The following is a 228,799-nucleotide window of genomic DNA, read 5'->3' on the forward strand; positions in this document are numbered from 1 at the left end:
CCCAAACCACTGTGGGAGCGGGCTTGCCCGCTCCCACAGGGTTGAGTGTCGCTCACATGGGTATTAACTCCGCTCGCGTGGAATCAGGCTCTGTAGCTGTTGCGCCAGGAAATTCGCATCAAAAGCAAAGACGTCCGGGTCTTTCAGCCCATTGGTCTTACGCCATTGCCAGTCGCTGGACGGTGGCAGGCATACCAGCGAAATGCTGCCATAGCGCGCCGCGGTCAACCCCATCACTGCCAATGAAATCTGCCCGCCGACGCCCATTACGTCCGGCACGAACTCCACCGGTTTGCCGGCGATGACGATGCTCAGTTTTTCGGTCTTGAACGTCGACGTCTCGACCGGCACGCTCGACCCGGACGCGACATACGCCTCGCGGCTCACCTCCAGCAGGTTCGGCGCCAGGACCGGTGCCAGCCACTGCTGAATCTGATCGAACAACTCACCAATGCGCGTCGCCCACACGGCCGATTGCGACTCAAACAGTTGCTTCTTGTGCGCTTCGCTTTCTGCATAGTGGCGAAGCATCTCGCCCAGTTGCTGTACGTCATCCATTGCGGTGTCCCTTTGGTTGAAGCGGTGCTGCGGACTTTGAGCATGGCAGATGCGCGCCACAGGCGTACGACTAAAAGCGTAAACGGTATTGGCGGGGGGTCATGGCCAAGTGTTTGCGAAAGGCACTGCCCATGTGGGACTGATGGGCGAAGCCGACATCCAGCGCAATAGCGGCCAAGGGTAGATCAGTGCGTTCGATCATCCTTCGTGCCGCCTGAATTCGCACTTCAATGAGGTAAGCGTGGGGCGTCAGGCCGATAGCCCGGGTGAAATCGCGCAGAAAACGCAGTTCGTTGTGCCCGTAGGTGGCAGCCAATTGTTCCAGTGTCAGAGGTTGCTGGAACTGCTCGGCGATCTGCTCCATGACTCGGGCGAAGGCCTTCGGCGTGGCACGCGTTGTATCGGTTTTCGCATTCGCTACACCCACCAGAGCCACGGCACATTGCTCAAGGGCCAGCACGTCGGGTTGCGTGGCGAGCAACTGACGCCGTACCTCTCGCGCCAGGGCCAGCGCACGTCGATTGCCGCAGGATTGCACGCGATGGGCCACGGCGGGTAACTGTTCGCAGGCAAACGGCTCGTTCAACCGCATCAGCAGATACTCACCACCGGTGGCCGATTCGGAAAACACTTCCACGCCGACCGGCGTGTACGCCAATACACCTGGCCAGGTATCGAAATCCGTCCGTCGGTCAGAATCGATCGCGTGCACGCCTTGCTGACGCTCCAGCGTCACCCCGAGGGTTTGCGACTGTGCCGGATCACGGGCGCTGTACGCCGCACGGGGCAAGAGTTGCAAGCAGACTTTGCCGCCCGGCAGGTACTGGCTCAGCACACCGGGCATGTGAAATTTCCTGATAGATCGGTACAAGGATCCACTGGACACTCTCTTGCAAGGGTTTGCCATTCACAGGAGCACGACATGCGCACCATCGGCCTTATCGGCGGCATGAGCTGGGAGTCCAGCGCCGAATATTACCGCCTCATCAACCAGCAAGTACGCGATCGCCTGGGGCCATTGCGTTCGGCGAAATTGCTAATGTACAGCGTCGACTTCGGCCCTGTCGAACAGGCCCAGCACGCCGGGCGCTGGGACGATGCGGCGGCGATTCTGGTGGATGCCGCGCGACGGCTGGAGACTGGCGGTGCCGAGTGCGTGGTGCTGTGTACCAACACCATGCACAAGGTGGCCGGGCAGATTCAGACGGCGATCGATATTCCGTTCCTGCACATTGCCGACCCGGCCGGTCAGGCGGCACTGGACGCCGGTGCCCTGCGGGTGGGGTTTCTGGGCACTGCATTCACCATGGAGCAGGACTTTCTCAAGGCGCGTCTGACGGCCAAAGGCCTGACGGTGCTGGTGCCGGAGGCCGAGGAGCGTCAGGCCGTGCACCGGATCATCTACGATGAGTTGTGCGTCGGGCTGATCAGCGAGGCCTCACGCCGGGTCTATCAACGGGTGATCGAATCCCTGACCGAACGCGGCGCCCAGGCAATCATCCTCGGCTGCACCGAAATCGGCCTGCTGATCAAACCCGAACACAGCGCCCTGCCCTTGCTCGACACCACCGGGCTGCACGCACAGGCGGCGGTGGCGTTCGCGTTGGGCGACTGACTCAATCGGCTTTGGCCTGATGCCGGCCAAGTCAAGCCACGCTCCCACAGGATTTTCGTCGCTCAAATTACTGGCATTGAGCCGAGGGCGTGCGACGCAGGCGCGCCATGCTCAGGGTATCGACCAGCCGACCGTCACGCACGGCGTAATCGCGAAACAGGCCTTCGGTTTCGAAGCCGAACTTTTGGTACAGCCCGATGGCCGCTTCGTTGTCGGCGTACACCGAGAGCTCGACCCGTTGCAGGTTCATCCAGTTGTCGGCGATGTCCAGCACCGTCGCCAACAGCTGCGAACCCACGCCTTTGCCCTGCCACGCCGTCGCAACACCCATTCCGAGGCTGCCGGCGTGGCTGCGGCGGATTCGCGAAAACTGTTCAAGACCAATGTTGCCAATAACCGATCCCTGATGCAGTGCCACCAGTTGCACCGCGCGCTCGTTATCCGGCGCCAGGCGTTTGCGCCAGACCTCGGTGGACTGAAACGGCATTTGCAGCACCTGACGGGAGATGGCTGGATCGTTGTAGAGCGCGGTGATGCCCTCGATGTGGGATTCGTTGAAACGTTCGAGGTGAATGGCGGGGTCGTGGTCGGGCATGGCGGTGTTCGTCCTTGATCGGTGTGTGGCCGATTACTCTAAACCGCGATCCCCATGAGTGGCGAGATCAAAATGTGGGAGCGGGCTTGCTCGCGAATGCGGTGTGTCATTCAACATCCATGTCGACTGAATAACCGCTTTCGCGAGCAAGCCCGCTCCCACATGGATCTGTGTCAATTCTGGATCCGCAGTGCTGCGATCTTTTGATCTTGATGGCAGGCTACTCAAACCACTCCCGCCGCTCACTGAAGGTGTTGTGGATCAGCTCGACGATCCCCTGCACTTCGGCCTCATTCCGGGAGTCGGCATTGACCGCCATCCACACCTGGCGCTGCATCGGTTGGTGGAAGAGCCCGGGCAACGCCAACAACCCCCGGTCGAACTGGCTCATGTAGTGCGGTAGCAAACCGATGCAGGCGCTGCAACGGATCATCTCCAGCATCAGCTCATAGGAATGCAACTGCACCACCCCCGCCAGGCGCTGCTCCAGCAGACTGTTCCACGGCCCGAAGGCGGCGACCTGGCGGTGCTGCTGCCATTGCACCAACATGAAATCGGCCAAGTCACCCAGGCTGTCCGGCCGGGCCGCGACCCGCGAATAACGCTTGGCGATGTGCGGCAGATAGTCCAGCCGCGCGAGTCGCCGGGGCTCGCTGACGGCGAAACTGGGGCCTGGCAACGGCGAATCGGTGCCCGCCAGCCACACCACCACATCGGCGCTGATGGCTTGCAGGGACAGTTCGCTGTCCAGGGAGATGATGTCCAGGCGCACGCTGGCATTACGCCGCAGCAGCGAGACCAGGTCGCGCCCGAGGATGTCATGCAAGATTGACTCGGCGATGGCCAAGCGAATCAATGGCTGTTCGATCACCGGCAAATCGCGTTCATGGGCCAGGGCAATCAACTGCGCCTGAAGCTGCAAACCGTCGCGGCTGAGGGCAAAGCCATTGCCCGAATGGCTGAACAGCGAACACTGCAGTTGTGCTTCCAGTTGCGCCAAATGTTTACGCAACTGGGTCGACTTGATGTTGAGGCTGCGGGCCGCTTGCATGAAACAGCCGCAACGGGCGCTGACCCTGAAAGACTGCACCAGCAGCGGATCGATTCCGGCTATCCGTGAGTGCAAGGATGGGTTCTGTTCTACGGGCCAACGGTACTCGGCCACGCCCTGACGCCCGGTGGATTCCATGAATGACATTGATGACTCCCTGTCTGTCGATCTGTCCTTGAGCGTTCATCCTGCTGACCGTTCATGAACCTGATGTGACAGCCGGAAAAAACGGATCAGCCGTCCAAGGCGCGGAACCTGTGGGAGCGGGCTTGCTCGCGAAGAGGGCGTCACATGCAACATCACCGGTGACTGACACACCGCATTCGCGAGCAAGCCGCTCCCACAGGGTCCGCGCTTGAATCAACCGCCGGGCGCTTGTCGAAAACTCACTGCCAGACGATTCCAGCTGTTGATGGTGCTGACGACCATGGTCAGGTCAACCAGTTCGCCTTCGCTGAACTGCGCCCGGGCCAGTGCGTAAACGTCATCGGGCACATGGCTTTCCGCAAGCAGGGTCACCGCTTCGGTCCAGGCCAGGGCCGCCCGCTCCCGAGGGCTGAAGAAGCCGCTGTCGCGCCAGACCACGACCGCATACAGCCGGCGATCGGTTTCGCCGAAACGGCGCGCGTCCACCGAGTGCATGTCGGTGCAGAAGGCGCAGCCATTAAGCTGCGAGGCACGGATTTTGATCAGGTTCAACAAGGCCGGCTCGATGCTCAGGTCGCGGGTCAAGGCCTCCATGGCGATCATGGCTTTCATCGCTTTGGGCGATGCGTTGTAGTAGTCCAGGCGGGAGTTCATGGGGCGACCTCGCGGATAGGATAGGTGACTCCAAGGTAGAGGCTGCCCCACGATCGTCACAGGTCCAATTCGACGAAAAAGCCGTGGACCGCCCGGTAAAAGGCCAATCGGAGGTTTTTCGCCCACGCAACTTCTGCACGGCCGTGCATGCGGGTAATCTGGCGCGACGCACAGTCGCCTGAACGCCCAGGAGCCCCGCCGGTATGGAACTTCATGTTGTCATCAACGGCCGCAAGGACCTGGCAGGCCAGTTGTACCGGCAACTGCGCAGCGCCATCGAGTCCGGCCGTCTGGCAGCCGGGACGCAACTGCCGCCCAGCCGTTTGCTGGCTGAACAACTGGGGATTTCGCGCAAGACCATTTCCGACACGTATGCACAACTGACCTACGAAAACTTCCTCACCGGGGTGATCGGCAAAGGCACTTACGTCAATGCCCGGGCGGCGAAAATCGTCCGCAAGCAGAGTCATTCGGAGCTGGCCAGCTTTGAGGTCATTGAAAGCTGGCGCAACCTGCCAACATTCTTGCGCCACCCGACGCTGGAAGGCTCGCTGCGTTACGATTTCATCGGTGGCGCCACCGGGAAAGGCCAGTTTCCGCAGGACGATTGGCGCCGCTGCACTTCCCATGCCTTGCGCCAGATTGCCGGTTCCAAGGGCTTCTACAGCCTGCCCGAAGGCTTGCCGGCGCTTCGCAATGCGATCGCGCGGCACATCGCGTTTTCCCGTGGGGTCAATTGTCAGGACGAGGACGTGGTGGTGTGCAACGGCGCGCAGCAGGCGCTGGACCTGATTTCCCGGGTGTTGACCCAACCGGGCAGCCTCGTGGCCATGGAAGACCCCGGTTACCCGCCCGCTCGTCTGTTATTCGCAACCCATGGCGCGACGGTGGTCGGCGTACCGGTGGATGCGCAAGGCATTCAGGTCGAGCACATTCCCGATGGCACCCGGCTGATTTACGTCACCCCGTCCCACCAGTTCCCCTTGGGCATGCCCATGAGCCAGGCCCGGCGCGAAGCCCTGCTCGCGCGCGCCCACGAACTGGGGGCGATCCTCATCGAGGACGACTATGACAGCGAATTCCGCTACGAAGGCCGGCCCACCAACTCGCTGCAAAGCCTGGATCAGCGCGGCATCGTTGCCTACGTCGGCACCTTCTCGAAAACCCTGTTGCCAGAGTTGCGGCTCGGGTATGCGATTTTGCCGCCGGCGATTCTCGAAGCGGTGATCCGCGCCAAACAGCTCACCGATATGCACACCTCCACCCTGCCCCAATGGGCGCTGGCCAAGTTCATCGCCGAGGGCTGCCTGCTCAAGCACATCCGGCGCTGCCATACGATCTACGCCGGGCGCCGGGAGCGGATTCTGGCGCGCATGGCGGGCGACCTTTCGCCGTGGTTCGAGGTGGTGCCGACCACGGCCGGGTTCCACATGGCGGTGCTGTGCAAAGTGCCGGTGGATATTCCATTGGTGATCGAATTGGCAAAAAAAGTCGAACTGGGGCTCTATGCCCTGGACGGCTTCTATTACCAACAAGCGCCACGGGCCGGGCTTTTCCTGGGGTTCGGGGCGATCGAAACCCTGGACATCGACATCGCCCTGGACCGTTTGCGGGACATTCTGCAGCAGGTCGGCTGACAGATTGGTCTGCGGCTTTAGCCGGCGATTGGCTATTGGCGGCCTGGGGGTGCAGGCCTATCCTTGATGGGCGTTATCCCTCAATGAGCAGGATTCGTCCGGCCTGATTCAGGAGTGTGAACAATGCCCAACGAAGTGATCAACACCGTAAAGGTGCAGGCTGCCGCCGGCCGCTCGGACGAACTGGGTCAGCAACTGCAAAAGATTGTCGATACCCTGCGCGAACTTCCGGGCTGTGACTCCTACATGGTCGACCGCTGCCCCGAGGACGACACCTGCTGGACGGTCAGCGCTCGCTGGCAATCGGAAGCGGCCATGCAGGCGCATTTCAACTGCCCTGAAGCGCAAGGCTTTATCGGCCTGATCGACAACCGACTGGCCAACGCCGTCGACTTCGACAGTTTTCCAATCGTCTGACAAACACCTGTGGCGAGGGAGCTTGCTCCCGCTCGTCTGCGCAGCAGACGTAAATCCGGCGAACGCAGTCTGCCTGGTCCTGCGCGTCCAGCGGTTTTGGGGGCCGCTGCGCAACCCAGCGGGAGCAAGCTCCCTCGCCACAGTTCATCGCCCTTTAGCCCTGCGGCGCTCTGTGATTGGCCCCTCACCTTCCCGAAAACTGTCTGTTTGATTGCCCGATAGCGCGCCCTACTGTGGTCCCTGACGACTCACCACCTCAGGTAATCAACCATGAATGCGCTTCGTTTTTTTGCTGCCCCTCTCGCCGCCCTGACGCTGTGCGTTTCAGCCTCGGCTTTCGCCCACGAAACCGCAGCCCCGTCAGAAAAAGTCACCATCCTGCAGGACCAGATGCTGAAAAACGCCCCCGGCAAAAAAACCGTGATGATCGAAGTCGATTACCACAAAGCCTTCAGACAAAAAAAAGCCCCATCTCTTTCGAGACGGGGCTTTTTCATTCAACGCCTGATCAGGCAACCGGCTCCAGCTCGGCGCTGGCAGTCGCGTTGGCATTGGCATTGGCAATGGCAGGCACCACCGCCTGACCGCTCAACGCCAGGTCCAGCAACTCACGGTTGGCCACCGCATACATGGCGTAGTCAGTGCCGCTGGCGGCACGGATTTCCACCAGCATGGCGCGCCAGCGTTCGATCATGCCTTCGTGCTCTTCCATCCACAGCGCCAGGCGTGTTTCCACGTCCTGGGTGCCGTCGCCCTGTTGCAGGACAGAGATGGTGATCGCACGTTGTTGCCAGTCGACGTCATCGCGGAACGCTTCACGGGCCAGGGCCTGCCAGTTGTTTTCAACCGGTAGGGCGCTGATCTGTTGCAGGTACCAGGTGATGTCCAGCGCGCTGCCCACGGCGAAGTAGGCCTTGGCCACGTCCGCTGCGTTCTGGCCGGTCACATCCGAAGCTTCGATGATCGGCAGCAACGTGTACAGGTGAGTGGTGCCTGCAACCATGCGCGCCAGCAACTCAGGTACGCCAGCCGCGACGTAAGCCTGATAACGGGTCTGCCAGCCTTCGCGGGTAGGGCCTTCCAGCAGTTCGTCGAGCTTGAGGCCCAACGCCGCCAGGTGCGGACCGAAGTGTGCGACGTCACGGGCAGCGTTCTGCTCATTGCGACGGCTGCGCAGGAACCAGCGTGTAGCACGGCGGCCCAGACGCATCAGCTCGTCCATCAGCTCCAGTTGCACGTCAGCGGAGACCTGGTAGTCCAGGGCCTCGATCTGACGGAACCAGTGTGGGAGATGGAAAATGTCACGCACGATCACATAAGCACCTGCCACGTTCGCCGGGCTCATGCCGGTCGACTCTTTGAGTCGTTGAACGAAGGTGATGCCCATGTGGTTGACCAGATCGTTGGCGATCTGAGTGCTGACGATTTCACGCTTCAGACGGTGACGGCGCATGGCGTCGGAGAACTTGCTCACCAGGGTCGGCGGGAAAGCGGTTTCCATGTCGCGGGTCAGGTAGTCGTCGTCCGGCACCAGGGAGTTGAGCAGCGCTTCCTTGAGGTCGATCTTGCTGTAGGAGATCAGCACCGACAGCTCGGCACGGGTCAGGCCATGGCCCGCCGCGACGCGTTCAGCCAGTTGATCTTCGGCCGGCAGGAACTCGATGGCGCGATCCAGCTTGCCGCGACCTTCCAGATCGTTCATCAGACGCTTGTATTCGGCAATTCGCGGCAAGGCGCGACGGGCTGCCAGGGACAATGCCTGAGTCTGCTTGTAGTTGTTGCCCAAAACCAGACCACCGACTTCGTCGGTCATGCTCGCCAGCAACTGGTTACGTTGCTTGTCGGTCATGTCGCCGGCCTGAACCACTTCGTTCAGCAGGATCTTGATGTTCACTTCGTGGTCGGAGCAGTCCACGCCACCGGCGTTGTCGATGAAGTCGGTGTTGGAACCGCCACCATTGAGGCCGAATTCGACACGACCCAATTGGGTCATACCGAGGTTACCGCCCTCGCCCACGACTTTGCAGCGCAGTTCGTTGCCGTTCACGCGCAGTGCATCGTTGGCCTTGTCACCGACATCGGCGTGGCTTTCGCTGCTGGCTTTGACGTAAGTACCGATACCGCCGTTCCACAACAGGTCTACCGGCGCCTTGAGCAAGGCGTTCAGCAGTTCGGTCGGGGTCAGCTTGTCAGCCTGAATGTCGAAGCGCTCTTTCATCTGCGGGGAAATCGCGATGCTTTTTGCGCTGCGCGAGAAGATCCCGCCGCCTTCGGACATGATGCTGGTGTCATAGTCCGACCAGGCCGAACGCGGCAGGTCGAACAGGCGCTGACGCTCGGCGAAGCTGTTGGCAGGCTCCGGATTCGGGTCGATGAAGATGTGCAGGTGGTTGAACGCGGCCACCAGTTGCAACGTCTCGGACATCAACAGGCCGTTACCGAATACGTCACCGGCCATGTCGCCGACGCCGACTACAGTGATGCTGTCTTTCTGAACATTGATGCCGCGCTCGCGGAAGTGGCGTTGTACGCCGACCCACGCGCCCTTGGCGGTGATACCCATCTTCTTGTGGTCGTAACCGGCCGAGCCGCCGGACGCAAAGGCGTCGCCGAGCCAGAAGCCGTAGTCGATGGCGATGCCGTTGGCGATGTCGGAGAAGGTCGCAGTGCCCTTGTCCGCCGCCACCACCAGGTACGGGTCATCGTCGTCATGACGCACGACGTTGGCCGGCGGTACCAGCGCGCCGTCTTTCAGGTTGTCGGTGATGTCCAGCAGGCCCGAGATGAAGATGCGGTAGCAGGCGATGCCCTCGGCCGCGATCTCGTCACGGCTGCCGCCCAGTGGCAGGCGACGCGGCAGGAAGCCACCCTTCGCACCCACTGGCACGATGACCGAGTTCTTCACTTGCTGGGCTTTTACCAGGCCCAGGACTTCGGTGCGGAAGTCTTCTTCACGGTCGGACCAGCGCAGACCGCCGCGAGCCACGTTGCCGAAACGCAGATGCACGCCTTCGACGCGAGGCGAATAAACGAAGATTTCGAACTTCGGAACCGGCTTCGGCAGCTCTGGAATCTGGTGCGGGTTGAACTTGAAGCTGAAGTAGGACTTGTTCTGACCGTTGGCGTCGGTCTGGTAGAAGTTGGTCCGCAGGGTCGCTTTGATCAGGTCCAGGTAACGACGCAGGATGCGGTCTTCGTTCAGCACCTGGACATCGTCCAGTGCCGCCAGAATCGCGTGTTCCAGACGTTGCTGCTTGTCTTCCAGATCGTCACTGGCCAGCTTGCGCGCCAGGTAGAAGCGGGTCTTGAACAACCGGGTCAACTCGCGAGCGATGTCAGTGTGGTTGTTCAGGGTGCTGGCGATATAGCCCAGGTCGAAGCCCAGACGGATCTGCTTCATGTAACGGGCGTAAGCACGCAGCAGCGCCACATCGCGCCATGGCAGGCCGGCGGTCAGTACCAGACGGTTGAAGGCATCGTTCTCGGCATCGCCACGCACGATGTGGACGAAGGCGTCCTGCAAGGTGTCGTTGAGTTGCTGGATGTCGAGTTCCAGGCCTTCGGCGGCGGTGAACGCGAAGTCGTGAATCCAGAACTCACGGCCGCTGTTGTGGCGCAGGCGATACGGGAACTCACCCAGCACGCGCAGACCAAGGTTTTCCAGGATCGGCAACACGTCGGACAACGCCAGCGGGGTATCGGCGTGATAAAGCTTGCAGTGCAGCTCGCGCTGACCGGAGACCTGACCCAGTGGCTGATAGAAGCTCATCACCAGCGGATTGGATTCTTTCAGGCTCAGCAGGTGCTGCATGTCGACCACCGCCGAGTGGGCGGCGAAACGCTCGCGGTAACCGGCCGGGAAGCCTTTCGGGAAGTCGGCCAGCACGTTGGTGCCCTGGGCTTCGCCGAAGCTCTCGACCACCAGGCTCGCGTAGTCGTCCTGCCAGCTGCGGCAGGCCTGCACCACTTCTTTTTCCAGCAGAACCGGGTCGATGTCCAGACGGTTCTTCGGGTCGACCCGCAGAATCAATTGCACACGGGCCAGCACGGACTCGGAGAAGAAGGTCCAGAATTCGCAGTCCGAGGCTTTCAGGCGATCCATCAGCACTTGCTGGATCTTCTGGCGCACTTCGGTGGAGTAGATGTCTCGCGGCACGTAGGCCAGGCAGTAGCAGAAACGGCCGTACGGGTCTTTGCGCAGGAACACGCGGATCTTGTTGCGTTCCTGGATCTGCACGATCGACATCACGGTGGTGAACAGCTCGTCCACCGGGGTCTGGAACAAGTCGTCGCGCGGCAACACTTCAAGCACCTGGGCCAATTCCTTGCCCAAGTGAGCCTTGGCCTGGAAGCCCGAACGCTGTTCGATGATCTCGACCTTGCGACGGATGTAAGGAATGACCCGCACGCTTTCGCCATACACCGACGAGGTGTACAGGCCCATGAAACGGCATTCCTTGATGACCTTGCCATTGGCATCGATCTGGCGGATCGACACGTAATCCGGGTACGCCGGACGGTGTACACGGCTTGGGTGTGCAGCCTTGGCGAACGACAGCGGCGTCGGTTCGCGCAGGTAGTTGACGGCGTAGTCTTCGATGCGCAGGTCATCGACGGTCAGGCCGGCACGCAGCAGCTTGGTCAGGCCGAGGAACGAGTTCTGGTCATATTCGATGTGACCGCCGCTCTGGTCCTCGCCCACCACGAACTCTTCGTAGCCCAGGAAGGTGAAGTGGTTGCCCACCAGCCATTCCAGGAAGCTCTTGATTTCGAATTTCTCGTCGGCGTCGACGATGAACTGGCTGTTGTCGATGCCTTCGATCATCTCCTGGACCTTGGCTTTCATCGGTTCGAAATCGGCGACCGCGACGCGGACTTCACCGAGAACCTGCTCTAGCTCTTTGGTCAGGACATTGAGTTCGGCCGTGTTGGCGCAACGGTCGATTTCCAGGTACATCAGCGATTCTTGCAGAATGCCTTCGCCCTGGGTGCCCTTGGGCAGGATTTCCAGCAGCTCGCCCTTGCTGCCGCGACGCACGCTCAACACAGTGGTTTGCAGGGTATGAATGCTGTAGCCGCGACGGTTCAGTTCGGTACGCACCGAGTCCACCAGGAACGGCAGATCGTGATGCAGCACTTCAACCGCGGTGTGGGTCGACTGCCAGCCGTGGCGTTCGTAATCAGGGTTGTAGACGCGCACTTGCGGATGCGCGTGATCGAAGCGCTCAAGCAGGCGCCACGCAGAAAGGGTGCAGCCGGCGAGGTCGGACAACCGACGCTGGGTCAGCTCGTCGAGGGAAATGATGCCGAAGAATTGTTCGGCGAACAGCGCCACTTGTGGCAGTGCCTGTTCACTGATGTGCTGCGCCAGTGCCGCTTGCAGTTGGTGCTGGAAGTCGGCCTTGCTGGCTGCGGTGAAGAACGCCATCTGTGGTACTCCGCTTGGGCTTGTTATTGATGGAAGCGTCGCGTGCAAACCCCTTTCGGGGCAATCCGTCACCCTGTTCCTGAATCTCGGGCAGAGGAAACAGAATGACAGGTGGGTGAAGCTGGACGAGACACTCAGGTCACATTCACCTTCCATTGAATGGGCATCTGCAAAAACAACTGCCGGGCTACCCTCTCGAAGCTACCATCGCAGCCATCGACAATGCCCTTACGGGTGCTCATCCGTTGCGCAGCTTAACGAGTGCGGCAAGGGCCGTGCTTGCAGCGCTGCGACATATTCGGTCATCGGTACGTAACTCGCGGCATGTGCCTCGAACAACACTAGCAGTCGTGCAGGAAAATGGGGGCTTTATGCCCGGTTTTACGGCACTTGCGTACCAGGAATGACTGGAACGCATCGGATATTCACAACACATCCTCTGACACTCAGTCGAGCAGAAATTTCCGAGGGCTGGCAGAATTGTATTTTGTTGCGTTTACCACGCTCGCCGAGCCAGGATTTTCCCATGCAAATGACAACCGACCTCTTGATCGTCAACCCGTGCGATGACGAAGAAGACAATCTGGCCATGCTCTGCTGCACCAGTGCCGAGGGCGAACTGTTCCTGATGAGCCGCTTTCCCGATGAGGACGAGCTGGAGATCATCTTCCACGACAAGCCTTCGGCCCTCAACGGTGTGAAAGTCACCCTCAGCCCTGATCGCCTGCTGATCGAAATCGCCGCTGCGGACGTCGATGTGCTCGATGGCGAAGATTCGCTGGAAATCCTGCACAGCACCGATGCGCAGGATCTGGCTGAAGTGGAAGAGACCTTGCAGAACATCCTTAAAGGCACCGGCACTTACATCAGCCAGCTCTAAGCCTTGGAGTCTCGGGTGCCTGAACCTGCCTCATCGCGAGCAGGCTCGCTCCCACATTTGATCGCATTTTCATATGAGAACCCGGTCACCTGTGAGAGCGAGCCTGCTCGCGATGAGGCCAGCCAGATCACCACCCTGTCCCTCGCCTACAAATTTCCAACAGATTTACCCAACAATTCCCGCACTTTGCACAAAATGCCGTTAGTCGGCGCCCCCCGCGATGGATTAAAGTAACGCCCCCAGCCCTGGCGTTATTCGAACGTCTTCGGTCACCCTTTCCAGGAACAGTCATCGATGGAACATCGTGAAGCGCTGCTCGCGCTGCGAACCTTTCTTTCAACGCAGATTCTCGGCCAGGAAAAACTCATCGAGCGTTTGCTCATCGCCTTGCTCGCCGACGGCCACATGCTGGTCGAGGGCGCTCCGGGACTGGCCAAGACCAAGGCCATCAAAGAGCTCGCCGAAGGCATCGAAGCACAGTTCCATCGCATCCAGTTCACCCCCGACCTGCTGCCGGCCGACATCACCGGTACGGAAATCTATCGCCCGGAAACCGGTAGCTTCGTGTTCCAGCAAGGCCCGATCTTCCACAACCTGGTGCTGGCGGACGAAATCAACCGTGCCCCGGCCAAGGTCCAGTCGGCCCTGCTCGAAGCCATGGGCGAACGCCAGGTCAGTGTCGGGCGCAGCACCTACGAGCTGTCGCCGCTGTTTCTGGTCATGGCCACGCAAAACCCCATCGAACAGGAAGGCACCTACCCGTTGCCCGAAGCCCAGCTCGACCGCTTCCTGATGCACGTGAAAATCGGCTTCCCCGACGCCGCCGTCGAACGCCGGATTCTGCAACAGGCCCGCGGCGAAGCGCTGCACGGCGAAACCAAACCCGAACGCCGCGTCAGTCAGCAGGCGATTTTCGCCGCGCGCAAGGAAATCCTCGGGTTGTACATGGCCGACGCCGTGGAGGAATACCTGGTGCAACTGGTCATGGCCACACGCATCCCGGCCAAGTTCGACCCGGAAATGGCCGAATGGATCGCCTACGGCGCCAGCCCCCGCGGCTCCATCGCCCTGGACCGTTGCGCCCGTGCCCACGCCTGGCTCGCCGGTCGCGACTTCGTCAGCCCGGAAGACATTCAGGCGGTGCTGTTCGATGTGTTGCGCCACCGCATCATTCTTTCCTTTGAAGCCGAAGCCGCTGGCATCGACCAGGACCGGGTGGTCCAGCGGATTCTCGACGTCGTAGCCGTCGCTTGACCCCCATGAACGCCCTCCTCCCGCCCGAGCCGGGCATCCGTGTCAGCCTCGCCGAGCTGATCGAGATGCGCCATCGCGTGCGCGAAGTCCAGCTGTTTTCCACGCCGAGCCAGCGCAGCCCGCTGATCGGCCTGCACCACTCAAAACTGCGCGGGCGCGGGGTGGACTTCGATCAGGTGCGGGTCTATCAGGCCGGCGATGACGTGCGCAGCATTGACTGGCGTGTCACCGCCCGGACCCAGGAACCGCACACCAAGCTGTTCCATGAAGAACGCGAGCGACCGATCTTCATCATGGTCGAACAGAGCTGCCGGCTGTTTTTTGGCTCCGGGCTGATGTTCAAGTCGGTGCTCGCCGCCCAGGCGGCGAGCCTGATTGGCTGGGCCGCATTGGGCCATAACGACCGGGTCGGTGGGCTGGTGTTCGGCGACGACGAGCACTACGAGATCAAACCGCGACGCAGCAAACAGAGCCTGCTGCAATTGCTCAACCGGCTGGTGCGGGTCAATCAGTCGCTGCACACCGAACGCGAGCCGGACCGCGACGCCTTCGGCATTGCCCTGCGCCGCGCCCGGGAAGTATTGCGCCCCGGCAGCCTGGTGATCGTGATCTGCGACGAACGCGCGTTGTCGGACGGTGCCGAGCAACAGCTGAGCCTGTTGTCACGCCATTGCGACCTGCTGCTGCTGCCCGTGTCCGATCCGCTGGATCACGCCCTGCCCGCTGCCGGGCTTTTACGCTTCGCGGAACGGGGTGCGCAGCTGGAACTCGACACGCTGAATTTCGACTTGCGCCAGGCCTATCGCGCACAAGCGGAAGCCCGCATCGACCGCTGGGAGCTGCTGGCGCAAAAGCTGCGGGTGTTGCTGATGCCGTTGAGCACCCAAAGCGAAATGGTCGAGCAACTGCGCGAATACCTGAACCCACAGCGTCCGGGGAAAGGTCGATGAGCAGCCTCGATCAACTGCAACCGTTGATTTCCCCGCCACCGATCGGCTTCTGGCCACCGGCGCCGGGCTGGTGGCTGCTGCTGTTGTTGCTGCCGCTGATCGGTTTCGGCGTATGGCAGTTGCGCCGTTTCATCCCGAACAAGCGCCCTGTCGTCCGCGCCGAACAACCGCTGGACCCGGTGCGTCTCGCTGCCTTGGCCGAGCTCGCCCGGATGCCCAAGCCCTACGACGGCGCCCCGGCCGGTGCCTGGCTGCAGCAACTCAACGGCTTGCTCAAACGCTTGTGCCGCAACCATTACCCCTACAGCCAGAGCCATACTCTTAACGGGCGCAAATGGCTGGCGTTCCTCGACAACCGCTGCCCGGCCGCCGGCCTCACGCGCTGGATGGTGCTGGTGGAAGGCGCCTACAAACCCGAATGCAAACTCGACGACAAAGCCATCGCCGGCTTGACTCAAGCCGTCGACACCTGGATTCGCAAACATGTTTGAGTTCGCCTGGCCGTGGATCTTTGCCCTGCTGCCGCTGCCCTGGCTGATGCGGGTGCTGCTGCCGGTGGCCGACAGTGGCGAGCCGGCGCTCAAGGTCAGCTTCCTCAGCGACCTCGAAGGCCTCGCTCGCCGCCGCGCCCGGGCCAACCTGCCGGCCTGGCGCCAGCAAGCCCCGTTCATTTTGCTGTGGCTGTTGCTGCTGATCGCCGCGGCGCGCCCGCAATGGCTCGGCGACCCTCTACCGATTGCCGCCAGTGGCCGCGACCTGCTGGTGGCGGTGGACGTGTCCGGCTCGATGGATTTTCCCGACATGCAGTGGCAGGACGAAGACGTCAGCCGACTGTCATTGGTGCAGCATTTGCTCGGTGATTTTCTCGAAAGTCGCGACGGCGATCGCGTCGGGTTGATCCTGTTCGGCAGTCAGGCCTATCTGCAAGCGCCGCTGACCTTCGACCGACACACCGTGCGGGTGTGGCTCGACGAAGCGCGGATCGGCATCGCCGGCAAGAACACCGCCATCGGCGACGCCATCGGCCTGGCCCTCAAACGCCTGCGCCAGCGCCCGGCACAAAGCCGCGTGCTGATTCTGGTCACCGACGGCGCCAACAACGGCGGCGAAATCGATCCGCTGACCGCCGCACGCCTGGCGGCTAATGAAGGCGTGAGAATCTACCCGATCGGTATCGGTGCCGATCCGGAACAAAGCGGCACCCTGGGCTTCCTGGGCACCAACCCGAGCCTGGACCTCGACGAACCCGCCTTGAAAGCCATCGCCGAAGCCACCGGTGGCCAGTATTTCCGCGCCCACGACGGCCAGGAATTGCAGGCGATCAAGCGCACCCTCGACAAACTGGAACCGGTGACCCAGCAACCCACTCAGGCCCGCCCGGCCCAGGCGTTGTATCACTGGCCGTTGGCGATGGCGCTGCTGTTGAGCATGCTGCTGGTGATCCGCGAGCGCTGGCCGGATAACCCGTTGCAACGGCTGTTTACCAAGGAGCTGTTTACCAAAGAGCGGTTTCTGCAAAAGCAACTGCCCGACTGGCGTCAGCGGCTCAAACGCCTGCGTCTGCGGAGGCGTCGATGATTGCCCTCTGGCCGCACTGGTTCCGCCCCTGGTGGCTGCTGTTGTTGCCGTTGCTGGGCTGGTTGCTCTGGCAACTCTGGCACCGGCAGAAACGCGCCGGCCGCTGGCAAATGATTCTGCCACCGGCCTTCCATGCCGCGTTGCTCAGTGGTGGCAGCGGTCGCGAAAGCAAACTGCCGTGGGTTGCCCTGGGCCTGGCCTGGGTGCTGACCGTGCTGGCTCTGCTCGGGCCAGGTTGGCAGCGAGTGGAACAAACCAGCCAGAAACCCGCCGACCCGCTGGTGGTATTGCTCGAGCTGACCCCGGAAATGCTCGCCACCGACGTTGCGCCGAACCGGCTGGAACAGGCCCGGCGCAAACTGTTCGACCTGCTGCAAAACCGCAGCGATGCGCAGACCGCCATCGTCGTCTACGCCGGCAGCGCTCACACCTTGGTGCCGCTGTCGGATGACCTGTCGACCAGCCGCAATCTGCTGGATGCGCTCAAGCCGTCGCTGATGCCTCAGGCCGGTCATCGTGCCGATCTGGCGGTGGCCAAGGCCCTGGCGCTGCTGGATCAGGGCGCCCTCGGCCAGGGCCGGGTCCTGCTGATCGGTTCGTCGCTGACGGAACAGGAACGCCAAGGGATTCGTCAGGCACTGGACGACAAGTCCACGCAATTTCTGATGCTCGGTATCGGCACCGCCGAAGGTGCGCCGGTCGCGCAGGACGACGGCAGTTTCCTCAAGGACGACGTGGGCGCGATTCTGGTGCCGCACCTGGATGGCCCCAGCCTGAAAGCCTTTGCCAATGGCGTGGGCGGACGTTATCGCCAGGCACGCCTGGACGATGCCGACCTGCGCGGCCTCGGTCTGCTCGACGGCCCTCGGGATCTGCGTAACGACGGCCAGACGTTGCGTCTCGACACCTGGGCCGATCAGGGGTACTGGCTGCTGTTGCCGCTGTTATTGCTGACCGCCTGCGCCGGACGCCGCGGTTGGCTGTTCTGCCTGCCGCTGTTGTTCCTGCTGCCACAACCCAGTTACGCCTTCGATTTCGAAGACTTGTGGTTGCGACCCGATCAGCAGGGCCTGCATTTGCTCAAACAAAAACGCCCGGCCGAGGCCGCACTGCATTTCGAAGATCCGCAATGGCAGGGTGTGGCGCTCTATGAGGCCGGCGACTTCAGTGGCGCCGCCCAGCGGTTTGCCGAAGGCAACGATGCGCATGCCCACTACAATCGTGGCAATGCCCTGGCCAAAAGTGGTGAACTGGAAGCAGCGCTGGATGCTTACGAACAAGCGCTGGAACTTCAACCGGATCTGCGCCCGGCCCTGACCAACAAGGCACTGGTGGAAAGCCTGCTCAAGCAGAAAACCACCGCGCCGCCCGTTGAGCCGGATAAAACCGCCGCTGACGAAACCACCACACAAGAACCGCCACCGGACAGCGCCACTCAGCCGTCGAACAAGGGTGAGCCGAAAGCTGACGCCCAACAGACCACGCCGGACGCCGGGCAGCCACCCACGCCCCCGCCGCAACCGGGCGCCAATGAAGTCCCGGGCAGCGAGCTGGAGGATGAACAAAGCACCAGGCCACCACGGCGACCGGCCAGCGACAGGCTCGAAGGCGAACAGCGCCAGGCGCTGGAGCAATGGCTGCGCAAGATCCCGGATGACCCCGGAGAACTGCTCAGACGCAAATTCTGGTACGAACAGCAACAACATCAGGATCAGGGAAAAACTCGATGACCCGCTTCACCGCCTTCTTGCTCGCACTGCTGCCCGCCCTGTTGCTCTGCACCGTTCAGGCCCAGGCGGCGGGGCTGGTCGCCAGTGTCGATCGCAGTCGCCTGAACTCCGGGGAGACGGTCGAACTGACCCTGGAATCCAACGACGTGACCCAGTTCGGCAAACCCGACCTGGCGCCGCTGGAGCCGCTGTTCGAAGTACGCGGCACCCGCCAGGTCAACCAACTGAATACCCTCAACGGCAACACTCAGGCGACCACTCGCTGGATCATCACCCTGCTGCCCCGGCAGAACGGCAGCGTGGTGATTCCGTCGCTGCAACTGGGCGACGCCCAGAGCCAGCCGATTACCGTGCAGGTGATCGAGAGTGAAACCCAAGACATCCGCAACACCTTGGCATCGGTGTTCATCGAAGCCAGCCTCGACCAGAGCAGTGTCTATGTGCAGGCTCAGGCGATCCTGACCTTGCGCATTTACCATTCAGTCGCCCTGTATGACGACAGCAGCCTGACCCCGTTGCAGATTCCCGATGCGCGCATCGAACAGCTGGGCGAGCCGCGCACCTACGAGAAAGCCATCAACGGTTTGCGCCATGGCGTGATCGAAATGCGCTACGCGATCTACCCGCAGCACAGCGGCGTATTGACCATTCCGGCGCAGATGTTCAGTGCCACGCCGGTCGATACCCAGCCGTCCCAGGACGCAACACCCCAAGGGCCGAAACCGGGCAAGCTGATGCGCGTCAGCTCCGCCGAGATCCCGCTGACGGTCAAGGCCAAACCCGCTACTTACCCAGCCGATGTTCCCTGGCTGCCGGCCCGCAGCCTGAGCCTCGGCGAAAGCTGGAGCCCGGAACCGGATCATGCGCAGGTCGGCGATTCGCTGACCCGCAGCCTGACCTTGAACGCCGAAGGCCTCGCCAGTTCCCAACTGCCACCGTTGCCCGCCACCGAAATCAACGGCCTGCGGCGCTACCCGGATCAACCCATGCTGAGCAACCAGAGCGGCGAACGCGGCTTGATCGGCAGTCGCGAGGACCGCGAAGCCCTGGTGCCGACCCGCACCGGCGCCATTGATTTGCCGAGCGTTGAAGTGGTCTGGTGGAACACCTTCGAGGATCACCTGGAGCACAGCAGCCTGCCGGCCCGCACGCTGCAAGTGGCGAGCAACCCGAGCCTGATCGTCGATACCCCGGCGGGAGGCCCGCAGGTGATGCCCGGCGCCACCAGCGAAGCCCTGTGGTGGAAGCTCAGCACCGTGATCCTGGCCTGCACCACCCTGCTGGGCTTCGGCCTCTGGTGGCGCGCCCGCTCGCAACCGGCGATCCTGCGGGCGGCGCAGACCGGCCCGAGCCCACGCACCCTGCTCGACGACCTCAAACGCGCCTGCCAGGCCAACGACCCCCACGCCACCCGGCAGGCCCTCGACGCCTGGGCCCGGCAACAGCCGGAAACCCTGGCCGACATGGCCGCGCGCTTCGTGCCGCTGTCCGATGCCCTCGATGGCCTGAATGGCGCGCTCTACAGCGAAACCGGCCAGTACTGGCAAGGCGAGGATCTCTGGCGCGCGATTCGTGCAATTCCGACGGCCGAAGGGGTTCAAGACCTGGTTGGCGATACTGGGTTGCCACCGCTCTATCCCAAATAAATCAAAAGATCGCAGCCTTCTACATTCCCGACCTTTTGCCAGTAAACTCTCCCCTCTTTAGCCGCCATCATTTTCCTCGCGGCCATCACCTTATTTTGTTGCGGAGTACGCCTTGCGTCTGTTTCACACCTCCGACTGGCACCTTGGGCAGAACCTGCACGGCCAGGAGCGCGATTTCGAGCACGCCTGCTTTCTCGACTGGCTGCTGCGGCAACTGAAGCTGGATCAGCCCGATGTGCTGCTGATCGCCGGCGATATCTTCGACACGGTCAACCCGCCGGTCAAAGCCCAGGAACGCCTCTACGACTTCATCGTCAGCGCCCACGAACAGCAGCCTTTGCTGACCATCGTGATGATCGCCGGCAACCACGACTCCGGCTCACGAATCGAACTGCCCGCGCCGTTGATGCGGCGCTTGCGCACCCACGCCCTCGGTCGCGTGCTGTGGCTCGATGACGGTCAGCTGGATGCCGAACGCCTGTTGCTGCCGTTGCCTGATGCCAGCGGCGAAATCGTTGCCTGGTGCCTGGCCCTGCCGTTCCTGCGCCCCGCCGAAGTGACCGGCGCGCATTTGGGCGATAACTACTTGCGCGGCATCGGTCAGGTTCACGAATGGCTGATCGAAGCGGCTAACGCCAAGCGCAAACCGGGCCAGGCGTTGGTCGCCATCAGCCACGCGCACATGGCCGGCGGCTCGGTGTCGGAAGACTCAGAGCGCAGCCTGATCATCGGTAATGCCGAAGCCCTGCCCGCCAGCCTGTTCGGACCGAGTATCAGCTACGTAGCCCTGGGGCATTTGCACAAACCGCAGAAGGTCAACGGCGAAGAACGCATCCGCTACAGCGGCTCGCCGATTCCGTTGTCATTCTCCGAGATCAATTACCAGCATCAGATCCTCGACATTCAACTCGACGGCGAAACATTGGTCAGCGTCGAACCACGTCTGATTCCGCGTTCCGTCCATTTGCAACGCCTCGGCCCCGCGCCATTGGCGGAGGTCCTGCTGCAACTGGCCGACCTGCCCGACATCGACCTGCTGGCCGATATCCAGCGCCAGCCGTGGCTGGAAGTGCGGGTGCGTCTCGACGAACCGCAGCCGGACCTGCGCCACCAAGTGGAAACGGCCCTGCAGGGCAAGGCCGTGCGGCTGGTGCGGATTGCCGCCGAATACGCCGGCAACGGCAGCCGTGAGGGCGTCGATGACGGCGCCACTTTGATCGAACTGGATCAACTCACGCCCCAGGAACTGTTCAGTCGTGCCTGGCAGGACAGCTACGGCAGCGAGGTCGACGAGCAAACGCTCAAGGACTTCGCCGAGCTGTTGCAGGACGTGCAGATGGAGAGCGAGCAGCCATGAAAATCCTCGCGATCCGCCTGAAAAACCTCGCCTCCCTGGCCGGGCCGTTTGAAATCGACTTCACCGCCGAGCCCTTGGCCAGTGCAGGCTTGTTTGCGATTACCGGGCCCACTGGCGCCGGTAAAAGCACCCTGCTCGACGCGCTGTGCCTGGCGCTGTTTGGCGCCGTGCCGCGCCTGAACAACACCGGTCGCGATGCCAAGGTCCCCGACGCCGATGGCGAAATCGGCACCGGCGACCCGCGCACCTTGCTGCGTCGTGGCACTGGCGAAGGCTATGCCGAAGTAGATTTCGTCGGCATCGACGGTCGCCGCTATCGCGCTCGCTGGGAGGCCAATCGCGCTCGGGAAAAGGCCGGCGGCAAGCTGCAAGCCAGTCGTCAGAGCCTGCGCGACATCGATCAGGATCAACTGCTGGCCAGCCAGAAAGGCGAATACAAGGCTCAGCTCGAAGCCGCGCTGGGCCTGAACTTCGAACAGTTCACCCGCGCCGTGCTGCTGGCCCAGAGTGAGTTCAGCGCCTTCCTCAAGGCGGACGACAACGACCGCAGCGAGCTGCTGGAAAAGCTCACCGACACCGCGCTCTACACCCGCCTCGGTCGCCGCGCTTTCGACAAGACTAAAGAGGCTCGCGAAGCCCACAAGCTGTTGCAGGACCAAGCCACCGGGGTTACGCCACTGTCGCCGGAAGCCCGGGCCGAACTCGATGAGCGCTTCAACGACGCTCAACAGCAACTCAAGACCCAACAAGCGCAGCTCAAACAGTTGGAATTGCAACACACCTGGCTCAAGGAACTGAGCCGGTTGCAGGACGCGCAACAGAGCGCCACCGAGCAACTGCACTGCGCCCAACAAGATTGGAACAATCTGGCCGGCGAGCGCTTGAAGCTGACCCGTCTGGAACAACTGGCCCCGCAACGGCATCAGTTCGCACGCAAGACCGAACTCACCGCCCAGCTCACGCCGCTGGCGGCGCAGATTCAGCAGCACACGCAACAGCAAACCGGGCTGACCGAGCGACAGACTCAACTCGAACAGAGCCTGAGCACCGCCCAAACGACGCTGACCCAAGCGCAAAGCCAACACACCGCCAGCGCGCCACTGCTGCGCCAGGCCTTCGAAGAGCAAAGCACCCTCGCCCGTCTGGTCAAGGATGCCACCCTCAGTGCCGACCTCAAGCAGCAGGCGGAACAGGCCTGCACTCAGGGTCAGGGCACGATTCAGGGTTTGCTCGACCAGCAGAAACAGGTCGCCGAACGGTTGCAGCGGATTGCCGGTGAGCTTGAACAAAGTGCTCATCTGGCGCCGTTGAGCGACGCCTGGAACGCCTACCGCGATCGTCTGCAACAACTGATGTTGATCGGTAATCGCCTGAACAAGGGCCAGGCCGAACTGGCCGCTCTGGAGCAAAGCGCCGCCCGCGCTGCCGAGGAACTGGCCACACAGCGCCAGAGCTTAGAGGTGCTGTACAAAGAGGCCGGCGCCGAGCCCGAGGCAGTGGCCGAGCAGATTCAGATTCTCGGCAGTTTGCTTCAGGACAACCGCAAGCAATTGCGGGCTTTTGAAGAGCTGACGCGACTGTGGGCCAGCCAGCAGGAACTGGACAAGCGTGGCGCCGAGCTGCAACAGCGGCAACAGGTAGCGCTGCAAGAACGAGATCGCTTAACCCGCGAAGGTGGCGAAGCAAAGGCTGAATTGGCAGTTGCCGAACAGACCCTGACCGTCACCCGTGAACTGCTGGAGCGTCAGCGACTTGCGCGCAGCGAAAGCGTTGAACAATTGCGCGAACAACTGCAGGACAATCAGCCCTGCCCTGTATGTGGCAGTGCCGAGCACCCTTACCACCAGCCAGAAGCACTACTGCAAAGCTTGGGTCGTCACGATGAAAACGAGCAGGCGAACGCCAAAAAAGCCGTCGATCTACTCAATGAAAAAGTCATCGATCTGCGAGCACAATACAGCGGAATAATCGCTCAACTGAAAGAGCTGAAACAGCAGCAAGAACAGCTCGCGACTCAACAACAAAGCCTGGCGCCGAGCCTGGAAGCACACCCACTGTCCGCTCAACTGCTGGCCCAGGACGCAAACAAGCGCGATGCCTGGCTAACGCACCAAAGCAGCCAGTTGAACCAGAGCATCACGCAGGACGAACACCGGCAAACCGCCCTGCTCACCCTGCAACAGGATGCCGCGCGCCTGGCGCAACAACTGCGCAGCGCCGAAACCGCGAACCAACAGGCGACACAACACCTGATCAACCAGCAACGCGAGTTGAGCAGCGATCGCCAACGCCTGGACGAAGAACTGACGGCGTTCAGCACCCTGCTGCCAGCCGAGACGCTCGAAGCGTTGCGCAACGAACCCGCCGCGACCTTCATGCAGCTCGACCGGCAGATCGCCCAGCGCCTGGAACAACTCGACCAGCAGCGCGATGAACTCGGTGAACAGCAACAACGCCAGCAGACGCTGGACAAAGAACAGTACCAACAGCAGACCCGCACCCAGCAACTGGACACCGCACGACAGCAGTTCACCGCGCTGGCCGGACAGCAACAGGCTTGCCAGGAAAAACTGACTCAGCTGCTGGGCGAACACGCCAGCGCCGAACAGTGGCAGCAGCAACTGGATCAGGCCGTCGAGCAGGCGCGTAGTGCCGAAGCGACGGCCAACCAGGAACTGCAAACCGTGCGCACGGGGTTGGTGCAGCTAGCCGCCGAGCTCAAGGCACAGCAGGAACGTGCGCAGGCCCTGGAAACCGAAGACCGCGAGTTGAGCGGCAAGATCGCCGACTGGCGCGCGCAGCATCCAGAGCTGGACGACGGCGGACTGGAAGATCTATTGAGCGTCGACGATCAACAGGTCAGCGAACTACGCCAGCAGTTGCAGCAAAGCGAGAAAGCCATCGAGCAAGCCAAGGTGCTGTTGCAGGAGCGGGACCAGCGCTTGCTCGATCATCAGGCGCAGCACAATGGCAATCTGCACGCCGAACAACTGGCCACGGCGCTTGCCGAGCTGCAAAGCCTGTTCGCCGCCAGCGAACACCGCTGTGCCGAATTGCGCGCCGAACAGGCCGAGGATCAGCGTCGGCAGAACGCCAATCAGGCGTTGGCGCAGCAGATCGCCAATGCGTACGCCGAGTACCAGCGCTGGGCACGTTTGAATGCGCTGATCGGTTCGGCCACCGGCGACACCTTCCGCAAAATCGCCCAGGCCTACAACCTCGACCTGCTGGTGCATCACGCCAACGTTCAGTTGCGGCAACTGGTGCGGCGCTATCGCCTGAAACGTGGCGGTAGCATGCTCGGGTTATTGGTGATGGACACCGAGATGGGTGACGAACTGCGCTCGGTGCATTCGCTGTCCGGCGGCGAAACGTTCCTGGTGTCACTAGCCCTGGCGCTCGGGTTGGCGTCGATGGCGTCGAGCACGCTGAAAATCGAATCGCTGTTCATCGACGAAGGCTTCGGCAGCCTCGACCCGGAATCCCTGCAATTGGCCATGGACGCCCTCGACGGCTTGCAGGCGCAAGGGCGCAAGGTCGCGGTGATTTCCCATGTGCAGGAAATGCATGAACGGATTCCGGTGCAGATTCAGGTCCACCGCCAAGGCAACGGCCTGAGTACGCTGGAGGTGAAATGAATACGCTGTATTCGTTCCGCCGTTGCCCTTATGCCATGCGCGCACGCATGGCCCTGCGCTATTCAGGGGTTGAGGTGAATATCGTCGAGGTCAGCCTCAAGGCCAAACCTGCCGAAATGCTCGCGCTGTCGAGCAAAGGCACAGTGCCGGTGTTGAGTGTGGATGGGCGGGTGATCGATGAGAGCCTGGAAATCATGCGCTGGGCGCTGGCGCAGAACGATCCGCAGGACTGGTTGCTCAAGGATGATCCGCAAGGACAGCAACGCAGCGACGCACTGATCGAAGAGAACGATCAAGTGTTCAAGGTGCACCTGAATCGCTACAAGTACGCCGAGCGCTATCCCGAGCAGCCGATGGCGTTTTATCGCGCCGAGGGCGAGGTGTTCTTGCGCAAACTGGATGAATTGCTGGAGGGGCGCGACTACTTGCTGGCCGGGCATCCGAGCCTGGCGGATATCGCGGTGATGCCATTCGTGCGGCAATTCGCCCATGTGGATCGCGAGTGGTTCGGGCAGACGCCTCATGTGCGATTGCAGGCGTGGTTGCAGCGGTTTCTGGAATCGGAGTTGTTTACCGGCGTGATGGCAAAACAAAAGTAAGAGCATTCCATTGTGGCGAGGGGGCTTGCCCCCTCACCACAATTGACCTCATATGCTGGGATTTCAGGCCAATACCGAGCACATCCCCAACGCCGAGCAATCCACCTGGAATGGCCCGAAGAATTCGCTATTGGATTTGCTCGGCGGATTACCCGCCAGCAGCTCCAGGGCCTTGGCGGTCTGGATGTTGTGGGCGATGTTGTGATTGCATTCGATAGCCCGCGCCACCGACCCCGCCGAGCCCTGCCCGATCCCCAACAACGAAGCGCCATTGGTCATGAACGCCAGGAAGGCGATGACCCAGAGTCCGCGTCCTTTCATGCCCCTGCCACTCCCGCCACGTCGGCGTCATCAACCACCGCGTTTTGAGCGCGGTGTTCGAACTGGATGCCGGGATAAGCGACCTGAATCGGTGCTTGAAGTCTGTGTTGCGATTGGGTGGAAAGGCTGACGAGCAACACCATGGCCAAGTAAAGACCAATGGCCAGGTACGCGCCGTGTTTGGCAGAAGTGAGAATTGCGCTGGCCATGGTGTTCTCCGTGGGCATGTTTCAGTGCCCACAGAATCGATCAAAAAACAGAAGATAACTAGCGACCTTTATGCATAGTAGCTATCAGTTTTATTGATCATGAACCCAGCGTGTTTCAGTCCTCGATAAAGCTCATCAAGCGCTCGCGGGCCGCCTCAGGCTCGTTGGAAACGGGCTCGGCAGCCGACAGAATCGGGGTGGAATAGAGAAACAGGAGAACCACTGCCAGACGCATCGCCATGCTGTCGATCCTTATTGGGGAAGGAGTCAAAAAATCAGCGTCAAATTTAAACTCATGGCCATGTGATATCAAGCAATACATTGATAGCAATATGATGCTGTCGTAAACACGTTATGCAGGAGCGACATCACTTCGGGGCTTTTCGACGCCTTACAGGTCGATCGGCAAGTGACTTCGCTCCTGCATAAAAGGTGCAGGGCTGACATTTCAGTGTTGGGTTTTGTGATCCAGCGCGGCGTAGAAGTTGGCGCTCTGTTGCAGGTATTTCTGGGTGTAGCTTTGGGTGTGGGATTTTTTGTCGCTGATTTCAACGTTGGCACTGGCGGGCAGCGCAACGGTCGCTGAGATAGCGGAAGCGGCGATGACAGAGAAGAGATTGAAGTTCATGGCGGTATTCCTCGATTCAGTTGGCTTGCTTGCCCGGTTGGGCCGTGAAGCAAACTTAACTCCCGAGGGTCGGCGCCTTGAAATGCTTTGTAGCATTAGCCGATATCAGTCTCATTAATAGAAGGTTGCAGGCCCCATCAACCGGGGCCTGCGGCCTATTGACGCAGCAGGAACTTGAGATCGCTGGGGGCATCCATCGGCAGTTTCTGCACGGTTTTGCCCAACAGACCGGTCTTGGCATCGCGCTCGACGACGACAATCTGGTTGCTCTTCTGGTTGGCAATCAGCACGAACTTGCCACTCGGGTCGAGGCTGAACTCGCGTGGGTGATCACCGTCCACCGAGCGGCGTTGAAGCTCCTTGAGGTGGCCGGTGGCCGGGTCGATGGCGAACACCAGCAACTGATTGGCGGTGCCACGGTTGCTGACGTAAAGGAACTTGCCGTCGGCCGAGGCGTGAAGCGCAGCCGCAGCCTTGCCCGATGTCGGCAGACCCGCCGCCAGATCGACCAACTGCGTTTGCTCGAGTTTGCCGTCCTTGTAGTCGAACACCGCCACCTGCGCACTCATTTCCATGGTCAGCCAGGCGTGTTTGCCATCGGCGCTGAACAGCAAGTGTCGCGGCCCGCTGCCAGGTGGCAACTGGACGGATGCAGGTTTGGCGGCGGTCAGCGGCAGCTCCGGATTGGCCTTGGGGTCGAAGCGATAGACGAAGATCTTGTCCGCCCCCAGGTCATTGGAAAACACGTAGTGGCCATCCGGCGAAGAAACCACCGAATGCACGTGCGCCGACATCTGCCGCTCGGGGTTGACCCGGCTGGACGGGTGACTGCTCATCTGCACCACCGGTTTGAGCGTGCCATCGGCGCCCACCGGTAACACCGCCAGGGTGCCACCCGGGTCTTCAGCCACCGAGTAGTTGCTGACAAACAAATGGCTGGCATCACCGCTGACGCTCGAATGCGTCGGCTCGTTGCCCAGGGTTTGCACCTGATTGATCAGGCTCAGCTCATGGGTCTTGGGGTCGATCGCATAGCTGCTGACACGCCCTACCGGATCAGCCTGACCGGGGCCGTTTTCGTTGACCGCGAACAGGCGCTGTTGATCCTTGGACACGGTCAGCCAGGATGGGTTGGCGCTCTTCACCACTTGCAGGGGTTTGGCGTCGATCTGCCCGGTGCGGCTGTCGAAGTTCAGGCGATAAATCCCCTGGCTCTGACCGGCGGTGTACGACCCCACCAGCAACTCGTAGCTGTCGACCGGCGCTGCCTGCACACCCATCGCGCCAACGCTGCCGGCGATCAACAGTGGCCAGAAGTTACGCATCCTCATTCGTTTCGTCCTCGTCGTCACCACCGCCGAACGCTTCCATGGGCACCAGCCGGTGCTCGCCGGAATCACCGGTGATGATCCAGCTCTTCAAGCCAGGATCGAAAGTCGCCGCCGCGATCTGCGCCACGCTGAACTCCCAGCGCTTGAGCGCCCGACCGTCCATGCATTCGATGTGCAGGTTATCGTCTTCATCGAGGGAAAATTCGAAGGCGTGCAGCCCGTCGATCTCCAACATGTCGCAGTGTTCAAGGGCTTCGATCAAGGTGTTGGTTACGGCAGTCATGGCAGTCAATCTTTGAATGGGAAAGCCGCAATGATAGCTCATGCACTAAAGGATCGTTCCACTGGTCCTTGTGGGAGCGGGCTTGCCCGCGATGGCGGCAGTACAGCCAACATCGCAGTGACTGCCAGATCGCTATCGCGGGCAAACCCGCTCTCACAGGGTTTACGCTCACCGTTAGAGAGCATCGCGGGACGGCTTGCCATCGACCAGGCGCTGGATGCGCAGCGGATTGCCATTCTTCAACGCTTCCGGCAGCAGGCTGTCGGGGTAATTCTGGAAGCACACCGGGCGCAGGAAACGGTCGATGGCCAGGGTGCCCACCGAGGTGCCGCGCGCATCGGAAGTCGCGGGGTACGGCCCGCCATGCACCATCGAATCGCAAACTTCCACACCGGTCGGATAGCCGTTGAGCAGGATCCGTCCGACCTTCTGTTCCAGCAATGCCGTCAGCTCACCAAAGCGTTCGAAGTCCGCCGGCTCACCGATAACGGTTGCCGTCAGCTGTCCGTGCAGGCCATTCAACGCGGCACTGAGTTGCGCCTGATCCGCCACTTCGACGAACACCGTGGTCGGGCCGAATACTTCCTCTTGCAGCACTTCATCGCCATCGAGCAACAGGCTCACTTCCGCCTTGAACAGTTGCGGCTGGGCTTGACTGCCTTGTTGTGGGCCGCCGGCCAAGTGCTCGATGTTCGGATGTGCAACAAGCTTCTGCAGGCCTTTGCCATAGCTGCTCAATGTGCCGGCGTTGAGCATGGTTTGCGCCGGCTGATCGCCGATCAGCCCGGCCACCTGTTGCACGAACGCGCTGAACTGCGGCGAACGAATGCCGATCACCAGCCCCGGATTGGTACAGAACTGCCCGCAGCCCTGCACCACCGACGCCGTGAGGTCACGGGCGACGCTTTCAGCGCGAGTTTCCAGCGCTTGAGGCAATACGATCACCGGGTTGATGCTCGACATCTCGGCGAACACCGGAATCGGCTGCGCACGTGCCGCGGCCATGTCGCACAGCGCACGACCACCCTTCAGCGAACCGGTAAAACCGACGGCTTGAATCACCGGGTGCTTGACCAGCGCTTCACCCACCCCGCCGCCGAAGATCATGTTGAACACACCGGCCGGCATGGCGGTTTTCTCGGCGGCGCGGATCACGGCGTCAGCCACCCATTCAGCAGTTGCCATGTGGCCACTGTGAGCCTTGAACACCACCGGGCAGCCGGCGGCCAAGGCTGAAGCGGTGTCACCCCCAGCCGTGGAAAACGCCAACGGAAAGTTACTCGCACCAAACACCGCAACCGGCCCCAGGCCAATTCGGTACTGACGCAGGTCCGGACGCGGCAATGGCTTGCGCTCAGGCAGCGCCCGATCGATCCGCGCCCCATAGAAATCACCGCGCCGCAGCACCTTGGCGAACAAACGCATCTGGCCGCTGGTGCGACCACGCTCACCTTGAATCCGTGCCGCCGGCAACGCCGTTTCGCGGCAAACCACCGCCACGAACTCATCGCCCAGGGCGTCCAGCTCATCGGCAATCGCATCCAGAAACTGCGCGCGGCGCTCAGCGCTCAGGCTGCGATAGGCCGGGTACGCAGCAGCGGCAGCCTTCGCGGCGGCGTCAACCTCATCAAGGGTGGCCTGATAAAAATCGTGGGGCAAAGCCTCGCCGGTGCTGGCGTCGACGCTCTGGAGTTTGACGGTGCCGGTAGCGCTGCGCTGACCGCCAATGTAGTTGTGACCAAGAATCCGGGTCATGGGTGTCTCCTTAAAGTGTGCCAACGGTGCCGGGCTCGAACGCCGCTTCAACGGGCGCAATGCCGTTGATCAACGGCGCGCCGAACTCGGCCTGGCTGATCTCGAACACATCACCCGGTTGGGTGCGAATGCCGTCGGCGAAGGACAGGGTCGCGGTGCCGAAGAAGTGAATGTGCACGTCGCCGGGGCGCAGGAACTGGCTGTACTTGAAGTGGTGATACTCAAGGTTTGCCAGGCTGTGACACATGTTCGCTTCGCCGCTGAGGAACTCGTTCTGCCACAGCACCTCGCCGTCGCGCAGGATGCGGCTGGTGCCTGCCAGATGCCGAGGCAATTCACCGACCCGAAGTTCCGGGCCATAGCTGCAACTGCGCAGTTTCGAATGGGCCAGGTAAAGGTAATTTTTGCGCTCCATCACGTGATCGGAAAACTCGTTGCCCACGGCGAAACCGAGGCGATACGGTTTGCCGTCGTGGCCGATGACATAGAGGCCACTGAGTTCAGGTTCTTCACCTGCGTCTTCAGCGAACGGCGGCAGCGGGAACGGTTTACCCGGTCGCACGACGATGCTGCCATCGCCCTTGTAGAACCACTCCGGTTGCACACCGGCCTGCCCTACCGCCGGTTTTCCGCCCTCCACGCCCCACTTGAAGATGCGCATGGTGTCAGTCATGGCGGCTTCGTCGCCGACCTGTTGATGCATTTTGTCCCGGGCCGAAGCGCTGCCCAGATGAGTCAGGCCGGTGCCGCTGACCAGCATGTGCGCCGGGTCCGGGTGATCCAGCGGTGGCAGGATTTGCAGATTGGCCAGCAGCGCTGAATAGTCGTGACTGATGCCCAGGCCCAGGGTTTCAACCTGTTGCTCAAGATTGACACCCGCCTCGATCGCCGCCAGCGCCAGATCCCGCACCGAGCGCGCACTCTGCACTTCGCGGACCAGGCCGTCCTCGACCACGCCGACGCGGCGTTCGCCGTTACTCAATTCGAACTGAACTAAACGCATGATTTTCTCCTTTAAACAAACTCGAAAACGCCACAAGACCAATGTGGGAGCGAGCCTGCTCGCGATGAGGCCATTCAGTCCGACATCAATGTTGAATATCAGGCCGTCATCGCGAGCAGGCTCGCTCCCACAGTTGATTGGTGTTAACCCTCAGATTCAGGTGCGAGTGGCGCCCCGCGCACTGGCCGCAAACTCATCGGCCGGCAGCACATGCTTACGCTCCAGCAGCCGATAAACCACACCCGTCAGCACCAGGCCGAACACCATCACGCAGGACAGGAAGTACAACCCCGAAGCCAGATTACCGGTGTATTCCTTCAGCGCACCGATCACGAACGGGCCGATGTAGCCGCCGAGGTTGCCCACCGAGTTGATCAACGCGATCCCCGCCGCCGCACTGGCGCCGGCGAAGAAGCGCCCCGGCAAGGTCCAGAACACCGCCGTGCAGGAAAACAGCGCGAACGCCACCAGGCACAGCGCCGCCAATTGCAGCACCGGCACCGACAGCCAGGCGCTGAGAAACAGACCGATAGCGCCCAACACATACAACACCGCCAGATGACCATAACGATCATTCAAACGATCGGAACTGCGCGGAATGATCAGCAAACCGATGATCCCGAAGATGTACGGCACCGACGACACGAACCCGGTCACCAGGTCCGTACCACCGAACTGCTTGATCAACGTCGGCAACCACAGACCCAGGCCGTAGATGCTCAGGGTCACCGGCAGATAGAACAGCGCCAGCAGCAACACCCGTTTGTCCTTCAGCGCATGCAGCGGATTGCCGTGACGGGTCTGACCGTATTCCTCCAGGTCCTTTTTCAGCTCGCCGGTGAGCCAGTCCTTCTCCGTCTGGTCCATCCATTTCACCTGTTGCGGGCCGTCCGGCAAGTAACGCAGCACCGGCCAGGTCAGCAAGATCGCTGGCGTACCGATGACGATGAACAGCCACTGCCAACCGTGCAGCCCAAGCATGCCGTCCATGCCGAGCAAGCCGCCGGACACCGGGCCGGTGATCATCATCGCGATAGGCTGGGAAAGGATGAACAGCCCGAGAATCTTGCCGCGATGACGAATCGGGAACCATTGGGTGATGTAGTACAGAACGCCCGGAAAGAACCCCGCTTCGGCCGCGCCGAGCAGAAAGCGCATCACATAGAAGCTGTTCGGTCCCTGGACGAACGCCATGCCGATGGTGATGGCGCCCCAGGTGAGCATGATCCGCGCGAACCAGCGCCTAGCGCCGAAGCGGTCGAGCATCAGGTTGCTGGGGATTTCCAGCAGGAAGTAGCCAATGAAGAACAGCCCGGCACCGAGCCCATAAGCCGCGTCGCCCAGGCCGATGTCAGCGCCCATGTGCAGCTTGGCGAACCCCACGGCGGAGCGATCCACATAGGCGATCAGGTACAGCAGGATCAGGAAGGGAATCAGTTTCAGCGTGATGCGACGGATAAGCCGCAGTTCCTGGCTCATGAGTTCGGTCTCCGATTGTTGTTGTTATAGAACCTCGGGGGACGCCTCTCACGGAATACCACCAGGGCCATCCCTCCGTTGAAATCGACTATATAGTAATACTATTTAACCAACAACACTTCCAAACACCCGGAATAGCGCTTATGTTACGCCATAGCCAGAACAATATAGTCATACAATAAGAGAGCCGATCATGTCTGATAAGAAACCCACCCTGCGCTCCGCCCAATGGTTTGGCACTGCCGACAAGAACGGCTTCATGTACCGCAGCTGGATGAAGAATCAGGGCATCGCCGACCACCAGTTCCACGGCAAGCCGATCATCGGCATCTGCAACACCTGGTCGGAACTGACTCCGTGCAACGCGCATTTCCGCCAGATTGCGGAGCACGTCAAACGCGGAGTGATCGAAGCGGGCGGCTTCCCGGTGGAATTCCCGGTGTTCTCCAACGGCGAATCGAACCTGCGCCCCACCGCCATGCTCACCCGCAACCTGGCGAGCATGGACGTCGAGGAAGCCATTCGCGGTAACCCGATCGATGGCGTGGTGCTGCTCACCGGCTGCGACAAAACCACCCCGGCGCTGCTGATGGGCGCGGCCAGTTGCGACGTGCCGGCGATCGTCGTCACCGGTGGGCCGATGCTCAACGGCAAACACAAGGGCCAGGACATCGGCTCGGGCACGGTGGTCTGGCAGCTCAGCGAACAGGTCAAGGCCGGCACCATCACCCTCGATGATTTCCTTGCGGCCGAAGGCGGAATGTCGCGCTCGGCCGGCACCTGCAACACCATGGGCACGGCCTCGACCATGGCCTGCATGGCCGAAGCACTCGGCACTTCCCTGCCCCACAACGCGGCGATTCCGGCGGTCGATGCGCGCCGTTATGTACTCGCTCACATGTCCGGCATGCGCGCGGTGGAGATGGTTCGCGAAGATTTGAAACTGTCGAAGATCCTCACCAAGGAAGCCTTCGAAAACGCCATCCGGGTGAACGCTGCCATCGGCGGTTCGACCAACGCGGTGATCCACCTGAAAGCCATCGCCGGGCGCATCGGTGTCGAGCTGGACCTGGATGACTGGACCCGCATCGGTCGTGGCATGCCGACCATCGTCGATCTGCAACCGTCCGGGCGCTTCCTGATGGAAGAGTTCTACTACGCCGGCGGCTTGCCCGCAGTGCTGCGTCGCCTCGGCGAAGCCAACCTGATTCCGAACCCGAACGCCCTCACCGTCAACGGCAAAACCATCAGCGAGAACACCAGGGACGCGCCGATTTACGGCCAGGACGAAGTGATCCGCCCCCTCGACAACCCGATCCGCGCCGACGGCGGCATCTGTGTGTTGCGCGGCAACCTGGCGCCACTGGGTGCGGTGCTCAAGCCCTCCGCCGCGAGTGCCGAATTGATGCAACACCGTGGCCGTGCAGTGGTGTTCGAGAACTTCGACATGTACAAGGCGCGGATCAACGATCCGGAGCTGGACGTGGATGCCAACTCGATTCTGGTGATGAAGAACTGCGGCCCCAAGGGTTATCCGGGCATGGCCGAAGTCGGCAACATGGGGTTGCCGGCCAAGCTGCTGGCCCAGGGCGTGACCGATATGGTGCGGATCTCCGACGCACGTATGAGCGGCACCGCCTACGGCACGGTGGTCTTGCATGTGGCACCGGAAGCCGCCGCCGGCGGGCCTTTGGCGGCGGTGAAGGAAGGTGACTGGATCGAACTCGACTGTGCCAGCGGCCGTCTGCACCTGGACATCCCCGATGCCGAACTCGCGGCGCGCATGGCCGACCTGCAACCGCCGCAACAGTTGCTGGTGGGCGGCTATCGCCAGCTGTACATCGACCATGTGTTGCAGGCGGATCAGGGCTGCGACTTCGACTTCCTCGTCGGGTGCCGAGGATCCGAGGTACCGCGTCACTCTCACTAATCACCACAACCCCTGTGGGAGCGGGCTTGCCCGCGATAGCGGTGGATCAGTCGCCATCAATGTTAAACGTGATGGCCCCATCGCGGGCAAGCCCCCACACATATTGATCTTCATCTGATTCAGGACTGTGCTTGCTCTGGCGACCGTCCTCGCCGCGCCTGCTATCATGCGCAGCACCTCCATCGCACAGGATCGCGCCGTTCCCCATGGATTACCGCAAACCCTCCGACCGCAAAAGCATGCACTCGCGCATCGTCCAGGAACTGGGCATGCAGATCGTCTCGGGACGTTTCAAGCCGGATGACAAACTGCCCGCCGAAGCCCTGTTGTGCGAGGAATACGCGGTCAGCCGGCCAGTCCTGCGCGAAGCCACCCGAGTGCTGGTCGCCAAGGGACTGGTGTATTCCCGTCCGCGGGTCGGCACGGTGGTCAAGCAGCGTAAGGAATGGCACATGCTTGACCCGGACGTGCTGCACTGGCTGATGCAAAGCAGCCCGCAAAATGAATTCTTTGATCTGTTGACCAGCGTGCGCAGCATCATCGAACCGGCCGTCGCCGCGTTGGCCGCGCAGTTCGCCACCGAGGAAGACATCGCCTCCATCGGTGAAGCCTACCAACGCATGGAAGCGGCGCCGACACCCGAAGCCTTGCTGCAACCAGACCTGGATTTCCACAGCCGAATCGCCGACGCGACCCACAACGACTTGCTGGCAAACCTGTGCAACATGTTGTCGGTGGCGATTGCCGAAGCCTTGAAGCACTCCAACCAACGGCCGAATCTGCACGAACTGGCGCTGCCGCGGCACAAGGCGATCCTGACCGCCATCGAGAATCGTGATGCGCTGGGCGCGCGGCATGCGACGCTGGTGCAACTCGACGATGCGCGCAGTGCACTGAATGTGGTGCTCGGCACCGATCCCTCATAACCACCACACATTCAATGTGGGAGCGAGCCTGCTCGCGATGGCGATTGAACAGTCACATTGATGGTGAATGTACCGCCGCCATCGCGAGCAGGCTCGCTCCCACAGGGTTTGGTGTGAAGTTTGAGATGTAAAAAAAAGCCGCAACCTCAGGTTGCGGCTTTGTTGTTTCGGCGACCGGTCAGTGAGCGAACAGCGAGTTGCCCTTCTGCCCCGCCAGTTTCTCTGGTTTGATCAGGAACCGCGCCAGCGCTGGCAGCAGCCACAACGCGCCGAACATGTTCCAGAGCAGCATGAAGGTCAGCATCAGGCCCATGTCGGCCTGGAATTTGATGGCCGAGAAGATCCAGGTACACACGCCGATCGCCAGGCACAGACCGGTGAACAGCACGGCTTTACCGGTGGACTTCAGCGTCTGGTAGTACGCCTCTTGCAGCGGCAGGCCAGCACGCAGGAAGCTTTCCAGACGGCTGTAGATGTAGATCCCGTAGTCCACGCCAATCCCCACCCCAAGCGCCACCACCGGCAAGGTCGCGACTTTCACCCCGATGCCCATGAACGCCATCAACGCGTTGCCAAGGACCGAGGTCAGTACCAGCGGCAGCACGATGCACAAGGTCGCCGCCCAGGAACGGAAGGTGATCATGCACATGGTTGCGACACAGATGTACACCAACACCAGAATGGTCAGCTCGGAGCGTTTGATCACCTCGTTGGTGGCCGCTTCGATCCCGGCGTTACCGGCGGCGAGGATGAATTCCAGGCCTTCCTTGTTGTTCTCCTTGGCGAAGTCCTGCACCGAATGCACAACGCGGTCCAGGGTTTCGGCCTTGTGGTCATTGAGGAACACCAGCACCGGCGCCAGGGAGCAATTGTTGTTGTACAAGCCATCGGCACGGGCGATGGAGTTGTTCAGCACGTCCGGATTGCGCGACAGGGTTTCCCATTTCAGGTTGCCCTCGTTCATGCCCTTGATCATCTGCTTGGACACGGTCACCAGCGAGATCGCTGACTGCACGCCTTCGGTGTTCTGCATCTTCCACATCAGCTCGTCGATCGGCGCCATGGCCTCATAGCGCGAGCAACCTTCAGACTTGGTCTTGACCATCACCACCAGCACGTCGGAACTGGTGGAGTAGTTGTTGATGATGAAGCTGTTGTCCTTGTTGTAACGCGAGTCCGGACGCAGTTCCGGCGCGCCCTGGTCGAGGTCGCCGATTTTCAGGTTCTGGCTGTACCAGAGGCCGCCACCGAAGGCGATCAGCGCCAGGGCAATGGAGATCGGTGCGACTTTCGGGCTGGCAAAGTTCGACAGCAGGCGCCAGAACGGATGCTCGCGGTGCGCGTCTTTCTTGCTGCGCTCGACGGCGCGTTTGCTGATACCGACGTAGGAAATGGCTACCGGCAGCAGGATCAGGTTGGTGAACACGATCACCGCCACGCCGATCGACGCGCCGATGGCCAGTTCGCGAATCACCCCGATGTCGATGATCAGCAGCGTGATAAAGCCCACCGCATCCGCGAGGATGGCGATCATTCCCGGCAGGAACAACTGGCGGAATGTGCGGCGTGCCGCTGTCAGCGCGTTTTCCGCCTCGCTGGACTGCAAGGCGATGCCGTTGATTTTCTGCACGCCGTGGGAAATCCCGATGGCGAAAATCAGAAACGGCACCAGCATCGAGTACGGGTCGAGCCCGAAGCCGAAGAAGTGCATCAGGCCGAGCTGCCAGACCACCGCTACCAACGTCGTACTCAACACCGCCACGGTACTGCGCATGCAGTTGGTGAACCAGTACAGCAAAATCAGGGTAATGACGAAAGCGACGCCGAAGAACATCACCACCATGACCAGCCCATCGATCAGGTCGCCGACCTTCTTGGCGAACCCGACAATGTGGATCTTCACGTTGGGGTTCTGGGCTTCGAACTTGTTGCGAATCTTGTCTTCAAGTTCGTGAGAAAACTTGCGGTAATCCAGTGCCAGCAACTTGCCCTGGTCCTGCGGGTCCGGGTAGGACTCCAGCAGCGGGATGTCGACGATGCTCGACTTGAAGTCGTTGGCCACCAGCCGCCCGACTTGCCCGGACTTGAGCACGTTATTGCGCAGCAGGTCGAGGCTTTGCTGGGAGCCGCTATAGCTCTGGGGGATCACTTCACCACCGGCGAAGCCCTCCTCCGTCACCTCGGTCCAGCGCACGCTCGGGCTCCACAGCGACTTGAGGCCGGAACGGTCGACGCCGGAGATGTAGAACACCTCGTCGTTGATCTGGCGCAGGGTCTCCATGTACTCCCTGGAGAAGATGTCACCATCAGTGGCTTCCACGGAAATCCGTACCGTATTGCCCAGGTTCGCCAGATCGTTGCGGTGCTCCATCATTTTTTCAATGAACGGATGCTCGAGCGGGATCATTTTTTCGAAACTGGTGGACGGCCGGATCAACGTCGCCTGCCAGAACAGGAAAACACTGACCAGCAGGCAGATGACGATCACCGCCGGGCGGTTGTTGAAGATCAGGCGTTCAAGAAACGTCGCCTTGTCCTGATGAGGAGTGCTTAAGGATGTCATAGACCCGCCTTCTTATTATTTGCCCGGCTCATTTGGACGACCCGTTTTTTCCATTCTCTGCGCCCGTTGGCGAAGTGACGCGAACGCCGCCCTGGCCTGCCAGAATCAGATTACCGTTGCCCGCCGCCGTGACCGCCGAGACGGAGATGCGATCCGGGCGGTTGAACACGCTGAAGGTTTCGCCGTCGTCGCTGCTGCGAATGATGCTGCCGCCGTTACCGACAATCACGATGGAACCGTCGTCGAGCAGCGTGGCGCCGGACAGGCCGAACTCCAGCGCGCCCCGTGCAGCCTTGAGCTCGACCTGCTCCCAGGTGCTGCCGAAATCCGTGGAGCGGTAGAGATTGCCCCGCAACCCGTAGGCCAGCAACGTGGCCGGTTGCGCGGTGCCGATCACGCCGAACAGCGAACCTTCGTACGGGCCTTCAAGCTTTTCCCAGGTCTGCCCTTCATCGCTGGAGCGGAACATGCTGCCCTGCTCGCCAACGATGAAAATGCCGGAATCCTTGACCGCCGCAATGGCGTTGAGGTGGTACTGGTCTTCGTTGTCGAGGCGGTCGCTGACGTCTTCCCAGTTTTTACCGCCGTCGGTGGTTTCCAGCAACGCACCGTAAGCGCCCACGGCAAAGCCGCTGTTGACGTCCTTGAACCAGACGTCGAGCAGCGGCGATTCGCGTTTCAGGTCTTCGAATTGTTTGGTCCAGGTGATGCCGCCATCTTCGCTGGCGAGGATCTGCGCGTCATGGCCGACGGCCCAGCCGTGTTTGTCATCGACAAAAAATACTGCCGTCAGCAGTTGCCGGGTCGGCACCTTGGCCTGGGTCCAGGTCGCGCCCTGGTCGTCGGAATACAGAATGTGCCCGCGATCGCCGACCACCACCAGGCGTTTGCCGGCGTGCACGACATCGAGCATCAGGCCTTTGCTGGCCTTGGCGGATTCAACGGAATAAACCACGTCGGAGGCTGGTGCGGCGGCGGCCAACACAGGCGCCGAAAGTACGGCACAGCTCAACAGCGAGAGCGCTGTAGCCAGCAACGCGAACCTGCGTAACGCCAGCGGGCGGCAAATACTCACACCCATGACAGGCTCACTCATAGACCTTCCCCCATTATTATTGTTAGGTCGTTCAACCTTTCAGGGCGCCGTAAGGGGTGCTCGCCGGGATTGCCCTATTCAGAAGCATAGTCCTGAAACCCGCAATCCAGAGCGCCCCTTCGGAAGCTGGCTTATCCTATCGGGGTTTGGAAAGGTCTGACAATCGACGCCACGTTATGTTTTGTTAACTGGAGGGGATATGGGTTGTGGGTGAATGAGGAGGTATTCGGAGGGGTGATTGGGGTTTGGGTGCATATCCGTTGCTGCGGTAACGGCGGCTGGCGGTTTCGCTCTTACAGCGAGTCACTTTGGAAAAGCCCCAAAGTAACCAAAGGGCTCTTGCCCCTTTCGTTCGGTGCCTCGCCCGGGCTCGGCATCCCCTCGCTCCGGTCCTGCTCCGTGGGCCCGCCGCCATCGGCCATTCATGGCCGGGGGCGGCTAACCCGGCATCCATGCCGGGTTGCCCACTGCACAGAACCGGAACGAAGCCTCTCGAGGGGGCGGTGCGTCAAGATCAAAAGCTGCAGGCGAGCTAACGCTCGGCCTGTTGAGTGGTGAAAGGCAAGGCGGACGTGCTCTGATTTTGGATGTGCTCTGATTTTTTGTGGGAGCTGGCTTGTCGGGTCGCCGCATCGCTGCGATGGCGGCCTGTCAACCGACCAATCTTCCCCCGGATGTACCCAGTCCAACTGTGGGAGCGAGCCTGCTCGCGAAGCTGTTGATCTTGCTGTTGCTGTTGCTGTTGCTTTGGCTTTTGATCTTGATCTGTCTGCCCCTTTCCCAGAGGCCGAACGCAGGTATTGCGCAGGGGGCACCGCGGCAAGGATGCCGCGGTAGCCGCCCCCGGCCATGGATGGCCGATGGCGGCGGGCCCCCGGAGCAATGCCTTCGTTATGGCATGCCGAGCCCAGGCGAGGCACCGAATGGTGGGGCAAGACCTTTTGGTTACTTTTGGGGCGTTTGCCAAAAGTGACCCGCTGTAAGAGCGGAACCATAAGTGGCCGTTACCGCAGGAATGGATATGTACTCAGCCAACAAAAAATAGGTCGGCTATCAGGCCGCCATCGCAGGCAAGCCAGCTCCCACAATTTGATCGGTGTACATCTGCAAGAGACAGGTCGGCTATCAGGCCGCCTTCGCGGGCAAGCCTCGCTCCTACAGGGTCCGTGTGAACCCTGAAGGAGCAAGGCCAAACTCAGGCCAGGCTTTTGCTGACCACTTCAAACACATCGCTGGACAGTTGCCCCGAAGCGCGAATCCGCTCCAGTTCGCCTTTCATCAATGCCTGACGAGCGCTGTCGTATTTGCGCCAGCGAGTCAGTGGCGCCAATTGGCGAGAGGCGATCTGCGGGTTGAAGCCGTTGAGTTCAATCACCAGATCCGCCAGGAAGCGATACCCGGAACCGTCAGCCGAATGGAAGTTGATCAGGTTCTGCCCGGCAAACGCACCGACCAGAGCGCGCACCTTGTTCGGGTTCTTGATCGTAAACGCCGGGTGTTGCATCAAGGCTTTGACCCGTGCCAGACCACCCGGCAACGTGCTGCCGGCCTGAACGCTGAACCACTGATCCATCACCAGCGGATTGTCCTTGAAGTGCTCGGCGAAGCTCGCCAGTGCCGTGGCTTTCTGTTCTTCGAACGGCGAATTCACCAGCACCGCCAATGCGGTCAGGCGTTCGGTCATGTTGTCGCACGCCTCGAACTGCTCAAGGGTTGACGCCAAGACTTGCGGCTTGCCGCTGAGCATCAGGTACGACAGCGCGATGTTTTGCAGCGCGCGGCGGGCAAAATGCTCAGCCTCGGCCACATACGGAGTCTTTTTCGACAGATCGCGATTAGCTTCATAACGCTGCCACAGCGGTTCGAACAGATTGTCCGCCAGCTGCTTGCGAGCAAATTCGCGAGCGGTATGGATGGCCTCGACATCAGCCACTTCGCTGATTTCGGTCAGGTAGGCTTCGCTCGGCAGCGAAAGCATTTCCGCAACCATCGCCTGATCCAAAGTCTCGTCGGACAGCACGGTACGCAGCGCTGCAACCAGACGCTGATCCAGTACCAACGCTTCACCCTTCTGCTGCTGGGCAATCAGCTCTTGCAACACCTGCACCGACAGTTGCTGACCGGCATCCCAGCGGTTGAAGCCGTCGCTGTCGTGCTGCATCAGGAACATCAGTTGATCGCGGTCGTACGGGAAGCTGAGTTTCACCGGAGCCGAGAAGCCACGCAGCAACGATGGCAATGGCCGTTCAGCAATGTCGACGAAGGTGAAGGTCTGCTCGGCTTCAGTCACCGAGATAACCCGCGAAGTGCCTTGAGCACTGGCTTCACCGCAAAGGCGCAGGGCAATTTCGCCGCCCTTGCTGTCCAGCAGGCCCAGCTCCACCGGAATCACGAATGGCAGTTTTTCCACCTTGTCCGGGGTTTCCGGGCAGCTCTGGCGGAAGGTCAGGCTGTAGGTTTTTGCCGCGGCGTCGTAGGACTCGCTCACCGCCAAACGCGGTGTGCCGGCCTGGCTGTACCAGCGTTTGAACTGAGTCAGGTCAACGCCGTTGGCGTCTTCCATGGCCTTGATGAAGTCGTCGCAGGTCACGGCCTGACCGTCATGGCGTTCGAAGTACAGGTCGCTGCCTTTGCGGAAACCGTCGGCCCCGAGCAAGGTGTGGATCATGCCGACCACTTCCGAACCCTTTTCGTACACGGTCAGGGTGTAGAAGTTGGAAATCTCGATGAAGCTGTCCGGGCGCACGGCATGGGCCATGGGGCCGGCGTCTTCGGCGAACTGGTGGGTGCGCAGATACGCCACGTCCTGGATGCGCTTGACCGTGGCCGAGTTCATGTCGGCGGAGAAGCCGGAATCACGGAACACGGTGAAACCTTCCTTGAGCGACAGCTGGAACCAGTCGCGGCAGGTCACGCGGTTGCCCGACCAGTTGTGGAAGTATTCGTGAGCGACGATCGCCTCGACCCGCTGGTGCGCGGCGTCGGTAGCGGTTTCGGCGCGGGCCAGCACGGCGCTGGAGTTGAAGATGTTGAGGCCCTTGTTTTCCATGGCGCCCATGTTGAAGTCGTTGACCGCAACGATCATGAAGATGTCCAGGTCGTACTCCCGACCGTAGACCTCTTCGTCCCAGCGCATGGATTTCTTCAGGCTGTTCATGGCGTGCTGGCACTTGTCGATGTTTTCCGGCTCGACGTAAATGCGCAGCGCCACGGAGCGCTCGGTCATGGTGGTGAAGGTGTCTTCGACGCACCACAGGTCACCGGCCACCAGCGCGAACAGGTAGGCCGGCTTCTTGAACGGGTCTTCCCAGGTCGCCCAGTGCCGGCCGTCTTCGCCGGGACCGGAGGCAATCGGGTTGCCGTTGGACAGCAGCACCGGATAGCTGTGCTGCTCGGCCACCACGGTGGTGGTGAACGTGCTCATCACATCCGGGCGGTCGAGGTAATAGGTGATCTTGCGGAAACCTTCGGCCTCGCACTGGGTGCAGAACATGGTGCCGGATTTGTACAGGCCTTCAAGGGCGGTGTTGGTTTCCGGGTGGATCCGGACACTGGTGTCGACCGTGAAGCTTGTGCTGGTCGGATGCAGGGTCAGATGATTCTCGGTCAACTGGTAGTCGGTGGCGCTCAGTTCCTGGTCGGCCAACGTCACCGACAGCAGGTCGAGTTGCTGACCGTCCAGCACCAGCGGCGGCAGGCCCGGGCCACGCTCGGGATTGCGGCGCATCACCAGTTGCGCATGGACCAGGCTGTGGTCCTCGAACAACTCGAAGGTCAGGTGCGTCTCGTCGATCAGGTACTCGGGCGCCTGATAGTCCTTCAGGTAGATCATCTTCGGTTGTTCGGTGCGCATGCTGGAATCCTTACTGATGCACGGCGAGCTGGTAGGCCGTGTATTTACGAATATTGATCACGCCGGTGTCGAAAATCAGGTACTGGCCCTTGATCCCCAGCAGCGTGCCTTCGGCAATCGGGTTCTTGTCCAGGTTGAAGCTGACGATTTTGGCCGGGTATTGCTCGACCGGATAGCGGATTTCGAGCGGTTCGACATCGGTAATGGTCTGGATTGCCTGTAGGCCAAATCGCTCCTGCAAGCCTTGCAAACCGCCCGCACAGCTTTCAAACAGCTGATCGCGAACCTGCGCCAGGTCCACCGCCACCGCATCGCCCTTGAGTAAAGCACGCCAGTTGGTCTTGTCGGCGACCTGGCTGCGGAACAGGTCTTCGACGAAGCCCGATTGCTGGCGGGTCGAGACGCGCACGATCGGCAACGCCTGGCTGGCGCCCTGATCGAGCCAGCGGGTCGGCAGCTGGGTGGCGCGGGTAATGCCGACCTTGATCCCCGACGAGTTGGCCAGGTAAACCACATGGTCGGTCATGCAGAATTTCTCGCCCCACTCAGGCTCCCGGCAAGTGCCGGCATCGTAGTGGCAACGTTCCGGGCTCATGATGCAGATATCGCACTGCGCCAGTTTGGTCATGCACGGGTAACAGTAACCCTGGCTGAAACTGGTTTTGGTCTTGCGTCCGCAATGGGTGCAGTGGATCGCCCCCAGATACTCCAGGCGCACCGTAGTGCCGATCAACGGATTGACCGGCACCTCGGCGTCGCCCAGACGAAAAGCGTACTGCACGTTCGGCCCGTCAAGACGCGCCGACATTTTGCTGATTGCACCGCGGCCAATCTCGATCAATGGATGGCATCCGATTTGAACAGAATGTTCGGCACTTCGATCGAAGTCGACGCGCACTCTTGCGGGCCCATGTAGCCGGTGCGCTGTTCCTCGGGCAGGTTCTGGATTTCCCAGGCGATCATCGCTTGCAGGGACAGTTCGCGTTGTTCGGCGGTGAGCTTGCCACCGTCCGACCATTTACCGATTTCCACCGCCAGTTTCAGGCTCTGGTAGATATCCGGGGTGATGTTTTTGATCATTTCGTTAAAAGAGGACATCAAGGGCTCCGCGCTCTTCATTCATAACTGTTTAGACGGCCAGTTTACGGCGGTTGTACAAACCGCCCAACAAACCGGTGAAGCATCCGATGAGTAACCCGCCAACGTGGGCCGCGTTGGCAATCTCGCCGAAGCCGATCATCGAGACCAGCCCCGACAGGCACAACAGCAGCCACACCAGCATCATCACCAACACCCCACGGGGCAGGCGATAAGCCGGGTTCGGCGACAGAATCTGGAAGATCCAGCAATGCCCGAGCAGGCCGTACAGCACCCCGGACAACCCGCCAAACAGGGTCGGGCCGCTGAAAAAGAACTGGGCATAGTTGGACACCAGGCTGAACAGCAATGTCAGGCCGATCAGGTTGATGCTGCCCTGACGCGACTCGATGCGCCGCCCCAGCTCCCAGTACCACATGCCATTCATGGCCAGGTGCAGGATGCCGAAGTGGATCAGCATCGGCGTCACCAGACGCCACCACTGCCCCGCCGCCAGGCTGTCGGCCAGTGGTGTGAAATGGATGTATTCGCCGACCACGCGGAAATCGAGAAACGTCAGCCAGCGCATCGTCTCGAGGTTTTCGCCAAGCAGCGTCACCGCGCCGACGATCAGGCTCAACAACAGCACGAACGCCGTGGCCTTGCTGTGGCGCAACTGCTCGACGAAGCCCGGACGCTGCGGGGTCTGCGTCACCGGGATATCCAGTTGCTGATCCGGGTCGCCGGCCGGAAAGCGTTCGTACAACGAGCGCACGTCTTCGCTGATGCTGGCCGGCACCCACAGCACCTGCTCGCCCGCCTCTTCGCTGACCCGATGGGGCACTTGCATGCGCTGCAGCAGTTTGACGAACCCGCTCAAATCCACCGCCAGCGGCAGACGCAATACCGCCACCGCCGTCATTGCAGCAACTCCGGCCGCTCGACATCGACCCAGACAAATTTATGCGGGTCGAGACGGGTTTCCTGGTCCAGACGATAAGCGACCAGTTTGCCGTAGAGCACCGCGCTGTAATCCAGGCACGCCAGGTTCGGGCGGATCGGCGCCGGTTTGCCGCTGCGCCAGTAGTGGCCGACGAACAACAGCGGCTCATCGACGCCGTAGCGCAGCAGGTTATCTTTTTCGGTGGACGTCAGCGGCGTGCGGGCCACCGGCTCAGGCAAGGCGTCGGGTTGGAACACGATGTCTCCGTAGGTTTGCGGGTCGTCTTCCCAGAACTTGGTGCGGAAAAACGAGCGCGTCAGGCCGTCGCCGCTGGTCATGGTCAAGCCGTGGGGCAAGCGCATGTCGGTGCCGCGCAACAGGCGATCGAACACCGTGCAGGCAAAACTGCCCGGTACTGCGGAGGCCTGGAGGAAGTGTTCATCGATGCAGCCATCGGGGAACAACCCGCGCAACGGCTCGATCAGGCCGGCATCCCAGCAGGCATGCACCACGCGAAAGCGTCCGGCATCGACGAACAATGGCAGTTCATAGAACCATTGCAGGAAGTCATGCCAATCTTCGGGATGATCTTCGAACTGGGCCAGGGTTTCCTGAAGCAGGCGGGCATGGCGCGGCGTATGTTCACGCACGAACTGCTTGCCACTGCCCGGCAACGCCGGGGTGCTCCAGCCGAGCGCGTTGAATTCATGGTTACCCATGATGCACAGCGCCTGACCGGCCTCGACCATGTCGTGGACGATGTGCAGCGCCTCGCGAATCCGCGGACCGCGGTCGATGATGTCGCCGAGGAACACCGCCATGCGCGACGGATGCCGCCAGACGCCAGCCTGTTTGTGGTAACCGAGCCGGTCGAGCAAGTGCTCAAGGGTCAGAGCGCAACCGTGCACGTCACCGATCAGGTCGTAGCTACGCGCGGGATCGAGCATCAGTCGCCTCCACCACCTAACTTGCTGCCCCAGCCGAGCTTGGTCCGGCAGACTTCATAGTAGTTGTGGTCGAGCGGATGAATCAGCCGCAGCTTCTGCGCTTTCTTGCTGACAGTGATGGTGTCACCGGGCGCGCAAGTGAAGTGGTTCTGCCCATCACAGGAGACTTGCGGGTAAATCTGCATATCTTTGGACACGACGATTTTCAGCTCACTGTTGCCATCGACCACGATCGGTCTACCCGACAAGGTATGGGGGTACATCGGCACAATCACAATAGCGTCGAGCTTGGGATGCATGATCGGGCCACCCGCCGACAAGGCGTAAGCAGTGGAACCGGTCGGCGTGGCGACGATCAGGCCGTCGGCCTTCTGGCTGCAGACGAACTGGCCGTCGATGTACAACTCGAATTCGATCATCCGTGTCGATTTGCCGGGGTGCAGCACCACGTCGTTCAGCGCATCGCCCTGACCGATGGCCTCGGCGTGGCGCCGGACTTCGGCTTGCAGCAGGAAGCGGTTTTCCACCAGATAGTGGCCGTCGAGCACTTCGGCGACTTTGACTTCCAGTTCATCGGGGCGGATATCGGTGAGGAATCCCAGGCTGCCACGGTTGATGCCGAGCACCGGAATGTTGTGTCGGGCCAGCGCCCGGGCGGCGCCCAGCAGGCTGCCATCACCACCGACCACAATCACCATGTCACAGACTTCACCGAGCATCTTGCGCGACGAGGTTTGCAGGCCATGGCCCGGCAGGACTTCGGCGATGGTGTCTTCGAGGATCACGTGCAGGTGACGATCGAGCAGAAACCGTTTCAGTCGGCGGACGGTATCCAGCACCTGAGAACTGCCCAGGCGACCGATGATGCCGATATTACGAAATTGCTCCATGGGGCTCCTATTGGGACGCGGGGGCCTGCGACGGCGAAAAACACGATTATGGGCGAAAGCGCGGCGTAGACAAAACCCTTTCAGCCACGACTTAAGAGGCTATGCTCGCAGAATGATCTTATTCCCGGACTTGCTCCAGTTACCTCACCAGTTGCGCCACCCTGAAGTGCGCGACCTGGCCTGGGTCATCCTCGCGCCGCCGATGCTCAGCGTCACCCCGTGGCCGCAGCGTCATCCATTGGCCGGCAGCGATTGGGTGCAGGCGCCGGAGCGCCTGGAACACTGGCTCAGGCAACTGGATCGCGACAGTTACGACTTGCTGCACTGGCTCGCCCAGGCCAGGACCCGGCGGCTGGGCTTGTACTACGAGCGGCTGTGGCAATACGCCGTGCGACACGCGCCGGGCATCGAGCTGATTGCCGCCAACATGCCGATCCGCCGCGAAGGCCACACCCTCGGTGAGCTGGACATGCTGCTGCGTGATCGCGACGGCGTGCATCACCTGGAACTGGCGATCAAGCTCTATCTTGGGCCACAGAACGGTGACGGCCATGACACCGCGCAGTGGCTCGGACCGGGTTGTCATGATCGGCTGGACCGAAAGCTGGAGCACTTGAGCCGGCATCAATTGCCTATTTCCGCGCGGGCGGAAAGCCGTGAAGTGCTGGCGTCGCTGGATATCCAGCAATTCAGTGCGCACCTGTGGCTGGGCGGTTATCTGCTCTACCCATGGCCGGGGCAGGCCGAACCACCGAGCGGCGCGCACCCTCAGCATTTGCGCGGCAGCTGGCTGCATCAGAAGGACTGGGCGGACTTTGTCGTGCAGCGCCCGTTCGGTCGCTGGCAACCCCTGCCCCGCCATGCCTGGCTGGCGCCGGCGCACTATCCCGAGGAGCAGACCTGGAACGCTGGACAGCTGAAGGCATGGCTGAGCGATCTGGACCCGTTGGCACCGGCGCAATTGATGGTACGACTGACAGAGAATGCCAAAGGGGATTGGGAAGAAGCCGAGCGGTTGTTTCTGGTTTCCGATCTTTGGCCGAATGTGCCAGGCAGTGGTTGAGTTTTTGTGGTGAATGGACGGGCCCTTTCGCGGGCAAGCCCACTCCCACGGGGATTGTGGCTGGCCACAAGAATTAATCAGCGCCACATGACGGGGTCATAGCTTTTTATGCTGCTCGACCCACTGCGCATACGCATCGATGAACTTCTGCAAGAACGGCCTGACCGACTCCGACAACTTGCCCGCCTCGTCGAATGCTGAACCGGCGCCGCCCAGATAGGCTTCCGGCTGCTGCATGCACGGGACATTGAGAAACACCATGGACTGGCGCACGTTGTGGTTGGCTCCAAACCCACCGACGGCCCCCGGTGAAACGCTGATCACCGCACCCGGCTTACCGTTCCAGGCGCTCTTGCCATAGGGGCGCGAACCCACGTCGATCGCGTTTTTCAACGGTGCCGGAACCGAACGGTTGTATTCCGGGGTCACGAACAGCACCGCGTCGGATGAGCTCACCTGTTGTCGGAAAGTGCTGTAGGCTTGCGGCGGTGACTCGCCATCGATGTCTTCGTTGTAGAGTGGCAAATCGCCGATCTCGACGATATTCAACTTCAGATTGGCAGGCGCCAGCTCGGCCAGCGCCAGCGCGACCTTACGGTTGATCGACGCTTTTCTCAGGCTGCCGACCAAAACGGCAATCTCGTAGACGTTGCTCATGGAAGATTCTCGACTGTCCGATGGGAAGAGCTTCTAGTTATAGATGATCAAATGACGATTCAACCAGCGGGCGACGGAAAATCGTCGCCCCTGACAATTTTTTTCCTGTAGGAAAACTTACTTCGCCCAACCACGGTCTACAGAACCGCAAATTGAGTGATTTATCTCCAGAGGTTCTAAGCAGATGGCAGCAGTACTCGTCGGTCAGTTCCATGCAAGAGACGCGGAAGGCCGCGTTTATTCCGTGCATGAGTTCCAGGAATCCACCCCGTCGCACGACGGCCTCGCCGGCTCTGCGCCTGTTACCACCTATAAACTGGCCATTGGCGACCGGGTCAACAAACTCGACGACAACGCGTTTGTGCTGGTGCAATCGGGCGTCACCCTCACCCGCGAACCTGAAACGAACGTCGCTTCATAACCCGCTGTTATGAGCAGAAGTCATATGCCCGCACTTGAGTTAGGATTCAGTGACTGACTCCCTCACCTGCTGAACATGGACTTCACGCATGCGTTTACGTCATATCGAAGTGATCCAGGCGCTCTTGCAGACCGGTCACCTGGGGACCGCCGCCGAATGGCTGCAGTTGCCGGTGGCCGAGGTTGAACGCACGCTGCGTGACGCCGAGGATCAGTTGGGTTTCATGCTGTTTGCCAGCGTGCGTGGCCGTCTGCAAGCCACGCGTGAGGCGCGGGAGTTACAGGTCGAGATTGCCCGCGTCTACGAAGCCCTTGAGCCGGTCCAGCGACTGGCCAGCAGCCTCAAGCAATATTTGGCCCCACCCCTGCGAATCATCTGTACCCCGCCTCTGGCGCAACAATTGTTGCCACAGAGCATCGCGGCCCTGCGCCGACGCCTCCCCGACGCACCTTGCACCCTCCTGAGCCAGCCGACCCGCGAGATTGTCAGAAGCCTGCTGCTGCGTGAAAGCGATCTGGGCCTGAGCTTGCACGACCCGGACCACGACGACGTCCATTGCCAGGTCATCGCTCAAGGCAAACTCCAGCTGCTGGCGCCCCATGGCTGGCTGCAACCGAAACAGAAGTACATCTCGCTGCAAGACCTGGCCGGTCAGTCGATGGTTGGCCTGGAAGGTCACGACCCGCTAAGCCCCGCGCTGGACACCAAGCTGCATGCGTTGCGCCCTTCCCCGGTCATCCAGACCCGGGTCCAGACTCATCAAATGATGCGCAGCATGGTCGAGGCCGGTGAAGGCCTGGCCATCGTCGACCCGTTTACCGCCCTCGGCGCCAAATCGGCCGGGCTCGACGCCTGCCCGCTGGCACCTGCCGTACCGATCAGTGTCTATGCCTTGAGCCTGAAAAACGTCGAGCCGTCCTCGGCGATTCAGGCGCTGCTGGACATCATCACGGAACAAGCCGTGGCGATGCTGGCGAGCTGAGCGGGTTTTCCAGCGGGTTATCGAACAACCGATACCAGAACAACGCCACTTCGGCGGTGTTCGGGTCGATCCCGCGATAGCGCAGATGATCGATCCCGCCGACCACATAGCCGCACCGCTCATAAAGTCGGCAGGCCCCCAGGTTGTTGTTCTGGGTTTCCAGCATGATGCCCGGCAGTTTTTTCTTGCGGCTCCAGAACTGCGCCACGTCCAGCAGCGCCTTGGCCACACCATGACGGCGTGCCGGAGCATGCACTGCCAACTCATCGATATGAGCGAAACTGTTCCAGTTGGTGCTGACCACCAGATGCCCCACCGGCTCGTCGTCCAGATAGGCCATGAAAATCTCGCTGTCGGCGGCATCGCGAAAACTGCTGAACTCCTCGGGATCGATGCCATAGCACTTGCGGTACGGGGTAATCGGCGTCACTGGCCACTGCGCCACCGGCTTACCGATTTCGGCGGCGCCGTAGGCGGCGACTTCGAAACTGAAATCACTGCCCCAGATATAAGCCGCAAAGCCCTCATCGGCGACACGCACCGACAGGCCTGGATATTTGGGATTCATGACGGGTTGCATACTCGCAAAGGTCCTCATTCCTTGATGCAATCGACGGTGTAGTGCCGTCCATTGCCCTCATCTTCGTGTTGCAAGCCATGCACATCGGCGACAAACCCGGGGAAGCTACTGTCGAATGTACGGGCAAACTTCAGGTAATCGATGATCGAACGGGTCGACTCGGTGAAACGCTCGCCGGGCATGATCAACGGGATCCCCGGCGGGTATGGCACCAGCATCACCGCCGCGATCCGCCCGTCCAGAGCATCGATCGAAACGGCCTCCACTTCACCGCGCACCAATTGATCATAGGCGTCCGCCGGCTTCATGGCGACTTCCGGCAGCACCGTGTACATGCGTTTGAGGTGTTTGGCCGTGGCGTTGCTGCGATAACAGGCGTGCAATTGATCGCATAAATCGCGCAAGCCCATGCCTTGATAACGGGCGATATTCTGTTGCGCCACGCACGGCAGGCAGGTGGCCAGGCTGACGTTGGCGTCGTAACTGCGCTTGAACTCCAGCAACTCGGTCAGCAGCGTGCTCCACTTGCCCTTGGTGATGCCCATGGAAAACAGCACCAGGAACGAATACAGCCCGGTCTTTTCCACGACCAGCCCACGCTCCCAGAGGAATTTGCTGACCACCGCCGCCGGAATCCCGTGCGCACTCAGGGCACCGCCCGCCGTCAAACCCGGCATTACCAGCGTGACCTTGATCGGATCGAGCAGCACGTAGTCGTCGGTCACGCCGCCAAAGCCATGCCAATCGGCATCGGGTTGCAGCAGCCAGTCCTGGCTGAACACCCGCTCGATGCTTTCCACCGAGGGCGGCTGCCAGATGGAAAACCACCAATCATCGGCGGCGATATGCTGGCGCAGATTGGCCAGGGCCCGGCGAAAGCTCAGGGCCTCGTCGAACATTTCCTGCAACAGCGAACGACCGGCCGGCCCTTCCATCATCGCCGAGGCCACGTCCAGCGAAGCGATGATGCTGTACTGCGGCGAAGTCGAGATATGCATCATGAACGCTTCGTTGAAACGGTCGCGATCCAGTTGCCGCGCACCACCGTCCTGAACGTGAATCATCGACGCCTGGCTGAACGCCGCGAGCAATTTGTGTGTGGAGTGAGTGGTGAACACCAGCGGGCTGTCTTCGCTGCGGGAAGTGCCCATGCCGTAACGGCCGGTGAAGAACTCGTGGAACGCCGCATAGGCAAACCAGGCCTCGTCGAAATGCAGCACCTCGACGCTATTGCCCAGGCTCTGCTTGATCAGCTCGGCGTTGTAACAGAGGCCGTCGTAAGTCGAGTTGGTCACCACCGCCAACTTGACCTTCGGCACGCGGCCCTGGGTCAGCGGGCTGGCGTCGATCTTGGCCTGGATCGACTCACGGCTGAATTCGCTCAACGGAATCGGGCCGATAATCCCCAGCTCATTGCGCTCCGGGCACAGGTACAGCGGGATCGCGCCGGTCATGATGATCGCGTGCAACACCGACTTGTGGCAGTTGCGGTCCACCAACACCAGATCATCCCGGGCCACCATGGAATGCCAGACGATCTTGTTGGCGGTCGAGGTGCCATTGATCACGAAAAAGGTGTGATCGGCGCCGAAGTTGCGGGCGGCTCGAGCTTCGGCTTCCGCCAAGGGACCGGTGTGATCGAGCAGCGAACCGAGTTCCGGCACTGACACCGACAAATCCGAACGCAAGGTGTTTTCCCCGAAAAACTGGTGAAACGCCTGCCCCACCGGGCTCTTGTGATACGCCACGCCGCCGCCATGGCCTGGCGTGTGCCAGGAATAATTGGAGTCGGCGGTATGTTGCACCAGTGCCTTGAAAAACGGCGGCAACAAACCGTCCAGATACTTGCGCGCCGCGCGGGCGACCTGACGGGCGAGGAAGGGCACGGTGTCTTCGAACAAATAGAGAATGCCGCGCAGTTGATTGAGCTCAGCCATGGCATCGGCCGGGGCGTTTTCCAGCGTTACCTGCTCGCCCAGGGCGAAGATCGGCAGGTCTGGTGCCCGAACTCGTGCCAGACGGATCAACTCGGCCATGTTCTGTAGAAGATGAGAATGGGTGCTGGCGTCTTCGGCGGCAATCAACATGCAGGAGAGGCCATGATGGGTCGAAGCGACCAGACGCCCCTCGGTGTAATCGACCGCCGAAACGATACTGAAACCTTCCTGCTCCAGTTCCCGGGCGATGCCACGCACACGATCACCGGCAACGGTGTCGGCCTTGATGTCGCGGTGGACGATCAGGACCGGGAATTTCAAATCTTTATACATGAGGCTCGGCGTCCTGAAGCGGCAGACCGTGGCCTGCCAATAACCTCAGGGTAGAGGGTTGGAGCGCATGTGGCGAGCGGGATGCCCTGAAGTGGGTTGGCGGGCGCACTATCATGTGGCCGGCAATCTCAACATTCAGAATGATTACCTGTGGCGAGGGAGCTTGCTCCCGCTGGGCTGCGAAGCAGCCCCCTGAATTCGCTCAGATACACCGTGCCGGCAGGATTTGCGACTGCTGCGCAGCCGAGCGGGAGCAAGCTCCCTCGCCACAAACACCCATCAAGATCAGGCCTGAGCCTTGGCCTCGGCCAATTGCTGCCACAGCGACGGGGCGCCGGCGGATTTGGCGATGGCTTCGAGCCGCGCAACATGCTGGGCCAGATCCTCTTCACTGGCGCGGATGATCCGGGCCGGCTGACGATCGGCCGGCAGGCGACGGATTTCGGTGGCGGAGTTGTCCGCGCCTTCGCCCGAACCATTGCCATCGGACGCATTACCGGCCAGCGACAGGCTGGTCTGGCCGCCGGTCATGGTCAGGTAAACGTCGGCGAGAATCTCGGAGTCGAGCAAGGCGCCGTGCAGTTCACGGCCGGAGTTGTCGACACCATAGCGTTTGCACAAGGCGTCGAGGCTGTTGCGCTGCCCCGGGTGACGTTCCCGGGCCATTATCAGGGTGTCGAGGATCGTGCAGTGTTGCGTGATGTCCGCGCGATCATGATGGCCCATCAGGGCAAATTCGTTGTTGATGAAGCCAACGTCGAACGCCGCGTTATGGATGATCAGCTGCGCGCCCTTGATGAACTCGAAAAACTCATCGGCCACTTCAATGAAACGCGGTTTGCCCACCAGGAATTCGTTGGTGATGCCGTGAACGCCGATGGCGCCTTCGTCACTCTCGCGATCCGGTTGCAGGTAAACATGGAAGTGCCGGCCGGTCAGGCGCCGACCGATCAACTCGACACAACCGATTTCGATAATCCGGTGGCCGTCGGTCACCGGCATGCCGGTGGTTTCGGTATCGAGTACAACGGATCTGGTGGCCATCAGTGCTCAGCTCTCAACGGGTCAATCGTGCAAAAACGGCGATGTTAACACGCTCGCGGGGTCTTTCAGGTACACCGTGTTGCGCCCAATCGCGAGCAGGCTCGCTCCCACATCAAACGGGGGGCGCACACTGAATTTGTGCTCCATGGAGATCAAATGTGGGAGCGAGCCTGCTCGCGATTGGCCGCGCCACGGTGCCACGTCGGAATCAAGCCTGCTTGTACCCGCGCACCTCATCCACGCCACGGTTGGCTAGTTGGTCGGCCCGTTCGTTGCCGTGATGGCCGATGTGCCCGCGCACCCATTTCCAGGTGACGTTGTGGCGGTTGACCTGTTCGTCGAGCAGCTTCCACAGGTCGGCGTTTTTCACCGGTTCCTTCGCCGCGGTTTTCCAACCGCGCTTCTTCCAGTTGGCCATCCACTCGTTGATGCCTTTCATCACATATTGGGAGTCGGTCACCAGCAGCACGTCGCAGGAGCGTTTGAGTTCTTCCAGGCCACGGATCGCGCCCATCAATTCCATGCGGTTGTTGGTGGTGTTGGCTTCGCCGCCCCAGAGTTCTTTTTCAACGCCCTTGCACACCAGCAACGCGCCCCAGCCGCCTGGGCCAGGGTTGCCCTTACAGGCGCCATCGGTGAAGAGTTCTACGCTATCGCTCATGCCAATCTATCCAGAAAATGCGGTGGCTCGCCGATCGGTGACCGACGATGCCCGAGGCCGGGGCATACCCGACCGGGAATATAAAAAGTGTATTACGGCTCAAGGTGACGACGGTTGACCTTGGCCATCGGCAGCGGAATCAGCTTGCCCATCGGCTCGCGTCGTTCCTGACGCACCGGCCGCAGGCCCACCACGATCTTGCGCGCGACTAATAAATAGAAGCCGCCACCCGACAATTGCCAGTCACCGGCCTTGCGTTCCCAACCGGCCAGACGGGCTTGCCAGGCAGGCGACGCAAGCGGCGGACGATAGCACCCGAAGCGGCGTTTCTCCAGCGCGAAGCCCAGCAGGTTCAACCAGTCACCGACCCGCGACGGCGAAATGCAGCGGGCCTTGCGCAAGGCGTCATGAGCGAACACACGACGCAGGCCCCAACTGCTCCAGGGGTTGATCCCTATAATCAGCAGATGCCCGCCGGGGCGCACGCTGCTCGCCGCTTCACGCAGCAAACCGTGGGGCGACAGGCAGAAATCCAGCCCATGCTGCAACACCACCACATCGGCGGCGTGCTCGCTCAACGGCCAGGCCTGCTCTTCGCAAACAATCTCGACCCCCGGCAATGGCGCACCGAGCCGTACATTGCGCTGGACCTGCGGCGCCGACGGTGGCGTCTGCGCCGAGGGGCCGTAATGCACCAGGTAGCCGCCGAAGAAGCGCCCCAACTCGTCTTCGAGCATGCGCCGTTCTTCGTCCAGCAGAAATTGCCCGATGGGGCCGGACAGCCATTCACGGGCCGCGCTGATCAATGCCAGCCAGTCAGGATCAGCCTGAGCGAACGCTTTATCGGTCATTGCATTCTCCAAAGCGCCAGGAAGTTCTAAGATGCACCATTGTTTTCCGCTTGGCGAATCCGACGATGATACAGATCAGTGCCCTGCCCGCGTTCACCGACAACTACATCTGGTTGCTACAAGACCACAGCACCCAGCGCTGTGCCGTGGTCGATCCGGGCGATGCCGCGCCAGTACAGGCCTGGCTCGCGGCACACCCGGGTTGGGTGTTAAGCGATATTCTGATCACTCATCACCATCATGACCATGTCGGCGGCGTCGAGCGGCTGAAAAAAGCGACAGACGCGACCGTCTATGGCCCGGCCAGCGAAACCATCCCGGCGCGGGACGTGGCTCTTAAGGACAACGACCGCATCAGCGTGCTGGGCTGGGACTTCGAGGTCATCGAAGTGCCGGGCCATACCCTCGGGCACATCGCCTTCTATCGCCTGGGCCATTTGTTTTGCGGCGACACCCTGTTCGCCGCCGGTTGCGGACGCCTGTTCGAAGGTACGCCCGAGCAAATGCATCACTCGCTGAGCCGCCTCGCGGCGCTGCCCGAAGACACGCTGGTCTACTGTACCCACGAATATACCCTGAGCAATCTGAAGTTTGCCGTGGCGGTCGAACCGGGTAACCCCGATACCCTCGAGCGGCTGGCCAACGTCACCCGACAACGGGAAGCCGGAACCATGACGCTGCCTTCGACACTGGCGCTGGAAAAGCTCACCAATCCGTTTTTGCGTACCGGCGAAACATCCGTTAAAGAAAAAGTGGACGAACGGAACGGAACCGATAACCGGGCTCCGAGTGCGGTTTTTGCTGCTCTTCGGGCTTGGAAAGATACGTTCTAAGCAGCCTGCCCGGTGGTACAAAAATTCTGAATGGTTGACCGCAGGGGGTACGCTTTCTAGAATCGCCCGACATTTTTGCCCGGAACTCACTTCCAGCCAATGTCGTCATCTACTCGCAAAGCCATCAATTCAGACGCATTGACCCGCCTGGCTCAAGCCATCGCGGTGGCTGTGTCCGCCACTTTGGCGGGCTGTTCCAGCCATGTGCCGCAGACCGACGCGACACACACCCCGAATATCGCCGCTCGAGCCAAGCAAAAACCGATCTGGCTCAGCGAAAAACCGACACCGCAAATTCCACAGGACGTCTGGGAGCGCATGCGCCAGGGCTTCCAGCTACAGGACAACCTGGGCGTCAACCCACGCATCGAACAACAGCGCCTGTGGTTCGCCAGCAATCCGTCCTTTCTCGAGAACGCCGGCGAACGCGGCAGCCTCTACATTCACTACATCGTCGAGCGCCTTGAAGAACGCAACATGCCGCTGGAACTGGCGCTGTTGCCAGTGATTGAAAGCGCCTACAACCCGATGGCCTATTCCCGGGCCGACGCGGTGGGTCTTTGGCAATTCATCCCGTCCACCGGGCGTTACTTCAACCTGCGCCAGACCCGTTTCTATGATGGCCGTCGCGATATCACCGCGTCGACCACCGCGGCCATGGATTACCTGACCCGCCTGCACGACATGTTCAACGGCGACTGGCTGCTGGCCCTGGCGGCCTATAACGCTGGTGAAGGCACGGTCAGCCGGGCCATCGAGCGCAACGAGCGACTCGGCTTGCCGACCGACTACTGGAACCTGCCGCTGCCAGCGGAAACCCAGGCCTATGTGCCGAAGCTGCTGGCCCTGTCGCAAGTGGTGTTGGCGCCTGAAGCCTATGGCGTGAACCTCAACCCGATCGCCAACGAACCGTACTTCCAGGTCGTCGAAATCAACCAGCGCATGGACCTGTCCAAGGTTGCCGCGGTGGCCAACATCGACGAAGACGAGCTGTTCCAGCTCAACCCGGCCTTCAAGCAACGCACCACCATCGACGGCCCCCAGCATCTGCTGGTGCCGACGTCCAAGGCGCAACTGCTGACCGCCAGCCTGTCGACCATGCGCCCTGAGGAGCTGATCAGTCAGCGAACGCTCAAACCGGTGTTCGAAGGTGCCGACGACAGCGAAATCGCCAGCCTCAAGCGCGCTTACCGGGTCAAGCGCGGCGACAATCTGGCTACCATTGCCAAGACCAACAAGGTCGACGTCAAAGACCTGCAACGCTGGAACAAGCTGAACGGCAAAAACCTCAAGGTCGGCCAGACCCTGGTGATGCAGGACACCACCAAGCGCAGTTCCGGGCGCGTCAACACCGTCGTGGCGGCGAACAGCAAAGCCGGCAGCAAGGCAGACAAACAGAAGCCGCAGACCCAGTACAAGGTCCAGCAAGGCGACTCGTTGTACATGGTTGCCAAGCGCTTCAACGTTGAAATGCAGCACCTCAAGCGCTGGAACCCGCGGGTTGGCCAGGCGCTGAAGCCGGGGCAGATGCTGACGGTTGCTTCGCCGCATTAAACAGCACGCCCTGTCGAGGGGCTTTGTGGCGAGGGAGCTTGCTCCCGCTGGGTTGCGAAGCAGCCCCAAAACCTGAAACCCGGTAATTTCTGACACGCCGCATACTTAGGTTTACGACTGCTTCGCAGCCGAGCGGGAGCAAGCTCCCTCGCCACAGGTTCTGCGATCCGCCGGACTATCACCTCACAATTAACAACGCATTAAGCCCCGTCTTTTTCCTGTCGATACAAGCTGTTACTGTACGGCCCACAAAGCCCAAGCCGCCTGGATCGGATCTCTGACTTGAAGCATCCCCTCCTCCTTCTCCTGATCAGCCTGGCCTTGAGCTCCTCCGCAAGCGCGACGATCAGCGAAAGCCACGGTTATGCGCAGTTCGGCACGCTCAAGTACCCGGCCAGATTTACCCACTTCGACTGGGTCAACCCGCAAGCGCCCAAGGGCGGTACGTTGCGGGTGATGGCGTTTGGCACCTTCGATACGCTCAACCCTTACACCTTCAAAGGTTCGAGCCCGGTTTCCACCGCCAACTTCCTGCAATACGGCATCAACGAACTCAACGAACCGCTGATGGTCGGCACCGGCCAGTACGCGCCGTCCGGCGACGAGCCGACGTCCAGTTATGGCCTGATCGCCCAATCGGTGGAATACAGCGAGGACCGCAGCTGGGTGGTGTTCAACCTGCGCCCCGAAGCGCGTTTCCACGATGGCACGCCGATCACCGCTTACGACGTGGCGTTCTCTTACCGTCTGCTGCTCAAGGAAGGTCATCCGCAATACCGCACCAACCTTCAGGAAGTGTCGCGGGTCGACATCCTCAATCCGCAACGCATCCGTTTCGTCTTCAAACGCTCCGGCAATCCGCTGCTGATCCTGCGCCTGGGCGAGTTGCCGGTGCTGCCTCAGCATTACTGGGAAGGTCGCGATTTCAAAGCCACCACCTTCGAACCGCCATTGGGCAGCGGGCCGTATCGCATCACTTCGGTAACGCCCGGTCGACAGATCGTCTTCGAACGGGTCAAGGATTACTGGGGCAAGGACCTGCCGGTCAATCGCGGCAAGTACAACGTCGATCGCATGGAAGTCGAGTTCTACCGTGACAGCGACGTGGCTTTCGAGGCGTTCAAGGCCGGTGAGTTCGACATCTACATCGAGCATCAGGCGAAAAACTGGGACAACGGCTACGACTTCCCCGCCGTGCGCCGTGGCGATGTGATCAAGGCGCAGATCCCGCATCAGATTCCGACCCAGAGCCAGGGCCTGTTCATGAACACTCGGCGGTCGACCTTCGCCGAGATCAAGGTCCGTGAAGCGCTGGGGCTGATGTTCGATTTCGAGTGGACCAACCGGACGCTGTTCAGCGGCGCCTACACACGCGCCATGAGTTATTACCCCAACAGCGAGTTCTCGGCCACCGGACTTCCGGTCGGTCACGAATGGCTGCTGCTCAAGCCCTATCGCGATCAATTACCCGCCAAACTGCTCACCGAGCCGTTCAGCCTGCCGCAGACCGAAGGCCGCGGCATTCCACGGGAAACCCTGCGCAAGACCCTGAGCCTGCTCTCCGAGGCCGGCTGGAAGCTCAATGGTCAGCGACTACAGAACGCTATTGGCCAACCGCTGCGCTTCGAGATCTTGCTGGTCAACCCTAACCTGGAACGCATTCTTCAGCCTTACGTCGAGAACCTCGCCAGCATCGGCATCGACGCACGGCTGCGCACGGTCGATCGCGCCCAGTACAAACAGCGCCTCGATCAGTTCGATTTCGACATGATCCTGATGACCCTCAACCAGACCCTCAGCCCGGGTCTGGAACAATGGCAGTATTTCCACTCCAGCCAGGTCGGGGTAAAAGGCAGCAAGAACTACGCAGGCATCGCCAACCCGGTGGTCGACCACTTACTCGAACAACTGCTCGCCGCCCAGACCCGTGATGCACAAGTCGCCGCCGGCAAGGCGTTGGACCGGGTGCTGCTGTGGCAGCACTACATCATTCCCAACTGGTACCTCAATTATCACCGCCTGGCCTACCGCAACCGGTTCGCCTTCGTCACGACGCCGCCCTACACCCTGGGCCTGAGCGCGTGGTGGCTGAAATCTTCGGAGAAAGATCAATGAAACCCGTACGCGCCCTGCTCTTGCAGGCCAGCGGTCTGTTGTTCGCCGGGCTGGCCTGCGCCGCTCCGCAACATGCCTTGACCTTGTACAACGAGCCGCCGAAATACCCGGCCGACTTCAAACACTTCGATTACGTGAATCCCGATGCACCCAAGGGCGGAATCTTCCGTCAGGCCGGATTCGGTGGCTTCGACAGCCTCAACCCGTTTATCGGCAAAGGTGTCGCGGCCAACGACATCAGCATGATCTATGACACCCTGACCAAAAAAGGACTGGATGAACCGATCACCGAGTACGGTCTGGTCGCCGGCAAAATCGAAAAGGCCCCGGACAACAGCTGGGTACGTTTCTACCTGCGCCCCGAAGCGCGCTTCCACGACGGCCACCCGATACGCGCCGAGGACGTGGTGTTCAGCTTCCAGACCCTGATCAAGCAAGGCACCCCGCTCTACCGCGATTACTACAGCGATGTCGAGGAGGTGATCGAGGAAGACCCGCTCAAGGTGCTGTTCAAGTTCAAGCACAGAAGCAACCGTGAACTGCCACTGATCCTCGGCCAGTTGCCGGTGCTGCCCAAGCATTGGTGGGCCACCCGGGATTTCAACAAGGGCAACCTGGAAATACCTTTGGGCAGTGGCCCGTACAAGGTCAGCGAAGTGAAGGCCGGGCGCTCGGTGCGCTATGAACGGGTCAAGGATTACTGGGGCAAGGACTTGCCGGTCAATCGCGGCTTCTACAACTTCGACATCATGACCACCGATTACTACCGCGACAACACCGTGGCCCTGGAAGCGCTCAAGGCCGGGCAGTTCGATTACTGGGTGGAAATCAGCGCAAAGAATTGGGCGAACGCCTACAGCATTCCAGCGGTGACCGAAGGCCGGTTGATCAAACAGCAGATCCCGAACGGCAACCCCACCGGCATGCAAGGCTTCGTGTTCAACCTGCGCCGCCCGGTGTTCCAGGACGTGCGTGTGCGTCAGGCCCTGACCCTGTTGCTGGACTTCGAGTGGACCAACAAGCAACTGTTCAACGGCGCCTACGCGCGCACCCGCAGTTATTTCGAAAACTCGGATATGGCCGCCACCGGCCTGCCGGACGCCGATCAACTGGCGATCCTCGACCCGTTTCGCGGCAAGATCCCCGAGCAAGTGTTCAGCGAAGCGTTCCAGAACCCGGTGACCGACGCCAGCGGCATGATCCGCACCCAACAGCGCAAAGCCTATCAACTGCTGCAAGAGGCTGGCTGGCGAATCGTCGACGACAAGATGGTCGACGCCACCGGCAAACCGGTGACGATCGAATTCCTGCTGGCCCAGACCGAACTCGAGCGAGTGCTGCTGCCGTTCAAACGCAACTTGAGCGACCTGGGTATCGATCTGCTGATTCGCCGGGTCGACGTCTCGCAGTACGTCAATCGTGTGCGTTCACGGGACTTCGATATGATCGTCGGCAGCTTCCCGCAGTCCAGTTCGCCGGGCAACGAACAGCGCGAGTTCTGGACGTCTGCCGCCGCCGACAAACCTGGCAGCCGCAACTCCATGGGCCTGAAAGACCCGGTGGTGGACCAATTGGTCGAGCAACTGATCAACGCCGATTCGCGTAAAAGCCTGGTGGCCCACACCCGTGCGCTGGACCGCGTGCTGCAATGGGGCTATTACGTGATCCCTAACTGGCACATCAAGACTTGGCGCGTGGCTTACTGGAACCACATCGGCCATCCGAAAATCTCACCCAAGTACGACGTTGGCACGGATACCTGGTGGGTCAAGCCCGCCACAAAACCTGCGGTAGAAGTCGAAACCAAACTGCAAGCCGACCCTGCGGGCACGGAGTAATCAGATGCTGGCGTATATTTTTCGGCGACTGCTGCTGATCATCCCGACCCTGCTCGGCATTTTGCTGATCAACTTCGTGATCATCCAGGCCGCCCCCGGTGGGCCGGTGGAACAGATGATCGCCAAGCTCGAAGGCTTCGAAGGCGCCACCAGCCGCATTGCCGGCGGCGGTGCCGAAGTGTCGGTGGCCGGCTCGGCGTATCGTGGGGCGCAAGGCCTGGACCCGGCGCTGGTCAAGGAAATCGAGCACATGTACGGCTTCGACAAATCGGCGCCGGAACGCTTGTGGATCATGATCAAGAACTACGCCACCCTGGATTTCGGCGACAGCTTCTTCCGTGACGCCAAGGTCATCGACCTGATCAAGGAAAAGATGCCGGTGTCGATCTCCCTCGGGCTGTGGAGCACGCTGATCATGTACCTGGTGTCGATCCCGCTGGGGATCGCCAAGGCGACGCGACACGGTAGCCACTTCGATGTGTGGACCAGTTCGGCGATCATCGTCGGCTACGCGATCCCGGCGTTCCTGTTCGCCATTCTGCTGATTGTGGTGTTCGCCGGCGGCAGTTATTTCGACTGGTTCCCGCTACGGGGCCTGACCTCGAACAACTTCGATGAACTCAGCACCGGCGGCAAGATCCTCGATTACTTCTGGCACCTGGCACTGCCGGTCACCGCACTGGTGATCGGCCATTTCGCCACCATGACCCTGCTGACCAAAAACAGCTTCCTCGACGAAATCAACAAGCAATACGTGGTCACCGCCAAAGCCAAGGGCCTGACCCGTCACCGCGTGCTCTACGGCCATGTGTTTCGCAACGCCATGCTGTTGGTGATCGCCGGTTTCCCTTCAGCGCTCATCGGCATCTTCTTCACCGGCTCACTGCTGGTGGAGGTGATCTTCTCCCTCGACGGCCTCGGTTTGATGAGTTTCGAAGCAGCGATCAACCGCGACTACCCAATCGTCTTCGGCACGCTGTTCATCTTCACCCTGCTGGGGCTGGTGGTGAAGCTGATCGGCGACCTCACGTACACCCTTGTCGATCCGCGCATCGACTTCGAAAGCCGGGAGCATTGAGATGAGCCTGTCCCCTCTCAATCGCCGACGTTTCGAACTGTTCAAGGCCAATAAGCGTGGCTGGTGGTCGTTATGGCTGTTTCTGATTCTGTTCGGCGCAAGCCTCGGCGCCGAGCTGATCGCCAACGACAAACCGCTGGTGGTGCATTACGACAACACCTGGTATTTCCCGGCACTCAAGCGTTACCCGGAAACCGCGTTCGGCGGCGAATTCCCGCTGGAAGCCAACTACAAGAGCCCGTACATCCGCGAACTGCTCAAGGCCAAGGACGCCTGGGTGCTGTGGGCGCCGATTCCCTACAGCTACCAGAGCATCAACTACGACCTGAAAGTCCCGGCCCCCGCGCCGCCGTCCGCCGATAACCTGCTGGGCACCGATGACCAGGGCCGCGACGTGTTGGCCCGGGTGATTTACGGCTTCCGGATTTCGGTGCTGTTTGCTTTGACGCTGACCATTCTCAGCTCGATCATCGGCGTGATCGCCGGGGCCTTGCAGGGTTTCTACGGCGGCTGGGTCGACTTGGCCGGGCAGCGTTTTCTGGAGATCTGGTCCGGGTTGCCGGTGCTGTACCTGCTGATCATCCTCGCCAGCTTCGTGCAGCCGAACTTCTGGTGGCTGTTGGGGATCATGCTGCTGTTCTCGTGGATGAGCCTGGTGGATGTGGTGCGCGCCGAGTTCCTGCGCGGGCGGAATCTGGAATACGTGCGCGCGGCCCGGGCGCTGGGCATGCGCAATGGTGCGATCATGTTCCGCCACATTTTGCCCAACGCCATGGTCTCGACCATGACCTTCATGCCGTTCATCCTGACCGGCGCCATCGGCACCCTGACCGCCCTGGACTTCCTTGGCTTCGGCCTGCCACCGGGCGCACCGTCCCTGGGTGAACTGGTGGCACAGGGCAAATCCAACCTGCAAGCGCCGTGGCTCGGCATGAGTGCGTTTGCGGTGCTGGCGCTGATGTTGAGTCTGCTGGTGTTCATCGGCGAGTCCGCTCGCGATGCCTTCGACCCGAGGAAGTGAAATGAATCAGGACAATCTGATCGAAGTGCGCGACCTGGCCGTCGAATTTGTCGTCGGCGAGCACGTTCAGCGGGTGGTCGAAGGCGTCAGCTTCGACATCAAGCGCGGCGAAACCCTGGCCCTGGTGGGTGAAAGCGGCTCCGGCAAGTCGGTGACCGCGCATTCGATCCTGCGACTGCTGCCCTACCCGCTGGCCCGGCATCCGTCCGGTACCATCGAGTATTCCGGGCAAAACCTGCTGAGCCTGAAAGAGAAAACCATCCGCCACATCCGCGGCAACCGGATCGCGATGATCTTTCAAGAGCCGATGACCTCGCTCAATCCACTGCATTCGATCGAGAAGCAGATCAACGAGGTGCTGGGCATCCACAAAGGCCTGACCGGCAAAGTCGCGACCAAGCGCACGCTGGAACTGCTGGAGATGGTCGGCATCCCGGAACCCGAGAAGCGTCTCAAGGCCCTGCCCCACGAATTGTCCGGCGGCCAGCGCCAGCGGGTGATGATCGCCATGGCCCTGGCCAATGAGCCGGAACTGCTGATCGCCGACGAACCGACCACCGCGCTGGACGTGACCGTTCAGTTGAAAATCCTCGAACTGCTCAAGGAATTGCAGGCCCGTCTGGGCATGGCATTGTTACTGATCAGTCATGATTTGAACCTTGTGCGAAGAATTGCGCATCGCGTATGTGTCATGCAGCGCGGTTGCATCGTCGAACAGGCATCGTGCGAAGAGTTGTTCCGCGCGCCGCAGCATCCGTACACTCGGGAACTGCTGGCAGCGGAGCCGAGCGGCAAACCGGCGACCAACGTGATTGGCCCGCCATTGCTGCAGGTCGAGGACCTGAAAGTCTGGTTCCCGATCAAGAAAGGCTTTCTGAAAAAGACCGTCGACCACATCAAAGCGGTGGACGGGATCAATTTTAGCCTGCCCCAGGGCCAGACCCTGGGGATTGTGGGAGAAAGCGGTTCCGGCAAGTCGACGCTCGGCCTGGCGATTTTGCGGCTGATCGGTAGCAAAGGTGCGATCCGTTTTGAAGGCAAGCAGCTAGACTGCCTGACGCAGCACGAAATTCGGCCGCTGCGACGGGAAATGCAGGTGGTGTTTCAGGACCCCTTCGGCAGCCTGAGCCCACGGATGTGCGTGAGCCAGATCGTCGGCGAAGGCCTGCGGATCCACAAGATGGGCACCGAGGCAGAACAGGAACAAGCGATTATTGCGGCACTCAAGGAGGTAGGTCTGGACCCGGAAACCCGGCACCGCTACCCCCATGAATTTTCCGGTGGGCAACGGCAGAGAATCGCCATTGCCCGGGCATTAGTGCTAAAACCGGCGTTGATTCTGCTGGACGAGCCGACTTCGGCCCTCGACCGGACCGTGCAACGCCAAGTGGTGGAGCTGCTACGTTCACTGCAAACCAAGTACAACCTGACGTATCTGTTTATCAGCCATGACCTGGCTGTCGTCAAAGCGCTGAGCCACCAGCTGATGGTGGTCAAGCATGGCCAAGTGGTCGAACAGGGAGACGCGCAACGTATTTTTGCCGCCCCCCAACATCCGTATACACAGCAGTTGCTGGAGGCCGCTTTTCTGGCACCAGCCACTGCGCAATAAACCTGAAAGAGAGGAGCAACACATGGGTTTTCTCGCCGGTAAGCGCGTACTGATCGTCGGTGTCGCCAGCAAGCTGTCCATCGCATCCGGCATCGCTGCCGCCATGCATCGCGAGGGCGCTGAGCTTGCCTTCACTTATCAGAACGACAAACTCAAGGGTCGTGTCGAAGAGTTCGCACAAGGCTGGGGCTCGAGCCCTGAACTGTGCTTCCCGTGCGACGTGGCCAGCGATGCAGAAATCGCCAAGGTCTTCGAAGAGTTGAGCAAGAAGTGGGACGGCCTGGACTGCATCGTGCACTCCGTCGGCTTCGCCCCGGGCGACCAACTGGACGGCGACTTCACCGAAGCCACCACCCGTGAAGGCTTCCGCATCGCTCACGACATCAGCGCCTACAGCTTCGTGGCCCTGGCCAAGGCGGGTCGCGAAATGATGAAAGGCCGCAATGGCAGCCTGCTGACCCTGTCGTACCTGGGCGCCGAGCGCACCATGCCTAACTACAACGTAATGGGCATGGCCAAGGCTTCCCTGGAAGCTGGCGTACGTTACCTGGCCGGCTCCCTGGGCCCGGACGGCACTCGCGTCAACTGCGTATCGGCCGGCCCGATCCGCACCCTCGCCGCTTCCGGCATCAAGAACTTCCGCAAAATGCTGGCCGTCAACGAAGCGCAAACTCCGCTGCGTCGTAACGTCACCATCGAAGAAGTCGGCAACGCCGGCGCCTTCCTGTGCTCGGACCTGGCGTCCGGCATCAGCGGCGAAATCATGTACGTAGACGGCGGCTTCAACACCACCGCCATGGGCAACATCGAAGAGTGATCTTCGGTTAGCCGCTAGAAACCCGCCTCTTCAGGCGGGTTTTTTTATGCCTGCCATTTCAAAATCGATGCAATCCCCCTGTGGGAGCGAGCCTGCTCGCGATAGCGGTTCGTCAGTCGATACATGCCGTGCATCTGACATTGTCATCGCGAGCAGGCTCGCTCCCACAGGGGTTAGTGTTCAGTCGTCGATTTGTGTCAGACACCGGGCAAACAGCTGCTGGATCGGCTGTTTACGCTGGCTATAACGCTGCAACAGCACGATCTCCCGATAGAATGTCAGTTCGCCCAACTCTATCACCCTCACCCTGGCGCCATGTTCAAGCCACAGCCCGGCCTTGGGCAACAATGAAACGCCCAATCCGCACTCAACCATTTTCACGATAGCTTCCAGCTCATCCAGCTCCAGAGCTACCCGCACATCAATCTGCTGCTCGCGCAAAAAACGCGTCACCAGTCGCCCGCCGAATGAATTGCGGTCGTAGCGTACGTGGGGGTGGTTGACGAGTAACTGCAGCGGGTCGTCCTCCTCAAGATCTACCGGCACGATCAGCACAAACGGCTCCCGGCGAATGACTTGCACCGATAGTTCCTTGGGTAATTCAAACGGCGGCTTGATCAGAATCGCCAGGTCCACTTCCCCAGTGTCCACCTGGCTCAACAGGCTCAGGGATACCCCCGGCACCAGTTTCGCCTCCAGCAATGGCGCCTGTTGCCGAAGGCGCAACAGCGCCCGTGGCAACAACCCGGTCTGGACGGTGGCCACCGCGCCGATCTTCAATTCGCCATGAAACTCGCTGATGTCATCACTGACGGCCATGCGGTTGAAGGTTTCGAGAATTTCCTGAGCCATCGGCAACGCTCGCTGCCCCGCCGCATTGAGGAGGGCCTGACGTCCAGTGCGATCGAACAGACGTATGCCCAACGCCTGCTCCAGATTGCGGATCTGCGCGCTGACCGCCGACTGAGTCAGGCCGATGTGCATGCCTGCCGCAGCGAACGTGCCATGGCGCGTCACGGCAATGAAAGTTTTCAGTTCCCGCAGCATACGGCTCTCCAATTGATCGAAATAATTTGAGCTCGCTGAAAAAACTATCGTCTTTCAATCAAAAAGCACAGGACTAAACTCGGTCTTAACTCTCAACCCGTCGAGGCACGTCCGATGCAACTGTCCCCTTTTCACTTAGCCATCCCGGTTTACGATCTGGCCGCTGCCCGGCGCTTCTATGGTGAAGTGTTCGGTCTGGAAGAAGGTCGCTCCAGCGATCACTGGGTCGATTTCAACTTTTTCGGCCATCAACTGGTGATTCATCTGGCCCCGAAAAACGCTTCTCAGGAAGCTGCCCATACCAACGCCGTGGATGGCCACGACGTACCGGTGCCGCATTTCGGTGTGGTATTGGGAATGGAGGAATGGCAGGCGCTGGCCGAACGCTTGAAAGCCCTGGGTACGCACTTCGTGATCGAGCCGGGTATCCGCTTTCAGGGATTGGTGGGCGAACAAGCCACGATGTTTCTCTTCGACCCCTGCGGCAATGCCTTGGAGTTCAAGGCGTTCAAGAACATCGACCAGTTGTTTGCCAAATGATCCGCCCGTCCCTTGACGCTACGGCCCTCAGCGAAGCGGTGGTCAATGGCGATACAACCGCTGCCGCCATCGCCGACGCCTTTCTTGAACGCATTCAGGCGCACGAGCCGGATATCCAGGCCTTCGTTTCGTTCAATGCCCGGCAGGTTCGCGCCGATGCGGCGCAAAACAATGGCCGTGGCCTGTTGGCCGGCGTACCCGTGGGCATCAAGGACATCTTCGACACCGCTGCCTATCCGACGCAATTCTATTCGCCCATCTATACCGGCCATCAACCGTCCCGGGATGCCCACGTAGTGACGCTGCTGCGCCAAGCCGGAGCACTGATGTCAGCGAAGTGCGGCTACCGGATGAGTTTGCCGCTGTGTTCGACGATCATCAGTTGATCAACGATTGCGAAGGTGCCCGCTCGCTGGCGAAGGAGTTCCAACAACACCGGACACAATTGAGCCCCTCGACACTGGCAATGTTCAATCGAGCGGCGGCGACAACATGGGAACAGGAATCCGCCGCCAAGAGCCGTTTGGCAGCCCTTGCACCGCAACTGAATGAGCTTTGCCAACCCTTCGACGCGATGCTCGGCGCCTCATGCGGGATGGTCGCGCCGGTGGGCCTGGAAAGCACCGGACCGTCGGATTTCATCAAGTTCTGGGGAGCGTTCGGCTGGCCGCAGGTGAATATCCCGCTGCCTCGCGCCGAAGCGCAACTGCCGACCGGACTGCAGATGATCGGGCGGTTCAGGCACGACGGCTCGTTATTGCGAACGGCATCCCGAATTGCAGCGGACTTGCGGGGCAGCCCTCAAAACTCAACCTGGCCTTGATGACGAACCTCATCAAGCGCCAGCATCAGGCCATCGACTGTTTTGTGATGGTCGGGATCGAATTCGATTTGCGCGACACTGAAGCGAATGTCATAGCCACGATGCACCGTGGCATTGCGCTCATCGAGCATTTCTTCGAGCCGCGTCCTGATCGCGACGATCTCCACCGCGTTGGCGCCGGTCAACAAGGCGGCAAACTCATCACTGCCCAACCGGCCGATCACATCGCTTTCACGAAAGGCGATACGCAGCACATCGGCGAAGGTTTTCAGGGCATTGTCGCCCTCGGTGCGGCCGTACAGCCGGTTAATGCGCTTGAAGTGATCGAGGTCGAAAAACAGCAGAGTCGCGGGCTTGCCCATCTGCTGACAGGCCTCCAGCCCCAACCGGGCCAGGGCCTCGAAGCCATGACGATTGGAAAGCAGCGTCAACTCATCCATGCTCGCCATCTGCACGCCCATCAGCTCTTGCTCGGCCTTGCGCGACAAGTCGCGCAGTACCTCGCGATCCTGCACTGCGCTATCGAGCGCGTTCGGCGTGTGCATGTCTGCGCCAACGCCGGGTTTGACCGGTTTGTCTGGGGTTAGCATTACTCACTCCCTTGATGGATATGAACGTTAGAGTCGTTCACACCCGGTTTGACTCCCTATAAACGCGCCGCTGGTCAGCTACCCGCCACCGGACACGGCCCTCCAGCGTCCGCCCAGCGTTTGAACTGGGTGACAAAGATGTCGTGAGGCACCGGCACCGGCGCCCGCCCCTCACCCGGATTCCAGCCCCAGAGCACCAGCTTGTCGTCACTGACATGCTTGATCAACGCCGCGAAATCACGATCGCCATTACTGGAGCGGTCCTTGATCATCGCGCACAACTTGTCGGCTGGCAGACCGATCCAGGCCATTTTGTGCGCGGCCGGCGGCAGGCTCCAATGCGGCGCCCCGGGCGGAGCATGAGGGCCATAGCTGGCCGGCGGATTGCTTTCGGCATGGCACGTAGCGCACGGCAAACCGGCGGCCCCCTTACCGTCCATCCCGCGAACCACACGCATCGCATGAGGATTGCCGGCATCGAATTGCAACGGCGAATCACCGGGAATATGACAGTTCTGACAACGCGGGCTCTGGAACACCTTCTGCACCGTCTCGAACGCCTTCACCACCTCCTTATCGTCAGCGAACAGGTCCGAGGCATAGCCACTCAGCCCGATCAGCACCACTGCGCCCAGAACCAGATGTCGCCTCATCTCACACCCCCGACAGTTGCAGCGGCAGTTCCCGCAGACGCTGCCCGGTCAGGGCAAACACCGCATTCGCCACGGCCGGCGCCACGGGCGGCACCCCGACCTCGCCGATGCCGCCGGGTTTATCGCTGCTGGGGACGATATGCACCTCGACCACGGGCATCTCGTTCAAGCGCAGTACCTGATAGTCATGATAATTGGACTGCACCACCTGACCGTCCTTGAACGTCAGCTTGCTGTGCAAGGTAAATCCGAGACCGAAGGTGATGCCTGACTCCATCTGCGCGGCGATGCTCTGCGGGTTGACCGCAATGCCGCAGTCCACCGCGCACACCACCCGATGCACACGAATCGCCAGGTTGTCCTGCGACACCTCGGCCACCTGGGCGACATAACTGCCGAAAGACTCATGCACCGCCACGCCCAATGCGTGGCCGTCCGGCAATGGCGCTTTCCAGTTGGCTTTCTCCACCGCCAGATTCAGCACGCCCAAATGCCGTGGATGCGCCTTGAGCAAGGCTCGTCGGTACTCCACCGGATCTTTGCCGGCCGCCTCTGCCAGTTCATCGATCAACGACTCCATGACGAATGCGGTGTGGGTGTGCCCCACCGACCGCAGCCACAGCACGCTGATGCCGGTTTGCGGTGAATGCAGTTCGACCTGATGATTGCCCAGCCCCTCAAGGTAAGGACTGTCGGCCACGCCTTCGACGGAGGTTTTATCGACGCCATCCTTGACCATGGTCGCCGCAAACGACGTCCCGGCCATGATCGACTGCCCGACCAGCACATGCTTCCAGGCCATCGGCATGCCGTCGGCACCCAGCCCGATGCGCGCCTGATGCAGGAACGCCGAGCGATAGTAACCGCCGCGAATATCATCCTCTCGGGACCAGACGGTTTTCACCGGCTCGCCCGCCGCCTTGGCGACATACACGGCTTCGCTGACAAAATCCGAGGTCGGGTTGGCCCGACGGCCGAAACCGCCGCCGAGGAATTGGGTGTGGATTTCGACCTGTTCGGGTTTGAGCCCGGTGATCTTCCCCGCGATCATTTGATCAAGGGTCTGAAACTGTGTGCCAGTCCAGATTTCGCATTTATCCTTGGAGATTTTCACCGTGCAATTGAGCGGTTCCATCGGCGCGTGGGCCAGGTACGGCACGCTGTACTCGGCCTCAATCGTCTTCGCCGCTTTACCCAGCATCGCCGCCGCATCACCGGCCCGGCTGGCCGAGGTGCCGGGGGTGGCGGCGAGTTTACGGAAGCTTTCCAGCAGCTGTTGGCTGTCCAGTCCGGCGTTCGGCCCCAGGTCCCATTCGACCTTCAGCGCATCGCGCCCCAGCTTCGCCGCCCAATAATGATCGGCAATCACCGCGACCCCCGTGGGCACCTGCACTACTTTGTGCACGCCCGGCACCGCCAGCGCTTCAGCGCCTTCGAAGGATTTGACGCTGCCACCGAACACCGGTGGGCGAGCGACCATCGCCGTCATGAGCCCGTCGAATTGCACGTCCATGCCGAACTTGGCGCGCCCGGTGATTTTCTCCGGGGTGTCGAGGCGCTTGGTGGGTTTGCCGATGACCTTCCAGTCCTTGGCTTCCTTGAACTTGATCGAGGCCGGGTCCGGCGCCGGCAGCTTGCCGGCGTCATCCGCCAATTCGCCGTAAGTGGCGCGCTTGTCGCCGGCGATGACCACCCCCGACTCGGTGCGGATCTGCGAAGGTGCGACGTTGAATCGCTTGGCCGCCGCCTCGATCAACATCAAGCGCGCCGCCGATCCGGCCTGGCGATAGCGATCGAACTCCATCCAGGTCGAGGTCGAACCGCCGGTGATTTGCATCCCGCCAAACGCCGGCAGGCCATAGTCGGCGGCCGAGGCCGGTGCATGTTCGACACGGATTTTCGACCAGTCGGCGTCCAGCTCTTCGGCAATCAACATGGTCAGGCCGGTCCAGATGCCCTGGCCCATTTCCGAATGGCCGAGCAGCACGGTGATGCTGTTGTCGTTGCCGATGCGTAAAAAGGCATTGGGCGCGAAGACGTCTCCTTGATTCTCGGCGCCGATGGCAAAGCGATGGCCGCCAGGGATGACAAACGCCACCACCAGACCGCCACCCAACACGGCACTGCCCTTGAGAAAGCCACGACGCGAGACAGGGTTGATGCTGTTCATTGCTCAGACTCCTTTCAACACGTGGCCTCAACCGATCTCGGCGGCGCGTTTGACCGCGGCGCGAATTCTTGGGTAGGTGCCGCAGCGGCAAATATTGCCGGACAGCGCCCGGTCGATGTCGCTGTCCGTAGGATTGGGGATCTTTGCCAGCAACGCTGCCGCCGACATGATCTGCCCGGATTGACAATAACCGCACTGGACCACATCGAGCTCGGCCCAGGCTTGTTGCACCGGGTGCGAGCCGTCGCTGGACAGGCCTTCGATGGTGAGAATTTTCTGCCCGTGGGCCACTGCCGTGGCGGGGGTGATGCAGGAGCGCAGCGGCGCGCCGTCGACGTGTACGGTGCAGGCGCCACACTGGGCCATGCCGCAACCGAACTTGGTGCCCGTCAGGTGCGCAACATCGCGCAGCACCCAGAGCAACGGCATGTCCGCCGGGACATCCAGTTCCTGGTCCTTGCCATTGATGTTAAGGGTCAGCATGGCGGATTTCCTCAGACTCACGGTGTTCTGAAGGGGCGCCTCTACCGCGACGCCATTATTTTTCTGTAGGAGCGAGCGGTGCGGCGATCCGACTTGCCTGCGAAGAACGATAACGCGGGGTGACAGAAATGACGCCCTCGCGAGCAAGCTTCGCTCCTACAAGTTCAGCGGGATTACGCGCGCCTTGGGTTATCCCTACAGCTAAGCGCAATTTGACCCACAAGCCATGTTCATCGACCACCGGTCACCCCCGCCCCGTAGCAGCTGCCGAGCTGCGCGAGGCAGCTGCTACGGATTCTCGATCTACGGCGCCCCCTGTCCACGACGGACTGACTACGCTGATAATCCAGCGTGCTCAACCTGCCGAGGACAACCGCCATGCAACGCTTTCCAAAACTCACCCCCTGCCTGTGGTTCGACGGTCAGGCCGAAGCGGCGGCGAAGTTTTATTGCTCGATCTTCGATCACTCGAAAATCACCGCCATCACCCATTACGGCAAGGCCGGCCAGGAAATCCATGGCCGTGCGGAAGGTTCGGTGATGACCGTCAGTTTCGAGCTCGATGGCCAGACCTTCACCGGACTCAATGGCGGGCCGGTGTTCACCTTCAACGAAGCGGTGTCGTTCCAGGTCAATTGCCATAACCAGGAGGAAGTCGACCACTTCTGGGGCAACCTGTCTGCCGGAGGCCCGGTGCAGGCGCAGCAATGCGGCTGGCTGAAGGACAAATTCGGCGTGTCGTGGCAAATTGTGCCGGTGGCGCTGATGCACATGATGCAAGACGCCGACACGGCAAAATCCCAGCGTGCCATGCAAGCGATGTTGCAGATGAAAAAGCTCGACATCGCCGAACTGGAACGAGCCTTTGCCGGCCAGAGCTAATACACTCGGTTGCTGGCCTGTCGAGGACACCGAGATGAAGCACACCGTCGCCAAAGTTGCAGACAAAGCCCCGCGTTTCTGGCGTGACGACGCCCTGCCCTTCATCGAAGCCCGTTCCATCGACGACGGTCGCGAGGTCTGCTACGCCCGGCATTCCCACGAACACTTTTCCATTGGTGCGATCACCGCCGGGCGCAGCACCTACCTCCACGAACAATCGGAGTTTCAGGTCAGCGCCGGCACCGTGGTGTTGATGAACCCCGGCGATGTACATGCCTGCAATCCGATCGACGACCAGCCCTGGTCGTACCTGATGCTGTATGTCGAAACACCCTGGCTGACCGATTTGCAGCATCAGCTCGGCTTCAGCCAGGACTCGGCGTTTCGCCGGTTTTCCGTCACCCACAATCGCGACGTCGAGCTGTTCGCCGGCCTGAAGCACTTGTACCAGGTGTTGGTCGATCCACAGCACGACGTGCTGCGTAAACACAGTGCGGCGGTGGAGTTTTTCACCGAGGTGCAACAGCGGCTCAACCCCATCGATCAACCGCTGCGCGAACCCAATTTCAAGCTGGAACGGGCCGCCGACTATATCCGCGACAACTGCACGCACCTGCTCAAGCTCGAGGACATTTGCGAGGCGGCGCAACTGTCGCCGTCCTACCTGATCCGCGCCTTCAAGCAGCATTACGGTATGACGCCTCATGCGTTCCTGATCAACCGACGCATCCAGTTCGCCCGGGACCGACTGCGCAGCGGCAGGTTGATCGCCGATGTGGCGCTGGAAGCAGGGTTTGCCGACCAGGCGCATTTTCAGCGCGCATTCAAACAGCATCTGGCGGCGACACCGGGGCAGTATCGCGGCTAACTCATCCTCCCTCGCCACAAGCCTTGATGGGTGGAACTGCCACAAAAATCCCTGTGGGAGCGGGCTTGCCCGCGATAGCGGTAGTCCATTCGACATCATTGTTGGCTGACCAGACGCCATCGCGGGCAAGCCCGCTCCCACAGGGAAAGCATTGGCAATAAGAGTTGTGCCGGGAACCAACATCGCAAACTTACGGCAACAGCAAATACCCCGCACTTACCGCCAGCAACAACGCCATGCCCCGGTTGAACAACCGCATCCCCGCCGGATTGCTCAGGTAGCCACGTAAAAACGTCCCGGCATACGCCCAGCAACCCACCGACAGATAGCAGATCACCAGATACACCGCCGCAAACTGCCATACCAGCCGCGCTTCGCCATCGGCGACAAACGCGCCCATTCCCGCCACGCAGGCCAGCCAGGCTTTCGGGTTGAGCCATTGCATCACCGCGCCATACAGCATCGACGGTGCCCGCCCCGACTCTTTGGCATCGAGATGACCGTTGTCCGTGGCCAATTTGAAGGCCATAAATAGCAGAAACGCCACCCCGGCCAGTTGCACCACTCGGGTCATGAACGGCCACAACTTCAGCACCTCATGTAACCCCAACCCCATCAACACCAACAACAGCACGAACCCAAGCGTCGCCCCGGCCACATGCCGTTGACTGGCGCGAAAGCCGAACTGCGCCCCGGAACTCAACGCCACGATGTTCACCGGCCCCGGTGTAATCGAAGCCGCCAGGGCAAACGCCGCCATGGAAAGAATCAGACTCATTGCATACCTTCTTCAATTCAGTTGAACCAGGCCTCAAGGTAATGAGGCGCCTGAACGCCGTATTGAAGAAAACACCCCTCTCCTGTCATTCGCAGTGGGTACCCCAAACCTCGCGGCCTGATAATCGCTGCGAAAGTTGTAAATCTTGAGGGCTCCTGTGCGAGTGGTGTCTATAATTTTCCAGATATCGGCCCCATTGGTCAGTGAATACAAATGCCCGCAGATGACGATTCGCTGCCCGGTTCTGAAATTCTCTTCGACGAAGCTGAATGTGGCTTGCTGCTTACCGCAGAAAATGGCCAGATCGCACAGGTCAACCTCACCTTCTGCCGCTGGATTGGCTACCGCAGGCAGGAGCTGCTCGGTCGTCACATCCAAGACCTGATGAGCCCTGAAGAGAGGACGTTTCATCGGACGTACTGGGCGCCCCTTATGCAAATCCAGGGCGTGATCGCTGATGTCAAATTCGATCTCGTTCACTACAACGGACATTCAATTGCGATGATGCTCAGCGCCATCCGTTGTGAGAGCTCTGCTGGCATATTTCATGAAATGACGCTGTTCAAAGCGGAAGATCGGCAAAGGTACGAGCGCGAACTGCTCAATGCCCGAATGCTCGCCGAAAGACATTTGGCAAAACACCTCAAGGATCAACGGGTAATGGATATTACCCAAGACAAGCTGCGCATCACTTACGCCGCGGCGGAAGACAGGGCCCTGTTCGCCGAGCAGCTTATCGGGATTGTCAGTCACGACCTGCGCAACCCCTTGTCGGCGATAAAAATGGCCACGGAACTGCTGGGCCGCAGGGAGATGGACACTAAACAGGCACAAATACTTGGCCACATCACCCACTCGGCAGAGCGCGCACAGCGTCTGGTGGCTGACCTGTTGGATTTCACCTTGACGCAGGTCGGGCGAGGTATCGCGGTCCTGCCCAAACCCGTCGATCTGCACGAACTGGTGGCCGACTGCCTGGACGAATTGAGCCTGGCGTTCCCCGGGCATGAGTTGACCCACCTGCGTGATGGGCAAGGTGACTTTACCGCCGACAGTGATCGGCTCTATCAACTCATCGGCAACCTGGTCGCCAATGCAGTCGCCTACGGTGCTGCCGATAGCGGAGTCACCGTCTCTTCGTGCATCGAAGATCGAGCAGTCATTATTACAGTGCACAACATTGGCACCCCCATACCGCCGGAGTTGCTCAAGGACCTGTTCGAACCGATGATCCGTGGCAGTCATGACAATGCTGAACTTAGAAGCGTCGGGCTGGGCCTGTTCATTGTTCGTGAGATCGCAAGGGCGCACGACGGCGACGTGGCTGTAACGTCTTCTCTAACGAGCGGAACGACATTCACTGCCACCTTTCCTCGCACCGTAAAAACCAACGAAGATCCCCTGTAGGCGCTGCCGAAGACTGCGATCTTTTAAACCGCCGAAGATCAAAAGATCGTAGCTTTCGGCAGCGCCTACGGTCGTTGCAAGACTGTCGCGATGCGCCTTGTGGCGGGCCTATACTTTAAAAGTCGGCACATTCGATGCGACTCGATGTATGGGGTGGCGCGTCGAGTGATCGTTCACGCAGGCCACGGCCTGCCTTCGTCGTAGGGAGGAGAAGATCATGGCGCGTAAATACATCGACTGCCGCGAGTTTCCAAGCGATTCCAAATGCTCGGTCGCCCTGTCCGCAGACTCTGAAAACGAACTGCTCGAGGCCGCTGCACAGCATGCGGTCAGTGTTCACAAGCACACCGACTCACCGCAACTGCGTGCTCAACTGAAAACGATGTTTCACGACGGTACACCCCCTGTTGAAGCACCACGTCCCGCTTGATAAGCATAAAAAGGGACAGACCACGATTTCAGGCATATGCCGAGCAATCGTGGCCTGTCCCTTGTTTCCCGGTCTGTCCCTTGTTTCCGCGCTTTCGGCCAAAAGTGGCCGGTGGTCGTTGCATTTCGCTCGCCGCCGGGCGTTTGGCTAAGCTGAATAAATCGGGACGAACTGAAACCTGAGTGATAGCGGCCATTAGCGGATCTGGATTGGCATCAAGACGGTAACTCCTAAAGGAGACGACCATGTATGCGGTTATAAGAACCTACCTGGGTGCTGGAGCAAAGCAGCTTTTCGATCTTTTGGAAGAGCGCAAGGCCGACGTCGAAGCGACCCTGCGGGTAGTGCCTGGCCTGGTAAGTTACACACTGCTGAATACAGGTGATGGCGGTACGGCGGTGACTGTTTGCACGGACAAGGCTGGCAGCGATGCGAGCTTGAAAGTTGCGCGCGACTGGATTCAGAAAAACGCATCGAATATCCACGCGAACCCGCCGATCGTGACGGAAGGTCCGGTCATTGTGCAGATCAAATAACACGTTTTTTATCCCAACCAGAATGACAAAGGAGATCCCCCGTAGGAGCTGCCGAAGGCTTCGATCTTTTGATCTTGATTTCACCCGGACCACCGAAAATCAAGATCAAAAGATCGCAGCCTTCGGCAGCTCCTACAGGGGAGCTTGGGTGTTTAGCGGAGCTTGTTTAATGTGGCTGCGCGTTACTTCCTGAAAGCTACAGCGTCTTGCGTCATTGCCTACGACTACGCCAGAATCCGCCGGCTTGTGCGCTTTGGCCCTGGCCTCTATCGTTTCCCTGCCACTGCCTATCAGTGGTCGGGTTTAGTCGCCCGTCGTTGCTAAGTCGCATAAGTGCCATTCAGTCAGGTATCCCATCCCTGCACTTAATGGTGGCTGTGCGCAGGGCACTCTCGGGTGCGCCGATTTCTTAGCTCGTCGGTCGACTAACCTGTGCACAGCTGCCTCCCATTCGTTTAGTCGCGAACTGGTCGCAGCCTCACTTTGAGAGTTAAGACAATGTTCAAGATCACACCTAATCCACCGGAAACCGACGACGACGTTTCCCCCTACGAATCCATCGACTCAAAAAAGCTCCACGACGCGGCGGAACGCGCGCTCGATCATTACCTCAAGCCCCCTAAAGAACCCGCTGCTGCCCGTAAACCCAGCAGAATGTTCATCGTCGCCCCCGACATGGATACCGAAAGCTTGCTGGCCCATGCCTGCGAATCACTCGCATCAGCCAGTGTCATGCTCAGTGATTTTGCAAACCTTCTGGAAAACCCGCATCGCAACACCATACTGGGGATTCAGCAGAACATCATGCTGGGCGAGCTGGCGGTGAACCGGGCGCTGGACAATATCGATCCGCAGAATTAGTCGCTTCGTCTGTTGAAAAAACGGCCTTAACCAAGGCCGTTTTTTATGGGAGTCCCATTAACCAACACAAGTGTACGGCGATTTGCGTCCACCGCTGTATCTAGGTCGGTTTTGAGTTTCGTTGCGAGGACGGCGTCAAACTGAGCGTGACCTTCGCCCTGGATTGCTGTGATCGCGAAGCCATCGGCTGGGTCGCCAGCCCTACCGGATACAGCGGTGATGATATTCGCGACTTGATGTTGGAAAGCGTGGAGAAGCGCTTTGGTGATCAACTGCCCACCACGCCGGTGCAATGGCTAAGCGACAACGGTTCGGCCTACACCGCCGAACAGACACGCCTGTTTGCTCGACAGATCGGCTTGCAGCCGGTGACCAACCCAGTTCCCAGCCCGCAGAGCAACGGTATGGCCGAGACTTTTGTGAAGACGATCAAGCGTGACTACGTAGCGCACATGCCCAAGCCGGATCGAGAAACGGCGCTACGTAATCTGGCAATTGCCTTCGAACACTACAACGAGCAGCATCCACACAGCGCCTTGAACTATCGCTCACCGAGGGAGTTCAGGCGCTTGGCAGCAGCATCAATTTAACGGGGAGTTGGTGTCCGGTTTAGTAGGGGCAAGTCCAAAGCCCTACATAGAAGATACGTGGGTCAAAGTGGCAGGGTGGCTGGAAACGCTGTATGGGTAAGGGGTTTGAGGATGAGGACGCCTTTTGTTCAGGTAATCACGTCGATTTCAGCACCTTCAAAATGTCTGATGGCCGTAGTTGCACCATCTACCCAGGCTGTAACGAAAATAAGGAAACAACCCCATGACGCATAGAGAAAATCTGCACATGACAAGAGGAGAAACCTTATGAAGAGTGCAGTTATGGGCCTGACTTTTACGGGTTGCATGATGCTTTTGGTTGGCTGCACGGCCACGGCGTCTGACAAGTCGAACACCTTCACCTTCACTGCGGATCTACCGAAAAATTTCGCCTACGTCGCGACGGTGAGTTACGTGCCAGCTAAAGGCCAAACGTGCGACTTGGGTAAGCGCGACAATCTAGATTCGCAATTCAACCGTGAGTGGCGAAAGGAGTACAAGCAGGATTCGCAGATTGAAATACGACGCTCCAGTAAGGGCTGTGAGTTGGTGATCAATCAGATAGACCTGGAAATCAATGCTACCTATGGTGATGATTTCGGAGACATGGGGAGAGACTGGGCAGGAGTTTCCGTGCGCGAGGATCTCTTGAACATGGACAAAGGAGTCTTCAACACTGCAGGCGAGAGCGAGTTTTCTGGCCAGTGCCAATGGATGTTCCGCACGGCTGGTGGTTTGCGTCGACTGACAAAAATTCTCGACTGTAAAACATACGATCCGGCTGGAAAGCCAATACCAGGTAAGCCATCTGCCGCCTATACCCTGGATCAACTCCCTGGGAAAACCGTACGGTTGAAAATCAATCTCGCTGATGAAGAGCGACCTTACATGAAGGATACCTGGGTCAAAGTAAGCGATGGCTGGAAGCGCTGCATGGGCAAAGGATTCAAGGATCAGTACGCATTTTGCTACGGCAACAACAAGGACTTCAGCAGTTTTATTATGCCGGATGGGCGTAGTTGCACCATTTACCCTGGATGCACCGAAAACAAGGAAGTCACTCCATGACAGTAAAGCCTATAAAGACGTGGGAAAAACCATTTTTCAATAACCGCATACACGCCTGCTGTAGTGGTCAACTAATCCCGGACACGACGTTAAGTTTTTTCTCGGCCTGAGCTGGGGCCAGCCCATCGTTGAACTGGTGCGGTCGAATCCAGTTGTACCGATGCATCAGATAATGACTGATGTCTCGATGCGCTTCTTGAGCCGTCATGTAGCCCACGGTCGGTATCCATTCAGTTTTCAAGTTGCGAAAAACGCGTTCCATCGGCGCATTATCCCAACAGTTTCCACGACGGCTCATGCTCTGGCGCATGCGGTAACGCCAGAGCCGTTGGCGAAACTGGCGGCTGCCATATTGATGGCACGACGGGCCTGATCTTTCGGACCTGCACAATCGATGTAGGGTTCTCTATCGATTTCCAGTACGAATTCTCTGTCGATTTTCCGGTGGAGGCGCCAAGCGACGCGGCTTATGCTCAACCCATGAACCTACAAAACGCTGTGCTTCCGCCCCACGCCGAGATGGTTCGCGCCATGCTCGAACGCGACACCGCCTACGAGGGGGTGTTCTTTACCGCGGTCAAAACCACCGGCATCTTCTGCCGCCCCAGTTGCACGGCGCGCAAACCGAAGCCGGAAAACGTCGAGTTCTTCGCCCATGCCGATGAGGCGATGTCGGCGGGTTATCGGGCCTGCCTGCGGTGCAAGCCGCTGGACGCCGCGGCCATCGCGCCGGACTGGGTGCAGCGACTGCTCACATCCGTCGACGCGGATCCCGACCTGCGCTGGACCGATGCCCAGTTGCTCGCCGAAGGCATCGAACCGCTGAGCGGCTTTCGCGATGCGTTTCAAAAGTCGTTCCACATCACGCCCGGCCGCGCCGCCCACAGCGAGCCACTGCTGTTCACCCGGCTGACCACACCGCTGGGGCCGATGATCGCCATGGCCGAACAGCGTGGGCTGGTGCTGCTGGAGTTTCTCGATCGACCGGCATTGACCAGGGAAATCGAAGAACTGCAGAACCGTTACGGCTACGCCGTGGCACCCGGTCACAACGGGCATTTGCAGCAGATCGAAGAAGAACTCGCGCAATATTTCGCCGGCAAACGGAGCGAATTCAACGTGCCACTGCACCTGCCCGGCAGCGCTTTCTCCAAACAGGTATGGGCCGAACTGATGAAAATCCCCTATGGCCAAACCAGCACTTATGGTGCCATCGCAGCACATCTGGGCAAACCCGGCGCCAGTCGCGCCGTGGGCATGGCCAACGGACAAAACCGTCTGGCGATTGTGCTGCCCTGTCATCGGGTGATCGGCGCAGACGGCTCGTTGACCGGCTATGGTGGTGGACAACCGCGCAAGGCCTTTCTGCTCAGACTGGAAAGCGCCGCGGTGCAAATCACCCAACAACTCGCATTCTGATCACTCCACCGTTTATTCAATAACAAGTCATAAGGAAGGACATTCGATGGACACACTCGACACTCAATTCCATCAACTGCACCAGAGCGGCCTGCTGATTCTGACCAACGTCGCCGACGCCACCGGAGCGCGACTGGTGGAACAACTGGGCAGCAAAGCCGTCGCCACCAGCAGTGCGGCGGTGGCCTGGGCTCACGGTTATCCGGATGGCAACACCTTGCCGCTGGAACGGCTGGTTTCCACTGTCGAGTCCATCGCCCGGGTCATCAGCGTGCCGTTGAGCGTGGACATCGAGGCGGGTTACTCCGATGACCTGGGGCGAGTGGCGGAGGTGATCGACGCCGTCATCGCCGCCGGTGCCGTGGGGATCAATATCGAGGACGGTGCTGCCCCGCCCGAGCTGCTGGCCCGCAAAATCGAAATCGCGCGCCAGGTCGCCAATCGCCGGGACGTGAAGCTGTTCATCAACGCCCGCACTGACGTGTACCTCAAGGGCCTGGTGCCGGCCGAAGATCGCGTGGCAGAGACGCTCAAGCGGGCCGCGTTGTATCAGGCGGCCGGTGCCGACGGGCTGTTCGCCGCTGGCGTCACGGCGGCGTACGAGATCGACGCCCTGTGCCAGGGCACCACGCTGCCGGTGAACGTGCTTGGCTTCCCGGGCCTGCCTTCACCTGAAGAACTGCAAGCTCTCGGTGTGCGCCGTTTGAGCGCAGGCTCAAGCATCGCCGAATTCCTCTACGGCGCCATGGCAGGCCTGGCCAAAAGCTTTCTGCAAACCGGCACGCTCGACAGCAGCCACCTCAAGGCGTTCACCTATGGTCAAGTGAACGCCCTGCTGGCCCCGACCGGGAAAGTTTGACCGCAAGCAATGGAGTGCGACGCCGCGGGGGGGCGACTAATCTTCCCGCAGTCACCCGCCCCTCAGGATGCTCCATGCCCGACACCTATCAACTGGCCAGCGAATTCCTCTCGGCCCTCGATGCCGACTGGCAACGCCACATCAGCACCATCGGCCCCTGCCTGCATCAGCCCCATGCGGCTCGGGATCCTTATGAGTCGCTGGTGCGGGCGATTGCCTATCAGCAACTGCATGCAAAGGCCGGTGATGCGATTGTCGGCCGGCTGCTGGCGTTGTTTCCCCAGAGTACCTTCCCAAGACCCGAGCAAATTCTGGCGACCGACTTCGAACAGATGCGTGGTTGCGGCTTTTCCGCCAGCAAGATCGCGACCATTCAAGGCATCGCTCAGGCGGCTCTGGACGGGGTGGTGCCGAATTACGCCACGGCGCTGGCCATGGACGATGAAGCGTTGATCGAGCGCTTGACTACCTTGCGCGGGGTAGGTCGCTGGACGGTGGAAATGCTGCTGATTTACAGCCTGGAGCGGCCGGACATTTTACCCGCCGACGACTTTGGGGTGCGTGAGGGTTATCGGCGGTTGAAGGGGCTGGAGGTACAGCCAACGCGTAAGCAGATGATTGAAATCGGGTTGGCGTGGCGCCCTTATCGGACCGTGGCGGCGTGGTACTTGTGGCGGGTGCCCAGCCGGTAGACCGCGTTATCGTTTTTCGCGAGCAGGCTCGCTCCCACAGGGAATTTTCTGTGCACACATTATGTGTGAACACTGAAGATCAAATGTGGGAGCGAGCCTGCTCGCGAAGGCGCCAGACCAGCCACCATACATTCAACTGTCCAGAAACGCTTACCATCCCAAGCCCCATCGGAGGTCCCCATGCAGCTCGAAGGCTCCTGCCATTGTGGCGCGGTGTCGTTCAGCCTGACCAGCGCCCACCCCTACCCTTATCAGCGTTGCTACTGCTCGATCTGTCGCAAGACCCAGGGCGGTGGCGGTTATGCGATCAACCTGGGGGGAGATGCCCAGAGCCTCAAAGTGCGCGGTCGCAAGCACATCGCGATGTACCATGCGCGGCTCAAGGACGAAGGCGATAAACGCGCCCGCCACAGCACCGCCGAGCGGCATTTCTGTTCCCTTTGCGGCTCGGGGTTATGGCTGTTCAGCCCTGAATGGCCGGAGCTGATTCACCCGTTTGCCTCGGCCATCGACACTCCCTTGCCGGTGCCGCCGGAGCACAGCCATCTGATGCTCGGCTCCAAGGCGCCGTGGGTGGAAGTCGAGGCGCATCCGGGCGACCGGCAATTCGACGTCTATCCGGAAGAGTCCATCGCCCAATGGCATGAGCGCCTGGGGTTGAGTCGTTAGGCCGTTTTGCAGGTGGCGTACACCCAATCTCACGCCGCTACCGGCACACCGCTGTGAAAGCGAAACTCCACATCCGGCGACTCGATCAACGCCTGCTCGGCGTCACGAACCTTGTCGATCACCTGGGCGATGTCCTTGGCGTCACCGTACTGATAGGCCAGTTTCAGGTAACCCTGGAAATGCCGCGCTTCGCTTTTCAGCAGGCCGAAGTAGAACTTGCCCAACTCTTCATCCAGATGCGGCACCAGCGCCTCGAAACGCTCGCAGCTACGGGCCTCGATGAAGGCGCCGACCACCAGCGTGTCCACCAGTTTCACCGGTTCGTGGCTGCGCACCACTTTGCGCAGGCCCGAGGCGTAACGCCCGGCGGACAACTGACGCAGCTCGATCTTGCGCTTTTTCATCAGGCGCATGACCTGTTCATGGTGCACCAACTCTTCCCGGGCCAGACGCGACATCAGGTTGATCAGGTCGACGTGGGAGTGGTACTTGGCAATCAGGCTCAACGCCGTGCTGGCCGCCTTGAATTCGCAGTTTTTGTGGTCGATCAGCAGGGTTTCCTGATCCGCCAGCGCAGCCTGGACCCAGCCATCGGGCGTGCGGCAGCCGAGGAACTCGTGAATTTCGGGAAGGATCATGGGGCTCACGGATAAAAGGTTCAAAACGAAGGGCGCCGATTATACCGGCCTGCCGACAGACCACCAGCCGCGACCGTTGATGTGCATCAAGTCGCGAATGCCCGACCAGCAACTATAGTTGTCCAACGCAGTGATTTTACCTTCCTGGAGATCCCGATCATGCAAGCCATTCGCAGCATCCTGGTGGTCATTGAACCCGAACACTCGGAAAGCCTGGCGCTCAAACGGGCCAAATTGATCGCTGGCGTGACCCAGGCTCATCTGCACCTGCTGGTCTGCGATAAAAAGCACGACCATAGCGCGATGCTCAGCGTGCTCAAGGCCGCCCTGCTGGAAGACGGTTACAACGTCACCACCGAACAAGCCTGGAACGAAAGCCTGCACGACACCATTATCGATGTGCAGCAGGCCGAAGGTTGCGGGCTGGTGGTCAAGCAACATTTCCCCGACAGCCCGCTGAAAAAGGCCCTGCTGACCCCGGCGGACTGGAAACTGCTGCGCTACTGCCCGACTCCGGTGCTGCTGGTGAAAAACGCCAAACCCTGGACCGGCGGCGTGATCCTGACGGCCATCGATGTCGGCAACCTCGACGGCGAACACCGCACCTTGCACGCCAGCATCATCGACCATGGCTACGACATTTCCAGCCTGGCCAAGGCCCATTTGCACGTGATCAGCGCTCACCCATCGCCGATGCTGTCGTCGGCCGACCCGACGTTTCAGCTCAGCGAAACCATTGAGGCCCGCTATCGCGAGCAATGCAAAGCCTTTCAGGCCGAGTTCGACATTGATGACGACCACCTGCATATCGCGGAAGGTCCGGCGGATGTGTTGATTCCGTACATGGCCCATAAGCTGGGGGCCTCCGTGACGGTGATCGGCACCGTGGCCCGGACCGGGCTGTCGGGGGCGTTGATCGGTAATACGGCGGAAGTGGTGCTCGATGCGCTGGAAAGCGATGTGCTGGTGCTCAAGCCGGATACGGTCATGGATCATCTGGAAGAGATCGTGACCCAGCATTAAGCAAGATCAAAAGATCGCAGCCTTCGGCAGCGCCTACATGGATCGCATTCCCCTGTAGGCGCTGCCGAAGGCTGCGATCTTTTGACTTTAAAAATCAGCCGCCGAAAGCATCCTTGAGAAACCCCGGCGCAATGTAGCGCTGGTAATGCGCTTCAGACAGCAGGAAAAATTCCCGATCAATGGCATCGCGCAGTTCCGGCAGGTTCCAGTCGCGGAACTCCGGCAGCAGCACCATCCCGTAGGCTTCCAGATTGTTGATGACCCGTGCCCCACGGGCAATCAGCTGATAAGCCCAGCAATATTCCGACTGATGCGGCACAAAACGAATCTTGCGCTGCTCCAGCTGCAGGCGCAGCAACGCGGGATCGAAAATTTCCACCTTGCTGGCCATCACCTGCGACAACAGTTGCTCAAGACGCAGCCACACCGCGCGCTTTTCTTCCTCGTTGTAACCGTTCCAGTGAATCACTTCGTGGTGAAAACGCTTGCAGCCACGGCACACCAGATCACCGTAAACAGTTGAGCAGAGGCCGACGCAGGGGGTCTTGATGGTCTGATTGGGCATAGGTAGGCAAAACACGGGAAAGCAGAACAGGCCAGCATGTTAGCCCTTTGTCTAACATTCATCACCCCTCAAAGTTTTGGGGCGAACTTACCTTTAAATTTTTTTTGCCGTAGAATCAGCCAGCCTTTTAAGGCGCCAATGTCCGTTAGAAGCTGTTTTCAAAGCGTCACGAGCACAGTCGTTCCTTCAGAGCGGTGTTGGCGAAGGGTTTTTCCAGCGGGGAAAAGCCCAACGCCAACCCTCATCAGCTCCCCGTTCTGCAGGCGTAAAACTTTGAAAGCAGCTTCTGTAAGGAATTGCCGGTAATTCTGGCTAAGTGGCCCAAAACGCCACGCAGCGCATGAGTACGGCAATTTCGGGATGAGCGTCCCGGACACCCATTTGGGACCACTGATGAGGGTAATAACTGTGCTTGAAGCCTACCGCAAACATATCGAAGAGCGTGCAGCACTGGGTATCGTTCCCCAGCCGCTTAACGCCGAACAAACTGCAGGCCTGGTCGAGCTGCTGAAGAATCCCCCGGCGGGCGAAGAAGCCTTCCTCGTTGACCTGATCACCAATCGCATTCCGCCAGGCGTGGACGAAGCAGCCTATGTAAAGGCCGGCTTCCTGTCTGCCCTCGCCAAAGGCGAAGCAAAATCCCCTCTGATCGACAAGAAACGCGCTGTTGAACTGCTCGGCACCATGCAGGGCGGCTACAACATCGTGACCCTGGTTGACCTGCTCGACAGCGCCGAACTGGCCCCTGTCGCTGCCGCTCAACTCAAGCACACCCTGCTGATGTTCGATGCCTTCCACGACGTGGCTGAAAAAGCCAAGAACGGCAACGTTCACGCCAAAGGCGTTCTGCAATCCTGGGCCGACGGCGAGTGGTTCAAGAACCGTCCTGTGCTGGCCGACAAGATCAGCCTGCGCGTGTTCAAGGTGACTGGCGAAACCAACACCGACGACCTGTCCCCTGCCCCTGATGCCTGGTCCCGCCCGGACATCCCGCTGCACGCCCTGGCCATGCTGAAAATGGCGCGCGACGGCATCGTGCCGGACGTACAAGGCGTCACCGGTCCGATGAAGCAGATCGAAGAAATGCGCGGTCAAGGCTTCCCGATCGCCTACGTCGGCGACGTCGTGGGTACCGGCTCTTCGCGTAAATCGGCCACCAACTCCGTACTGTGGTTCTTCGGCGACGACGTTCCTCACGTGCCGAACAAGCGTGCCGGCGGTTTCTGCTTCGGCAGCAAGATCGCTCCGATCTTCTACAACACCATGGAAGATGCTGGCGCACTGCCAATCGAATTCGACGTCACCAACATGAACATGGGCGACGTGATCGACCTGTACCCGCATGCTGGCAAAGTCTGCAAACACGGCACCGACGAAGTCCTGACCACCTTCGAAATGAAAACCCCGGTGCTGTTGGACGAAGTTCGTGCTGGCGGTCGTATCCCGCTGATCATCGGTCGCGGCCTGACCGACAAGGCCCGTGCCGAGCTGGGCCTGGGCCCTACCGATCTGTTCAAACTGCCTGAAGCACCTGTCGACACCGGCAAGGGCTACACCCTGGCACAGAAAATGGTCGGCAAGGCCTGCGGTCTGCCTGAAGGCAAAGGCGTTCGTCCTGGCACCTACTGCGAACCGAAGATGACCACCGTCGGCTCTCAGGACACCACCGGTCCCATGACCCGTGACGAACTGAAAGACCTGGCGTGCCTGGGCTTCTCGACCGATCTGGTGATGCAGTCCTTCTGCCACACCGCGGCTTATCCAAAGCCGATCGACGTGACCACCCACCACACCCTGCCTGACTTCATCATGACCCGCGGCGGCGTTTCCCTGCGTCCGGGCGACGGCATCATCCACAGCTGGCTGAACCGCATGCTGCTGCCGGACACCGTCGGTACCGGTGGTGACTCCCACACCCGTTTCCCGATGGGCATTTCGTTCCCGGCCGGTTCCGGTCTGGTTGCGTTCGCCGCCGCCACCGGCGTTATGCCGCTGGACATGCCGGAATCGATCCTGGTGCGCTTCAAAGGCAAAATGCAACCGGGCGTCACCCTGCGCGACCTGGTTCACGCCATTCCTTACTTCGCGATTCAGGCTGGCCTGTTGACCGTGGAGAAGAAAGGCAAGAAGAACGCCTTCTCCGGCCGCATTCTGGAAATCGAAGGCCTGGACAACCTGAGCATCGAGCAAGCTTTCGAGCTGTCCGACGCTTCGGCCGAACGTTCGGCTGCCGGTTGCACCATCAAGCTGTCGAAAGAGTCGATCACCGAATACCTGAGCTCCAACATCACCCTGCTGCGCTGGATGATCGGCGAAGGCTACGGCGATGCCCGTACCCTGGAACGTCGTGCTCAAGCGATGGAAGCCTGGATCGCCAACCCTGAGTTGATGGTTGCCGATGCTGACGCCGAATACGCTGAAGTCATCGAAATCGACCTGGCCGACATCAAAGAGCCTGTGCTCTGCGCACCGAACGACCCGGACGACGCCCGTCTGCTGTCCAGCGTTGCTGGCGAGAAGATCGACGAAGTGTTCATCGGTTCGTGCATGACCAACATTGGTCACTTCCGCGCTGCCGGTAAGCTGCTGGATCAGGTCAAGGGTCAGCTTCCAACCCGTCTGTGGCTGTCGCCGCCGACCAAAATGGACGCTCACCAGCTGACCGAAGAAGGCTACTACGGCATCTACGGCAAAGCCGGCGCACGTATGGAAATGCCAGGCTGCTCGCTGTGCATGGGTAACCAGGCACGCGTAGAGCCGAACTCCACCGTGGTGTCGACGTCGACCCGTAACTTCCCGAACCGTCTGGGCGATGGCGCGAACGTTTACCTGGCTTCGGCCGAGTTGGCGTCTGTTGCTTCGATCCTGGGTCGCCTGCCGACCGTCGAGGAATACATGGAGTACGCTGGCAAGATCGACAGCATGGCGGCCGATGTTTACCGCTACCTGTCCTTCGACCAGATCGCCGAGTTCCGTGAAGCTGCCGCGAACGCCAACATCCCGGTCGTTCAAGCCTAACGCTGCAAAGCCATAAAAAACGCCGCCCATCGTGAGATGAGCGGCGTTTTTTTATGCCTGACGGCAAACGCCCAGCTACGCTTTGCCTGATAACGGCACCAGGACGGCGTGCCACGAGGCCTCACAGGCCTCAACTCAAGGAGGAGTCATGCGGGTCATCCTGATTGCCATCGGTTCGGCCGAAGACATTTTCCCCTTCATCGGCCTGGCCAATGCGCTGCACCTGCGCGGCCATCGCGCGACCCTGTGCAGCCTGCCGGCATTCAAGGCCACGATCGAACAGTACGGGCTGGAATTCGAGCCGTTATCCCGGGAAACCACCGGCGACACGCCCCGCCTCCAACGCTCGAAAAGCGCTTTGGCGGTGCAGTGGAATACGTTCTCCAGCCTGCTCGAGCCGACCTTTGACTACATCGCAGCGCGGCGCCACGAGGACATCGTGATGGTGGGCTCGTTCTGGGCGCTGGGCGCACGTGTTGCCCAGGAAAAATTCGGCATTGCCTACCTTTCGGTACAGATTTCACCGTTCTTGCGCGAGATCCACCGGCTGGCGCTGGACCAGCTCTGCGCCCCACGACTCAACGCCCTACGAGCCAGAAAGGGCCTGGACGGGACGGTCCAGCACGTGATCAGTCAATGGATGCATTCGCCGGAGGGCGTGATCAGCCTCTGTCCCGAGTGGTTCGCACCAAGGCTGGCCGATGCGCCGGCAACGCTGTGCAAGGCCTGCGAAAAAGCCGTTGCGGCCATCGAGCACTGTCATCAGCGAAGCAAAAGTCGCCTGAACAGGCATTCGAAGGGGACGATCAACCGGGGCAGCCTCGATTGATCGCCCGCTGTTTCAGGCGGTGAGCGAGTAGATCAACGCCGAAATGGCCACCAGGCCCACCAGCGTCACGAAGACGTTGGAGGCTTGGCCACGGTAACGAGCCATGGCCGGCACCTTGCGGATCGCATACATCGGCATCAGGAACAGGATCGCCGCGATGATCGGGCCACCGAGGGTTTCGATCATGCCGAGAATGCTCGGGTTCAGGGTCGCGACGATCCAGCAGACCACCAGCATGAACGCGGCGGTCAGGCGGTCCAGGGTCTTCGGCGCCGGGCGTTTGCCGCTCTTGACGATCAGGCCCTTCAAGCCTTCGCTGGCGCCGATGTAGTGGCCCAGGAACGACTTGGAAATGGCCACGAAGGCAATCAACGGCGCCGCGAAGGCGATGGTCGGATTGCTGAAGTGGTTGGCCAGGTACGACAGAATCGACAGGTTCTGCGCCTTGGCCTCCGCCAGTTGCGCCGGCGAAAGAGTCAGCACGCAGCTGAAGACGAAGAACAGCACCATCACCACCATCAACGCGTGGGCACGGGACAGGATCTGCGAGCTGCGCTCCTGGGCATGCACACCGTAGCGACGCTTCTGGTCCACCGCGAACGCCGAAATGATCGGCGAGTGGTTGAACGAGAACACCATCACCGGAATCGCCAGCCACAAGGTGTGCAGCAGCGCCGACGACTCAGGCAGCGTGGACGCGGTGCTGAGGATGCCGCCATTCCAGTGAGGAATCAGGAACACCGCCAGGAACAGCAACGCGACGATGAACGGATACACCATCAGGCTCATGGCCTTGACGATCACTTGTTCACCACAGCGCACCACCGCCAGCAGGCCGAGAATCAGCACGAACGACAGCACGGCGCGCGGTGGCGGCATGATGTGCAGTTGATGCTCGAGGAAACTGCCCACGGTGTTGGTCAGGGCCACGCTGTAGATCAGCAGGATCGGGAAGATCGCGAAGAAGTACAGCAACGTGATCAGCGCACCGGCCTTGATGCCGAAGTGTTCTTCCACCACTTCGGTGATGTCCGCGCCTTCACGGCCGGACAACACAAAGCGGGTCAGGCCACGGTGTGCGTAAAAGGTCATGGGGAACGCCAATACCGCCAGGATCAGCAACGGCCAGAAGCCGCCCAGCCCCGCGTTGATCGGCAAAAACAGGGTACCGGCCCCGATGGCCGTACCAAACAAGCCCAACATCCATGTGGTGTCATGGCGATTCCAGCTTGCAAGGCTCGCTGGTGTCGCCGTTACATAGCGTTCGCCGACGCTATTGGCCTGATCATTCATCCTGCTGGATCTCCGTTTTCCGGTCACTTGTCACCCGGTCAGGACGAGTCGGAAAAATCCGACAGGCAGCGCCCTGACCGAAACAGGGGCGCGATTGTCCGGGATTAATCAGCAGAAGCAAAGGCTTAGCTGAGCAATGGTAGTGCGGATCAGATGGGGTCGGCGCGGCGCGCTCTATGTAGCAGCTGCCAAAGGCTGCGTTCGCTGTAGCGGCCTCGCAGGCTCGACAGCTGCTACAGCTATTCATTGCGGACAAACCCTCTCAATCTGCCGCGCTCTGATCTAGTGTTGTATCTAAGAAGTTCGCCGGTATCGCCAACGCCTGCACGAGTGCTTGCCAACCAATAGCCTATGACTGTGGGCCATTGCCAATCCTCTCTGGAGTCAGCAATCTGACGCGACGTTCAAGCCCCAACACTCCGCTGCCCACAGGAGCCCAGCATGACCGCAACCGTTCTGGTACTGGTTGAAACCATCAATGACTACCTGCCGATTCTCGAACGTCAGGGGTTTCATTTGATCCTGGCCCCGACCCCGGCCGAGCGCGCCGCCGCCATTGCCCGACAGGGCAGTCAGATCGAGGCGGTGCTGACGCGCGGCCCATTGGGCCTGTACGCCAATGAAATCGCCGCCCTGCCCAACCTGAAGATCATCTGTGTGATCGGCGCCGGCTACGAACACGTCGACCTGCAAGCCGCCGCCGACCGTGGCATCACCGTCACCAACGGGGCTGGCGTCAATGCCTCTTCCGTCGCCGATCACGCCATGGCGTTGTTGCTGGCGCTGGTGCGGGATATTCCTCGAGCCGATGCCGCCGTGCGTCGGGGCGAGTGGCCGAAAATCATGCGCCCTTCCCTGGCCGGCAAACGCCTGGGCATCCTCGGCCTCGGGGCCGTCGGCATCGCCATCGCCAAACGTGCGGCCAACGGCTTCGACATGAACGTGAGCTACCACAACCGCCAGCACCGCAGCGACGTGCCCTATAGCTTCTGTTCGACGCCCACCGAACTGGCACGCCACTCGGATTTTCTGATAGTCGCCGCACCCGGCGGGCTCGGCACCCAACACCTGATCAACAGGCAGGTGCTTGATGCCCTGGGGCCCAACGGCTTCATCGTCAATATCGCCCGGGCCAGTGTGATCGTCACGGCGGACCTGATCAGCGCGCTCGAACAGCGACGGATCGCCGGCGCCGCGCTGGATGTCTACGATCACGAACCCCAGGTGCCGGACGCCCTCAAGGGGTTGGCCAACGTGATTCTGACCCCCCATGTCGCCGGATTGTCCCCGGAGGCCACCCAAGGCACCGTGGAACTGGCCGGCAAAAACCTGACGGCGTTTTTTTCCGGTCAACCGGTACTCACCCCCATTGCTTTACCGCCGCCGTCGGCGGCCGCCCGGCTTCACTAAAGAACGCCCAACAGCGTCCAGAGTCGCCGGGATTCGGCATCGGCGCTGATCAGCTCCCCAAGCAGCTCACTCAGGGGCTTGTTGCCCCACTCCACGCCCCGTTTGATCAGATAGGGAACCGGGCTGTGGGGTTCGGTGCGCGCCAGATAGTCAGCGATCAACAGCAATTGCCGATACGCCTCTTCACGATTCGCCGGCTCGCTGAACACTTGGGGCGCTGGGATGACTTCCGGCACCGCAGCCGGGCTCGATGCCGCCACCGCAGGCGTTTCGACAGGCGCCGGGGTCGGTTTTCGTGGATGCATGGCGATGAACTCCTGAACCAGCGTCAACAATGCTTTGATCACGTCTTGCAACGCTTTGAAGCCCGGGGCCTGGTTGCCGAGCCAGGTGTCACTCCAGTTGTCCAGGCGTTGCAGGTGTTGCAGGCTCAGCAACAGGCTGCCCTGGCTGCGCAACCAGAAAGACAACGGAGTGGCGCGAATCTGTTCGGTGAGTTTTTTCTGTTCGTTGCGGGCGTTCTCGGCCGAGGCCTTGGCCGCTTTACTGTCGCTGGCCAGCACCTGTTGCAACTGCAAGCGGCGCCAGGCATCCAGACAGAAGCCATCGAATTCTCCGTTGTGCGGATCGAACAGCGGCACTCGGGTCAGCAACACTTCGGTGTAGCGTCGCGCCAGCCATTCGAGCGGTATCACTCGCCATGACTGGTCGCCATCCTCAGCCTGCGGGTGCAGGTGCTCGGGATAGCGCTCGCATAACCCGGCAACCAGCGCCAGGCTGCCCGGTAAGCCTTCGAGCCCGTCCTGATGCAGCCAGGCCTCCCCCAGCCAGGCGCTGAGCATCAAATCCTTGCTGCGTTCGAGCAGCAGGCTCGTGGCAAGCTTTTCCAGTTCCGGCCACTGGGCACGCTTGATCGACGACTGCCACACCCCCGTCGGCAAACTGGTGTCGTCCTCACGGCGCAGTTCGCGCAATCGGTCGAACTCAGGCTCATAACGCAAATCCTGACCACAAGGCGCCTCCTCGCTGATCGGTTCGAGCAGTTGCGCAATCAGTTCCGGCAACGGTGTTGAAGGTTGATTCACAGGCCCTCCTCATGGGATTCAATGGCTGCGGTCGACCGCGTCACCATGAACGGTGAACGCGGGGCCCGGGTCGGCAGGGGCTGAACGGACAGCGGCAATTTCGAGCCCTGGGCCATCAACGACAGGCGCACGAACATCAGGGTTTGCTCCGCGGTGGTGGTGCTGGCCTGCGTAGTCACGGGCAGGCGCAAGGTCAACGGAAAGTCCGTGTAGTCCATGTTCGGCTGGCGCTGCACCGATACATGCGAACGCATCAAGCGCAATAACGACCATGGACCGCTGTACTCCCATCCTGCTTCCAGGTCCCGCACCACCAGGCTCGGCTGTAACGGATCGTTGGCCGGGCGCTGGTAGCCATTCCTGGCCCAACGCAAGGTCAACCGGATCGGTTGGCCGACCATCCAGCGCAGGTTCTGCTGAGCCTCGCCGGGGTAGTTGATCTGTTGATTGCCGGCATTCAAGCCCCAGGCAATCACTTGATCGGCACCGCGCTCTTCCTCCCGATCGGTGCGCCAGCGCACGTCCATCTCCACTCCCAGCACACCGCTCTTGTCGCGCACGAACATCGGCCCCAGCCAGGTGCTGGCTTGCTTCAGGCGATTGAGAAAGTCTTCGGCGGCCAACCGTTCCGGGGGCTGGCTCTGCAGCAATCCGGACTGCGCCACCGGCAAACGCTTGTCGATCAGCTCCAGCAAATGCTGAACCCTGGCCGGGTCGGCGTCGGTAGCCTGAAGGCCGTTGGCAAACGGAAAGCGATCCGCCAGGTACTGGTTGAAATAGTTAGCCAGCTCGTTCCACGCCGCCGCGGCCTGTTGCTGTTGCAGGAACTGGCAGCGCTGCATGGCGGTTTGTTGCAGATCCACCGCCCGCAACGCCAATGTTCCGCGCCCGCCGGACAGGTTGGCGGTTTGCAGAATCTGGCCACAGGACGCGACGTCCATTTCGATGAAATCACGGCTCACCAATTGCTCGATCTGTGCCGGCGAACTGGCGGGGTTCTGCTCTTTGTATTTGAGCAGTTCGTCGTTGAGCGCACTGAACTGCGTCACGCGTTCATAATCCAACGCCGAGAGATTCTGTTGCTGGACTTTCAACCATTCCAGCGCCGAGGTGCGTCGTTCGGTGATACCGAGCATGGTGTTGAATTGCTGATTGAGGCTCAGTTTCAAATCCTGCACGTCGCTGGCGCCATACAGTTGCAGGCCGAGGTTTTTCGAGCCGTCCCACTGGCTGATTTCGGTGCGGCCGCTGAACAGCGGCTGAGCGACGATTTCGTCGAGGCCGCTGATGATGTCCGCCAAGGCCCGGCGATTCAAGGCCGTTTGCAAACGCGTGGCCAAATCGCTACGGCGCACCTCGATAAAGGCTTTCTGCAAGGCAATCGCCTGGGGCGCCTGCACATTGAAGACGCCACTGTGGACCTGCGCATTGTGCTCGCGCAGGCTCGACAACATGGCCTTGACCACCGCGCCTTCGGCCGCTTGCAACAAGGCGCCACGATACGCCGGGGGAATGCGTGGCAGCTCTTCGGCGGCATAACTCTTGTAGCTGGCGAAATAGTTCAGCGCACTGTCGAGGTCGTCGCCATCAACGCCCTGCCCCTGGCCATTCGGGGCTTCGGACCGATCCGCCTGTAAGGCGATGGCCACGAAGTCACGTTTGAACAGCGCTTGCACCGCGTTGTTGAGCTGCACCACATGTTCCTGCAAGACCAGTTGCCCACTGCCTTGCTGAATCAATAAATTATCCCGGGAGCCGGCCTGGACGATCCATTGATCACGAAAGCTCTGTTGCAGCTTGGCCGCCTGCATTTCCAACTGTTGTTCCAGTTGCGGTCCGAGCAAGGCGCTTTTGCGCACGTTGTCCAGCAACTCGCGATAGCCAGGCACCAGATCCTGCCCTTTGCCACGGCCCCACGCCGAATTCGTCAAGCCGATCACGGTTTGCAGGTCATCGACCAGTGCTCGCAAATCCTCGAGCTCGGTGAGGGAGTTGCCACTGCCGGCTTCCAGCCGTTCCAGATGCAGCTTGAGATAACCGGCCTGGCGCACGAAATTGTCGGCCAGGAAATATTGGTCCAGCCAGCGCTCCATGAGCCCGAGGAAATTTTCCTCGATCACCGGGCGCTCGACGGTCAGATCCAGCGGTCGCAAGTCGCTGCCGTCAGCATCGAACAACGCCCGGTTGTAAAAACCGGCGCGGTGCAACGTGCCGACGTTGAGGTTCAGCGATAACGCGTTGTTGCTCAGCAACACCAGGTCTTCGAGGGGGGCCTTGGGATTGTTCAGCGCCTGACTGAACCACTGGTTCTGCTGCTCCAGACGCACCGCACGCTCCACCAGATCCTTGGCCTTGACGTAGTTTTGCCATTGGGCAGGATCTTCGCTTTCGACGTTGCCCCGTCGTTCGGTGTTGCGGATGGTCTTGAGTTGCGCCAGCTCCGCGCTCAACAGGTCGCGCAACGGCAACATCAAATGGCTCTGGGCGGTCAGACGCAACTCGCTCGCCAACTGCGCATCCAGTGAAGAGAACCAGGAGGTCGGAAATACCACTGAAGTGAAGCTCCAGCCCGGCGCCTTTTCCAGCACTCGCCAGAAACCCTGGACGTTGCGCCGGGTCGACTCCAGCCGATGAGATTCATCGGTGACCGCCGCGTAGTTTTTCTGCACCCCCTGCAGCAGGCGCGACAGTTCATGGGCCTCCTTGACCGAATCCTGCCAGACCCACAGCATGCCCGCGCCCCAGACCAACGCAACCACCAGCGCCACCCCGCCGGTCACGCGCTGCCAGCGCTGACGCAGGCGTAACAGGCGCGGCACCACCAGCGCCAGACCGCGTTCGGCGACCACCCGCCGCTGCCACAATTGCCGGGCGAAGGCGCTCTGCTGCAACACGGTGTCGTAGGCCGAAAACCCGTCGATGGCGTCGTCCGATGGCTGGTTGGCGGTAAAATAAACACCGCGAAAACGCGGGGCCTCGCCTTGTGCATTGCCCTGGAAAACCGGCTCCAGCAGGCTTTGCAGATTGCGCCGCAACGCTTCGAAACGTTCCGGCAAGCCATACAAATCGACGCTTAACTGCCCGGACAAGGCGCCGATTTCGATGATCGATTCCGCCAGGGCCCGATTGACCTGATCCAGCGCCTGATCACTCCATTGCGCCTGCCAGACCGCATCCGCCCCGTGGGGCGAGGACCAGCCCAGCGTGCGTTCGCGGGCCTCGACCGGCAGCGCGGTGATCAACTCCTGAAAGCCCGGCAACTCTTCCATGCCGGTAATGACCACGTACACCGGCAGGCTCAAACCGAAGCGTTGCAACAAATCGATAAAGCGTCTACGCGCCGCCAGGCCGAGGGCCGCCGCCTGCTCGGCATTGCCCAGCCGACTGATCGGCACCGTCCAGATCACTCCGTCCAGCGGACGTTGACTGCGCAAGCGCAGGATCAACCCCAGCAAGCGCCACCAGCCACCCCGTTGCAGGTGCATGCCTTCATCCGGCAAAAACAGCGCCTGGGGCACCACCAATACCGCCCCTTCGGGGTCCGACCACCAGCGACCGAACCAACCCGGTTTGTCGGTGGGCTGCAAACGCCACTGGGTGCACAGCTGGGTGCCCTGGGTTTCGTTGCCGAGCATCAGCAGCCATGGAATCTGATAACGGTCCTGGGTGCCCTGCTCCTGCTCCATCTGTCGCACCGCCAGGTAAAAACTGCGAATCGCCGCCCCGCTTTGCGTGCGCAACCACCAGACCGCCACGGCGACAATCGCCAGCACCAACAGCACGGCGATGATGAGGCCGATAATCCCCAGCGTGCTCATGAGTCTTGCTCCGAGGTGGCCACCGAATCGGTCAGTTGCAAGACCGGTTCGAGCTCCTGGCGAATGTCACGCCAGAACAACTGCCCCAACCCGGTCAGCAGCAGGACCACGGCGAGAATCCCCAGGCCCAGGCGAAAACCGTCGGGCAACGAAAGTCGTACCGGCAATTGCAGCGGCGTCGCCGCCGATGGCTGTTCGAGCCGGGCACTGACATCGGCATAATCCGCCTCGTGCTGCCAGGCAAACGTGAACAGCGCCAGGCGCCATTTTTCATGCTGGGCCTGATTCTGTTCGCCCCGCAGCCGCCCCTGAAACCCCAGCACCAGGCACTGCAAATAGACATTGGCCAGATCGCGGGTAGTGGGAACCTGCTCGTCCAGCAGTTCCTTGATGGCCAACGGTATCCGCTCGCCGGCCTGACGGCTGGCGTACATCCGCGACTCCAGGGGTTTTTCCTGCCAGGCCGACTGGCCCGGCCACGGCGTGAACAGCAAGGTTTCATCGACCAGCGCGACAAAGGCGTAGACCAACGCCTTGACTTGCTCGGCGGCGGCATCACCGACTTTGGCGAAGGCCGTTCGCCAGAGTCGTTGGGAGATTTGCGTGGACAGCTCGACCACCGCGTCCACCAGCGCCTCGTCTTCGCTGTCCTTGGGCAACTGGCTCCAGTCCTGGGACCATTGCTGCCAGGCCTGACGAAAAGCACTGCTCAGCGGCGCTTCGTGGAGGCCTCGTGTACCCGTCCCGGCATTCCCCTCAGACATATGACGTTCCTTCCTTGATCAAGCACTTTCACTCGCCTGGGCCACAAACAACACCACTTGCCATGGACTGCTGACCAGCCTGGAAGCCGGCGCGGCAATCAGCAACGGCAACTGCCCGTCGAACCATTGGCCTTCGGCCGTCACCACGAACAACCGTGTATCGTCACCGACGCTGTAGGCCACTTGTTCATTGCGACTCATGGCCTGATGGGACAAACCGCTCATGCGCTGACGGCTGAGCAGCGCGATGTGCGGTTGCGACGCAATGATCGCCCCGCTCAGCCATTCGCTGGCGGCCTGCTCACTGGCACCGTTGGGCATGCGCAAACCGATGACCAGCCGTTGGCTCGGCTGGTCGTCGGGCAATTGAATCGAGAAGAACTGTTCGCTGCGTTCGAATGCCAGGCTGCGATAACCGGCGCGGATCAGTTCGAGGGTCTTTTCCAGCCAATCGAGTACAGCTTCATAACCGCGCTGCAGTTCAAGAAAATCCAGCGGGGCGAAGGCCGGAACCCCGGCCAATGGATCGAGCGCCGACCAGGCGCCGGCCAGCCCCAGCAACAATCCATACAACGCCTGCGGCGTGGCCACTCGACTGCTCAGCAGGCCTTCGACTTCCGGCAGCCGCGCCCAGAGCGCGGTCAACTGGCGCCGAATTTCCATCGCGTCGTCCTGATTGCCGGCCTGTTGCGCCTGGCGCAAACGACCGGCCAGGAACATGCATTTCTCCCGCGCCCTGGCGCACAGCCCCGCCACACGGCGACCCACGACCGACTCGGGCAACAGGCACGGTGTCGGCGGTGTGTAAGGCAACTGAAGAAAGCCGCCACCTTCCTTGCGAATCCTCAGCAGCGGCAGGCAGACGGAATCCGCCTTGTTCAGTTGCGTGCACAAACGCGGGTTCGGGCGCCAGACGGTGATCGATTCGGGGTACTCGCCACTGGTGAGGTCCGGCAATGCGTCGCCGACCACCGACTGCAATCGCCCCTTGAGCGGCAGCAATTGCCCGGCGCGCCACAGCGGGCTGATCGCCAGGTACACGGTGACGGTGGCGTTGTCCGTGGCATCGATCGCTTCACTGATGTCGAGCTCCAGCATCGGCCCCACACCGGCCTGCAGATTGACCGGCAAACCGTCCGGCAAGGTCGCCTGCACATTGATCAATCGTACGAGCCCGGCGCTCAATGCCGAAGGATCGAACTCAACGCGAGTCACGCCCCAGAACCACGGATTACAGGCCTGGGCGAAATGCGCCACCAGCGCCTCGGCCCGCAGCCCTTGCAACTGAAAATGCTGGGGCAATAACTGCATGCCCTCATGCCAGCAAACCGCGTCAGGTAGCAGACTCATACGATTCCCTTCGACCTCTCGTGGCGCCGCGCAAAAAAATGGGCGGCCTGACTTGAACACCGCAGCCCCTGTGGGAGCGAGCCTGCTCGCGATAGCGGTGGGTCAGCCAACATGGATGCTGAATGTACCGCCGTCATCGCGAGCAGGCTCGCTCCCACAAGTTTGCGCACCTCTACCTCTGTGTTCAGTTCGGGTGATCGCTGACCAGCGTCATCTCGCGACTGTCGAACTTGAGCCAGGCGTTGCTCTGATCGTCCAGCCGTAACCGGTGTGCTCCGGGAGTGTTATAGCTGGCGAAGACTAAAAGTCCAGCCGCCCGCTTGCCCCCCAGCGGGAAGGGTTGTTTGTCGATGAATTGACCGGGTACCAGCTCCAGTCCCCAGACCGTCATCAGCTGCCGGTAGTCGCGCTGGAACTGCTCGCGTTCGGCGAACCACTGGCGGGCGGTGATGCCCGACAACTGCTTGAGCAGATCCACGTCGTTCACCGCAATGAAGTCCACCGCGATCGGCGTGTCATCGTTGGCGCGGGGCGCGACGTCCAGCGTCAGGTTATCGAGGTCGACACGAGGCCCGAACAACGAACACCCGGCGAGCGACAGCAGCACAAGCAAAGAAAAAAGACGTGTGTACAAATTGAATTTTCCTTTTCTCGACACGGTCCAAAATTGTTTTTTGTTTGCTTTTTTATAGACCTGTTCTAGCGTCTTGGGTAGTTCGGTCGGCACGACGAATGTGGAAGGTTCGTCAAAGGAATGACAGGTCCTCTGCCCTCCCTTTCTAACCTACGGTCCAGTAAGGGAATGCGATGAAACGGGCCTCCCGATGCATTGCACCCGCCTCATGCATCGGAGTCAGCCACCATGGCAGAAAGTACTCAGCACAAGCTAGACAGGGTTCGCCCACCCCGGGTGCAAATCACCTACGACGTCGAAATCGGCAACGCGATCGAGAAAAAAGAATTGCCGTTGGTTGTCGGTATTCTTGCCGACCTCTCCGGCAAACCTCTCGAACCACTCCCGAAATTGAATGAACGGCGTTTCACCGAAATCGACCGCGACAACTTCAATGAAGTCCTCGCCTCGATCGGCCCGCGCGCCACCTTGCAGGTCACCAACACCCTCAGCGGCGATGACAGCAAACTCAACATCGAGTTGAACTTCAAACACATCGATGACTTCGACCCGGTCAAGGTGGTCGAGCAAGTCACTCCGCTGCGGCGCCTGTTCGAAGCTCGCCAGCGTCTGCGCGACCTGCTGACCAAGCTCGACGGCAACGATGATCTGGACAAGCTGTTGCGTGACGTCATTGCCAACACCGAGGGACTGCAAGAGATCAAGTCGGCCCGTCCGGAAGCCGCCGCGCCTGCCCCCGCAGGCGATGCAGAAGTACCGGCCGAACCACAAGCTTGATCGTTCATCCACTTAGGGAGAATTCGCCATGCCCGCCTCATCCGCCGCCCAGAGCCAAGCCAGCGACAGTGCAGCCCAGACCTTGTCTCTGCTCGATGAAATAATCGCCAAAGGCCGCATGGCCCATGACGACAGCCAGCAGGATTACGCCCGCGACATGCTCGCGGAATTCGCCACCCAGGTACTCGACGAAGGCATGGCCATCGACAAGGACACCGTGGCGATGATCAACGACCGCATCAGCCAGATCGACGAGCTGATCAGCGCTCAGCTCAACGAAGTGTTGCACCACCCGGACCTGCAAAAACTCGAAGCGTCCTGGCGCGGCCTGCACATGCTGGTGCAGAACACCGAGACCAGTACCCGGCTGAAATTGCGCCTGCTCAACGTGACTCAAAAAGAGTTGCAGAACGACCTGGAAAAAGCCGTCGAGTTCGACCAGAGCGCACTGTTCAAGAAGATCTACGAAGAGGAATACGGCACCTTCGGCGGCCATCCGTTCAGCCTGCTGGTGGGTGACTACACCTTTGGCCGGCACCCGCAGGACATCGGCCTGCTGGAGAAACTCTCGAACGTCGCCGCGGCCGCTCACGCGCCGTTCATTGCCGCTGCCAGCCCACGGCTGTTCGACATGAACAGCTTCACCGAACTGGCGGTGCCGCGGGATCTGTCGAAAGTGTTCGAGAGCCAGGAACTGATCAAATGGCGCTCGTTCCGCGAAAGCGAAGATTCGCGCTACGTGTCGCTGGTGCTGCCGCACTTCCTGCTGCGCCTGCCTTACGGTCCTGATACGTCGCCGGTGGAAGGCATCAATTACGTCGAAGACGTCAACGGCAGCGACCACGGCAAGTACCTGTGGGGCAACGCCGCGTGGGCCTTGTCGCAACGGATCACCGAAGCCTTCGCCAAATACGGCTGGTGCGCGGCGATTCGCGGTGCCGAAGGTGGTGGGGCGGTGGAAGGCCTGCCGGCCCATACCTTCCGCACCACCTCGGGCGACCTGTCGCTCAAATGCCCGACTGAAGTGGCGATCACCGACCGTCGTGAGAAAGAGCTCAACGACCTCGGCTTCATCGCCCTGTGCCACAAGAAAAACAGCGACGTGGCGGTGTTCTTCGGCGGCCAGACCACCAACAAATCCAAGCTGTACAACACCAACGAAGCGAACGCCAACGCGCGGATTTCGGCAATGCTGCCGTACGTGCTCGCAGCCTCGCGCTTCGCGCACTACCTGAAGGTGATCATGCGCGACAAGGTCGGCAGTTTCATGACCCGCGACAACGTGCAGACCTACCTCAACAACTGGATCGCCGACTACGTGCTGATCAACGACAACGCGCCGCAAGAGATCAAGGCGCAATACCCGTTGCGTGAAGCCCGGGTGGATGTGACCGAGGTGGCCGGCAAACCGGGGGCCTACAAGGCCACGGTGTTCCTGCGGCCGCACTTCCAGCTCGAAGAGCTGACCGCGTCGATCCGCCTGGTCGCGACCCTGCCGCCACCGGTAGCTGCCTGACCGCTGAAACCTGTGGCACCACTGGAGTCTGTGGCAGCACTGAAACCTGTGGCGAGGGAGCTTGCTCCCGCTGGGCTGCGAAGCGGCCCCAAAAACGGGACTGCTGCGCAGTCCAGCGGGAGCAAGCTCCCTCGCCACAGGTTCAGTGTTTGGCTTAACAGATTCAGTGTTCGGCTTAACAGGTTCAGTGTCCGGCTTAATTGATTGGCATTGGGTATTCACCCACTTGTCTATAGCGATTACTTTCAGGAGTTTCATGCGATGGATGCAATCATTCTCGACCTCGGCGGCGACATCAAAGGCGATAGCCTGCTCGAGGGTTACAAGGACAAGATCGAAGTCATGTCCTACAGCCACAACGTGGCGATGCAGGTGACCAACGACGTCAGCAACTCGGAGCGGACCTCCGGCAAGCCGCACATCGGCGAGTTCACCCTGACCAAATTCGTCGACAGCTCGACGCCCTCCCTCAACGAGTATTGCTGCGCCGGCAAACCGATCCCCGAAGCCAAGATCACCATCGGCCGTAACGCCGCCGAGGGCAGTGGCCAGCTGATGCCGTTCATCATCTACACCCTGACCAACGTGGTGCTGTCCAACGTCAGCGTCAGTGGCGGTACGGGTGGCAAACCGGTGGAAACCATTTCCCTGAACTTCACCAAGATCAAATGGGAGCTCACCGCCCAGAAAGACGACGGCACCAAGGAAGGCACGGCCGCCTCGACCTGGGACATGGCCGCCAACAAACTCATCAAAGCCAAGTAAGCGGACGCGTCGGCCATGGCAGGCACCGGCATTGTTCCGCCGTTGTTCGAGCGCCTCGCCGCAAGCGAGGTCGACACCGTGCAGGTGTTCGATCGCCAGGGGTTGCTCGACTCGGTGCACACGGAGTTGCTGCGCCTGTTCAACACCCGACGCGGTTCACGTCCGCTGACCTCACCGCCGAGCATTCTCGACTACGGCATCGCTGACTGGACGGCCTTGCAACAGCAGCGCAGCGATGACCGTCGTCAGTTGGCGCGGGAAGTCCGTGAGGCCATCACCCATTTCGAACCGCGCCTGCAACTGGGCGAGGTCGAGGTCAATCCGGTCCCCGGCCATCCGCAGCAACTGAGCATTCGGCTACTGGGCGAGTTGCGCAGCGGCCAGCAGCACTGGCCCGTGGCATTTGTCATCGAGAAGGCCAGCCATGGCCTTGAGGTGCGTCATGAGCGACTCGATTGACCCGCAACTGCTCGATTACTACCAACGCGAACTGACCTGGCTGCGCCACGCCGGGAGCGTTTTCGCCGAGCGTTATCCCAAGGTCGCCAGACGCCTGGAACTGTCCCCCGGTGAATGTCCCGACCCGCACGTCGAACGCCTGCTCGAAGGTTTCGCCTTGCTCGCGGCACGCCTGCAACGGCGGCTCGACGACGACTACGCCGAATTCAGCGACGCCTTGCTCGAACAACTTTATCCGTTGGCCATGCGGCCGCTGCCGTCCTGCGCGATCGTGCAGTTCGAGCCGGACCCGAGCAAGGGCAACCTGGACGATGGTTACCCATTGCCACGGGACACACCGCTGTTCGTCACCACCAGCAAAGGCGAGAGCATCCACTTTCGCACCAGCGCCGCGGTTCGACTGTGGCCGGTGGAAATCAACGAAGCGCTGTTGCTGGGCAGCGACGAAGCCCAGGCCCTGACCGGTGTGGCGCAGGCGCGCTCAGCCCTGCGCCTGAGCCTGCGTTGCCTCGGTGAAAGCCAGTGGTCGACGCTTACCATCAAACAGTTGCGCGTGCACCTGGCTGCCTCGCCGGTGATCAACGCCTGCCTGTATGACCTGCTCGGCGCCCATGCCGTGAAGGTGCTGGCCGGACCGGTCGGCAGCGTGCCGAAAGTGCTGGCGGGGTTGCCAGATATCGTCGGTTTTGCCAGCGATGAAGTGCTGTTGCCGGACGAGGACGGCGTGCATCCAGGCATGCGCCTGCTCGCCGAGTACTTCGCCTTTGCGGACAAATTCAACTTCTTCGACATTCCATTGGCCGGCGCCACCAGCGACAGCCAGACGCTGTACCTGTACATCGTCTTCGACCGCGCCCCGGCCAACCGCCTGCACCTTCAGGCCAGCGACTTCGCTTTGGGTTGCGCGCCGGCGATCAACCTGTTTCCACGAACCTCGGAGCCCCTGCGCCCGGACGGTACCCGCAGCGAGTATCGCCTGATCGCCGACAGCCACCGGGAAAACAGCGTCGAGATCCACAGCATCCGGGGGATGCGCGCCAGTTCCGCCCAGGGCGTGCAACGGGTGCCGGCTTATTACGGCAGTCAGCATGGCGGCACCGACAAACAGTGCTATTGGCACGCGCGACGGGTCAGCGGCATGACCCCGAATCGCCTGGGCACCGACTTGATGGTGAGCCTGGTGGACACCCGGCTCGACCCGCTGTCCGAGGCCAACGAATACAGCCTCACCGCCGAACTGCTGTGCACCAACCGGCATCTGGCCCAGAGCCTGCCGGCCGGCACGCCACTGGGCTTCGAGCGACCGGGGCCGGTGGCCTGGGCCCGGTTGCGCAACCCACCCAGCCCGCAAAGCCTGCCGCGCCTGGACGGCGAGTCCCGTTGGCGGCTGGTGTCGCAACTGACCCTCAATCATCTATCACTGGTCGAGGGGCCGCAGGCGCTGGATGCCCTCAAGGAAATCCTCCAGTTGCACAACCTGCGTGACGAAGCCAGTGCCCTGCGGCAGATCGAAGGCTTGCTCGGCCTTGGCTGTGAACGGGTGATCGCCCATGTCGGCGAAGATGCCTGGCGCGGCTGGCGCAATGGGCTGGAAGTTCAGCTGCAACTCGATCCGCAGCATTTCGTCGGCAGCAGCGCGGTATTGTTTTCAGCAGTGCTGGCGCAATTCTTTTCACTCTATGCCACCGCCAATCGCTTCGTGCGCACGGTACTGGTCCAGTCAGACAAGGAGGTCAAGACATGGCAACCCCAAGCCGGCATGCCGCTGTCCCTCTGAGCCTGAGCCAGAAGCTGCGGCGCGATCCGCAGGCGTTCGAGTTGCTGCAAGCGTTGCTGCTGCTGGAGCGCGAACACCCGCAAGCCGAATCCCTGGGCAGCGGCACCGCCCCTCAAGCGGAAGCCTTGCGCCTGCGCGGGCCGTTGACGCCACTGTTTTCCGCCAGCGAAATCGAAAACCTGACCCAGGAAGCGGGCCAGCCACCGACGCTCACGACTCCAGTGTTTGGCCTCGGCGGACCGGACGGCCCCCTGCCCTACGCCTATCAGGAATGGCTGCAACAACGCGCCCGGGCCAAGGATCATGCACCGGCCGAGTTCCTCGACCTGTTCCAGCATCGCTTGCTCAGCCTGCTGTACAAAGTGATGCGCAAACACCGGATTGCGGTCGGCTTCACACCCCCCGGCGCGTCGCCGGTGCAGGCGCAACTACGGGCGCTGACCGGGTTGTTGCCCAAAGCCTTGCAGGAACGTCAAGCCGTACCCGACTCCGCCGTACTGGCGTGCAGCGCGCTGTTTGCCGACGGTCGTCGCTCCCTGGCCGGTTTCGCCGCGATCGTGCGCGAGCACTTCGAATTGCCGGTGGCACTCAGCGCCTACGAAGGTGCCTGGCGGGAAATTCCGCCCGCCAGTCGCAGCCGCCTGCAACCGGGTGGGCGCAATCTGCAACTGGGCCGCAGCGCCGTGGCCGGCACCCGGGTCTGGGATGAACATGCCGGCATCCGCCTGAGCCTCGGCCCGCTGACCTCGGCGCAGGCAGCGCGGTTTCTGCCGGATGGCGAATCCCATCCGGCGCTGGCCAGCCTCAGCGCGTTGTATTTCGGCCCCGATCTGGATTGCACGCTGGTGCTGTTGGTGCGTGGCGCCAGCCCGATGAAACTCGGTCGCCAGGCGCCGCCCTTGCTCAGTTGGAACGGCGGCCTGCAACGCCAGACCAGCCTCGCCGTGCAACGGATCGAAACCCGCCTTCGTCAGCTGGAGATCACCTGAACATGGAACTGGCCAGCCTGATCGGACGCCTCAACCCGGACAACCGCCGCGCCCTCGAACGAGCCGCGCAACGCTGCCTGCAACGGGGTCATCATTACGTCGAAATAGAGCACTTGTTGCTGGAACTGCTGGACATCGAGGGCGGCGACTTCGCCTGGCTGCTGCCGCGCTTCGGCCTGGAGCGCGATGCCCTGACGGCGGAAATCAACAAGGCCCTGGAACTGTTCAAATCCGGCAGCACCCGTACCCCGGCGCTCTCGGCGCAAACCATCGGCCTGCTCGAAGACGCAGTGGTTCAGGCCAGCGTGCTCGGCCTCGAGAGCATCCGTTCCGGCCTGTTGCTGCTGGCCTTGCTCGACCGCGACGAACGCCGCAGCCTGCTGCTCAATAGCGCTTCGTCGCTGTTGAAGATTCCGCGGGAAGCATTGCGCAGCAACCTTCTGGAGTGGACCGAAAACTCTCGCGAACACGTTGGCGGCACACGTCCTGCCAATGCCGGCAAACCGCAGCCGAAACAGGATTCGGTGCTCGATCAGTTCACCCAAGACCTGACCGCCGACGCCCATGCCGGGCGCATCGATCCCATCGTCGGCCGCGACGGCGAGATTCGCCAGTGCATCGACATCCTGCTCAGGCGTCGGCAGAACAACCCGATCCTGGTCGGCGCGCCTGGCGTCGGCAAGACGGCAGTGGTCGAAGGCCTGGCCCTGCGCATTGCCGCCGGCGATGTACCGCCGTCGCTGCAGGAAGTCAGCCTGCGGGTACTCGACCTCGGTTTGTTGCAGGCCGGCGCCGGGGTCAAAGGCGAGTTCGAACAGCGGCTCAAAGGCGTGATCGACGCGGTGCGCAGTGCCGACAAACCGATCATTCTGTTTATCGATGAAGCCCACACCCTGATTGGCGCTGGCGGCGCGGAAGGCGGTAGCGACGCGGCCAACCTGCTCAAACCGGCGCTGGCCCGTGGCGAGTTGCGCACCCTGGCCGCGACCACCTGGCTTGAGTACAAAAAATACTTCGAGAAAGACCCGGCCCTGGCCCGGCGATTTCAGTTGGTGCAGGTGGAGGAACCGGACGAAACCACCGCCGTGGAAATGCTCCGTGGCGTGGCCGCAAAACTGGAACAGCACCACGGCGTGCAGGTGTTGGACGCGGCGATTCACGAAGCGGTGAAACTGTCCCATCGTTACATTTCCGGGCGCCAATTGCCGGACAAGGCCATCAGCGTGCTCGACACCGCCTGCGCCCGGGTCGCCCTCGGCCAGCACGATGTACCGCCACCGCTGGAAAGCCTGCGCCATCGCCAGCAGAGCCTCAAAGACGAAGTCGAACGCCTGCGTCGTGAACAGGCCACCGGGCTCGATCACCGTGAACGCATCACCCTGCTGGAAACCGAATCCGTGGGTAACGTGCAGGCCATTCGCGACCTGGAAATCCGCTGGAACGAAGAACGGATCGCCGTGCGCGAACTGCTGGAAACCCGTCGCGAATTACTCACCTTGAGCGAACGCGCCGACAACGACAAACCGGACGAAGCCACCGACAGCCGCATCGATCATCTGGCCGCCGAGCTGGTACGGCTCGAGGCCGGTCTGGACGCCATTCGCCAGGACGACCCGCTGGTGCCGGAACAGGTCGACGCAAAAACCGTGGCCGCCGTGATCGCCGGCTGGACCGGCATTCCAGTGGGCAAAATGCTCGCCGACGAAGCCCATGCCGTACGCACCCTCGGCCAGCGCATGGGCCTGCGGGTCATGGGCCAAAGCACCGCGCTGAACACCATCGCCCAACGCCTGCAAGCCTACCGCGCCGGCCTCACCGACCCGCAAAAACCAGTCGGCGTATTCCTGCTGGTCGGCCCCACGGGCGTGGGCAAAACCGAAACCGCTTATGCGTTGGCCGACGCGCTGTACGGCGGCGAACGCAACCTGATCAGCATCAACCTCTCCGAATACCAGGAAGCCCACACCGTCAGCCAACTCAAAGGCGCCCCTCCCGGTTATGTCGGTTACGGCAGCGGTGGCGTACTCACCGAAGCGGTGCGGCGCAAACCCTATTCGGTGGTGCTGCTCGACGAAATCGAAAAGGCCCACCCGGACGTGCTCGAAGCCTTCTACAACGTCTTCGACAAAGGCGTGATGGAGGACGGCACCGGGCTGGTGGTGGACTTCAAAAACACCGTGATGCTCGCCACCAGCAACGTCGGGGCTGAGTTGCTGCTCGATACACCGGTCGCGCAACTGGGCACCGATGCTTTCAACGAAGCGCTGCATAACGTGCTGCTGAAAGCCTTTCGCCCGGCGTTTCTGGCGCGCATGACGGTGGTGGCGTATCGGCCGCTGGATGAGGCGACGCTGGAAGGGATTGTGTTGGCGAAGCTGGAGAAACTGCGCGGCCGGTACAAGGCCGCGACCGGGAAGCAATTTGAGTTCGATGCCGGGATTGTGCAGGCGGTGTTGGCCAAGTGCAGTGCGGCGGGTGCGAGGGATGTTGAGAATGTGTTGATGACGCAGGTAACCGGGAAACTGGCGGAGTGGGTGTTGGAGTGAATACAGGTGTAAACCTGCGGCCCCTTGCCGTTTTTAACCTACTAGAGAGCCCGACATAAGCTCGAGCCCCACTCTAAAACAGGAGAACGATCATGACTTACCGAGAGTCAATAGATCAGGCGCTCAAAGCCTGGGACTCGATCCGCTGGCACATCAATAAAAGTGAACAAAGCAAGTCTGCGGCCTTCGTTCTTCGTTTACTGCTTAAAACCCCGGGCGATGACAGGCTCCTCAAGCAAGCGATCGACACATTCCTCGGCGCTTGCCTTGAAGCATTCAGCTACAGTGGCGTCAATTATGTTCAGCTCAAACCCACCTCGGCGCTTTACGCAAACCTCAACAAATACACCAGAGAGGCTAATCCGCCCATCCTCTCTCTCCCGGTGGTAACCAGTTCGTCTTCACCACGCCCTGGGATTCCAGCTGTTGCTATTGCACCTTCTCTCCCACCCGTCGGCTTGAGCGTTGCAAGCTCTTCTTCCAGCAGCCCGGCCGTTTCCTCCAGCAGCTCCTCCAGACAAGACGTATCAGCCCTGCTAGTTCAAATCAAAAGGCATCAGGCAGCATGGTCGAAAATAGCCATTACCGATCTGCCCACTGATGAATATGGCGTCTACAACTCCACCGAAGACGACAAGTTTTCTCACGTCCCGAGAGGCGTCACCTCGGGCATATTAAAAAAAGAACCGGCAATCGAAGCAAAAGGATTAGAAGCTCCAGAATTCTGGGCCCTTCTCGGCGCAATAATTATGAGGGCCGACAAAAAATTCGCCAGATGCCTGGGTTGTTCCGCTGCTGTCGTATATAGCTTGGTATTCGACGAGTTTTTCGACAACGTTGAAATCGCCGTCATGGGCTCGAAAAAATTTGACCATTACTTTGTTTGCGTAGGCCCCACCATCGGGGATATCGAGGCAGGACTGGGCATTGCGATTGATGTCTGGGACTCCAATAACCCTGCGAAACGATTAAGCACCTCGGTTCACCCCATCGCAAAAAACTTCACTTACTGGTCCAGGAGCAGACTCGGCATCGTGTGTTCCATACCCACTGAGTCAAGGACAGCTCTTCGATTATTTGTGAAATCAAAATTTCCAGACAGGGCATGACGCCGATGGGCTTCTTATAAGAACAGCCAATGCCAGCCTCACGCCACCATCGTGGTTTAAAACAGGGGTGACACATGAGAATCGCAAGCTTCAACATCGAAAAGAATGGCGGTTCTTCTACACTCGAAAAAAAAGCGCAGGTGGACTTTTTCATCAGCAAGTGCTGTTCGAACAAGGAGTGGAATGTCGACCTTCTGTTTTTGTGCGAAGTGCATTCAGCCCAAGTCAACAACTATGCATCCAACCTGGCGGAAATTTATCCCAGCTACAGGGTTGCCGCTTTTGCGGGTGGATATTCGAACGCCTACATTGTCATGGTCAGTGAATTTGCGCAGATCGAGATTTGTAGCCAAGGCAAGCTATTTGGTTTGAACAGGGATCTGATCGCCATCGCCGCGACCGGAGTGAACGGCTACACCGGATACGTTTTTCTCGCGCACTTCAAATCCGGGCAGAACGGCCTCACCAAAAGCCAGCTCAAATCCTGCACAGCCCTGGGTGGGCACTGGGTCGTCACGGGAGACATGAACCTGGACTATGCCAATGTCGGTCAAGTGGAAACGGCGGGGCTCGCATACGAATGCTGGGGCGGGCAACAGACCCACGCCAAGGGCGGAATACTGGATTGGGTACTTGCGTCCGCAGACGTGAAAGTCACCACGATCGACATCACCGGGCTGGCCAATGAATTCGATATGAGCGGGCCGGATCATCGTCCTATTCTGTTTGACGTTTCGTCCTGAAGCAGGCGCCCCGCAATCGGTCACTTCCATTTGAGGCTACCCAATGCCCCGCACCACCGACAGCAACACCAGTCTTTCCCTCACCGCCGCCTCGCTGTCAGCGCTATACCCTGAGTCCCTTTCCGGTGAAGAAACCCTGAACGCTCTGGGCTCGCAAACCCTCAACGGCCTCAACGACGGCGCCTCCCTCACCCTGACCTCCGCCGTCGCGACCCACCTCACAACGACTCTGCACAACGACGCCCTGACCCGCCCGATAGACGCCCTGGTCGCCGAAATCCGCCAACTCCCCGCCGACGCCACTGCCGAGCGCTATCAGCTTGTTCTAAAGCCATGGCTCTGGTGGCTGACCCTGGCCAGCAACAACCGCGTGTTCCAGAACCTCAGTACCTCGGACATCGTCACCACGATTTTCAAGGCTCACGGTTTTACCGATTTCCTGCTGAAGCTCAGCGGCACTTATACCCCACGCGAATACTGCGTGCAGTACGGTGAAACCGATTTCGTTTTCGTTTCGCGGTTGCTGGAGGAAGACGGGATTTTCTGGTTTTTCACTCATGAGAGCGGTAAGCACACGCTGGTGTTGGGTGACAGTAACGATGCGTTTGTGCAGATCCCCAACGGGCCGAAGGTGAATTATCTTGGCCAGCAGTTGGGCGAGCGTGAACTGCACGGCATTCGCTCCGGGCAGGTCTGCGTGCAAGCGGTGGCCGGTGTCTATCGGGCGACGGATTACGAGTTCACCACCCCGTCCACTTCGCTGTACGGTCAGGCCGAAGCGGTGGCCGGACCACGCTCGATGTACGAGCATCCGGGTGGGTACAACGCCAAGGCCCGGGGCGATGCGCTGACCAAGCAGCGGGTCGACGGGTTGCGCAGTCAAGAGAAGCGCTTTGTCGGTGAGAGCGACTGCCGCTGGCTGGTGCCGGGGCACTGGTTCACCCTCGCCGGGCACGATGATTCAACGTTGAATATCGATTGGGTGGTGACGGCGGTCACTCACGAAGCCAGCCATGACAGTTATCGCAACCGCTTCGAAGCGATCCCCAAGGCCACGCCGTTCCGCCCGCAACGAACCACGCCAAAGCCGCGAATGCACACACAGACAGCTATTGTCGTTGGCAAGTCGGGCGAAGAAATCTGGACCGACGAATACGGTCGGATCAAGTTGCAGTTCCCCTGGGATCGCGACGGCAAGAACGACGAAGCCAGTTCCTGCTGGGTCCGGGTGGTGTTGCCCTGGAGCGGCAAGGGTTTTGGTATGCAATTCGTCCCGCGCATCGGCCAGGAAGTCATCGTGACCTTTATCGACGGCGACCCGGATCGACCGTTGGTGACCGGTTGCGTCTACAACGGTGACAACGCCCTGCCCTATGCGCTGCCGGCGAATCAGACCCAGTCGGGGATCAAGACCCAATCGTCCAAGGGCGGAGGGGGTTTCAACGAGTTGCGCTTCGAGGACAAGAAGGATGCCGAAGAAGTGTTTTTGCAGGCGCAAAAGGATCTGAAGATCAACGTGCTCAACGACACCACCGCCACCGTCGGTCATGACGAAACCCTCACCGTACAAAATGCCCGCACCCGCACGGTGAAAGAAGGCGACGAGACCGTCACGCTGGAGAAAGGCAAACGCAGCGTGACCATCCAGACGGGCAGCGACAATCTCGATGTGAAGGACAGTCGTACGGTAACCGTGGGCGCTGACCAGACCCATAGCACTGGGGGAAATTACACACACAAGGTCACCGGTGATTACAGCCTGACGGTGGACGGCAACCTGACCATCAAGGTGACCGGCACCCTGACCCTGCAAAGCGGCGGCAGTTTCACGATCAAGAGCGGCGCCGATCTGGCGGCCGAGGCCAGTACTTCGATCAGCCAGAAGGCCGGCACGTCCCTGAGCAATCAGGCTGGCACCTCGCTGGAAAACAAGGCCGGCACGACGATGACCAACGATGCCGGAATCAGCCTGACCAACAAGGGCGCCGCTTCGCAGACCGTGGATGGCGGCGGCATGCTGACCATCAAGGGTGGTCTGGTGCAGGTCAACTGACAAGGAGAACCCATGGCCATCACCCCGCTGGACTTGCAGCAGAACGATAAACAGCTCAAAGGTCGCTTGCTCGATGGCCAGCTCGACGGTGCGCTGCACATCAAGGATGACGGACGCGCGCAGGCTGATTTGCACTACAGCCAGGGCGAACTGCAAGGCACCACTCTGCTCTACCACCCCAATGGCAAGGTCTCGGCGCAGCTACCGTTTGTCCGTGACAAGCTGCAAGGGATCGCCAGTTTCTATGCCCCCGAAGGCGGGCTGCAGCGCAAGGCGACTTACCGACGAGGGCTGCTGCATGGCGAGGCGTTCAATTACTTTCCCGACGGCCAACTGGCCGAGGCCGAGTTCTACCGCGATGGTGTGCGCGAGGGCCGGTATCAGCGCTTTCATCCCAATGGCAAACCCGCCGTCGAGGCCCGTTATCTAAACGGCCAATTGCTCGAACCGGAACAGGGCTTCGCCGCCGATGGGCGACCACTGGACGCCGAGGGCAAGCCGATTTCGAGGGTGCGCTGGTGGTTCAGGCGCTGGAGCGATCCTGCTCAAGCCTGAGGCCTGTTGTGTTGAATGTTATGGCCCCATCGCGAGCAGGCTCGCTCCCACAGTTTGATCAGTGCCCTACGCAAATACCGCGCCCAGCCGAAGTCCCCTGTGGGAGCGAGCCTGCTCGCGATAGGACCGGCACAGTCAACATCAATGCACAGTTAATCATGTGCGGTCAGGGAATCAGCATCTGCATTTGTCCCGGCATCACAATCTTGATCACCCCGGCCCAGTTGCACATCAGGGTGCTGTTGGCATCGATGGCCGGCATGCCGCCCAGCAGCAGGGTCGGCGCACCGCCGGGGATCCAGGGGGTGGCGGTGGCGGGAATGCACGGCATCGGCGTCAGTACGCCAAGTGCTGCAGCGGTAGCCGCGGCGACCATCGGGTTGGCCATGCTCATGCACGTGCCGAACGGCATGACGTTCACCAGCGGAATGTGGTCCATGATGTTCGCCGCCGGCATCCCCCCGGTCATCGTGCGGTTCACCGGCAGCACGTTGAGTACCGCCGGCGCCGCGCCGAAACTGCATTGCAGGGTCGCGGTGGAGCAAACTTGCGGACAGCCCATGTCGAATCTCCTTCCTGGAAGCGGTGCTCCCTGAACCATAGTCCGCCGAGCCTGTTCGCGCACATCAGGAACGCTGATTATCCGGCAACACGCTAACCTATAAGACCGTGCCGCGCTTGTGGCCACCCCGGCGCGCCATTAGATTAGCCAATGATGTCTGGCTTCCAAAATAAGCAGAAGGGATAAGCATGGCGCTTACTGACCAGTCCACCCGTATCCGCACCGGCGAAGAACTCGATGCCAGCCTGATCGATCCGTACCTCAAGGCGCACATTCCGGGCCTGAGTGGCTTGCCTGTGATCAGCCAGTTTCCGGGCGGTGCGTCGAACCTGACTTACCTGCTGGAATACCCCGAACAGGAATTCGTCCTGCGTCGGCCACCGTTCGGCCACAAGGCCAAGTCCGCCCATGACATGGGCCGTGAATTTCGCATCCTCAATCAGCTTCGGGACGGCTTTCCCTATTGCCCCAAAGCCTACGTGCACTGCACCGATGAGTCAGTAATCGGCGCCGAGTTCTATGTGATGGAGCGGGTCAAGGGCATCATCCTGCGCGCCGAACTGCCGCCGGAACTGGGGCTTGATTCAGCGAAGACCGAAGCCCTGTGCAAGAGCTTCATCGACAAGTTCGTGGAATTGCATCGGGTCGACTACAAGGCCTATGGCCTGGGTGACCTCGGCAAACCCGAAGGTTATGTTGCGCGGCAAATCAAAGGCTGGAGCGAGCGCTACGAAAAAGCCCTGACCCCGGATGCGCCGAAGTGGGAAGCGGTGAAGGCCTGGCTCAACGACAAGATGCCGGCCGATCACCCGACGTCGAGCATCGTCCACAACGATTACCGCTTCGACAACGTGATCCTCGACCCCGACAACCCGATGCAAATCATCGGCGTGCTGGATTGGGAGCTGACCACCCTCGGCGATCCGCTGATGGACCTGGGCAACACCCTCGCCTACTGGATCGAGGCCAATGACCCAGCGCCGGTGCAACTGATGCGCCGCCAGCCAAGCCACGCCCCCGGCATGCTGACCCGCCGCGAATTCGTCGATTACTACGCCGAACGCTCCGGCATCCAGATCGACAATTTCGACTTTTACTACGCCTACGGCCTGTTCCGTCTGGCCGGCATCGTGCAGCAGATCTACTACCGCTTCTTCCATGGTCAGACCCAGGACAAACGCTTCGCGCAGTTCATTCACATGAACAAACTGCTGGAGCAGATGAGCCTGCAAGTCATCTCGAAATCCAGCCTCTGATCACGGCCGCTGATCGGGCCCAAAAACAAGGAAAAATCATGTCCAAGACTCAGTTGTTCGACCTCGACGGCAAGATCGCTTTCGTCTCCGGCGCCAGCCGCGGTATCGGTGAAGCCATCGCCAAACTGCTGGCGCAGCAAGGTGCCCATGTGATCGTTTCGAGCCGCAAGCTCGACGGTTGCCAGCACGTCGCCGACGCGATCATCGCCGCCGGCGGCAAGGCCACCGCCATCGCCTGCCACATCGGTGAAATGGAGCAGATCACCCAGGTCTTCGCCGGTATCCGCGAACAGTTCGGGCGCCTGGACATTCTGGTCAACAACGCGGCGACCAACCCACAGTTCTGCAACGTGCTGGACACCGACCTCAGCGCCTTCCAGAAAACCGTCGACGTGAACATTCGCGGCTATTTCTTCATGTCGGTGGAAGCCGGCAAGCTGATGCGCGAACACGGTGGCGGCAGCATCATCAACGTCGCCTCGATCAACGGCATCTCGCCGGGGATCTTTCAGGGCATCTACTCGGTGACCAAGGCAGCGGTGATCAACATGACCAAAGTCTTCGCCAAGGAATGCGCGCAATTCGGCATTCGCTGCAACGCCCTGCTGCCGGGTCTGACCGACACCAAGTTTGCTTCGGCGCTGGTGAAGAACGACGCCATTCTGAAAACCGCGCTGCAGCAGATTCCGCTCAAGCGTGTGGCGGACCCGAGTGAAATGGCCGGTGCGGTGTTGTACTTGGCAAGTGATGCGTCGAGCTACACAACCGGGGTTTCGTTGAATGTGGATGGCGGGTTCTTGTCCTGATCCGGTTCTGCGAATAAACCGGAGGCAGCCTAAGGCTGCCTTTTTTGTTTCCCATGTGTGCACACCATTTCCGACGCTTCTATCGGAACCAGAACGAGAATATTTATTCCACAATTTGCATATTGGGAATATTTATTCCATAAATAGCCTTCCTGAAAATAAAAACCCAAAGGACCCCGGCTATGCGCGAACTCGGTATCGGACTCATCGGCACAGGTTTCATGGGCCGCGCCCACGCCTTGGCCTTTCGCAACGTCAGCGCTGTTTTTGAATTACCACTGAAGCTCAAACTCACCGCCCTCGCTGACGCCGATCCGCAGCGCGCCCGCCACTGCGCCGAGAGCTGGGGCTTCGATGCCGCGCACAGCGACTGGCAACAGCTGATCAATGACCCCAAGGTCAACCTGATCGCCATCACCACCCCCAATCACCTGCACTATCCCATGGCCATGGCCGCCCTCGCCGCCGGCAAACCGGTGTACTGCGAAAAACCGCTGGCCGTGAGCCTCGAACAAGCCAGTGCCATGCGCCTTGCCGCCAAAGCTGCCGGCGTGGTGACGCGGGTCGGTTACAACTACCAGCACAACCCGATCATCGGCCTGGCTCGGGATTTGATTCAAAACGGAGCGTTGGGGCAGATCATCAGTTTCCAGGGCGAGTTCAGCGAAGACTTCATGGCCGCCCCCCTATCACCCTGGTCCTGGCGCTGCGACGCCGATTACGCCGGAGGTGCCTTGGCGGACCTGGGCAGTCACTTGCTGGCCATGGCCCGTCATCTGCTGGGCGATGTCGAGGCGGTGTGCGCGGACACCCAGACCGTGCACGGGCAACGCCCCGTTACGTTGGGCGGTCAGGAACGACGCGAGGTCGCGGTCGACGATCAGGTCCACGCGTTGCTGCGGTTCGCCAACGGCGCGCGCGGGACATTCAGCAGCAGTTGGCTCAAACACGGTTACAAGAATCACCTGAGTTTTGAAATCAGCGGCACCCAGGGCACCCTGGCGTTCGATCAGGAACGCTTGAATGAACTGCGGCTGTATCGCACGGGGCAAGGCGGCTTCCAACGGTTGTTGGCGGGGCCGGACTTGCCGGGTTACGCCGCCTTCAGTCCGGCGCCGGGGCACCAGTTGGGTTACAACGAACTCAAGACCCTGGAAGTGCATGAGTTGGTAATGGCGCTGGCCGGCCTCGGTCAGGACGGAACGGATTTCGAGCAGGCGTGGGAAGTCGAACGCCTGGCGACGGCGATTCGTTTGGCGGCACGCGAGTCGCGTTGGGTCAGGATCGAGGAAGTCTGACCTGCTACTCAAGCCACACCCGCCGGTCGCACATCGCGCCGGTACACCTGACCCGGCTTACTGAGTGACGCAACGGGTCAGGGTCGTGGTCCGGGTCACCTGCCCCTCAGCCCTCATATCACCCTGCACATCGGTACTTTCGGTGGTCGAACAGGTACGAACCGGTGTCGGTGGCGGCGCAGCGGGCGGTGGAGGCGGCGGACTGGCGCAACCTCCCAGAATCGCCACACAGAGTGCGAGCGACAGTGGCGAAAAAGCACATCTCCCAAGACTGTTCATAGGCTGACCCACGGTAAGTAATCGACATTTTCCGCGACACAAACCACACCGCGAACCTGCGGACCGGTCACAGAAAAGAAATACCCTCGCATTCCTTATAGCCCAGACACCCACCAATGCCAGAAAACACCGGATAGACCTCAACGAATTATCCCCTGTGAGCGCACACTCACAGCTCAACAGCGAAAAACTTCGCTCCAGTTGCATTCGCAATTGCGCCAGATAAATCATCCGGCCCACCTTGACTGCGACGCACGATCGACCGCGTGCCTGATCTGTTCGCTACCCATGTGGCTGTTCCTTTAGCTGCATCGAAGAGGACGCGATACCGGGCCGAAGTCTCGTATCGCACCCTGACAGCCTAAAAAAACACGCCCTGCCCAACACATGAATTTGTACCACCGCCAATGGAGCATTTGCACCTTTTGGCTCTGCAATTTGAGGGGGTCAACAGGATGACGATTGAGGATTCGGCTTTGTGACGCGGGTACCCAAAAAGCAGCCCTATGCTCAAACAGAAAAGAGTGGTTTAGTGCCCGCTCCTTGCCCGTCTGGAGAGTTGCCATGATGCTTGATTCGCTTCACTTCACCCCATGGTCCGCTTTGGCCGGAGGTGCACTGATCGGTCTGTCCGCCAGCGTCATGGTGGTGGCTAACGGACGGGTGGCCGGAATCAGCGGACTGTTAGGCAGTCTGCTTGAGCGTCATGATTCGGGGCGGGGCGAAAAAGCCCTGTTCCTGCTCGGACTATTGGCGGCGCCGTTGTTGTGGGCGTTGTTTCATGTGTGGCCGGCCATCGAATTCAAAACCGGTACCGTGGGCCTGATCGTCGCCGGATTGTGTGTCGGCGTCGGCACTCGTTATGGCTCCGGATGCACCAGTGGCCACGGCGTGTGCGGTATCTCGCGCCTGTCACCGCGCTCCATTGCCGCCACCTTAAGCTTCATGTTCGCCGGCTTCGTGACGGTGTTCGTCCTGCGCCATCTGCTGGGGTATTGAACATGCGCAAACTGACCGCGTTCCTCGCTGGCCTGCTGTTCGGCATCGGCCTGTTGCTGGCCGGCATGGCAAACCCGGCCAAAGTGCTGGGTTTTCTGGACATTACCGGTGTGTGGGATCCCTCCCTGGCGCTGGTCATGATCGGGGCCATTGCCGTGGCTTGGGGACCGTTTCATTGGGCCATCAAACAACCGACGTCTTTGCTGGGGGCCCCCATGCAGTTGCCGATCAGCCGCGAGCTGGATCGGCGCCTGATCGGTGGCAGCCTGCTCTTCGGAGTCGGTTGGGGCATTGCCGGCATCTGCCCCGGCCCAGCGCTGGTGTTGCTACCGACGGGCCACTGGCAGGCCTGGGTGTTCGCCATCGCCATGCTGGCGGGGATGCTGATGTTCAAAGCGTTGCAAACCCGCCGTTGAGCATCCCGCCAACACAATGAGGCCATCGAACAACCGATGCCTCAAGCCGCTTGCTTGCCACTGGCAATCGCATCCGAAGCCGCCAGCATCGCCCGCAACAACACCGCACAGCCGGCGGCCAGATCATCGGGCGCGGCGTTTTCGATTTCGTTGTGGCTGATGCCGCCTTCGCAGGGCACGAAGATCATCCCGGCCGGGCCGAGTTCGGCGAGGAAGATTGCGTCGTGCCCTGCCCCGCTGACGATGTCCATGTGCGACAGACCAAGCCCTTGAGCGGCGTCGCGTACCGCTTCGACGCAGCCCTTGTCGAAGTACAGCGGCGGGAAGTCAGCGGTGGGTGTCAGTTCGAAGGTCAGGCCGTGTTCCTCGCAGGTGGTTTCGATGACCTCGCGGACTTCGGCGATCATTGAATCGAGTCGCGCCGGTTCCAGATGACGGAAGTCCAGGGTCATGCGCACTTCGCCGGGAATCACGTTGCGCGAACCGGGGTAGGCTTGCAGGCAGCCGACTGTGCCGCAGGCGTGGGGTTGATGGCCGAGGGCGGCGCGATTGACCGCGCCGACGATCACCGAGGCGCCGACCAGAGCGTCCTTGCGCAGGTGCATCGGCGTCGGGCCGGCATGGGCTTCGACGCCGCGCAGTTTCAGGTCGAACCATTTCTGCCCGAGGGCGCCCATCACTACGCCGATGGTTTTGTGTTCGTCCTCAAGAATCGGGCCTTGTTCAATGTGTGCTTCGAAATAGGCGCCCACGGCATGGCCGCTGACCCTGCGCGGCCCGGCATAACCAATGGCGTTCAGGGCTTCGCCAACAGTCACGCCCTCGGCATCGACCTTGGCCAGGGTTTCTTCGAGGGTGAATTTTTCCGCGAACACGCCAGAGCCCATCATGCACGGGGCGAAGCGCGAGCCTTCTTCGTTGGTCCAGACCACCACTTCCAGCGGCGCTTCGGTTTCCACGCCCAGGTCATTGAGGGTGCGCAGCACTTCGACCCCGGCCAGCACGCCGAAGCAACCGTCGAACTTGCCACCGGTGGGCTGGGTGTCGATGTGGCTACCGGTCATCACCGGCGGCAGGTTCGGGTCGCGGCCCGGACGCCGGGCGAAGATGTTGCCGACGGCGTCGATGCTGACGGTACACCCGGCCTCCTCGCACCACTTCACGAAGATATCGCGCGCCTGGCGGTCAAGGTCGGTCAGGGCCAGCCGGCAGACGCCGCCCTTGACCGTGGCGCCGAGCTTGGCCAGTTCCATGAGCGACTGCCACAGACGGTCGCGGTTGATGTGCTGATGGGTGGACTGCAGAACGTCTACGGCAGCGTTCATGGTGATCTCCTCAGGCAGTTGTTATAGGTTTCTTCAGGCGAATTTTTAGTGTCTTTGAGGCCGCCTTCGCGAGCAGGCTCGCTCCCACAGTTGAAATGCATTCCCCTGTGGGAGCGAGCCTGCTCGCGATGAGGCCATCCCTCACACCGCAGTTTTTACGGCAGTAGGACTAGGCCGCATCACACTCAACCCGTAATAAATCAGCCCACCAAGGGCCGAGCCGGTGAACCAGCCGTAGCTGTAGAACCAGCTGAATGCATCGCTGCCCAGCGACAACAGCGTCAACGCCACCGGCACGCCGAACGCGATAAAGCCGAACCAGTTCCACGCCGGGTAAACGTCATCGCGGTAAAGTCCGGCCAGGTCCAGTTGCTGTTTCTTGATCAGGAAATAATCCACCACCATGATCCCGGCGATCGGGCCCAGCAGGCTCGAATAGCCCAGCAACCAGTTGGAATACACCGTCTCCAGGCTTAAATCCGAAACGATCAGACCCAGCTTCTTCAACAGTTCATGAGCCATCAGCGCCAAGCCGACCAACCCCGTGAGCATCACTGCTTTAGTGCGGTTGATGATCTTGGGCGCAACGTTCTGGAAATCGTTGGTCGGCGAAACAATGTTGGCCGCGGTGTTGGTCGACAACGTGGCGATGATGATCAGCGCCATGGCCAGTGCGACCCAGACCGGGCTCTGGATATGGCCGATCAACGTGACCGGATCGGAGACGGTGACGCCCACCAGTTTTACCGAAGCGGCCGTCATCACCACGCCAAGGGAGGCGAACAGGAACATGGTCAAGGGCAAGCCGATAACCTGCCCGACAATCTGATCCTTCTGGCTTTTTGCGTAGCGACTGAAGTCCGGAATGTTCAGCGACAAAGTGGCCCAGAACCCGACCATGGCGGTCAGCCCGGCGGCAAAGTAACTGACCACGCTGGCCCCTTCAGGACGCTTGGCCGGGATCGCCATCAATTCGGTCATCGACACGTTCGGCACCGCCCACACCAGCAGCCCCACGCCCACCAGCACCAACAAGGGTGCCGAAAGGGTTTCCAGCCATTTGATCGAGTCCGCGCCGCGAATCACCACCCACAGGTTCAAGGCCCAGAACAGCATGAAGCCGATCACCTCGCCGATACCGCCGAGGGCTTTCCAGTCATCGGACACCGAACCGAGAAACAGGTGAATCGCCAGCCCGCCGAACATGGTCTGGATGCCGAACCAGCCACACGCCACCAAGGCACGAATCAGGCACGGAATGTTGGAACCGAGAATGCCGAAGGACGAGCGCAGCAACACCGGAAACGGAATGCCGTACTTGGTGCCAGGGAAGGCATTCAGGGTCAGCGGGATCAGCACGATGATGTTGGCGAACAGAATCGCCAGCAACGCTTCGCCGACGGTCAGGCCGAAATAGGCAGTGAGCACGCCGCCGAGGGTGTAGGTCGGTACGCAGATCGCCATGCCGACCCACAGCGCGGTGATGTGCCATTTGTTCCAGGTTCGTTCGCGCACCTTGGTCGGTGCCATGTCGTGGTTGTAACGGGGACTGTCGAGGACGTCGCTGCCGGCTTCGAGCTCAAACAAGCCGTCGCGCTCGGTCACTTGCGATCTGATCTGTTGCATGGCCGCTCCACTGTTCTTTTGATTATTTTTGCTCATCGGGGGCTGGCGCCAAGCGCGCGAGCCGGACGATGGCCGGAGAAACTGACAACTTTTACGGACCGGCCAAGGTGTCAGCGGCGGCATCAATAAACGTGCCGGGGGCCCCGCTTGCGCATCGGGCAGTGCCATAAAATTTCGCTAATCAACTGATATTAATCAGCTTTATTTATCCAACCATTGAATCCGCGGTAAGTTGCCATGCTACTCAGGCCGAATGCCAGGCAAGTTGTCCGAACAGTCAGGACTCAATCTGGTGCGTCGATCTTTTTTGCAAGGTTGCGCATCAACCATAGACCATCCTCAAGCGGCTGATTTCACATAGAAAATCTTGACCATATTTCTAACCTGTCAAGTGCGTCAAAATGGTGAGAGGTCTCACCATTTTGGTGATTTTCAATTTTTATCGTTATTTATCAATTAGTTAAAACAGTAATAAGTTTATAAAAAATATTCTTGCTCAATCCGCTAACTGCAGCTAGCGTCTATTCTTGACAGCGCTGACAGGAATACATCGATTGGCGTCTGCTTCCTATAAAACATCTAGAACCGGCAACAGTCGGTCATGCCTGCGAGGAATTCGGAATGTCTCTGTTGATCCGTGGCGCCACCGTTATTACCCATGATGAAAGTTATCGCGCCGACGTCTATTGCGCCGACGGCGTGATCAAAGCCATTGGTGAAAACCTTGATGTTCCCGCCGATGCGCAAGTGCTCGACGGCAGCGGCCAATACCTGATGCCCGGTGGCATCGATCCGCACACGCACATGCAGTTGCCCTTCATGGGCACCGTGGCCAGCGAAGATTTCTTCAGCGGTACTGCGGCGGGGCTTGCCGGCGGCACCACCTCGATCATCGACTTCGTGATTCCCAACCCGCAGCAATCCTTGATGGAGGCATTTCATCAATGGCGCGGCTGGGCCGAGAAGTCGGCCTCGGACTACGGCTTTCACGTCGCCATCACCTGGTGGAGCGAACAGGTTCGCGAGGAAATGGCCGAGCTGGTCAACCATCACGGAGTCAACAGCTTCAAGCATTTCATGGCCTACAAGAACGCGATCATGGCCGCTGACGATACGCTGGTGGCGAGTTTCGAGCGTTGTCTGGAATTGGGCGCAGTGCCCACCGTGCACGCGGAAAACGGCGAGCTGGTCTATCACCTGCAACGCAAGTTGATGGCCCAGGGCATCACCGGGCCGGAAGCGCATCCGCTGTCGCGACCTTCGCAAGTGGAAGGCGAAGCTGCGAGCCGGGCGATCCGCATCGCCGAAACCCTCGGCACGCCGCTGTACCTGGTCCATGTCTCGACCAAGGAAGCCCTCGACGAAATCACCTATGCCCGCGCCAAGGGCCAACCGGTTTACGGCGAAGTGCTGGCCGGGCATCTGCTGCTGGACGACAGCGTTTACCAACACCCGGACTGGCAGACCGCCGCCGGTTACGTGATGAGCCCACCCTTCCGCCCTCGCGGCCATCAGGAGGCCCTTTGGCATGGCCTGCAATCGGGCAACCTGCACACCACCGCCACCGACCACTGCTGCTTCTGCGCCGAACAAAAAGCCGCCGGCCGTGACGACTTCAGCAAGATCCCCAACGGCACCGCCGGGATCGAAGACCGCATGGCGGTGCTTTGGGATGAAGGGGTGAACAGCGGGCGCTTGTCGATGCAGCACTTCGTTGCCCTCACCTCCACCAACACCGCGAAGATCTTCAACCTCTATCCGCGCAAAGGGGCGATCCGTGTAGGTGCCGATGCCGATCTGGTGCTGTGGGACCCGGAAGGTACACGGACGATTTCAGCCAAGACTCACCATCAGCAGGTCGACTTCAACATCTTCGAAGGCAAGACCGTGCGCGGCGTGCCGAGCCACACCGTCAGCCAGGGCCGAGTGGTGTGGGCCGATGGTGATTTGCGGGCCGAGCGTGGTGCCGGTCGGTATGTCGAACGGCCGGCGTATCCGGCGGTGTTCGATTTGCTGAGCAAGCGGGCTGAGATGAACAAGCCGACGGCAGTGAAACGCTGAGAGCGGCCTTCGGCCTATCGCGAGCAGGCTCGCTCCCACATTTTGGAATGCATTTCCCTGTGGGAGCGAGCCTGCTCGCGATAGCGACCGCCCAGACAATAAAAAACCAATGCCCACCAGAGGCAGCACCTCAAAAAACATGAGGCCTTAAACCGTGATCAAGACCCTGAACCACCTCCCGCATCCCCATGAGGACGCGGCCGCCCTCGCCGGCCATTTCACCGACCTGGCACCACCGCTCAACGACCGTCAGGCGCATCTGGAAGCCTCGCGCTGCCTGTATTGCTACGACGCGCCGTGCGTGAATGCCTGCCCGAGTGACATCGACATTCCGTCGTTCATCCGCAATATCCATCAGGAAAACGTTCAGGGCGCGGCACAGAAAATTCTCTCCGCCAACATCCTCGGCGGCAGTTGTGCCCGGGTCTGTCCGACGGAAATCCTGTGCCAGCAAGCCTGCGTGCGTAACAACGCCCAGGAGTGCGCGCCGGTGCTGATCGGCCTGTTGCAACGCTATGCCGTGGACAACGCCCACTTCAGCGAACACCCGTTCCAGCGCGCCGCCGCAACCGGCAAGCGCATCGCCGTGGTCGGTGCCGGCCCGGCCGGTTTGTCCTGCGCGCACCGCAGTGCCATGCACGGTCATGACGTGGTGATTTTCGAGGCGAGGGAAAAGGCTGGTGGCCTCAACGAATACGGGATCGCCAAGTACAAGCTGGTGGACGATTACGCGCAGAAGGAGCTTGAATTCCTGATGGGGATCGGCGGCATCGAGATTCGCCACGGGCAGAAGCTCGGCGACAACCTGACCCTCAGCGAACTGCATCAGCAATTCGACGCGGTGTTCCTCGGCCTCGGCCTGGCCGCCAGCAAACAGTTGGGGCTCGCTCACGAAGATGCCCCCGGCCTGCTCGCCGCCACCGATTACATCCGCGAACTGCGCCAAGCCGATGACCTGACCCAACTCCCCCTCGCTGACCGCTGCATCGTTTTGGGCGCCGGCAACACCGCCATCGACATGGCCGTGCAAATGGCCCGCCTCGGCGCCCGGGATGTGAATCTGGTGTACCGCCGTGGCGTTGAAGACATGGGCGCCACCGGTCACGAACAGGACATCGCCAAGGCCAATCAGGTGCGACTGCTGACCTGGGCGCAACCGCAAGAGGTGCTGATCGACGATCAGGGCAAGGTGCGCGGCATGCGCTTCGCCCGCACCCGGTTGGTGGAAGGTCGCCTGCAAAGCACCGGCGAAACCTTCGAACTGGCCGCCGCCGCGATCTTCAAAGCCATCGGCCAAGCCTTCGACAACAGCGCCCTCGCCGATCCGCTGGCCCGTGAACTCAAGCGTCAGGGCGACCGCATCCTCGTCGACGAACATCTGCGCACCAGCATTCCCGGTGTGTATGCCGGCGGCGACTGCACCAGCCTCGATCAGGACCTCACCGTGCAAGCCGTGCAGCACGGCAAGCTGGCTGCCGAGGCCATCAACGCTCAACTCATGCTCAACGTGGAGGCTGCGTAAATGGCCGATCTCTCGATTGTTTTCGCCGGCATCAAAGCCCCCAATCCGTTCTGGCTGGCCTCCGCGCCGCCCACCGACAAAGCCTACAACGTGGTTCGCGCGTTCGAGGCCGGCTGGGGCGGTGTGGTCTGGAAAACCCTGGGTGAAGACCCGGCGGCGGTAAACGTGTCGTCGCGCTACTCGGCACACTTCGGGGCTAATCGGGAGGTGCTTGGTTTCAACAACATCGAACTGATCACCGACCGTTCGCTGGAGATCAACCTGCGGGAAATCACCCAGGTCAAAAAGGACTGGCCAGACCGCGCGCTGATCGTGTCGTTGATGGTGCCCTGCGTCGAAGAGTCGTGGAAAAACATCCTGCCGCTGGTGGAAGCCACCGGGGCCGATGGCATCGAGCTGAATTTCGGCTGCCCCCACGGCATGCCGGAACGGGGCATGGGTGCGGCGGTTGGTCAGGTGCCGGAATACGTCGAACAGGTCACCCGCTGGTGCAAGACTTATTGCTCGCTGCCGGTGATCGTCAAGCTCACGCCAAACATCACCGACATCCGCGTCGCCGCCCGTGCCGCTTACCGGGGCGGGGCTGATGCAGTGTCGCTGATCAACACCATCAACTCGATCACCAGCGTCAACCTGGAACGCATGGTCGCCAATCCCGCCGTCGGCAACCAAAGCACCCATGGCGGTTATTGCGGCTCGGCGGTGAAGCCGATTGCGTTGAACATGGTCGCCGAAATCGCTCGCGATCCGCAGACCCAGGGCTTGCCGATCAGTGGCATTGGCGGGATTGGCAGTTGGCGCGATGCGGCTGAATTCATTGCGCTGGGCAGCGGCTCGGTGCAGGTGTGCACGGCGGCGATGTTGCATGGTTTCCGGATTGTCGAGGAGATGAAGGACGGTTTGTCACGCTGGATGGACAGTCAGGGCTACGCCAGCGTGTCAGAATTTTCCGGGCGTGCGGTGGGCAATACCACGGACTGGAAGTACCTGGACATCAACTATCAGGTGATTGCGAAGATTGATCAGGAGGCGTGCATCGGTTGCGGTCGCTGCCACATCGCTTGCGAAGATACCTCGCACCAGGCGATTGCGAGCCTTAAGCAGGCGGATGGGACGCATAAATATGAAGTGATCGATGATGAATGCGTGGGCTGCAACCTGTGTCAGATCACCTGCCCGGTGCAGGATTGCATCGAGATGGTGCCGATGGATACCGGCAAGCCGTTTCTGGATTGGAATCATGATCCGAGAAATCCGTACCATGTCGCCCCCTGAAATCAGTGGCGTCTGAACGGACGCCATCGCGAGCAGGCTCGCTCCCACAATGGATCACTTTCGTGCGCAAAGACTGTGTTCGCTAGAGATTTAATGTGGGAGCGAGCCTGCTCGCGATGGGGCCATCCCTAACACCACCAACCTCAAGGCTCCAACCCAATCCCACGCAATATCACACTGGTCACCGTCTGCACCGCCCGCTCGAACTGCATGTCCGACAGTGGCTGGTGATCATTAAGAATATTCACCTGGTGATCAAAATCGGCGTAATGCTGGGTCGAGGCCCAGATCATGTACAGCAGGCTGGAAGGCTCCACCGGCAGGATGCGTTTGTCTTCCACCCACTGGCGAATTTTCGCTTCTTTCATCTTGGCCCAGTCGTACAGGCTGGCGTCCAGTTTCTCACCCAGGGTCGGCGCACCGTGGATGATTTCGTTGGCCCAGACTTTCGAACCGTACGGCCGGCTACGGGAATGGTTCATCTTGGCGCGGATGTAGCTGCTGAGCACCACTCGCGGGTCGTCGAACATCTCGAAGCACAAGGCGTCCTGCTTCCAGACCTCCAGCAAACCCAGCAGCACCGCGCTGTACAGCTCGCTCTTGGTGCTGAAGTAGTAATGCAGATTGGAACGCGGCAGTTGCACTTCGGCGGCGATGTCGGCCATGGCGGTGCCGCCGAAACCTTTTTCGGCGAAGACTTTTTCGGCCCCCAGCAGAATTTTTTCGACGTTACTGCGACGAATCTCGATCTTGTGATTGCCCATGAGGGCTCCCTGACAACAGCGTTGGTCAAGACTAGCATCCGCTCTGGATCGGGGCGACAGGGGAAAACGAAACTTCGTACGCAGGTCTTGTGGCAGGTAAACTGGCCGCCTCTTTGAACCTGCCCCTGAGGTCTTCACGATGTTGTTCAAGAACGCCCTGACCGCCACCGCCCTCCTCGCTTCGATGCTCGCTGCCTCTTCGGTGTTTGCCCACGCACACCTGAAAAGCCAGACCCCGGCGGCCGACAGCACCGTCAGCGCGCCTGCAGAACTGCGCCTGAAGTTTTCCGAAGGGGTTGAAGCGGCGTTCACCAAAGTGACGATCAGCAAGGACGGCGCCGACGTGCCGGTGAAAAACCTCGCCACCGAAGGCAGCGACAAGAAAACCCTGATCGTCACCCCGGCCGGGCCGTTGGCCGCCGGCGACTACAAAGTCGAATGGCATGCCGTGTCGGTCGACACCCATAAGAGTGAAGGCGCCTATCGCTTCAAGGTCGGTCAGTAATTCATGACCGATGCGTTGGTGCTGTGCCGCTTTCTGCATTTCACCGTGGTGCTGATGCTGTTCGGGGCCTGGGTGTTCCGGCCTCTGCTGTTGGGCCGTGAAACGGCGTGGCTGGATCCGTCTCTGGCGCGAGTGACTCGCGGGCTTACCGCTATCGCGTTAATCAGTGGCGTCGGCTGGTTGCTGCTGATCACCGCCAGCATGGCCGGCTCCGCGGATGCGGCATTCGATCCGACGACGCTAGGCCTGGTGCTGAGCACTACCTTTTTCGGTCAGGTCTGGCGTTGGCATCTGCTGCTCAATCTGTTGCTCATGGCCCTGCTGCTGACGCCTTGGCGTTCCAGTACGCTTTGGCGCATCAGCCTTTCCAGCCTGCTGCTGGCGACGCTTGCCCCGGTCGGTCATGGCGCCATGCTCGATGGTCTGCAAGGCCAATTGCTGATCCTCAACCAGATCATTCACCTGGCCTGCGTCGGTGCCTGGCTTGGTGGGTTGATGTTGCTGGTGATGATCTTGCGCCAACCGGCCGATCATCCCTTGAGCGCGATATTGCAACGCTTCAGCGGGATCGGTTACGCCTTGGTGGCGGGACTGGTGATGACCGGGCTGATCAACGTGCGGGTATTGACCGGCGTGTTCTGGCCGACACCGTTGCTGTCCGGGTTTGCGCTGATCCTGTTGATCAAGGTTGTGCTGGTGATCGGGATGTTGGGGTTGGCACTGTTCAATCGACGGCGGGTCAAGGATTGCCAGCAGCATTTGGGACAGTTGCGTGCCAGCGTCATGCTGGAGTGGTTGCTGGGGATTGGCGCGGTGGCAGCGGTTTCGCTACTGGGCACCATGCCGCCGATGACCATTGCCTGAACAAAATTCCATACAAGCGAGCCTGCTCGCGATGACGGACTGTCAGCCCACATCCAAGTTGAATGTCAGACCGCTATCGCGAGCAGGCTCGCTCCCACTTTGAACGGTGCGCAGCCCCAGGCTGCAATCTTTTCAACCCTCGCTACGCCAACAGCTGAGTCAGCACCGCGCGCAACTTGCCGGGCTTCACCGGTTTGTTCAGCAGCGGCGCGTCGAGGCGCTGCAATGAGCGCCGACACTGGTCGGTGCGGTCGGCGGTGATGATCACCGCCGGAATCGCCTGGCTGAAATACTCGCGCAAATGCCGGACCACTTCACAGCCCACCACCCCGTGATCGAGGTGATAGTCCGCCAGAATCAGTTCCGGCGCCTGTCCCTGCAAGGCCACCAGCGCGGTGGCCTCGTCGGTGGCGGTAACCACCTCGCAGCCCCACTGGCCGAGCAGCGCGCTCATGCTTTCAAGAATGCTGACTTCGTTGTCCAGCACCAACAGACGCCGGCCCGGCAACGGGTTGCCGGTACTCAGTTGCGGCGCGGCCTGACTGATCGGCAGTGGAATCTCATGTGAAATCGGTACTTCGATGCTGAACATCGAGCCGCGACCCGGCAGCGAGTGAACCTGAATCCTGTAATCGAGAATCTTGGCGATGCGTTCGACAATCGCCAGTCCCAGGCCCACGCCCTTGCGATCGGCGGCGCGCCCGACGTCCAGCTGGTTGAATTCGAGGAAGATCGAGTCGAGACGATCCGCAGGAATCCCGCGCCCGGTGTCCCATACTTCAATTCGCAGCGCATCCCCCCGGCGCCGGGCGCCCAGCAGAATGCAGCCTTCGTCGGTGTAACGGCAGGCATTGCTGAGGAAGTTGCGCAAAATCCGCGTCATCAGGCGCAAGTCGGTATGAATGGCGTAATCGCCCATGCGCACCCGCAAGTTCAACCCAGCTGCCGCAGCCACTGACTGAAACTCCGAGACCAATGGCGCGAACAATTCGTCGAGGCGGTACAGGGCAATGTCCGGCTTCACCGCGGCCTGATCGAGCCGGGAAATATCCAGCAGATCGGTGAGCAAATCTTCGGCCCCTTCCAGCGCCTGATGCGTGCGCTCCACCAGCACCTGCTCGACGTCGGGCAGTTTGCGTTCGCGCAAGGTCGAGATCAGCAAACGCGCGGCGTTGAGCGGTTGCAGCAAGTCGTGACTGGCGGCGGCGAGGTATTTGTCCTTGCTGCGATTTGCCGCCTCGGCAGCATCACGGGCATCGCGCAAGGCTTCTGCGATCTGTTTGCGCTGGGCGATCTGCTGTTGCAGATTGCGGTTGGCGTCCAGCAACTCGTTGGTGCGCGCGGTGACCCGCTGCTCCAGTTCGTCATTGAGTTGTTGCAGGCGCTCCTGGGCCAGTTTTCGTTCGGTGATGTCGGCGACAAAACCCTCCACTAGGCCTTCCTGATCCGGTTTGAGCAGCAGGTTCATCAACACATCGAGGACGCTGCCATCCTTGCGCCGCAGCTGGGTTTCATAGCCCAGCAGGCTGCGCTCGCGCTGGAGGATTTCGCCGATGCTTTCCAGCTCTTGCGCCCCACCGACGAACAGCGTGCCCGCCAGGTCCGTCAGGGAAAACAGCACCTCCTGCGGGTCCTGATAGCCGAGCATCCGCGCCAGTGCCGGGTTAGCGGCGCGCATGCCTTCCAACAGGCTGGCCTGGAAGATCCCGTGCACTGCGTTTTCGAACAGCCATTTGTAGCGGTTGCGTTCGGTTTCCAGTTCATCCAGGCGCGCGGCCAGTTCCGGATAATGACTCTTGCGCGCCGAGTGATTGCCTAAACCCAGTAACCCGGTCAGCGCCCGTTGTTGCTCGTCAGAGGGCTTCGCCATAGACGACCTCGACGTCGCGCTGGCTGGATTCGCGCGGGTTGGTAAGGATGCACGGGTCGTGCATGGCGTGTTGCGACAGGAACGGAATGTCCGCCGTACTCACCCCGTGCAGGCCCAGGGTTTCGTGGAAGCCGATGGCGTGTTTGAGGGCGATCAGGTGTTCGACCAGCCGCCCGCAGATCTGCCGGTGATTCAGGCCACGGCAATCGATGCCAAAAGTCTCGGCAATCACCTTGAAGCGCTCCGGCGCCGAGCTGTAGTTGAACGCCACCACGTGCTCCACCAACACCGCATTGCACAGGCCATGGGGCAGATCGAGGAATCCGCCGAGGCTGTGGGACATGGCGTGCACCGCGCCGAGGATCGCATTGGAGAACGCCAGCCCGGCCTGCATGCTGCCGAGCATGATTTTTTCCCGCAGGGCGATGTCGCTGGGGTTGGCGATCATCTGCACCAGATTGCCGTTGATCAGCCGCATCGCCTCCAGCGCATGAGGGTCGGTCAGCGGCCCGTGACCGGTGGAGACGAAGGCTTCGATAGCGTGGACGAGTGCGTCGATGCCGGTACAGGCCGACAGGAACGGGTCCATGCTCAGGGTGGTTTCCGGATCGATCAGCGACACGTCCGGCACCGCAGCCTTGCTGACGATGGAGAATTTCATGCGTTCTTGCTGATTGGAGATGATCACAAACTGCGACACGTCGGCCGAAGTGCCGGCGGTGGTCGGGATCAGGATCAGCGGCGGGCTGGGCATGCGCAACATGTCCACGCCCTCGAATTCGAGGATGTTGCGTCCGTGGGCGACGACGATGCCGATGCCCTTGCCGCAGTCCATCGGGCTGCCGCCGCCGATCGCCACGATCACATCGCAGTGATTCTCCCGGTACAGCTCGGCGCCGAGCATGACCTCTTCGATCCGCGGGTTGGGCGAAACGTCGCTATACAAAAAGAAATCAATGCCCTGGGCTTGCAGGCTGGCCTCGACATCGGCGACCCAACCGGCGGCAATCACACCGGGGTCGCTGACCACCAGCACCTTGCGGGCGCCGAAGGTCTTGGCGTAGTTGCCGACGTTGTGCCGACAGCCGGCACCGAAGATGATTTCAGGTGAAACGAATTTACGCAGCTGGCTGAGATTGTGGCTCATTGGAAAGCCTGTTTTTATTGTTTTGAAAGGTAAAGTCCACACTAAAGCATCCGGCTGCGAATGCAATCAGACCAATGGATAGCGAGCCGCCCGGGGTGTGCTCGGTTTTTGTATCCACCGAAGATCCCCTGTGGGAGCGAGCCTGCTCGCGATGGCTGTCTTCCAGTCAAAATGATGTTGTCTGACACTCCGCCATCGCGAGCAGGCTCGCTCCCACAGGGGATTTGTGTCAGCTCTCGATTCATCCACGATAGATCAGCCGCGAAGCCTTTTCATTGCGCAAGGTCAGGTGTTCCATGCCCTGCCCCGGCGCGTCGGCTTCGTCCCGGGCCTTGAGAATAACGCTGTGGTGCGGTGACTTGCTGCACACCGGGTCGGCGTTGCTCGCGTCCCCCGTAAGCATGAACGCCTGGCAGCGGCAGCCGCCGAGATCCTTGTGCTTTTCATCGCAGGAACGGCACGGCTCTTTCATCCAGTCATCGCCGCGAAAACGGTTGAAGCCGAAGGAGTCGTTCCAGATGTGCGCGATGCTGTGCTCGCGCACGTTGGGAAACTGCACCGGCAACTGGCGGGCGCTATGACAAGGCAACGCCGTGCCGTCCGGGGTGATGTCGAGAAACAGGTTGGCCCAGCCATTCATGCAGGTCTTGGGGCGCTCTTCGTAGTAATCCGGGGTGACGAAAATCAGCTTGCACGGATGGCCCTCGGCCTCAAGCCGCTGGCGGTATTCATTGGTGATGCGCTCGGCGCGCTGTAACTGTTCGCGGGTCGGCAGCAGGCCGACGCGGTTGAGTTCGGCCCAACCGTAGAACTGACACGTTGCCAACTCGACGAAATCCGCCTCCAGCTCCAGGCACAGTTCGATGATCTGCGCGATCTGGTCGATGTTGTGCCGATGGGTGACGAAATTCAGCACCATCGGGTAACCCTGGGCTTTCACCGCACGGGCCATGGCCAGTTTCTGGGTGAAGGCCTTGCGCGAGCCGGCGAGCAGATTGTTCACCTCTTCATCGGCGGCCTGAAAGCTGATCTGGATATGGTCCAGCCCGGCGATCTTGAAGTCGCGGACCTTCTGTTCGGTCAGGCCGATGCCCGAGGTGATCAGGTTGGTGTAGTAACCCATGTCCCGCGCGGCTTTGATCAGCTCGGCCAGGTCTTGGCGCACCAACGGCTCGCCACCGGAAAAACCCAGTTGTGCAGCGCCCATCTCCCGCGCCTCGCGGAACACCCGAATCCATTCTTCCGTGCTCAGCTCTTCGCCCTGTTGGGCAAAATCCAAGGGATTGGAGCAATACGGGCATTGCAGCGGGCAGCGATAGGTCAACTCCGCCAACAACCACAGCGGTGGGCCGGGTTGCTGTTCGATCCGGTTCACAGGGCGATCCCCCGGTGCCAGACCCGCTCGGTGGTGACGGTGTGATACGGCCGGCGGTCTAGCTCATAAGCCATGCTCATCGCGTCGAGCATGCTCCACAGCACATCGAGTTTGAATTGCAGAATCTCCAGCATGCGTTGCTGGCCTTCGACGGTGACGTAATGCGCCAGGGTGATGCGCAAACCATGCTCGACATCGCGCCGGGCCTGACTCAGGCGCGTACGGAAATAGTCGTAACCGGCCGGGTCGATCCATGGGTAATGGGTGGGCCAGGCGTCGAGCCGGGACTGGTGGATTTGTGGTGCGAACAGTTCGGTCAGCGAGCTGCTGGCCGCTTCTTGCCAGCACGCACGGCGGGCGAAATTGACGTAGGCGTCCACGGCGAAACGCACGCCCGGCAGCACCAACTCTTGCGAGAGGATTTGAGCGCGTTCCAGCCCCACTGCTTCGCCCAATCGTAGCCACGCTTCGATGCCGCCTTCACTGCCGGGGACGCCGTCATGGTCAAGGATTCGTTGCAGCCACTCCCGGCGCACGTCGCGGTCCGGGCAATTGGCGAGGATGGCGGCATCCTTGAGCGGGATGTTCACCTGGTAATAGAAACGATTGGCGACCCAGCCCTGGATCTGCTCGCGGGTGGCGCGCCCGGCGTACATGGCTTGGTGGAATGGGTGGTGGATGTGGTAACAGGCGCCCTTGGCGCGCAGGGCGGCTTCGAATTCGGTGGGGGTCATGGGGGTGTCAGTCATTGCGGTTCTCCGGGGAATAACCGTTGGGTTTTGCGGTGTCTGGTCCGGCCTCATCGCGGGCAAGCCCGCTCCCACAGGAGTCCGGGTCTTAGCCGATTTTCTGCACAAAGCAGGTCCATTGTGGGAGCGGGCTTGCCCGCGATGGGGCCATCCGCTACAGCTCAATACTCATGCCGTCATGAGCCACTTCAATCCCGCGTCGCTCCAGCAAGGTGCGCTCGGCCGAGTCTTCATCGAGGATCGGGTTGGTGTTGTTGATGTGGATCAGCACCTTGCGCTGACGATTGAACCCCTCCAGCACTTCGAGCATCCCGCCGGGGCCGCTTTGCGGCAGGTGGCCCATTTCGCTGCCCAGGCTCTGGCCGACTTCGCACACGCGCATTTCATCGTCTCGCCACAGCGTGCCGTCCAGCAGCAGGCAGTCGGCGCGCTGCATCCAGCTCAATACCTCGGCGTCGACCTGCCCCAGCCCCGGCGCGTAGAAAACCGATGCACCGCTGCGCAGGTCTTCGATGAACAGGCCGATGGTGTCCCCTGGTTGCGGATTGCCGCGATTGGGCGAGTACGGCGGTGCATTGCTGACCAATGGAATGGCGCGAAATTGCAGGTGTGGGCAGGCTGCGATGCTGAACGGTTCGCGGTCCAGCCCGATGGGTTGCCACTGCAAGCCACCGTTCCAGTGTTTAAGCATGGTGAACAAGGGAAAGCCGCTGCTCAGGTCTTCGTGAACCCGCTCGGTGCACCAGACCGAATGCGGGCAGCCTTCGCGCAGGCTCAACAGGCCGGTGCAATGGTCGATCTGACTGTCCAGCAGGACGACACCGGCAATCGCGGTGTCACGCAAGCGTCGGGCCGGTTGCAGCGTCGGGAAGCTTTCGAGTTGCGCGCGAATATCCGGTGAAGCATTGCAGAGCACCCACTCCACACCGTCGTCGCTCAGGGCAATGGACGACTGCGTACGGCGTTGTGCGCGCAGGTTGCCGTTGCGCATAGCGGCGCATTGACGGCAGTTGCAGTTCCATTGCGGAAAACCGCCGCCAGCGGCGGAACCGAGAACACGGATGTGCATGGCAGGCTCCAGAGGGCAGGCCCGGCCAACGCATCGGCTGACCGGGCGATCAATCAACGGTTGGCGAAATACATCGTCACTTCGAAGCCAATGCGCAGATCGGTAAACGCGGGTTTATTCCACATGGGGTCAATCCTCTTCTTGTGCCGGACAATTCCGGTAAAGCCATTAATGCACGGAGGGCGAAGGGACCGAATGCTACTTTCGAAGGAGGGGGTGGGGTGCGTTGGTAGGAGGTGTTGCGCAGATCCTGGAAACACACAAAACCAAAATGTGGGAGCGAGCCTGCTCGCGATAGCGGACTTGCAGTCAACATCAATATTGACTGTTCTGGCCTCATCGCGAGCAGGCTCGCTCCCACAGGTTTTTTGGTGCCCTTGGGTAATTAGAAGAACCCCAGCGGATTGATGTCGTAGCTCACCAGCAGGTTTTTGGTCTGTTGGTAATGGTCGAGCATCATCTTGTGGTTCTCACGACCGACACCGGATTTCTTATAGCCACCGAACGCGGCGTGGGCCGGGTACAGGTGGTAGCAGTTGGTCCAGACGCGCCCGGCCTTGATCGCCCGGCCCATGCGGTAGGCGCGGTTGATGTCGCGGGTCCACAGGCCGGCGCCGAGGCCGAACTCGCTGTCGTTGGCAATCGCCAGGGCTTCGGCTTCGTCCTTGAAGGTGGTGACACCCACCACCGGGCCGAAGATTTCTTCCTGGAACACACGCATTTTATTGTGGCCCTTGAGCAGGGTCGGCTGAATGTAATAGCCGCTCGACAAGTCGCCTTCAAGACGCTCGGCCGCGCCGCCGGTGAGCAGCTCGGCGCCCTCCTCCTGAGCGATTTTCAGGTACGAGAGGATCTTGTCGTATTGCTGCTCGGACGCCTGGGCGCCGACCATGGTTTCGGTGTCCAGCGGGTTGCCGCGCTTGATCTTGACGATCTTCTTCATCACCTCGGCCATGAACGGTTCGTAGATCGATTCCTGCACCAGCGCCCGGGACGGACAGGTGCAGACTTCGCCCTGGTTGAAGAACGCCAGCACCAGGCCTTCGGCGGCTTTCTCGATGAACTGCGGCTCGGCGTTCATGATGTCTTCGAAGAAAATGTTCGGCGATTTTCCGCCCAGTTCAACGGTGCTTGGAATGATGTTTTCGGCGGCGCAATGCAGGATGTGCGCGCCCACCGGGGTGGAACCGGTGAAGGCGATTTTGGCGATGCGCTTGCTGGTGGCCAGCGCCTCACCGGCTTCGCGACCGAACCCCTGGACGATGTTCAGCACGCCGGCCGGCAGCAAGTCGGCGATCAGCTCGGCGAACACCATGATCGACAGCGGCGTTTGTTCGGCGGGTTTGAGCACGATGCAGTTGCCGGCAGCCAGGGCCGGGGCGAGTTTCCAGGCGGCCATCAGCAGCGGGAAGTTCCACGGAATGATCTGCCCGACCACGCCCAGCGGTTCGTGGAAGTGATAGGCGGTAGTCAGTTCGTTGATCTCGGCGGCGCCGCCTTCCTGCGCGCGGATGCAACCGGCGAAGTAACGGAAGTGGTCGGCGGCCAGCGGCACGTCGGCATTGAGGGTTTCGCGCACGGCTTTGCCGTTGTCCCAGGTTTCGGTGACAGCGAGTATTTCCAGGTTCTGTTCGATGCGGTCGGCGATTTTCAGCAGCACCAACGAGCGATCCTGCGCCGAGGTTTTACCCCAGGCATCGGCGGCGGCATGGGCGGCGTCGAGGGCTTTTTCGATGTCGGCGGCGCTGGAGCGCGGGAACTCGGCGATCACTTCACCGGTGACCGGTGAGGTGTTGGTGAAGTACTCGCCGTTGATTGGGGCAACGAATTCGCCGCCGATGAAATTGCCGTAGCGCGGTTGGAAGGAAACCACAGCACCGGGTGTTCCGGGTTGTGCGTAGATCATGATGGGCCTCTGTCTGGGTCGATGCCTGTCGAGCCAACAGGCGATGAACCGATAGTAGAGAGCCCCGCCTGCCAGACGAATGCGCCGTTGGCAGGGGGATTCTCGTTATTTGGTAGTAGGTTTCACACCAACTAATGTGGGAGCGAGCCTGCTCGCGATGGGGCCAGTACATTCAACAATGATGTTAACTGTCAGACCGCTATCGCGAGCAGGCTCGCTCCCACAGGGTTATGCGGTGAATTTTGAGTTAATGCTTCGCCACCAGATCTTTAGGCAACTTGAACGTCCAGAGCATGCCGCCCTGGTTGAAGTCCTTGATGCGCTTGGCCACTTCCCCGCCCCACAGCGGTACCGCGCCGCCCCAGCCAGAGAGCACGGAGACGTATTGTTCACCGTCCATTTCCCAAGTGATGGGCGAGCCGAGCACGCCGGAACCGGTCTGGAATTCCCAGACTTTCTCGCCGGTCTTGGCGTTGAACGCTTGCAGGAAACCTTCCGGCGTACCGGTGAACACCAGGTTGCCCTTGGTGGTCAGCACCCCGCCCCACAGCGGCGCGAAGTTCTTGTGGCGCCAGACTTCCTTGCCGGTTTTCGGGTCGATGGCGCGCAGCACGCCGATGTAGTCTTCATTCAACGGTTTGATGGTGAAACCGGCACCGAGGAACGCCGCGCCTTTCTTGTAGGCGATGCCTTCGTTCCAGATGTCCATGCCCCATTCGTTGGACGGCACATAGAACAGGCCGGTGTCCTTGTTGTAGGCCATCGGCATCCAGTTTTTCGCCCCCAGGAACGCTGGCGCGACGAACACTGAACTGCCTTTGGCTTCGGAGCCCGGCGCCCCCGGACGGCTGTCTTCGTTGTAGATCGGCCGGCCGTTTTTATCCAGGCCGCTGGCCCAGGTGATTTTGTCCACGAACGGGAAGCCACGGATGAATTTGCCGTTGGTGCGATCCAGTACGTAGAAGAAACCGTTTCGGTCCGCGGTGGCCGCGGCTTTGATTTCTTTGCCGCCTTCGTTGTAGTTGAACGACACCAGCTCGTTCACGCCGTCATAGTCCCAACCGTCGTGGGGCGTGCTCTGGAAGTGCCATTTGATGGTGCCGTCGTCCGGGTTCAGCGCCAGGCGCGAGGACGAGTAAAGGTTGTCGCCAGGGCGCAGGTGCGAGTTCCACGGCGCCGGGTTGCCGGTGCCGAACAGTAGCAGATTGGTTTCCGGGTCGTAGTAGCCGCCCAGCCAAGGCGCCGCGCCGCCGGTTTTCCACAGATCGCCCGGCCAGGTCTTGCCCGCTTCGCCGCCAGAGATGCCGTTTTCTACTGCTTTACCATCCTTGTAGACGTAGCCCATGTGGCCTTCGACCGTTGGCCGGGTCCATAGCAGATCGCCGTTTTTCGGGTCGTAGGCTTCGATCTTGCCCACCACCCCGAACTCGCCGCCGGCCACACCAGTGATCAGTTTGCCGTTGACCACCAACGGCGCGGCGCTGATGGAGTAGCCTTCCTTGTGGTCGGCAACTTTCTTGCTCCAGACGACCTTGCCAGTGTCCTTGTTCAGGGCCACGAGCTTGGCGTCGAGGGTGCCGAAAATCACCAGATCGCCATACAGCGCGACACCACGGTTGATCACGTCGCAGCACGGGCGGATGTCATCGGGCAGGCGCGCGTCGTATTGCCAGAGCTTCCTGCCGGTGCGCGCATCCACCGCGAACACCCGCGAGTAGGAACCGGTCATGTACATCACGCCGTCCTTGATCATCGGCTGCGCCTGCTGACCGCGCTGTTTTTCCCCGCCGAACGAAAAGGCCCAGACCGGGCGCAGATCCTTCACGTTGTCGACATTGAGGGTGTCCAGCGGGCTGTAGCGCTGCCCCTGGACGCCCAGGCCATTGGTGACGACCTGTTCCGGATTTTTCGGGTCCTGGAGGATGTCTTGATCGGAGACTGCGGCCAATGCCTGGCCGGACAACAGCATGGCACTGAGCAGCACGCTCGAGGCGAAGGGTTGGCGACGTGCGGGTTGGGTCATGACGGCTACCTCTGCGGTTTTTGTTATACCCGGGAAATTTTCCCGGTCTGGTGCAGATTCTTGAGCGCCGCCGCCCTTGCAACAATTGCCCGCAGTGCGGAGATTGCTAGTTCCTTAGTACCGGGTCGGAGGAGATGAGGACCACCCACATTCTTGCGATAGACACTGAATCCTGTGGGAGCGGGCTTGCTCGCGAAGGCGGTGTGTCAGGCAGCCCGTTCCTATTGGTACATGTCTGGCACGTCATAGCGCAGGCCGTAACGGGCATAAATGCTTTTGACCGCGCCCTCGCGAATCAACGCTTCCAGCGCCTCTTCCACGGCATAGGCCAGTTGCCGGTTGCTTTCATGCGCCGCCATGCCGATTTCCCAGAGCTGCTTGCCCATGTTCGGGTAGGCGTTTTCCGCCAGCGCCACTTGCGGGTCGGCAGCCTGATGGACTTGCCAGTCGATCTCGCCGCGCATGGCCATCACCGCATCGACTTCACCGGCCTTCATGGCGGCAAAGGCCTGGGGCACGCTTGGGTAATGGTGGGTCTTGGCGGCGAGCATGCCGTTGAACACCGAGGTCAGGTAAAACGACGGCACGCTGTCGACTTCGACGCCGATCGGGTGTTGCTGGAACACCGCGACGCTGGCCACCGAGTCCAGCCGACGACGGTCATAAGCGACCTGCCATTGTTCGGTCTGGTACGGCCCGAACATCACCACATGACCGTTTTCCAGCTCGCCCAGTTCATTGCGCTTCTGTGAGTAATCGCGATCGTAGGGCACGCGCATCATCAGGTCGGCCAGTTGCTGATTGTGCAGCTGACTGGCCCGCCAGATGTAATCGCGCAGGTCGTCGTCGAGCTTTTCCCCGGCGGGTGCCCAAATCAGTTTCAGGCGTACCCCCATGGCCTTGGCCAGGGCCTGGGCGAGTTCGACATCGACCCCGCGAGCCTGGCCTGCCTCTTCAAAACTGTAGGGGGCGAAGTCCTTGTAGACCGCAACTTTCAGCTCGGCGGCGGCGATCATTTCGTCATAGGTACGGACCTGCGCCTGCACTGTCTGGCAGCACAGCCAGACAGCGCTGATCAACACCGCGAGCAAACGCATGGGTCACTCCTCGACGTGCACGCTGTCCAGGTAGGTACGCACCGCCCACAAGGCTTCCTGACTCAGGTAGTCGGCCATTTTGGGCATGTACACCCGGCCGTCACGCACAGCGCCATGACGCACGCGTTCGACAAACCATTCATCACCAGCCTCACCGACGTCGAGCATGCGCAAGTCAGGGGCGATGCCGCCGGACTTGGCTTCCAGGCCATGACAGGCAGCGCAGTTCTGGTTGTAGGCCGAAGAACCGATTTCCAACGCTTTATCGTGCTCCGGGGAGGCACGGTAAGGGTTCGCCGCCGCCCAACCATCGGCATCGACCTGCACACCGGCATCCTTGATCGGGGTCAGTCCCTTGGTTTCGACGGCTTGGGGTACCACGTTGCCGTGAGCCCAGACAGAACCTGCGCTGATGAAACCGGCCAGCAGTCCGGCAACGAGCAAGGCGTTGCGTTTTGTTGTCATTGTTATGCCCTCAAGGTTGCACGCAAAACCTCTTTGCAGAGGCTATGGCACCCATCTTAGGAACGGCTTCGCGCAGGCCCCATGCTGCTTTGGTGGTCACGGTCTAGTCCCTTGGTAGTAGGGCTTGTGGCGCAGGCCCTAGTGCGTTTCGGGCCTCGTTACTACCTTGGTACTGGCCCATCGGTACTTTCTGCATATTTCCCCATCCGTCCAGGGTTCCTATGCTGGCGCTACCTGTAATGGAGAGCCTTATGCGCCAGCTTGCCCCTTACGCCTTGATCTACTTGCTGGCGATTGCCTGCGCCGCCGGGCTGGCGACCCAAAGCCAGGCCGCGGATGCGCCGTTGCAGGTGCGGATCGGCTACCTGGGCTATCGCCCCGATCCCGGCCCGTTGCTGTCGAACGTCATTCCCGAACCCACCGACGCCGGCCTGCGTGGCGCGGAACTGGCGATCATCGACAGCAACAGCACCGGGCGTTTCCTCAATCACAGCTACAGCCTGGTCAGCGCCAGCGTCGACAATCCGGATGCGCTGATCGAAGCGGCCAAAGCCCAACACGAACAAGGCCTACGCCTGTTTGTGGTGAATGCACCAGCGGAAACCCTGCGCCGGCTCAGCGCCGTGCTACCCGACAGCTTGCTGTTCAATGCCGGCAGCCCCGATGACAGCCTGCGCAGCACCGATTGCTTGCCGAATGTGCTGCACAGCCTGCCAAGCCGGGCGATGCTGGCCGATGCGCTCGCGCAATTTCTGGTGGTGCGCAAATGGCAACGAGCACTGCTGATCGTCGGCCCGACCGCCGACGATCAAGCCTATGCCGCCGCTCTGCGTCGGGCGGCCAAACGCTTCGGCCTGCAACTGGTGGCGGAGAAAGCCTGGAGCTTCGATAACGACCAGCGCCGCAGCGCCCAGGCCGACATGCCGCTGTTCACCCAGACCGCCGAGTACGACGTGGTGCTGGTGGCGGATGAACGCGGCGACTTCGGCGAGTACGTGCCCTACCAGACCTGGTATCCACGGCCGGTCGCCGGCACTCAGGGCCTGACCCCGTTGGGCTGGCACAAGACCGTGGAAACCTACGGCGCCGCGCAGTTGCAAAAACGCTTCGAAGCCCTGGCCGGGCGCTGGATGAACGACCGGGATTTCGCCGCGTGGATGGCCGTACGCAGCATCGCCAGCGCGGTGGGCAAACTGCGTCAGGCCGATGCCATGGCGATCCGTACGCTTGAAATCAGCGATCAATTGCCGCTGGACGGCTTCAAGGGTCGCAAACTCAGTTATCGGCCGTGGAACGGTCAATTGCGCCAACCGATCCCCATCGTGCAACCCCGGGCATTGGTCAGCACCTCGCCGCAAGACGGTTTCCTGCACCCCTTCAACGAAATGGACAGCCTGGGTTACGACAAAGCCGAGGTCAGCTGCCGCTTTCTCTGATCCCTTTTTTCACGACAACAACAATAAGGAATCTGCCATGCGCCGCACCCTGCTTTCCTGCGCCCTGCTGCTCGCCGCCGGGCACGCCGCTGCCAGCACCGCCTGGGTCTCCAACGAAAAGGACAACAGCCTGAGCCTGATCGATATGCAGACCCTGCAAGTCACCGACACCCTGCCCGTCGGCCAGCGCCCGCGCGGCCTGTTGCTGTCCCACGACAACAAGCTGCTGTACATCTGCGCCAGTGATTCGGACCGGGTCCAGGTGATGGACGTCGCCACGCGCAAGATCATCAAGGAATTGCCCTCAGGCAAAGACCCCGAGCAATTCGCCCTGCACCCCAACAATCGCTGGTTGTACGTCTCCAACGAAGACGATGCGCTGGTGACGGTGATCGACACCGAAACTTCCAAGGTGCTCGGGCAGATCAACGTCGGCGTCGAGCCCGAAGGCATGGCCGTCAGCCCCGACGGCAAGTGGGCGGTGAACACCAGTGAAACCACCAACATGCTGCACTGGATCGACACCGGCACCCAGACCCTGGCCGACAATACGCTGGTGGACCAGCGGCCGCGTTTCGTCGAATTCAATCCCGATGGATCGCAGCTCTGGGCCTCGGCGGAAATCGGCGGCACGGTGACGATTCTCGACGTTGCCAGCCGCAAGATCCTCAAGACCCTGACCTTCCAGATCAAGGGCGTCCACCCGGACAAGGTTCAGCCGGTGGGGATCAAACTCAGCGCCGACGGCAAGTATGGTTTCGTCGCCCTCGGCCCGGCCAACCATGTGGCGGTGATCGACGCCAAGACCTTCGAGATCCTTGATTACCTGCTGGTGGGCCGACGGGTCTGGCAGATGTCGTTCACCCCGGATCAACGCCAATTGCTGGCCACCAATGGCGTCAGTGGCGATGTGTCGGTGATCGATGTCGACAGCCTCAAGGTGACTAAATCGGTGAAGGTCGGGCGCTATCCGTGGGGCGTGGTGGTGACGCCATGAACGCCCTTGAAGTCAGCGACCTGAGTTTCGCCTATGGCGCGCGCGAAGCCTTGCGTCAGGTGAGTTTCAGCCTGGCACCGGGGCGCTTTGCGGCGCTGCTTGGACCGAACGGCGCGGGCAAATCGACCCTGATCGCCCTGCTCACCCGTCTTTATGATGTGCAGCGCGGTGATATTCGGGTCGGCGGCTGTTCCTTGCGCACCTCGCCACGTCCGGCGCTCAAGCAACTGGGTGTGGTGTTTCAGCAAAGCACGTTGGATCTGGACCTCAGCGTCGAGCAGAACCTGCGTTATCACGCCGCGCTGCATGGCCTGTCCCGACGCCAGACCGGCCTTCGGGTCGATGCCGAACTGGCACGTCAGGCCCTGACCGAACGCCGTCGCGAACGGGTGCGCGAACTCAATGGCGGCCATCGTCGGCGGGTGGAAATCGCCCGCGCGTTGCTGCACGAGCCCAGCCTGTTGCTGCTCGACGAGGCCAGCGTCGGCCTCGACCCGGCCAGTCGCCTGGCGCTCAACCAACACATCCGCAGCCTGTGCCGCGAGCAAAACATCAGCGTGCTCTGGACCACCCATTTGCTCGATGAGGTGCAGCCCAGGGACGACTTGCTGATCCTGCATCAAGGCCGTTTGGTCGCCAGCGGGCAGGCAGGCGCCCTGAGCCTGGAACATGGCGGCGACCTCGGATCGGCCTTCGCTCACCTGACCACCTCGGTCTCTTCAGGGGCAGTCGTCCAATGAACGCTTACTGGCAATGTTTCAGCGGCATCGTACTGCGCGAATGGCTGCGCTTTGTTTTACAGCGCACGCGGTTTCTCAGCGCACTGGTGCGGCCGTTGTTGTGGCTGCTGGTGTTCGCTGCCGGGTTCCGCGCGGCACTGGGCATCGCCATCATCGAGCCCTACGACACCTACATTCCCTATGAGGTTTACATCATCCCGGGCCTGGCCTGCATGATCCTGTTGTTCAACGGCATGCAAGGTTCGCTGTCGATGGTTTACGACCGGGAAATGGGCAGCATGCGTGTTCTGCTGACCAGCCCCCTGCCCCGGACCTTCCTGCTGTGCAGCAAATTGCTGGCGACGTCGCTGATTTCGCTGTTGCAGGTGTATGCCTTTCTGGCGATTGCCTGGCTGTACGGCGTGCAACCGCCGGCCATGGGTTTGTTGCTGGCGTTGCCGGCGTTGCTGTTGGTGGCGTTGATGCTCAGCGCACTGGGCCTGTTGCTGTCTAACGCCATCCGCCAACTGGAGAACTTCGCCGGGGTGATGAACTTCGTGATCTTCCCGCTGTTTTTCCTGTCGTCGGCGCTGTATCCGCTGTGGAAAATGCGCGAATCCAGCGAGTGGTTGTATGGGTTGTGCGCCTTGAACCCGTTTACCCATGCGGTGGAACTGGTGCGGTTTGCGCTGTACGAACGCTTCAACCCGTTGGCGCTGGTGGTGTGCGTGGGGCTGACGCTGGTGTTCGCCCTGCTGGCGGTACTCACCTTCAACCCGCAGCATGCGGCCTTGCGCAAAACCGGATAACAACACTAATCCCTGTGGGAGCGGGCTTGCCCGCGATGGCGGTGTGTCAGTCGACAGTAATGCTGATGTGATGGCCTCATCGCGGGCAAGCCCGCTCCCACAGGAGATTTGTGTTGAACAGGTCAAAATTACTACTTTGGTACTGGTTTACCTGTCTATCGTCGCATTCCAAACGCACCGCGACTGGCATGTAATGGGTTCATGACTACAAGGGCTGACCCCCCATGCCGCGGCAGGACTGTTTTGCGCGTAACCTGAAGGCATTGACCGCAGGCGACCTCGCGCAACCGTCGGCGGCGAATCTGCCCGTGCCCCTCGCCCGGCCCGAGCCCTTTCCCTGACTTGAACGCTTGCGTGTTGTTGCCACACCCCGATCAAAAAAATAATGAGGTGAAAGGCCATGTACAAAATTCTGATTGCCGACGATCACCCGCTGTTTCGCGAAGCCATTCATAACGTCATCAGCGACGGTTTCCCCGGCAGCGAGGTCATGGAAACCGCCGACCTCGACAGTGCCCTGGCCCTGACCCAGGAACACGACGACCTGGACCTGATTCTGCTCGACCTGAACATGCCCGGCATGCACGGCCTCAACGGCCTGATCAACCTGCGCAATGAAGCGCCGACCATTCCGGTGGTGATCGTCTCGGCCGAACAGGACAAACAAATCGTGCTGCAAGCCATCACCTATGGCGCGGTGGGGTTCATCACCAAGTCATCGCCTCGGGTGCAGATGACCGAGGCGATCCAGCAGATTCTCAATGGCAACGTGTACCTGCCGCCGGACATCATCCGCACGCAAAAAAGCAGCACTCATCGCCGTATGAACGACACCCCGAGTTTCCCGCCGGAGTTGCTCCAGGCACTGACCCGCAAGCAGTTGCTGGTACTTGAGCGCATGACCAAAGGCGAATCGAACAAACAGATCGCCTACACCCTGGAAATCGCCGAAACCACGGTCAAGGCCCACGTCTCGGCGATATTGCGCAAACTCAATGTGCACAATCGGGTGCAGGCGATTTTGAGTGCCGGGGATATTGATTTCGGGTCGTATTTGCGGCGTTGATGATCGTTCCCACGCTCTGCGTGGGAATGCCTCAACGGACGCTCCGCGTTCGGCTCTGGAAGGGACGCAGAGCGTCCCGGGCTGCATTCCCACGCGGAGCGTGGGAACGATCAGCTCAAGGCCGGCCAAGCAAATGACTCATCGCCGTCTTGAGCTTCATCGGCCGCACCGGTTTGTGCATCAGGGTATGGCCCAGTTCGCGGATCTGCTGTTTGAGTTCGTTGCTGTAGTTGGCAGTGATCATCATCGCCGGGATCGCCGATGCGCGACGGGCGTTGATGCGAGCCACGGCGTCGACCCCGTTCTGCTCGTCATCCAGGTGATAGTCAGCGATCAGCAGGTCGGCTTCGTCGTGATAATTATCCACTTGCCGCGCCAGGTCCTCCTCCGACAGCGCCGTGATCACCCGGCAGCCCCAACCTTCGAGCAAGGTGCGCATCCCGGCGCAAATGGCCGCGTCGTTGTCCAGCACCCACACCCGGGCACCGCGCAGGCGCTCGAGCATCGGCTCACTCATCAGCAGGTTCGGCAACGCCTTCGGCGCCGTGGCACTCAACGGCACCTCGACGGAAAACATCGAGCCCTTGCCCGGCCATGAACGCACGTGAATCCGGTGGCCGAGAATACGGGCGATTTTCTCCACAATCGCCAGGCCCAGCCCCAAGCCGCGATCCTGATCCGGGCGCTGTACGTCACCGCGTTTGAACTCCTGAAAAATCTCCTCCAGACGGTGTTCAGCAATGCCCATGCCACTGTCCCAGACTTCGATGGTCAGCCGCTGATGATGACGCCGGCAGCCGAGCACTACTCGCCCGCTGTAGGTGTAGCGAATGGCATTGCTCAGCAGATTGCGCAAAATCCGCGCGAGCAATTGAATATCGCTGCGCACCAGCGCCGAACACGGGATGAAATGCAGCTCAAGCCCTTCACTGCGGGCCACTTGGGTGTATTCGGCGGCGAGGTTTTCCAGCAATTCGCTCAGGGCGAACGGCGCAATGTCGGCCTTGATCACCCCGGCATCGAGTTTGGAAATGTCCACCAGGGTGCCCAGCAGGTTTTCCACGTCTTCCAGGGAATTGCTGACATTGCGCACCAGCGTTTCGTTGGCCTCCGGCTCTCGGCGTTCCAGCAAGGCGCTGGTAAACAGCCGCGCGGCATTCAGCGGTTGCAGCAGATCGTGGCTGACCGCCGCGAGAAATTTGGTCTTCGACAGGTTGGCCTGCTCGGCCTCGAGCTTGGCCTCGCGCAAACGTGATTCCACCCGGCGGCGCTCCTCGATTTCGCGCAGCAATTGGTCATTGAGGGTGGTCAGCTCGGTGGTGCGTTCGCGTACCCGCAACTCAAGGTTCTGATAGGCCTGATGCAACGCCTCGGCGGTGCGCCGGCGTTCGGTGATGTCGCGGATCAGTACGAAAATCCCCACCACTTCCCCGCTGGCCAGGCGGTTGGGCACATAGGAGCGCAGCATGTAGCGCTCCTGATTGTTGATGTTGGTTTCGGCAAACTCGAACGTCACGCTTTCGCCGGCCAGGGCCCGGGCCACATAGGCCTCCAGGCGCTGATAATGCTGCTCGCTGTGCACTTCGCGCAGGCTCTGCCCGAGCATCACGCCCCGGGGCCAGCAGTACCATTGTTCGTAGACTTTGTTAGTGAACTCGTAGACCAGATCGGCATTCAGGTAGGCGATCAGCGCCGGCACGTGGTCCGTGATCAGGCGAATCCAGCGCTCGCTTTCACTGAGGGCTTCGGCGTGCTGGTAGCGTTCGGTGATGTCGGTGAAGGTGTTGACGAAGCCGCCGGTGGGCAACGGATGGGTGCGGATTTCCAGGACCCGGCCATCGTAGAGGCGCTGCTCGCATTCCTGCACATACCGCCCGTTGGCATCGCGACTGGCCGGGGTCAGCAGGTTCAGTTCGCTGTCGGCGATCACTTCGGCGAACGGCCGATGGGCCGCCACCGGCGCCAGGCCGCTGAGTTCCAGGAAGCGCCGGTTCCACAGTTCCAGAATGCCCTCGGCGTTGACCATCGCCACCCCTTGGGACAGGTTGTCGACCGCCCGCTGCAACAAGTGTGATTTCTGCGCCACCGCCTGCTCGCGGCGCAGGGTTTCGCTGAGTTTGACGTCAGTTATGTCGGTGAACAGGATCACCCGCCCGCCTTCCTGGGTCGGCCGTTCGCTGACTTGCAGCCAGCGCCCGTTGTGCAGGCGGTAGAGCAGGTTTTCGTCGCCGTGCCCCCGGGGTTCTTCGCTGAACAGCCCGGCCCCGGTCATCAACCGTTTGACCTCGCGCAGGCGCATCCCGGCGTTGATCCGCACCCGACTGTTGCCCCAGAACGCCTTGAAGCGACTGTTGAACAACACGATCCGCTGCTCGGCGTCGAACAGCACAAAGGCGTCGGAAATGCTTTCGATGGCGTCGATCAAGTGTTGATGGGCGGTCTCGGCGCGCAGCCGCGCCTCACTGAGCAAATGATTGCCAGCCTTGAGTTCGGCCATGGCCTGGTTCAGGGCGTCGGTGCGCTCACGCACCTGTTCGGCCAGCACCACCGAGTGCTGGAACGCCGCATACGGGTCGTTGCCCCGGGTGATGCCGGATTCGATGCGCTCGATCAACGCGTCATTAATGCGCTGCAGTTTTTGGTTTTCGTGCCGCAGGCTGGCGATCTGCGCCTGAAGGTCAGCGCTGTCCAGGGGCGCGTCCTCGGGCAATGGCAACCCCGGTGAAGGTCTGGTTGATGTGCATGCCATTGAACTGTTCTCCGTAGGTGTTGAAACCCATCACCCGCTGGTCCCGCAAGAACGCCCCGATCTGCTCGAGACTGCCGTCGTCTTCCAGCTCCAGACGCCTGAGAAAACAGTCGCAACCAATCGTCAGCAAAAGGTCCCCGAGACGCGCCTGCAAACCGTCGAACAGGCTTTGCAGATTCGGCAGCATGGGGCCCGGGGTCATGACGGTCAGAACGATGCCGTTTTCCACCGCACAGTAGAAACTCAGGCTCAGGTCCGGATGCACCTGCTGGATCGCCCGCACGTAATACTGATCGTTGATCCGCACCGCCAACGGGTGCGCGGCAAAGATCCGGTAATCGAGGTCGGCCACCGCCACGCCGATATGCCGGGCGTACTCTTCGGCGGCCGGTTCGGCATTGAGTTCGAACACCCGGCGCGAGGCGCTGTCGGCGGCGGTGACCACCAGTTTTTCGGCCCTGGGCAGAATGTGGTGGGTGGTGAAAACTTCGAAGTCCAGCCAGGTATTGACCAGCACCACCACCGCCGCGCCACTGTGAAACTCGCCGCCGAAATACACATGGGTGTGGGTCAGGTAGTTGTCGTCGCCGGCCGAACCGCCGAAATGCGGAATATCGCCCAACGCCGCGCTCAAGGCAGCGAGCACCATCTCTTCACGGCTGGACAGACCATCGAGCAGGGTCAGGGCAAAGCTGTTGCCCTTGATCGGCGCCAGGGTGTTGCTGCGACAGCCACTGACCAGGCGTTCGACCATTTGCTGGGCATCGATCAGGCTGAAATGCTCCATTTCGTCGATCAGTTCGGTGGAGATGGAAAAGTGCCGATGATCGAAGCCCACCGCCGTCACGCAGCTGCGACCGTAGCCTTGGGGCGTGATTTCTCCGGCACTGGTGCAGCCCACCAGACGTATGCCGCCAAAGCTCTGTTGCAATGCCTGCCCCAGCGCCTGCAAGTCATACTCGGCGGAACAGAAGAACAGCACGAAGCCCAAATGCGGGTGCAAGAGTTGTCGCGCCAGATCCTGGGCCGCTTGCTGGGCATCGGTGGCCTGGGACATGGCACTGACCACACCGTCGTTCTGAACCTGCTGCATCCTCGCTCCCCGCCGGTGCGCCTGTATGAGGCACGAGTGTACGAAGCCTGCGGGTACTGGCGAATGCTACTTGGGTAGTGGGTGGGTGGTTCGATGGGATGAGAGGACTTTCAGAATCTATAAGACACTGCAGATCCCCTGTGGGAGCGAGCCTGCTCGCGATGGCGGACTTACATTCAACATATTCGCTGAATATTAGGCCCTCATCGCGAGCAGGCTCGCTCCCACAGGGGATCTGCGTTGTGCCGACGCAAGCCTGCGGACCCGACTGGCGTCCACGGGCACCGGTGTCCGCTAGGCGAGCGCTCTGAACAGCATGTAAACGGCGATCACCACGCAGACGCTGGCAAAACCGATCTGCAGCCCTCGGGCCGGCACCCGCGCGCAGAGTTTTCGACCGAGGATCATCCCGACGATGCTGGCGACAATGAATGACCCGCCCAAACCATCGATCCGCACCCCGGCGTGAAACGCGCCGATCACGCCGATCACCGAAATCAGACTGATCACCATCAACGACGTGGCCACAATCCCGCGCATCTGCACATCGGTCAGCTGCTTGAACGCCGGCACAATCAGAAAGCCGCCACCGACCCCAAGTAGCCCCGACACCACGCCGGTCACCGCGCCGAGTGCCGCCAGGGTGGCGGTGCATTTGGCGGTCCAGGAAAAGCGCCCGGTCTGCTGATCGAGCATGCAGTTCTTCTGGCCCCAGTTGGCGTGGCCGTGATCGCTGGGGCCGTCGTCGTGCTTTTCCCGGCGCAGCATCCGCCAGGCCACCATGACCATCAGCAGACTGAACAAAACCATCAGGCTCTTTTCCGGCAACTGATGGGCGAAGTAGATGCCCACCGGCGAAAACACCGCGCCGAGCAAAGCAATCAACAACGCCGCGCGATAGCGCACCAGGCCATGGCGCAAACCGTCGATCGCACCGATCGCCGCCGCACTGCCCACCGCAAACAGCGCCACCGGCGCTGCCTGAGTCATGGTCAAACCCAGCCCGAGTACGAGGGCCGGCACCGCAAGAATGCCGCCACCGGCACCGGTCAAGCCGAGCACCAGGCCCATGACAACGCCGAAGAAACTTGCCAGCAACATAAAACACTCATGATCCGTAAAAAAAGCCGGGGACGCCCGGTATCGATTGAGTGACAGGATAGAGCCCGTACAGTTTTTTTCATTAATTGAATTGATGCGGGGCTGGTCAACGCAGGGAAAATGAAACTACCCTCAAGACCTGTCCCAAAAGAAACAGCCACCATGCCCGCCTTGATTGAAGCCTTCCTCGACCACGCCTCATCGACCTACAGCTACGTGATCTACGAGCACGATGGCGGGCACTGCGCGATTGTCGACCCGGTGCTGGATTACAACGCCGCCGCTGGCCGCACCGCGACCGTCGAGGCCGACAGGATCATCGCCTTCGTGCGCCAACACCAGTTGCAGGTGCAATGGCTGCTGGAAACCCATGCCCATGCCGATCACCTGTCGGCCGCGTCGTATCTGCGTCGGGAACTGGGGGGCAAGATTGCGATTGGTCAGTCGATCAGCAAGGTTCAGGGGGTGTTCAAGGCGCTGTTCAATCTTGAACCGGGATTCAGGGTCGATGGTTCGCAGTTCGATCACCTGTTCGCGCCGGACGAGTCATTTCGCATTGGCAACCTCAAGGCCACGGCCCTGCACGTTCCCGGTCATACCCCGGCGGACATGGCTTATTTGATCGACGGCGATGTGATTCTGGTGGGCGATACGTTGTTCATGCCGGACGTCGGCACTGCGCGCTGCGACTTTCCTGGTGGCAACGCCAACCAGATGTTTGCCTCGATCCGCAAACTGCTGGCCTTCCCCGCCAGCGTGCGGCTTTACGTGTGCCACGATTACCCGCCCACGGGCCGCGCTCCACAATGCCAGAGCACGGTGGGTGAACAGCGCAAAAGCAACATTCATATTCACGATGGTATCGACGAAGCCACCTTCGTCGCCATGCGCACCCGACGCGATGCCGGGTTGGGCATGCCGACGTTGTTGTTACCGGCGATTCAGGTGAATGTGCGGGCCGGGAATCTGCCGCCGGCGGAAGACAATGGCGTGACGTACCTGAAGATCCCCCTGAATCAACTCTGACCCTCGATCGTTCCCACGCTTTGCGTGGGAATGCATCCCGTGACGCTCTGCGTCACATCCGGAAGCGGAACGCGGAGCGTCCCTGGCGGCATTCCCACGCGGAGCGTGGGAACGATCATTCAGTTGGCCAACGTCAACCCATTCGCCGGCAACGGCAACGCCGTCTTATACCGCACCTGCTTGAGCGCAAAGCTCGAACGAATGTTCGCCACCCCCGGTACCTTGGTCAAAAAATCCATCATGAAGCGCTCCAGCGACTGAATGGTCGGCACTAGCACGCGGATCAGATAGTCCGGGTCGCCGGCCATCAAATAGCACTCCATCACTTCCGGGCGATCCGAAATCGCCTCTTCGAAATGCTGCAACGCCTCCTCCACCTGTTTCTCCAGGCTGACGTGAATGAACACATTCACATGCAGCCCCAGCAGGTCGGCATCCAGCAGGGTCACCTGTTCGCGAATCAGCCCCAACTCTTCCATCGCCTTGACCCGATTGAAGCACGGCGTCGGCGACAGGTTCACCGAGCGCGCGAGGTCGGCGTTGGTGATGCGCGCGTTCTCCTGAAGGCTGTTGAGAATGCCGATGTCGGTACGGTCCAGTTTACGCATGAGACAAAACCACCTGTTTTTTATGTTTATGCAGATTTTTTATCCTCAAATGATCTCCAGCGCAACGAAACACAGAGAAATATTCTTCTTGGCCCGGCCTATGATTGTTGTAGGACAAGATTTCTTTTACCGAAGAATGACTGCCAGCTCACTACAAGAAATTCACAAGATCGAGCGTAGAAGCCATGAACCAAGCGTACGAACCGCTGCGCCTGCACGTTCCCGAACCATCGGGCCGCCCCGGCTGCAAAACCGACTTCTCCTACCTGCATCTGACCGACGCAGGCCTGGTGCGCAAACCCCCAATTGACGTTGAACCGGCCGACACCGCCGACCTGGCCAAGGGCCTGATTCGCGTGCTCGACGACCAGGGCAATGCCCTGGGCCCATGGGCTGAGGGCGTACCCGTCGAGATCCTGCGTAAAGGCATGCGCGCCATGCTCAAGACGCGGATTTTCGACAACCGCATGGTGGTCGCCCAGCGTCAGAAAAAAATGTCGTTCTACATGCAAAGCCTTGGCGAAGAAGCCATCGGCAGCGCTCAGGCCCTGGCCTTGAATATCGACGACATGTGCTTCCCCACCTACCGTCAACAAAGCATCCTGATGGCCCGCGAAGTGCCGTTGGTGGGCCTGATCTGCCAACTGCTGTCCAACGAGCGCGATCCGCTCAAGGGCCGTCAGTTGCCGATCATGTACTCGGTCAAGGATGCCGGCTTCTTCACCATTTCCGGCAACCTCGCCACCCAATTCGTCCAGGGCGTGGGCTGGGGCATGGCCTCGGCGATCAAGGGCGACACCAAAATCGCCTCGGCCTGGATCGGCGATGGCGCCACCGCTGAATCGGACTTCCACACCGCCCTCACCTTCGCCCATGTGTACCGTGCGCCGGTGATCCTCAACGTGGTCAACAACCAGTGGGCAATCTCGACCTTCCAGGCGATTGCCGGCGGTGAAGCCACCACCTTCGCCGGACGCGGCGTGGGTTGCGGCATCGCTTCCCTGCGGGTCGATGGCAACGATTTCATCGCGGTTTACGCCGCCTCAGCCTGGGCCGCCGAACGTGCGCGCCGCAACCTCGGCCCGACCATGATCGAATGGGTCACCTACCGCGCCGGCCCGCACTCGACGTCCGATGATCCGTCCAAATACCGTCCTGCCGACGACTGGAGCCACTTCCCGTTGGGCGACCCGATTGCGCGCCTCAAGCAGCACCTGATCAAAGTCGGTCAGTGGTCCGAAGAGCAACACGCCGCCGTCAGTGCCGAACTGGAAGCCGAAGTGATTGCCGCGCAGAAAGAAGCCGAGCAGTACGGCACCCTCGCCGGCGGTCAGATTCCGAGCGCCGCGACCATGTTCGAAGACGTCTACAAAGAGATGCCGGAGCACTTGAAGCGCCAGCGTCAAGAGTTGGGGATCTGACATGAACGATCACAACAATAATATTCAGTTGGAAACCGCCATGACCACGACCACCATGACCATGATCCAGGCCCTGCGCTCGGCCATGGATGTGATGCTTGAGCGTGACGACAACGTCGTGGTGTTCGGCCAGGACGTGGGCTATTTCGGCGGCGTGTTCCGTTGCACCGAAGGCCTGCAGAACAAGTACGGCACCTCCCGCGTATTCGACGCGCCGATCTCCGAAAGCGGGATCGTCGGCGTCGCCGTGGGCATGGGCGCTTACGGTTTGCGGCCGGTGGCCGAGATTCAGTTCGCCGATTACGTCTACCCGGCCTCGGACCAGATCATTTCCGAAGCCGCGCGGCTGCGCTATCGCTCCGCCGGCGAGTTCACCGCGCCGATGACCCTGCGCATGCCATGCGGCGGCGGCATCTACGGTGGCCAGACCCACAGCCAGAGCATCGAGGCGATGTTCACCCAAGTCTGCGGTTTGCGTACCGTCATGCCGTCCAACCCTTACGACGCCAAAGGCCTGCTGATCGCCTCCATCGAAAACGATGACCCGGTGATCTTCCTCGAACCAAAACGCCTGTACAACGGCCCGTTCGATGGCCACCACGACCGTCCGGTAACCCCGTGGTCGAAACATCCGGCCGCACAAGTGCCGGACGGCTACTACACCGTGCCGCTGGACGTCGCCGCCATCGCGCGTCCGGGCAAGGACGTGACCATCCTGACCTACGGCACCACGGTTTATGTGTCACAAGTCGCCGCTGAAGAAACCGGTATCGATGCAGAAGTCATCGACCTGCGCAGCCTGTGGCCGCTGGATCTGGACACCATCGTCAAATCGGTGAAGAAAACCGGACGTTGCGTGGTTGTTCACGAAGCGACCCGTACCTGCGGCTTTGGCGCCGAACTGGTCGCTTTGGTACAAGAGCACTGCTTCCACTACCTGGAAGCGCCGATCGAGCGCGTCACCGGTTGGGACACTCCCTACCCGCACGCGCAGGAGTGGGCGTATTTCCCTGGCCCGTCCCGTGTGGGCGCGGCTTTGCATCGGGTTATGGAGGTCTGAATGGGCACGCACGTTATCAAGATGCCGGACATTGGCGAAGGCATTGCAGAAGTTGAACTGTCGGTGTGGCACGTCAAGGTCGGCGACATGGTCGTCGAAGATCAGGTGCTGGCCGATGTCATGACCGACAAGGCGATGGTCGACATCCCTTCGCCGGTGCATGGCAAAGTCATTGCGCTGGGCGGCCAGCCGGGCGAAGTCATGGCGGTCGGCAGTGTGCTGATCAGCATTGAAGTCGAAGGCGCGGGCAACGTTAAAGAGTCGGCTCAACCTGTCGCAGCTAAAGAAGCACCGGTTGCGACGCCTAAAGTTGACGCCGTGGTTGAAAGCAAACCTGTCGCTGCCGCCGCGCCGCGCCCGGCCACTTGCCAAGGCCCGATGGTTGCCCGCGCGGCCGATGAGCGTCCGCTGGCCTCCCCGGCGGTGCGCAAGCATGCACTGGACCTCGGCATTCAATTGCGTCTGGTGCGTGGCACCGGCCCCGCCGGGCGGATTCTGCACGAAGACCTCGAAGCTTATCTGGCTCAGGGTCAGTCGAACGCATCGACCGCCACCGCCGCTTACGCCCAGCGCAACGACGAAGAGCAAATCCCGGTGATCGGCATGCGCCGCAAGATCGCTCAGCGCATGCAGGACGCCACCCAGCGGGCCGCTCACTTCAGCTACGTCGAAGAAATCGACGTCACTGCCGTGGAAGAACTGCGCGCACACCTGAACGAAAAACACGGTGCGACCCGCGGCAAACTGACCTTGCTGCCGTTTCTGGTCCGCGCGCTGGTCGTGGCCCTGCGCGACTTCCCACAGATCAACGCCCGTTACGACGACGAAGCACAAGTCATCACCCGCCTCGGCGCGGTGCATGTGGGCGTCGCCACGCAAGCCGACATCGGTTTGATGGTGCCGGTTGTGCGTCACGCCGAAGCCCGCAGCCTGTGGGACAGCGCCGCGGAAATCTCCCGTTTGGCAACCGCCGCGCGCACTGGCAAGGCCAGCCGCGATGAGCTGTCCGGTTCGACCATCACCCTGACCAGCCTCGGCGCTCTGGGCGGCATCGTTAGCACCCCGGTGCTGAACCTGCCGGAAGTGGCGATCGTCGGCGTGAACAAAATCGTCGAACGGCCGATGGTCGTCAAAGGCCAGATCGTGATCCGCAAGATGATGAACCTCTCCAGCTCCTTCGATCACCGCGTGGTCGATGGCATGGACGCGGCGCAATTCATCCAGGCCGTGCGCAGCCTGCTCGAACAACCCGCAACCTTGTTTGTGGACTGATTATTAATGGAGCGGACATGCAGAATTTGAACACCACGCTGCTGATCATCGGCGGCGGCCCTGGTGGCTATGTAACGGCGATCCGTGCTGGTCAACTGGGCATTTCAACCATTCTTGTGGAAGGCGAATCGTTGGGCGGCACCTGCCTGAACATCGGCTGCATTCCGTCGAAGGCATTGATTCACGTCGCCGAACAGTTCCATCAGACACAGCACCACAGCCAATACTCGGCGCTGGGCATCAGCGTGTCGGCGCCAACCCTGGACATCGGCAAGAGCGTCGAGTGGAAGGACGGCATTGTTGATCGCCTGACCACCGGCGTCTCGGCGCTATTAAAGAAGCACAAGGTCCAGGTCATTCAAGGCTGGGCCAAGGTGATCGACGGCAAAACCGTCGAAGTGGGCGATACGCGCATTCAGTGCGAGCACCTGATGCTGGCCACCGGTTCAAAAAGCGTGAACCTGCCGATGCTGCCGATTGGCGGGCCGATCATCTCCTCCACCGAAGCCCTGGCGCCGAAAAGCGTGCCGAAACGACTGGTCGTGGTCGGTGGCGGTTACATCGGTCTGGAGCTGGGGATTGCTTATCGTAAGCTCGGCGCCGAGGTCAGCGTGGTCGAGGCGCAGGATCGTATTCTGCCGGCTTACGATGCCGAACTGACCCATCCGGTGCACGAAGCACTCAAGCAACTCGACGTGAAGCTTTACTTGAAGCACAGCGTTGAAGGCTTTGATTCACAAAAAAATACTCTGCAAGTTCGTGATCCGAGCGGTGACATCCTGAGTCTTGCAACCGATCAGGTGCTGGTGGCCGTCGGTCGCAAACCCAACACTCAGGGCTGGAATCTCGAGGCCTTGAACCTGGACATGAACGGTTCGGCGATCAAGATCGACAACCGCTGCCAGACCAGCATGCGCAACGTCTACGCCATCGGCGACCTGAGCGGCGAACCGATGCTCGCCCACCGGGCCATGGCCCAGGGCGAGATGGTAGCCGAACTGATCAGCGGCAAACACCGCGAATTCAACCCGACCGCCATCGCCGCCGTGTGCTTCACCGACCCGGAACTGGTGGTGGTCGGCAAGACCCCGGACGAGGCCAAGGCTGCGGGGCTGGACTGCATCGTGTCCAGCTTCCCGTTCGCCGCCAATGGCCGGGCGATGACGCTGGAGTCGAAAAGCGGCTTCGTGCGGGTCGTGGCGCGGCGAGACAATCATGTGATTGTTGGCTGGCAAGCGGTCGGTGTGGGCGTGTCTGAGTTGTCGACGGCGTTCGGTCAAAGCCTGGAAATGGGCGCCCGGCTGGAAGACATCGCCGGCACCATCCACGCACATCCGACGCTCGGCGAAGCGGTGCAGGAAGCGGCGTTGCGTGCTCTTGGTCACGCGCTGCATCTGTAACCTGGACCTGAGTGATCGTTCCCACGCTCTGCGTGGGAACGATCAGTGCGAGAGAGATCGCATTCCGGGCTGCGAAATGGGCCCGGAATGAAGTATTGTTGTCCCCATCCAGAAAAATGTCAGAAGCCTTGAACCGTTTCGGCGGTTGTTAAGTGATAGAGGGTGTCATGGGTAACGAAAGCATCAATTGGGACAAGCTGGGTTTTGACTACATCAAGACAGACAAGCGCTATCTGTCGCACTGGCGTAATGGCGAGTGGGACAAAGGCACCTTAACCTCTGACAACGTGCTGCACATCAGCGAAGGCTCCACTGCCCTTCACTATGGCCAGCAGTGCTTCGAGGGCCTGAAGGCCTACCGCTGCAAGGACGGTTCGATCAACCTGTTCCGCCCGGACCAGAACGCCGCACGCATGCAACGCAGCTGCGCGCGCCTGCTGATGCCGCAGGTGTCCACCGAGCAGTTCGTCGAAGCGTGCAAGGAAGTGGTGCGCGCCAACGAGCGTTTCATCCCGCCTTACGGCACCGGCGGCGCGCTGTACCTGCGCCCGTTCGTGATCGGCGTGGGTGACAACATCGGCGTGCGTACCGCACCCGAGTTCATCTTCTCGATCTTCGCCATCCCGGTCGGCGCCTACTTCAAGGGCGGCCTGACCCCGCACAACTTCCTGATCTCCAGCTACGACCGCGCCGCCCCACAAGGCACCGGCGCGGCCAAGGTCGGTGGCAACTACGCCGCCAGCCTGATGCCGGGCTCCCAGGCCAAGAAGGCGCATTTCGCCGACTGCATCTACCTGGACCCGCTGACCCACACCAAAATCGAAGAAGTCGGCTCGGCCAACTTCTTCGGGATCACCCACGACAACAAGTTCGTCACCCCGAATTCCCCTTCGGTGTTGCCGGGCATCACCCGTCTGTCGTTGATCGAGCTGGCCAAAACCCGTCTGGGCCTGGAAGTGGTTGAAGGTGACGTGTTCATCGACAAGCTGTCCGACTTCAAGGAAGCCGGCGCTTGCGGTACCGCTGCGGTGATCACCCCGATCGGCGGCATCAGCTACAACGACAAACTGCACGTTTTCCACAGCGAAACCGAAGTCGGCCCAGTCACCCAGAAGCTCTACAAAGAGCTGACCGGTGTACAGACCGGCGACGTCGAAGCGCCAGCGGGCTGGATCGTCAAGGTTTGATTTGACGCGACTGTCCGTGTAAACACAAAAGCCCGGCCTTCACGTTGAAGGCCGGGCTTTTTTTCGTCCGCGTTTCGCACAAAACGTCACTAGACTTGCCACGTGCAACAGCCATCAACAGGTGCCACCACAACCATGGGCAAACTCTGGCGGAAGTATCTGGCCTTGCTGGACACCGACTTCACCACGCAAGTGTTCGACAACATCAAGAACCTGCTGGTGTGCGCCCTGCTGTTCGCGGCGGGCACCAACGCGTTGCAAAGCGGCCATCAGCTGTTTATGGGATTGCTCGCCTCAAGCCTCGCCGGCTGGGGGTTGATTGCAACGTCGGCACTGCTGATGCTGCTCAACATCAGCGACGGCCTGCGCCGGCTGTCCAGGTTGCCGTATCACACGGCGTTCCAGATCATCCTGTGTCTGGTTTACCTGGTGCTGGCGGTGCGGGTGGTGGAGATCGTCTGGGATTTCAGGGCGTAACAGTCACGGCACGAGGTGTTTGCCAACGCAGCTCGTCCTGAGCGATACGGGCAAACAACCACTCCACGAACACCTGTGTCTGCGCCGTCACGTCCGGCGCAACACCGTAGTAATAACGCGGCAACGGCATACGCAACTCGGGCAACGGGCAGATCAGGCGTCCGCTCGAAATGTGGGTGCCCAGCAAAGAGGTCGGGCACAGGGCGATGCCCTGTCCATCCACGGCGGCCTGAAGCGCCAGGTGCATGTGATCAAACTGCCGGGTTTTCTGAGCGGCTGGCTGGCTTTGACCAAAGTGCATGGCCCAATTGTGCCAGTCTTCGCGACGCGCCTTGACAGTCAGTAACGTGTGCCGGCTCAGAGATGTGAGGTCTTCAAGTGGCAGGCGCTCGATCAGCGATGGCGCCGCGACCAGCACTAGTTCGTCTTCGAAGAGCGCTCGCGCCTCAATCGCCGGTTCCCAGTCGTCACGACCACGGCGAATGACGATATCGAACCCGTCGCGTGCCTGATCGGGTGCCTGGGTTTGGGTGATCACCTGCGGCTTGATGTCTGGGTGCTGCGCAACGAAATCCGCCAGCCTGGGCGTCAGCCAAAGCATGGCAAAGGATGGACGGACATTGATCTTCACGGTAGGCAGCGAGGCATGTTGCTTGAGCGCAGCGGCGGCGTTGGCGATCTGCGACAACCCGGCGCTGACCTGCTCATAAAAACGCTGGCCGGCCGGCGTCAGCACCGATTGACGGATACGCCGCTCGAACAGCAGCACACCCAGGTACTCCTCGAGCAATTTGATGTGCCGGCTGACAGCACTGTGGCTGACATGCAGCTCTTCGGCCGCCAGGCTGAAGCTCTGATGACGAGCAGCAACGGCGAAGGCGCGAACAGCATTAAGTGGCGGTAGTTGATTTATCATGCGTCTAATTTAGTCACCTATGCGCTTTAATTAAAGCGTTTGTCACGCCACCGTCGTCACGCCAATCTGCCAGCACGCAGCCAACGGCACCTGACGGAGCAAGACATGAATAGCTACGGACTCTTTATACTTTTCGCCACACTGACCATTTTGAGCCCGGGGCCTGGCGTGGTCCTGACCCTGTCCAACGCGGTGCGCCACGGTTGGACGGGAGCGGTGCCGGGGATTCTGGGGATTGCGTCGGGGGCGTTTGTCGTCGCCGCCGTCAGCGCCACCAGTGTCGGCCTGATACTCAGCACCTCCGCGAACGCCTTTACCGCATTGAAATACGCAGGAGCCGCCTATTTGTTGTACCTGGGCTACAAAAGCTGGCGCTCGGATCGCTTCAGCGCGCTGCTTGAAACGCGGCCCTCAAGCCCCGGCTATCGCTTCCTTGAAGCGGCTTCGTTACAGTTTCTGAACCCCAAGGCGGTGTTTTTCTTTCTCGCGGTGTTCCCGCAATTCATCGACACTTCGGCGCATTTCTACACCCAGTTCTTCAAACTGGTCGCCTCTTACGCCATTCTGGTGATCCTGGTGCATGGCAGCTATGCCTTGCTCGCCAATGCCGCCAAAGGCTGGTTGTCGAGCCCCAAGGGTTCCTGGCTGGCCGCGAAAGTTTCGGGCGTGACCTTCGCAGGCTTTGGCGCGCTCATGGCCTCGTCGAGTCGCTAAGCCACGGGCCTTGCGATCGCACGGCGCCTGTTCTCGGTGGACATGGGTTGTGCTGTCGTCAGCTGAACCGGCAGCTCAATGGCGAACCGGCTACCGAGTTCCTTGCGCCCCGCCGCCGTTAGCGCCAGCGCACGACTGTCCAGGTCCTGCGTCACCCATTTGCGTTTGATCGCCGTTTGCAGCAACGCCGCGCCCAAGGCACCGCCCAGGTGCGGCCGGCGCATGCTCCAGTCCAGGCACGGGCAGGCGAAGCGGCGGCGCAAAGTGCCGAGGTCTTTGACGTCGATGCCCAATCCGTCAAACAACGCTTCACCGCTGTCGCTCAATCGGTAAGCCTGCTCATCGGTTTGCAGTAACCACCCCGCGTCGATCATCCGGTCATGCAGCACCACTGCCAACGTACCGGCCATGTGGTCGTAGCAGGTGCGGGCGAATTGCAGACGGTCCGGGGTGCGCGGGTTGAATGTTGGCGCGGCGTTCTGGCCGATCACCATCAGTGCTTCGAGTGCCTGGGCCACACGTTTGTCCGCGAGGCTGTAATAGCGGTGACGACCCTGAGCGTGCAAACGCACCAACGCCAACTCCTTGAGTTTTGCCAAGTGCGCGCTGGCAGTCGAGGCGCTGACTTCGGCAACCGCCGCCAGCTCGGTGCTGGTGCGGGCGTGACCGTCCATCAGCGAGCAGAGGATTTTCGTCCGCGCAGGCTCGGCAATCGCTGCGGCCACTTGAGAGACGCCGATGTCGTGTTGTTCTGCGTTCATATTTCGCTCCCGGACGAATCAAGGCCCTCTCGGACTGGAGATAGTAGCAACACTTTCCAACCACCGATAAGGCTGCGACCCATGGACCCGATCATCGCTGCGACTCATGCCGATCCCTACCCCTACTACGCACAATTGCGTACCGAGGGTGGATTGGTTTTTCATCAAGGACTGAAACTGTGGGTGGCCAGCAGCGCCCGAGCCGTTGCCGCCGTGCTGGCGCATCCGGACTGTCATGTGCGGCCGGCCCATGAGCCGGTGCCCCGATTGATTGCTCAAGGTATGGCCGGAAAAGTGTTCAGTCAGTTGATGCGGATGAATGAAGGCGAGCGGCAGCGTTGCCCGAGGGCGGCGATTGAGCCAAGGCTGGCGTTGATTGATGTGAACGAGGTTAACGCATTGGTCGGCGCTCGCTTGATCACCCCCGGCGCCGACGGGTTGCACGCAGCGATGTTTCGCGGGCCGGTCTGTGTGGTGGCGGCGTTGCTGGGGTTTTCTCCGGCTCAGGGCCGGGCCATCAGCGAGCTGACAGCGGACTTCGTCGCCTGCCTGTCGCCCCTCAGCGATCAGGCGCAACTGGAAGCCGCCCATGTCGCGGCGGAACAGCTGAAGGGTTATGTCATCGAGCTTCTGGACGACCCGAGCAACCGAAGCGCCCTGCTCGCCGGTATCCGGCAGCGCTTCGCGGCGACATCGACCGACCCTGAAACCTTGATCGCCAACCTGATCGGTTTGTTCTCCCAGACCTATGAAGCCACCGCCGGGCTGATCGGTAATGCATTATTGGCGTTTAGACGAAACCCACCGTTCGATTCGACTCACGTAGACGACCTGATCGCTGAAGTTCAGCGCTTCGAACCGTCGGTGCAAAACACCCGCCGTTTCGTCGCCGCACCGTGCGAAATCGACGGCATAGGCCTGAACCCCGGCGACGTTATTCTGGTGCTGCTGGCCTCGGCCAATCGCGATCCGCAGCTTAATGACGATCCCGATGCGTTTCTGCTCGACCGTCCGAACCGTCGCAGCTTCACTTTCGGCGCGGGCCGTCATCAATGTCCGGGACAGGTGTTGGCCTTGAGCATTGCCCGCGCGACGCTGGTTGAGATCCTGGCGATGAAACCTGATTTGGGCCGGTTGACCTGGCACTACCGCACTTCCCTGAATGGGCGCATTCCTTTGTTCACTGATCTGCCGAACGCCTGACAGACCGCGTCATGGTTCTTCGCGAGCAAGCCCGCTTGTATGTTTAGACTTGAGGGGTGGGCTTGCCCACGATGACGGCCTGACAATCAACGCATCATTTCTGGCCTGCGCAACAGGCCACATCGCCTTGTATCGCGGTAACAGCGGATCAGGCCTTCCAGCAAAAACAGTTGTTGCCATGAGCCCCCTCGCCACAAAACCAAAAAAAACGCCATATCTGTAAGAAGAGATGACGGTTTTTTCCGTCTGAGCTAAGTGCATAGCGACAAGCAGCATTTGTAACAACGACCAGAGTTTCAGACCAGTCCTACATCTATCCAATGCCCTTTGATATAGCGTCCGCATCGCTTTCAAAGATGGAACAAGGACGCTCATGGCTCGTAAAACAGACATACCTCGGGTTCAAAACCCACCGTCAGGCGACGGGCACCACATCACCAGCCGCTACATGACCGCCACTGAACTGGCAGAGCGCGAAGCCAGACAAAAATCCCATGACGACATGTTGGCCCGGCAGCAGGCATATGAAGACCGTTTTGTCAGGCAGCCTCAACAGCTAGGTCAATCCAGCGTCAAGGGTTGCGTGTTCGCCAAAAGCTGCAACCTCCCCGACGGCGTAATCAACCACGACAGCCCAGCCGGGTTCGTGCCTGTCGAGAAACTGACCGACTACGGAAAATTCTCCCTGCTGGGTGGCCGCGAAAGGGATGCGGCGGGAAACATCCCACTCAAAAAAATCAGTGGCAGCGCGTTACCTGCTGCACTGGGAACGCTATTTCTGGGCGGAGTTGGTACTGCTGGTACCGGGACGGGTGCTGCTGGCGCAGGCATAGTGACGGCTGGTGTTGCAGCTGGTGCCTTGGCCGGAATGGTTGCATTGCTGTGGCCGTCGAGCTTGAGCGACAGCTCCCTGTACACAGAAGAACAGCTCAAATCGCTCAAGGAAGGCCGAACACGGGTTCGACTGCATGTCGAGCAACAAGCTGATGGCACCTTGAAGGGTTATGGCTACAACACCCAGAAGCGCCACGACTGGGAAATGATTCCTGTCGTCCGGTTCAAGAGTCAGGGTTCTCGCCAAGTGGCTGACTTTGGCGATGGAATAACGCTGATATGGACACCATCTGTTAACCCCTCCAGCACCTCAGGGATTCCCCCGCTAGAGGCGGCACCACAAGCGCCTCAGATCTGGATTTATCCGCCTACCGAGCAGGCCGATAACATCATCGTCAACCCGATCTACCCGCCTGAGTACAAGGACTTCATTCTTGTTTTCCCGGCTGATTCCGGTGTGCAGCCGCTGTATGTTGTGGTTTCAAGATCTGCTGGCGGCGGTGATATAAAGTACCATCGGCCGCCGTTGGCATTGCCTGCATTTCCAGATGCCCTTCCTGTTAAATCAAAAAGCAGTGTTCAGGGCGGGGGGAGTAAGCGCAGCCGGTGGAAAGACAGAAAGGGGCGAATATATGAATGGGACAGTAAGACAGGCGCAATAGAGAAGTATGACAGTCAAGGTAAGCATCTTGGCGAGTTCAACCACGAAACAGGTGAACAGATAGACCCCGCAAAACCCGGCAGAACCACCCCAAAATAAATTAAGAGGCTACTTATGTTTTTATGGATTAGTGGGTTTTTAAAAGGTGATGACGAAGATGACTCCTTAAAATACGACTTTACAGTTCGACCTGAGTTTGAAGTCGCGGTAATGGGGGTTCTTGGGTGGAAAAGTCTTGAAGAAAGCGCGGATGGAGAATGGTTACTAACCGGCGAGCAAATCCAACAAATCGCTATAGCTCTCAATGAGCAGTTACCGACCGAACTGGATCTCTTCATAGGGGTGCGAGAGTAGGTACAACTGAGATGGAAGTTAAAAAGTGAGCCTTCTCTACCAAGATCCAACAATGAGCCATGAGGAAGCGACGAGGCTTCTAGCTAGCGACGTAGAAACCAACGTTGTCGCCGCATTGATTTCTATCGGCCTGAATGAGCAAGACAAGGCCTGGGCTCAGAGCACCTGCCTGAAGTACCTCGAGAGTGAGCCCGAATCGGTTGCAGCATCTGCCATCACCGCGCTCGGCCACATAGCCCGCAGACATGCTGACCTGGACATGGGTGCCGTAATCCCGGCCCTTGAGAAGGTGAAGGAAAAATTCCCCTCCCTGGAAGGAACTGTGACGGACACCCTTGATGATATTGAGACATTCACCTGACTTGCCCATCAGCAAAGGGAACTGACCGTGAACCGGGCGCTGGACAACATCGATCCGCAGTAATAGCCGATCAGGTCTTCAGCGTAAAAAACCCGCTGCCTCCTCACAGATACAGCGGGTTTTGTCGTCTCAGCTCACACAATCATCAATCATCCCGCGTCAGCACTTCCAGCAATTCAATCTCGAAAATCAGATTCGAATTCGGCGTAATCGCCCCCATCGAGCGCTCGCCGTAGGCCAGATTCGCCGGCACCAGCAGCTTGCGTTTACCGCCGACCTGCATGCCCATGATTCCCTGGTCCCAGCCCTTGATCACCCGCCCCGTGCCAATCACGCACTGGAAAGGTTTGCCCCGGCTGTAGGAGGAATCGAATTCGGTACCGTTTTCCAGCCAACCGCGATATTGGGTGGTGATCAGCGCGCCTTTGACGGCGGCTTTGCCGTCGCCCACTTCAAGGTCGATTACCTGCAACTCATCATTCATTACATTCACTCTATCTGTGCGCTTGCCCGAGCGGGCTTGATGGGCGCCGTTTTCCCAGAAATGCGGGCTATTGGCAACCGTTTCGCTCTGTATCCGGCAGTGGTCGTGAACCAGGCTCTGTACGAAAACTGCCTGATCACCACTCGGCGACTTTTCGTACAGCCCCTAATTTACACAACAGGACTTATGTAACCCGACAATACGCCGATACCGTGCAGCGGCACGGAAGCACCGAAGCAGCACTTACTCCATAGAAGGCAGGATCCTGAACAATGTTTGAACTGTTTGAACACATCTGGCGCAGCATCCATTCCCCGGGCTACTTCCCCAACGTACTGGAGTGGATGATCAATATTCTCCTCAACCCGTTCATGGTGATTATGAGCCTGATGGTCGGAGCGCTGGCCGGTAAATGGTGGAGAGCCATCCCCTACGGCAGCCTCATTTGTTATGTGGTGTTCCTGAGCCGGTCGTCATTCTATCGGTGGGAGAGCATTTTCCCCAAAGCCGGCCTGCCTGCGCTGTTGATTGATGGCGCACTGCTGGCCCTCCTCGGCTTCTATTTGAAAGGCGTACTCAGAACCCGCTCAGAAGCAAAACCCGAAGGCCATTGGTTGCGCTGGCTTTATCAAAGCCTGAAGGTCGTCATGCTGACAGTCATGGTGATCTTCTGGGTACTCGTCGTGCTGTTTGTCGTGACCTTCACCGTCTCGGTCGCTACCCAACCGTCAGTGGCACACTGACCCCCCTCCTGCTTGCCAGGGTCTGTACGAAAAGTCGCCGAGTGGCGATCAGGCAAGGCAAAAACAGGCGAAGAAGCGGAGTTTACGGGTTGTAAATGAGTACTCCGAGCCTGCTTCTAACGCAGCATGATTGACACGCAGGCAGTTTTCGTACAAAGCCTTAATATACCGGCCACCTCCCCCACGGTTCGATACGCCATGAGCGCAATTCCTCAATGAGTCAGCTCTGGATCGATATCACGATCGGCTCACTGACCTTTGCGCTGATCATCGCGCTAATCTGGCGCGATCGTTCGCTGCAAAAGCAGTTGGCCGAGTGCCGTGCGCTGATCGACAGCCTCACCGAGGGACAAAGCATCCATCAGGAAGGCGACGCCGAACGCTTCAAACGCAGCCAATACTTCGCCCGCATCGGCACCTGGGACTGGGAGGTCGATACCGACAAGCTTTATTGGTCGGACGCGATCTACGGCATGTTTGGGTTCAAGATCGGCGAGGTGACGCCCACCTACGCACTGTTCTGCGCCTGCGTGCACCCGGACGACCGGGTGAAGGTCCGCGCCGGAGAACTGCGTTGCCTGGAGACCGGCGAGAACCATGACGAGGAATACCGCGTGGTCTGGCCGGACGGCAGCATCCGCTGGCTGCGGGAAACCGGCAACGTGGTCAAGAATGCCCATGACACAACGATCAAGATGATGGGCGTCGTACGCGACATCACCGAAGAAAAAGCTTCCGCCAGTTACCTGCAACACCTGGCCCATTACGACCCGTTGACCGGTTTGCCCAATCGCCTGGTGCTTGAAGAACGCCTGTCCGATGCGCTGGAACAGGCCCGCATCAGCGCCACGCGAGTTGCCTTGGTGTTTGTCGACCTTAATGGTTTCAAGGCAATCAACGACCACTATGGCCATGCGGCCGGCGACCGCGTGCTGATCACCACCGCGACACGCTTGAAGAAGATTCTGCGCTCGACCGACACCGTCGCACGAATCGGTGGTGATGAGTTCGTGGTGATCCTCCAGGGTCTTCCCCAAGGCAACAGCCTGCAAGACGAAGCCCGCAGCATCTGCCAGAAAATCATCGTCGAACTCGCACCACCGGTGACCATCGGCAACGACCAGCGCCACATCGGCAGCAGCCTCGGCGTGGCGGTGTTCCCGGACCATGCGCCGAGTATGGACCGCTTGATTCATATCGCGGACCTGGCGATGTATGAGGCTAAGCGCAGCGGCAATAATCAGTATCGGTTGGGCGGTCAGGCAGTGAGCACCAGCCGGGTCGATTAGCCCGTTCCGTCCTTGCGTTGGCCAAAAGGCATGCCTTTAAAGGTGTGGGTGGAGCACGGGCAGTAAGGCGTCTCACCGACTCAGTCCGATCCTTATGCCCGCATTGATCCGTTCAACGCATCAATGCATGCCAACTATGCAATTAACATATCGATGCCCCTGCTCCACTATCCGCCCTAATAAGAACCGTGCACCGCGTCCAGGCAGTGCACGTCATAAAAGCGGTGGAGTACACGTCAATGACAGCATCAATCCATTCCGGTCGCTCCCGGGCCAGTTCGATTTTCCGGGTGACCTCGGGCAACTTCCTCGAACAATTCGATTTCTTCCTTTTCGGCTTCTATGCCACGCAGATCGCTGCCGTGTTTTTCCCGGCCAGCAGCGAGTTCGCGTCCCTGATGATGACGTTTGCGGTGTTCGGCGCCGGCTTCCTGATGCGTCCGTTGGGTGCCGTGATACTGGGCGCTTACATCGATGATGTGGGGCGCCGCAAGGGGTTGATCGTCACCCTGTCGATCATGGCCAGCGGTACGATTCTGATTGTGCTGGTGCCCGGATACGAAACCATCGGGCTGTTCGCCCCGGCCATCGTGCTGATCGGCCGATTGCTGCAAGGCTTCTCGGCCGGTGCGGAACTGGGCGGTGTATCGGTGTACCTCGCGGAGATCGCCACGCCCGGCAACAAAGGTTTCTTCACCAGTTGGCAGTCAGCCAGCCAGCAGGTGGCGATCATCGTCGCGGCTGCTTTGGGTTATGGCCTGAACCAATGGATGGCGCCGACGATGATTGCCGATTGGGGCTGGCGGATTCCGTTTTTCGTCGGCTGCATGATCGTGCCATTCATCTTCTTCCTGCGCCGTAACCTGGAAGAAACCGAAGAGTTTGCCACTCGTAAACATCGGCCTGGCATGGCCGAGGTGTTCCGCACCCTGGCGCAGAACTGGGTCATCGTGTTCGCCGGAATGATGATGGTCGCCCTGACCACAACCGCGTTCTATCTGATCACCGTGTACGCGCCGACCTTCGGCAAAACCGTGCTGCACCTGAGTACCTCCGATGCGCTGCTGGTGACCTTGCTGGTGGGGGTTTCGAACTTTTTCTGGCTGCCGATTGGCGGCGCACTGTCGGATCGCATCGGTCGTCGCCCGGTACTGATCGCCATGGCGTTGCTGACGTTGGCCACCGCCTACCCTGCGCTGACCTATCTGGTGCAAGCACCGAGTTTCATCAACATGCTGTTGGTGCTGCTGTGGCTGTCGTTCATTTATGGCTTGTACAACGGCGCGATGATCGCCGCGCTCACGGAAATCATGCCGGTCGAGGTTCGTGTCGCAGGTTTCTCTTTGGCTTATAGCCTGGCGACGGCGGTGTTCGGCGGTTTCACACCGGCCATATCGACCTTCCTGATCCAGTACACCGGCGATAAGGCTGCGCCCGGTTACTGGATGAGTTTCGCCGCGCTCTGTGCCCTGTGCGCGACGCTGTTTCTCTATCGCCGTGCCTCTGGCCGCCTGCAACCGGCCGTGTCGTAAACCACCCGACCTCTAACTGCGAGAGCTATTTGATGAAAAGGTTTTTCAACTTCACCGCCCTGGCCCTGGTGGCCAGTCTCGGTCTGAGTGCGATCGCCCAGGCCGAAGAAATCCGTGTAATGACGTCCGGTGGTTTCACAGCTGCCTACAAAATCCTCGGTCCGAAATTCGCCGAGTCTAGCGGCAACACCCTGGACACCGCCCTCGGTCCATCCATGGGAAAAGCCCCGGAAGCGATTCCCAATCGTCTGGCCCGCGGTGAGAAAGCCGACGTGGTCATCATGGTCGGTTATGCCCTCGACGACCTGATCAAGCAAGGCAAAATCGATCCCGCTTCACGGGTCGAACTGGCGGATTCGCGGATCGGCCTGGTGGTGCGTGAAGGTGCGCCGAAGCCAGACATCAGCTCGGTGGAAGGCCTGAAAAAAACCTTGCTCGACGCCACGTCAGTCGCCTACTCCGACAGTGCCAGCGGCGTGTATATCGAGGATCAACTGTTCAAGCGTCTGGGCATCGAAAATCAGCTCAAACCCAAATCGAAGATGATCCCGAAAATCCCGGTGGGCTCGGTTGTTGCCACCGGCGACTATCAACTGGGCTTCCAGCAGGTCAGCGAATTGCTGCCGGTGCCGGGGGTGAGCTTTGTGGCAAAAATTCCGGAGTCAGTGCAGTCGGTCACCCGGTTCGCCGCCGGCATTCCGGTCAATGCGCAACACCCGACCGAGGCCAAGGCGCTGCTTGAGTACCTGGCCTCTACCGCAGCTCAGCCGGATGTAAAAGCAACGGGGCTGGACTCGGTCAGCCGCTGACCGAGGGTTGCTGGACTTTCATTTCCACCACCAGGCGCTCCAACGCCAATGCCGCCGGGGTTAACGTACGACCCCGGCGCTTGATCAAACCAACACTGCGCATCACCTGCGGATCGGTCAGCGGTACCCGCGTCAGAATCGGATGGTCCGCAGCCGGCATCGCCATCAACGGCACCGCTGCCACGCCCAACCCGGCTTCTACCAGACCGATCATGGTCGTCACATGACGGGTTTCGCAGATGCTCGGCCGCTTGGGCACCACGCCAGCCAGCGCTTGATCCAGCAGAAAACGATTGCCCGAAGTCTTGTCCAGCGAGATGTAATCCTGCTGATAGAACTCATCCCACGTCACGCTGCTGCGTCCCGCCAAGGGATGATCTCGTCTGCACGCCACCACATAACCTTCTTGCACCAGTGGCTCGAAATCGACTTCGGCCTCCAGGGTGCCCATGAAGTTCAAGCCGAAGTCCGCTTCACCGTTGACCACGGCACTCAACACCTCGTGAGCACTGGAATCGAGCACCTTGACCTTGATCCGCGGAAATTGCCGGTGGTAATGGGCGATCACGCGGGGCATGAAGTAGTACGCCGCCGACGGCACACAGGCGACGGTGACATGCCCGAGCCGGGTCGAGGCGACTTCGCTGATGCCCAGTAGCGCCACGTCCAGGTCATCCAGCAGGCGCTCGACGCTGGGCATGAAACCACGCCCGGCCTGAGTCAGGCTGACCCGGCGAGTGGTGCGCTCGAACAATTTCACGCCCAGAGCGTCTTCGAGCTTTTCGATCCGCCGGCTAAGGGCCGGTTGGGAAATACGCACCGTGTCCGCGGCCTTTCGAAAACTGCCCTGCTCCACCACGGCGCGGAAGGCTTGCAAGTCGTTAAGGTCGAAGTTGATGGCCATGATGCGCACTCGGGAACGAAACGGATTGATCAGCTTATCCTATGAATATAACTAATTGATGCTAAATGTAACGACGTCTTTGTCGCCTGCTCGCGATACCGGTGTGTCGGCGCATAACGTTTTCGTTCATGGCTGACGCATCCAGTGTCAGCCTTTATCCTATGCGCCCCCGCCGTACCGAGTTAATGGAGTTTCGCCATGCCCCACGAAGGCAACCTGTTGCAAGCCGCTGTCGTCTTTTTATTCGCGGCAGTGCTCGCCGTGCCCTTGGCCAAGCGCCTGCAGCTGGGGGCGGTGCTCGGCTATCTGTTTGCCGGGGTGATCATCGGGCCGTCGGTGCTGGGTTTGATCGGTAATCCGCAAAGCGTCGGCCACATCTCCGAACTCGGGGTGGTGTTGTTGCTGTTCATCATCGGTCTTGAGCTGTCGCCGCGACGTTTGTGGGTGATGCGCAAATCGGTGTTCGGCGTGGGCCTGGCGCAGGTGCTGTTGACCGGTTCGGTGATTGGTGTGCTGGCGTTGTTCGTGTTCGGTCAATCCCTGAACAGCGCCATCGTGTTGGGCCTGGGCCTGGCGTTGTCGTCCACCGCGTTTGGCTTGCAAAGCCTGGCCGAGCGCAAGGAACTGACCAGCCCCCACGGGCGGCTGGCGTTCGCGATTCTGTTGTTCCAGGACATCGCCGCGATCCCGCTGATCGCGATGGTGCCGCTGCTGGCCGGCGGCGATCACACCACCAGTGGCGCCGAAGATTTGAACCATGGTTTGCGGGTTCTGGGCAGCATTGCGGTGGTGGTGATCGGCGGGCGTTATCTGTTGCGCCCGGTGTTTCGCGTGGTGGCCAAGACCGGTCTGCCAGAGGTGTCCACTGCCACCGCGTTGCTGGTGGTGATCGGCACGGCGTGGCTGATGGACCTGGTCGGCGTGTCCATGGCACTCGGCGCGTTCCTCGCCGGTTTGCTGCTGGCGGACTCCGAATACCGCCACGAACTGGAAGCGCAGATCGAGCCGTTCAAGGGCCTGCTGCTGGGGTTGTTTTTCATCAGCGTCGGCATGGGTGCCAATTTGAGTCTGCTGCTCAGTGCGCCGGTCGTGGTGCTGGGGCTGACCGTGCTGCTGATCGCCCTCAAGTTGCCGCTGCTGTTTGTGGTCGGTCGATTGGCCGGAGGTTTGGGCAAGGTCAATGCGATTCGCTTGGGGATTGTGCTGGCGGCCGGTGGTGAGTTTGCCTTTGTGGTGTTCAAGATCGGCCGGGATCAGGGCTTGTTCGAGCCGCGCCTGTACGACTTGCTGGTGCTGACCATCACCCTGTCGATGGCGCTGACACCGCTGTTGTTGCTGGCCTGCGCACGCCTGGTCAAACCCAAGGTGCAACCGGTGGAAGTGCCGCAGAAGTTCCGTGAAATCGACGCCGACACGCCCCGCGTGGTCATTGCCGGCATGGGCCGTATGGGGCAGATCGTGGCGCGGATTCTGCGGGCGCAGAACATCAAGTTCATCGCCCTCGACACATCGGTGGAAACCATCGAACTGTCCCGCAGCTTCGGTGGCGTGCCGGTGTTCTACGGCGACCCGATGCGTGCGGAAATTCTCAGCGCGGCCAAGGTCGAGCAAGCGGAGTTCTTCGTGATCGCCACCGATGATCCAGACACCAACATCAAGACAGCCGAGGTAGTGCACAAGCTGTATCCGCACATCAAAATCATCGCCCGCGCCCGCAACCGTCAGCATGTGCACCGGTTGGTGGATGTCGGGGCGCAGGCGGTGCGGGAAACCTATTACTCCAGCCTGGAAATGACCCGGCGCACCTTGGTTGGACTTGGGCTGACACAAGCCCAGGCGGATGCGCGAATCAAGCGCTTTACCCATCACGATGAACAAGTGCTGGAGGCTCAGCACGCGGTGTATGACGATGCGGCCAAGGTGATGCAGACCGCCCAGGAAGCGCGGGCGGAACTGGCGAAGTTGTTTGAGTCGGATCAGCTGGAAGAGCAAGCGGGTAAGGTTTGAGGTGACGGTGATGGCCTCATCGCGAGCAGGCTCGCTCCCACATAGAAATCTTTGTCAGCCGCAGATCTTGTGACTGATGCGGTCAAGGTGGGAGCGAGCCTGCTCGCGAAGAACGATAACGCGGTATTCCAGGCAAACCCGACTTATCGCTGACGCTCGTTGACACCCGCACCAAAGCCCTTGGGCAGCATGCGCGTGAGCGTGTTGTCGCGAACCCAGTAGTGATGGACCAACCCCGCCGCCGCGTGCAACCCGATCAACCAGTAGCCGGCACTGCCGAGCAACTCATGCCAATGCTTGAATTGCTTGGCCAGCGCCGGATCAATCGCCACGGGCGCCGGCAGGAAAAACTCGAAATACGGCATCGGCTTGCCACCGGCGGCCAGCATCAACCAGGCCAATAGCGGCGTTGCGATCATCAGTACATACAACGCCAGGTGCATGAGGTGCGAGGCGCCGGTTTGCCAGGTTGGCAGGGCCGGTGTAATCGGGGGCCGAGGGGTGAGGCGCCCGAGCAAGCGAACCCAGACCAATGCAAAAATGCTCAATCCGAATAAGCCGTGAAGCCCCAGAAAAAGGCCCCTCAAAGCATGTCCACGGGGCAGTAGCCCTTTGATCTCGATGCAGCCATAAACGCCAACGAACAGCGCCAGCATCAGCCAGTGCAAGGTGATCGAGAGTTTTCCATACCGGTGTACTGCTGAATCTCGGGTCATACAGGGCCTCGTGAAGATCAGTGGCGGCTGCCGACTCATTCGTACAGCCTGGATCCGGTTTCGTCGAACCGACCGGCGCCACCCTGCCCGTCCAGTCTTAAGACAATCTGAAGGCCACCTTCAGACTTCGTTAAGAATTGCCTTTGATACTCCTCCCAAACTTACTCAGGGAGGCGTTCTTGCCCATGCCCGATTTCGACTGGAACATCCCTCTGCCCCTGCACTTCGGTCAAGCCGAAACCCCGCAGATGAGTCTGGACAGAGCCTTGCCGGGCGATGCCCAACGTCCGGTCTTCGAAGCTTTTATCCAGCAGCGTTTTCGAAAGGCTCATGGCGCCGACATCCGCCATTTCATGCCGCAGCTGTTCGGCATGAGCGACGCCTCAGGCACGCTGTGTGCGGTGGCCGGCATACGACTGGCCAGTGCCGACCCCTTGTTTTTGGAGCGTTACCTGGACGAGGCGATCGATCCGCTGATCAGCGACGCTGCCGGTCAACCCGTGGACCGGGCCAGTATTGTCGAGGTGGGAAACCTCGCTGCCAGCGATACTGGCAGTGCGCGCCTGAGCATCATCGCCATCACCTACCTGTTGGCCATGGGCGGGCTGGAATGGGTGGCGTTCACCGGCAACATCGGGCTGGTGAACAGTTTTCATCGCCTGGGCTTGAAGCCGGTGACACTCTGCGCGGCCGATCCTGCGCGGCTGGGCGACGACCGTCACCACTGGGGCAGTTATTACGAGAGTCAGCCATGGGTGCATGTCGGCAACATCCGCGCCGGTTTCATCCATTTGCGCAACATCGGTCTGTTCAATCGCCTGGGGTTGCCGACGTCCCTTGAGGAGTCCAGCCATGTCGCCTGAAATGGAACGTTTCAAACAAACCCTGCGCCATCACGCCGAACACAAAAGCAGCACGATTGCCTTGTGGGGCGATCAGTTGAAACTGGACTACGCCACGCTGTACGCCGAGGTCATGGATCGCCAACAGCGTCTGCGCGATGAGCACGTCAAGGTGGTCGCGCTGGCCCTGGACAACGGCACCGAGGCGATGCTCTGGGACCTGGCCGTACTGTTCGAAGGCCTGACCTGCCTGACGTTGCCGCCCTTCTTCAGCCCGGCACAACGCAGTCATTGCCTGGAACAGAGCCAGGCCGAACTGGTGATTGCCGAGCCGGAACTGGAAGCCGAACTGCAGGCGGCCGGCTACGAGAAGACCGGCGAATTCTGGCGTCGCACCTTCAGCGGTCCGAACCGGATACCCGAAGGCACCGCCAAACTGACCTTCACCTCAGGCACCACCGGTACGCCCAAAGGCGTGTGCCTGAGCGCCGAAAGTCTTTTGCGGGTGGCCCGTGAACTGGATCAGGCGAGCAAGCCCACCCATCCGCGGCATCACCTGGCGCTGCTGCCCCTGGCGATTCTGCTGGAAAACCTCGGTTGTTATGCCGCGTTGTATGCCGGCGCGACCCTGAGCGTGCCAAGCCAGAAAAACCTGGGCATTCAGGGTGCCAGCGGTGTCGATGTGCCGCGGTTGCTGGGGTGTCTGGCCTCCCGCGCGCCCGAGAGTTTGATCCTGGTGCCACAGTTGCTGCTGATGTTGGTCAGCGCCGCCGAGCAAAAAGCGTTCAACCCCCAATCGTTGCGATTTGCCGCTGTGGGCGGTGCGCGGGTTTGCGAAGAACTGCTACATCGTGCCCAACGCATCGGCATGCCGGTATACGAGGGTTACGGGTTGTCGGAATGCGCGTCGGTGGTGTGCCTCAATCGCCCGGGAGCACACCGCCCCGGCAGTGTCGGTAGGCCCCTGCCCCATGTCGGGATTCGCCTGGCCGACGATGGCGAAGTGCTGGTCAAGGGCTCGACCCTGCTCGGCTATCTGGGGCAAGCGCCCTACCACGATGAATGGTGGCCGACCGGCGATCTCGGTGAGTTCGACCCGGAAGGTTTTCTCTACCTCAACGGGCGCAAGAAACATCAGTTCATCACCAGTTTCGGCCGCAACGTCAACCCGGAATGGGTCGAGGCCGAACTCACCCAGCGTCGCCACATCGCTCAGGCGTTCGTCTACGGCGAAGCGATGCCGACCAACCACGCCCTGCTCTGGCCCCATCGGCCGGACTGCACCGATGAAGAACTGGCGGCCGCCGTGGCCCAGGCCAATGAGGCCTTGCCCGATTACGCTCACGTTCATCACTGGACCCGTCTCGATCAACCGTTCACCTCCGCCAACGGCTTGCTGACCGCCAATGGTCGACCGCGCCGCGACACCATCGTCGAACGCTACCGGGCGCAGCTCACTGAATCCGTTTTTTTTGAGGAACCTGCACCATGAGTTTTTTCGACACGCTGCAAGAAGCCACCCAGCAGGAACGCCACGAGCTGTTCAATCTGCCGATCATTCGCGATGCCCTTGAGGGCAAGGTCAGCCTGGAGAGCTACCGCGCCTTCCTCGCTCAGGCCTACTACCACGTGCGTCATACCGTGCCGTTGATGATGGCGTGCGGCGCCCGTCTGCCGCAGCGCCTGGAATGGCTGCGCAAAGCAGTATGCGAGTACATCGAGGACGAATACGGCCACGAACAGTGGGTACTCGACGACATCGCGGCCTGTGGCGGCGACAAAGAGGCAGTGCGTGACGGTCGTCCATCGCTGCCGATCGAGTTGATGGTCAGCTTCCTCTACGACCTGATTGCCCGGGGCAATCCGGTGGGCCTGTTCGGCATGGTCAACGTGCTGGAAGGCACCAGCATTGCCCTGGCCACCCACGCGGCCGGTAGCATCCGCGAACGCCTGGCGCTGCCAGAAACCGCCTTCAGCTACCTGAGCTCCCACGGCTCGCTGGATATCGAACACATGCAGACCTACCGTCGGCTGATGAACACACTCGAAGACCCGGCCGATCAGGCCGCGGTGATTCATGCCTCGAAGGTCGTGTACAAGCTCTACACCGACATGTTCCGCGGCCTGCCCCGCGATGGGGAGAATCTGCATGCGCCCGTCTGAGGCTCGCGTGGTGTTGACCGGAGCCAGCGGCGGCATCGGTCTGGCCATCGCCAGCACCCTGTGTGCCAGTAATGCGCAAGTATTGGCCGTGGCCCGGAACCGGGAGTCGCTGGAACCCTTGCTCGAACGCTACCCGGAGCAGTTGCGTTGGGTCGATGCGGACCTGACCTTGCCCGACGACCGGCGCAAGGTGCTGGCCGCGGCCGAGGCCACCGGCGGTATCAACCTGCTGATCAATGCCGCGGGCGTCAACCATTTCGCCATGCTCGAGCAGCTCGATGACAGCGAGATCAACGCCATGCTGGCAGTGAACGTCAGCGCGCCGATCTGCCTGACCAGGCTGTTGCTGCCGCTGCTCAAGCAGGCCGAGAGTGCCATGGTGGTGAACGTCGGCTCGACCTACGGCTCCATCGGCTACCCCGGCTACGCCAGCTATTGCGCCACCAAGTTTGCCCTGCGCGGTTTCTCCGAAGCCCTGCGCCGGGAACTGGCCGACACCCGGGTCAGCGTGCTTTACGTTGCTCCTCGGGCGACCCACACCAGCATGAACAGTCCGGCGGCCCAGGCGCTGAACGATGCGCTCAAAGCCAATGTCGACGATCCGCACACCGTTGCCACGGCGGTCATCCACGCGATTGCCGGTGACCGGCGCGATTTGTACCTGGGCTGGCCGGAACGCTTTTTCGTGCGCCTGAACAGTCTGTTGCCGCATCTGGTGGACCGTGGCTTGCGCAAGCAGTTGCCGCTGATCCGTCGCCTGAGTCAGAAGACCGATAACGAGAACCTCAAACCATGAAAAAAACCCTCACCTGTCTGTTGCTCGCAGTGCTGAGCCAAAGCGTCTGGGCACTGGACGCCGCCGATCAGCAGCGCCTCAATGCCATTCAACAAGGCTGGGCGCACATCCAGTACGAATTGCCCGCCGAACAGCGTAGCGCAGCCTTCGAAAAACTCGCAGCCCAGGCCTCGGCGTTCACTCAGGAACGCCAGTCCCTGGCCGAAGCGTGGATCTGGTCCGGCATTGTCACCAGCAGTTGGGCCGGAGCCCAGGGTGGTCTCGGTGCCCTGAGCAAGGTGAAGGCAGCCAAAGTCGATCTGGAAAAAGCCCTGGCCATTGATCCCAAGGCCCTGCAAGGCTCGGCCTACACCAGCCTCGCGGCGCTGTATGATCGCGTGCCCGGCTGGCCCCTCGGTTTCGGCGATGCCGATAAGGCCGAACAACTGTTGAAGCAGGCCTTGCAATTGAACCCGACCGGCATCGACAGCCTGTACTTCTGGGGCGATCATCTTTACCGTCAAAAGCGCTATGGTGAAGCCAGGGACGCACTGCAAAAAGCCCTGCACGCCGCGCCCCGTCCTGGCCGGGAAAGCGCCGACGCCGGGCGTCGCAAAGAGATCGAAGCATTACTGGGTGACGTGAACAAGAAACTCGACTGACAGGAGTCCCGTGTGCGCTTATTACTGATCGAGGATGACGTGGCCCTTGGCGAGGGCATTCATCAGGCGCTGGGCCGTGAGGGTTACACCGTCGACTGGCTGCAGGACGGCAGCAATGCCTTGCATTCACTGCTCAGCGAAACCTTCGATGTGGCGGTGCTCGACCTCGGCCTGCCGCGCATGGACGGTCTGGAAGTGTTGCGCCGCTTGCGTGCCAGCGGCTCGAACCTGCCGGTGCTGATCCTCACCGCCCGGGACGCCACCGAAGACCGCATCGCCGGGCTGGATGCCGGCGCCGACGATTACCTGATCAAGCCCTTCGACCTGGCCGAACTCAAGGCTCGCCTGCGGGCTTTGTTGCGCCGCAGTGCCGGTCGCGCGCAAGTGCTGATCGAACACGCCGGCATCTGCCTGAACCCCGGCACCCAGCAAGTCAGCTATCAGGGCGAACCGGTGGCGCTGACGCCCAAGGAATATCAACTGCTCCATGAATTGCTCTCGCCTCCGGGCCGGGTCATGACCCGCGATCACCTGATGCAACTGCTTTACGGCTGGAACGAAGAAGCCGAAAGCAATACCCTGGAAGTACACATCCATCACCTGCGCAAGAAGTTCTCCACCGACCTGATCCGCACCATCCGCGGGGTGGGTTATCTGGTGGAGGAGCGTCGATGACCTCAATCCGGCGTCGCACCCTGACGCTGATCATCGGCCTGATGCTGACAGGCCTGGCGATCATCAGCGTGTTCAACCTGCACGACAGCAATCACGAAATTGCCGAAGTCTACGACGCCCAACTGGCACAGAACGCCCGGCTGCTGCAGGGTGTGATGCGCATGCCGCTGGCCAGCAATGAACACGCCGAACTGTACCAGGCATTCAACATGGCCTTGAGTGAAGCGGTGCCCAAAGCCGATGGTCATCCCTATGAAAGCAAAATTGCCTTTCAAGTCTGGAATCGCAAGGGCGAAGTGCTGGTGCACACCGCCAGTGCGCCCTCCTTCACGGCACCGCCGACGAAATCCGGTTTCAGCGATGTGGTGGATCTGCACAACCGCCATTGGCGGGTGTTCATGCTCGAAGACAAACAGAATGATCTGCGCATCTGGGTCGGTGAGCGGGACGATGTGCGTGCGGACCTGGTAGACCGGATCGTGCGCCATACCCTGTGGCCCAATGTGCTGGGCAGCCTGATACTGGCGGCCATGGTCTGGCTGGCCATCGGTTGGGGGCTCAAACCCCTGGCCGATATGGCAGCAACGTTGCGGGCACGGCACAGCGGCTCTCTGGAGCCGTTGCAACTGACCCCGTTGCCCAGCGAACTGGAACCGATGCAAGCGGCGCTCAATCGCATGCTCGCGCAAATTCAAGAGGTGCTTGGCCGTGAGCGGCGCTTCATCGCCGACGCCGCCCACGAATTACGCACGCCGCTGGCCGTGTTGCGGGTGCATGCACAAAACCTGCAGGAGGCTGGCACGGAACAGGAACGTCGTGAGTCCCTCGCGTTTCTGATTGCCGGGGTCGACCGCGCCAGCCGTCTGGTCAATCAGTTGCTGACCATGGCGCGTCTCGAACCCAAGGCCGTGGCGCCGTTGCTGCACAGCATCGACTTGAGTGAAACCGTACGCGCCAGCCTGGCCCAGCTCACACCCTGGCTACTGAGCAGGAACCTGGAACTGGCTTTCGACGCCGAAGACCGGCCTTTCAAAGTTCTCGCCGATGCCGGCGCCATCGATATCGCCCTGAATAACCTGGTCACCAACGCGGCGAATTTTTCGCCGGAGCATGGCGTCATCACCGTGCAACTGAGCCAGGACGACGGGTTCTACAGCTTGAGCGTCCAGGACCAGGGGCCGGGCATCGACGAAGCGGATCGCGCACGGTTGTTCGAACGCTTTTACAGCCGTGGAAATACCGGAGGCGCGGGCTTGGGGCTGGCCATCGTCAACACCATCGCGACGCGGCTGGGTGGGCGGATTAGCCTGGTCAATCCACCGGAAGGCGGTTTGCGGGCGACCCTGTCGATTCCCGCCGGCCAGAACCACAGCCCCCTGCAACGGACCACCCGAGAGCTGCCGCCCAATGGCTGAATGGCTGAATGGCTGAATGGCCACCGAAACACAATTCTGCTCGTGGCCGTGAACAATCTGTGGCGAGGGAGCTTGCTCCCGCTGGGGCGCGAAGCGGCCCCAAAAAAGGGACCGCTGCACAGCCCAACGTCAGTTATCCACTCACCCCAGCAGCCCGCACCTACTTGGGCAGATCAATCTTATCCAGCACCCGGTTCGCCGTGATCTCCGCCACCATGATGCTGTTTGAAATGCCCAGCAGGGCGTAGCGCGACCCACCTTCCAGATGATCCACCAACTGATGGACCATCACATCGACCGAGGCCAGCGTCTCGACCAAAAAAACCATCAGGGTTTCGTTAGTAGCCTGCGAGTTCACGGAAAATAGGGTGCTGGGCGTGCGTGCGGCGGCTTTGATGTCGGCATTCGACGGGAAGTGGAAGTTCAGAGCCCGCTCGGCGGCCTCATTGAGCTTCTTTGAATCGGGTTCGTACGGAGACACCGGATCGGTGTCCGGCGGATTGGGCGTAGGTTTGATCATGGTGAAACTCCTGATTGTTCATTAGGAGCTACCGACATCACTTGCAGATGATGGGTGGCAGCTATGTGCGGGTCTGCAAGACCGGGAAACCAGGAACCCGGCAGATCCGAAGATCTCCCGCACAAAGCCGCCATTTCGCGGACACAAACGAGCGTCCGCTGACAGGGCTATGCGACTGGTATTCCGGCGGGCTTGCAGACCCGATCACTGATGAGCAGTGACAGGAATCAAGTTACCGAGCGGCCCCTAGACGCACAAGCCGGCGGATTCTGTCTTACGTGTAGGGGGTGGCGCAAGGCGTTGTAGCCCTTAGGTGGTAACGGCAAGCTTCATTTAAACGATCGCGATTTTTCTTGTTTAAATTGACTGTGGGCTAGGTTGGCGAACTCGCCAAATAATATGCAACCAAAGCATTAGCATGCCCATGCCCCATACCGTGTTCAGCCTTCAGCCAAGCCACCATTTCCATATGTTTCTTAGCGCTCACTGTTCCGAGCAGATCCAGCCAGTGGCTGATGGGCTGGCCATATTTTTTCTCGATTGACGGGAAGTACGACGCCGGGCCTTTCACTTTTGTATCTTCGGTCATGCTGCAAGCTCCCTTGTTCGCGGCGGAGTATCGGTGGACGCTCCTTGTCTTCATCCCACGAATTGAAGGCCAGGACGGCTGCGCTGTCCAGCGGGAACAAGCTCGCAGAGCATTTGGGAAATGAATCTGACACTCTCCCAAGATCAAAAGATCGCAGCCTTCGGCAGCTCCACCTATCCCTGTAGGAGCTGCCGAAGGCTGCGATCTTTTGATCTTTATCCCATCAACAACCCCTGCTCGCGCTCACACAACTCCACCACGTAATCCCACAACACCCGCAACCTCACGGACTTGTGCAGCTCACGCCTCGTACTGATCCAATAACTGCGCTGGATGCTTTCATCCGGCAGCAACGGCACCAGTTCGGGATCGGCGCTGGCCATGTAGCACGGCAGCACGGCGATCCCCAGGCCCGAGCGCGCAGCCTGTTGTTGAGCGATGACGCTGGTGCTGTGGAAGACCACCTGGGGGTTGCGGCAGAAGCTGTTGAGGAACATCAGTTCCTGGCTGAACAGCAAGTCGTCGACGTAGCCGATCCATGAATGCCGACCGAGGTCTTCGCGGCTGCGCAGTGGTGGCGAGCGGTCCAGATAGGCCTGGCTGGCGTAGAGCGCCAGTCGGTAATCGGTGAGTTTTCGGGTGACCAGCATGTCGGCGGCCGGGCGTTCCAGGTGAATGCTGATTTCCGCTTCACGGTTGAGAATGCTGACGAAGCGCGGCACCGCGACCAATTCCACCTCCAGTCCTGGATAGCGTTCGAACAGCCCATTCATACGGCTGGCGAGGAACATGATGCCCAGCCCTTCCGTCACCCCGACGCGGATCTTGCCCAGCGGCGCGGATGACTGGGTGATTTCTTCCTGAGCCAGCAGCGCGACGTTTTCCATGGCCTCGGCGTGCTTGAGCAGCGCTTCGCCGGCTGGGGTCAATTCGTAGCCTTGGGCATGCTGGACGAACAGCGCGGTGCCGAGGCTTTTTTCGATGGCTTCGATGTGGCGGGCCACGGTAGCGTGGGTCGTGTTCAAACGGCGAGCGGCGGTCAGCAAGCGGCCGCTACGCTGCAATTCGAGAAAAAACCGCAGGTCATTCCAGTCGAACATGAACCATCCTTGACGTTATGCCGTTAACGACGCTGTTTAAAAACGCACAGCAGCTGCGTAAAAACTAACATTCTTTTAACGAAAGCTAACAACTAGGATGACCGACAACAAGAACAACAATACGAGGTCAGGGATGCAGACTTCCCTTGATGAATTCGACTACATCGTGGTCGGCGCCGGACCGGCCGGTTGTTTGCTGGCCAATCGACTGTCGGCCAACCCGCAGCATCGCGTGTTGTTGCTTGAAGCCGGCGACCGCGATAACTACCCGTGGATTCACATCCCCGTCGGTTACCTGTTCTGCATTGGCAACCCGCGCACCGACTGGTGCTTCAAGACTGAAACGCAGCCGGGCCTGCAAGGCCGCGCCCTGAGCTACCCACGCGGCAAGGTGCTCGGTGGCTGTTCCTCGATCAACGGCATGATCTACATGCGCGGCCAGGCCCAGGACTACGACGGCTGGGCGGCCGAGGGCAATGCCGGCTGGAGCTGGCAAGACGTGCTGCCCCTGTTCAAACACAGTGAAAACCATTTTGCCGGCGATTCGGAATTTCACGGCGCCGCCGGCGAATGGCGGATCGAGCGCCAGCGGCTGTCGTGGCCGATTCTCGATGCGTTTCGCACGGCGGCCGAGCAAACCGGCATCGCCAGCATCGATGACTTCAATCAGGGCGACAACGAAGGCTGCGGCTATTTCCAGGTCAATCAGAAAGCCGGGATCCGCTGGAACGCGGCCAAGGCGTTTCTCAAACCAATCCGCCAGCGCGCCAATCTGACGGTGCTGACCGACGTCGAAGTGGACCGCGTGCTGCTGGAAAACGGCCGTGCCTCGGCGGTCAGCGCGCGTTGGCAAGGTCAGGCGAAAACCTTCAAGGCGCGCAAGGAAATCGTTCTGTGTGCCGGCTCCGTCGGTTCACCGGGCATCCTGCAGCGCTCCGGCATCGGCCCTCGCCCGCTCCTGCAAAAGCTGGGCATCGGTGTTGCCCATGAACTGCCCGGCGTGGGCGGCAACTTGCAGGACCACCTGCAACTGCGACTGATCTACAAACTGGAAAACGCCCGTACCCTGAACCAGATCGCCGGCACGCTATTGGGCAAGATGGGCATGGGCCTGCGTTATCTGTATGACCGCAGCGGCCCGCTGTCCATGGCCCCAAGCCAACTCGGCGCCTTCGCCCGTTCGGGGCCGGAACAGACCTCGGCGAACCTCGAATACCACGTGCAACCGTTGTCGCTTGAGCGTTTCGGCGAACCGCTGCACGCCTTCCCCGCCTTCACCGCGTCGGTCTGTGATCTGCGCCCGCAAAGCCGTGGCCGAATAGACATTCGCTCCGCCGACCCGCGGGAAGCGCCGCTGATTCAGCCCAACTACCTGAGCCATCCCGAAGACTTGCGAGTGGCGGCGGACGCCATCCGCCTGACCCGCCGCATCGTCTCCGCGCCCGCCTTGCAAGCGTTCAAACCGGTCGAGTACCTGCCCGGCGACAGCTTGCAGAGCGAAGAGCAATTGCACGAAGCCGCCGCCCGGATTGGCACGACGATTTTCCACCCGGTGGGCACCTGCCGGATGGGCAACGATGCGGACGCGGTGGTCGACGCCGAGTTGCGCGTGCACGGCATCCCCGGCCTGCGCATCGCCGACGCCTCGATCATGCCGCGCATCACCTCGGGCAACACCTGCTCGCCGACGTTGATGATCGCCGAGAAAGCTGCGCAGTTGATCCTCGAAACTACCGTCAACACCCCCACTGTGGGAGCGAGCCTGCTCGCGATGACGGTCTGACATCCAATATCTATGGTGACTGAAACACCGCCATCGCGAGCAGGCTCGCTCCCACAAGGGATTGCACTCCAACAGGGATTGCAGCTGATTTGCGAGCATCGAGCATTACCCCTACAAGGAACACGCAACACCAGTGGAACAACAAAAATAATCACTGTGAGGGAAACCGATATGTCAGAACATGTTCAGTCTTTAGAAGCCGTCCGCAGCGCTGGCACCAGTCAGGAAACCCAGAAAGTCATCTTCGCCTCGTCCCTCGGGACGGTGTTCGAGTGGTACGACTTTTTCCTCTATGGCGCCCTCGCGGCGGTCATCAGCAAACAGTTCTTCGCAGGGGTCAACGACACCACGGCGTTCATCTTCGCGCTCATGGCCTTTGCCGCCGGCTTCATTGTGCGGCCGTTCGGTGCGCTGGTGTTCGGACGGTTGGGGGACATGATCGGGCGTAAATACACGTTCCTCGCGACCATCGTCCTCATGGGGCTGGCGACGTTCTGCGTCGGCTTGCTGCCGACTTACGCGAGCATCGGCATTGCCGCGCCGATCATCCTCGTGGTGCTGCGCATGCTTCAGGGCCTGGCGTTGGGCGGTGAGTACGGCGGCGCTGCCACTTACGTGGCGGAACACGCGCCGATCGGCAAGCGCGGTTTCCACACCAGCTGGATTCAGTCCACCGCCACCCTCGGTCTGCTGCTGTCGCTGCTGGTGGTGCTCGGCTGCCGATACTTCACCGGCGACCAGTTCGAAGTCTGGGGCTGGCGCATTCCGTTTCTGTTTTCAATCGTGCTGCTGGGCATCTCGACCTGGATTCGCCTGAGCCTGCACGAGTCGCCTGCGTTCGTGAAAATGAAAGAGGAAGGCAAACTCTGCAAGTCACCGCTGCGCGATTCCTTCGGCAAATGGGACAACCTTAAAGTGGTGCTGATTGCCCTGTTCAGCATCAATGCCGGGCAAGCGGTGACCTTCTACGCGGCGCAGTTCTACGTGCTGTTCTTCCTCACCCAGTTCCTGAAAATGGACCCTGCCCTGGCCAACAGTTTGCTGATTGTCAGCGTGATCATCGGCGCACCGTTCTTCATCTTTTTTGGCTGGCTGTCGGACAAGGTCGGGCGCAAAACGGTGCTGATGATCGGCCTGTTGCTGGCCACCGCGCTGTACTTCCCGATCTTCAAGACCCTGGCCCATTACGCCAACCCGGCCATCGACCAGGCCAGCCGCCAGGCACCGATCACTGTACTGGCCGACCCGGCCACCTGCACGTTCCAGTTCGACCCGGTGGGGAAGGCGAAATTTGATAGCCCGTGCGACAAGGTCAAAACCTTCCTGGTCAAACAGGGCCTGCCCTACAACAGCGAAGCAGCCCCGGCCGGCAGCGCCGTGCAGGTGAGCGTCGGCGAGGCGAAAATAGACGGCTACGATGAAGCGGCCCTGCGCGGCGCAGTGACCCTGGCCGGGTATCCGTCACAAGCCGACACCCAACTGATCAACAAGCCGATGATCGTGGCGCTGATCGTCGCGCTGATCATCATCTCCGCCATGTGCTACGGCCCGCTGGCGGCGCTGATGGTCGAACTGTTCCCGACCCGCATCCGTTACACCTCGATGTCCCTGCCCTACCACATCGGCAACGGCTGGTTCGGTGGTTTCCTGCCGACGGTATCGTTTGCCCTGGTGGTGTACACCGGGGATATTTTCTACGGGCTGTGGTACCCGGTGGTGATTACCGGGGTGAGCCTGGTGGTGGGGATGATGTGTTTGCGTGAGACGAAAAACGTGGACCTCGATAAAAACTGATCTGAGTAGCGGAACCTGTGGGAGCGGGTTTGCTCGCGAAGGCGGTAGCACAGTCAACATTGATGTCGCCTGACACACCGCTTTCGCGAGCAAGCCCGCAGGGATTGCGACACCACAATGTTCTCTGCAAATCAGGTATCGAGCACCTCAAACGTCACTTCTTCAGGATAGAACGCCACATACCCGCGAATCTGCGCGACCGACACCTTGGGGTCCTCATAACTCCACACCGCATTGGCGCCTTCATGCCCGGGAATTTGCAGGCTGAAATAACTGGCATCGCCCTTGTACGGGCAATAGCTGGTGTGGTCGGTGCGGGCGAAATACTGTTCGGCGATGTCCTCCCGCGGGAGGTAGTACACCGGAGGATAATTGGCCTCATGCATGACCAGCGTCCGATCGGAGGACGCGACTTGAATGCCATGGAATTTCACCACCACACAGCCGGGTTGCGGGGTGATAGCGATGGGCTTACCGGGTCCGGGGGCTTTCATGAAAGGGTTCCTCCCTTGCTGTTTCGCGGTAACCGCGATCCATCAGGTATACCTCATGTTCCGGAATCAAGGCGGTTACACAGCCAAACGGCAGCAACGCCTTCGCCACACGCGCCAACGCCCTGGGCGCCCGCTACTTGCCATCCTCGATTTTGTATTCGTGCGGCGTCCAATACCTGCCCTTTGGGGGCTGCACGTTGTTTTTGGTGTAGTAGTCGTACCAAAACATCGCCGTCGCCCAGATGGCTTCCGGGCTCGACGCCCGGGTTTCGAGCCCTGGGGTCAAATCCAGCCCTGCGCTGGCGTAGAGGGTTTCCAGCATGCAGGCCGACGGCAACCCAATCCCGTCATGTATCGGGTTCGGGGTGCGCGCCACGCCCCAGGAGAAAGCGAGCCAGCGTAGTACGTGCTCCAGCGCATCCACGTAGGCGCGTCCTTTCTCGAACTGGTCGAGTTTGCTCAATACTTCTTTCTGCGATTTGGGTAACGCAATGACTGCAATGTTTTTCCAGTGGTCGGGGTCTTCCAGGTGCTGGAGAGGCGTCTCGACCACGCCGTTGCGCTCGGACGCAAACATACCGGTTTCCGGCTGGAACAAGGGCACGTGGAGAATGCTGGACTGTGCAATGCCTTTAGGGGAAACCTTGAGAAACGCCGAGGTGGACCAATAAGACGGCAACATGTCGAAGCGCAGGTGCGACTGACCGATTCTCAGTCGCCACCCCAGCGTATCGGTGGCCCCCAGCAGCAACACATAGGATTGATCGGTGTTTTTTTTGTCGACCAGTTCGGTGATCGCCCTGCCAATCCATTCAACGTTGTCTTCTTTACCCTTGCGCCGTAGTTTTTGTATCTCGGGGTTGGATCTGGATACGGTTGTATATTTGGCGGACATGACTCTTCTCCAGCAGCGATGGCTTCAGGTATTGAGCAACGTAAATGGACCGACTCGAGTGGCAGGCGAAGCGGGTGCGGTGATGGGGTGGTACGTGACGTTCAGTTCCACGCCAAGCCCCAGGCAGGAAAACTCAAGAACGGCTACCTGGTTTCCACTCCAGCCTTGCTGCCCGACCGGACGAAAGGACTTCCCCCCAATGTAGGCAGGAGCCAACTCGGCGTCAGGATGAAGAGGCCAGCGTTTGCGTTCGCCGAAAATACTTTTTAGATAATCCTTGAGTTGCGACACCTGATCGGAACCCGGGGTGACCAGCAGACTCATTGGCGAACAGATGACTTCGGTCAGGGTGATTTGCGCGCGCTTGACACAGTTGGCCTGTGCGACACGGCTCCAGTGCACGTCCCCGGTCAGAAAAACCACCTGAATGCCGTGCTGTCCCAGCCGCTCGAGCGTTTCGATAATCACTTTGAACTGTCCCTTGTAATTGGACAGTTCGGCATCGCCCATCTCATCAAAGAACGGCGTTTTGACCAGTAGCGCCTGCCCGGTCGACAGCACGCCGATTCGCGGTATCCCCTGGTTCTGACAATCGATCAGTTCGCTTGCCCACTGCTTCAACGCCTGTTCGGCCTCCTCTGGCATCAGGCCGAAAGGGTCGTTGAAGTCTTGCTTGCGATGACTTCGGGTATCGAGAAACAGCATGAACAACGGCTCGATGTCCACGCGCAGCCAAGGCTTCTGCGCAGAGCCTCCCACCTGGTAGTCCTGGAACATCTCGAGCGCCGCATCGGCCCAGATGTTCACACCGCCACCGGGGGTCGGGGCTGTCTGGGTACCCCTTTTCCAGAACTGAGGCCAAGGGTAGTTATTCCAGAACTCATGATCATCCGGGAGGCAGACGGCGGGCGCTTTGGCCAGTGCAGACTGAAGACCCGCCACATCCTTGAATGCAGATGTCCAGTTGCGTTGATATTTTTTGGAAATAACCTGCCGCAGCTCATCTTCCGTTGTCGGCAGGGTCTCGAAGGGCAGTTGATCGAGGTAGACCTGATCACCCGCGAACAATGAAATATCAGGCCTGACGGGCAGGCTCTGGATGAACCGCCCTACATTCGCCTTGTCGGTTTCAACGCAATAACAGGAAGAGAGCAGAATCTTGAAGCTCCCTTCCATTTTTTGCGGCACCTTGGCCGGCAAGGAAAAAACCCGCAGAGCGCAGGGTTCGAAACCAGCACCCGCGCGGACCACAATCTGATGCTCGCAACCAGCGCCCCTGGTTTCGAAGGTAAAGAGCCCCTGATAGTTGAGATACCCCTTGTCCGGCGTTCGGTCCCGGATGGGGTGAAGCCCATCCATCGTGACCGGCAAACACGGCGCGCCATCCACGGTAAATTCGACGGCTGGCGGTTGGGCCACGCCAAACACCCCGACCCACAATTTGATCTCGTCGAGGGCGCCAAGCACTGGGCGAGCCATCAAATATGCCATTACCGCTCCTTGGGCCAGAGGCTCGAATGCAGAGAAGTCCGATCTCGCTGCTTGCCGTTGATTAAAGCAAAGACCGGCAGGAACACAACGCGGCCAGCCTTCCAGAACGAGCGCGCAATCAATCGCAACGCACAAGCTGTACATCCATACAGATAAAGATTGCTCCAACGCTCATCAACCGCCATTCTGTGCACCTCTCGGTCCTTGAACGACGATGGTGGTTATGCGGCTGTACCTCTGTGAAAAACCTTCCCAGGCCAAAGACATCGCGGCCGTGCTCGGCGCCAGACGCCGGGGCGACGGCTGCTGGCTGGGAACGGACGTCACGGTGACCTGGTGCATTGGCCATCTGCTGGAAACCGCGCCGCCGGATGCCTATGACGCGCGTTACAAGCGTTGGGTGCTGGCGGATCTGCCGATCATTCCCGAGAAATGGAAGATGACCGTCAAACCGCGCACGGCCAGCCAGTACAAGGCGGTCAAACGCTTGCTCGGCGAGGCGAGTGAACTGGTGATTGCCACCGACGCCGACCGCGAAGGCGAGATGATCGCCCGGGAACTGGTGGAGCATTGCCGGTATCGCGGGCCGATCCGGCGGCTGTGGCTATCGGCGCTGGACGATGCGTCGATCCGCAAGGCGCTGGCGGCGCTCAAGCCCGGGGCCGAGACGTTCAGCCTTTATCATTCGGCGCTGGGGCGATCCCGGGCCGACTGGTTGATCGGGATGAACATGAGTCGGTTGTTCACCCTGCTGGGGCGTCAGTCCGGCTATCAGGGTGTGTTGCCGGTCGGTCGAGTACAGACACCGACCTTGCGTCTGGTGGTGGATCGCGACCGCAGCATTGCCGATTTCGTCCCGGTGCCCTACTGGGCCATCGAGGTGCAACTGCTGCACGACGGCACCACGTTCACGGCTCAATGGCGGGCGGCCTCCGATGCTTGCGACGATCAGGACCGCTGCCTGAATCAGGCGCTGGCCCAGACAGCGGCTGCGGCCATTGGCAGCGCGGCGAGCGCTCGGGTGATCAAACTGCGCACCGAACGCATGCGCGAAGTCGCGCCTTTGCCGTTCGACCTGGGCACCTTGCAGGAAGTCTGCTCGAAGAAGCTTGGGCTCGGCGCTCAGGAAACCCTCGATATCGCCCAGGCGCTGTACGAAACCCACAAAGTCATCACCTACCCGCGCAGCGACTGCGGCTACCTGCCCCTGAGTCAGCACAGCGAAGCCCCGGGCATTCTGGCGGCGCTCCGGCAAGCGGACCCAACCCTGAACGCCCTGCACGATCACCTGGAGCCCCAACGCCGCTCACGGGCCTGGAACGACGCCAAGGTCAGTGCTCACCACGGCATCATTCCGACGGCCGCGGCGAAAAACCTCGACCGTCTGGTGGGCAAGCAACGGGCGGTCTACACCCTGATTCGTGCGCGTTACCTGGCGCAGTTTCTGCCCAACCATGAATATGACCGGACCCAGGCCGACTTCGACTGTGCCGGTGAAGCCTTGCGCGCCGTGGGCAAGCAGATTGTCGAACCCGGCTGGAAACGCGCCCTGCCCGAAGCCCTCGCGCCTGCCAAGGGCCGCGAAGTACCCGCGCCGCAGACACTCCCGGCGCTGGCCGAAGGGTGTGACTGCGCGGTGGCCGACGTGAAGCTCAAGGACCTCTGGACCCAGCCGCCCAAGCCGTTCACCGAGGGTGATCTGATCAAGGCGATGAAAAACGTCGCCAAACTGGTGGAAGATCCGCTACTCAAGCAAAAGCTCAAGGACACCACCGGCATCGGCACCGAAGCCACCCGCGCGTCGATCATTCAGGGCCTGCTCGACCGAGGTTATCTGGTGAAGAATGGCAAGGCGCTGGCCGCGACGCCGGCGGCGTTCAGCCTGATCGATGCCGTGCCGCGAGCGATTGCCGATCCCGGAACCACGGCGATCTGGGAACAGGCGCTGGACATGGTGCAGAGCGGTGAAATGAGCCTGGAAGAGTTCGTCACCAAACAGGCTGCGTGGATGAGCAAGCAGGTGGCACGTTGCGCCGGTCTGAACCTGACCATCAGCGGGCCGGCAAGCCCGGCCGGGCGTGGCGCCACCCCCTGGAAAAACAAGCGCAAGCCCGCCAAGCGCAAGCCCTCGACCGGCACCAAACGCGCGGCAAAACCGGCAAGCAAGGCTTGAGGACAGTTCGAGCGAACCTGAATGGTCTAGTGTTCTTCATGTCCGGCAATAGCCCCCATGGCAGTCAGTCAAGCCCAATCCATGTGGGAGCGAGCCTGCTCGCGAAGGCGGCGGCACAGTCAATATTGATGTCGACTGACACACCGCTATCGCGAGCAGGCTCGCTCCCACAGGTTCCGCACCCTAACTGACAGGCATCAGGCAACAGCCCTGCTTTCTGCAAAGGTACAACCATGGCGACAATCAGGAGCCAGCCCTCGATAGAACTGCATGCCGCCCAGCGCGACGAACTGGAAACCATTGAAAACCTGATGCAGTTCTACACGTACGACTTCAGCGAATGGCTGCCGCTGAAACTCGGGGAGCATGGTTTCTTCAACATCCAGCCCAAACTGGACTACTGGCGCAACCCGGCAACCCAGCCGTTTCTGATCAAGGTCGACGGCGAGCTTGCCGGTTTCGTGACCGTGGATAACGAGACCCATATCGTCGGCGCCGAGCACAACATCGGCTATTTTTTTCTCAGTCGCCGCTTTCGTGGCCAAGGCGTCGCGAAGTTTGTCGTCTCTGCCCTCTTGAGCCGGTTCCCCGGTCAATGGCAAATTTTCCACATCGATGCCAACCAACCTGCGCGGCTGTTCTGGGCCAGGGTGATACCCGACCTCACGAGTGCCGAGTTCACCCTGCATCAGCTGCTGGTGGACGGTTATCCCTGCACCGTTTACCGCTTTGAAAGATCGCAGCCTTCTGCTACGCCTACCCCGGCCCCGTAGGAGCTGCCGAAGGCTGCGATCTTGACGATTCCAGCGACGCCACAGCCCTCCAAGCGCTAGCCATGCCGATTTTCTAATGCCAAAACCACTTTGTCCGACAATATGTAGTGAACAAAAATAATCACTACAAAACCGTTGACGCCTCCGATTTGCCCTTGCATGATGCAGACGTCTCCCCGATCGGGAGTACAGGCAACACGTTTGAGCAAGCTCGTCTGACCGCCGAGCTGTTTTTCCCGGATACACGCTGCCCACAAGGCAGATTGAAGAAGCTGACCTGGCCTGAACGTCCAGTACAAGGACGAGAAGCGCTGGCGATCAATCCTCATGAAGCTTGTGGCCGACCCTGAAAACGTCGGCAGTGGCCTCCAGGTTTTCGCTGCTTCTCTTCGTTGTGACGCTATTGCGTAGCAATTATTCAACACGACTACATGCAACAGACGCGCGACCCCGTCGTATTGACGGTCGACCGCTGACGTCCTGGTTTCGGTGCCAGGGATCAACTAACCGATGGGCTACCTGTATTAGCGAATCAACTTTGAAAGATCACCAAATGGTCAAGGGGCTTACAATGAATCTGAACAATCAACCTACTGTCGAAGAACTGGCTCGCTTGTTCGCTGCGCAAAAAGACAGCCAAGACAGCCATATTCTGTGGATCAGCAAATCGGGCCAGGTCCATATCGACTGCCTGTCGCCCCATGCCCACGAAGAAGCGTTCGACCAGAACAACCAGAACCTGCTCGCCCGACTGAAGATGTACCGTCGCGGCCAGGGTTATGTCGGCAAGAAAGCCGCGGCCGACAAGGACTTCATCGGCAATGTGCTGCAAACGCTGAAACAGGCGTGGGCTTCGATGCAGAACCAGAACGAAGTACGGGTGATTGATCGGTTGTACTGATCTCTCCCAAACACAAGAAGGCCCCGCTCGTTTTATCGAGCGGGGCCTTTTTTTGTTTGACGCGCTCTAACTTCGCACCGGGTCAAAAGAACACAGCTATGGTTAACACAGCGCTGGACATCGGTTTATCCGCTGGAGGTCTGCGATGAAAAGAACCCTGACATTCATGCTACTGGCATTGGCGAGTGCGGCCCATGCGAACAGCGTCCCAGGCGTTCCCGCCTTCGATGTGGACTGCCCCGGGAAAATCATGGTCCACGCCGACCAGGATGGCCCGGTGATGATCAACAGCAAAGAAGCCCAGACCAAAATGATCAACGATCGCCTTTTCGAGGCCAAGGGGCCGGACGTGACGATCTCGATCAGCATCGCCGATGACGACTCGGTCGCCGTGACCTACACCAGCAAGAAAGGCGGCAATGGCATCTGCCAGTCAGTGGATGATTGATCTACTCAGTGGCGCTGCCAGACATCACCAGGCTCGCGAACGCCACTGACGCGGCACTGTGATAGTTGTTCTTCCTGCGCAGCAATGCCGCGTCGCGCCGGGGGGCTTCGCCCTGTAATTCAATCCGGCGCAATGCCCGTTCCACGGTGGCGATGGGCTCTGGAAGGATGGTGGCCATCGGTGTGTGACGAATGACCTCCAGCAACGTACTCACCGAGTTCACCTCGATCGCCACCTTGGGCGTGATGTTCTGTTGCCGAAAATATTCGTCGATGGAAGATCGGGTGATGAAGTCCGGTGTCAGCAACGCGAACTCCAGCTGCGCCATCTCCTTTGGCAGCAGCGGGCTCTGGCGCTCGTACAACGGATGACCGTTCCCGACCATTACGCCCAGGGTCTCGACAAACGCCGGCAGGCACTCGATGTCGGGGCTCCTCACCGGGGTAAAGGCAATGGCGATGTCCAGCGAGTCGTCGAGCAGCCCGGCCTCGATGTCGTCCATCGATAGCTCGAAAATCTGCAGATGGATGTTCGCAAACTTCGCCACGTAGTCGCGCACCAGCGGCCCCACCAGATACGCCATGAAGGTTGGCGTCATGGCCAGTCGCAAGGTGCCGCGAGACAAGTCCTTCACGTCATGCAGCGCGCGTTTCCCCGCTTCAAGCTCCACCAACACCCGACGAGCGCATTCGATGTAGGCCTGCCCAGCATCGGTCGGCTTGACCGTGCGCGAGGTGCGGTCGAACAGGCTGACGCCCAGGGTGTCCTCCAGTTGCCGGATCTGCTGGGACAGCGTCGGTTGAGAGACGTGTAACGCCTCAGCGGCACGGGTGAAACCGCCGTGGTCGGCGACCGCCAGCAAGTAGCGCAAATGTCGGAGCAGCATGGGCACACCATCTATAGGTAGAACTTATGCAAAGCATTGTATATCGATCTTGGACGCTATGAATAAATCGACCGAAGATGGCTCCACTTTCCAGCCACAACCGATAGGAGTCACACCATGCAACAGTCCCACGCTTACCAGGACCCAAGTCTGGCCCTGACCACGTCGATCCTCGATGCCAAGGCGCGCAAAAATCTGTCCTGGCAGGATCTGACCGACGGCACCGGCCTGGGCCTGGCCTACGTCACCGCCGCCCTGCTCGGCCAGCATCCGCTGCCGGAAGCCGCCGCCAAAGTGGTCGGCGAGAAACTCGAGCTGGACGCCGACACCGTGGCCCGTCTGCAGATCATCCCGCTGCGCGGCAGCCTCTCCGGTGTTCCGACCGACCCGACCATCTACCGCTTCCACGAGATGATCCAGATCTACGGCACCACCCTCAAAGCGCTGGTTCACGAGCAATTCGGCGACGGCATTATCAGTGCGATCAACTTCAAGCTGGACCTGAAAAAGGTCGAAGACCCGGAAGGCGGTTCCCGCGCGGTGATTACTCTGGACGGCAAGTTCCTGCCGCTGCGTCCCTTCTGAAACAACCCAGTCAATTCAGGTGCGGAACCTGCGGGCTTGCTCGCGAAGAGGGAGTGTCAGTCAACATTGATGTCGCCTGACACACCGTTTTCGCGAGCAAGCCCGCTCCCACATGGATTGCACTTGACTGATCAGCGATTAGGCATCAGCCCCCCTCACTCATTGCAAGGAAGTCCACCATGAAAGCGCTCATCGAAGGTTTATTGAAGTTCCAGAACGAAGCCTTCCCACAACGTACCGACCTGTTCAAGCACTTGGCCACTACCCAGCATCCCGGCACCCTGTTCATCACCTGTTCCGACAGCCGCGTGGTGCCGGAACTGCTGACCCAGCAAGAGCCCGGCGAACTGTTCGTGGTGCGCAACGCCGGCAATATCGTGCCCTCCTACAGCCCGCATCCCGGCGGTGTGTCGGCCACGGTCGAATATGCAGTCGCGGTATTGGGCGTGACGGACATCGTGATTTGCGGGCATTCGGACTGTGGCGCCATGACCGCCATTGCCCAGTGCAAATGCATGGATCACTTGCCCGCCGTCAGCGGTTGGCTGCAGCACGCCGAGTCGGCCAAGGTGATCAACGAATCCCGCCCTCATGCCAGCGACGCGGCCAAGGTGAGTTCGATGGTGCGGGAAAACGTGATCGCCCAACTGGCGAACATCCAGACCCACCCGAGCGTGCGCCTGGCCCAGGAAAAAGGCTTGCTGAACCTGCATGGCTGGGTCTATGACATCGAGACCGGTTCGGTCGATGCCCTGGATGCCGACAGCCGCACGTTCGTGTCGCTGGCCGAGCACCCGGGCACCTGCGCCGTTTATGGCAAAGCGGTCGAAGCCGCCTGAAGGGTCATTTGTCGTCCGTCTTGGCTGACGATTGTGGCCGACGCTCAGGAGTGTCTTCGGCATTGGGCGCTTCTGGAAAATGTCCTGGTGTGAACACATGAGTAAGCAATTCGCTGGCATCGATGTCGACGACACCAGGCACCGAGCGAGCCAGAGCAACAGCCTGCTCACACTGCCGATGGGTGTTGACGCGACCGTTCAATGCCACCCTGCCCGCATGGGTTTTGACATGGACATTCAGGCCAAGGGTGGATTCAGCCAATGCCAGGGCCGACTTCACCCTGGCGGTAATCCACGTGTCGTGAACGACCGTTTCCAGGTCATGAGAGTAATGTTGAAAGGAATGAAGTTTCATGGCGCAACCCTCCCTCACGTAATCAGAGGCACTGCCCGTCCCCACGCAGACACGGACATACATTAAGTATAGTGCGGACGTTGCAGTCGAGGGGGCAGCCCCTAATGCCGGTAAGTTAATAAGAGCGACGGAAATCCTGTGGGAGTGTGGCTGTTTTGGAGTACCGTCTCAGCGTTTGACCGACAGATCCGTCTGGGTCATGCGGCTACGAATCGTGAACACACCATCGCCCGAGAGAATCGCGCTGCGCGCAAACAGCCGGCCGCTCTCCCAGTTCGAAAGCCCCAGTTCCGGCTTGTTCAGCGCGTACTGTCCGTCGACCCAGCGGGTAATCCCGTTGCCGACAAAAGGCGCGTTGACCGCGTTGTAGAAACGCTCCTGCGCCAACGCATCTTCACTGATCAGCGACACGGTGAATTGCGGGCTGTAACGGTTGAACAAGGCGATGGCCTGGTCCAGGTCGTCGACGACTTGCAGGCTGACTTCCGGGGTTTCTTCCCATTCCCACTCGCGGCCCAATTGGGCCTCGGGCAGCGGTTCGGCCAGCGCTTCGGTCTGATAGCCTTCGGCGCGGTACACCTCAACGCTCGCGGTCCGCCAATCGCCAGGCAAATGCTGTTCGCTGCCCTCGACGATATGTAGCTTGCAGCCCTGGCCCCGTGCGGTGCCGGCCTGTTGCAGTGCATCGAGAAACAACGGAACCAGTTCGCCAGCGCGCTCGCGTTGGATCAGGCAAACGTTCAGGGTGTTGCAGACTTTGCGGTCCAGCGAGTTGCGCACCACGGCGGCAAAGCGCTGGGCGTCAGCGTGTTTGTCGGCGATCAGCCAAGCACCACCGGTGCCGTGCAGGCTGACGGCGGTACCAGCCTGTTGCGCGATGCTGCCCAACTGGCTGACCGCACGTCCCGAACCACGGGCCACGGCCAGCGACAAGCGCCGGTCGGCGAACATTGCCCAGCCGGCGGCGTGATTGACGCTTTCGACCAGTGACACCGCACCGCTCGGCAGCCCGGCGTCGGCCAGTGCCGGATTCAACGCATGGCTGACGATGGCCTGGGCGGTGCCCAACGCGTCGCTGCCAATGCGCAGCACCGCCGTGTTACCGGTGCGCAATACACCGGCGGCGTCGGCGAAGACATTCGGCCGGCCTTCGAATACGAAAGCGACGATACCCAGCGGCGACACCACTTGCTCGACTTTCCAGCCGTCGTGCTCGACGCAGCTCACGACCTTGCCACGGGTGGCCGGTGCATCGCGCCAGGCCCGCAGGCCTGCGATCATGTCGCCGCGCATGCGTTCATCGGCCAGCAACCGTGTGGTGGATCGCCCGCGCGCCTTGGCTCGCTCGATGTCGGCCAGGTTGGCGGCCGCAATCAAGGCCCAGCATTCCGGGGTTTCCAGGCGCTGCGCAAAGCGATCGAAGAACGCGCTGATGGCGTGATCCGAAACGCTGGACATCGCGGCGAACGCCGCTTCGGCGCGCTCGATGGCGACCGCCGCCGCTTGTTGGTCCGCCACCGGGATCAGCAACAACTCGCCGCTGACCTGCTCCACCAGCAGATGGTCGCCGGGCTGAAAGCGCGCCGCCAGTTCGGGGCTGACCACAGTGACACGATTACCGGCAAAAGGGATCGGCGTGCCAGCGACTAGACGTTCGAGCGCAAGAGACATGAAACGGTTTCACCATGCAGGGGGGCGGGCGGAAAATGTATAGCAAATTTTCCGGTGCGTCATTATCGACGCCCGCCCACACTGCTCTAGAACACCGACCAGCCGATTCGCTGACTCAGCAACTCCAGCGCCGCCATGCCAGCGAGGGAGTTACCGGCGGCGTTCAATTCCGGAGACCAGACGCACACCGTGAATTGCCCCGGCACTACCGCGACGATGCCCCCGCCCACGCCGCTCTTGCCCGGCAGACCGACGCGATAGGCAAAGTTGCCCGCTTCGTCGTACAGCCCGCTGGTGGCCATGATCGAGTTGACTTGCTGGGTCTGACGGGCGCTGAGGATCTGTGCGCCGCTGTGTTTGCAGAAGCCGTCGTTGGCCAGGAAGCAGAACGCCCGGGCCAGATCCACGCAACTCATGCGCAGCGCGCAATGGCTGAAATAGCTGCGCAGCACCGCTTCGACGTCGTTATGGAAGTTGCCGAACGACTGCATCAGGTAAGCCATGGCCGCGTTACGCGCGCGGTGCTGGTACTCCGACTCGGCGACCTTGCCATCCACCATGACGTTCGGGTTACCGGACAGTCGGCGGACAAAATCGCGCATCGACAACGCCGGCGCGGCAAAGCGCGATTGATTGATGTCGCAAATCACCAGCGCACCGGCGTTGATGAAGGGATTGCGCGGGCGCCCGCGTTCGAACTCCAGCTGCACCAGCGAGTTGAACGGCTGGCCGGACGGCTCGTGGCCCAGGCGTTCCCATATAGCTTCGCCGGAATGCTCGATGGCCTGCACCAGGCTGAACACCTTTGAAATACTCTGCACCGAAAACGGCGTATCGACGTCTCCGGCGCAAAACAGCTCGCCGTCGTTGCCATACACGGCAATGCCTAACTGATTGGCCGGCACCGTGCCGAGGGCAGGAATGTAGTCAGCCACTTTGCCCTGACCGATCAACGGTCGGACTGCGTCAAGGATCTCGTTCAACAGCGCTTGCATGCCGGGTTCCGAAGTCTCGCCCCATGGGATTGCGGGGACACTGTCGCTAGACGTCGCTGGTCGACGCCGGATCACAGTTTTGTATAGGAATGTATCTGTCACGGCCCGGGATACACCAACTTGCACCGGGCGACCTTTCAGACATACCACCCACACACCCGATTGAAACACTCCTGCCGTCCGCTGACCACCGGCAAACCGGGTCGGCCCATGCTCAGGAGTGTTGTCATGATGACTCAAGTCCCCCTTTACCGCGGCTGGTCACTGTTTGGCCTGCTGTTCTCGGCAATCGTCATTCGGCTGCCGGGCAAGATCGCGCTGAAGTACAAAAGGCCCGCCAGAAACACGCCATTGACCGAATAAAACCTCAACACCACCCACAATGAACTCCCGGAGCTCAAGCCCATGAATACTTCTATCTCATCGGCCGTCCAAGGCCTGCACCTGACCCTCGACCGTGCCGGCAGCTGGATCGCCCCCCTCACCCTGCGGCTGTTTCTGGCCTGGGAGTTTTTCGAGTCAGGCCTGGAAAAATGGAACGGCCAGAACTGGTTCGCCGACCTCCAGAACCGCTTCCCGTTTCCCTTCAACCACGTGACCGCCACGCTGAATTGGGAACTGGCGATGTGGGCCGAACTGATCTGCGCCCTCACCTTGCTGGCAGGCCTTGGGACGCGGCTCTCGGCGATTATTCTGGTCGTGGTCACTGTCGTCGCCACCGCTGCCGTTCACTGGCCGGACGATTGGTCTACATTGAGTGAACTTGCCCAGGGTTATGCCATCAGCAACAAAGGCCACGGCAACTTCAAACTGCCGCTGATCTACCTCGCAGCCCTCATGCCGTTGTTGCTCTCGGGGGCCGGCAAACTCAGCATGGACGCGTTGTTGGCTCGACTCTTCTGGCGGCGCAGTCACCGCTGATACGCCAGCGTCTCGATAACCCACCCAACTTGTGTAAAGGAGCCATCATGAGCGTAACCACCCAATGGATCGAGATCAGCAGCGCCGAAGGCGCATTCGGCGCTTACCTGGCTATCCCACACACCCGTAAAGGGCCGGGGATCGTGCTGATTCAGGAAATCTTCGGCGTCAACGAGCACATCCGCTCGGTCGCGGAACAATACGCCGCTGACGGCTATCTGGTCATAGCGCCGGACCTGTTCTGGCGCCACGGCCACCGTATCGAACTGGGCTACGACGAAGCCGGCTGGAAACGCGCCGTCGAGCTGATGAACGCCACCGACCGCTACAAGGCCCAGGCCGACATCAAACTGGCCATCGACGCCCTGAAGGCGCATCCGGGGCTGGACGGCAGGATCGCTTCCATCGGTTTCTGCTTCGGCGGCATGCTGTCGTACAACACCGCAGCCAACGGTTTCGTGGACGTGGCAATCGCCTACTACGGCGGCGGCATTCAGAACCAACTGGATCGGGCCGGTGAAATCAAGGTGCCGACGCTGATGCACTTCGGCGAACAGGACAGCCACATTCCCATTGATGCCGTGAAACAAATCGCCGAGCGTTTCGAGTTCAACGACGACGTCGATATCGAGGTTTATCCGGGGGCCGAACATGGCTTCAACTGCTCACACCGTGACAGCTACAACCAGCGGGCGGCGGCTGAGGCGCATGGCAATACGTTGCTCTTTCTCAGCCAGAACCTTTAAGGGCTGATCGCCGGGGTTAGCGACATGAACAATCGGTGAGCATTCAACCCCGGAAGCGAACATGGACAAATACCTCTCAAAGCCCAGACCGACCTCACTGCGTATCCCCTCCACGGTCTGGGCCTTGGGTTTTGTCAGCCTGTTCATGGACCTGTCTTCGGAGCTGGTGCACAGCCTGCTGCCAGTGTTTCTGGTCACGACGTTAGGTGCGAGCGCATTGACCGTCGGGGTGATCGAGGGCATCGCCGAGGCGACCGCGATGCTGGTCAAGATATTCTCCGGCGCCATCAGCGACTTTATCGGCCGGCGCAAAGGCTTGCTGTTGATGGGTTATGGTCTGGCGGCGTTGTCGAAGCCACTCTTCCCCCTCGCGCAGTCGGTAGACCTGGTGTTCACCGCACGCTTTCTGGACCGCATCGGCAAAGGCATCCGTGGCGCGCCGCGCGATGCGCTGGTCGCCGATGTCGCACCCGCCGAAATCCGTGGCGCCTGCTTTGGCTTGCGCCAGTCGATGGACACCGTGGGGGCGATTCTTGGGCCGGTTCTGGCGATCGTGTTGATGCTCTGGCTCGGGCAGATCCATCTGGTGCTGTGGTTTGCGGTGATCCCGGCGGTGATATCGGTGGCGCTGATTGTCGGTGGGGTCAAAGAACCGAGCGATGGTGCTGGCGAACGCGCCTTTCGCTCGCCCATCCACTGGAAGGTTCTGCGGGAGTTTTCACGCAGTTATTGGTGGGTGGTGATCGTCGGCGGGCTCTTCACCCTGGCCCGTTTCAGCGAGGCTTTTCTGGTGTTGAAGGCACAGGAAGCAGGCCTGACGGCCACCTGGGTGCCGATGGTGATGGTGGTCATGTCGCTGCTTTATGCGGTTTCCGCCTACCCGGCCGGCTGGTTGTCCGACCGGATCAGCCGCACCAAACTGCTGTGTGTCGGCATGGGGCTGCTGATCCTGGCGGACCTGCTGCTGGCGCAAGCGGATTCAATCATGACCCTGCTGCTGGGCGTTGCCCTGTGGGGCCTGCACATGGGTTTCAGCCAGGGCATTCTCGCGACGCTGATCGCCGACACCGCGCCCGAACAGCTCAGGGGCACGGCGTTCGGCCTGTTCAATCTGATCAGCGGCGTGTGCCTGTTGATCGCCAGTGTGCTGGCCGGCGCGCTGTGGCAGACCTCAGGCTCCGCCAGCACCTTCATTGCCGGGGCGGTGCTGGCGGCTGCGGCGCTGTTGTTGCTTGTGCTGCGCAAGCCCTGATGCCGGTCAATCAAGCCGCGACGCAGGCTTTGTAGCAGACCCGCTCAGCCGCCCTCGCTACCGTGTGCTTCTTCAAAGAAGTAATCCTTCCAACTGGCGGCCTTGTTGTTCAGTACGCCTAATGCCTGGAGTTTCTCGGCGTAGATAAAGGTGCGCTGTGGCACGACGGTGAAGTCGATTTCAGGGTCGGCGACGATTTTCTCAACCAGTGGCAAGGCCAGCTTCGATTGTTCCACCCGGAGATAGGTCTGGGCGGCGGCGGGCTTATCGGCCTTGATTATTTGCTCGGCGTCGGCGAGTGCCTGTCAGTCAAGGAGCAAGCCCGCTCCCACAGGGGATCTGCGGTGTCTGCCGGAATGGAAAAGCGTTTTTTATCCAACCGCTCTGGTTTGGACCTTGCACTTACTCCACAAGCCCAGCGACAGAGGCTTTTTAGATCTTTTATGGCCGTCGGACAGCCCCTTATCGTGGCCAGCGTATCCACCTCATGGGGCACCTCCTGCCTGGCTCAGTAGGCTGGGTGATCTGGCAGGCCCAATGCCTGCCAGAGATCGTTAATCAATTCGTGCTCTCTAGCGCAGCAGATGCACGGCCAAGCCGACAAGCGCACAGGCCATCAGCACCTGAATGACGCCACGCTTGAAGCGCAACAAAGCAATTGCCGCTGCAATGGCGATGAATGCAGAGGGCCAGTCAAGGTTGCCGCTGAAGCCCTTCGGCCACAGCACGTGATAACCGAAGAAACACGCCAGATTAAGAATCACGCCGACCACCGCCGCTGTAATGGCAGTCAGTGGTGCAGTGAACTTGAGTTCGTTGTGGGTCGATTCCACCAGCGGTCCACCTGCAAGGATGAACAGGAACGAGGGCAGGAAGGTGAACCATGTCACCAGGGCGGCGGCGACAGCCCCAGCCAGAAACACATGATCGGCACCGAAAACCTGCAAAACATAAGCACCTATGAACCCCACGAAGGCCACCACCATGATCAGTGGCCCTGGCGTGGTCTCCCCCAGCGCCAAGCCATCGATCATCTGAGTCGGCGTCAACCAACCATAGTGACCGACTGCGCCCTGGTAGACATACGGGAGCACAGCGTAGGCCCCGCCAAAGGTGAGCAACGCGGCCTTGGTAAAGAACCAGCCCATCTGGGTCAAGGTACCTTCCCAGCCAAAGAGTGCGGTCAGGAGTCCCATCGGCAATGCCCATAACGCGGCGCCGATCAGTGCGAGCGACGTCAGTTTCAACCAACTGAAACGGGCATGCTCCGGAGGCGGGGTGTCGTTATCGATCAAAGCCAGGCCGAAAGACTTTTTGGCGGCGCTATGGCCGCCGGTTCTGAACTTTTCCGGAGCCAGGCGACCACCGAAGTAACCGATTAATGCCGCCCCCAACACGATCAGCGGGAAGGGAATATTGAACGCGAAAATCGCGGTAAACGACGCCGCCGCTAGCGCCCACAGCCAATTATTCTTCAATGCCCGAGAGCCGATCCGATGCGCCGCCTGCACCACAATGGCTGTCACAGCAGGCTTGATCCCATAGAAGAGTCCGGCCACCACCGGTACTTCGCCAAAGGCGATGTACATCCACGACAAAGCAATCAGGATGAACAGTGAGGGCAGCACAAACAGCCCCCCGGCAATCACGCCTCCCCAGGTGCGATGCATCAACCAACCGATGTAGGTTGCCAGTTGCTGAGCCTCTGGCCCAGGCAGCAACATGCAGTAGTTGAGCGCATGGAGAAAGCGTCGTTCCGAGATCCACCGCCGCCGTTCTACCAGCTCCTGGTGCATGATCGAAATCTGCCCTGCCGGCCCACCGAAACTGATAAAGCCAAGCTTCAGCCAGAACCAGAATGCCTCACGCAAACTGATTGCCTCCGGCCTCGGTAGATCCTCTTCAACCGCTGATGCCAACACCTTACTCATTGGGTTGTTCCTCTTTCACAAACTCGGCAAGCAGGCCATCGAAAATGGCGCTCGCAGCAGCCAGCAAATGGTCGTCGTGGCTAATCGTTTCGCGTAGACCTGCCAGTACTCGCTCGATGCCGGCAGCCTCCACTGGCTGAATCCCGCCGACATCAAGGTAATGCACTAACGCCGCGATGCGGTTCAGGCCGGGTTCTTTAAGTTCAAAGCTGGCTTGCAAGGTTTCGAAGGTCACACGGTTGCCGACATGACTGAAAGTCGCCTCATCGAAGTCAAAACCCAGCGCATCGGCCGGACAGTCCTGCGGGCTGTCCAGCCAGAGAATCCGAGCGTGGGGATCGATGAAGCGCCGAATCATCCAGGCACATGCCAGGCGGTCAACCCAGGGACGCTTGCGGGTTGCCCAGACACGACCTTGATAGTCGCCACGGTTGAGTGCCGTTACCGGCTGGTCGCGGCTATGGGGTTCATCGGCAGACAACGCTCTGCTGACGGCCGTCTCAAGCTCCTGCAAAGCGGCGTCTATCTGCTGCTTCGGCTTACCTGGGAAGTAATCTATCTGGGTCAGCTGATCGTAGGTCTTGCGCAGTTTGCGAATGTGTTTGGCGGTGGCCGATGCGTTTTCAGGATGGAGCTGCCCGCGGCATTCTTCGATCTCTGCACGTAGCTTGCTGTAGTCATCACTACGGTCGAACAACTCGACAAAGCGCTGACCCTCCGGATCGACGACAGGCAGGATGTAAGCGGTGCCATTGATGGCCAGGATGTCGCGCTCGACAGACGCCAGAGCTTCGCGACAGACACCGGTATCAGGCAATAGATAGGCACCATCGCGCAGAACCACCGCGCCTGTAGCTTTCAGAGCACGCCAGGCTCGCATGCGCTCGGTGGCGTTCGCGGTGGGTAAACCAAGAATCAGTGCCAGCCAATTTTCCATGTAGTGTCAGCTATTTATTTTGTAGTATTTATTACGCTAACTTCTATTTTGGCGTTTGGAAAGCCGTCCTTTTGAACCAGCACCTGAAGGCTCAGCGACCCAGACTATCTGCCAATCTCCTGGCCTGCCGAGTCGCGGCTTCACGCGCACTGAGGTCAACGTCTTCCCCCAGGATGGTTTTCTCTACAATCACCGAGTGCACATCCGTCACGCCGATAAATTGCAGCCAGGCTTCCACGTAGGGCTTCTGAAAGTCGAAGCGCTCTGCCGGCGTGATCGACTGCGCCGAAAAATCCAGGCCACGGGCGTACATCACCACGGCGGTTTTGTTGTGCAGCATGCCTTCCAGACCGCGCTCCGGGTCGAAGCTGAACAGGATGTCTTTCTGCGACACCAGGTCGATGAAATGCTTGAGTTTGTACGGGATGCTGAAATTCCACAGCGGTACGGACATCACCAGCACATCCGCGCTGTGCAGGTGAGCGGCCAGATCTTTCAGCGTATTCCAGGCGTCTTGTTGTACCGGGGTCAAGGGCGTGCCATTGAGTCCGGCGTATTTGGCCTCCATGGCCAGATCATTGAACTCCGGCAACGCCATGTTCCAAAGGTCGAGGGTGATGATTTCGGTGTCCGGGGTGTTTTCCTGATAGCGCGCAATGAAGCTGCGGGCGACTTCAAGGGAGGCTGAGCGCTGTTTGCGCGGGGAACATTCGATATGCAGAAGAGTAGTCATGACACGCCTCGGGTGGTGGGAGATTGGGGGGCGGTAAACATTGCAACATAGTTTTATTTGGAATATAAATCACAAATAAATAAGCCATTAATCACAGATCAAACTATGTTCGATACTTTGCTGCTCAAGACATTTGTCACGGTCGTCGATGAAGAAGGCTTCAGCCGTGCAGCCGAGAAACTGCACCTGACCCAGTCTGCGGTCAGTGGCCATGTGCGGCGACTGGAAGAACAGATTGGTAAACCCCTGTTGAGGCGTACCACCCGTTCCCAGCAACTGACGCCCGATGGCGAGCGCCTGGTCGCTTATGCGCGCACGATCCTCGCGCTGAACCGTGATGCCTGGGCAGAACTGACACGCACGCCGTTTCACGGGCGACTGCGGATCGGGGTATCCGAAGACTTCGTCGAATCGAGATTGATGCGCACTTTTCAGGATTTCGCGGCGCAGTACCCTGGGATGGAGATCGACGTGCAGGTGGGCATTCCGGGCATGTTGCTGGCCTTGATGAAGAAAGGGCATCTGGAGTTGGTCATCGGTTCTCTGTGCGAAACCAGCGACGCGGGGCTGCTGCTGTGGCAAGAACCACTGGTGTGGGCCTGGTCGGCGCAACCCGTCACCCCGTTACCGACGCCGTTGCCGCTGGCCCTGTTTCCCGAGCCGTGCCCTTATCGCGAGGTAGCGCTGACACGGCTGGCTCGGGCAGGGATCGCCCAACGAACGGCGATGTTGTGCAGCAGCACGGCCGGATTGCGAGCGGCGGCACTGGCTGGCTTCGCGATAGCACCCATGCCAGTCAGTCAGTTGGGGCAAGGGCTGGCGGTTCTTGGCGTAGAACAAGGATTGCCGGATTTGCCGGATGCGCAGTTTCGGTTGTTCAGCGCTCCTGAAGCGGATCAGGCGATTGTGGCAGCGGTCACTCAGCTCATTGTGGAGTACTGCTCCACGCGCAGGGCTTAAGAATTATTTTGAGGTCTTGGGTTTACGGTCGTCGGTTATTTAAGCAGCGGTGTCCTAGAACTTTTCTCTATTTATCGGTCTATGTGGACAGGCACATCCTCGGTAAGCGCGACCTCGCAGGCTTCCCGCACTCAGATGGCCACACGTCCATTGTCAATCAGAGGTTGTCTTTGCTCATGAAATTCCATGACCCACGGATGGTGCTCTTCGGCCTGTTCGCGCTCGCGACAGTGGGCTCGGCATCAGCAACACAAATGAAGACCTCAACCCCTGTTTTCGCAACTGAAGTCACAACCGTTCAGGCTCCGGTCGAAGCCGCCGGCAACCCTTGGCCAACCTTGGCCAGTATGGCTGGAAAACAGCCAGGTCCATTGCTGGCCCATGACGACCGATACTGGCATGACGACCGTTGGCACGATCGTAGAGACGATTGGCGCCGAGACGACTGGCGTAGAGAACAGTGGCGTAGAGAGCAGGCTCGTCGAGAAGCTGAACGCCATCGTTATTGGGAACGCCACGAGGATCGGCCCATGCGGCACCGTTACGAGGACGATCACCGCTACTATCGTCGCTAGTGCGAAGCCACGAGATTAATCCGCCTGCAACACGGGCGATGCTCCGCCAACCTGCGACACCAGGTCTCAAACCGGCCTGAAATAGCAGTGATCGCCCATCAGGTTGTAGATATCAGGCTGAAAACGTGGCGGAACAGACGGAAGTCTGACCATTCAATGCGACGGTCGAAGCTGGACCGTCGCCGCCCCCCAGAAGACCACTCAGAAACTCAACCGCGCACCAGGTAGGCTCCCAACGGAACCCGATGCCGCAGCTTCTTGCATTTGCCGGGCGGGGGCTGATGCCCGGGCGGGCGATCAGGAAACCAGATTCGGCATTTACCCGGAGGCGGCCAATGACTGCGGGGAATCTCAACTTCGTCGTACGTGGGCGTTGGCTCGGCGGAAGCCACTTGCAATTCTCCTTCGGGCATTGCGCGAGCGAAGTTGCCAGCGTCGCGCCCGGAGTCCGGAGTGGTTGCGGCCATTTCTGCTTCGCGGAGCCTTTGGGCCTCCTCTTCGAGCCCCTTCTGTACTGCGACCTGGTGCTCTTTGGTGTTGGGTGAGGTACTCGAAGCCTTGGCCTGCTGCGCCGCCTGGATCAATTGGAAGTTGCGGTTGCGTAACTGTAGGTTGCTACCAACCCTCATGTTCGAGCGCACCGCCAACGTTTCAGCCTGCTCGTACTGCCCCTGCTGAAGACGCAACACACCGAGGTAATGCAGCGTCGCGGGATTGCTCGGCTGGATATGCAGGGCGCGCTCCAGCGTGGCAGCGGCTTGGTCCAACTGGCCATCTCCATACTGCCGCGAAGCGGTTTCGATCAGGGTGGTTGATGCGCTGTTACTTTGCGAGGACGCCCTTCGCTCGGCAGCAACCGAACAAAGCGACGCGACGGCGCAGAACGCCAGGATGAGACCCGACAGAAAAATCTTGGTTGGCATCAGGGGTGGACTCGGCTGATCTCGGACGGCACTGTCGTAAAACAGGCCACCAGCGCTGCTCGGCATCTGCGATACAGGGCCTTCATTGACCGGGCCAGTACCCTGAAGTTCCCGCTGCCACGGCCACTGCTGGAATCCGCAGGTCACCGCAACCGGTATCATTTTTTACCTGGAATTTTAAGCTGGTATCATTCAAGCACTGACAAACCGAGCAGAAAATATGAATCGTCGTAAAAAAATAAATCAGTTATTAAAGGCTAATGCCAAAAAGGCCAGCGCCAAATTGGCACCGAAAAGCAAGACTAAATACATTAGCAAAGCGGACCGATTGAAGCTGGCGGCTGAAGCCGGTCAGGACTCAACCATTTCCGCCGAGAGCTGATCTATGTGGCTTAAGCGCCATCGGAATTTACATATTTGATTGATGTATTCATTCCGATGGCACGTAGCGCGAGGGAGCGGCCTGGCCATTTATTCAAGCCGAAGCTGGTTCGCGGCTATGAATCCAGATTCCCCGGGTACATTTGACTGGACGCTTTTGGCCGAGGCTGTGTAAAAACGTTTTCGAGCAGCTTTGGTGGCCTAATTGGGAGCTAAAATCACGCGCCTATGCAAATCTCAGCTCAGCTGATTAGCCAAACGCTGGCAGATTTCGTGTAGCAGCGCAGACTACAAAACGGTGCCTGCGTTTTTTACACACTCTGGACCGTTTTCTGCCTAGCGAGGTGGATGGCTCACGGTCGGGAGTGGACATTCGGGTGCGACTATAAGTTCGAAGTGAACCCAGAAAAGCAATACTACTAGAAATACGAGCAGTACAAAGACTGGTGCCATGTAAGTGTAAAAAGCGTACTTAGGAAGCTCATAGCGCGCAAAGTACTCTCGCTCAAGATAGCCGAGAGACATCAGTGTATTTCGGGTCTCTCGCCAGCGCTTTAAATAGTGATATATATTGAGCGCGTACATAATAAACACTAGCACCACTATCACTATGGTTAGTGAAAGCGCCTTGAAGTCAACTAATGCATCTCTTGCTTGGGGGTGAAGTAAGCAACCATCCAAGTGCAGCCAGATACGCTGTGCCATTCTGTGCTAGACGGGCTTCAATTGCATCATAATAGGCTTTAATCATTGCGATACATTGATCGAAGCGCTCCTTGTCCGTGCCTGATGCCGCCAAATGTAATTGATCTGCTATTTAATCACTCCAGACGAAGTGGGAGCCGTTAAAGATAGAGCATCATTTTGCATAGAGAGGTAGTGGTCCAAACGTTGCCGGCATCCTGACCAATAGCGTACAACGCGCCACGGACACTCTCACCGACTTCGCTCGATCCTTGTTTCTCTGCAGCAGTGTCAGCTCCATCAGCGCTGCCTCCAACGGCTAATAAAATAATAGCCAGGTAATTTCAATTGCTTCATTCATAGCGCTGTAAAACGCACCGCCCACCTTTCATGCCTGGAATAGAAAATTAAAAATTTTTTCAAAAAAACACACTACACCTACGAAGCTCACCGCCTGACAAATTGAGAACAGCCTCCTCACAAAGTAGAGCGCTACATGTGCAAACCCCCAAACACTGGTTCAGCTTTAGTGATTACTAGGCATTGCGCCAAAATTAAACTGAGCTACTGACGACACAAATCTATAATGAGAAAGCCTGGCCGCAGGGTACAATGTAAAAACAAGAACTATCAGACCGATAACTGCAACAATTTTTGTGCTCTTAGAAGCATTGCCATGCCTTCTATTTCGGACAATCCATCCTGAAAATAAAATCAGAACAGCGATTAAAGTATTACCATAAAACTGATAAGGCCTTTTGTCATTTTTTTCGGCCAACAGATAAGCATCAATGCTTCCTTTTTGAAGTAAAGCAGCATAGACAGGCTCTACTTTTTTAATGGCACACGCCTGAGGGGCCGACACCGAACAAAATAAGGGAATGGCATATTCAAAACTTCTGTCGATGGTGCCCGCTCGCCAAATGCTGGCGGTCATTCCTGACAAAACTATAAAGCATATAATTGCAAACACCCCCCCTAGTCGGTCTTGCCCTTTCGTGGCTGATGCCAATATCTTTTCTGCTGGTGGGAACACAAAGCAGATACCAAGAAAAGCGAGAAACCCTGGAATCAGATAGGCAATAAACAAACCAAAATCGACGGCTAATTCAGGCACGAGCAAACCTCCATTAAATAAATTCTCCTTGCTCTCATTTTCACGACGCACTGCCAGCTAGACAAAGAGCCAAACGTTGACATTTCAAGAGTAGCAGATATTTCAGGTGTAGTTTAAATAGGGACATTGTCATTGCTGATTAATTTCGGCATGACCTCGGCTAACGAATGCTTGCAACTGGTCGAGGCTGTGTAAAAACGTTTTAGAGGCGGTTTGATGGAGCTTCGGTAAGGGTTCCTTTCAAACTAACCACGGAACCCTCCCGACTCCCTTAGTCTTGTTAATTTTCCGGTTTGTGCGTCGGTAGTGTCGGATGTTTCGGTTTGTTTGGAGGGTTAACGTGATGTCTTCTGTCATCCTTTCCGTCATCACGTTTTGGTTTTGGGCCTGGCTTGATGTGAGTTGACATACTTGTCTCGATATCCAAGTGGTTAATTTTCAGGGGGGGGGCAGCTAGCAACCGATGACATGGTTCCTAGGCGTGCACAGAAAAGCTAGAACCAATTCGCGAGAATTCAAGGGGAGAGGGCTAAAAAAGCAAAAATCCGCAGCGTTCGATGCTTATTTTGTGCACCTACGCTTTGATGGATCGAACGTCCGCTTTCGGCTGTGGATTCAACCGGTCGATGCAACACAACTAAATTCTGTGTAAGCCGAAGGAGATGAAGCAGAGACCTCGAATCTATTACACCGAAAGCCGAAGTTAAAAACACAACATAGACGGCCTCAGAAAACTCACCAAAACCCGCTCAACGCAACTGAAGTTTCCAAACCGCTGCAAGCTCATACGCAGCCTTATCAGGCAACACCGTCGACCCACTACGACGAACCGTCCCGGCATGGTCGGCCAGTCCTTCGACGAGCGCAGCCCATTCCGGTCGCGGGTCTTTGACATAGTCCCAACCCAATCCCAGCCACGGGCATCGCCCACCGATCCAGGCCTGCACGGCCGGGGTCGCTTGCATGACGTAGTCAGGGAGCGCGGGTGCATCCGGTCGGGGTTGGCGCTCCTTGACGGCCGGCACGTGTAACTGCAGAGCGCCGTTCACCTCGACGGTCACCTGCATCGCCCCGAGTAGCGCGATGTCAAAGGGCACCGGCTGGCCATGGGCAACATAAAAATACGCCATGCGACGGATGCTGTCGTAGTCGGCAACGGCACGATACAGGTAGGCACAGATCACACCCAGCATGGGATCAGCGTGCTTTTGGTTCCGCAGGTCTGCGGCGAGCCGGTCGATGCTGTCGGCTCGAAGCCGGCCGGCGGCGAAATCGTCGATTGAACCGAGCATCCCTTGATAGCTCTCGGGAGCATTGCGCGTGCCATAGGCCTGGAAAACGTCGCCGGCGGTGCTGGGTGCCACGACGGCGTACAGGTCATCGTACGGAACGACCGGTGTAAATGTGCCATCGGCCAACTCGACCAACACCGGCATCCCCTGCGGATCGCCCTTGATGCGGAACGTCTCGAACCCGGGCGTTGCGCCAAGTCGTTCGATCGGCTCCCGGGACAAAATCCTCGCTTGATTGCCCCAGACGATCACGTTCGCCCGGCCTGGATCGTTGACCTGCTCCAGCCTGCGCCGAACCTCTCCAGCCGCGGTCTTGCGGACATCGGCAGCCGCATCTGCCTCAAGCCGATGAACCAGCGCCTGTGCCTTTTGCGTTTTTTCAGGCGTGTGAGCGGTCTGGTGCCGCAGCTCAAACAAATCCTGGAGCAGTTCCTTACTGTCGTCGGGGATGGTGATGAAATGGTCCGCTGGAACCGCCAGATCACGCCCCTTGAAGCCAAAACCGGGGCCGAGAATTTGCTCCCGGAAATCCGTGTCGGTATGCACCCGCTCAAGAATTTGCTCGGCGGAACCCGGTGCGCCAGCCGCCTCGACCGCGCCCTGGGTGGTGGCATTCCCCGTACGCGGCCAGGGCTGCAACTCGGCAGCGCCCTGCAAGGGGCTTGCGGTGTTGTAGAGCACGGCCGGTTCCGGATCGACCAGGCACTGCGGATTGAGCTTCAGGCGATACTCTTTCGCGCGCTCGGTGGTGCGCGACCGCACGCATCTGCCCAGTGTCTCCGTGGTGATCACACCATCGCTGATGGCGGCCGGCTCGATGCCCCAGAGCGCGTCGGCGATCACGCCAGAAAACACACACTTGCCCGGAGCGCCGGACATTGGATCAGACACCATATAACCGAGCTGTCCGTCCTGGCAGGAGGCCAAGTGATCAAACCTGGGGCTGTCAACTTTCGTGCCCTGCACGACGATCCCGCGCACGGCATCAAGGCGCATCAGCTCGATATTCCTCGGTGCTTCGCGACACGCATCGGTAATCAGCGTGATGCGCTGGACGCCGTGCAGTAACAACTCCTCGTAGAACCGGTCGGCCCCAACACAGTACTTCGAGCGCAGGGAATCGCTGAACAGCCACAAGATCGAGCCGAAATCCCCACTGGTGAGGCCATGACCGCAAAACGCCAGGATCAACTGCTCGACCACCTCGGCCCCGCTCGGAAACAGTTCATCGACCGCTTGCTGCACCCGCTCGCGGGTGACTGGAATGTCGCCAGCGAGGCCGTCGTCGACGATTCTTACGTTGCTGGCACCGAAGCCCGAGCCAAGCGCCCAGTCGCCAATTGAACGGGCGGCGAGCACGGCTCCGTCCAGGTACGCGAAGCGCAACGCCTGGTTTGAGGTCGGGGTCAGCGTGCTGACCCCGATCGCCAGACAGGCCCGCCTAGTCATGCGGGCGCGCCGCCTTTCGCGCAATGAGGACAGTGTAGAGGTCAAGTCGGGGGAAAATCGCCGGCCAACGCCAGCGCGGCCGATCGGCTGGGGTGAGGCGTTCAGTCAGCATCATTGCACCTGCAAACAGCATGATTGGAATGTGCCACGCCCCGCCAAGCAGTGGCACCAGCATCCAGGCCCAACACGAAGCAATGCACCAGCCCCCATGCGTCATGCCGAAGATCAGGCAATCCCTGTCGGCAGCCCAGCCGAAGAGACCGATCCGCCGCATCCGGTGGCCACGATTGAGCGCCGCGCGGTGCCACGGGCTGGCACTCCACAGCGTCGCAATGAGCAGTGCACCGGCAAGCGCAGCCTCTGCGACGGTGAACTGCAACAACAGCGCGAGTACTGTCAGGATCGGTCCGGCGGCCATCCATAGCAAACCGTAACCGAGCAAGAACCCGACTGACGCGCGCAGGCGTCTGCGTGGCAGGCTGGAGCGCCAGACATGCATGAGCGGCATCGCCAGAAGCGGTGGCATCATCGCGACAAGCATCAGCGCCCAGTCAGCCAGCAGGCGGTTCAGTGGATTCAAGGCGAACTCGGCCTCCAACACGGTGGGCCAGAGCGTGACGATAGACAGCCCCTCTACGGAACTGCAGAAGGTAGGGTGCGCAGCGTTCCCGGCGTTGTAAACCGAAAGGGCCAGACCGAGCCCGGCCGTCGCGAAAAGCAACGGCCAGGGCGCCTGGGTGAAGTTGCGCAATACCGAACCTGGCTGCATGAGCGGGTACTCAACTCACGACGCCACTTCGCTTGAGAACGCTGATTCGGTCCACCGTCACGGGCTTGGCTTCCGATATCTGCTCGCCCGGAACGAGGGTCACACGCAAATGGTTTGGATCGAAGTCGCCAGCATCCGTCAGCCGCTGGGCCAGCTCGGTGATGTCGATCGTATAGCCAAGCCCGTTGCCGCCGTGGCCGCCGTCTGGCCGCGAGGCGACGTTCAGGCCGAACAGCGTCAGGCTGCCGGCATGGCACTCGGGATGGAGTTGCGGATCGACGCCTTCCGGCAGATTGACGTACACCTCCAGAAGAGGAGAAGGCGCGGAGCCGCGCACCGATTCAAGCGCCAGGTAAAGCCGGGTCACCTCCTTGCCCGCCTCCATGGCGCCCATCGCGGCGATGCCGGCGGTGGTGGCTTGCTGGTCGAGGTCGACCTGCGTGCGCACTGGCGCCCCGCCAACCCTGACGACCGATGCATTGGCACCGATTGGTTCGATGCTTTGTTGGTCCGGCGCACCCATTTTGACCCGTGCCACAGCCTCTGCTCCAGGTGTTACACCGGTGCCGATGCGCAAGTCAGCATAGCTACGGTGTAATTTGCCATCCTTCAGTGTGTCGCGGCCGGAGAACTTCATTCCAGGGGCCGCGCCGCCGGGCACCGGCATGATGAAGGTACGGTCAGCCGGACCGTTGAGCCAGCGTGGATCGTGAACCATCGTCTTGCCCGACGTGTTCATCCACGCTTCCCAGAGCCGGTCGATGTTGCAATGGTGCAACCAGAAGATCGGGTCCAGGCCCGCCAGGTACGGATCGGCCATGAACCCCCTGTCGCCGCCGATCAGACGATGCACCGTATTGTGCGGGTTGTTCTCCAGATCGCCGGTCCAGCGGGCGAACTGAACGAAATCGCCGGTGACTCCGCCGCCGAAGCCGATGCTTCCATCATTGCCGACCTGGAAATCGTTCTCTTCCATGGCGGCAAGGCTGAACGCATCGCGTGGTCCCGGCCGCAAGGCAGTCAACCCCTCTCGACGGGGATATTTGCTGAGCGGGTTTGGGCTGCCGTCGGGCAAGGTTTCTTCCAGGAAAGCATCCGGAACACGCCGCGCATCCGGGTTGCCGCTGTTGAGGTAGTTCCAGTACGGAAGCGCCCAATCTTCGCCGGTCAGCTCCTTCACTTTCGCGGCGACGATCGCCTCGAATGCAAACACATAGCCGCGGTGCCAGGAAAGGAAGTACCAGCTGCCGTGCTGGCACTGACTGCCGTATGTCTTGTTGGTGAGATCCTGCGGAATCGGGTCGTCCTCACCGAGGACGTTCTCGTCAATCCACAATTGCCGATCGAACCCGTGGATGGCGCCCAGAAACTTCCAACTGTTGCGATCGGTTATCGGCAGCTTGTCCAGTTCGCGCATTGCCAGCGCATAGTTGAGCAAGACTTTGTTCCATCCGGAGCCAAGTGTCGCGACATCTTGTCGAGCCGTGTTCATGAACGCACCCTCCCTTGCAGCATTTCGCTGGGGTGGCGACTGTGTCGTCACACCGATCGCAATCCTTTGCAGCTCACGACTTCATGTTGACGGCTGAACTGCGCTCACGAGGCCCGCTGAGTTGCGGTGACGCGTGCCTCTGCGAAATTCAGTATAGAAGCTCGGCAAAAATGTCATCGTGAATTCACATGATATTTGCCGCAAACGATGAACGGCGGTCAATGGGTGCAGGTACTGATGGAAGCGCTTCAAGGCTAAAGGTTTGGTGCAGAACCTGTGGGAGCGGGCTTGCTCGCGAAGAGGGAGTGTCAGTCGACATCATCGTTGTCTGACACACCGGTTTCGCGAGCAAGCCCGCTCCCACATGGATTTGCGCTTACATCTCAACCTGCGTGCCCAGCTCGATCACGCGATTGAGCGGCAACTTGAAGTATTTGAGGTTGCTGTTGGCGTTCTTCAGCAAAAACGCGAACAGGCTTTCGCGCCAACGGGCCATGCCGATACGCTTGGTCGGAATGACCGTCTCGCGGCTAAGGAAATACGTGGTGCGCATCGGACTGAAATCCAGCTCTTTCAAATGGCACAGACTCAACGCCAGCGGTACGTCGGGCTCCTCTATAAAGCCGAAGTGCAAACTCACGCGAAAGAACCCCTCACCATAAGCCTCGATCTCGAATCGCCGATCCGCCGCCACACGCGGGCTGTCTTCGGACACCACGGTGAGCAACACCACCTGCTCGTGCAGCACCTGGTTATGCAACAGGTTGTGCAACAGGGCATGAGGCACCGCATCAGTCCTGGCCGTCAGAAATACCGCGGTCCCCTGCACCCGATGAGGTGGTTGCGAGCCGATGCTGCTGATGAACAACGGCAGAGGCAGAGCGGTTTCGTCCAGTCGCTCGACCATGATCTTTCGACCGCGTTTCCAGGTGGTCATCAAAATGAACAGGGCAATACCGGCAATCACTGGGAATGCACCGCCCTGGAAGATCTTCGACGCGTTGGCGGCGAAGTACAGGCTGTCCACTATGAGAAAACCCAACAGCATCGGAATGGCCAGCCAACGAGGGGTTTTCCACAGCAGCAATACGACGGCCGAGGACAGAATGGTGGTAATCAGCATGGTCCCCGTCACCGCCACGCCATAAGCCGCCGCCAACGCACTGGACGATTCAAAACCGATGACCAGCAACACGACGCCAACCATCAGCGCCCAGTTCACGATGCCGATGTAAATCTGCCCCTGCTCCTGACTGGAGGTGTGCTGGATAAACATCCGAGGCACATAACCCAGCTGGATGGCCTGGCGAGTCAGTGAGAAGGCCCCGGAAATCACCGCCTGGGAGGCGATGATGGTGGCCAGTGTCGACAGTGCGACCATCGGCAGCAGCGCCCAGCCAGGTGCCAATAGATAGAACGGGTTACGTACTGTTTCCGGGTTCTCGAGGATCAGCGCGCCTTGGCCAAAGTAGTTGAGTACCAAGCCCGGGAGCACGAGGATGAACCAGGCACGCGCAATCGGTTTGCGACCAAAATGGCCCATGTCGGCATACAGCGCTTCAGCACCGGTCAATGCCAACACCACGGCCCCCAGAATGGCCACGCCAATGCCCGGATGAACCACAAAAAGTTGCACGGCCCAAGCAGGATTGAGCGCTTGCAGCACTTCCGGGCGTTGCAGGATGCCGTGAATACCGAGTGCGCCCAACACCACAAACCACAGCACCATGACCGGGCCGAACAGAATGCCGATACGCGCCGTGCCATGTTTCTGGATCAGGAAAAGCGCTACCAGGATGACCACTGACAGCGGAACGACCCAATGCTCAATGCCATCGAACGCAAGCTGTAGCCCTTCAACCGCAGAGAGTACCGAGATGGCCGGGGTGATCATGCTGTCCCCGTAAAAAAGCGCCGCGCCAAACAGGCCGAGCAATACCAGCACCCGGCTCATTTTGGGATACGGTGCCGCGGCCCGACGTGCCAATGCCGTCAAAGCCATGATGCCTCCCTCGCCCTGGTTGTTGGCGCGCAGGATAAACAGCACGTACTTGATCGAGACGACCCAGATCAGTGACCAGAAGATCAACGACAGAATGCCCAGCACACCGTCGTGATTAGCCTGGACACCGTAGTGACCGGCGAACACTTCTTTGAGGGTGTAAAGCGGGCTGGTGCCAATATCCCCATAAACCACGCCCACCGCGGCGACGAGCAAACCCACTCCCGAGGTTCTGGAATGGGTTTCTTCTTGGGCAGGGATCGCTGTTTCACTCACGGATAACTTCTCTGAAATTGAGAGGAAGAAATTGCATGCCCCTTCGGGAAAGAGGGGTTGCGGGGTCACGGGGTTGGCGTTTCGACTCGGCGGCCATGAGCTCCAACAACTTGATAATGAGATTAGCCCATTGCGTTGTCATGCCGTTCGGCAAAAGGTCACTGCCCCAGAGAAACAACGACGCTGAACCCCTCAGGTCAACCAAGGGACGAAGGCGTGCAGGCCTGTCGATGATCAAAAAAACGCGGCAAGTATCGTCGCGGGGGAGAATATCTACCGTAAAGAAACCGTAAAAAAGCACGGGCAAGCCCGAATACCAGGCAGTTAAGCGAATTCCCCGAGGGAGCGGGCTTGCTCGCGAAAGCGGTGTGCCAGTAGACATCAATGTTGACTGTGCCGCCGTCTTCGCGAGCAAGCCCGCCCCCACAGGTTCTGCGGCTTAACTGACTGGCGGGTGAAGCCCCATCAAATTTCTTGTGCGCCAAGCAGACCATAACCGTGGCGTTTCCCACCTACCTTGCCGTCCCGCCACCAGGTTTATAAAACAGAAACTTCCGGGTCTCGGCCGTCTTGGTGTACTCCTTCGCCCAGTCTGGCTTCACCGTTCTGTCGTGGAAATACAAAGCACCATGGGTGCGGTCCGTGAGCTGCTTGTTGAGTGCCTTGCGCGCGATTTCCTTGGCGAGGACATATTCGTCGTCCTCCTTGACCTGATCCGAACGCCCGTCGCACCACCACGAAAACTGGCAGGCATGCTTTTCAGAACCTTGCTTGACCACGGCGCACACCGTATCCGGAAAACCCTCATGGCCCAGCCGGTTCATGACCACGCTGGCCACAGCTTCCATGTCGGCATCTGTCACCCCTTTGGCTTCCCAATAGATGCTGCGTGCAAGGCACGTAATGGCATCGTCCAGCGGCGCGGCGCCTGCCGGATCGACTGCCTGCGCTTCAGAGGTGGTGATGGTCTCGGACTTGGGCACCGGAACTTCACTGCCCTTCTCCGCCGCTTTCTGCTCCAGGACCTGCGCCTTGTCTTCGGCCACTTCCTGCTTTTGCTCTTGATCGGTCGCCAACACTTGCCCGCACAGAAGGATGATTGCGTAACCGGTGGCTACCCATTTTAATCGCATGATCGACCCTTCCGATGAAACCGGCCTGAGCAATGAAACGGCGTCGTTGTAGCACTGACCTGGGTAGATTGTAGTCGTCGCAAGTCATTCCCACCGCCTGACAAGAAACGGCATGTCGAGGCGAAAAGGCATTGCGTCGAGAGGGGGGAAATCGCGCATCATGGGCGAAGGCGGCGTTCTCAACGAGTTTCCCCGCCGCGAAACCAATTGAGAACGCCCCCCTAGTCCATTCAAGGGAGATTTTCATGCGCAGCCTGTCATCCATTTTGCATCTTGCCGCGTTGTCATTCGGGCTGGTGTTCAGCGTCACCGCGTCGGCGGCCGATGAAAAGCAACTGGTCGAATCAATCAACGTTTACCGCAGCCAGGTGCAGCGCTGCGGCGGCCAGGCGTCTTCTGAACTGCCGCCGCTGGCGAACGATCCGCGTCTGGTCCTGTCCGCCAACAGCATTGGCGACTTGCAGCAGGCGCTGGCCCGAGCGGCTTATCCGATGGTCAATGTGCAGGCAATCAGCTTGTCCGGCCCGCGTGATGCACCGTCCGCCATGAAGGCGATTCAGGAGAGCTTCTGCCAAGTGGTGCTGGACCCGCAATTCGTCGACGTCGGCGTCAGCCGGGACGGCCGTGAGTGGCGCATCGTGCTGGCGCGTCCGCTGTTGACCGGGCGCCTTGGCGACTGGCAGGCGGAGGGCCAAAAACTGCTCGAAGCGATGAATAGCGCCCGCACGCAAGCGCGCCAGTGCGGTGCCCAATCCTTTACCGCCACGACGCCGCTGACCTGGAACGCCACGCTGGGGACCGCAGCCGAGACCCACAGCCGGGCCATGGCCAACCATAACTTCTTCGATCACAAGGACCGCGACGGCCGCACGCCGGGTGATCGGGCCGAATTGGCGGGTTACGCCGGCCAGCAAGTTGGTGAGAACATCGCCGCCGGGCAAGACACCGTGCGCAAGGTGGTGGATGGCTGGCTGGCCAGCCCGGGCCATTGCGCCAACCTGATGAACCCACAATTTCGCGAACTGGGTGCAGCCTATGCGGTGGACCCGAAGAGTGACGCGGGCATTTACTGGACGGCGATGTTTGGTACGCCGTGAAGGCCTGAACCGCCTTTTGAAAAAGGAATCGCCAGTGACTGATTGGGCTGGTGGTGCAACTGCTGCGCTAGCGCCCGACAAGACAATCAATGACGTTGCCGTTGCCGCTGTAGCTCGGTCTTCAGCCAGAGGCTGGCCGGTTGCATGCCGGCCGGACAGCGCACTTCATAGGCGCGGCCACTCATGCTGCTTTGGGTGGCCGCCAGTTCAATGAAGTCTTCTGCGCTGTTCACCCTGTCCTGTTCTTCCAGATACTCCAGCTTCTTCTCCAGATGCGCCCGAGCCTGAGGGCCTTGGTATTCGCTTCCGTTGCGCACGAACCGGCACTCACTGTGCTCGACAAAGTCCAGCAAGCCGTTTATTTCCTGAGTGGCTTGAGGTGGGGTTTGTGCCTGCGCATTGAACACCATGGCAGTCAGGCCGATACCCGCCGCGATCAGCCATTGAGTGAGGGGCGCAGCAATAGGCCCGGTCAGCATTCGCATGGTTATTCCTCAGGAGGAGGTTCAGAGCGGTAATGACCCCGCTCTGAAGCCGGGCGATCAAGCGTCAATCGTCGCCCTGGTTGTCATTGTCGTCGCGGTTGCGGTGTCGACGGCGATCATCACGACGATCGTAATCGCGGTCATACCCTCGATCATCACGGTAATCATAGCCACGGTCATGGTCGCGACGGTATTCACGGTGATCCCGATCGTACCTGTCTCCCTCTTCCCAGTAAGGCCAGCAGCCTCCCAGCAGGAGAGTACTTGCAATGGCCAGGGTCATTATCGCGGTGCGCTTCATTTGAACGTCCTAAAAGGTCAGGGCTGCGGGGATGAGGTGACGCTACAGCGAATTCAATCGCAGTGCGTTCAAACCCATAGGTACGACCTTCCTGCCGATCAATGATTCAGTTATCGCCGGGCGTTACAGCGTTCTTTGGCTGTTACCGATGGTCCTCGCTTTTTCGATGGCCCAGTCCATCGCAGCTTCCATGTCCAGCAGATGCGGCGACGGGTGTTTGTCCTCAACAATGACCGAGCCGTCCGGCCGGTAAACACCGATGAACATCTCCAGCGAGCCGTCTCTCAGTATCTTGGTTTTAACCTCAATGCTGCATCCGTTCGACAGCGTTTCCGAGTGGATCATATGGCGCTCAGTCATGGCTGCATTCCTCCCGTCGCTGCTATCAGCGTAACCCATGCAGCTGAGCTGCGATGACGCTCAAGCGTCTGCCTGTACCACCTCGATCCCCAGTTTCTGGTAATCCTCGACGTTACCCGAGGCCACATGACGTTCGGTGATCAGCGTATGCACCCGGTTGCAAGGCGCCACCACGAAGGGTTCCACCGCCCCCAGTTTGTCTGCGGTGGTGACGGCAATCACGTGGGAGGCACTGGCGAGCATCGCCTGTTTCATCGGCACCTCATCGAAATGCAGCGAGCTGAGGCCGACTTCCGGATGAATGGCGCAAACGCCGGTGAACACCAGGTCGGCCTTGATGCCCTCGATCAGTCGCAGGGCTTCATGCCCGCTGGAAGACATGGTTGCGGGGTTGAGCTGACCACCGGCGACGATCACCGTGATGCCTTTGTATTCAGCCAGGGTGATCGCGATCATTGGCGAGGCCGTGATGGCCGTGATGACAATGTCGCAGGGCAGCGAGCGCGCGATCTGCAGCGTGGTGCTTCCGGAATCGAAAATCACGATCTGGCCATCCTTGACCCGGCGTGCGGCCAGTTGGGCCAGGCGGGTTTTCACCTCATCGGTTTCGCTGACCCGGGTGAAGTAATCCTTGCCCGTGTCCTTGGGCCGCGGCAGCGCCCCGCCGTGCACCCGCTGCACCAGCCCGGCGCTGGCCAGCTCCGATAGGTCCCGGCGAATGGTGTCTTCGGACACGGCGAAATGCTGGCTCAGCTCGCCGGCCATGACCTTGCCGTCGCGTTCGAGGATCAGGAGGATTTTCTGGCGGCGCAGCTGGGGGAGTTCGGCTGAGGAATGCTCGGCTTACATGGTTATGCCTGTTTTTGCGTGTTTATGCGAGATTAGCCAAGCACGCGCATAAACACAATCGGTTGGGTGTCCCTGGCCCACGCCCTCACACCTCGCTCTGCGTAGCGCCTGATTCCCCCTCCTTTTTTTGTATTTCCATGACCCCGCGTCACAAACCCCGAGCTACTTCGTCCTGCATGTTCCGGCCAGATGACTGATTGCTCCAGGTACGGAGCCTTCCAGTGCTGGCGTCGCGATCGATCAAGGAACGATTATGGCGAGGTACATGGAAGTAAGCCCATGCAACATCAGGTTGGATACTTTGCAGAGGGCAATATGGATATTTCTGATAGACAACGAAGCAATCATGCGCAAACGATGTCGGCAGTTGACCCGAAGCCCGCAGGATGCTGAAGACGCCCTCAGTGAACTGCGTTTGCATTTGTTCAATCTGTTCCGCAAAGAACCTGAGCGGTTGACCGCAATTGATAACGTTCAAGCCTGGCTCAGGCGTGTAACGTCCAACCTCTGTATCGACCGGATGCGCAAAACACCGGCCACCTGCAGCCTCGAATGGCTGGATCACGACCTGTATGAAAGCGTGACCTGGCAGCCGTTGCACTACGGTCCCGAGCGCACCGCCCTTGTGCTGGAAACCCTTGAAGCATTGAATGTCGCCATCGAGCGACTACCGGCTTCGCTCTCCAAAGCGCTTGAGCTGCGCTGTATTGACGGCGCGGAATACGAAAGCATGGCCGGCACGCTGGAGATCAGTGAGTCGAATGCGCGTAAGCGTGTGCAATTGGCGCGGCAACAACTGCGCGTATTGCTGGGTACATTCGGCGAGGATGGGGAGGGATTTTAATGATCCGCCGTTCTCTTCAATAATCGCAGTGCTATCGAAAACAACGCCTGCCTCGTATGACGAGGCAGGCGTTCGACGTTAAAAGCTGGCTATCGGAAAGGCCGTGTTGACCCACCAGAGGCCGCCTATATTGTTCAGATAACCGCTAACGGTGAAGGGATAACCGTTCTCGCCGACGCAGTAACCAGGCGCATTGAGGTAAGGCGCCGAAGGCCCGTAAAAGGCAGCCACCGGAGGCGGGGTGACCGCGCTCTGGAGGTGCATGTAGGCATAACGAATTGACGCCACAACCTCCTGCTGCGTACAGCTTTCCGGGAAAAAGGTCGATGGTCCGACCTTGGCCTGCCAGGCATTCGCCACCGTATTGAAAACCTGCACGCCGTTGTTCATGTAGCGATACGGCTGCGGGTTATTCAGGCCAGGGGGCACGATATAAACCAGCGCACCGACTGTACGTGCCGCCAGGGGGGCCATCGGGCCATTGCCCAGGCTTGGATCATGGCCGGCGGGCCGGGAATGAAACCCGACGGCGTTGCCTGCTGCATTGATCTCGCCGCAGAAGATGTGCCGTTGGTTGATCTGCGGGTTGACCCGGCTGTTGGGAATGGCCGCGTTGCTGACTTGCACCGGCACTGGATTGACTCCGGCCGCGCCAGCGGCACAATTGATCTGCGCTGCCGCGGACAAACTCAATAGCGAAGTCGCCACGCCAGCAGCGATTGCATGGAGGGTATGCATGATGAGACTCCTTTCTGACATCGGGGCGGGATGCCCCACTGTCAGGACGCAGCCCCCCCTGACGTTGTGAAATGCCATTCAGAGTCGTAGAAAAAGATGTTTCACAAGGCGCTTCAAATCCCGTCTGGAGATACAAGCCATGGCGTTTTGCTGCGGCTTCAACAGGGAACAAGGAGAAGGACGATGACTATTTTCAATGTCAACTTCGCTGTCGACGATATGGAAGGCAAGACCGTGCTGGTGTTTCTCAAACCGCAACAGCCTCAGCGTGACTATCGGATTCATGCCTGGCAGATCCTGACAGGCTCTGCCGGCTCTACCGAATCGTTCGACTACGAGGCTCAGATCGAAACCGATGTGACTACATTGGGCGAAAAAATTAGCAACACCATCATTTCCGGCCGTCGCACCATCAACCCCGGGAGCTTGCTCCAGGCGGTCAGCCCCAACGGCCTGTCGCCCTACCTGGAACCGGCTTCAGCTTCCCTGGCTCAGCAAAAGCTCACTCCGCAACAGTGTGGTGTCATCAACAAGACCAATCCGTACATCCAGTTCGACAGCAACTGGTATGTCAATGGCCGGCCGGTGGTCACCATGCCCCAAGTGGATTCAAGCATGACCGTGAGCTTCGAATACGAGCCGAACTTCTACTTTATGGTGGCAACACCACCGATGACTGGGCAGACCTACATCGTGCAGAACTTCTCTGACATGACCCGGTATGTCGCGCCCATCACCGCAACTGAAGTGGACGTGACCGTCAGCCGTGCCGAGGGTCTCTGGACATTCGACTTCCTCGCCCAGTAAAACCTGCGCGCGCAACGAGCCGATCGTTGCGCGCGTTTCACCTCAGGCAGACCTCGTCAGTCGGACTCACGACGGCTGCGTAGCCGAACGCAGACTGCGCCAGCGGCTACAGATCGCATGATGGATTAGCTCCCCGCGAACACGAAAAAGCCCGCACAAGGCGGGCTTTGAAAATCGAGTAGGTGGCCAGTGCTGGTCTCTGGCTTACAAGGTTTATCGGGCCTCTCACAGAACAGGATTTTTAGCTTTAGGCTGTTCTGCCTCACACGGCATAAGGGCTGGATCTCAGCGCGGAGATCTTTCTAACCGTGTACCCTTGGGAGCGCGCCCCACGCTTCCTCGCTATCCCTTTGCGCATCAGTCTGCGTCTTCACCTACATGTTCAGAATAGCAAATCGTTCGAAGCCCGGGCCGGGCTTTTTAGACCGATTCTTTTCAAGGGGAATGATGGGAGAATGGAAAAATACTAACGCCGCGCTGACGAAGTACAGACGGCGCGATTCACACCGAATTCACAATGAACGCCCGCAACCATCGATGCGCCGGATCGCGATGGCAGTGCGCCGGCAGCATTGCCACCAGATCGCGTCTCCGGTGCTGCCGAGCGCAGCCCGGCCAAGGCGATCGCCCCGAAAAAAGCATCAGCGGGGCGCCACCCAGACGCTTCGGGTGCGATCTCGCCGCTCTGGATAGCCCTTCAACAGCGCGTCAGCATGGGTTTGAACAGGATGGTGAGTGGATATCTGCGGGAAGCCGATTATGCTTCAAGAAACCTTGCAGAAATGCGAGACCGTCAGCCTGTTTCCATGCTTCGCGCAACTCGTAGTCCGACGACATCAGCCCTAGGGCCTGGGTGCGGCAAATGCTAGTGAGGTACTCCGGCCTATAACAAGTGCAAGACGGAGAAGACTCATGGCCGCAATTGACAATGCAACCACGGGAAGCGCGCCCCACCACGGGATCACCAAGGAGGAGCGTAAGGTCATTTTCGCCTCGTCCCTGGGCACCGTGTTCGAGTGGTACGACTTCTACCTTTACGGCTCCCTCGCCGCGATCATCGCCAAGCACTTCTTCGCCGGCGTCAATGAAACAACCTCCTTCATCTTCGCGCTGCTCGCGTTCGCCGCGGGCTTCGCCGTACGCCCCTTCGGCGCCATCGTGTTCGGCCGACTGGGCGACATGATCGGGCGCAAGCACACGTTCCTCATCACCATTGTCATCATGGGTATCTCCACCGCCGTCGTGGGCTTTCTGCCCGGTTACGCGACCATCGGCGTGGCGGCGCCGATCATCCTGATCAGCCTGCGCCTGCTGCAAGGCCTGGCCCTGGGCGGTGAATACGGCGGCGCGGCGACCTACGTGGCCGAGCATGCACCGAAAGGCAAGCGTGGCTATTTCACTTCGTGGATTCAAACCACCGCGACCCTTGGCCTGTTCCTTTCACTGCTGGTGATCCTCGCCTGCCGCACTATCCTTGGCACCGAAGCTTTCGAGGCCTGGGGCTGGCGGATTCCCTTCCTGCTGTCGATCCTGCTGCTGATCGTCTCGGTGTACATCCGCCTGCAACTCAGCGAGTCGCCGGTGTTCTTGAAGATGAAAGAAGAAGGCAAGTCCTCCAAGGCGCCGCTGACCGAATCCTTCGCTCGCTGGGAAAACCTCAAGATTGTGATCATGGCCCTGCTCGGCGGTACCGCCGGCCAGGCCGTCGTCTGGTACACCGGGCAGTTCTATGCGCTGTTCTTTCTGCTGCAAACGCTCAAGATCGACCCGCAGACCGCCAACCTGCTGATCGCCGGCTCGCTGCTGATCGGCACGCCGTTCTTCGTCATATTCGGCAGCCTGTCCGACCGCATCGGCCGCAAAGGGATCATCATGGCCGGCTGCATCCTCGCGGCGCTGACCTACTTCCCGATCTTCCATGCGTTGACCCAATACGGTAACCCCGATGTGTTCATCGCGCAGGAGAAGAACCCGGTCACGGTGATCGCCGCCCCCGGCCAGTGCTCGTTCCAGTTCGACCCGGTGGGCAAGGCCAAATTCACCAGCTCCTGCGACCTCGCCAAGACCGTGCTGGCGAAGAGGGCCATACCCTACAAGAACGAGAAGGCTGAGCCGGGTGCCGTCGCGCAGGTCCGCATCGGCGACAAGGTGATCCCGAGCTTCGAGGGCACCGGCATGCCGGCGGCCGACTTCAAGACCCGCAACGACACCTTCGTCGCCACCCTCAGCACCGCCCTCAAGGACGCCGGCTACCCCGAAAAGGCCGACCCGGCCAAGACCAACTACCCGATGGTGCTACTGCTCCTGACCATCCTGGTGATCTACGTGACCATGGTCTACGGCCCGATCGCCGCCTGGCTGGTGGAACTCTTCCCGGCGCGCATCCGCTACACCTCGATGTCGCTGCCCTACCACATCGGCAATGGCTGGTTCGGCGGCTTCCTGCCCACGGTGGCGTTCGCCATGGTCGCGGCCACGGGTGATATCTATTACGGGCTGTGGTACCCCATCGTCATCGCCGTGATGACGGCCATTCTCGGCACCTTCTTCCTGCCGGAAACCAAAGATCGGGAGATTCATCACACATAAGGTGGGCCTGCCCTCTCCTGCCAGGGAGAGGGCAATCCTCCACGGTTCAAAGCGGCCAGTCGTGATCTCGGAAAAAATCGGGGCGATTCATGTTTCCTCGACTAGGGTTGTCAAGGTCCTCCCATGGAAGAAAATTGTGAAAAGGATGCCTGCTGCCGCCATCGCATTGACCGTGTTATTCGCGCTGTCCAATACCGTGTCTGCTGAAACACCCGCGCTTGATGAGGCCCGCACACTCATTGCCAAGGCACATATAGGCGGCAACCTCTCCACCCTTGCACTGTCGGCCGCGCAGAGAACAGTCACCTACGTGACGATCGCTTCAAAGCTGGGAAGCACAAAGGCACGCAATGCCGTGTCCGACGAAATCAATGCATTGCTGCCCAAGTATCAGCCTGAATGGGACGAGAACCTTGCGCGGGCCTATGAGAAGTCATTCTCTCGAACAGAGTTGGCATCACTCGCCGCTGAAGGCCACGCTTCAAAATACGCGAGCAAAGTGAAAGAACAGCAATCGGAAATTGGTGCAGTGATGCAGTCGACCTCCGAACCCATTCTGATTGCTCTTGTCACCGAGGCGCTTAAGGCGACCCTGGCCAAACACACCCCGTAGCATTGGCAGCGATGGCGGCGTAGGAGCTGCCGAAGGCTGCGATCTTTTGATCCTGACGTCGGCAAATCCCGGAGTGATCGGCACTCACTACGAACGCAACACCCCCATCGCCCGCCGATACTTCTCAACGCGCTCCAGATCCTCCCAGGACGGTTGGGCAATCCGCGACAAGTCGCTGTTCTCTTCCAGATCCGCCAGCTTCACCATCCGCCCGATCGGGTTCTGCGCCGCGCGCTCGACGAACGCTTCGTAGGACTCGCCCGGCACCTTGGTCACCGACGCAATCGCCGTCAGCACCGCTTCGCTGAAGCCTTCCTTGCGCAGATCGTCGAGGCTGATGCCGCAGTCCTCGACTACATCATGCAACACCGCGACGATGCGCTCTTCCAGCGTGTTCACCCGCAGCATGACCTTCAGCGGATGCAGGATGTAAGGCGCGCCGCCCTTGTCCACCTGTCCCTCATGCGCTGCGGCGGCGATGGCAATGGCGCGTTCCAGTGTCTGGCTCATGGGATTCTCCTCGGGTTAAACGCCGTAACGGCCAGTGAAATGAATGTTGCGTTTGAACCATCCGGCAATCGCCTTCCACCGCCCCACAGACTTGGCACCCTCGACGTGGCGTTCGAGAATCATCGACACCACCATCGCCTGATCGACACCCGGATGACCATCCACCAACTCAGCGACCCAACCACAACCGGACTTCTGCAAATGCAGACGCCACTCACCCGGCCAGGCCTCAAGCTGCGACGCCGCCAACCACGCTGCCCCACCCTGCTCGCAATGACCGCCACCGATGGACTGTTCGAAACAAAAAGGCGTGTCCGGCCGGGAAAGGTCGATGTGGAAGAGGTAGATGTCCTGGATTTTGTGCTGCGGCGTGGGGGCGTTGTTGCGGCTGCCGATTTCGATCATGGGCGTGTTCCTTCCTTGGTTTCTCGTTGGCTTTCAGTCTACGACGGCGGCGACGCTGAACGGAAGCAAGCATCCTCATCCGCGAAAATCCCGCGCCTGATCATTCGATGAAGGCTCGGCCAGGATTTTGAAGTCTGCAAAATATGTAGGAAACAACCGTTTGTGGCGAGGGAGCTTGCTCCCGTTGGGCCGCGAAGCAGCCCCAAACCCTGCTAGCCATTTTCCTCAGACACACCGCAACACCCGGTTTTACTGATCAATCGGCATATCCACCAGATCTACGACGAGGCGCGGCTAGTCGAAAGCCTGGCCAACTCCGCGCAAGAAGACTCAGGCCGGCTGTCGCACCTCTCGAATGAACTGAACGGGCTGGTGGGGCGCTTCAAGTCGCAGGGGCATTGTGCGGTGTTGTGGTCAACCCATGGGGACTCCATCGGCGGAGTGGTTTGATGCGTGTCAGCTTGATAGTGAAAGAAAAGGTGGCAGGTCTATTTATCAAATAGATCTGTCACCTTTTTTCGTTTTTAATCTTAGAAAAGTGATCTGTTCTTTTGCTCTTGGCGCCGCGATTCTTTAGCCTCACGCTCCTCCCTCGCAAATTTTTTCATTTCCTCATAAAACTTTGTTGAGTTTATTCTGAGATTCCACATATGGCCGATCGCGACTGTTGTAGCAATGACCGTGGTGGCTCCAGCCCAAGCTGTTTTATTCTGAGCAACCTTGCCTAATATAAAGTAGCAGGGCCAAAGTTCCGGAAAGCTCACACCCAGCTCGAGCAACAATGTATATCCAAAAAGGAATGCACCTGCAATAAGCAGCCCCAATATTGAAAACATTCCCAAATAATACATTATGGATGACGAAACTATCCAGGCACGCTTGGTAAAAGCAGGAACAACAAGGATTGCACCAAGCAACCTATAACCGATTACTTCAGCAACATTGTTATACCAATGAGGAAGAAAGGGGCGAAGAAGGTATGAAATCAACCATATGGAAACTATCACTTTTACCGATATTACTACTACATCCCACCACATTTACGGCTCCTCAGCATACAGCCATAGACATAACAAAGCATAATGAAGAGGTGGCAGATCCGTACAAACTGATCCGCCCCTCACTTCACTCACCACACATTCACTGATTTACACGAGTGCGAAAACCCGCTCCTCACACCCACCAAACTGCATAATTACTGAATAAAAGTCAGGTGATCTGAATCTTTTATTTTGTCAGTGCAAGGTGGTTCTAACGAAAAGCCCAACTGGACTTTTGCACCGTTCGAACCCTCGTAAAGCGGGAACTTCCACCCTTCGCACTCACCTTTTGTCACATTAAAAACCACATAGCGATTAAGCGTGACAGGTCCTTTAAAACCTGCATCTGT

Annotated in this window: 207 protein-coding genes and 6 pseudogenes (1 of these 213 cut by a window edge); 116 read left to right on the top strand and 97 right to left on the bottom strand. The window is 60.1% G+C overall.

What is annotated here, in order from left to right; all coding sequences use genetic code 11:
* Positions 1-63: 63 nt before the first annotated feature.
* Both QMK51_RS15510 and QMK51_RS15515 read right to left on the bottom strand, forming a co-directional pair.
* Positions 64-558, bottom strand: coding sequence for a hypothetical protein (locus tag QMK51_RS15510; RefSeq protein ID WP_320390789.1), 495 nt, complete (start codon positions 556-558; stop codon positions 64-66).
* A gap of 70 nt (positions 559-628) precedes the next feature.
* Entirely contained in the window at positions 629-1,402 is a 774-nt protein-coding gene (locus QMK51_RS15515; RefSeq protein WP_320390790.1) for an AraC family transcriptional regulator, read from the bottom strand.
* A 78-nt stretch (positions 1,403-1,480) separates the two neighbouring features.
* Here QMK51_RS15515 and QMK51_RS15520 point away from each other — a divergent pair, with 78 nt between their 5' ends.
* Complete coding sequence (locus QMK51_RS15520) at positions 1,481-2,173, top strand: aspartate/glutamate racemase family protein (RefSeq protein ID WP_320390791.1); 693 nt, start codon at positions 1,481-1,483, stop codon at positions 2,171-2,173.
* 67 nt (positions 2,174-2,240) lie between these two features.
* Here QMK51_RS15520 and QMK51_RS15525 read toward each other — a convergent pair whose 3' ends face one another.
* The 3 genes from QMK51_RS15525 to QMK51_RS15535 all read right to left on the bottom strand — a co-directional run bounded on the left by QMK51_RS15525 (position 2,241) and on the right by QMK51_RS15535 (position 4,620).
* Positions 2,241-2,768: a GNAT family N-acetyltransferase gene (locus tag QMK51_RS15525; RefSeq protein WP_320390792.1), complete on the bottom strand. Its 528-nt coding sequence runs from the start codon at positions 2,766-2,768 to the stop codon at positions 2,241-2,243.
* A gap of 220 nt (positions 2,769-2,988) precedes the next feature.
* Positions 2,989-3,966: a LysR family transcriptional regulator gene (locus QMK51_RS15530; RefSeq protein WP_320390793.1), complete on the bottom strand. Its 978-nt coding sequence runs from the start codon at positions 3,964-3,966 to the stop codon at positions 2,989-2,991.
* A 213-nt stretch (positions 3,967-4,179) separates the two neighbouring features.
* On the bottom strand, positions 4,180-4,620 hold the full coding sequence (locus QMK51_RS15535; protein WP_320390794.1) for a carboxymuconolactone decarboxylase family protein: 441 nt from the start codon (positions 4,618-4,620) through the stop codon (positions 4,180-4,182).
* Positions 4,621-4,823: 203 nt separating this feature from the next.
* Between QMK51_RS15535 and QMK51_RS15540 the strand changes: the two genes are divergently transcribed.
* The 3 genes and pseudogenes from QMK51_RS15540 to QMK51_RS15550 form a co-directional block, all read left to right on the top strand.
* A complete protein-coding gene (locus QMK51_RS15540; RefSeq protein WP_320390795.1) occupies positions 4,824-6,257 on the top strand; it encodes a PLP-dependent aminotransferase family protein in 1,434 nt (477 codons plus the stop codon).
* Between the two features lie 123 nt (positions 6,258-6,380).
* A complete protein-coding gene (locus tag QMK51_RS15545) occupies positions 6,381-6,674 on the top strand; it encodes an antibiotic biosynthesis monooxygenase family protein (RefSeq protein ID WP_258696037.1) in 294 nt (97 codons plus the stop codon).
* Positions 6,675-6,944: 270 nt separating this feature from the next.
* A pseudogene (locus tag QMK51_RS15550) lies at positions 6,945-7,115 on the top strand (cupin domain-containing protein); the annotation flags it as partial.
* Between the two features lie 67 nt (positions 7,116-7,182).
* On the opposite strand, the gene QMK51_RS15555 reads toward QMK51_RS15550, so the two are convergent.
* Positions 7,183-12,102, bottom strand: a complete 4,920-nt coding sequence (locus QMK51_RS15555; protein WP_320390796.1) for an NAD-glutamate dehydrogenase — start codon at positions 12,100-12,102, stop codon at positions 7,183-7,185.
* Positions 12,103-12,628: 526 nt separating this feature from the next.
* Here QMK51_RS15555 and QMK51_RS15560 point away from each other — a divergent pair.
* The 10 genes from QMK51_RS15560 (at position 12,629) to QMK51_RS15605 (ending at position 25,734) form a co-directional block, all read left to right on the top strand.
* Complete coding sequence (locus QMK51_RS15560) at positions 12,629-12,982, top strand: hypothetical protein (RefSeq protein ID WP_320390797.1); 354 nt, start codon at positions 12,629-12,631, stop codon at positions 12,980-12,982.
* Positions 12,983-13,276: 294 nt separating this feature from the next.
* Positions 13,277-14,236, top strand: coding sequence for an AAA family ATPase (locus QMK51_RS15565; RefSeq protein ID WP_258696040.1), 960 nt, complete (start codon positions 13,277-13,279; stop codon positions 14,234-14,236).
* 5 nt (positions 14,237-14,241) lie between these two features.
* On the top strand, positions 14,242-15,186 hold the full coding sequence (locus tag QMK51_RS15570) for a DUF58 domain-containing protein (RefSeq protein WP_320390798.1): 945 nt from the start codon (positions 14,242-14,244) through the stop codon (positions 15,184-15,186).
* Positions 15,183-15,677 (top strand): DUF4381 domain-containing protein, encoded by a 495-nt coding sequence (locus tag QMK51_RS15575; protein ID WP_320390799.1) that lies wholly within the window; start codon positions 15,183-15,185, stop codon positions 15,675-15,677. The genes QMK51_RS15570 and QMK51_RS15575 overlap by 4 nt, the downstream gene beginning before the upstream one ends.
* On the top strand, positions 15,670-16,764 hold the full coding sequence (locus QMK51_RS15580; protein ID WP_320390800.1) for a VWA domain-containing protein: 1,095 nt from the start codon (positions 15,670-15,672) through the stop codon (positions 16,762-16,764). Before QMK51_RS15575 ends, QMK51_RS15580 begins: the two co-directional genes overlap by 8 nt.
* On the top strand, positions 16,761-18,494 hold the full coding sequence (locus QMK51_RS15585; RefSeq protein ID WP_320390801.1) for a vWA domain-containing protein: 1,734 nt from the start codon (positions 16,761-16,763) through the stop codon (positions 18,492-18,494). Before QMK51_RS15580 ends, QMK51_RS15585 begins: the two co-directional genes overlap by 4 nt.
* The gene (locus tag QMK51_RS15590; protein ID WP_320390802.1) at positions 18,491-20,140 is read left to right on the top strand and encodes a BatD family protein; all 1,650 of its coding nucleotides are present in this window, start codon (positions 18,491-18,493) and stop codon (positions 20,138-20,140) included. Before QMK51_RS15585 ends, QMK51_RS15590 begins: the two co-directional genes overlap by 4 nt.
* Positions 20,141-20,252: 112 nt before the next feature.
* Positions 20,253-21,497, top strand: a complete 1,245-nt coding sequence (locus QMK51_RS15595) for an exonuclease SbcCD subunit D C-terminal domain-containing protein (protein ID WP_320390803.1) — start codon at positions 20,253-20,255, stop codon at positions 21,495-21,497.
* Complete coding sequence (locus tag QMK51_RS15600; RefSeq protein WP_320390804.1) at positions 21,494-25,135, top strand: AAA family ATPase; 3,642 nt, start codon at positions 21,494-21,496, stop codon at positions 25,133-25,135. Before QMK51_RS15595 ends, QMK51_RS15600 begins: the two co-directional genes overlap by 4 nt.
* Positions 25,132-25,734 carry a glutathione S-transferase gene (locus tag QMK51_RS15605; RefSeq protein WP_320390805.1) on the top strand — a complete coding sequence of 201 codons (603 nt, stop codon included), beginning with the start codon at positions 25,132-25,134 and terminating at the stop codon, positions 25,732-25,734. The genes QMK51_RS15600 and QMK51_RS15605 overlap by 4 nt, the downstream gene beginning before the upstream one ends.
* Positions 25,735-25,797: 63 nt before the next feature.
* On the opposite strand, the gene QMK51_RS15610 is transcribed toward QMK51_RS15605, so the two are convergent.
* From QMK51_RS15610 to QMK51_RS15650, 9 genes are all read right to left on the bottom strand, one after another.
* Positions 25,798-26,055 (bottom strand): hypothetical protein, encoded by a 258-nt coding sequence (locus QMK51_RS15610; protein WP_258696048.1) that lies wholly within the window; start codon positions 26,053-26,055, stop codon positions 25,798-25,800.
* Positions 26,052-26,264: a hypothetical protein gene (locus QMK51_RS15615; RefSeq protein WP_320390806.1), complete on the bottom strand. Its 213-nt coding sequence runs from the start codon at positions 26,262-26,264 to the stop codon at positions 26,052-26,054. Before QMK51_RS15615 ends, QMK51_RS15610 begins: the two co-directional genes overlap by 4 nt.
* 115 nt (positions 26,265-26,379) lie before the next feature.
* Positions 26,380-26,505 (bottom strand): hypothetical protein, encoded by a 126-nt coding sequence (locus tag QMK51_RS15620; RefSeq protein ID WP_258696050.1) that lies wholly within the window; start codon positions 26,503-26,505, stop codon positions 26,380-26,382.
* 207 nt (positions 26,506-26,712) lie between these two features.
* Positions 26,713-26,892 carry a hypothetical protein gene (locus tag QMK51_RS15625; RefSeq protein ID WP_019650041.1) on the bottom strand — a complete coding sequence of 60 codons (180 nt, stop codon included), beginning with the start codon at positions 26,890-26,892 and terminating at the stop codon, positions 26,713-26,715.
* A gap of 155 nt (positions 26,893-27,047) precedes the next feature.
* Positions 27,048-28,217 carry a lactonase family protein gene (locus QMK51_RS15630; protein WP_258700737.1) on the bottom strand — a complete coding sequence of 390 codons (1,170 nt, stop codon included), beginning with the start codon at positions 28,215-28,217 and terminating at the stop codon, positions 27,048-27,050.
* Positions 28,210-28,506 carry a DUF5629 family protein gene (locus QMK51_RS15635; protein ID WP_258696051.1) on the bottom strand — a complete coding sequence of 99 codons (297 nt, stop codon included), beginning with the start codon at positions 28,504-28,506 and terminating at the stop codon, positions 28,210-28,212. The genes QMK51_RS15630 and QMK51_RS15635 overlap by 8 nt, the downstream gene beginning before the upstream one ends.
* A gap of 174 nt (positions 28,507-28,680) precedes the next feature.
* Positions 28,681-30,261, bottom strand: coding sequence for an aldehyde dehydrogenase (NADP(+)) (locus tag QMK51_RS15640; RefSeq protein WP_320390807.1), 1,581 nt, complete (start codon positions 30,259-30,261; stop codon positions 28,681-28,683).
* Positions 30,262-30,271: 10 nt separating this feature from the next.
* Entirely contained in the window at positions 30,272-31,264 is a 993-nt protein-coding gene (araD1, locus tag QMK51_RS15645; protein ID WP_320390808.1) for an AraD1 family protein, read from the bottom strand.
* A gap of 156 nt (positions 31,265-31,420) precedes the next feature.
* Complete coding sequence (locus tag QMK51_RS15650; protein ID WP_320390809.1) at positions 31,421-32,743, bottom strand: MFS transporter; 1,323 nt, start codon at positions 32,741-32,743, stop codon at positions 31,421-31,423.
* A 193-nt stretch (positions 32,744-32,936) separates the two neighbouring features.
* Between QMK51_RS15650 and QMK51_RS15655 the strand changes: the two genes are divergently transcribed.
* A complete protein-coding gene (locus tag QMK51_RS15655; protein WP_320390810.1) occupies positions 32,937-34,673 on the top strand; it encodes an IlvD/Edd family dehydratase in 1,737 nt (578 codons plus the stop codon).
* A gap of 206 nt (positions 34,674-34,879) precedes the next feature.
* Positions 34,880-35,599, top strand: a complete 720-nt coding sequence (locus QMK51_RS15660) for a FadR/GntR family transcriptional regulator (protein ID WP_258696056.1) — start codon at positions 34,880-34,882, stop codon at positions 35,597-35,599.
* Positions 35,600-35,777: 178 nt separating this feature from the next.
* On the opposite strand, the gene QMK51_RS15665 is transcribed toward QMK51_RS15660, so the two are convergent.
* From QMK51_RS15665 to QMK51_RS15700, 8 genes are all read right to left on the bottom strand, one after another.
* On the bottom strand, positions 35,778-38,162 hold the full coding sequence (locus QMK51_RS15665) for an RND family transporter (protein ID WP_320390811.1): 2,385 nt from the start codon (positions 38,160-38,162) through the stop codon (positions 35,778-35,780).
* Positions 38,163-38,190: 28 nt separating this feature from the next.
* Positions 38,191-39,258, bottom strand: a complete 1,068-nt coding sequence (locus tag QMK51_RS15670; protein WP_258696058.1) for a WD40/YVTN/BNR-like repeat-containing protein — start codon at positions 39,256-39,258, stop codon at positions 38,191-38,193.
* A 1,195-nt stretch (positions 39,259-40,453) separates the two neighbouring features.
* Positions 40,454-43,111 carry an aminopeptidase N gene (gene pepN, locus QMK51_RS15675; protein WP_320390812.1) on the bottom strand — a complete coding sequence of 886 codons (2,658 nt, stop codon included), beginning with the start codon at positions 43,109-43,111 and terminating at the stop codon, positions 40,454-40,456.
* 10 nt (positions 43,112-43,121) lie between these two features.
* Positions 43,122-43,952, bottom strand: coding sequence for a DUF2797 domain-containing protein (locus QMK51_RS15680; protein WP_320390813.1), 831 nt, complete (start codon positions 43,950-43,952; stop codon positions 43,122-43,124).
* Positions 43,949-44,209, bottom strand: a complete 261-nt coding sequence (locus QMK51_RS15685; protein WP_320390814.1) for a YeaC family protein — start codon at positions 44,207-44,209, stop codon at positions 43,949-43,951. The genes QMK51_RS15680 and QMK51_RS15685 overlap by 4 nt, the downstream gene beginning before the upstream one ends.
* Positions 44,210-44,240: 31 nt before the next feature.
* Positions 44,241-45,110, bottom strand: coding sequence for a rhomboid family intramembrane serine protease (locus QMK51_RS15690; RefSeq protein WP_320390815.1), 870 nt, complete (start codon positions 45,108-45,110; stop codon positions 44,241-44,243).
* Positions 45,107-46,081, bottom strand: coding sequence for a metallophosphoesterase (locus QMK51_RS15695; RefSeq protein WP_320394524.1), 975 nt, complete (start codon positions 46,079-46,081; stop codon positions 45,107-45,109). The genes QMK51_RS15690 and QMK51_RS15695 overlap by 4 nt, the downstream gene beginning before the upstream one ends.
* Positions 46,078-46,968: an NAD(+) kinase gene (locus QMK51_RS15700; protein WP_007988608.1), complete on the bottom strand. Its 891-nt coding sequence runs from the start codon at positions 46,966-46,968 to the stop codon at positions 46,078-46,080. Before QMK51_RS15700 ends, QMK51_RS15695 begins: the two co-directional genes overlap by 4 nt.
* A gap of 112 nt (positions 46,969-47,080) precedes the next feature.
* Between QMK51_RS15700 and QMK51_RS15705 the strand changes: the two genes are divergently transcribed.
* Positions 47,081-48,031: a DUF1853 family protein gene (locus tag QMK51_RS15705; RefSeq protein ID WP_320390816.1), complete on the top strand. Its 951-nt coding sequence runs from the start codon at positions 47,081-47,083 to the stop codon at positions 48,029-48,031.
* A gap of 96 nt (positions 48,032-48,127) precedes the next feature.
* Here QMK51_RS15705 and QMK51_RS15710 read toward each other — a convergent pair whose 3' ends face one another.
* A complete protein-coding gene (locus QMK51_RS15710) occupies positions 48,128-48,688 on the bottom strand; it encodes an NADPH-dependent FMN reductase (protein WP_258696064.1) in 561 nt (186 codons plus the stop codon).
* A gap of 184 nt (positions 48,689-48,872) precedes the next feature.
* On the opposite strand from QMK51_RS15710, the gene QMK51_RS15715 reads away from it, so the two are divergent.
* Both QMK51_RS15715 and QMK51_RS15720 read left to right on the top strand, forming a co-directional pair.
* A complete protein-coding gene (locus QMK51_RS15715; protein WP_258696065.1) occupies positions 48,873-49,109 on the top strand; it encodes a hypothetical protein in 237 nt (78 codons plus the stop codon).
* An 88-nt stretch (positions 49,110-49,197) separates the two neighbouring features.
* Positions 49,198-50,091 carry a LysR family transcriptional regulator gene (locus QMK51_RS15720; RefSeq protein ID WP_320390817.1) on the top strand — a complete coding sequence of 298 codons (894 nt, stop codon included), beginning with the start codon at positions 49,198-49,200 and terminating at the stop codon, positions 50,089-50,091.
* Here QMK51_RS15720 and QMK51_RS15725 read toward each other — a convergent pair.
* From QMK51_RS15725 to QMK51_RS15745, 5 genes are all read right to left on the bottom strand, one after another.
* Positions 50,057-50,671 (bottom strand): GNAT family N-acetyltransferase, encoded by a 615-nt coding sequence (locus QMK51_RS15725; protein ID WP_320390818.1) that lies wholly within the window; start codon positions 50,669-50,671, stop codon positions 50,057-50,059. The genes QMK51_RS15720 and QMK51_RS15725 overlap by 35 nt on opposite strands.
* 14 nt (positions 50,672-50,685) lie before the next feature.
* Positions 50,686-52,941 carry an Orn/Lys/Arg decarboxylase N-terminal domain-containing protein gene (locus QMK51_RS15730; RefSeq protein ID WP_320390819.1) on the bottom strand — a complete coding sequence of 752 codons (2,256 nt, stop codon included), beginning with the start codon at positions 52,939-52,941 and terminating at the stop codon, positions 50,686-50,688.
* 285 nt (positions 52,942-53,226) lie between these two features.
* A complete protein-coding gene (gene dnaQ / locus QMK51_RS15735; RefSeq protein ID WP_320390820.1) occupies positions 53,227-53,985 on the bottom strand; it encodes a DNA polymerase III subunit epsilon in 759 nt (252 codons plus the stop codon).
* A gap of 208 nt (positions 53,986-54,193) precedes the next feature.
* Positions 54,194-54,646, bottom strand: a complete 453-nt coding sequence (gene rnhA / locus QMK51_RS15740) for a ribonuclease HI (RefSeq protein ID WP_003180633.1) — start codon at positions 54,644-54,646, stop codon at positions 54,194-54,196.
* A 92-nt stretch (positions 54,647-54,738) separates the two neighbouring features.
* On the bottom strand, positions 54,739-55,497 hold the full coding sequence (locus QMK51_RS15745; protein WP_320390821.1) for a methyltransferase domain-containing protein: 759 nt from the start codon (positions 55,495-55,497) through the stop codon (positions 54,739-54,741).
* A gap of 65 nt (positions 55,498-55,562) precedes the next feature.
* Between QMK51_RS15745 and gloB the strand changes: the two genes are divergently transcribed.
* The 8 genes from gloB (at position 55,563) to fabI (ending at position 66,365) form a co-directional block, all read left to right on the top strand.
* Entirely contained in the window at positions 55,563-56,330 is a 768-nt protein-coding gene (gene gloB / locus QMK51_RS15750) for a hydroxyacylglutathione hydrolase (protein WP_320390822.1), read from the top strand.
* A 99-nt stretch (positions 56,331-56,429) separates the two neighbouring features.
* The gene (locus tag QMK51_RS15755) at positions 56,430-57,884 is read left to right on the top strand and encodes a transglycosylase SLT domain-containing protein (protein WP_320390823.1); all 1,455 of its coding nucleotides are present in this window, start codon (positions 56,430-56,432) and stop codon (positions 57,882-57,884) included.
* 306 nt (positions 57,885-58,190) lie between these two features.
* Positions 58,191-59,999 (top strand): extracellular solute-binding protein, encoded by a 1,809-nt coding sequence (locus tag QMK51_RS15760; protein WP_413817540.1) that lies wholly within the window; start codon positions 58,191-58,193, stop codon positions 59,997-59,999.
* The gene (locus QMK51_RS15765) at positions 59,996-61,837 is read left to right on the top strand and encodes an extracellular solute-binding protein (RefSeq protein WP_320390825.1); all 1,842 of its coding nucleotides are present in this window, start codon (positions 59,996-59,998) and stop codon (positions 61,835-61,837) included. Before QMK51_RS15760 ends, QMK51_RS15765 begins: the two co-directional genes overlap by 4 nt.
* A gap of 4 nt (positions 61,838-61,841) precedes the next feature.
* On the top strand, positions 61,842-62,915 hold the full coding sequence (locus tag QMK51_RS15770; protein ID WP_320390826.1) for a microcin C ABC transporter permease YejB: 1,074 nt from the start codon (positions 61,842-61,844) through the stop codon (positions 62,913-62,915).
* A 1-nt stretch (position 62,916) separates the two neighbouring features.
* Positions 62,917-63,936, top strand: coding sequence for an ABC transporter permease (locus tag QMK51_RS15775; protein ID WP_320390827.1), 1,020 nt, complete (start codon positions 62,917-62,919; stop codon positions 63,934-63,936).
* A 1-nt stretch (position 63,937) separates the two neighbouring features.
* Positions 63,938-65,548 (top strand): ABC transporter ATP-binding protein, encoded by a 1,611-nt coding sequence (locus QMK51_RS15780; protein WP_320390828.1) that lies wholly within the window; start codon positions 63,938-63,940, stop codon positions 65,546-65,548.
* Between the two features lie 22 nt (positions 65,549-65,570).
* Positions 65,571-66,365 carry an enoyl-ACP reductase FabI gene (gene fabI / locus QMK51_RS15785; RefSeq protein ID WP_253424056.1) on the top strand — a complete coding sequence of 265 codons (795 nt, stop codon included), beginning with the start codon at positions 65,571-65,573 and terminating at the stop codon, positions 66,363-66,365.
* A 180-nt stretch (positions 66,366-66,545) separates the two neighbouring features.
* On the opposite strand, the gene QMK51_RS15790 is transcribed toward fabI, so the two are convergent.
* Entirely contained in the window at positions 66,546-67,412 is an 867-nt protein-coding gene (locus QMK51_RS15790) for a LysR family transcriptional regulator (RefSeq protein ID WP_320390829.1), read from the bottom strand.
* Positions 67,413-67,526: 114 nt separating this feature from the next.
* Between QMK51_RS15790 and QMK51_RS15795 the strand changes: the two genes are divergently transcribed.
* Both QMK51_RS15795 and QMK51_RS15800 read left to right on the top strand, forming a co-directional pair.
* Complete coding sequence (locus QMK51_RS15795) at positions 67,527-67,952, top strand: VOC family protein (RefSeq protein ID WP_258696079.1); 426 nt, start codon at positions 67,527-67,529, stop codon at positions 67,950-67,952.
* Positions 67,949-68,775 (top strand): annotated as a pseudogene (locus QMK51_RS15800) (amidase family protein). The gene QMK51_RS15795 and the pseudogene QMK51_RS15800 overlap by 4 nt, the downstream one beginning before the upstream one ends.
* On the opposite strand, the gene QMK51_RS15805 reads toward QMK51_RS15800, so the two are convergent.
* From QMK51_RS15805 to QMK51_RS15820, 4 genes are all read right to left on the bottom strand, one after another.
* Complete coding sequence (locus QMK51_RS15805; protein ID WP_320390830.1) at positions 68,754-69,365, bottom strand: GGDEF domain-containing protein; 612 nt, start codon at positions 69,363-69,365, stop codon at positions 68,754-68,756. The pseudogene QMK51_RS15800 and the gene QMK51_RS15805 overlap by 22 nt on opposite strands.
* 74 nt (positions 69,366-69,439) lie before the next feature.
* On the bottom strand, positions 69,440-70,018 hold the full coding sequence (locus QMK51_RS15810) for a hypothetical protein (RefSeq protein WP_320390831.1): 579 nt from the start codon (positions 70,016-70,018) through the stop codon (positions 69,440-69,442).
* Position 70,019: 1 nt separating this feature from the next.
* The gene (locus tag QMK51_RS15815) at positions 70,020-72,188 is read right to left on the bottom strand and encodes a xanthine dehydrogenase family protein molybdopterin-binding subunit (RefSeq protein ID WP_320390832.1); all 2,169 of its coding nucleotides are present in this window, start codon (positions 72,186-72,188) and stop codon (positions 70,020-70,022) included.
* 27 nt (positions 72,189-72,215) lie between these two features.
* Complete coding sequence (locus tag QMK51_RS15820; RefSeq protein ID WP_320390833.1) at positions 72,216-72,671, bottom strand: (2Fe-2S)-binding protein; 456 nt, start codon at positions 72,669-72,671, stop codon at positions 72,216-72,218.
* Positions 72,672-73,049: 378 nt separating this feature from the next.
* On the opposite strand from QMK51_RS15820, the gene QMK51_RS15825 reads away from it, so the two are divergent.
* The gene (locus QMK51_RS15825; protein ID WP_320390834.1) at positions 73,050-73,553 is read left to right on the top strand and encodes a VOC family protein; all 504 of its coding nucleotides are present in this window, start codon (positions 73,050-73,052) and stop codon (positions 73,551-73,553) included.
* Between the two features lie 34 nt (positions 73,554-73,587).
* Complete coding sequence (locus QMK51_RS15830; protein ID WP_320390835.1) at positions 73,588-74,421, top strand: AraC family transcriptional regulator; 834 nt, start codon at positions 73,588-73,590, stop codon at positions 74,419-74,421.
* A 190-nt stretch (positions 74,422-74,611) separates the two neighbouring features.
* Here the strand turns inward: QMK51_RS15830 and QMK51_RS15835 are convergent, their stop codons facing one another.
* The gene (locus QMK51_RS15835; protein ID WP_320390836.1) at positions 74,612-75,199 is read right to left on the bottom strand and encodes a LysE family translocator; all 588 of its coding nucleotides are present in this window, start codon (positions 75,197-75,199) and stop codon (positions 74,612-74,614) included.
* A gap of 213 nt (positions 75,200-75,412) precedes the next feature.
* Here QMK51_RS15835 and QMK51_RS15840 point away from each other — a divergent pair, with 213 nt between their 5' ends.
* The 7 genes and pseudogenes from QMK51_RS15840 (at position 75,413) to QMK51_RS15865 (ending at position 80,091) form a co-directional block, all read left to right on the top strand.
* Positions 75,413-76,606: a PAS domain-containing sensor histidine kinase gene (locus QMK51_RS15840; protein WP_320390837.1), complete on the top strand. Its 1,194-nt coding sequence runs from the start codon at positions 75,413-75,415 to the stop codon at positions 76,604-76,606.
* 217 nt (positions 76,607-76,823) lie between these two features.
* Complete coding sequence (locus tag QMK51_RS15845; RefSeq protein ID WP_205889300.1) at positions 76,824-77,036, top strand: DUF1059 domain-containing protein; 213 nt, start codon at positions 76,824-76,826, stop codon at positions 77,034-77,036.
* A 245-nt stretch (positions 77,037-77,281) separates the two neighbouring features.
* Positions 77,282-77,572, top strand: a complete 291-nt coding sequence (locus QMK51_RS15850; protein ID WP_320390838.1) for a hypothetical protein — start codon at positions 77,282-77,284, stop codon at positions 77,570-77,572.
* Positions 77,573-78,070: 498 nt separating this feature from the next.
* The gene (locus QMK51_RS15855) at positions 78,071-78,433 is read left to right on the top strand and encodes a DUF6124 family protein (protein ID WP_320390839.1); all 363 of its coding nucleotides are present in this window, start codon (positions 78,071-78,073) and stop codon (positions 78,431-78,433) included.
* Positions 78,434-78,540: 107 nt separating this feature from the next.
* A pseudogene (locus QMK51_RS15860) lies at positions 78,541-79,023 on the top strand (integrase core domain-containing protein); the annotation flags it as partial.
* Between the two features lie 37 nt (positions 79,024-79,060).
* Positions 79,061-79,250, top strand: a pseudogene (locus QMK51_RS29005) (hypothetical protein); the annotation flags it as partial.
* A gap of 40 nt (positions 79,251-79,290) precedes the next feature.
* Positions 79,291-80,091: a hypothetical protein gene (locus tag QMK51_RS15865; RefSeq protein WP_320390840.1), complete on the top strand. Its 801-nt coding sequence runs from the start codon at positions 79,291-79,293 to the stop codon at positions 80,089-80,091.
* 67 nt (positions 80,092-80,158) lie between these two features.
* On the opposite strand, the pseudogene QMK51_RS15870 reads toward QMK51_RS15865, so the two are convergent.
* Positions 80,159-80,446, bottom strand: a pseudogene (locus tag QMK51_RS15870) (integrase core domain-containing protein); the annotation flags it as partial.
* A 125-nt stretch (positions 80,447-80,571) separates the two neighbouring features.
* Between QMK51_RS15870 and QMK51_RS15875 the strand changes: the two are divergent.
* From QMK51_RS15875 to QMK51_RS15890, 4 genes are all read left to right on the top strand, one after another.
* Positions 80,572-81,510 (top strand): methylated-DNA--[protein]-cysteine S-methyltransferase, encoded by a 939-nt coding sequence (locus QMK51_RS15875; protein ID WP_320390841.1) that lies wholly within the window; start codon positions 80,572-80,574, stop codon positions 81,508-81,510.
* A 46-nt stretch (positions 81,511-81,556) separates the two neighbouring features.
* A complete protein-coding gene (locus tag QMK51_RS15880) occupies positions 81,557-82,369 on the top strand; it encodes an isocitrate lyase/phosphoenolpyruvate mutase family protein (protein ID WP_320390842.1) in 813 nt (270 codons plus the stop codon).
* 74 nt (positions 82,370-82,443) lie between these two features.
* On the top strand, positions 82,444-83,061 hold the full coding sequence (locus tag QMK51_RS15885; protein WP_320390843.1) for a DNA-3-methyladenine glycosylase: 618 nt from the start codon (positions 82,444-82,446) through the stop codon (positions 83,059-83,061).
* A gap of 180 nt (positions 83,062-83,241) precedes the next feature.
* A complete protein-coding gene (locus QMK51_RS15890; RefSeq protein ID WP_320390844.1) occupies positions 83,242-83,730 on the top strand; it encodes a GFA family protein in 489 nt (162 codons plus the stop codon).
* Positions 83,731-83,759: 29 nt separating this feature from the next.
* Here the strand turns inward: QMK51_RS15890 and QMK51_RS15895 are convergent, their stop codons facing one another.
* The gene (locus tag QMK51_RS15895; protein WP_008010271.1) at positions 83,760-84,368 is read right to left on the bottom strand and encodes a tRNA-(ms[2]io[6]A)-hydroxylase; all 609 of its coding nucleotides are present in this window, start codon (positions 84,366-84,368) and stop codon (positions 83,760-83,762) included.
* 159 nt (positions 84,369-84,527) lie between these two features.
* Between QMK51_RS15895 and QMK51_RS15900 the strand changes: the two genes are divergently transcribed.
* Positions 84,528-85,391: a universal stress protein gene (locus QMK51_RS15900; RefSeq protein WP_320390845.1), complete on the top strand. Its 864-nt coding sequence runs from the start codon at positions 84,528-84,530 to the stop codon at positions 85,389-85,391.
* A 94-nt stretch (positions 85,392-85,485) separates the two neighbouring features.
* Here QMK51_RS15900 and QMK51_RS15905 read toward each other — a convergent pair whose 3' ends face one another.
* Entirely contained in the window at positions 85,486-85,956 is a 471-nt protein-coding gene (locus QMK51_RS15905) for a DUF1289 domain-containing protein (protein WP_048394589.1), read from the bottom strand.
* Positions 85,957-86,364: 408 nt separating this feature from the next.
* Here QMK51_RS15905 and acnB point away from each other — a divergent pair, with 408 nt between their 5' ends.
* Positions 86,365-88,974: a bifunctional aconitate hydratase 2/2-methylisocitrate dehydratase gene (gene acnB / locus QMK51_RS15910; RefSeq protein ID WP_320394526.1), complete on the top strand. Its 2,610-nt coding sequence runs from the start codon at positions 86,365-86,367 to the stop codon at positions 88,972-88,974.
* Between the two features lie 148 nt (positions 88,975-89,122).
* Positions 89,123-89,803 (top strand): glycosyltransferase, encoded by a 681-nt coding sequence (locus QMK51_RS15915; RefSeq protein ID WP_320390846.1) that lies wholly within the window; start codon positions 89,123-89,125, stop codon positions 89,801-89,803.
* A 12-nt stretch (positions 89,804-89,815) separates the two neighbouring features.
* On the opposite strand, the gene QMK51_RS15920 is transcribed toward QMK51_RS15915, so the two are convergent.
* Positions 89,816-91,096, bottom strand: coding sequence for a serine/threonine transporter (locus tag QMK51_RS15920; protein WP_320390847.1), 1,281 nt, complete (start codon positions 91,094-91,096; stop codon positions 89,816-89,818).
* 441 nt (positions 91,097-91,537) lie between these two features.
* Between QMK51_RS15920 and QMK51_RS15925 the strand changes: the two genes are divergently transcribed.
* A complete protein-coding gene (locus QMK51_RS15925; protein ID WP_320390848.1) occupies positions 91,538-92,506 on the top strand; it encodes a 2-hydroxyacid dehydrogenase in 969 nt (322 codons plus the stop codon).
* Here the strand turns inward: QMK51_RS15925 and tssA are convergent.
* The 5 genes from tssA to QMK51_RS15950 form a co-directional block, all read right to left on the bottom strand.
* Positions 92,503-93,591 (bottom strand): type VI secretion system protein TssA, encoded by a 1,089-nt coding sequence (gene tssA / locus QMK51_RS15930; RefSeq protein WP_320390849.1) that lies wholly within the window; start codon positions 93,589-93,591, stop codon positions 92,503-92,505. The two genes, QMK51_RS15925 and tssA, sit on opposite strands and share 4 nt — an antisense overlap.
* Positions 93,588-97,409, bottom strand: coding sequence for a type VI secretion protein IcmF/TssM N-terminal domain-containing protein (locus QMK51_RS15935; protein WP_320390850.1), 3,822 nt, complete (start codon positions 97,407-97,409; stop codon positions 93,588-93,590). The genes tssA and QMK51_RS15935 overlap by 4 nt, the downstream gene beginning before the upstream one ends.
* Positions 97,406-98,173, bottom strand: coding sequence for a DotU family type IV/VI secretion system protein (locus tag QMK51_RS15940; protein ID WP_320390851.1), 768 nt, complete (start codon positions 98,171-98,173; stop codon positions 97,406-97,408). Before QMK51_RS15940 ends, QMK51_RS15935 begins: the two co-directional genes overlap by 4 nt.
* 18 nt (positions 98,174-98,191) lie before the next feature.
* A complete protein-coding gene (gene tssK / locus QMK51_RS15945; RefSeq protein ID WP_320390852.1) occupies positions 98,192-99,523 on the bottom strand; it encodes a type VI secretion system baseplate subunit TssK in 1,332 nt (443 codons plus the stop codon).
* A gap of 184 nt (positions 99,524-99,707) precedes the next feature.
* On the bottom strand, positions 99,708-100,157 hold the full coding sequence (locus tag QMK51_RS15950; RefSeq protein WP_320390853.1) for a type VI secretion protein: 450 nt from the start codon (positions 100,155-100,157) through the stop codon (positions 99,708-99,710).
* Between the two features lie 228 nt (positions 100,158-100,385).
* Between QMK51_RS15950 and tssB the strand changes: the two genes are divergently transcribed.
* The 11 genes from tssB to QMK51_RS16005 all read left to right on the top strand — a co-directional run bounded on the left by tssB (position 100,386) and on the right by QMK51_RS16005 (position 113,446).
* Positions 100,386-100,934, top strand: a complete 549-nt coding sequence (tssB, locus tag QMK51_RS15955; RefSeq protein ID WP_320390854.1) for a type VI secretion system contractile sheath small subunit — start codon at positions 100,386-100,388, stop codon at positions 100,932-100,934.
* A gap of 28 nt (positions 100,935-100,962) precedes the next feature.
* On the top strand, positions 100,963-102,450 hold the full coding sequence (gene tssC / locus QMK51_RS15960) for a type VI secretion system contractile sheath large subunit (RefSeq protein WP_258696104.1): 1,488 nt from the start codon (positions 100,963-100,965) through the stop codon (positions 102,448-102,450).
* A gap of 261 nt (positions 102,451-102,711) precedes the next feature.
* On the top strand, positions 102,712-103,215 hold the full coding sequence (locus tag QMK51_RS15965) for an Hcp family type VI secretion system effector (RefSeq protein ID WP_258696105.1): 504 nt from the start codon (positions 102,712-102,714) through the stop codon (positions 103,213-103,215).
* Between the two features lie 15 nt (positions 103,216-103,230).
* Positions 103,231-103,674, top strand: a complete 444-nt coding sequence (tssE, locus tag QMK51_RS15970) for a type VI secretion system baseplate subunit TssE (protein ID WP_320390855.1) — start codon at positions 103,231-103,233, stop codon at positions 103,672-103,674.
* Complete coding sequence (gene tssF / locus QMK51_RS15975; protein ID WP_258696107.1) at positions 103,658-105,451, top strand: type VI secretion system baseplate subunit TssF; 1,794 nt, start codon at positions 103,658-103,660, stop codon at positions 105,449-105,451. The genes tssE and tssF overlap by 17 nt, the downstream gene beginning before the upstream one ends.
* Positions 105,415-106,440, top strand: a complete 1,026-nt coding sequence (gene tssG / locus QMK51_RS15980; protein ID WP_320390856.1) for a type VI secretion system baseplate subunit TssG — start codon at positions 105,415-105,417, stop codon at positions 106,438-106,440. The genes tssF and tssG overlap by 37 nt, the downstream gene beginning before the upstream one ends.
* A gap of 2 nt (positions 106,441-106,442) precedes the next feature.
* Entirely contained in the window at positions 106,443-108,986 is a 2,544-nt protein-coding gene (gene tssH, locus QMK51_RS15985; RefSeq protein ID WP_320390857.1) for a type VI secretion system ATPase TssH, read from the top strand.
* 92 nt (positions 108,987-109,078) lie between these two features.
* On the top strand, positions 109,079-110,095 hold the full coding sequence (locus tag QMK51_RS15990; protein ID WP_320390858.1) for a hypothetical protein: 1,017 nt from the start codon (positions 109,079-109,081) through the stop codon (positions 110,093-110,095).
* A gap of 74 nt (positions 110,096-110,169) precedes the next feature.
* Positions 110,170-110,838, top strand: a complete 669-nt coding sequence (locus tag QMK51_RS15995) for an endonuclease/exonuclease/phosphatase family protein (RefSeq protein ID WP_320390859.1) — start codon at positions 110,170-110,172, stop codon at positions 110,836-110,838.
* A gap of 43 nt (positions 110,839-110,881) precedes the next feature.
* Entirely contained in the window at positions 110,882-112,891 is a 2,010-nt protein-coding gene (gene tssI, locus QMK51_RS16000; protein ID WP_320390860.1) for a type VI secretion system tip protein VgrG, read from the top strand.
* A 12-nt stretch (positions 112,892-112,903) separates the two neighbouring features.
* Positions 112,904-113,446, top strand: coding sequence for a toxin-antitoxin system YwqK family antitoxin (locus tag QMK51_RS16005; protein ID WP_320390861.1), 543 nt, complete (start codon positions 112,904-112,906; stop codon positions 113,444-113,446).
* 166 nt (positions 113,447-113,612) lie between these two features.
* Here QMK51_RS16005 and QMK51_RS16010 read toward each other — a convergent pair whose 3' ends face one another.
* Positions 113,613-114,008 (bottom strand): DUF4280 domain-containing protein, encoded by a 396-nt coding sequence (locus QMK51_RS16010; RefSeq protein WP_258696113.1) that lies wholly within the window; start codon positions 114,006-114,008, stop codon positions 113,613-113,615.
* A gap of 188 nt (positions 114,009-114,196) precedes the next feature.
* Between QMK51_RS16010 and QMK51_RS16015 the strand changes: the two genes are divergently transcribed.
* From QMK51_RS16015 to QMK51_RS16035, 5 genes are all read left to right on the top strand, one after another.
* The gene (locus QMK51_RS16015; RefSeq protein ID WP_258696114.1) at positions 114,197-115,264 is read left to right on the top strand and encodes a phosphotransferase family protein; all 1,068 of its coding nucleotides are present in this window, start codon (positions 114,197-114,199) and stop codon (positions 115,262-115,264) included.
* A gap of 38 nt (positions 115,265-115,302) precedes the next feature.
* Positions 115,303-116,070, top strand: a complete 768-nt coding sequence (locus QMK51_RS16020; RefSeq protein WP_030130434.1) for an SDR family oxidoreductase — start codon at positions 115,303-115,305, stop codon at positions 116,068-116,070.
* Between the two features lie 182 nt (positions 116,071-116,252).
* Complete coding sequence (locus QMK51_RS16025) at positions 116,253-117,368, top strand: Gfo/Idh/MocA family oxidoreductase (protein ID WP_320390862.1); 1,116 nt, start codon at positions 116,253-116,255, stop codon at positions 117,366-117,368.
* Between the two features lie 843 nt (positions 117,369-118,211).
* On the top strand, positions 118,212-118,646 hold the full coding sequence (locus QMK51_RS16030) for a YeeE/YedE family protein (RefSeq protein ID WP_320390863.1): 435 nt from the start codon (positions 118,212-118,214) through the stop codon (positions 118,644-118,646).
* 2 nt (positions 118,647-118,648) lie between these two features.
* Complete coding sequence (locus QMK51_RS16035) at positions 118,649-119,062, top strand: DUF6691 family protein (RefSeq protein ID WP_320390864.1); 414 nt, start codon at positions 118,649-118,651, stop codon at positions 119,060-119,062.
* 41 nt (positions 119,063-119,103) lie between these two features.
* On the opposite strand, the gene QMK51_RS16040 is transcribed toward QMK51_RS16035, so the two are convergent.
* Both QMK51_RS16040 and QMK51_RS16045 read right to left on the bottom strand, forming a co-directional pair.
* Positions 119,104-120,387, bottom strand: coding sequence for a Zn-dependent hydrolase (locus tag QMK51_RS16040; RefSeq protein WP_320390865.1), 1,284 nt, complete (start codon positions 120,385-120,387; stop codon positions 119,104-119,106).
* Between the two features lie 141 nt (positions 120,388-120,528).
* Entirely contained in the window at positions 120,529-122,013 is a 1,485-nt protein-coding gene (locus QMK51_RS16045) for an NCS1 family nucleobase:cation symporter-1 (protein WP_320390866.1), read from the bottom strand.
* A 621-nt stretch (positions 122,014-122,634) separates the two neighbouring features.
* Here QMK51_RS16045 and hydA point away from each other — a divergent pair.
* The 3 genes from hydA (at position 122,635) to preA (ending at position 126,871) form a co-directional block, all read left to right on the top strand.
* On the top strand, positions 122,635-124,074 hold the full coding sequence (hydA, locus tag QMK51_RS16050; RefSeq protein ID WP_320390867.1) for a dihydropyrimidinase: 1,440 nt from the start codon (positions 122,635-122,637) through the stop codon (positions 124,072-124,074).
* 154 nt (positions 124,075-124,228) lie between these two features.
* On the top strand, positions 124,229-125,596 hold the full coding sequence (locus tag QMK51_RS16055; protein ID WP_320390868.1) for an NAD(P)-dependent oxidoreductase: 1,368 nt from the start codon (positions 124,229-124,231) through the stop codon (positions 125,594-125,596).
* On the top strand, positions 125,597-126,871 hold the full coding sequence (gene preA, locus QMK51_RS16060; protein ID WP_320390869.1) for an NAD-dependent dihydropyrimidine dehydrogenase subunit PreA: 1,275 nt from the start codon (positions 125,597-125,599) through the stop codon (positions 126,869-126,871). It begins immediately after the preceding gene.
* Positions 126,872-127,014: 143 nt separating this feature from the next.
* Here preA and QMK51_RS16065 read toward each other — a convergent pair whose 3' ends face one another.
* Positions 127,015-127,635, bottom strand: coding sequence for a TetR/AcrR family transcriptional regulator (locus QMK51_RS16065; protein ID WP_223488653.1), 621 nt, complete (start codon positions 127,633-127,635; stop codon positions 127,015-127,017).
* A 139-nt stretch (positions 127,636-127,774) separates the two neighbouring features.
* Between QMK51_RS16065 and copC the strand changes: the two genes are divergently transcribed.
* Both copC and copD read left to right on the top strand, forming a co-directional pair.
* Positions 127,775-128,140, top strand: a complete 366-nt coding sequence (gene copC / locus QMK51_RS16070) for a copper homeostasis periplasmic binding protein CopC (protein WP_320390870.1) — start codon at positions 127,775-127,777, stop codon at positions 128,138-128,140.
* A gap of 3 nt (positions 128,141-128,143) precedes the next feature.
* Positions 128,144-129,004, top strand: coding sequence for a copper homeostasis membrane protein CopD (gene copD, locus QMK51_RS16075; protein ID WP_320390871.1), 861 nt, complete (start codon positions 128,144-128,146; stop codon positions 129,002-129,004).
* Between the two features lie 142 nt (positions 129,005-129,146).
* Here the strand turns inward: copD and QMK51_RS16080 are convergent, their stop codons facing one another.
* The 10 genes from QMK51_RS16080 to pedF all read right to left on the bottom strand — a co-directional run bounded on the left by QMK51_RS16080 (position 129,147) and on the right by pedF (position 140,705).
* Positions 129,147-130,874: a NahK/ErcS family hybrid sensor histidine kinase/response regulator gene (locus QMK51_RS16080; RefSeq protein WP_320390872.1), complete on the bottom strand. Its 1,728-nt coding sequence runs from the start codon at positions 130,872-130,874 to the stop codon at positions 129,147-129,149.
* Positions 130,858-132,021, bottom strand: a complete 1,164-nt coding sequence (gene ercA / locus QMK51_RS16085; RefSeq protein WP_320390873.1) for an alcohol dehydrogenase-like regulatory protein ErcA — start codon at positions 132,019-132,021, stop codon at positions 130,858-130,860. Before ercA ends, QMK51_RS16080 begins: the two co-directional genes overlap by 17 nt.
* 241 nt (positions 132,022-132,262) lie before the next feature.
* Positions 132,263-133,396, bottom strand: a complete 1,134-nt coding sequence (pqqE, locus tag QMK51_RS16090) for a pyrroloquinoline quinone biosynthesis protein PqqE (RefSeq protein ID WP_320390874.1) — start codon at positions 133,394-133,396, stop codon at positions 132,263-132,265.
* Complete coding sequence (pqqC, locus tag QMK51_RS16095) at positions 133,393-134,145, bottom strand: pyrroloquinoline-quinone synthase PqqC (protein ID WP_320390875.1); 753 nt, start codon at positions 134,143-134,145, stop codon at positions 133,393-133,395. Before pqqC ends, pqqE begins: the two co-directional genes overlap by 4 nt.
* Positions 134,146-134,299: 154 nt before the next feature.
* Positions 134,300-135,214 carry a pyrroloquinoline quinone biosynthesis protein PqqB gene (gene pqqB, locus QMK51_RS16100; protein WP_320390876.1) on the bottom strand — a complete coding sequence of 305 codons (915 nt, stop codon included), beginning with the start codon at positions 135,212-135,214 and terminating at the stop codon, positions 134,300-134,302.
* 53 nt (positions 135,215-135,267) lie between these two features.
* Complete coding sequence (gene pqqA / locus QMK51_RS16105) at positions 135,268-135,339, bottom strand: pyrroloquinoline quinone precursor peptide PqqA (RefSeq protein WP_010455123.1); 72 nt, start codon at positions 135,337-135,339, stop codon at positions 135,268-135,270.
* Between the two features lie 260 nt (positions 135,340-135,599).
* On the bottom strand, positions 135,600-137,120 hold the full coding sequence (locus tag QMK51_RS16110; protein ID WP_320390877.1) for an aldehyde dehydrogenase family protein: 1,521 nt from the start codon (positions 137,118-137,120) through the stop codon (positions 135,600-135,602).
* 247 nt (positions 137,121-137,367) lie between these two features.
* Positions 137,368-139,143, bottom strand: coding sequence for a PQQ-dependent methanol/ethanol family dehydrogenase (locus tag QMK51_RS16115; protein WP_320390878.1), 1,776 nt, complete (start codon positions 139,141-139,143; stop codon positions 137,368-137,370).
* A 221-nt stretch (positions 139,144-139,364) separates the two neighbouring features.
* Positions 139,365-140,240, bottom strand: a complete 876-nt coding sequence (locus QMK51_RS16120; RefSeq protein WP_320390879.1) for a substrate-binding periplasmic protein — start codon at positions 140,238-140,240, stop codon at positions 139,365-139,367.
* Positions 140,241-140,243: 3 nt separating this feature from the next.
* Positions 140,244-140,705, bottom strand: coding sequence for a cytochrome c-550 PedF (gene pedF, locus QMK51_RS16125; protein WP_320390880.1), 462 nt, complete (start codon positions 140,703-140,705; stop codon positions 140,244-140,246).
* 251 nt (positions 140,706-140,956) lie between these two features.
* Between pedF and QMK51_RS16130 the strand changes: the two genes are divergently transcribed.
* The 5 genes from QMK51_RS16130 to QMK51_RS16150 all read left to right on the top strand — a co-directional run bounded on the left by QMK51_RS16130 (position 140,957) and on the right by QMK51_RS16150 (position 145,732).
* Positions 140,957-142,141, top strand: coding sequence for an ABC transporter substrate-binding protein (locus QMK51_RS16130; RefSeq protein WP_320390881.1), 1,185 nt, complete (start codon positions 140,957-140,959; stop codon positions 142,139-142,141).
* Between the two features lie 37 nt (positions 142,142-142,178).
* Positions 142,179-143,138 carry a YVTN family beta-propeller repeat protein gene (locus QMK51_RS16135; protein ID WP_223487227.1) on the top strand — a complete coding sequence of 320 codons (960 nt, stop codon included), beginning with the start codon at positions 142,179-142,181 and terminating at the stop codon, positions 143,136-143,138.
* Entirely contained in the window at positions 143,135-143,878 is a 744-nt protein-coding gene (locus QMK51_RS16140; RefSeq protein ID WP_320390882.1) for an ABC transporter ATP-binding protein, read from the top strand. Before QMK51_RS16135 ends, QMK51_RS16140 begins: the two co-directional genes overlap by 4 nt.
* Positions 143,875-144,666, top strand: a complete 792-nt coding sequence (locus tag QMK51_RS16145; protein WP_320390883.1) for an ABC transporter permease — start codon at positions 143,875-143,877, stop codon at positions 144,664-144,666. Before QMK51_RS16140 ends, QMK51_RS16145 begins: the two co-directional genes overlap by 4 nt.
* A gap of 400 nt (positions 144,667-145,066) precedes the next feature.
* The gene (locus tag QMK51_RS16150) at positions 145,067-145,732 is read left to right on the top strand and encodes a response regulator transcription factor (protein WP_095055052.1); all 666 of its coding nucleotides are present in this window, start codon (positions 145,067-145,069) and stop codon (positions 145,730-145,732) included.
* Between the two features lie 115 nt (positions 145,733-145,847).
* Here the strand turns inward: QMK51_RS16150 and nahK are convergent, their stop codons facing one another.
* The 3 genes from nahK to QMK51_RS16165 all read right to left on the bottom strand — a co-directional run bounded on the left by nahK (position 145,848) and on the right by QMK51_RS16165 (position 150,675).
* Positions 145,848-148,442: a hybrid sensor histidine kinase/response regulator NahK/ErcS' gene (nahK, locus tag QMK51_RS16155; RefSeq protein ID WP_320394527.1), complete on the bottom strand. Its 2,595-nt coding sequence runs from the start codon at positions 148,440-148,442 to the stop codon at positions 145,848-145,850.
* On the bottom strand, positions 148,411-149,574 hold the full coding sequence (gene nosP, locus QMK51_RS16160; RefSeq protein ID WP_320390884.1) for a nitric oxide-sensing protein NosP: 1,164 nt from the start codon (positions 149,572-149,574) through the stop codon (positions 148,411-148,413). Before nosP ends, nahK begins: the two co-directional genes overlap by 32 nt.
* A 294-nt stretch (positions 149,575-149,868) precedes the next feature.
* Positions 149,869-150,675 carry a sulfite exporter TauE/SafE family protein gene (locus QMK51_RS16165; RefSeq protein WP_320390885.1) on the bottom strand — a complete coding sequence of 269 codons (807 nt, stop codon included), beginning with the start codon at positions 150,673-150,675 and terminating at the stop codon, positions 149,869-149,871.
* A gap of 162 nt (positions 150,676-150,837) precedes the next feature.
* On the opposite strand from QMK51_RS16165, the gene QMK51_RS16170 reads away from it, so the two are divergent.
* Positions 150,838-151,701 (top strand): MBL fold metallo-hydrolase, encoded by an 864-nt coding sequence (locus tag QMK51_RS16170; protein ID WP_320390886.1) that lies wholly within the window; start codon positions 150,838-150,840, stop codon positions 151,699-151,701.
* 119 nt (positions 151,702-151,820) lie between these two features.
* Here the strand turns inward: QMK51_RS16170 and bkdR are convergent, their stop codons facing one another.
* Positions 151,821-152,309 carry a Bkd operon transcriptional regulator BkdR gene (gene bkdR / locus QMK51_RS16175; protein ID WP_017339472.1) on the bottom strand — a complete coding sequence of 163 codons (489 nt, stop codon included), beginning with the start codon at positions 152,307-152,309 and terminating at the stop codon, positions 151,821-151,823.
* Between the two features lie 185 nt (positions 152,310-152,494).
* On the opposite strand from bkdR, the gene QMK51_RS16180 reads away from it, so the two are divergent.
* The 6 genes from QMK51_RS16180 to QMK51_RS16205 all read left to right on the top strand — a co-directional run bounded on the left by QMK51_RS16180 (position 152,495) and on the right by QMK51_RS16205 (position 159,126).
* A complete protein-coding gene (locus QMK51_RS16180) occupies positions 152,495-153,730 on the top strand; it encodes a 3-methyl-2-oxobutanoate dehydrogenase (2-methylpropanoyl-transferring) subunit alpha (RefSeq protein ID WP_320390887.1) in 1,236 nt (411 codons plus the stop codon).
* 1 nt (position 153,731) lies between these two features.
* Positions 153,732-154,790 (top strand): alpha-ketoacid dehydrogenase subunit beta, encoded by a 1,059-nt coding sequence (locus tag QMK51_RS16185; RefSeq protein WP_258696128.1) that lies wholly within the window; start codon positions 153,732-153,734, stop codon positions 154,788-154,790.
* Positions 154,791-156,062, top strand: a complete 1,272-nt coding sequence (locus QMK51_RS16190) for a dihydrolipoamide acetyltransferase family protein (protein ID WP_320390888.1) — start codon at positions 154,791-154,793, stop codon at positions 156,060-156,062.
* 17 nt (positions 156,063-156,079) lie between these two features.
* On the top strand, positions 156,080-157,462 hold the full coding sequence (lpdA, locus tag QMK51_RS16195) for a dihydrolipoyl dehydrogenase (protein WP_320390889.1): 1,383 nt from the start codon (positions 156,080-156,082) through the stop codon (positions 157,460-157,462).
* A gap of 167 nt (positions 157,463-157,629) precedes the next feature.
* Positions 157,630-158,649 (top strand): branched-chain amino acid aminotransferase, encoded by a 1,020-nt coding sequence (locus QMK51_RS16200; RefSeq protein WP_258696131.1) that lies wholly within the window; start codon positions 157,630-157,632, stop codon positions 158,647-158,649.
* Between the two features lie 135 nt (positions 158,650-158,784).
* Positions 158,785-159,126 (top strand): hypothetical protein, encoded by a 342-nt coding sequence (locus QMK51_RS16205; protein WP_258696132.1) that lies wholly within the window; start codon positions 158,785-158,787, stop codon positions 159,124-159,126.
* On the opposite strand, the gene QMK51_RS16210 is transcribed toward QMK51_RS16205, so the two are convergent.
* Positions 159,116-160,042, bottom strand: coding sequence for a LysR substrate-binding domain-containing protein (locus tag QMK51_RS16210; protein ID WP_320390890.1), 927 nt, complete (start codon positions 160,040-160,042; stop codon positions 159,116-159,118). The genes QMK51_RS16205 and QMK51_RS16210 overlap by 11 nt on opposite strands.
* A 105-nt stretch (positions 160,043-160,147) precedes the next feature.
* Here QMK51_RS16210 and QMK51_RS16215 point away from each other — a divergent pair, with 105 nt between their 5' ends.
* Entirely contained in the window at positions 160,148-160,756 is a 609-nt protein-coding gene (locus QMK51_RS16215) for a LysE family translocator (RefSeq protein WP_320390891.1), read from the top strand.
* Here QMK51_RS16215 and QMK51_RS16220 read toward each other — a convergent pair.
* A complete protein-coding gene (locus tag QMK51_RS16220; RefSeq protein ID WP_320390892.1) occupies positions 160,753-161,517 on the bottom strand; it encodes a metalloregulator ArsR/SmtB family transcription factor in 765 nt (254 codons plus the stop codon). The two genes, QMK51_RS16215 and QMK51_RS16220, sit on opposite strands and share 4 nt — an antisense overlap.
* Before the next feature lie 81 nt (positions 161,518-161,598).
* Here QMK51_RS16220 and QMK51_RS16225 point away from each other — a divergent pair, with 81 nt between their 5' ends.
* The 4 genes from QMK51_RS16225 to QMK51_RS16240 all read left to right on the top strand — a co-directional run bounded on the left by QMK51_RS16225 (position 161,599) and on the right by QMK51_RS16240 (position 164,930).
* Positions 161,599-162,720 carry a cytochrome P450 gene (locus QMK51_RS16225; RefSeq protein WP_320390893.1) on the top strand — a complete coding sequence of 374 codons (1,122 nt, stop codon included), beginning with the start codon at positions 161,599-161,601 and terminating at the stop codon, positions 162,718-162,720.
* Positions 162,721-163,093: 373 nt separating this feature from the next.
* Entirely contained in the window at positions 163,094-164,314 is a 1,221-nt protein-coding gene (locus QMK51_RS16230; RefSeq protein WP_320390894.1) for an S-type pyocin domain-containing protein, read from the top strand.
* Positions 164,315-164,329: 15 nt separating this feature from the next.
* Complete coding sequence (locus QMK51_RS16235) at positions 164,330-164,569, top strand: pyocin S6 family toxin immunity protein (RefSeq protein ID WP_320390895.1); 240 nt, start codon at positions 164,330-164,332, stop codon at positions 164,567-164,569.
* A gap of 25 nt (positions 164,570-164,594) precedes the next feature.
* Complete coding sequence (locus QMK51_RS16240; protein ID WP_320390896.1) at positions 164,595-164,930, top strand: hypothetical protein; 336 nt, start codon at positions 164,595-164,597, stop codon at positions 164,928-164,930.
* A gap of 145 nt (positions 164,931-165,075) precedes the next feature.
* Here the strand turns inward: QMK51_RS16240 and QMK51_RS16245 are convergent, their stop codons facing one another.
* On the bottom strand, positions 165,076-165,414 hold the full coding sequence (locus tag QMK51_RS16245) for an FKBP-type peptidyl-prolyl cis-trans isomerase (protein WP_320390897.1): 339 nt from the start codon (positions 165,412-165,414) through the stop codon (positions 165,076-165,078).
* 281 nt (positions 165,415-165,695) lie between these two features.
* On the opposite strand from QMK51_RS16245, the gene QMK51_RS16250 reads away from it, so the two are divergent.
* The 4 genes from QMK51_RS16250 (at position 165,696) to QMK51_RS16265 (ending at position 169,787) form a co-directional block, all read left to right on the top strand.
* Positions 165,696-166,157, top strand: coding sequence for a hypothetical protein (locus QMK51_RS16250; protein ID WP_320394528.1), 462 nt, complete (start codon positions 165,696-165,698; stop codon positions 166,155-166,157).
* A 215-nt stretch (positions 166,158-166,372) separates the two neighbouring features.
* Positions 166,373-167,446, top strand: a complete 1,074-nt coding sequence (locus QMK51_RS16255; protein ID WP_320390898.1) for a sensor domain-containing diguanylate cyclase — start codon at positions 166,373-166,375, stop codon at positions 167,444-167,446.
* A gap of 239 nt (positions 167,447-167,685) precedes the next feature.
* The gene (locus QMK51_RS16260; protein ID WP_320390899.1) at positions 167,686-168,978 is read left to right on the top strand and encodes an MFS transporter; all 1,293 of its coding nucleotides are present in this window, start codon (positions 167,686-167,688) and stop codon (positions 168,976-168,978) included.
* Positions 168,979-169,010: 32 nt separating this feature from the next.
* Complete coding sequence (locus tag QMK51_RS16265) at positions 169,011-169,787, top strand: substrate-binding domain-containing protein (RefSeq protein WP_320390900.1); 777 nt, start codon at positions 169,011-169,013, stop codon at positions 169,785-169,787.
* Here QMK51_RS16265 and QMK51_RS16270 read toward each other — a convergent pair.
* Positions 169,777-170,691 (bottom strand): LysR family transcriptional regulator, encoded by a 915-nt coding sequence (locus QMK51_RS16270; protein ID WP_320390901.1) that lies wholly within the window; start codon positions 170,689-170,691, stop codon positions 169,777-169,779. The two genes, QMK51_RS16265 and QMK51_RS16270, sit on opposite strands and share 11 nt — an antisense overlap.
* Before the next feature lie 198 nt (positions 170,692-170,889).
* On the opposite strand from QMK51_RS16270, the gene QMK51_RS16275 reads away from it, so the two are divergent.
* Complete coding sequence (locus QMK51_RS16275; RefSeq protein ID WP_320390902.1) at positions 170,890-172,698, top strand: monovalent cation:proton antiporter-2 (CPA2) family protein; 1,809 nt, start codon at positions 170,890-170,892, stop codon at positions 172,696-172,698.
* A gap of 143 nt (positions 172,699-172,841) precedes the next feature.
* Here QMK51_RS16275 and QMK51_RS16280 read toward each other — a convergent pair whose 3' ends face one another.
* The gene (locus QMK51_RS16280) at positions 172,842-173,414 is read right to left on the bottom strand and encodes a cytochrome b (protein ID WP_320390903.1); all 573 of its coding nucleotides are present in this window, start codon (positions 173,412-173,414) and stop codon (positions 172,842-172,844) included.
* 185 nt (positions 173,415-173,599) lie between these two features.
* Here QMK51_RS16280 and QMK51_RS16285 point away from each other — a divergent pair, with 185 nt between their 5' ends.
* Genes QMK51_RS16285 through QMK51_RS16315 form a run of 7 tightly spaced genes read left to right on the top strand, consistent with a single transcriptional unit; the run spans position 173,600 to position 179,946 of the window.
* Positions 173,600-174,277 carry a thermostable hemolysin gene (locus QMK51_RS16285; RefSeq protein ID WP_320394529.1) on the top strand — a complete coding sequence of 226 codons (678 nt, stop codon included), beginning with the start codon at positions 173,600-173,602 and terminating at the stop codon, positions 174,275-174,277.
* Positions 174,267-175,748 (top strand): AMP-binding protein, encoded by a 1,482-nt coding sequence (locus QMK51_RS16290; protein WP_320390904.1) that lies wholly within the window; start codon positions 174,267-174,269, stop codon positions 175,746-175,748. The genes QMK51_RS16285 and QMK51_RS16290 overlap by 11 nt, the downstream gene beginning before the upstream one ends.
* Positions 175,745-176,419 carry an iron-containing redox enzyme family protein gene (locus tag QMK51_RS16295; protein WP_320390905.1) on the top strand — a complete coding sequence of 225 codons (675 nt, stop codon included), beginning with the start codon at positions 175,745-175,747 and terminating at the stop codon, positions 176,417-176,419. The genes QMK51_RS16290 and QMK51_RS16295 overlap by 4 nt, the downstream gene beginning before the upstream one ends.
* Positions 176,406-177,215 (top strand): SDR family oxidoreductase, encoded by an 810-nt coding sequence (locus QMK51_RS16300; RefSeq protein WP_320390906.1) that lies wholly within the window; start codon positions 176,406-176,408, stop codon positions 177,213-177,215. The genes QMK51_RS16295 and QMK51_RS16300 overlap by 14 nt, the downstream gene beginning before the upstream one ends.
* Positions 177,212-177,856, top strand: coding sequence for a tetratricopeptide repeat protein (locus QMK51_RS16305; RefSeq protein ID WP_320390907.1), 645 nt, complete (start codon positions 177,212-177,214; stop codon positions 177,854-177,856). Before QMK51_RS16300 ends, QMK51_RS16305 begins: the two co-directional genes overlap by 4 nt.
* Before the next feature lie 12 nt (positions 177,857-177,868).
* On the top strand, positions 177,869-178,531 hold the full coding sequence (locus QMK51_RS16310) for a response regulator (RefSeq protein ID WP_320390908.1): 663 nt from the start codon (positions 177,869-177,871) through the stop codon (positions 178,529-178,531).
* Entirely contained in the window at positions 178,528-179,946 is a 1,419-nt protein-coding gene (locus QMK51_RS16315) for an ATP-binding protein (RefSeq protein ID WP_320390909.1), read from the top strand. Before QMK51_RS16310 ends, QMK51_RS16315 begins: the two co-directional genes overlap by 4 nt.
* 160 nt (positions 179,947-180,106) lie before the next feature.
* Here the strand turns inward: QMK51_RS16315 and QMK51_RS16320 are convergent, their stop codons facing one another.
* The 3 genes from QMK51_RS16320 to QMK51_RS16330 all read right to left on the bottom strand — a co-directional run bounded on the left by QMK51_RS16320 (position 180,107) and on the right by QMK51_RS16330 (position 182,155).
* Complete coding sequence (locus QMK51_RS16320; RefSeq protein WP_258696166.1) at positions 180,107-180,466, bottom strand: DUF6124 family protein; 360 nt, start codon at positions 180,464-180,466, stop codon at positions 180,107-180,109.
* Between the two features lie 373 nt (positions 180,467-180,839).
* Positions 180,840-181,055, bottom strand: a complete 216-nt coding sequence (locus QMK51_RS16325) for a DUF4287 domain-containing protein (RefSeq protein WP_258696167.1) — start codon at positions 181,053-181,055, stop codon at positions 180,840-180,842.
* A 215-nt stretch (positions 181,056-181,270) separates the two neighbouring features.
* Complete coding sequence (locus QMK51_RS16330; protein WP_320390910.1) at positions 181,271-182,155, bottom strand: LysR family transcriptional regulator; 885 nt, start codon at positions 182,153-182,155, stop codon at positions 181,271-181,273.
* Between the two features lie 133 nt (positions 182,156-182,288).
* On the opposite strand from QMK51_RS16330, the gene QMK51_RS16335 reads away from it, so the two are divergent.
* Together QMK51_RS16335 and QMK51_RS16340 are read left to right on the top strand one after the other, a co-directional pair.
* Positions 182,289-183,938 carry a GMC family oxidoreductase gene (locus QMK51_RS16335; RefSeq protein WP_320390911.1) on the top strand — a complete coding sequence of 550 codons (1,650 nt, stop codon included), beginning with the start codon at positions 182,289-182,291 and terminating at the stop codon, positions 183,936-183,938.
* A 171-nt stretch (positions 183,939-184,109) separates the two neighbouring features.
* On the top strand, positions 184,110-185,732 hold the full coding sequence (locus QMK51_RS16340; protein ID WP_320390912.1) for an MFS transporter: 1,623 nt from the start codon (positions 184,110-184,112) through the stop codon (positions 185,730-185,732).
* A gap of 131 nt (positions 185,733-185,863) precedes the next feature.
* On the opposite strand, the gene QMK51_RS16345 is transcribed toward QMK51_RS16340, so the two are convergent.
* From QMK51_RS16345 to QMK51_RS16355, 3 genes are all read right to left on the bottom strand, one after another.
* Positions 185,864-186,226: a DUF427 domain-containing protein gene (locus QMK51_RS16345; RefSeq protein WP_258696171.1), complete on the bottom strand. Its 363-nt coding sequence runs from the start codon at positions 186,224-186,226 to the stop codon at positions 185,864-185,866.
* A 133-nt stretch (positions 186,227-186,359) separates the two neighbouring features.
* Positions 186,360-187,121 (bottom strand): hypothetical protein, encoded by a 762-nt coding sequence (locus tag QMK51_RS16350; RefSeq protein ID WP_258696172.1) that lies wholly within the window; start codon positions 187,119-187,121, stop codon positions 186,360-186,362.
* A 24-nt stretch (positions 187,122-187,145) separates the two neighbouring features.
* Positions 187,146-188,612 carry an alkaline phosphatase D family protein gene (locus QMK51_RS16355; RefSeq protein WP_320390913.1) on the bottom strand — a complete coding sequence of 489 codons (1,467 nt, stop codon included), beginning with the start codon at positions 188,610-188,612 and terminating at the stop codon, positions 187,146-187,148.
* A 223-nt stretch (positions 188,613-188,835) separates the two neighbouring features.
* On the opposite strand from QMK51_RS16355, the gene QMK51_RS16360 reads away from it, so the two are divergent.
* The 4 genes from QMK51_RS16360 to QMK51_RS16375 all read left to right on the top strand — a co-directional run bounded on the left by QMK51_RS16360 (position 188,836) and on the right by QMK51_RS16375 (position 192,907).
* Positions 188,836-190,785, top strand: coding sequence for a DNA topoisomerase III (locus QMK51_RS16360; RefSeq protein WP_258696175.1), 1,950 nt, complete (start codon positions 188,836-188,838; stop codon positions 190,783-190,785).
* A gap of 233 nt (positions 190,786-191,018) precedes the next feature.
* The gene (locus tag QMK51_RS16365; RefSeq protein WP_320390914.1) at positions 191,019-191,558 is read left to right on the top strand and encodes a GNAT family N-acetyltransferase; all 540 of its coding nucleotides are present in this window, start codon (positions 191,019-191,021) and stop codon (positions 191,556-191,558) included.
* Between the two features lie 571 nt (positions 191,559-192,129).
* Complete coding sequence (locus tag QMK51_RS16370) at positions 192,130-192,459, top strand: hypothetical protein (protein ID WP_258696177.1); 330 nt, start codon at positions 192,130-192,132, stop codon at positions 192,457-192,459.
* Between the two features lie 145 nt (positions 192,460-192,604).
* Complete coding sequence (locus tag QMK51_RS16375; protein WP_258696178.1) at positions 192,605-192,907, top strand: hypothetical protein; 303 nt, start codon at positions 192,605-192,607, stop codon at positions 192,905-192,907.
* A gap of 1 nt (position 192,908) precedes the next feature.
* Here the strand turns inward: QMK51_RS16375 and cynR are convergent, their stop codons facing one another.
* Positions 192,909-193,793, bottom strand: a complete 885-nt coding sequence (cynR, locus tag QMK51_RS16380; RefSeq protein WP_320390915.1) for a transcriptional regulator CynR — start codon at positions 193,791-193,793, stop codon at positions 192,909-192,911.
* A gap of 117 nt (positions 193,794-193,910) precedes the next feature.
* On the opposite strand from cynR, the gene cynS reads away from it, so the two are divergent.
* Both cynS and QMK51_RS16390 read left to right on the top strand, forming a co-directional pair.
* Positions 193,911-194,378, top strand: a complete 468-nt coding sequence (gene cynS / locus QMK51_RS16385) for a cyanase (RefSeq protein WP_258696180.1) — start codon at positions 193,911-193,913, stop codon at positions 194,376-194,378.
* A 179-nt stretch (positions 194,379-194,557) separates the two neighbouring features.
* A complete protein-coding gene (locus QMK51_RS16390) occupies positions 194,558-195,217 on the top strand; it encodes a carbonic anhydrase (protein WP_320390916.1) in 660 nt (219 codons plus the stop codon).
* A 4-nt stretch (positions 195,218-195,221) separates the two neighbouring features.
* Here the strand turns inward: QMK51_RS16390 and QMK51_RS16395 are convergent, their stop codons facing one another.
* From QMK51_RS16395 to glsB, 3 genes are all read right to left on the bottom strand, one after another.
* Positions 195,222-195,572, bottom strand: a complete 351-nt coding sequence (locus tag QMK51_RS16395) for a BON domain-containing protein (protein ID WP_258696182.1) — start codon at positions 195,570-195,572, stop codon at positions 195,222-195,224.
* 168 nt (positions 195,573-195,740) lie between these two features.
* Positions 195,741-197,243, bottom strand: coding sequence for an aldehyde dehydrogenase family protein (locus tag QMK51_RS16400; protein ID WP_320390917.1), 1,503 nt, complete (start codon positions 197,241-197,243; stop codon positions 195,741-195,743).
* A gap of 86 nt (positions 197,244-197,329) precedes the next feature.
* Complete coding sequence (gene glsB, locus QMK51_RS16405) at positions 197,330-198,238, bottom strand: glutaminase B (protein ID WP_258696185.1); 909 nt, start codon at positions 198,236-198,238, stop codon at positions 197,330-197,332.
* Positions 198,239-198,466: 228 nt separating this feature from the next.
* Between glsB and QMK51_RS16410 the strand changes: the two genes are divergently transcribed.
* The 4 genes from QMK51_RS16410 (at position 198,467) to QMK51_RS16425 (ending at position 201,157) form a co-directional block, all read left to right on the top strand.
* Positions 198,467-198,601, top strand: a complete 135-nt coding sequence (locus QMK51_RS16410) for a hypothetical protein (RefSeq protein WP_320390918.1) — start codon at positions 198,467-198,469, stop codon at positions 198,599-198,601.
* Positions 198,602-198,643: 42 nt separating this feature from the next.
* Positions 198,644-199,159: a DoxX family protein gene (locus QMK51_RS16415; protein ID WP_320390919.1), complete on the top strand. Its 516-nt coding sequence runs from the start codon at positions 198,644-198,646 to the stop codon at positions 199,157-199,159.
* Between the two features lie 47 nt (positions 199,160-199,206).
* Positions 199,207-199,905 carry a dienelactone hydrolase family protein gene (locus QMK51_RS16420; RefSeq protein WP_258696188.1) on the top strand — a complete coding sequence of 233 codons (699 nt, stop codon included), beginning with the start codon at positions 199,207-199,209 and terminating at the stop codon, positions 199,903-199,905.
* Between the two features lie 61 nt (positions 199,906-199,966).
* Complete coding sequence (locus QMK51_RS16425; RefSeq protein WP_320390920.1) at positions 199,967-201,157, top strand: MFS transporter; 1,191 nt, start codon at positions 199,967-199,969, stop codon at positions 201,155-201,157.
* A 44-nt stretch (positions 201,158-201,201) separates the two neighbouring features.
* Here the strand turns inward: QMK51_RS16425 and QMK51_RS16430 are convergent.
* The 4 genes and pseudogenes from QMK51_RS16430 to QMK51_RS16445 form a co-directional block, all read right to left on the bottom strand.
* A pseudogene (locus tag QMK51_RS16430) lies at positions 201,202-201,459 on the bottom strand (sulfonate ABC transporter substrate-binding protein); the annotation flags it as partial.
* Positions 201,460-201,729: 270 nt separating this feature from the next.
* Positions 201,730-203,088, bottom strand: a complete 1,359-nt coding sequence (gene chrA / locus QMK51_RS16435; RefSeq protein ID WP_320390921.1) for a chromate efflux transporter — start codon at positions 203,086-203,088, stop codon at positions 201,730-201,732.
* The gene (locus QMK51_RS16440) at positions 203,081-204,025 is read right to left on the bottom strand and encodes a chromate resistance protein ChrB domain-containing protein (protein WP_320390922.1); all 945 of its coding nucleotides are present in this window, start codon (positions 204,023-204,025) and stop codon (positions 203,081-203,083) included. Before QMK51_RS16440 ends, chrA begins: the two co-directional genes overlap by 8 nt.
* A 91-nt stretch (positions 204,026-204,116) precedes the next feature.
* Complete coding sequence (locus QMK51_RS16445; RefSeq protein WP_320390923.1) at positions 204,117-204,758, bottom strand: FMN-dependent NADH-azoreductase; 642 nt, start codon at positions 204,756-204,758, stop codon at positions 204,117-204,119.
* A 105-nt stretch (positions 204,759-204,863) separates the two neighbouring features.
* Between QMK51_RS16445 and QMK51_RS16450 the strand changes: the two genes are divergently transcribed.
* Both QMK51_RS16450 and QMK51_RS16455 read left to right on the top strand, forming a co-directional pair.
* Positions 204,864-205,718 carry a LysR family transcriptional regulator gene (locus QMK51_RS16450; RefSeq protein WP_320390924.1) on the top strand — a complete coding sequence of 285 codons (855 nt, stop codon included), beginning with the start codon at positions 204,864-204,866 and terminating at the stop codon, positions 205,716-205,718.
* 176 nt (positions 205,719-205,894) lie between these two features.
* Positions 205,895-206,293, top strand: coding sequence for a hypothetical protein (locus QMK51_RS16455; RefSeq protein WP_320390925.1), 399 nt, complete (start codon positions 205,895-205,897; stop codon positions 206,291-206,293).
* A 209-nt stretch (positions 206,294-206,502) separates the two neighbouring features.
* Here QMK51_RS16455 and QMK51_RS16460 read toward each other — a convergent pair whose 3' ends face one another.
* Positions 206,503-207,216, bottom strand: coding sequence for a tetratricopeptide repeat protein (locus QMK51_RS16460; protein WP_320390926.1), 714 nt, complete (start codon positions 207,214-207,216; stop codon positions 206,503-206,505).
* A 220-nt stretch (positions 207,217-207,436) separates the two neighbouring features.
* Between QMK51_RS16460 and QMK51_RS16465 the strand changes: the two genes are divergently transcribed.
* A complete protein-coding gene (locus QMK51_RS16465; protein WP_258696198.1) occupies positions 207,437-207,598 on the top strand; it encodes a DUF2986 domain-containing protein in 162 nt (53 codons plus the stop codon).
* A gap of 1,209 nt (positions 207,599-208,807) precedes the next feature.
* On the opposite strand, the gene QMK51_RS16470 is transcribed toward QMK51_RS16465, so the two are convergent.
* The 6 genes from QMK51_RS16470 to QMK51_RS16495 all read right to left on the bottom strand — a co-directional run bounded on the left by QMK51_RS16470 (position 208,808) and on the right by QMK51_RS16495 (position 217,811).
* A complete protein-coding gene (locus tag QMK51_RS16470) occupies positions 208,808-209,398 on the bottom strand; it encodes a hypothetical protein (RefSeq protein ID WP_320390927.1) in 591 nt (196 codons plus the stop codon).
* Positions 209,399-210,147: 749 nt separating this feature from the next.
* On the bottom strand, positions 210,148-212,139 hold the full coding sequence (locus tag QMK51_RS16475; RefSeq protein ID WP_320390928.1) for a hypothetical protein: 1,992 nt from the start codon (positions 212,137-212,139) through the stop codon (positions 210,148-210,150).
* Positions 212,132-212,908: a DUF2182 domain-containing protein gene (locus tag QMK51_RS16480; protein ID WP_320390929.1), complete on the bottom strand. Its 777-nt coding sequence runs from the start codon at positions 212,906-212,908 to the stop codon at positions 212,132-212,134. Before QMK51_RS16480 ends, QMK51_RS16475 begins: the two co-directional genes overlap by 8 nt.
* Positions 212,909-212,918: 10 nt before the next feature.
* A complete protein-coding gene (locus tag QMK51_RS16485) occupies positions 212,919-214,400 on the bottom strand; it encodes a tyrosinase family protein (protein WP_320390930.1) in 1,482 nt (493 codons plus the stop codon).
* Positions 214,401-214,776: 376 nt separating this feature from the next.
* The gene (locus tag QMK51_RS16490; RefSeq protein ID WP_320390931.1) at positions 214,777-216,678 is read right to left on the bottom strand and encodes a potassium transporter Kup; all 1,902 of its coding nucleotides are present in this window, start codon (positions 216,676-216,678) and stop codon (positions 214,777-214,779) included.
* A 512-nt stretch (positions 216,679-217,190) separates the two neighbouring features.
* The gene (locus QMK51_RS16495) at positions 217,191-217,811 is read right to left on the bottom strand and encodes a cell wall hydrolase (RefSeq protein ID WP_320390932.1); all 621 of its coding nucleotides are present in this window, start codon (positions 217,809-217,811) and stop codon (positions 217,191-217,193) included.
* Between the two features lie 245 nt (positions 217,812-218,056).
* On the opposite strand from QMK51_RS16495, the gene QMK51_RS16500 reads away from it, so the two are divergent.
* Positions 218,057-218,908, top strand: coding sequence for a CAP domain-containing protein (locus QMK51_RS16500; protein WP_320390933.1), 852 nt, complete (start codon positions 218,057-218,059; stop codon positions 218,906-218,908).
* An 86-nt stretch (positions 218,909-218,994) separates the two neighbouring features.
* Here the strand turns inward: QMK51_RS16500 and QMK51_RS16505 are convergent, their stop codons facing one another.
* The 4 genes from QMK51_RS16505 to QMK51_RS16520 form a co-directional block, all read right to left on the bottom strand.
* Positions 218,995-219,393 (bottom strand): DUF5329 domain-containing protein, encoded by a 399-nt coding sequence (locus QMK51_RS16505; protein WP_320390934.1) that lies wholly within the window; start codon positions 219,391-219,393, stop codon positions 218,995-218,997.
* A gap of 64 nt (positions 219,394-219,457) precedes the next feature.
* Positions 219,458-219,694 carry a hypothetical protein gene (locus QMK51_RS16510; protein ID WP_320390935.1) on the bottom strand — a complete coding sequence of 79 codons (237 nt, stop codon included), beginning with the start codon at positions 219,692-219,694 and terminating at the stop codon, positions 219,458-219,460.
* 123 nt (positions 219,695-219,817) lie between these two features.
* Positions 219,818-220,054, bottom strand: coding sequence for a hypothetical protein (locus QMK51_RS16515; protein WP_258696208.1), 237 nt, complete (start codon positions 220,052-220,054; stop codon positions 219,818-219,820).
* Between the two features lie 60 nt (positions 220,055-220,114).
* Positions 220,115-220,867 (bottom strand): DeoR/GlpR family DNA-binding transcription regulator, encoded by a 753-nt coding sequence (locus QMK51_RS16520; RefSeq protein ID WP_320394531.1) that lies wholly within the window; start codon positions 220,865-220,867, stop codon positions 220,115-220,117.
* A gap of 382 nt (positions 220,868-221,249) precedes the next feature.
* Between QMK51_RS16520 and QMK51_RS16525 the strand changes: the two genes are divergently transcribed.
* Positions 221,250-221,747: an RNA polymerase sigma factor gene (locus tag QMK51_RS16525; RefSeq protein WP_320390936.1), complete on the top strand. Its 498-nt coding sequence runs from the start codon at positions 221,250-221,252 to the stop codon at positions 221,745-221,747.
* Positions 221,748-221,825: 78 nt separating this feature from the next.
* Here QMK51_RS16525 and QMK51_RS16530 read toward each other — a convergent pair whose 3' ends face one another.
* Entirely contained in the window at positions 221,826-222,485 is a 660-nt protein-coding gene (locus QMK51_RS16530; protein ID WP_320390937.1) for an EndoU domain-containing protein, read from the bottom strand.
* Between the two features lie 183 nt (positions 222,486-222,668).
* Between QMK51_RS16530 and QMK51_RS16535 the strand changes: the two genes are divergently transcribed.
* The 3 genes from QMK51_RS16535 to QMK51_RS16545 all read left to right on the top strand — a co-directional run bounded on the left by QMK51_RS16535 (position 222,669) and on the right by QMK51_RS16545 (position 226,494).
* Positions 222,669-223,292: a hypothetical protein gene (locus tag QMK51_RS16535; protein ID WP_320390938.1), complete on the top strand. Its 624-nt coding sequence runs from the start codon at positions 222,669-222,671 to the stop codon at positions 223,290-223,292.
* Between the two features lie 912 nt (positions 223,293-224,204).
* A complete protein-coding gene (locus tag QMK51_RS16540) occupies positions 224,205-225,881 on the top strand; it encodes an MFS transporter (RefSeq protein ID WP_320390939.1) in 1,677 nt (558 codons plus the stop codon).
* Positions 225,882-226,026: 145 nt separating this feature from the next.
* Positions 226,027-226,494 (top strand): hypothetical protein, encoded by a 468-nt coding sequence (locus QMK51_RS16545; protein WP_258696210.1) that lies wholly within the window; start codon positions 226,027-226,029, stop codon positions 226,492-226,494.
* Between the two features lie 87 nt (positions 226,495-226,581).
* Here QMK51_RS16545 and QMK51_RS16550 read toward each other — a convergent pair whose 3' ends face one another.
* The 4 genes from QMK51_RS16550 to QMK51_RS16565 form a co-directional block, all read right to left on the bottom strand.
* Positions 226,582-227,004, bottom strand: coding sequence for an HD domain-containing protein (locus QMK51_RS16550; RefSeq protein WP_258696211.1), 423 nt, complete (start codon positions 227,002-227,004; stop codon positions 226,582-226,584).
* A 15-nt stretch (positions 227,005-227,019) separates the two neighbouring features.
* On the bottom strand, positions 227,020-227,409 hold the full coding sequence (locus tag QMK51_RS16555) for a hypothetical protein (protein WP_320390940.1): 390 nt from the start codon (positions 227,407-227,409) through the stop codon (positions 227,020-227,022).
* A gap of 530 nt (positions 227,410-227,939) precedes the next feature.
* Positions 227,940-228,449 (bottom strand): hypothetical protein, encoded by a 510-nt coding sequence (locus QMK51_RS16560; RefSeq protein ID WP_320390941.1) that lies wholly within the window; start codon positions 228,447-228,449, stop codon positions 227,940-227,942.
* Positions 228,450-228,604: 155 nt separating this feature from the next.
* On the bottom strand, positions 228,605-228,799 hold the end of the coding sequence (locus tag QMK51_RS16565) for a hypothetical protein (RefSeq protein WP_320390942.1). 255 nt of this gene lie beyond the right edge of the window; 195 of the gene's 450 nt are visible here — the last part of the coding sequence; the start codon falls outside the window, past its right edge; the stop codon is at positions 228,605-228,607.

Origin of the sequence: Pseudomonas sp. P9_31 (genome assembly GCF_034008235.1) — a bacterium.
Classification (GTDB): Bacteria; Pseudomonadota; Gammaproteobacteria; order Pseudomonadales; family Pseudomonadaceae; genus Aquipseudomonas.

What these genes read in the sequence shown, in the direction of transcription:
- QMK51_RS15905 (WP_048394589.1), bottom strand. Translation starts at nt 85,956, where the DNA reads ATGCCCAATCAGACCATCAAGACCCCCTGCGTCGGCCTCTGCTCAACT.
- QMK51_RS16400 (WP_320390917.1), bottom strand. Translation starts at nt 197,243, where the DNA reads ATGTCTCTTGCGCTCGAACGTCTAGTCGCTGGCACGCCGATCCCTTTT.
- QMK51_RS15940 (WP_320390851.1), bottom strand. Translation starts at nt 98,173, where the DNA reads ATGTCTGAGGGGAATGCCGGGACGGGTACACGAGGCCTCCACGAAGCG.
- QMK51_RS15875 (WP_320390841.1), top strand. Translation starts at nt 80,572, where the DNA reads ATGAACCTACAAAACGCTGTGCTTCCGCCCCACGCCGAGATGGTTCGC.
- QMK51_RS15635 (WP_258696051.1), bottom strand. Translation starts at nt 28,506, where the DNA reads ATGACTGCCGTAACCAACACCTTGATCGAAGCCCTTGAACACTGCGAC.
- QMK51_RS16410 (WP_320390918.1), top strand. Translation starts at nt 198,467, where the DNA reads ATGATGACTCAAGTCCCCCTTTACCGCGGCTGGTCACTGTTTGGCCTG.
- QMK51_RS15520 (WP_320390791.1), top strand. Translation starts at nt 1,481, where the DNA reads ATGCGCACCATCGGCCTTATCGGCGGCATGAGCTGGGAGTCCAGCGCC.
- QMK51_RS15720 (WP_320390817.1), top strand. Translation starts at nt 49,198, where the DNA reads ATGCGTTTACGTCATATCGAAGTGATCCAGGCGCTCTTGCAGACCGGT.
- QMK51_RS15840 (WP_320390837.1), top strand. Translation starts at nt 75,413, where the DNA reads ATGCCCGCAGATGACGATTCGCTGCCCGGTTCTGAAATTCTCTTCGAC.
- QMK51_RS16515 (WP_258696208.1), bottom strand. Translation starts at nt 220,054, where the DNA reads ATGACTGAGCGCCATATGATCCACTCGGAAACGCTGTCGAACGGATGC.
- QMK51_RS16485 (WP_320390930.1), bottom strand. Translation starts at nt 214,400, where the DNA reads ATGAACACGGCTCGACAAGATGTCGCGACACTTGGCTCCGGATGGAAC.
- gloB (WP_320390822.1), top strand. Translation starts at nt 55,563, where the DNA reads ATGATACAGATCAGTGCCCTGCCCGCGTTCACCGACAACTACATCTGG.
- QMK51_RS16370 (WP_258696177.1), top strand. Translation starts at nt 192,130, where the DNA reads ATGAATCTGAACAATCAACCTACTGTCGAAGAACTGGCTCGCTTGTTC.
- QMK51_RS16185 (WP_258696128.1), top strand. Translation starts at nt 153,732, where the DNA reads ATGAACGATCACAACAATAATATTCAGTTGGAAACCGCCATGACCACG.
- QMK51_RS15600 (WP_320390804.1), top strand. Translation starts at nt 21,494, where the DNA reads ATGAAAATCCTCGCGATCCGCCTGAAAAACCTCGCCTCCCTGGCCGGG.
- QMK51_RS15515 (WP_320390790.1), bottom strand. Translation starts at nt 1,402, where the DNA reads ATGCCCGGTGTGCTGAGCCAGTACCTGCCGGGCGGCAAAGTCTGCTTG.
- QMK51_RS15855 (WP_320390839.1), top strand. Translation starts at nt 78,071, where the DNA reads ATGTTCAAGATCACACCTAATCCACCGGAAACCGACGACGACGTTTCC.
- QMK51_RS15745 (WP_320390821.1), bottom strand. Translation starts at nt 55,497, where the DNA reads ATGACCGATAAAGCGTTCGCTCAGGCTGATCCTGACTGGCTGGCATTG.
- QMK51_RS15885 (WP_320390843.1), top strand. Translation starts at nt 82,444, where the DNA reads ATGCCCGACACCTATCAACTGGCCAGCGAATTCCTCTCGGCCCTCGAT.
- QMK51_RS15525 (WP_320390792.1), bottom strand. Translation starts at nt 2,768, where the DNA reads ATGCCCGACCACGACCCCGCCATTCACCTCGAACGTTTCAACGAATCC.
- QMK51_RS15545 (WP_258696037.1), top strand. Translation starts at nt 6,381, where the DNA reads ATGCCCAACGAAGTGATCAACACCGTAAAGGTGCAGGCTGCCGCCGGC.
- QMK51_RS15615 (WP_320390806.1), bottom strand. Translation starts at nt 26,264, where the DNA reads ATGGCCAGCGCAATTCTCACTTCTGCCAAACACGGCGCGTACCTGGCC.
- QMK51_RS16475 (WP_320390928.1), bottom strand. Translation starts at nt 212,139, where the DNA reads ATGACTAGGCGGGCCTGTCTGGCGATCGGGGTCAGCACGCTGACCCCG.
- QMK51_RS15710 (WP_258696064.1), bottom strand. Translation starts at nt 48,688, where the DNA reads ATGAGCAACGTCTACGAGATTGCCGTTTTGGTCGGCAGCCTGAGAAAA.
- QMK51_RS16120 (WP_320390879.1), bottom strand. Translation starts at nt 140,240, where the DNA reads ATGCGTTTGCTCGCGGTGTTGATCAGCGCTGTCTGGCTGTGCTGCCAG.
- QMK51_RS16005 (WP_320390861.1), top strand. Translation starts at nt 112,904, where the DNA reads ATGGCCATCACCCCGCTGGACTTGCAGCAGAACGATAAACAGCTCAAA.
- QMK51_RS16330 (WP_320390910.1), bottom strand. Translation starts at nt 182,155, where the DNA reads ATGTTCGACTGGAATGACCTGCGGTTTTTTCTCGAATTGCAGCGTAGC.
- QMK51_RS16080 (WP_320390872.1), bottom strand. Translation starts at nt 130,874, where the DNA reads ATGGCGAAGCCCTCTGACGAGCAACAACGGGCGCTGACCGGGTTACTG.
- QMK51_RS15770 (WP_320390826.1), top strand. Translation starts at nt 61,842, where the DNA reads ATGCTGGCGTATATTTTTCGGCGACTGCTGCTGATCATCCCGACCCTG.
- QMK51_RS15790 (WP_320390829.1), bottom strand. Translation starts at nt 67,412, where the DNA reads ATGCTGCGGGAACTGAAAACTTTCATTGCCGTGACGCGCCATGGCACG.
- QMK51_RS15540 (WP_320390795.1), top strand. Translation starts at nt 4,824, where the DNA reads ATGGAACTTCATGTTGTCATCAACGGCCGCAAGGACCTGGCAGGCCAG.
- QMK51_RS16320 (WP_258696166.1), bottom strand. Translation starts at nt 180,466, where the DNA reads ATGATCAAACCTACGCCCAATCCGCCGGACACCGATCCGGTGTCTCCG.
- QMK51_RS16150 (WP_095055052.1), top strand. Translation starts at nt 145,067, where the DNA reads ATGTACAAAATTCTGATTGCCGACGATCACCCGCTGTTTCGCGAAGCC.
- QMK51_RS15765 (WP_320390825.1), top strand. Translation starts at nt 59,996, where the DNA reads ATGAAACCCGTACGCGCCCTGCTCTTGCAGGCCAGCGGTCTGTTGTTC.
- QMK51_RS15920 (WP_320390847.1), bottom strand. Translation starts at nt 91,096, where the DNA reads ATGAATGATCAGGCCAATAGCGTCGGCGAACGCTATGTAACGGCGACA.
- glsB (WP_258696185.1), bottom strand. Translation starts at nt 198,238, where the DNA reads ATGCAAGCGCTGTTGAACGAGATCCTTGACGCAGTCCGACCGTTGATC.
- QMK51_RS16215 (WP_320390891.1), top strand. Translation starts at nt 160,148, where the DNA reads ATGAATAGCTACGGACTCTTTATACTTTTCGCCACACTGACCATTTTG.
- QMK51_RS15780 (WP_320390828.1), top strand. Translation starts at nt 63,938, where the DNA reads ATGAATCAGGACAATCTGATCGAAGTGCGCGACCTGGCCGTCGAATTT.
- QMK51_RS15865 (WP_320390840.1), top strand. Translation starts at nt 79,291, where the DNA reads ATGAAGAGTGCAGTTATGGGCCTGACTTTTACGGGTTGCATGATGCTT.
- QMK51_RS15690 (WP_320390815.1), bottom strand. Translation starts at nt 45,110, where the DNA reads ATGACGGCGGTGGCGGTATTGCGTCTGCCGCTGGCGGTGGATTTGAGC.
- QMK51_RS16505 (WP_320390934.1), bottom strand. Translation starts at nt 219,393, where the DNA reads ATGCGAATGCTGACCGGGCCTATTGCTGCGCCCCTCACTCAATGGCTG.
- QMK51_RS16245 (WP_320390897.1), bottom strand. Translation starts at nt 165,414, where the DNA reads ATGAATGATGAGTTGCAGGTAATCGACCTTGAAGTGGGCGACGGCAAA.
- pqqC (WP_320390875.1), bottom strand. Translation starts at nt 134,145, where the DNA reads ATGACTGACACCCCCATGACCCCCACCGAATTCGAAGCCGCCCTGCGC.
- QMK51_RS15530 (WP_320390793.1), bottom strand. Translation starts at nt 3,966, where the DNA reads ATGTCATTCATGGAATCCACCGGGCGTCAGGGCGTGGCCGAGTACCGT.
- QMK51_RS16300 (WP_320390906.1), top strand. Translation starts at nt 176,406, where the DNA reads ATGCGCCCGTCTGAGGCTCGCGTGGTGTTGACCGGAGCCAGCGGCGGC.
- QMK51_RS16500 (WP_320390933.1), top strand. Translation starts at nt 218,057, where the DNA reads ATGCGCAGCCTGTCATCCATTTTGCATCTTGCCGCGTTGTCATTCGGG.
- QMK51_RS16225 (WP_320390893.1), top strand. Translation starts at nt 161,599, where the DNA reads ATGGACCCGATCATCGCTGCGACTCATGCCGATCCCTACCCCTACTAC.
- QMK51_RS15835 (WP_320390836.1), bottom strand. Translation starts at nt 75,199, where the DNA reads ATGAGTCTGATTCTTTCCATGGCGGCGTTTGCCCTGGCGGCTTCGATT.
- QMK51_RS16395 (WP_258696182.1), bottom strand. Translation starts at nt 195,572, where the DNA reads ATGAAACTTCATTCCTTTCAACATTACTCTCATGACCTGGAAACGGTC.
- QMK51_RS16205 (WP_258696132.1), top strand. Translation starts at nt 158,785, where the DNA reads ATGGGCAAACTCTGGCGGAAGTATCTGGCCTTGCTGGACACCGACTTC.
- QMK51_RS15890 (WP_320390844.1), top strand. Translation starts at nt 83,242, where the DNA reads ATGCAGCTCGAAGGCTCCTGCCATTGTGGCGCGGTGTCGTTCAGCCTG.
- QMK51_RS15705 (WP_320390816.1), top strand. Translation starts at nt 47,081, where the DNA reads ATGATCTTATTCCCGGACTTGCTCCAGTTACCTCACCAGTTGCGCCAC.
- tssG (WP_320390856.1), top strand. Translation starts at nt 105,415, where the DNA reads ATGGCAACCCCAAGCCGGCATGCCGCTGTCCCTCTGAGCCTGAGCCAG.
- pedF (WP_320390880.1), bottom strand. Translation starts at nt 140,705, where the DNA reads ATGACAACAAAACGCAACGCCTTGCTCGTTGCCGGACTGCTGGCCGGT.
- QMK51_RS15965 (WP_258696105.1), top strand. Translation starts at nt 102,712, where the DNA reads ATGGATGCAATCATTCTCGACCTCGGCGGCGACATCAAAGGCGATAGC.
- lpdA (WP_320390889.1), top strand. Translation starts at nt 156,080, where the DNA reads ATGCAGAATTTGAACACCACGCTGCTGATCATCGGCGGCGGCCCTGGT.
- QMK51_RS16305 (WP_320390907.1), top strand. Translation starts at nt 177,212, where the DNA reads ATGAAAAAAACCCTCACCTGTCTGTTGCTCGCAGTGCTGAGCCAAAGC.
- QMK51_RS16220 (WP_320390892.1), bottom strand. Translation starts at nt 161,517, where the DNA reads ATGAACGCAGAACAACACGACATCGGCGTCTCTCAAGTGGCCGCAGCG.
- QMK51_RS15655 (WP_320390810.1), top strand. Translation starts at nt 32,937, where the DNA reads ATGTCTGATAAGAAACCCACCCTGCGCTCCGCCCAATGGTTTGGCACT.
- QMK51_RS16540 (WP_320390939.1), top strand. Translation starts at nt 224,205, where the DNA reads ATGGCCGCAATTGACAATGCAACCACGGGAAGCGCGCCCCACCACGGG.
- tssF (WP_258696107.1), top strand. Translation starts at nt 103,658, where the DNA reads ATGAGCGACTCGATTGACCCGCAACTGCTCGATTACTACCAACGCGAA.
- QMK51_RS15830 (WP_320390835.1), top strand. Translation starts at nt 73,588, where the DNA reads ATGAAGCACACCGTCGCCAAAGTTGCAGACAAAGCCCCGCGTTTCTGG.
- dnaQ (WP_320390820.1), bottom strand. Translation starts at nt 53,985, where the DNA reads ATGGCCACCAGATCCGTTGTACTCGATACCGAAACCACCGGCATGCCG.
- QMK51_RS16355 (WP_320390913.1), bottom strand. Translation starts at nt 188,612, where the DNA reads ATGGCATATTTGATGGCTCGCCCAGTGCTTGGCGCCCTCGACGAGATC.
- QMK51_RS16275 (WP_320390902.1), top strand. Translation starts at nt 170,890, where the DNA reads ATGCCCCACGAAGGCAACCTGTTGCAAGCCGCTGTCGTCTTTTTATTC.
- QMK51_RS16190 (WP_320390888.1), top strand. Translation starts at nt 154,791, where the DNA reads ATGGGCACGCACGTTATCAAGATGCCGGACATTGGCGAAGGCATTGCA.
- QMK51_RS15610 (WP_258696048.1), bottom strand. Translation starts at nt 26,055, where the DNA reads ATGAAAGGACGCGGACTCTGGGTCATCGCCTTCCTGGCGTTCATGACC.
- QMK51_RS16550 (WP_258696211.1), bottom strand. Translation starts at nt 227,004, where the DNA reads ATGAGCCAGACACTGGAACGCGCCATTGCCATCGCCGCCGCAGCGCAT.
- QMK51_RS16025 (WP_320390862.1), top strand. Translation starts at nt 116,253, where the DNA reads ATGCGCGAACTCGGTATCGGACTCATCGGCACAGGTTTCATGGGCCGC.
- QMK51_RS16510 (WP_320390935.1), bottom strand. Translation starts at nt 219,694, where the DNA reads ATGAAGCGCACCGCGATAATGACCCTGGCCATTGCAAGTACTCTCCTG.
- QMK51_RS15670 (WP_258696058.1), bottom strand. Translation starts at nt 39,258, where the DNA reads ATGAGTGAGCCTGTCATGGGTGTGAGTATTTGCCGCCCGCTGGCGTTA.
- QMK51_RS15825 (WP_320390834.1), top strand. Translation starts at nt 73,050, where the DNA reads ATGCAACGCTTTCCAAAACTCACCCCCTGCCTGTGGTTCGACGGTCAG.
- cynR (WP_320390915.1), bottom strand. Translation starts at nt 193,793, where the DNA reads ATGCTGCTCCGACATTTGCGCTACTTGCTGGCGGTCGCCGACCACGGC.
- QMK51_RS16235 (WP_320390895.1), top strand. Translation starts at nt 164,330, where the DNA reads ATGTTTTTATGGATTAGTGGGTTTTTAAAAGGTGATGACGAAGATGAC.
- QMK51_RS15805 (WP_320390830.1), bottom strand. Translation starts at nt 69,365, where the DNA reads ATGCTAACCCCAGACAAACCGGTCAAACCCGGCGTTGGCGCAGACATG.
- QMK51_RS15915 (WP_320390846.1), top strand. Translation starts at nt 89,123, where the DNA reads ATGCGGGTCATCCTGATTGCCATCGGTTCGGCCGAAGACATTTTCCCC.
- QMK51_RS16180 (WP_320390887.1), top strand. Translation starts at nt 152,495, where the DNA reads ATGAACCAAGCGTACGAACCGCTGCGCCTGCACGTTCCCGAACCATCG.
- QMK51_RS16110 (WP_320390877.1), bottom strand. Translation starts at nt 137,120, where the DNA reads ATGATCTACGCACAACCCGGAACACCCGGTGCTGTGGTTTCCTTCCAA.
- QMK51_RS15715 (WP_258696065.1), top strand. Translation starts at nt 48,873, where the DNA reads ATGGCAGCAGTACTCGTCGGTCAGTTCCATGCAAGAGACGCGGAAGGC.
- QMK51_RS15665 (WP_320390811.1), bottom strand. Translation starts at nt 38,162, where the DNA reads ATGACATCCTTAAGCACTCCTCATCAGGACAAGGCGACGTTTCTTGAA.
- QMK51_RS16045 (WP_320390866.1), bottom strand. Translation starts at nt 122,013, where the DNA reads ATGCAACAGATCAGATCGCAAGTGACCGAGCGCGACGGCTTGTTTGAG.
- tssK (WP_320390852.1), bottom strand. Translation starts at nt 99,523, where the DNA reads ATGAGTCTGCTACCTGACGCGGTTTGCTGGCATGAGGGCATGCAGTTA.
- hydA (WP_320390867.1), top strand. Translation starts at nt 122,635, where the DNA reads ATGTCTCTGTTGATCCGTGGCGCCACCGTTATTACCCATGATGAAAGT.
- QMK51_RS15795 (WP_258696079.1), top strand. Translation starts at nt 67,527, where the DNA reads ATGCAACTGTCCCCTTTTCACTTAGCCATCCCGGTTTACGATCTGGCC.
- QMK51_RS15730 (WP_320390819.1), bottom strand. Translation starts at nt 52,941, where the DNA reads ATGTATAAAGATTTGAAATTCCCGGTCCTGATCGTCCACCGCGACATC.
- QMK51_RS15510 (WP_320390789.1), bottom strand. Translation starts at nt 558, where the DNA reads ATGGATGACGTACAGCAACTGGGCGAGATGCTTCGCCACTATGCAGAA.
- tssH (WP_320390857.1), top strand. Translation starts at nt 106,443, where the DNA reads ATGGAACTGGCCAGCCTGATCGGACGCCTCAACCCGGACAACCGCCGC.
- QMK51_RS16340 (WP_320390912.1), top strand. Translation starts at nt 184,110, where the DNA reads ATGTCAGAACATGTTCAGTCTTTAGAAGCCGTCCGCAGCGCTGGCACC.
- rnhA (WP_003180633.1), bottom strand. Translation starts at nt 54,646, where the DNA reads ATGAGCGATAGCGTAGAACTCTTCACCGATGGCGCCTGTAAGGGCAAC.
- QMK51_RS16295 (WP_320390905.1), top strand. Translation starts at nt 175,745, where the DNA reads ATGAGTTTTTTCGACACGCTGCAAGAAGCCACCCAGCAGGAACGCCAC.
- QMK51_RS15605 (WP_320390805.1), top strand. Translation starts at nt 25,132, where the DNA reads ATGAATACGCTGTATTCGTTCCGCCGTTGCCCTTATGCCATGCGCGCA.
- QMK51_RS16015 (WP_258696114.1), top strand. Translation starts at nt 114,197, where the DNA reads ATGGCGCTTACTGACCAGTCCACCCGTATCCGCACCGGCGAAGAACTC.
- QMK51_RS16335 (WP_320390911.1), top strand. Translation starts at nt 182,289, where the DNA reads ATGCAGACTTCCCTTGATGAATTCGACTACATCGTGGTCGGCGCCGGA.
- QMK51_RS16135 (WP_223487227.1), top strand. Translation starts at nt 142,179, where the DNA reads ATGCGCCGCACCCTGCTTTCCTGCGCCCTGCTGCTCGCCGCCGGGCAC.
- QMK51_RS16265 (WP_320390900.1), top strand. Translation starts at nt 169,011, where the DNA reads ATGAAAAGGTTTTTCAACTTCACCGCCCTGGCCCTGGTGGCCAGTCTC.
- QMK51_RS16415 (WP_320390919.1), top strand. Translation starts at nt 198,644, where the DNA reads ATGAATACTTCTATCTCATCGGCCGTCCAAGGCCTGCACCTGACCCTC.
- QMK51_RS15535 (WP_320390794.1), bottom strand. Translation starts at nt 4,620, where the DNA reads ATGAACTCCCGCCTGGACTACTACAACGCATCGCCCAAAGCGATGAAA.
- QMK51_RS15580 (WP_320390800.1), top strand. Translation starts at nt 15,670, where the DNA reads ATGTTTGAGTTCGCCTGGCCGTGGATCTTTGCCCTGCTGCCGCTGCCC.
- QMK51_RS15845 (WP_205889300.1), top strand. Translation starts at nt 76,824, where the DNA reads ATGGCGCGTAAATACATCGACTGCCGCGAGTTTCCAAGCGATTCCAAA.
- QMK51_RS16375 (WP_258696178.1), top strand. Translation starts at nt 192,605, where the DNA reads ATGAAAAGAACCCTGACATTCATGCTACTGGCATTGGCGAGTGCGGCC.
- QMK51_RS16010 (WP_258696113.1), bottom strand. Translation starts at nt 114,008, where the DNA reads ATGGGCTGTCCGCAAGTTTGCTCCACCGCGACCCTGCAATGCAGTTTC.
- QMK51_RS16480 (WP_320390929.1), bottom strand. Translation starts at nt 212,908, where the DNA reads ATGCAGCCAGGTTCGGTATTGCGCAACTTCACCCAGGCGCCCTGGCCG.
- QMK51_RS16545 (WP_258696210.1), top strand. Translation starts at nt 226,027, where the DNA reads ATGCCTGCTGCCGCCATCGCATTGACCGTGTTATTCGCGCTGTCCAAT.
- QMK51_RS15755 (WP_320390823.1), top strand. Translation starts at nt 56,430, where the DNA reads ATGTCGTCATCTACTCGCAAAGCCATCAATTCAGACGCATTGACCCGC.
- QMK51_RS16065 (WP_223488653.1), bottom strand. Translation starts at nt 127,635, where the DNA reads ATGGGCAATCACAAGATCGAGATTCGTCGCAGTAACGTCGAAAAAATT.
- QMK51_RS16115 (WP_320390878.1), bottom strand. Translation starts at nt 139,143, where the DNA reads ATGACCCAACCCGCACGTCGCCAACCCTTCGCCTCGAGCGTGCTGCTC.
- bkdR (WP_017339472.1), bottom strand. Translation starts at nt 152,309, where the DNA reads ATGCGTAAACTGGACCGTACCGACATCGGCATTCTCAACAGCCTTCAG.
- QMK51_RS16145 (WP_320390883.1), top strand. Translation starts at nt 143,875, where the DNA reads ATGAACGCTTACTGGCAATGTTTCAGCGGCATCGTACTGCGCGAATGG.
- QMK51_RS15925 (WP_320390848.1), top strand. Translation starts at nt 91,538, where the DNA reads ATGACCGCAACCGTTCTGGTACTGGTTGAAACCATCAATGACTACCTG.
- QMK51_RS15700 (WP_007988608.1), bottom strand. Translation starts at nt 46,968, where the DNA reads ATGGAGCAATTTCGTAATATCGGCATCATCGGTCGCCTGGGCAGTTCT.
- QMK51_RS15585 (WP_320390801.1), top strand. Translation starts at nt 16,761, where the DNA reads ATGATTGCCCTCTGGCCGCACTGGTTCCGCCCCTGGTGGCTGCTGTTG.
- QMK51_RS16455 (WP_320390925.1), top strand. Translation starts at nt 205,895, where the DNA reads ATGAAATTCCATGACCCACGGATGGTGCTCTTCGGCCTGTTCGCGCTC.
- chrA (WP_320390921.1), bottom strand. Translation starts at nt 203,088, where the DNA reads ATGAGTAAGGTGTTGGCATCAGCGGTTGAAGAGGATCTACCGAGGCCG.
- QMK51_RS15775 (WP_320390827.1), top strand. Translation starts at nt 62,917, where the DNA reads ATGAGCCTGTCCCCTCTCAATCGCCGACGTTTCGAACTGTTCAAGGCC.
- ercA (WP_320390873.1), bottom strand. Translation starts at nt 132,021, where the DNA reads ATGAGCCACAATCTCAGCCAGCTGCGTAAATTCGTTTCACCTGAAATC.
- nosP (WP_320390884.1), bottom strand. Translation starts at nt 149,574, where the DNA reads ATGCAGCAGGTTCAGAACGACGGTGTGGTCAGTGCCATGTCCCAGGCC.
- QMK51_RS15650 (WP_320390809.1), bottom strand. Translation starts at nt 32,743, where the DNA reads ATGAGCCAGGAACTGCGGCTTATCCGTCGCATCACGCTGAAACTGATT.
- QMK51_RS15725 (WP_320390818.1), bottom strand. Translation starts at nt 50,671, where the DNA reads ATGCAACCCGTCATGAATCCCAAATATCCAGGCCTGTCGGTGCGTGTC.
- QMK51_RS16360 (WP_258696175.1), top strand. Translation starts at nt 188,836, where the DNA reads ATGCGGCTGTACCTCTGTGAAAAACCTTCCCAGGCCAAAGACATCGCG.
- QMK51_RS15640 (WP_320390807.1), bottom strand. Translation starts at nt 30,261, where the DNA reads ATGACCCGGATTCTTGGTCACAACTACATTGGCGGTCAGCGCAGCGCT.
- QMK51_RS15810 (WP_320390831.1), bottom strand. Translation starts at nt 70,018, where the DNA reads ATGAGGCGACATCTGGTTCTGGGCGCAGTGGTGCTGATCGGGCTGAGT.
- QMK51_RS15590 (WP_320390802.1), top strand. Translation starts at nt 18,491, where the DNA reads ATGACCCGCTTCACCGCCTTCTTGCTCGCACTGCTGCCCGCCCTGTTG.
- QMK51_RS16460 (WP_320390926.1), bottom strand. Translation starts at nt 207,216, where the DNA reads ATGCCAACCAAGATTTTTCTGTCGGGTCTCATCCTGGCGTTCTGCGCC.
- QMK51_RS15570 (WP_320390798.1), top strand. Translation starts at nt 14,242, where the DNA reads ATGAACGCCCTCCTCCCGCCCGAGCCGGGCATCCGTGTCAGCCTCGCC.
- QMK51_RS16465 (WP_258696198.1), top strand. Translation starts at nt 207,437, where the DNA reads ATGAATCGTCGTAAAAAAATAAATCAGTTATTAAAGGCTAATGCCAAA.
- QMK51_RS16030 (WP_320390863.1), top strand. Translation starts at nt 118,212, where the DNA reads ATGATGCTTGATTCGCTTCACTTCACCCCATGGTCCGCTTTGGCCGGA.
- QMK51_RS16035 (WP_320390864.1), top strand. Translation starts at nt 118,649, where the DNA reads ATGCGCAAACTGACCGCGTTCCTCGCTGGCCTGCTGTTCGGCATCGGC.
- QMK51_RS16560 (WP_320390941.1), bottom strand. Translation starts at nt 228,449, where the DNA reads ATGTGGTGGGATGTAGTAGTAATATCGGTAAAAGTGATAGTTTCCATA.
- tssI (WP_320390860.1), top strand. Translation starts at nt 110,882, where the DNA reads ATGCCCCGCACCACCGACAGCAACACCAGTCTTTCCCTCACCGCCGCC.
- QMK51_RS16285 (WP_320394529.1), top strand. Translation starts at nt 173,600, where the DNA reads ATGCCCGATTTCGACTGGAACATCCCTCTGCCCCTGCACTTCGGTCAA.
- QMK51_RS15620 (WP_258696050.1), bottom strand. Translation starts at nt 26,505, where the DNA reads ATGGCGATGCGTCTGGCAGTGGTTCTCCTGTTTCTCTATTCCACCCCG.
- QMK51_RS15660 (WP_258696056.1), top strand. Translation starts at nt 34,880, where the DNA reads ATGGATTACCGCAAACCCTCCGACCGCAAAAGCATGCACTCGCGCATC.
- tssC (WP_258696104.1), top strand. Translation starts at nt 100,963, where the DNA reads ATGCCCGCCTCATCCGCCGCCCAGAGCCAAGCCAGCGACAGTGCAGCC.
- QMK51_RS16230 (WP_320390894.1), top strand. Translation starts at nt 163,094, where the DNA reads ATGGCTCGTAAAACAGACATACCTCGGGTTCAAAACCCACCGTCAGGC.
- QMK51_RS15565 (WP_258696040.1), top strand. Translation starts at nt 13,277, where the DNA reads ATGGAACATCGTGAAGCGCTGCTCGCGCTGCGAACCTTTCTTTCAACG.
- QMK51_RS15555 (WP_320390796.1), bottom strand. Translation starts at nt 12,102, where the DNA reads ATGGCGTTCTTCACCGCAGCCAGCAAGGCCGACTTCCAGCACCAACTG.
- QMK51_RS15575 (WP_320390799.1), top strand. Translation starts at nt 15,183, where the DNA reads ATGAGCAGCCTCGATCAACTGCAACCGTTGATTTCCCCGCCACCGATC.
- QMK51_RS16255 (WP_320390898.1), top strand. Translation starts at nt 166,373, where the DNA reads ATGAGTCAGCTCTGGATCGATATCACGATCGGCTCACTGACCTTTGCG.
- QMK51_RS16420 (WP_258696188.1), top strand. Translation starts at nt 199,207, where the DNA reads ATGAGCGTAACCACCCAATGGATCGAGATCAGCAGCGCCGAAGGCGCA.
- pqqB (WP_320390876.1), bottom strand. Translation starts at nt 135,214, where the DNA reads ATGCACATCCGTGTTCTCGGTTCCGCCGCTGGCGGCGGTTTTCCGCAA.
- copC (WP_320390870.1), top strand. Translation starts at nt 127,775, where the DNA reads ATGTTGTTCAAGAACGCCCTGACCGCCACCGCCCTCCTCGCTTCGATG.
- QMK51_RS16140 (WP_320390882.1), top strand. Translation starts at nt 143,135, where the DNA reads ATGAACGCCCTTGAAGTCAGCGACCTGAGTTTCGCCTATGGCGCGCGC.
- pepN (WP_320390812.1), bottom strand. Translation starts at nt 43,111, where the DNA reads ATGCGCACCGAACAACCGAAGATGATCTACCTGAAGGACTATCAGGCG.
- araD1 (WP_320390808.1), bottom strand. Translation starts at nt 31,264, where the DNA reads ATGCGTTTAGTTCAGTTCGAATTGAGTAACGGCGAACGCCGCGTCGGC.
- QMK51_RS16210 (WP_320390890.1), bottom strand. Translation starts at nt 160,042, where the DNA reads ATGATAAATCAACTACCGCCACTTAATGCTGTTCGCGCCTTCGCCGTT.
- QMK51_RS16200 (WP_258696131.1), top strand. Translation starts at nt 157,630, where the DNA reads ATGGGTAACGAAAGCATCAATTGGGACAAGCTGGGTTTTGACTACATC.
- fabI (WP_253424056.1), top strand. Translation starts at nt 65,571, where the DNA reads ATGGGTTTTCTCGCCGGTAAGCGCGTACTGATCGTCGGTGTCGCCAGC.
- QMK51_RS15815 (WP_320390832.1), bottom strand. Translation starts at nt 72,188, where the DNA reads ATGAACAGCATCAACCCTGTCTCGCGTCGTGGCTTTCTCAAGGGCAGT.
- QMK51_RS16165 (WP_320390885.1), bottom strand. Translation starts at nt 150,675, where the DNA reads ATGTTGCTGGCAAGTTTCTTCGGCGTTGTCATGGGCCTGGTGCTCGGC.
- QMK51_RS15560 (WP_320390797.1), top strand. Translation starts at nt 12,629, where the DNA reads ATGCAAATGACAACCGACCTCTTGATCGTCAACCCGTGCGATGACGAA.
- QMK51_RS16130 (WP_320390881.1), top strand. Translation starts at nt 140,957, where the DNA reads ATGCGCCAGCTTGCCCCTTACGCCTTGATCTACTTGCTGGCGATTGCC.
- preA (WP_320390869.1), top strand. Translation starts at nt 125,597, where the DNA reads ATGGCCGATCTCTCGATTGTTTTCGCCGGCATCAAAGCCCCCAATCCG.
- QMK51_RS15935 (WP_320390850.1), bottom strand. Translation starts at nt 97,409, where the DNA reads ATGAGCACGCTGGGGATTATCGGCCTCATCATCGCCGTGCTGTTGGTG.
- QMK51_RS15685 (WP_320390814.1), bottom strand. Translation starts at nt 44,209, where the DNA reads ATGTCCTCTTTTAACGAAATGATCAAAAACATCACCCCGGATATCTAC.
- QMK51_RS16450 (WP_320390924.1), top strand. Translation starts at nt 204,864, where the DNA reads ATGTTCGATACTTTGCTGCTCAAGACATTTGTCACGGTCGTCGATGAA.
- tssB (WP_320390854.1), top strand. Translation starts at nt 100,386, where the DNA reads ATGGCAGAAAGTACTCAGCACAAGCTAGACAGGGTTCGCCCACCCCGG.
- QMK51_RS16260 (WP_320390899.1), top strand. Translation starts at nt 167,686, where the DNA reads ATGACAGCATCAATCCATTCCGGTCGCTCCCGGGCCAGTTCGATTTTC.
- QMK51_RS15900 (WP_320390845.1), top strand. Translation starts at nt 84,528, where the DNA reads ATGCAAGCCATTCGCAGCATCCTGGTGGTCATTGAACCCGAACACTCG.
- QMK51_RS16390 (WP_320390916.1), top strand. Translation starts at nt 194,558, where the DNA reads ATGAAAGCGCTCATCGAAGGTTTATTGAAGTTCCAGAACGAAGCCTTC.
- QMK51_RS16425 (WP_320390920.1), top strand. Translation starts at nt 199,967, where the DNA reads ATGGACAAATACCTCTCAAAGCCCAGACCGACCTCACTGCGTATCCCC.
- QMK51_RS15850 (WP_320390838.1), top strand. Translation starts at nt 77,282, where the DNA reads ATGTATGCGGTTATAAGAACCTACCTGGGTGCTGGAGCAAAGCAGCTT.
- copD (WP_320390871.1), top strand. Translation starts at nt 128,144, where the DNA reads ATGACCGATGCGTTGGTGCTGTGCCGCTTTCTGCATTTCACCGTGGTG.
- QMK51_RS15995 (WP_320390859.1), top strand. Translation starts at nt 110,170, where the DNA reads ATGAGAATCGCAAGCTTCAACATCGAAAAGAATGGCGGTTCTTCTACA.
- QMK51_RS16440 (WP_320390922.1), bottom strand. Translation starts at nt 204,025, where the DNA reads ATGGAAAATTGGCTGGCACTGATTCTTGGTTTACCCACCGCGAACGCC.
- QMK51_RS15895 (WP_008010271.1), bottom strand. Translation starts at nt 84,368, where the DNA reads ATGATCCTTCCCGAAATTCACGAGTTCCTCGGCTGCCGCACGCCCGAT.
- QMK51_RS16170 (WP_320390886.1), top strand. Translation starts at nt 150,838, where the DNA reads ATGCCCGCCTTGATTGAAGCCTTCCTCGACCACGCCTCATCGACCTAC.
- QMK51_RS15625 (WP_019650041.1), bottom strand. Translation starts at nt 26,892, where the DNA reads ATGAACTTCAATCTCTTCTCTGTCATCGCCGCTTCCGCTATCTCAGCG.
- QMK51_RS16525 (WP_320390936.1), top strand. Translation starts at nt 221,250, where the DNA reads ATGCGCAAACGATGTCGGCAGTTGACCCGAAGCCCGCAGGATGCTGAA.
- QMK51_RS16270 (WP_320390901.1), bottom strand. Translation starts at nt 170,691, where the DNA reads ATGGCCATCAACTTCGACCTTAACGACTTGCAAGCCTTCCGCGCCGTG.
- QMK51_RS16020 (WP_030130434.1), top strand. Translation starts at nt 115,303, where the DNA reads ATGTCCAAGACTCAGTTGTTCGACCTCGACGGCAAGATCGCTTTCGTC.
- QMK51_RS16290 (WP_320390904.1), top strand. Translation starts at nt 174,267, where the DNA reads ATGTCGCCTGAAATGGAACGTTTCAAACAAACCCTGCGCCATCACGCC.
- QMK51_RS15880 (WP_320390842.1), top strand. Translation starts at nt 81,557, where the DNA reads ATGGACACACTCGACACTCAATTCCATCAACTGCACCAGAGCGGCCTG.
- QMK51_RS16345 (WP_258696171.1), bottom strand. Translation starts at nt 186,226, where the DNA reads ATGAAAGCCCCCGGACCCGGTAAGCCCATCGCTATCACCCCGCAACCC.
- QMK51_RS16350 (WP_258696172.1), bottom strand. Translation starts at nt 187,121, where the DNA reads ATGTCCGCCAAATATACAACCGTATCCAGATCCAACCCCGAGATACAA.
- QMK51_RS16495 (WP_320390932.1), bottom strand. Translation starts at nt 217,811, where the DNA reads ATGCGATTAAAATGGGTAGCCACCGGTTACGCAATCATCCTTCTGTGC.
- QMK51_RS16365 (WP_320390914.1), top strand. Translation starts at nt 191,019, where the DNA reads ATGGCGACAATCAGGAGCCAGCCCTCGATAGAACTGCATGCCGCCCAG.
- QMK51_RS16535 (WP_320390938.1), top strand. Translation starts at nt 222,669, where the DNA reads ATGACTATTTTCAATGTCAACTTCGCTGTCGACGATATGGAAGGCAAG.
- QMK51_RS15820 (WP_320390833.1), bottom strand. Translation starts at nt 72,671, where the DNA reads ATGCTGACCCTTAACATCAATGGCAAGGACCAGGAACTGGATGTCCCG.
- tssE (WP_320390855.1), top strand. Translation starts at nt 103,231, where the DNA reads ATGGCAGGCACCGGCATTGTTCCGCCGTTGTTCGAGCGCCTCGCCGCA.
- QMK51_RS16445 (WP_320390923.1), bottom strand. Translation starts at nt 204,758, where the DNA reads ATGACTACTCTTCTGCATATCGAATGTTCCCCGCGCAAACAGCGCTCA.
- QMK51_RS16280 (WP_320390903.1), bottom strand. Translation starts at nt 173,414, where the DNA reads ATGACCCGAGATTCAGCAGTACACCGGTATGGAAAACTCTCGATCACC.
- QMK51_RS16555 (WP_320390940.1), bottom strand. Translation starts at nt 227,409, where the DNA reads ATGATCGAAATCGGCAGCCGCAACAACGCCCCCACGCCGCAGCACAAA.
- QMK51_RS15990 (WP_320390858.1), top strand. Translation starts at nt 109,079, where the DNA reads ATGACTTACCGAGAGTCAATAGATCAGGCGCTCAAAGCCTGGGACTCG.
- QMK51_RS16040 (WP_320390865.1), bottom strand. Translation starts at nt 120,387, where the DNA reads ATGAACGCTGCCGTAGACGTTCTGCAGTCCACCCATCAGCACATCAAC.
- cynS (WP_258696180.1), top strand. Translation starts at nt 193,911, where the DNA reads ATGCAACAGTCCCACGCTTACCAGGACCCAAGTCTGGCCCTGACCACG.
- QMK51_RS16325 (WP_258696167.1), bottom strand. Translation starts at nt 181,055, where the DNA reads ATGACCGAAGATACAAAAGTGAAAGGCCCGGCGTCGTACTTCCCGTCA.
- QMK51_RS16315 (WP_320390909.1), top strand. Translation starts at nt 178,528, where the DNA reads ATGACCTCAATCCGGCGTCGCACCCTGACGCTGATCATCGGCCTGATG.
- QMK51_RS16530 (WP_320390937.1), bottom strand. Translation starts at nt 222,485, where the DNA reads ATGCATACCCTCCATGCAATCGCTGCTGGCGTGGCGACTTCGCTATTG.
- QMK51_RS15630 (WP_258700737.1), bottom strand. Translation starts at nt 28,217, where the DNA reads ATGCGTAACTTCTGGCCACTGTTGATCGCCGGCAGCGTTGGCGCGATG.